The organism is Shewanella sp. SM69, assembly GCF_025653985.1.
GTDB classification, from domain to species: Bacteria; Pseudomonadota; Gammaproteobacteria; order Enterobacterales; family Shewanellaceae; genus Shewanella; species Shewanella oncorhynchi.
Map to the genome: position 1 here is coordinate 57,672 of NZ_JAKKRV010000007.1, position 206,392 is coordinate 264,063.

The following is a 206,392-nucleotide window of genomic DNA, read 5'->3' on the forward strand; positions in this document are numbered from 1 at the left end:
GCCACTTCAATTAAGTGCACAGGTAAGCCAGTCGCTTTTAACATAGCAGCATGGTTAACAGGATCTGCAGAATCTACCGCTGTTTGAACTGCAAAGGCAAACGTCGGAATAAACTGTGCGTATACCGCCTGCACCAGTGCCGCATATTCAGGGCTACCAGGCTCATAACCTGCTGTATTAGCCGCATCGACCTGTGCTTGGAAAGTTGCAGATGCCGTAATATTACTAAACAGTACTGGGCCAAAGGTTGCAGAACCTGCGAATGATCCTGCTAATCCACCTGCTGGCGCAACTAAGGATACAGCATTGATAGCATAAGCATTTGGCAAGGCATCGCCGGTTGCTGGATTCTTCATACCTGTGCTGGCATAGGTCGCAAAATCGGTGCCCACAATGGCGCCTAAACTCAGACCTTGAGCACTGATTTTAGTCACATCAAATACTTGCGGCTGACCTGCTTGTGCTAAGCCCTGTGCTAAGCCCGTAAGAGCAAGACGCACCCCTAAATGGTCCATCGTCGCTTGACGGAAGTTATCTCGCACCGACAAAGTGCTAGAAATATTCACAAACACCAACGGGTTACCATTTTTAAAGGCATCCGGTTTACCGACAACTGCACCGAAGGCAGGATCTGTCGCAGAGACTTCATAAATCCCATCACCGTTAGCATCGAATGAACGCGCACCGTGAAGTGGCATATCAATAGCAACAGTTGCAACCCCCATTGCCGCATACGTGCCGGCATAGGCCAATGACATTTCTTTACCGCCACCTAAACCGTGAAGGGCAATTGTTGTTGGCCAACCAGATGTAGGAGGAATAAACTCACGACCTTGCTGTTGATAAAAAGCGGCCAATTTCGTTGCATTGGGCATAGAAATCAGTACAGATACTGTTTCATAACCTTTGATTGCTGGAATAGGATTGAATTTAGTCAGATGTTTGGTTTTATCAACTGCCGTACCATCGTCTAAAACCCATGTTTTACCCGCCATTAACGAGGGATTGGCTAAAGCATCAGCAGGGTTGGCAATACCATTAGCCACCGCTTGCATACCAAAATTATTCTGGCTGAGTGTGCCCGCTTGCAGTGCTAGTAGCACAGAGACAGGGCTATCACCTTGTGCTTTCCAATGACCATTAATTAATGGTTTACCTTCAGCGGATAAACAACCAACTGAAGAACAATCACCGTAAATAGGCAGTTTAATTTTTGCCGTATACACATCAGCCAAGTTTGCGGCAACATAGGCAGCTCCAGCAGCTGGTGTTAAGCCCGCCACTTGAGCCACAGTCAATCCAGTCGGTGTTGGCATCTGGGCAAAGCTTGGTGCATAGGGAGCACCCTTCGCCATCAGCAATTTGGTGGTTTCATAGACGTTAGCAACAGACTGAGTGGTAAATAAGCCAGAGTAACTGATGGTTAAAGGATCGACCTTATGGGCCGCAGCAATCCCTTTCTCATAACTGTTCACTAAGGTTTGCAGCATCAATTGATCTGGCGTTTCTAAAGGTAACGTATTGATATCCAGCTTCAACAAACCATAGGTCGTTGAAGGAGCGATACCACGACCTTCAGAATCTTGAATAAGATTCGTTGTCGCATAAATATAAGATTGCCCGGCTTTGAGTGGCTTAAGCGGAATTATCACCACTTTTTTGCCCGAAGCGGTTGATATAAAGTCAACGCCAAACTGCAACTCAGCGCCCACTTTACAGGCTGAAACTGACGGTTTAGCCTTACATTCGGGATCAGATGATAATGCGCCGCCTACTGTGGCTTCAAACATTCTGACAGCACCCGGTTGCGCAACCGATGCCGCCATTAAGGTTAGCGGTGTACCGTCATGTTTTTTCGCCAAATCAATATCAATAGAAATCGGTGATGTTGTCGACCACCCATCTAACGCCCCAAGCGCTATTTGTGGATCAACATAATTGCCCGAGCTTTCACCCGGAATTGATAATGTGCCATCTTTGGTGCCACTGAACAGCAAATCATTCGGTAATGGAACTTTTGAATTAGCAGGGTCGAACACCATGTGCGATTCAGGGATGAGCACTTCTGTCTTATCCTTGAGTTCATTAAAACTGTCCTCACCACATCCTGTGAGGCCCAGTGCAGATGCAATCGCAACACCCAAAATGAGTCTTTTCATCTTTTTTCCCCAAATCTTGTTGTAATAGTTTTGTTTTCCCCAAGAAATTAGTCACAATAGCTTTTAGATCTGTGACCAATAGGGCTTATGTTAGCCCCTAACTCATTTCAAGTTAACGTAAAAATATTGAGTTAGCCACAAGTTTGTCACAAAGATTTTAGCTATTGATAACAAAGTTTCATTCATTTGTTTGAAACATGCGTTTATCACTTCGGCGACTCTAGAAGTGGCGGGCATTCTCGCCAAGAGGAAAAAGAGACTCATGTTGGAATATCAAGCAGCAAAAGATTTACTCAAGGGCAAGACAATTTTAGTCACAGGCGCTGGTGCTGGCATAGGCCGAACCGCCGCCATTGAGTTTGCAAAACACGGCGCCACTGTGATTTTACTTGGTAAAACAGTGAAAAAATTGGAAGCAGTTTACGACGTAATAGAACAAGCCGGTTATCCCAAACCTGCCATAGTGCCATTGGATCTTAAGGGCGCAACGGAACAAAATTATCGCGATATGGCCGATACCATAGCCGAGCAATTCGATCATTTAGACGGCTTATTACATAACGCTAGCTTGCTCGGTGCCTTAGGCCCGTTTGAACACATAGATATTCCATCACTCGAAGACGTGCTCAAAGTGAACGTCACGGCCCAAGTCATGCTAACTAAAGCATTACTACCTGTGATGCGCCAAGCACCCAGTGCATCGATTATCTTTACGTCGAGCAGTGTGGGTCGTCAAGGCCGCGCCTATTGGGGACCTTATGCTTTCTCTAAGTTTGCCACCGAAGGCATGATGCAAGTTCTCGCCCATGAATGCGATGGCACCTCAGTTCGAGTTAACAGCATCAATCCAGGAGCTACCCGCACTGAGATGCGCGCTAAAGCCTACCCTGCAGAGAATCCACTGGATCTCAAAACAGCTGAAGAGATCATGCCGACCTATCTATATTTGATGGGTCAAGATTCTAGTGCCGTCAACGGACGGCAGTTTAACGCACAGTAATCGAATCGCTTATTGAGTTTCTGCCGGTATGATTTGGCAATATTAAAGGGCCTATTTATGGCTCTTTATTATTTTAGATATTCTCAAAATGAAACCCAGAACTTGTCGATGACATTAAGTACGACAAAGATAGCGCACCGCCAATTCTAGCTTAACTGAATTTTTGCAAAATAAATCATCGTTTTAGCTTTAGCGGCTCTGCTTGATTCATCAAGCGAATTTTGCGTATCCAGCTGTGAGTCAGCTAACTCATGGCTTGAGTAATAACTTACCCACAACTCATTTCCATCAATCACTACGCCCGCATAACTGGTATCGCCCTTCGATGGCAGTGTCAATAGTTCTTGAACCACGCCAGTATCTGGATGAATTTCAACTAAAGCCGTTCGAACTTGTTCATCATATAAGCGCACCACAGCCAACAGCCGGGATTGATACATCAACATCACAGGCCCACCAATGCGCTTATCGAGTTCTTGCCATTGCCAATCGGTAAATGGCGCTAGGCTGCGGCCGAGTAAACCAACAAATTCAGGGCCCCAAACGGGATCGCGCCTCAAGAGACAAAAGCAGCAGTCTTGATCAAAAACAATGGCTGTTTCGTTGACATACCCTTGATTATTAAACAGCTTTAGCCAAGTCTTGAAGTGTACGCCATCATCGCTCTTATACAAACGAGTATCACCATCAGGTCCTGGGCGATAGCCCACACCATAGAGTGTATTTTGATGTTCAGTTAAGCGCCATAACCAATAGCCCTTATCAGCTATCTTTAGCGCATCCGACCACGATCGCCCATCGGCTGAGCGCCAAAGATGTGATTGAAGACCCGACTTATCGTGTAAGGTCCCGCCGCCGAGTAAGAGTAATTCCCCTTGATATTCAATCAGTTTGCCATCGCGTAAATCAGCCTCATCCGAACGAATAAGCGCCACGCTCTGCCACGTCTCACCGCCATCCACTGAACGTAGAATACGCAAAGCGCCATCGGGTGACACATGGGCAGTCCCTTCACGGAAAACACAAAAAAGTGCTTCCTGAAACGCGATTAAATCGGTAAACGCATTATGGGCAGCTTGCTCCCAAATCCGTCGCACTGAAATTAGCTTCATCCATTCACTCCTCAATCCAACTGAGACTTGTTATAACATAGCTGCAAATAACAGAAAGCAAAAAGGCCGCTTAGCGGCCTTTTTCATTCGGATAAAACAACTTAGCTGCGCTGACGCGATGGCTTAGGTTTTCCCGAACCTGTCACTTTATGCTTACGTACTGCACGGCGAATTTTAGCACTTTTCACCTGTGCACGAGCTACGCTGTGTTTATCGGCGGCAAGCATAGTGCGGGTTTCTGGTTCTAAACCTGCCAGTTTACGCAAGTAGTTAACTTGCTCCATTGGCAATTCAACCCAGCCACCCCGTGGCAGTGATTTTGGCAATTCAACCATACCGTAACGGATACGGATCAAACGGCTCACTTGCACTTCTTGGGATTCCCACAGACGGCGTACTTCGCGGTTACGACCTTCGCGTAAACACACATGCCACCACTGGTTCATGCCTTCGCCGCCCGCTGGCTTGATGCTATCAAACTGCGCAGGGCCGTCTTCTAACATCACGCCTGTACGCAAACGTTGCACTGTTGCTTCAGGGATTTCACCGAAGGTACGCACTGCGTATTCGCGGTCGACTTCGTTCGATGGATGCATTAAGCGGTTTGCTAATTCACCATCTGAGGTAAACAGTAATAAACCAGAGGTGTTGATGTCTAAACGACCTACCGCAACCCAGCGTGAATCACGCACTTTAGGTAAGCGATCGAATACCGTTGGACGGCCTTCAGGATCTTTACGACTACAAATTTCGCCTTCGGGTTTATGGTATGCCAATACTCGACAGATCACGTCTTCGGCAGACTTTAACGAAATCGATCTCCCATCGATACGCACTTTGGCATCGGCTTCAATCCGATCCCCAAGGCTAGCAATTTCACCATCAATACTAACTCGGCCTGCAGCAATCCATGCCTCCATCTCACGACGGGAGCCATGGCCTGCACGGGCCAAGACTTTCTGCAATTTTTCACTCATTAGTATTTTGCTCTTCTGACTGTTCTGGCGTTAATTTCACACTTGAAAAAACCGCCTGCAATGACTCAGTATCCGACAGCGGCGGTAAATCCGCTAAGGTGTCTAAGCCAAAATATGCTAAAAATTCTAAGGTAGTGGCATACAACGCGGGTCGCCCCGGTACTTCTTTATGACCAACTACTTTAATCCAATGTCTATCTGACAAACTTTTTATGATGTGACTACTAATGGCCACACCGCGCACCTGTTCAATATCGCCGCGAGTCACTGGTTGACGATAAGCAATCACCGCCAAGGTTTCTAATGTCGCACGCGAATATTTAGGCGCCTTTTCTTGCCACAGGGGCTGCAAAAAAGGACTCAAGACTTCTAAGGTCTGGAAGCGATAACCCCCAGCGACTTTCACAAGTTGCACACCTCTGTCTTGATAATCCTGCTGCAGCTCATCCAATGCAGCTTTTATTTTGTCTCTGGAAACAGTGAAATCCACCAATACAGTGTCTTTCAACATTTTCGCCGACAAGGGTTTCCCCAATACAAACAAACTCGCTTCAATAAGCTGTTTTAATTGAGTCGGATTTATCTGCATCAATTAATAGGCCTTAACGTAAATAGTTGAAAACGGTTCTGTTTGGTACAATTCAACCAATAATTCTTTGACTAATTCCATCAATGCTAAGAAGGTCACGACCACGCCTGCACGGCCTTCTGCTACGGTAAATAAACGTTCAAATGCCGTAAAATCTTCCGAGTTCAACATGGCTAAAATCTGGCTCATGCGCTCACGCGTCGATAACTGTTCACGCTTAACGTGATGATCTTCATTGGCATCGATACGTTTGAGCACATCGCCAAAGGCGCGGGCAATTTCAAACAACGAGACTTCTGGCGGGATCATTAACGGCTTAATGTCAGGTGCTGCCACTGCTTTGGCTTGAAACACATCCCGCTCGAGCCGCGGCAAATCATCGAGTTTTTGCGACGCTTCTTTAATCACTTCATAGGCTTTCAACTGACGGATCAATTGCGCCCGAGGATCTTCCTCAACCTCATCTTCAGCCACCATACGCGGCAGCAGCAAACGGGATTTAATCTCGGCAAGCGTTGCCGCCATCACTAAGTAATCGGCGGCAAGTTCAATTCGAGCCTGAGTCAGCAACGTAATATACTCTAAATACTGCGCGGTGATTTGCTGAATGGGTAAATCGACAACGTCTAATTTTTGCTTACGGATCAAATATAAAAGCAAATCCAATGGCCCTTCAAAGGACTCAAGGAACACTTCTAATGCCTCCGGCGGAATAAACAAATCCAGCGGCATTTCGGTCATTGCCTGACCACGAATAACGGCTAAGGGTAAACTCTGTTGCGTGCCCTGCATCCGCTATCTTGCTCCGTTAACGCTGCACTAGCCAACTTAGGCTAACGCCAAACGCGCGATTATACCTGTAAATCTGCAGCGATAAAACTGCCAAATGTTCACTGCCGCTCGCCGCATCGCTCACTCGCATCCACTACAGATAAATCTATTGCGCTGAATTTAGAGAAAAGGCGTGATATCACCCGCGCCTTCACGCAAAATTTCGGCGCCATCTTCAGACATATCAATCACAGTCGTTGGCTTTTCGCCTAAATAACCGCCATGGATAATCACATCCACTTGATGCTCGAGCAAGTCACGAATTTGTTCAGGATCTGACTCGGCAAATTCTGCATTTGGCATCACTAAACTGGTCGACATCAGCGGCGCATCTAAGGCTTCAAGCAACGCCAGTGCGATCACATTGTCGGGCACACGAATACCTATGGTCTTTTTCTTGTCATTTTGCAGACGACGCGGCACTTCTTTGGTCGCTTTAAAAATGAAGGTATAAGGCCCAGGCGTGCAACTTTTTAGGATGCGATACGCCTGATTATCCACTTTGGCGTAGGTCGCAAGCTCAGATAAATCGCGGCACATCAATGAAAAGTTATGATCGTTCTCGATTTGACGAATTCTCGCCATCCGCGTCATCGCATCTTTCTCACCAATCAAGCAGCCTAAGGCATAACCCGAATCGGTAGGATAAACAATCACACCGCCCGCTTTTAAGGCGGCAACAGCTTGACTGATAAGGCGTGTTTGCGGATTTACTTCATGTACATAAAAAAACTGACTCATGGTCGTTCCACCCAAGATTCCGATTGCCAGACCCAATCAATACCTTGGGGCTGATACAGATTTTTTCCTAATTCGATCCAATTACTTGGAAAGTGAAAATCACTCCCTATCGATGCAAGCAATTGATTTTGTAAGCTCAAGGCCACAAGGTTGGCCCTGTCGTCTAATGTTTGCTGGCCAAGTACCACTTCCATGGCATCTCCACCCGCTTCTTTATATTCACGCACTAACCGCTTAAGCCACTTTGCCGATAACTTATAACCACTGGGATGCGCCAACACAGCTAATCCACCCGCGTTATGAATGATATCGATGGCGCTGGCCATATCACCCCAATTATTAGGGACATAACCGGTTTTACCGCGGGCAAGGTAGCGTTTAAACACGCTCGGCATATCCACAGCATGACCATTTTCAGCCATCCAACGGGCGTAATGTCCACGGCTCAATGCCGCTTCACCCGCCAACGCCTTAGCACCTTCGTAAGCGCCTTCAATACCGGCCTTGGCTAATCTATGGCCAATTTCTTGAGCGCGTAATTCACGTAACTCACGCTGGTTTTCTAAAAATGCCAATAACGCAGGATTATCCGCATCGAAGTTAAGCGCAACTATGTGAATATCATAACTGTTCCAGCGAGTAGAGATTTCTACGCCAGAGATCAATTTCAACGGTTCTGCTTGCGATTGATTAAAGGCACGGGCTTCAGGTAAACCTGCTACCGTATCGTGGTCAGTAATCGCAAATAACTGCACGCCCTTTTCAAGGGCTCTAGCCACCAATTCAGACGGAGTTAACTGACCGTCGGATGCGGTCGTGTGGCTGTGCAGATCAGCCAATATGCTTTGAGTATTCATGGGGCTATTGTACGTGAATTTGTTAATAAATGCGCTGCTATCTCGCATTTTGTGGCTGTGTGACTTAAATTTTCTACGTCATTAAAGTGAATAAATCATAGAAAATGAAAAATATTCAATTGACATTCGACCCCAGCTAAGGTTTTCTATACACCAATTACTGAATTAGCGAGACCCTTTTGAATGACACACATTAACGCTTCATTAAACATCATTTGGTGGTGGCACTTCCCAACTTAGCGGGTGGTGTGAAGCTCTGTGCTCATTTGAAAGTGACCAGAATCAACAAGAAGCCCGCAGAAATGCGGGCTTTTTTGTTAGGTGCGAAAAATGTCGGCAGACTCGGGTAACAAGATTAAGAAAGCGAGATAACTCATGATGTTAAAGACATTTTATAAGGTAGCTGGAGTATGAACATGCCCAAACAGACATTCGCACGCTCAAGCACACTCAAGGCGGCATTAACCTACCACAGCGATCCACTGCGCTTGTATCAGCACATTACCCAAGATGCGCCCCATACTATGTTGCTGGAATCGGCCGAAATCGACAGTAAAGATCACTTAAAAAGCATGGTGATGACCCATGCTGCTATGATGATCCGCTGCGACGGTTATCAACTGACCTTTACCGCACTGACCGACAATGGCGCGAGCTTACTTGCTCCCATCACACTTTTTTTCAGTACAGCAGCCAATCTAGTCCGTGATAACTTGACTTTAGTGGTGACGCTGCAAAAAGACACTCAGCTGCAGGATGAAGATGCACGCTTAAAATCTACCTCGCCACTCGATGGCCTACGGATGTTTATCCAGCAAATTGATTGTGGCACTCATACTGACAGCCAGACCAAGCCCGCCTTTGAGGATCTGTTTTTAGGTGGCGTGCTGGCCTACGACTTGATTGATACCGTCGAACCGCTGCCAGCCGTACCGAACCGCGATAACGATTGCCCTGATTACCTATTTTACCTCGCTGAAACCTTAATCCTTATCGATCATAAACTTAAACAAGCCGACATCATTACCCATAACTTCAGTCACGATTCAGCTCAATATGCCGCCATCACCGCAACGCTAAGTGAGCGGGTACAAAGTTTAACTGCAGAGTGTAAAACCCTCGGTAATTCACCTGCTGATATACCGACACTGGTCGCCATCGACGCAACTGAGCAAGTCAATATTTCCGATGAGGTGTTTAAACAAACCATTATCGATTTGAAAGAACACATTATTGCGGGCGATATTTTCCAAGTGGTGCCATCCCGTAGCTTTAGTTTGCCTTGCCCGAATACTTTAGGGGCTTATCGTGCCCTGCGTCTGACTAACCCAAGCCCTTACATGTTTTATTTCAGAGGCCAAGATTTCACGCTTTTTGGTGCCTCACCAGAAAGTGCGCTCAAATTTGATGCCAGCAGTAATCAGGTAGAAGTCTACCCGATTGCAGGCACCCGCAAACGCGGTAAAACCGCCACGGGCGAGATTGATTTTGACTTAGACAGCCGTATTGAACTTGAACTGCGTTTAGATAAAAAAGAACTGTCGGAACACTTAATGCTGGTCGATTTAGCGCGCAACGATATCGCACGCATCAGCCAAAGCGGCAGCCGCAAAGTCGCCGAATTATTAAAAGTTGACCGTTATTCCCACGTGATGCACCTCGTCAGCCGCGTAACGGGTCAACTGCGCCAAGATTTAGATGCCCTGCATGCTTATCAGGCCTGTATGAATATGGGCACATTAGTGGGCGCACCAAAAGTACGTGCATCACAACTGGTACGCCAAGCAGAAAAAGCCCGTCGCGGCAGCTATGGCGGCGCTGTGGGTTACCTCAATGCCCTTGGAGACATGGACACTTGCATCGTGATCCGCTCCGCCTTTGTTAAAAATGGCACCGCCTTTATTCAAGCGGGCGCTGGCGTGGTATTTGATTCGGATCCACAAAGCGAAGCAGATGAAACCCGTCAAAAAGCCCAAGCCGTGATTTCAGCCATCAAGATGGGCGCTGGACTGCTAGTAACTGAATCACCAGTGAATGAATCGTCAGCCCAATCCACTTCAGCACAATCCTCTTCAGCACAATATAAATAGGAGCCAAACATGAAACTCTATCTACTCGATAACTTTGACTCCTTTACCTATAACTTAGTGGATCAATTTCGCAGCCTTGGCTGTGAAGTGGTGATTTACCGCAACGATGTTGCCGCCGATTATATCGCTGAAAAACTGCTTAACGAACAAGAGCCTGCAGCCCTCGTGTTATCACCAGGACCAGGTGCACCCCATGAGGCAGGTTCTATGATGGCACTTATCGCCAAAGTTGCGGGTAAGGTGCCTATGCTGGGTATCTGCCTTGGGCATCAAGCCATGGTGGAATATTACGGCGGCACAGTGGCACGCGCACCTTTTGTGGTACACGGCAAGGCAAGCCCGACTTTCCATGACGGTACTGGCGTATTTGCCAGTTTGCCCTCTCCCCTGCCCGTTGCCCGCTATCACAGTCTCGTCGCCACTCAAGTACCGGATTGCTTGCAAGTGATCGCAACCACTGAAGATATGCCTATGGCGATTTTGCACCCTGAGCATAAAGCCGTTGGGTTTCAGTTCCACCCAGAATCAATTCTGACGACGTTGGGCAGCACACTGCTCATTCAAACCTTGGCATTTCTGACCCAAGACATGACAGCAGGAGTAAATGCATGAGTACAAACAATATTCAGCCTTTACTCGACGTTTTATACCAAGGTAAGAGTTTAAGTCGCGAGCACACCTTTGAGATTTTTAGCGCGTTAATTCGCGGTGAAATGAGTGAAGCCACTATGGCTGGAATGTTAGTCGCGCTCAAGATGCGCGGCGAAACCATTGATGAAATCAGCGGCGCCGCCGATGCGATGCGCGCCGCCGCCAAGACGTTTCCCTACTCGAATGGCGATAACCTTAGCAATGGCATCGTTGACATAGTTGGCACCGGTGGCGATGGCTTTAATACCATTAATATTTCCACCACTGCGGCCTTTGTTGCGGCGGCGGCGGGCGCCAAGGTCGCCAAACACGGCAATCGTAGCGTGTCGAGTAAATCGGGTTCATCGGATCTTTTGGCGCAGTTTGGTATCGACTTAACCATGTCACCAGACACCGCCAGTCGTTGCCTCGACGCATTGAACCTGTGCTTTTTATTTGCGCCCCACTACCACGGCGGAGTAAAGCATGCGGTGCCGGTCAGGCAAGCACTGAAAACGCGCACTTTATTCAATGTGTTAGGGCCACTAATTAATCCCGCCCGCCCCGAATTTATGTTACTTGGCGTTTATAGCCCAGAGTTAGTCTTACCGATAGCGAAAGTATTAAAGGCGCTTGGCACAAAACGCGCTATGGTAGTGCACGGCAGTGGTTTAGATGAAGTCGCGCTGCACGGCAACACCCAAGTGGCCGAATTAAAAGACGGCGACATCATAGAGTATCAACTCACGCCCGCCGATTTAGGTGTGCCTTTAGCACAAATCAGTGACTTAGAAGGCGGCGAACCCGCGCAGAATGCCTTGATCACCGAGGCAATTTTAAAAGGTTGTGGCACAGATGCGCATGCCAATGCGGTCGCCATCAATGCCGGTTGTGCTTTATATGTGTGTGGAATTGCAGATTCAGTGAAAACGGGAACCTTACTTGCGCTCAGTACCATACAAAGCGGTAAAGCCTTTGAATTGTTAAGCCAATTAGCTAAAGTCAGCAGTGAAACAAAGGAATAAGTGGCAATGACTCAAGAACTGATAACAGATAGCCAAGATATGAGAACTCAGCCACAGGCAGCAACAAACCCTATGCCAAAAAGTAATGTGTTAACCCGTATAGTCGATACCAAAGCGGCCCATATTGCCGCCCTGAAGCTGCGTTTCCCCGAGGCAAGCTTGTCGCCAAAAATCTCTGACCGCAGTTTATTTGCCGCACTCAAGGCGCCCAAGGCGGGTTACATTTTAGAATGTAAAAAAGCCAGCCCGTCCAAAGGGCTTATCCGCGATGTGTTTGATGTAGAAGCCATTGCCGATATTTACGGAAAATATGCGGCGGGCATTTCGGTATTAACCGACGAGCAGTTTTTCCAAGGGGATATGGACTATATCCCTAAGGTGCGCGCTCGGGTGAACCAACCGATTCTGTGTAAAGATTTTTTTGTCGATGAATACCAAATTAAACTCGCTGCTCACCAAGGCGCCGATGCCATTCTGCTGATGCTATCCGTACTCGATGATGCGCAATATCAACGTCTGGCGAAAGAAGCCGCTAAGTATCAACTCGATGTGCTGACCGAAGTCAGTAATGAAGAGGAACTTAAACGCGCCATCGCATTAGATGCGCCGATTATTGGGATCAATAACCGTAACTTAAGGGATTTGAGTACCGATCTCGCTACCACAGAGGCCTTAGCGCCACACATTAGCAGCGACCGCGTGGTGATCAGCGAATCTGGTATCTACAACAATCAGCAAGTACGCCGCCTGAGTCCACTGGTTGATGGTTTCCTCGTCGGTAGTTCGATAATGGCCGAGGCTGATATCGACTTAGCCTGCCGTAAATTGATCTTCGGTCACAATAAAGTCTGCGGCCTCACCCGCATGGAAGATATTCGCGCCGCGGCAACGTCAGGTGCCGTCTATGCCGGGCTGATTTTTGCTGAAAAATCCCCGCGCGCATTAACCCTTAATGCAGCTGAACAATTGCTCAGGGAATATCGCGCATCCGCGGCTCCCGCCATTGAATTCGTCGGTGTGTTTGTTAATGCCGCGCCAAGCACCATTACGGATACCGCAGCCAGTTTGCAGTTATCTGCCGTACAGCTGCATGGCACTGAAACTGAACTTGAAATCGCACAACTCGCAGAGCGACTTGAGCAAGCGGGACTCACAACTCAAATTTGGAAAGCCGTCAGCGTCGATGCGCAAACGGGTGAGCTTGGTAACATACCTCAGGGAGCATCGCGATATCTCTTTGATAGTAAAACGGCAGACCAATTTGGCGGCTCAGGCCAAGCCTTTAATTGGCAAAGCATTGATGTGAAATCCCTCTGCCCACAAAAAGCCCATGCCATGTTGGCTGGCGGACTCAACGCCGACAATGCGGCCAGTGCCAATGCCCAAGGATTTTACGGTTTAGATTTTAATTCTGGCCTAGAAACCGCCGCAGGAATTAAATCGGCGCAACTGATCCAAACGGCTTTTGCCCATTTACGTCTCTAGCCTATCGCGCTAAGCAAGAAGCCCTAGATGCTGTTGGTGCAGGACAAGAGTGATGCTCAACAAACAATATGAACCTATTAATGCCAGTGGCCAAATAGATAACGATGCGGTTAACCCCAAGACGCTGTTAGCACCATCAAGCCACTGACAAACTGATTGATAAGATAAGGAAAAAGGTATGTCAAAGTTAAAGCTTAACCCTTATTTCGGCGAATACGGCGGCATGTATGTGCCACAGATTTTAGTGCCAGCCCTTAAGCAATTAGAAACTGCCTTTGTGGAAGCCCAAGATGATGAAGACTTTAAAGCCGAGTTTACCGATTTATTGAAAAACTATGCGGGTCGCCCAACAGCACTGACCTTAACCCGCAATTTAAGCCCAAATCCTATGGTGAAAATCTACCTTAAACGGGAAGATTTACTCCACGGCGGCGCCCATAAAACCAACCAAGTGTTAGGCCAAGCCCTGCTTGCTAAGCGCATGGGGAAAAAAGAAATTATTGCTGAAACCGGCGCAGGACAACACGGCGTTGCCACCGCCCTTGCCTGCGCGCTGTTAGGCTTAAAATGTAAAGTCTATATGGGTGCCAAAGACGTTGCGCGCCAATCACCTAACGTATTTAGAATGCGTTTGATGGGTGCGGAAGTGATCCCTGTCACCTCAGGTTCTGCCACCCTAAAAGATGCCTGTAACGAGGCGATGCGCGACTGGTCTGGCAGCTACGAAAAGGCCCACTATCTCCTAGGCACAGCTGCGGGGCCACATCCGTTCCCAACCATAGTGCGTGAATTCCAACGCATTATTGGCGAAGAAACCAAGAAGCAAATGCTGGAACGTGAAGGTCGACTGCCCGATGCTGTTATCGCTTGTGTTGGCGGCGGTTCCAACGCTATCGGCATGTTTGCTGACTTTATCGACGAACCAAGTGTCGAACTGATTGGCGTCGAACCTGCGGGTAAAGGCATAGACACGCCAATGCACGGCGCGCCGCTTAAACACGGTAAGACTGGTATTTTCTTCGGCATGAAAGCGCCTTTGATGCAAGACAGCGAAGGGCAAATCGAAGAATCCTACTCGATTTCAGCCGGATTGGACTTCCCCTCCGTTGGCCCGCAGCACGCGCATCTTAATGCCACAGGCCGCGCCCGTTATGAATCAGCTACCGACGATGAAGCCTTAGAAGCCTTCCAACAACTGGCGCGCTGTGAAGGTATTATCCCCGCATTAGAATCGGCGCATGCTATCGCCTATGCCGTCAAAATGGCGCGCGAGTGCACCAAAGAAACCATTTTAGTAGTCAATCTTTCCGGTCGTGGCGACAAAGATATTTTCACCGTTTCTGACATTTTGAATGGTAAAGAGGAATAATAAACATGAGTGACACGTCTACCAACACTGGCCGTTACCAAGCCACCTTTGCCAGACTCAACGCCGAAGGCCGTGGCGCTTTTGTCCCCTTCGTCACCCTTGGTGATCCTAGCCCTGAGTTATCGCTAAAAATTATCGATACCTTAGTGCAAAACGGTGCCGATGCCTTAGAACTGGGCTTTCCGTTTTCCGATCCCTTGGCCGATGGCCCTGTGATCCAAGGCGCTAACCTGCGTTCTTTAGCCGCTGGCACAACTCCAACGGCGTGTTTTGAATTACTGGCGCAAGTGCGCGCTAAATATCCTGAACTTCCAATCGGTTTGCTGCTGTATGCGAACTTGGTGTTTGCTAACGGCATAGATGCGTTTTACGCCAAAGCGCAGCAAGCGGGTGTGGATTCAGTACTTATCGCCGATGTGCCAGTGGAAGAATCAGCGCCCTTTAGCGAAGCCGCTAAAGCCCATGGTATTGCGCCGATTTTTATCGCGCCGCCCAATGCTGACAGTGAAACCCTGGAGCAAGTGAGTAAAAGTGGTGAAGGTTACACCTATCTCTTATCCCGCGCAGGAGTCACAGGCACAGACACGAAAGCTGGCGTGCCGGTAGAGGAAATTTTATCTAAATTAAAAACCTTTAACGCCCCACCACCGCTCCTCGGTTTTGGTATTGCCGAGCCTTCACAGGTAAGCGCCGCCATCAAAGCGGGCGCTGCGGGGGCGATTTCTGGCTCTGCCGTAGTAAAAATTATCGAAACCCACCAGCACGATGAAGTTAAGCTACTTGCAACGCTTGGGGAATTTACTAGCGCAATGAAGGCTGCAACCTAAGCGAGTCTTGATTTAAATAATCCAATATAAATCAAGAATTCAATTACAAATAAAATAAGTGAGGTAGACTCATCGCCTCGCTTATTTTGTTTATATTTACCAAGCTCTATGTTTATTCAGCCTTTATCTCCCTCAAACATAATCTATCAAGGCAATACTGACACTCACCCAGTACTACACTGACAGCGTATTTATTTAGTCACAGTTCCTCGATAGAATGCCCTATCGAAGAAAAACGGACTTTTTATGCAGTATCGGATCTATATTCTCGAATTAACGCCTTGGGGCTGTGGTTTTGAAGGTGAAGTTGCAGGTAAATGCGATAATGGTGCGCCAATTTGGTTTTACTACCAAGGTAGCGATCAGCAGGCCGAAATTCGCTTTCCGGTTAACCAATGGGTCACAGTTGAATTGCTTGGCCGATTAGCAAGTGCCAGTCTTCAAGCTGATATGATTAAACAAACGCCACACCAGCATCTGAAATTCCCGTTGCATAACTGTCACTTTGAAGCTTCGGGACAAATCATCGACATCAGCCAAACACCCGAAGATACAATTTACCTGTTGCAATCAAACCTACCGCTCCCCTTTGATAATGAACTTGGGAAATCCCCTATCTCGCTAGGCCATTGGGTCAATGTAACAGGCGAGCTTTGGGTAACAAATTGGATGAATTGAGTCGATAAAAAAAGGTATAGTGCTAGCCTGTAACAAATCATTCGCCTGATACATATCCATTAGAGGATCCGATGACCATTTCTAAATCTTTACCCGATAACAAACCTCGTACTTTTTTGGGAACACCCAAATTACCGGCCAAGTATGCCACTGTGGTGATGCCATTTTTTCTCTCTATTCTCATGAGTTGTATCGTTTCTGGGATCAGCACTTTCAATGGCGTTGGCGCCTCACCGCAATTTCTCGAACTCTGGCTCGGCGCTTGGCTGATCTCATGGGTTGTCGCCTTTCCGACACTGCTGATGGTGTTACCTTTGGTGCGTAAAATCACAGCTCATTTTGTCGATTTACGCTAGTTTTACGACTTAATCTTCCGATTTAACTATTTTATTTCAAAGCCGTTTTAGGACGGCTTTATCTTGAACTCCTTCTCTTATGCGTACAGCGACTAAAAATTACATCGATAATTGCTCGATCTGTTACCCTGCCAATATTCACTTAAACTAAAACAGTACGACCTACACCATACCAATCGTATTAAATCAAAGCGCTCATTGAGCCCCTGTCCACGCTTTACAATGGATTTACACTGACCGTTTAGCGGCACCTATGTTTATTGTATAAGGATGACATGACTCCCACCTAAATCAATTTTCCTCTGCTCTCGAACCAACTCAAGCATTAATGTAACCCACTGTATTTATATCTTTTATAAAAATAGAGCTCGTAAAACCCTAAATGATTTATCCCCAAAACGCTGCCTAATTATCACCCCTTTATCACTTACTTATTTGTACCATTAACCGTATCTGCCCCCCTTATTTATCAGTTAAAAGTATTAACCCACAGCCACACTCAAATGAGAATGGTTTGCATTTGAATATTTTCACATGCTAATTTACCTACCGTTGTCGGGACAGAGACAGCAGGAAATGGCCTAAGGACTGAGCTAAAAATAGCGAGTTGATCAACGCAAGATAAATAGCCAAACAGTCTATTTTGATAACCGCATTCACTTTGGTTTGTGTCCTTAGGTAACTGATTACTGGATCGGCAACGCGCAGTAGCATGTTGCCAAGGAGGCGTAAGTGAGTACACAGCAAAGGGAAATGGATCGCGAAATCTTTGATCTACTTGGCATAGGCATTGGCCCATTCAATCTTGGCCTCGCCGCCTTATCAGAACCTATTGACGGCTTTAACTGCTTATTTTTAGATGCTAAAACCAGTTTTGACTGGCATCCAGGCATGCTACTCAAATCCTCAAGATTGCAAACACCCTTTATGTCGGATCTGGTGACTATGGCCGATCCCACCAGCCGCTACAGCTACCTTAATTTTGCCAAGCAAACGGGCAGACTTTATCCCTTTTATATTCGTGAGAATTTCTTTTTACCCCGCCACGAATACAACTTGTATTGCCAATGGGTGAGCCAACAACTCAGCAACCTTAAATTTGGTTTTAAGGTCACTCAAGTGGATTACAACGCAGGTGAAAGTATTTATCGAGTTACAGGTTTTGATAGGCGCAGTGGTAAAACCCATTCCTATCAATGCCGAAAGCTAGTGCTAGGCACTGGCACTGAACCTTATCTACCAAAGGATTGCCCAATCCAAGATGCACGGGTCATGCATACCGCCAGTTATATGCAGCAAAAAACCTACCTGCAGAGTCAGAGTGCCATCACAGTAATTGGTAGTGGCCAGAGTGCGGCGGAAGTGTTTTACGATCTACTGCAAGATATTGATACCTATGGTTATCAACTCAATTGGATGACACGATCAGCGCGTTTTTATCCCTTGGAATATACCAAGCTTACTTTAGAGATGACCTCGCCAGATTATGTCGATTACTTCCACGAGTTGACCCCTAATCAAAGATGCTCACTGATCGCCAGCCAGAAACAGCTCTACAAAGGGATAAATTCTGAGCTGATAAACGACATTTACGATTTGTTATATCAAAAGCGCCTATTGGCCGATTTTCAATGCCGACTGATGACGAATGCGGCGCTGACTCATATCGAGCCCCAAGCCAATATGCTCAAGTTGCATTTCCACCACAATGAAAAAAATCACACCTTTGAGCAAGAAACGGGCGCCGTCATTTTAGGCACAGGTTACCACTATCGTTTACCCGAGTTTATCAGTGGTATTAAACAACAAGTCGAATTCGATGACGCCGGACAACTTAGCGTGCAGCGTGATTACAGCATAGATATTCGAGGGGATATTTTTGTCCAGAATGTCGGTTTGCATACCCATGGGATAAGCTCTCCAGATCTGGGTATGGGCTGTTATCGCAACGGCACCATCTTAAAAGCTGTGCTCGGTTATGCGCCCTACCACATTGAGGAACATATCGCGTTTCAAACCTTCGATCCGGCCAAACTTGCCAGTCATCAGCCCTGCGGCGCCAATGCAATTAACACGCTGGAGCTTAATCCAAGACATTTTCCTAAGGCGCCGCACAGAAAAACTCAAGTTGATGCGCCACAAACTATCCCTCCAACCAAGATTCCAAATTCTGGCGTAAGTTCAACCGTGAGTTCAGGCGCGGGAACCAATATGCCGGTCTTAATGGCGCCGAACCAGGAGGCATAATAATGGCAAGCCAATTTAGCAACCATTGTTTAACGCAACTATCCGCTATTTCGAGCATTAATGGTTTCCAGTTCAGAGCGTTAGACCTTACACAAGACATTCCAACACTACAGTCTTGGTTTAACCAAGATTACGCCAAGTTTTGGGGTATGCAGGGCTTGAACCTTGATGCCATAAAAAATCTGTTAGCAACAACAGAACACAAGTTTGCCTTGATAGGTGAATGGCAGGCCAAAGCACTATTTATGGTGGAACTCTACGATCCCGTCCACGATGAAATCGGCCAGCACTATCGTGTTGCGCCGGGTGATTGTGGTATGCATCTGATTATCGCGCCGCCAGATGGCAAACCCGTCAGCGGCTTATCCTTGAAGGTGATGGATGCGATAGCGCAGCTCGTGCTTGAAAAACTTGCCTTTAATCGCCTCGTGGTTGAACCCGATCAACTCAATAGCAAAATTCATCGCTTAAATAGCCTGATAGGCATTCGCTATGAAAAAGCGATTCAATTAAGCACTAAAGCTGCTTTCCTCGGATTTTGCACTGCGGCCCAGCGCCTTCAACCATCGAGCACGCCCTCTTTGACGAGCCTAACCCAAACAACCTCAGCCCTGCCAAGCTCAGCTCAGTCAACGTCTGCTCTGCCAAACTTAGCAAGCCCAACCCTAGCAAAGCCAAGCTCGCACGCGGTATCTCCAACCTCTCCCATGACATTATCGACTCTTTAGGTGAATTAGATGAACTTACCCACAAAAGCCTTATTAATTAACCCATTGCCAACGCAAGATCATCATGATCAAGCAGTACATGCTCAACAAAGCTCGGCGCTGTCGACAACATCAACTTCTATGCCGGAGCATTTGACTCCCGCCTATTGGCAAGCGGCTAATCGTCATTTAGTGAAGAAAATCCTCTGCGAATTCACCCACGAGAAGCTCATTACGCCGACCCTGTACGGGCAAAAAACGGGGCTTAACCACTATGAACTGCGGCTCAAAGACAGCACTTACTATTTTAGTGCGCGGCACTATCAGCTCGATCATCTTGCTATCGATGCTGATTCCATCCGCGTTTCACTTGCAGGCAAAGAACAAACCCTCGATGCAATGTCGCTGATCATTTCCCTTAAAAATGACTTAGGGATCAGCGAAACCTTACTACCAACCTATTTAGAAGAAATCACCAGCACCCTTTACAGTAAGGCATACAAGTTAGCGCATCAGGCGATCCCCGCCGCCACGCTGGCGCGAGCCGATTATCAGAGCATAGAAGCGGGTATGACAGAAGGCCATCCGGTGTTTATTGCCAATAATGGCCGGATTGGTTTTGATATGCAGGATTACCGTCAATTTGCCCCTGAAAGCGCGATGCCGATGCAATTAGTCTGGCTTGGAGTGCGCAAGAGTAAGACCACGTTTGCAGCCCTCGAAAACTTGAGTCACGACGCGTTACTCAAGGAGGAGCTTGGCCAGCAGTTCGATGAATTTCAGCAGCATCTTAAAACCCAGCAGCATGATCCACAGGACTTCTACTTTATGCCTGTGCACCCTTGGCAGTGGCGTGAAAAAATCGCCCGCGTCTTTGCCGGCGACATCGCCCGTGGCGATCTGGTTTATCTTGGCGAAGGCAGTGAACAGTACCAAGTACAGCAATCGATACGCACTTTCTTCAATCTTTCATCGCCACAAAAGTGCTATGTCAAAACCGCGCTTTCCATCTTAAATATGGGCTTTATGCGCGGCCTGTCGCCCCTTTACATGAGCTGCACACCGCAAATAAATGCATGGGTGGCGAACTTGGTAGAGAGCGACCCTTACTTTACTCAGCAAGGGTTTGTGATCCTGAAGGAAATTGCCGCCATAGGTTATCACCACACCTATTACGAACAAGCACTCACCCAAGATAGCGCCTACAAAAAAATGCTTTCTGCCCTGTGGCGCGAAAGCCCACTGCCACACATTGATCCTAAGCAAAATCTGATGACCATGGCTGCGCTACTGCATACGGATCATGAAGATAAGGCCCTTATTGCAGCCTTGATAGCCGCCTCAGGCTTACCAGCAAAGGATTGGGTCAGTCGCTACTTAAACCTGTATTTATCGCCGCTGTTACATGCCTTTTTCGCCTACGATCTGGTCTTTATGCCCCATGGTGAAAACCTGATCTTAGTACTCGATGAATATGTGCCAGTCAAGATTTTGATGAAAGACATAGGCGAAGAAGTCGCGGTACTCAATGGCGCGAAGCCGCTACCTGATGATGTAAAACGCCTTGCGGTGAGCCTTGAAGAAGAGATGAAACTTAACTACATCTTACTGGATATTTTTGACTGTATTTTCCGCTATTTAGCACCGCTGCTCGATGAGCAAACCAGTGTCAGTGAAAGCCAATTCTGGGAGCTAGTGGCGGACAATGTACGTGATTACCAAGCCCAGCATCCACATTTGGCCGACAAGTTTGCCCAATACGATCTGTTTAAGGACAGCTTTGTACGTACGTGCCTCAATCGTATCCAATTGAATAATAACCAACAAATGATAGACCTCACCGACAGGGAGAAAAACCTGCGTTTCGCCGGTGGCATCGACAATCCCTTGGCGGCCTTTAGACAAAGCCATGCCTTTAAGCACCCTATGCTTAGCAACGCTGAGCAAAAGGCACGTTAACACACCAACCCCGAAACTTTAGCTGGGCCAATGTTAGCCCAGCTTGTTTAACCCCCAACCTAAACGGAATTAAAGATCAACATTATGAAGACTTTTCCTCTCTCCAGCATCGCACTCGTCTGTCGGCAAGCCCTCGTTAACCCGAAGCTATTGCTGTGCTCAGCCATGTTAGCCACGGTTCCCCATGCCACAGCTGATACTGTCGATGCGGATAGTAAGACTAAAAAGCACCAAAAAGAAATTGAAGTCATCAATGTCATTGGCGCTAAGGATTTACACGACAACCGTTATAAGACCCAAGCGATGAACACGGCAACTGGGCTCGATTTATCCTATCTAGAAACGCCGCAGTCGGTCACGTCTATCACCCGCCAAATGATGAATGATCAACAGCTTAATAGCGTGATTGATGCCATGACCAGCGTCGCGGGGATCAATGCCCGCCCAATGGATAACGACAGATACAGTATTAGTGCCCGCGGCATTGCCGTGACCAGCATTTTGTACGATGGCGTACCCACCACCTACGATACCCGCTTCAACTATGGAGATAATCTGATCGACACCGCCATCTACGAGCGAGTAGAAGTGGTACGCGGCGCGACTGGCCTCATGACGGGAGCCGGTAATCCCTCGGCGGCCATTAACCTTATCCGTAAACGCCCGACTCAAGAGTTTATGGGCAACACCTCGTTAAGTGTGGGCTCATGGAATAATGTGCGCGGTATGGTCGATGTTTCCAGCGGCTTAAATGACTCGGGTTCTGTACGCGGTCGCGTGGTCGCCGCCTATCAAGATAAAGATTCGTTCCAAGACAGGTACGAGCAGCAGCGCACCACGCTATACGGCATAGTCGAAACCGATATTGGCGATAGCACCTTATTCACCCTTGGTGTCGATTACCAAGATGCTACGCCGAGCGGCACTATGTCGGGCGGTTTACCGCTATTTTACAGCGATGGCAGTCGCACTAATTATGATCGTGCCACTTCAACGGCGCCCGATTGGGGCTCGGCGCATACCCAAGGCCTCAACACTTTTGCGAGTCTCGAACACAGATTAGATAATGGTTGGAACCTAAAAGGGACTTACACCTACGGTGATAACTCATTGGAGTTCGATGTGCTATGGGCCATGGGCTATCCCGATCCTGTAACCAATGTCGGCGCAAAGGCGGGGTCTATCGCCTATGTCGACGGCAGTCGCACCCAACACAATATAGATTTACGCGCCGAAGGACAATACCAACTCTTTGGTCAGGAACATCAATTGATGTTTGGCTGGAATGGCCAACGTCAAGAGTTCGCCAATCCCTATTATTACCCCACGGCTGCAGTACCGCTTTTAGGGGATTTTCGCGATCCGAACTTCCAATATCCAAAACCTCAATGGAAGGAAACCTATACCACGGGTTCATTTGGCGAAACCAAACAGAGTGCAGCCTATGTAGCGACTCAGCTTAATCTCAGCGACACTTTAGCTGTCCTCGTCGGATTACGCCTCAATGAGTGGGAAACCAACCAAGATAACTTTGGCAGCCGCTACGATTTTAGCATCAACAACGAACTCACCACTTACTTCGGCCTCACCTACGCCCTGACCGAGCAATATTCGCTCTATGCCAGTTATACTGACATTTTTGCACCGCAAACGAAGCAAAGAATCGATAAAAGCTACCTAGATCCAGTTAAAGGGAAAAACTACGAAGGCGGGATTAAGGCGAGCCTGTTCGATGAGGCTTTAGATATGTCGCTGTCGGTGTTTGAGATCAGACAAGACAATGTCGGAGTCAGCACAAGCGATGTGATCCCAGGTACCACTACGCAAGTGTATGAAGGCGTAAACGGTACAAAAACACAGGGATTCGAATTTGAATCAACGGGTAAAATCACTGATGACTGGAATGTTTACTTAGGCTACACCCAGTTCACCACCGAAGATCCTAAGGGCAAACGCATCAATACCACGTCACCACGTCAGCAGTTAAAACTCTTCACTACTTATACCTTTGGTGGTGATTGGCATAAATTGCAAATTGGTGCAGGGGTTAACTGGCAGAGCCGCGTCTACCAAGATGCCGATAAACCTGTAGGCAATGGTATAGACACGATTAAAGTCGAAGTAGAACAAGGCTCTTACGCGCTAGCGAGTCTAATGGCGAGTTACGCCTTCACCGAGCAACTTAAGCTCAGCGCAAACCTGCACAACGCCTTAGATAAAAGCTACTACAGCCAAGTCGGTCAATACAGCCAATTCCAATACGGTACGCCGCGAAGTGCCAGCTTAACCTTAGACTATCGCTTCTAAGTCAGATTTATATTGAGATCGTTCGAAAAACCTTGTGAGCCCAAATCTTGGGCTCGCAAGGTAATCATTTACATGGACTTATCGATAACCGCGGCAATCAATCACAACCATTAAGGAGTCACTATGGCAAGCCAACGGAGAGACACCAGACTGCAAACATTGTGCGATACAGCGCCAAGCCACAACGCGTTGAATCAAACTATTTTTACACTCAATCAGCTGTTACATGAGCGGGCGCCCTTCTATGGCGAGCACCTTAGCGCAACGCAGTCACCTACAGGGCTCAGTTTTAATGAATGGAGCTGCACCGATACTTATCAAAAACTCATTGCACGTTTTGCCATCGCACATCCTAGCGCAGAAACTCAGAGTGAAACTGAGGCTGTAACTAAAGATAAAACCGAGGCTACTCAAACAGCTGCAACCAGCCGAGCGCACGCTTTCGCCAGTAAAAGCGCCTTAATCAGTAAAAGCGCTACGGCCAGTAGAAAAGACACTCACAAAGCGCTACATTCACTTTGGGGTCAATGGTATTTTGGCCTTTTAGTTCCGCCTGTGATGGAGTGGATTTTCAACGCCCCAAAAGCCACATTCGAGCCTATTCACTGGCAGCCACAGTCCGTTTTTATGCAGATACACGCAAGTGGCCGAGTGGCAAAATTTGAATTTAAAATAACAAAGCAACAGCCAAATACCGCTTTAACCTTTAAAAAATACCACGGCATCGAGCCACTTTCCCAAATAAACACTAAGCCAAGTTTCAAGACAGACACTAAGGTACACTCGCCATTAACCCCATATAAGCTGCCAGTTGATAAAGAACTCGCCCTACAAGGCCTTATCTTAAACTTACTGCAACCGAGTGTTGAGCGCCTACTCACTTTGAGCCCCGTGCCCGCTAAATTATATTGGAGTCACTTAGGCTATCTGATCCACTGGTATCTAGGAGAGTTGGGATTATCTCAGCAGCAGAGTCAGCAACTTAAGCAAGCTCTGTTTCGCCGAACGACCTTTTTTGATGGCACCCAAAATCCACTGTATAACAGCATCAATTTGATTGTTGAACCCAAAGAAGACAGCACAAACATCCAATGCATTCGCCGTACTTGCTGCCTAAGGTATCAACTCGCCAACACTGGCCAATGCCACGATTGCCCACTACTAAGTCGCCCTAACGCTAAGACAAACGCCGCCAAACAAGCACAAGTCTAACTTGCCCATTAAACCCATTTAATGGGCAAGATCGCAATCCTAGGCCCATGGTGCTTTTGCCCTTATGTTGCACATGCTACACTCAAGCCCATGTCTCTTTAACATGATTATTTATGAAACAACTGCTTGATTTCCTGCCCCTCGTCATCTTTTTTGCCGTTTATAAATTTTTCGATATTTATATCGCCAGCGGCGCATTGATCGCAGCCACCGCGCTTCAATTGATCGTGACCTATGCGTTATATAAGAAACTTGAAAAGATGCACTTAATCACCTTTGCGATGGTGACAGTGTTTGGCACACTCACTTTAGTGTTTCACGATGATTCTTTTATCAAGTGGAAAGTGACCATCATCTATAGTTTGTTTGCCATCGCCTTAGGTGTCAGTCAATTGCTCAATAAATCGATATTAAAGTCGATGTTAGGCAAAGAAATGCAAGTAGACGACAAAATTTGGGCTCGCGTAACTTGGTATTGGGTGATCTTTTTCGCCGCTTGTGGCCTAGTCAATATTTATGTCGCCTTTAGTTTGCCATTAGAAACTTGGGTCAATTTTAAAGTGTTTGGTTTAACCGCTTTAACCTTAATTAATACTGTCCTGACCGTATTTTATCTTTATAAACACCTTCCCGAAGATCAACGCAAGGAACTCAAATAATGTGGTATATGATTTCAGCTCAAGATTTTGAGAATAGTTTAGAAAAACGTTTAGCCGCACGCCCAGCCCATTTAGCTCGCCTGCAAGCCCTCGCCGATGAAGGTCGTTTACTGATCGCTGGCCCACACCCAGCCATCGACAGTGAAAACCCTGGTGATGCAGGCTTTAGTGGTTCACTGGTTGTCGCAGATTTTGAATCCTTAGTCGCAGCAAAACACTGGGCCGATGCCGATCCCTATATCGAAGCGGGCGTTTACCAAAGTGTTGTGGTTAAACCCTTTAAACGAGTCCTGCCTTAATGAAAATAGTGTCCTTTAACATCAATGGTCTGCGGGCACGCTTGCATCAATTGCAAGCCTTAATCGATAGCCACCAGCCCGACATTATCGGCCTGCAAGAAACCAAAGTGCACGATGAGGCGTTTCCATTAGCCGAAGTCGAAGCTATGGGATATCAAGTGCATTACCACGGCGGTAAAGCTCACTATGGTGTTGCCATGCTGTCTAAAGTCGCACCAGAAAAACTGCAAAAGGGTTTTCCAAGCGATGATGAAGATGCCCAGCGCCGCATGATTATCGGCACATTTACCCAAGCGAATGGTCGTCCATTGACTGTGTTCAACGGCTATTTCCCCCAGGGCGAAAGCATAGACCACCCAACAAAATATCCTGCTAAACGTAAGTTTTATCAGGATTTAATGCACTACTTGCAGACAAATCACAGCAACGATGAAGATATCGCCATCATAGGTGACATCAATATTTCGCCGACCGATTTAGACATAGGTATAGGCGAAGTCAATCGTAAACGTTGGCTAAAAACCGGCAAATGTAGCTTCCAACCGGAAGAGCGTGAGTGGTTAAAAACCTTACAAGACTGGGGCTTAATCGACACTTTCCGTCAATTACACCCAGAGCGCATCGAACGTTATTCTTGGTTCGATTACCGCAGCAAAGGGTTCGATGACAACCGTGGCCTGCGTATTGATGTGATTTTAACAACGCCTTCACTAGCAGCACGTTTAGTCGAATCCGACGTCGATTACGATCTACGCGGCATAGATAAGCCCTCAGATCACGCCCCCATCTGGAGCACGTTCAAAGAGGCTTAACCCGCTAACGTTCGATCATCTTAGTAGATATAAAACATCGGCTTAGGTCGATGTTTTTTTATGGGTGAAACATATTTTATCTTTATCGTTCGATGAATAGTCAATGAGTCAGGTGTGATACTGAACGTAATTCACTTTTGGACAGATATGTCTTGAAGACGAGTGTTTGGGGACCAATAATTTTAGTTGTGAGGAGTTTAGCGTTTGCTGATGTCCACTCACACATGCTTGCCATGGTATTTGCTCGTCGACTCGCAGCCAGTCCATCCGTGGATGCTCGACCGCCCCATCTGATGTGAAAGGATTCACAAATGCCGCGATGGCATGGACGCCAAAGAGCGGCCATGGGGCGGACGGTCGTCTCGCAAATCACCATGGTTCACCTGTTTAGCATCGGCGAAGCCTGTTTGTTTTAAAGAAATACGTAGCAAGCTTTGGGACAAAAGCGTATTAGTTCATCAGCTATAACAAGTGAATTTCGCATAGAAATGTCTATGGTGTAACGCCTTGCTCAGCTGCATTTTTGGAGTAGAAGCTTTTGTGTTATCAAACAAAAAAGAAGGAACGGAAAAATTTCAGATACAGCAATTTGTTATGTTCGCATTCTGATAATACTATCAACATATTGATGGACCATTATTCAACTTTCACATAGAAGCAATTACATTTACAACTGAAAAGACCAATTTGAGGATCTTTAGGTGTAACTCCCTTACGTTTAGCTTGTGATTTAGCAACTTCTACAGCGTGCTTAATCTCATTAATTTCTTTGCTAGATAGCCTTCTCGTATGCCCATGTACAGGACATCGTTCTCGTTCTCCATCACCCGATATTCTCTCTCCTGACATATTAATGCCCTCTTTCTAATTTCTACCGCTTTAAACATAACGCCGCCAGCAACTGCCGGAGTGAGTTGGAAGCTTTTTTACGTCTTTTTGCAAAAAAAGAAGACAGTTTACGGAGGTCAGATTGACTGGCCTTGTTAAACATTTTAGAACTTGAGCGAATAACCACTGGAAACCCACTCATTGAAATTTTCCGCCAACAATACCATAGACTCTTTCGTTAAATCGCCGAAAGGTACCCTATAAACTGGCCAGTCTTCTGAACTTATATTATGTGTGGTATCGAAGACAATTGACTCTCCCCCACCATCTGAACCAATAGCAACCAACCCAGGCAAGTATTGCTCGTAGCAATAGGCTTCTGTTAATTCGGATATCTCTTTAGCGCTCCAGAGCACAACTGAGTCATCTGGTTCTTGCACGCCAATCGGAGTTTCTGCCCCATTAGTTTCAAGCAAGAACTTCTTATACTCACTCGGAAGATCTGTTCCTAACCATTTCTCAAGAGCCTGAATTTCTTCAGCACTTGCTGGATTTTCCGGATATTCGAATTTATCTCGATATTTGCTCATAATGCTTAACGCCCATTTAAGGGGCTGATAATTGTTTGCTAAAATTGTGTAGCGAAGCGAAGTCGAGCAAACTGTTAGCAGTCCCGCTTTAAATGCTTGTATGGGTTAACGTTTGGCTAAGGGGCAGGCTTTAACCCATCACTGAGAGCGGAGCGAACGATTTGAACCACTATTTAGGCTATCACAGTTACTCAAGGTCTACACAAACCTGCTTGTGCCATGCAGAAAGATTCGGCCATTCTTCCTTAGTGCTGCCGTTGTGAGACCAATAAATTATCTCACCCGTCTTTGCTATGCAGAAATAGTCGCCATTATCCTCGATGAATGGCAAAAGGTCTCTTGGAAGACCCATGACATTCCAGGCTGTTTCAGCAATGTCAAAGATATCAAGATGGCCAGAGCCGGGTAAAATTACCGCAGGCTCAAAGGTAGCGTTTGCAACATCGCTGCCAGACTTCAAAAATGATCGGTAGTCGTCATGAAAACTGATGCCCAGTTTGCTTTCAGCGCTGGCTATTTCGGTATCTGTCGGGTTTCGAAATGGATCGTTATTCATAATTATTGTTGCCTAACGTTAAGCGGCGTCCCAAGCCAATTTTAATTGACCGAGGCGAACAAGTGATACTCTAGTGAACGTTTATCATCAACAAACAATTTAAAATTGCTTGATATTTTTCTTAAATATTTCCGATAAAGGTTAACACAATCAGCCATATAGAAACCATCAATTTCCCCAAATTCTATTTTTACAAAACACAGATTTCCACCGCCAACCACAGTGAAATACCCTCCGCAAAAAAGGACATTTTCAGACATAACTTTCTCCCCTGAAATCTATGACCGTCAATTTAGATAATGTCACGCTGATAGAACGGAATAGGGCAATATAACTAAATAGTTCTTTGGGTACTTCCAAATTAAAATGGCGGAAATCTAAGATTTCCGCCATTGTCGGATGATACGTTACTACTTAACATGAGACTCAGTATCGGGCGTTATTGCTCAACACCCCATGCCGACGACTCACATTAAAGGTGACATATTAACTCGTGCGGTACTGCTTTAAAATGCCATCTAACTCGACCGAGGCATGGTGCAGATCATTGGCTAAGGTCACACTGCGCTGGGCTGTTTGTTTGATAGTTTCCGACTGATGGCGGATTTCATTCAATTGTCCGGCAATATCCCGCGCGGCGACACTCTGCTCTTCCGCCGAGGCGGCAATTTGGCTGCTCATATCAAATACCGCATTGACCGATTGCGCCATACCTTGAACATCATCACCGACGGCGATAATCGCACTGCGACCTTCATCGGCCTGATCGACTATCTCCATGGTAATGCTAGATAAACGAGTCGTGCCAGATTGTAAGCCTTCAATCATGGCCTGAATTTCTACCGTGGCCTGTTGAGTTCGACCCGCTAAGGTACGCACTTCATCGGCTACCACAGCAAAGCCACGACCTTGCTCACCGGCACGGGCCGCTTCAATGGCCGCATTTAAGGCTAACAAATTGGTTTGCTGGGAAATACTGTTAATGGTTGTGACTACAGCATCGATACTCGCCGCATCCTTAGACAATTGTTCCACCGATGAAAACGCCGCACCAATCTTAGTTGAGAGTAAACCAATGCTTTCCACTGTATGGCTAATACGCCCACGACTGGCCAACATTTGGCTTGAATTTTCCTTGGTTTGCAACGAAGTATTACTCGCATTAACAGAGACTTCTTCAATCGCTGAGGTCATTTGTGCCATCGCCACGGCAACGGAATCGAGGAATTGATGTTGGAACCCAATCAGTTTATCACTGGTGGCCGCCTGTTGATTAAATTCATCGGATGCCAATGATAAGGTCTGTGCATTTTTGCCAATGGCTGACACCATTTCACTCATATTGTCGGCGCAGCGATCGATTTCCCGAGCAATCAAACTGAAATCGTCAGTACCAAAGAAGTTTAATCTAAAGCTCAAATCACCATCGGCTAAGCGTTTGATGGCTAAGTACATGTCCCATAATCCACCACCGAGTGAAGTCGAAATCCAGTAACTCAGTTGGAATAAAGGCAACAAACCCACTAACGCTAACCAGAACATAAAGTTAGCATCGCTACGCGCATCGGCTTCCCACTCATGGACATTCTGCGTCAGTTGTAAGGCTTGACCTGACACACTGGCGCTGACCGTCACTTTATCCCCTTGACGCTGCGCATCACTTTGCCTTGAAGTTACAGTTAACCCGTATTGGCTGGCAAATTGAGATAAGGCGTCAGCTTGTAGCTTTTGCGCCGTTGCAACTTGCGCTAAGGTATCGACGCTAGCTTGAACCCGAGCGATTGAGGCCTGCTCAAGGTTACGGTGCGCATGTTGATAGTTGACAAGCGCCACGGCGGCCGTGATCAGCGCCACCATAGAACACACTACCCAAAACTTTCCGTTGAGACTGAACTTGATCAATATGGCATCAATGGTACGAAACTGGATTTGTTTCATCTTGATAATTCCTAAGAACAAAATGCTATTTGGCACTAAATCAGCAGTATAGCTCAGATTGTCACGACAACTATGTCAGTCATAAGATCTGAGCAGGTATTATGCTAATCCGTGCTAGCAACTTGGTTACGTGTGGCGGCAGACCACTTTTGTGTCAGAGTAACCAACTGCCCCGTTAACAGGCTCATGCTAAAACCTAATAAGCCACCAATGATCAACGACGGCACGACATTGGCCACATCACCCGCCATAGCAAAGGTAGTGCAACAGCCAATAAATGCGCCGGGAATAAAGCTAAGCTTTTGATAACTTGCCTGTAAACACATGGCCGAAGTGGCTATGCCGGTAAAAATATACCCAAATACGGGCGAAATAAAAAAGCTGCTACCCGAGATAATGAGCCAAGCCCAAAATACACCGGACAGGTTTGTGCACCACGCCATCATCACGCCCTGAAAGCCAGCCTTAGGTTGAGCAAAAAAAGTGCTACAACCTAAAAAGCCGATCCAAGTGACCAGATGAAAAGCATCTGCGACGCCACACCAAATAGCCGCCAATAGGCCGGCAGAAATAGCGACTTGCCAACGATTTTCCATGGATGACCCCTTTAGTAATTCTATTCACGGAAGTTTAATACCCTTGGGCGCTCTAAAATGTATATTTTGAGGTGGCTTGGGTAAACATATTGGTTAAATTACCTCTATTTTGGTAACAAAAACCTGATCTATTGCTAATTTTCGGCATTAATGCCCGTAAAATCGCTAACAAGCAAATTTTTTGTGGTAAAAAAACGAAAAAAGCGCTTATTAGGCGCTTTTTTGTTCAAACGGCTTTCAGTTAACCCTCTTGCCGACACTTACACTCGCAATAGTTTATTCACGGGAAGATCGCGGATCCTCTGCCCCGTCGCCGCAAAAATCGCATTGGTTAAACTCGGGGCAACGGGCGGCACACCCGGCTCACCCACGCCTGCGGGCGGCGCATCGGATGCAATAATGATGATCTCCATATCGGGGGTTTGGGGAAGTCGCAGCAAAGGATAATCGTGGAAATTCGATTGCTGCACTTTGCCCTCTTTGTAAGTGATTTCACCCATCAAGGCTAAACTCAGGCCAAATACAATCGCACCTTCTGTCTGTGCTTTTACCCTATCTGGGTTAACTATCGTGCCCGCATCGATAGCAGCGATGGCATTCAGCACTTTAAGCTGTTTATCCTCACTCACTTCCACCAGCATGGCCACGGCGACATAACTCACAAAACTGCGGTGTACGGCAAAACCCCAGCCCTGATTTTTACCCGCCTTGGGCGCCTTAGCTTGGGCTTTTTCGACCGCGTCGATTACCCCAAAATAGCGACTGACGTCCACAGGGTGACGATTGAGCTCTTCGCCATAGTTGCCGTAGGTGAACTGTTGGTCGGTAAAGGTCTCACGCCTTGCTTCACCTAAAAGGCTACGCCACATTGCAGGGCAAGAAACCTGAGAACGATGAGCCATTTCATCGACAAAACTGCCGACACTAAAACCGTGCTGAATATTACACACAGAGCGCATCCAACCAATACGGCTATGCGCCTGCGCTTTTACCGCTTCGTATCTTAAATTTGGCAAAGCAAAGGGCACATCCACAAAGCCTAAATCCAACTCACCGCCAGAGGGATATTCCACCCCTTCGGCAAAGGTCGAGCTAATGGATGGAAATCCGGTACGGGCTAAAAGCGCGGTCGGTTTGTTATTGGCATCAAACAGTGCCTGATAGGACTGGGCGCTGATAGCATGGTAATAACCGTTTTGAATTTCATCTTCGCGGCTCCAACTCACCTTAATTGGACGCTTGAATTGCTTCGATAATAGTGCGGCTTCAACGCTAAAATCAGGTTTAGATTTACGCCCAAAACCACCACCCAATAGGGTGACATTCACTTTAATCGCATCTTCTTCCATACCTAGCGCTGCGGCCACATTTTGCTGGGTACTTTGCGGCGTTTGGGTCGATGCCCAGATTTCACAGCCCTTTTCAGTCACATGGGCGGTGGCAACGGGCGGCTCAATAGAGGAATGAATTAAATAAGGCACGGTATAAACCGCTTTTAACGTATTCGCCTCGGGCCAGTTTTTGATTTCATCACCAGCTTGACGCACGACATTACCGCTTTGCTGTACCCGCTCGACCAGTGACTTCAAATAAAGACTTGAATCATGCTGACTGTTGTCGGCCTGAGTCCAAGTGACTTTTAAGGCTTTGCGCCCTTCGAGGGCACTCCACGTGTTTGTGGCGATAACAGCTACGCCGCCCAAAGCCTGAAACGCGGGAGCGCCCTTAGCGGCTGGCAAACGATACACATCCACTACCCCAGCCACTTGGCGCGCTGCGGTATCGTCCAAGCTTGCCACATCGCTCCCGAGCACCGGCGGGCGTATTATGCTGGCGTAAAGCATGCCATCGAGTTTGATATCGTAACCATAAATCGCGCTGCCACTTAACATGGCATCCATATCAACGATTTGACGTGATGCACCAATCTGCTTGAAATCTTTAACGTCTTTAAAGGTTAATGACTCAACTGCAGGTACTGGCTGCTCTGATGCGGCTAACGCTAACTCGCCAAACTTGGCCGAGCGGCCCGTTTTAGCATGCAGCACTTTATGGCTGGCGGTATGCACCTCGCTCACGGGAACTTTCCAACGTGCGGCGGCAGCCTGTTCTAGCATGGTTCTTGCCATCGCCCCCATCTGGCGCATGCGGTCGTAATTTTCGCGAATACTGCGGCTACCGTCGGTGTTTTGGCTGGCATAACGTTTATCAGCTAAACCTTGAATAGGGACAATTTTATCCCAATCCGCTTCTAACTCTTCGGCTAAGACTTGCAGAATGCCGGTTCTGATCCCCTGTCCCATCTCGGAGCGATGGCAAGTGAGGTACACTTTGTCGTCTTCACCAATGGCAATAAACAGATTCAACCGCGCTTCTTTATCCTGCGCCAGCGCCATGGGGCTCCATGTTAGTCCGCTCGCCCCTAATGCTAATCCGCCACCCACTGCGCCAAACAGTTTTAGCACGTCGCGGCGGCTGATATTTTCTACGGCAGTAAAAGTACTCATATTAGCCCTCCTGTTTGGCATAGTTTTGCAGTGCGGCTTTGATCCGCGGATATGTGCCGCAGCGGCAGATATTCCCCGACATGGCCGAGTTGATTTGTGCTTCAGAAGGTTTCGGATGCTGCGCCACTAACGCCGCAGCCGACATCAATTGTCCCGCTTGGCAATAGCCGCACTGGGGCACGTTATGTTCGGCCCATGCATTTTTAAGCTTTTGATTATCCAGCCCTTCAATTGTTGTCAGACGTTTTCCTTGTGCCTGCCCCAAACTGGTTAAACAGGCGCGTACGGGATGGCCGTCTAAATGCACAGTGCAAGCACCGCATAACCCTGCACCACAACCATATTTAGTGCCCGTGAGCCCTAAAATATCCCGTAACGCCCACAGGATTGGCATCTTAGGATCGGCATCTAAGGTAAATGATTTACCGTTGATGAAAAGTGTTTGGGTGGAAGCGGCGGTACTGGCTTCCTTGATAACTGCAGTGGTTGATAATACTTCTGCCATAACTCACTCCTTAAGTGCCAACCACGACGCAAGATCGGCTTGGGTATCAATATCAATTGCGGCGCGGGGTAGTGTTATAGCGACTAACGCTCCCCGCTGTGCTTGTTGTTTTAGAATCGATTTCGCCCCGCGATCACCACTCAAGTGAGTGAACTGCGGTAATGTAGAGGCATTAAAAATAGCAGGTACGCCTAAATCATCCAAATAATGGGCGGCAACGTCTTTACCGGTTTCATCCCATGTCAAAATCAGTTGTCGATAATCGTCTGCACTCAAGGCCACTTGGTCTGCCAATGTCAACAACATGGCATCAAAGCCCTGTTCCTTGGCATAACTTGCCGCCAAACTCACTGAGGATGCTAAGCCTGTTTGCCACTGTGGATTAACTAAAATATCAAAGGGTTGGCGGGAGTGAAGCTCGACTAATAATGGCTGCAATATGTGCTGGTGAGCACCGAGTATGATTAACAAAGGCGTATGCTGGAGCGAATGAGAGTCTTTGCGATCCAAACCTAAATCTTGGCAACTAAGCTGTTGTAAACGCTCAACATGAGTGCAAATGATGGTTTGTTCGCGAATTTCCGTAGCACTATGTGATGGTAGAAGTTGCGCTAACTTTACCCCATCAAAGCGCTTACTCTCACCCGCCGCAAGTACCACAATCAGCAGTCGCTTGGATGAAAGTGGCGTTTGCTCTGTCAACGTTAGCGCTGCCGACTTTGGTGCTGAAGACATTAGTACAGAAGGCTTTTGTACTGGCGGCAACGTCATCAACGCATTATCTCATCGAGATGTTTTAAGGTCGCACCATGGAGCACGCCGTGGCACTGGGCCAAAATACTTAACGCCACGGCACTCGGTAACTCGCCGCCAAGGGCAAGCCCTGCGGGAGCAGAAAATACCCCAGAAAAAGATTCAGTACTGAGCCCTGCCATTCCAAGCACTTTATCCCGTCGATGGGCAGGACCAAGCAAGGCAATATAGGCTAGCGGATGCGCTTGAATAACCTTTAATGCCGCAGCATCTAAGCCCAAGTTATGGTTCATCACCACGGCGCAATCCAATTGAGCGATATGATTCGCGGTTAATTCCCCCGCGGTCAGTTTCACTATATGGGCATGGGGGAAATCCGCCGCTCTGGCATAGGCGGTACGACCATCGAAAACAGTCACTTGCCAACCTAAAGTGTGGGCCATGGCGGCAACGGGCTTAGCATCGATACCACCGCCAAAGATCCCAAGATGGAATCTTGGTCTCAAGGGAATAATCAATGATTCTCCCGCGTCTTGGGTGAAGACGCCCGTGCGAACAAAATCGCTAGCGGGGAACGGCGTCAACTCCTCAGAATAAAACGCAGCGTGATACTGGCGTGCATCCGTCCCCGCTTTGACTAAAGGCAATTGGTAAAAACCCGACCGACCGTGGCGAAATGCCTGCACTAGCTCAACTAAGCCAAGATCATGATTTTCTTTTAGCAGAGGGATCAACATGATATCTACTATGCCACCACAACCGAGTCGATAGCTGGCATCGGACTCATCGCTTGCATCATAGGTGACGCACATGACTTGCTTAGTCTGCATGGCATTTTGAGCATGGCGACGTAAATCGGCTTCTAAACAGCCGCCACTTAACATACCCACGCCTTGACCAAACTCATGGAACAACATCATAGCGCCGGGTTTGCGATAGGCCGAACCTTGAATTTGGGTGATCACCGCAAGCACCCAAGCGTCATCCGCCAGTGGTAGCCAATGCTCTAGTAAATCTTCGATTTGGTGATCCATCCGCAAGGACTCCATTGGGTTAGGGAGATTTAAAAAATTTAATGCGCTTATCGCTATTGAAACGATCAACCGTTAATAACGCAGCTATCGACGTCTATTTGTCATCAAAGCTTGACGCAAGTTTTATCAGCAAATAAAACTGCTTCGTGAAACGCTCGCATTAAACATATGGACAACCAAGTTAGCAAAGGCGTGTGCGTATTGAAAGGAGTAATAGATTTCAAAAAGTGTTGAAGCATAAAATATGTTCAGGGGAAGCTAAAGAGGAAGAATTGACGTCCATGTCTGAGTGGCGTTTGTTCGCAAATCAATCACATTTATCTAAAACTGGTATTCCCCCGCCTTAGTGCGCAGTATCTGGGATTGGTTGTCTAGACTAATGGATGTCGATTCAATCTGTTCGATAATCTGTGATACTTCACGGGAATTATCGCGGATCACCATCATGCTCGAAGCGATTTCTTTAGAAACCAAGGATTGTTCTTCGGTTGAAGCGGCAACCTGAGTATTGATCCCATGAATCGCTTCCGTACTATGGCGAATATCCTCAAATACTGCCACGATACGTTGCAGTTCTACCCCCGCCTTTTGCATTAGCGTCGCCGCTTGAGTCACAGATGTACCCACTTGATTCGTACGGCTTTGAAGGCTTGCGACAATATCATCGATTTCCTTGGTGGAATCTTGAGTGCGTTGGGCTAATGATCGAACCTCATCAGCTACCACAGCGAAGCCTCGTCCTTGCTCACCGGCCCGTGCGGCTTCAATCGCGGCATTCAGTGCCAGCAAATTCGTCTGCTCAGCAATCGCCTTAATCACACTCAACACATTGCTGACTTGGGTACTTTCGTTCACTAGATGCGACATAGAGTCTTGGGTATTCCTAAACTCAGTTTCTAATACCGACATGGCTTTCAACGCTTCAGATACCGTCTGTTTACCTACAGTGACATGCGTTTCATTTTCGGCGGCGCGGCTTTCAGCATTCGAGGTGCTCTCACTCACATGTACTAAGGTCGTGGTCATTTCTTCCATCGCACTGGCGCTGGCATCCAGTTCTCTCGCCACTCGATTTGAGCTTTCACGCGAAATTTGAATTGATGCTTTAGTTTGCTTAGCTAAATCAGCCACCTCTTTTGCAATGCCATCCGTCGTCGATAATGAACTGGCAAGGGAAGAGATAAACAAGTTGATTTGATTAACGATTTCGCCAATTTCCCCCTGAGTCGTAACAGAGATCCGCCGCGCAAGATTTTTAGAACGCTGAATATCGAGCAATTCAACACAGGTCTGCACTAAGGGAGTCACAATCCTGCTTTTAACGATAATAAATCCGCCAACGGCGGCTAAAATCACGATAAATAACACCAGTTGGGACCAGTTTAATGCAGCATGCAGGGAGTCGAGTCGGTTATTCACATCACCATCGGTACGTTTATCCAATGCTGTAAAAAACTCATCAATCGGCTGCATGATCTTAGCTTTTTCTCTGTGGTATTGGTCGCTATGTAATAACTCCCTCGCCATGGTTAAGTTAGGCTCACCTTTGATCGTGTAAGTTTGGGTGTTGGGGTCCATAAAAATACCTTTAACGGCATTCATGGCTTTCACTTCGAGGGCGACTAACGCATCTGAGTTTTGCTGGGCTTGTTCAAGGTAACGGAATTCTTCATCAGAAAAACCGAGGGACTTCATTTGCGTGTTTATCGCAATGCTAGCACCGTCGGGTTTTGGCTTATCGCCATAGCTCAGCACCAAATCCCAGTAAATCTGGTGATATTTTTCAGGTCTAGACTTCTCACCATTACGGATAGCCAAAATATCCATATACATTTTTTCGTATTTTTCATCACCCGTAACAGCGTAAGTTCGAGCGAGACGCGTTAGGTCATCGGAACTTTGTCTTAACTCATCGGCGACTTGATAGGACTGATATCGGACGCTAGCCGCATCATTAAAGAGATCGATTTTAGACTTAACATTGAAGCTCAATACCGCAGAAATCACGGCACTCGCGACTATGGTCGAAAAGACCACGCTCATCATTGTTTTTGTTTTCATACTTACCCCAGTAGACGGAAGAACTGCTTTAAGTCTAGAAGGAAAAACAGAAAACATAAAAAAGGTTGGTTTATTAGCTGAAATAATCATTTGATTTGCGAGTGATTATCGCTCACAAATCAAGCAATGCTGAATGGCGTCTCAATTACAGTAAAAGTTGGTCCGCGACAAAGGGGTTATGCTCGCGCTCTTCGCCAAAAGTCGACATAGGACCATGCCCAGGAATGAATTCAACCTCGGCGCCTAAGGGCCACAGTTTTTCGGTGATCGAGTGAATTAAATCCTGATGATTTGATTGGGGGAAATCGGTGCGGCCGATAGAACTTCGAAACAAAATATCCCCCACCCACGCCAACTTAGATTGGGCAGAGAAAAGTGCAATGTGTCCCGGCGTATGCCCAGGGCAATGCAGCACAGATAAACTTTGCTCGCCCACTTTAACAATATCGCTATCCTGCAGATATTGATCCGGTTCAAAGGCATCGCAATGGGGAAAACCAAAATTTTGGCTTTGCTTAGGTAAGTTATCAATCCAGAATTTATCAGCAATATGCGGGCCAATAATCGGCACATTGGCGGCTTTCGCTAGGTTTTTTGCACCACCGACATGATCGATATGCCCATGGGTAAGGAGGATTTTTTCGAGGACGAGTCCAAGTTTCGCCACTTCGTTTTGGATCCTATCAATATTCCCACCGGGATCCACGACTGCCGCACGCTTAGTTTTTTCACACCAGATCAAGCTGCAATTTTGCTGAAAAGGTGTCACTGGAATAATCTGATACTTCATAGCTTCAATCTCGTGTTATCCATAAGCGATAGATTACGCTAAGAAACTCATCATGGCTCAAATTTGTATCCAAAAAATTGATCTTCACCAAAAGCTAATCAAATAATCCTAGCTTACGACATAAACTATTTTGTCTATACCCAAGTTAGCTGAAGATACGCGTTTCAGGTAGCCTAGGTTGCTGCATCTTCAGCTTATTTGGGTATACAATCTGCCAATCACAATAACATGATCCTCTGCCATTAAGGTTGTTTGATGAAACCCGATATTATTCTCGCCGGAGTGCTGGCGAAGAAACACACTTTTACCTTGCCCCTCAACTATCAAAATCCAATTGCAGAGCAAATCCAAGTGTTTGCCAGAGAACTCTGTAGCCCAGAAAACAAAGATAAAAAACTACCTTATATCGTATTTTTTCAAGGCGGCCCAGGATTTGCGGCCATGCGTCCCGCCAGCAACAGCGGCTGGATCCGCCGCGCATTAAAAGAATATCGAGTGTTATTACTCGATCAACGTGGTACAGGCTTATCAACACCGATTAATTACCAAAGCTTGCAACACTTAGATCCCGCAGCTCAAGCGGATTACCTAAGCCATTTCAGGGCTGACAATATCATTCGTGATGCCGAAACGATTCGTGCCCAGCTTTGTCCCGCCGATAAGTGGGCGATTCTCGGCCAAAGTTTTGGGGGATTTTGCGTGTTACATTATTTAAGCGCCGCCCCTCAAGGCGTCAGTGAAGCCTATATCACGGGTGGCATACCATCATTAACCCGTAGCAGCGACGACGTCTATCTTGCGACTTATCAACGCGTACTGGCGAAGAATAAACAATTTTTCCAACGCTTCCACGATGCTCAACATCTCGTCACTCGGTTAGCAAAACATTTACTTGAAAATGAAGTGTATTTGGCAACGGGTGAACGCCTCACGGTTGAAATGCTGCAGTTGCTGGGTATTAATATCGGAATGGAGCAAGGGCCTGAATCGGTTTATTATTTACTTGAGCAAGCCTTGATCAACACGGCTTCAGGGACAGTCGTTAATCCGTTATTTTTAAATCATTTCGGTCAAATGCTCGATTACAACACTAACCCAATTTTTGCCCTGTTGCATGAGGCCATTTACTGCCAACACTCAGCTTCACAATGGTCGGCACACAGGGTTAGACAGCAATTCCCCGCCTTTAACTATCAACAAGGTAAACCGTTTTTATTCACAGGTGAGATGATATACCCATGGATGTTTGACCAATTTAGTCACTTAGTGCCGCTTAAAGCCGCGGCAGAAATCCTTGCCCATAAATCAGATTGGCCAACACTTTACAATCTAGAGCAACTGGCACAAAACCGAGTCCCTGTTGCAGCGGCCATTTACAGTGAAGATATGTTTGTAGAGATGCTATACAGTTTAGAAACCACAAAACAAGTTGGCAGGCTAAAGTATTGGTTAACATCAGAATATGAGCACAACGGCATCCGCATGGATGGAGAACGCATACTAGATAAGCTCATCAGCTTAAACCGAGGCGACACCCTAAGATAAATATGAGCTTTAAGGGCTAATTAAGTTAATGCTGAGATTATATGCCTGCTCCTCATCAGTTGAGTGATTTTGGCAAGCTTTAACGACCTATTTCCGTATGAGTAAACCGTTTTGGTTTACTCTTTTTTTGCCCAAATTCAGTGCTGTGAAAGCGTTATAGCTTAAGGTCGAATATCCCCTACAACAGAATCACAACGCACTCGTGACTATTAAGCCTCTGTAGCCACTTTGCGTGTTCGACTCCTTGCGCCAGCACTAGCCACTGACTTCTTCACACTGCTTTTAGCTGTACTTGCAGTGCCTGCCCGTTTTGCCGAGCTCGAGGCTTTGCGGTAAGGCGACTTACGATAACCGGATTTATTACTTGCCGTTTTACGATAACCTTGGCCTTGTAAACCATTAAGCGCGGTTGGCAGTTGTGCGCCTGCATTCTGGATAAGCGTGGATAAGGTGCCGAGCAGTGGCTGCATAAAGGCTTGATAAGAGGTTTCTTTATGGCAAATGCCGTTCAGGCTCGCTTCCCAAAGCGCTGTCATATCCGGCGTAGTCGCACTCGCGGGCAAGCTGTTAATCAATCCTTTCCCCACGTCTGTCGAGACAATAGATTTACCTAAGCGTTGTAAAAAACCGCGTTTGAACAACAATTCGATAATACCTGCACGGGTAGCCTCTGTACCTAATCCGTCGGTTTCTTTAAGAATTTTACGGATCTCAGGATCGGTCACATAACGGCTAATACCCGTCATAGCTCCGAGTAAAGTGGCATCGGTAAAGGCCTTTGGTGGTTGAGTATTTTTCTCCAACAATTCGCCACGAGTACAATGCAAAGCCTGTCCCAATTTCAAAGGCGGTAATTGGCCAATAAACTCGTCATTCTCCTCATCGTCCTTACCTGCGCTTTCTTCCGTCGACTTGTTGCCACTCGCCTTACTGCCATTTGGCTCTTGGCGGGCAAAGAGTTGCTTCCAGCCGAGGGATTTATCCTGACGCGCCTTGGTATTAAATAAGCCACCCTCGATTGTCACTTGCACTGTGGTTTCACTGTAACAATAAGCCGGATAAAACTGGGCTAAGTACTGGCGAGCAACATGAAGATATAACTGCCTCTCACGCTGACTCAAGCTAGATAAGTTAGCCGTCTTCTCTGTGGGGACGATTGCGTGATGGGCGTCCACTTTTTTATCATCCCATGCTTTAGATTTAAGACGGGGATCGGGTGCATCAGCACCTTGCAATAACTCAGCAGCACCGTCACTTATCGCCTTAAGTACCGAAGGCGCAAGGTTATGTTGCTCAACGGGTAAATAACGACTGTCGGAGCGTGGGTAAGTAATGAGTTTATGGCGTTCATACAAACTCTGGCAGGTATCGAGCACATCCTTAGCACTCATGCCAAACCGTTTCGCCGCATCAATTTGCAACGCGGATAAGCTGTAGGGCAATGGTGGATTCTGTTTCTTGTCCTTAGCCACTAATTGAGTGACTAAGGCGGGTTTATCACTGATGCGACTCACCACATTTTGCGCTAACCCTCTCACTAACACTCGTCCTTCTTCATCCATATAAGGCTGACAAGCTTCGCTAGGTTGCCACTTGGCGCTGAAGGTTTCTTGCTTCTCGGTCGCCAAATGCGCCAGTACTTCATAAAAAGGCTTAGATTGAAAGTGGGCAATCTCTTCATCACGGCGCACCACTAGCCCAAGCAATGGCGTTTGTACTCGGCCGACGGATAACACGCCTTGATAACCGACCTTTTTACCTTGGATGGTGTACGCACGCGTCATATTCATGCCATAGAGCCAATCGGCACGACTGCGGGCTAAGGCCGATGTGGATAAAGGAATAAACTCGCGATTACTGCGTAGCTGCGTTAGAGCCCGTTTTACAGCTTGTGGGTTTAAGTCACTGATCAGTAAACGCTGGGTTTGATGTAGCTTGTCCCCCGTCACGCCAAGATAGGCAATCACTTCATCCACGAGTAACTGCCCTTCGCGGTCGGGATCGCCCGCGTTAACCAGCGTGTTGGCTTGTTTGACTAATCGTTTTAGCACTGTGAGTTGGCTGCGGGTCGCAGCCTTAGGTTTTAGTTGCCACTTGTCTGGCACTATTGGCAAATGCTCGAATTTCCAAGACTTAAATTCGGGATTATAGGCATCAGGTTCTGCTTGCTCGAGCAAGTGACCAACGCACCAAGACACACAATCGCCATTGGCGGCTTCGATAAATCCATCGCCTTTTTTATGGGGTTTAGGCAATACATCGGCAATGGCCCGCCCTAGGCTAGGTTTTTCTGCGATATAGAGAATCATACAAACACCAAGTACTGGATATAATTACAGTATAATTTAGCCCAAACGCCAGTTGAGTGCAAATTTCTGTAGTAAACCGAGCTTAAATGTAAAAGCTTAAGTGTAAATTCAATTGCGAATGATTCTCAACAAGGCATAAGATACACTAAATAACTAAGGAGTGACTATGAGACAGTTTGCAATAAATGCGCGACAGGCTATGACAATAACACCAGCATTAATATTAAGATTCAATCAGTTATTGATATTCCATAGCTTAATGTTACTCGCAATAAGCATGCTCACCAGTACCTGGCTGGGACAAATGAAAATCATCGATATGCCGTTAGCATGGGGATTCATTCTCGTCATTCCTATTGCTGTGAGTTTATCTCTATTACTCAGCCATCAAATCACGCGCCATAGCTTAAGCAGCTTATTCGGCGTGTGGATGCTACTTTGGGTAATGGGATAACTGACATTCATAATAAATCACTACCGTATTTCGAGTTAACTCGCCCCTCCGCTCTATTTACCCATGCTAAAACTCAATTTCAAAACACATTGGTTTCAAATATTTAACACTTTAACTATGAAGCTCCCTAAAAAATAGTTATGTTGAGTATCTTGGATATTTACAAAAAATGTCTTAATCAAAAGTGAATGTCCTAACTCAACATCTGTTGAATAACCGTAAAACTAAAAACTCTGCTAAAACAACACAATAAAGGAATCGGAGTCTATGAATGAGATTGTCAACGCGATCAATAGTGTAATTTGGAGCCCTGCACTTATTTTTCTTTGCCTAGGTGTCGGGCTCTATTTCTCCCTTCGCACTCGATTTTTGCAGCTGCGCCATCTGCCAGAAATGATCCGCCTGATGTTTGATGGTAAGAGTACTGATGCGGGAGTGTCGTCTTTTCAAGCACTCGCGATGACATTAGCGGGCCGAGTCGGTACAGGTAATATTGCAGGGGTTGCCACAGCAATCACCTTTGGTGGTCCTGGCGCTTTATTTTGGATGTGGATGGTTGCCTTTCTCGGTGCCAGCTCCGCCTTCGTTGAATCGACCTTAGGTCAAGTCTATAAAGAAAAAATCAATGGCGAGTATCGTGGTGGGCCTGCTTTTTATATTGAAAAAGGCTTAGGCATGAAATGGTATGCATGGGTATTTGCAATTGCGACCATATTTGCTTGCGGGATCCTGCTGCCGGGCGTACAAGCTAACTCGATTGGTTCAAGTTTAAAAACCGCTTTCAACATAGATCCTAATGTGACTGCAGCCATACTGGCTATGCTTCTTGGCTTTATCATTTTTGGCGGTGTAAAACGTATCGCTCACTTTGCCAGTGCCGTCGTCCCCTTTATGGCACTGGGTTACATCATAGTGGCTTGTGTCATCATAGCGCTAAATATTGGCCAGCTACCGGGTATTTTATGGTTAATTATCAAAAGTGCCTTTGGCTTTGATGCGGGTTTTGGTGCCATTTTAGGCTTAGCCATCATGTGGGGGGTAAAGCGGGGGATTTACTCCAACGAAGCGGGTCAAGGTACAGCGCCACACGCCTCATCTGCAGCGGCGGTAAGCCATCCAGCCAAACAAGGGTTAGTTCAAGCTTTTTCTGTGTATATCGACACCTTATTCGTTTGCTCTGCAACTGGTTTCATGCTGCTTATTACAGGACTGTATAATGTTCAGGGCCCTGACGGTGCGGCGCTTTATACCGGCATTGCCGGAGTCGCTGCAGGACCAGGCTACGTACAAACGGCAATGGAAAGTATGATGCCAGGATTTGGCAATATCTTTGTGGCTATCGCACTGTTCTTCTTCGCCTTTACGACCATAGTGGCTTATTACTACATTGCTGAGACCAACATTGCCTATATTAACCGTAAAGTAAATCATCCTTGGTTCATGGTCGTTCTCAAAGTCGTGATCATTGGCTCAACCGTATACGGCACAGTTAAAACGGCTGATATGGCTTGGGGAATGGGTGACATTGGTGTCGGACTTATGGCATGGCTCAATATTATTGCCATTATTCTATTAAGGAAAACCGCATTCACTTGCCTTAAAGATTATGAATCACAGCAAGCACTCGGCATAGAGCCACTTTTTGACCCGGTAAAACTGGGGATTAAAAATGCGGATTACTGGGTTGAACGCAAACACGCTGAAGAAAATGTAATGACTGAAACAGTGCAACGTATAAATACGTAGACGTTACCACTATGCTCCGTTAAGCAAATATAAGCCATTAAAAAGCCAGTGATTTCTCACTGGCTTTTTTGTATCGTTTAGAACAAAAAGGACACAAACTTTACGATACTAAATTACCCACAATCCTTATGGGTGACAGACGTTATGCAGCTCTAAGTTAGTGCCGATATCTTTATTTCGATCGGCTTTAGCATCGTCATTTCGCAGTTGCGTCAAGTGATCTAAATACGCTTGGTCAACGTCGTTCGTGATGTAGTGACCATCAAATACGGACGTTTCGAAACGTTTAATCGCAGGATTCTCCATTCTTACCGCTTCAATTAAATCTGGCAAGTCTTGGAAAATAATGCCATCAGCACCAATTAACTTGGCGATTTCATCGGCATCACGACCGTGGGCAATAAGCTCGTTTGACGTTGGCATGTCAATACCATACACGTTCGGGAAACGAATTTCCGGTGCGGCAGAGGCAAAGTACACTTTCTTGGCACCTGCTTCACGGGCCATTTCGATGATTTGCTCTGAGGTCGTACCGCGAACGATAGAGTCGTCCACCAACAGGACATTTTTGCCTTTGAACTCAGTGTTAATCGCATTCAACTTACGACGCACTGACTTCTTACGCTCCTGTTGACCAGGCATGATGAAGGTACGGCCAATATAACGGTTTTTCACAAAACCTTGGCGGTACGGTAAGTCCATGCAACGGGCAATTTCCAGCGCGATATCGCAAGAGGTTTCAGGAATAGGAATAACCACGTCGATATCGTGATCGTACCATTCTTTCTTAATCTTCTCGCCAAGCTTAGCGCCCATGTTGACGCGACTTGCATATACAGACACTTTGTCGATCGTCGAATCTGGGCGGGCAAAATAGACGAATTCGAAGATACAAGGTGCATAGCTAGGCTCGGCGGCACATTGACGGGTATACAGCTGACCGTCAATTGAAACATAAATCGCTTCACCCGGTGCAACATCACGCATCACTTCAAAGCCAACTGCATCGAGTGCCACACTTTCAGAAGCGACCATGTATTCAGTGCCAGTGGCAGTTTCGTGCTTACCTAATACCAAAGGACGAATACCAAATGGGTCACGGAACGCGACTAAGCCTTGACCAATAATCATAGCCACAACCGCGTAGGCACCACGAGCTTGTTGGTGTACGTTAGCGACCGCATCGAACACTTCTTCCGACGTCAGAGTCAAACTCGTGGTTTTTTGCAGTTCGTCGGCCAACAGGTTTAACAAGACTTCAGAATCCGAAGTGGTGTTCACGTGGCGACGTTTTTTGATCAGCCCTTCGGCTAATTCGACTGTATTGGTTAAGTTACCGTTATGGGCTAATGAGATCCCAAATGGCGAGTTAACATAGAAAGGCTGCGCTTCAGATGCGCTTGAACTGCCCGCAGTTGGATAACGCACATGGCCAATACCAGCATTACCTTGTAGGCGTTGCATATGTTTGACTTCAAAAACGTCTTTAACCAAACCATTGGCTTTACGTAGTCTGAAAGCACCACGATCAATGGTCACAATACCTGCCGCATCCTGACCTCTGTGCTGCAACACTGTCAGTGCATCATAAATGGTCTGATTAACCGATGATTGGCCAACTATTCCGACGATACCACACATGGGTAAGCTTCCTCATTGTAAGATGTTCTATCACTTAGGATTATTTTATTTTCTTTCTTATAGTTTGGGTACAAAGCTGGAGGTATTTTCCAAATAGTCAAAAAACCATTGAATAACAACGCCAAATTCGGGTACTAGCACAGAATCTTTCCACCATTGGGAGTTGGGAGAGCCTGTAAAAGCATCCATGAAAAACAACAAGGCGCTCACAATAAGCGCGCCTCGAATAGCACCGAAGCACAAGCCCAAAAGCCTGTCAGTGCCAGATAATCCGGTTTTGACAACAAGTTGTCCGAGAATATAGTTAACTAAGGCACCGAGTACCAAAGTGGTAATAAAGAGGATGGCAATAGAAACGCCATTACGCAGCATCTCATCGTTCATTTGTGTTAAGTGAACGGCAAAATCTTGGTAAAATTGGCTGGCAACAAAGAAAGCCGCAAACCATACCACTAAGGACATGGCTTCTTTGGCAAATCCACGGATCAGACTGATGAGAGTCGATAATCCGATGACGAATATGATAGCGTAATCAATCCAAACCATTGAGATGGCTTTCCGACATGGGCTTTAAGACGGCGCGATTCTACCAGAGACTGAAACGATTCTCACCCCTAGTGAGGTAAATAAATCATTTTCAGTCTCGAGTGTTGTATCACCATTAAGATTCTAAGGGATTAAAAGGAACAATCCAGCCCTTGAGACGTGTAAGGTTTTCCACCTCAACTTGTACTTTCTTCAGCTTTGCCTCAGACACATCGGGTCCGACAAACACTTTAGTTAATACGCCATCTTTAGGGTTTTCAGGAATAGTGTACGCTTTAAAACCACTCTTACGCAGCTGTGCAACCAAGGCTTTAACATTCGTTGCGTTGTTAAAACTGCCAAGCTGCAAAGTAAAGCCACTTTTCAAGCTGTCACGGCTGACCACTTTAACGGCATCCTCTTTGGCTGCACTGGCTTTGGGCGTTTCTGCTTTAGGCTTTTCAGCCTTAGCCACAGTAGTCGCTTTAGCGTCCGCTTTTTTAGCCGGCTCAGTTTTTACAGTGGCTTTAGGCGGCTCTTTTTTAGCTTCAGGTTTCGTTTCAGGCTTAGGTTCTGCTTTTTTAACATCAGGCTTAACGTCTTTCTTAACATCTTGCTTTGCGACTTCGATTACTGGCGCAACGGCAGACTTTTCATTGTCAGCATTAACTGGCATTTCGGCTAAGGCGACCTCAGTCCCATTCAGCGCAGCAGCATCCTCGGCCGACAAGACTTCAAACATATCATCGTCGGCTTTTTGCTGCTCAATCACGGTCGGGCGCAAAGGAATTTCGGAAAACTGCTCTTCTTGGCGATCTTTTTTGCCATCCAAAATATCCGGCAAAAAAATTACCCCAAGCGCAACCAGCACCACAGTGCCGACTAAACGATTATGAAACTGGCTAGACAAAACTGACTTCCTGCATAAATTGAGACTTAAAACCTGCCACAGTGTAAAAGGAGCCAAACACAATTACCACATCATCTGGGTTAATTTGCGCTTTTAATGCAGACCAAGCCTCAGATATGTCCTCAAACTCAAATGCAACAGCCTCAGTGGCTAATGTTTTGCGTAGCATGGCCGAACTCGCGCCACGCTCACCATGCAGACTGACCAAATACCAAGTGTCGATCAGTGGATTGATCACAGGCAACACACCTGCAATATCTTTATCCTTCAACATGCCGCAAAGGGCGAACACGCGCTTACCCACAACGATTGGCGCTAACTGTTGTACCAAAAAACGCGCCGCATGGGGATTATGGGCAACATCGAGTAACACTAACGGCTTCTCACTCACCCGCTCTAATCGACCCGTTAACCGAGCCGTGCTAATACCCTCAGCAATAATTGAAGGCGTGATATCCGGCCAGCCCTGTTCAATCACTGCCAATACAGTCGCCGCATTAGGTAATGGCAAAGTTGGTAACGCTAAATCGTGCAGTTTGAGCACTTGACCTTGAAAATCCCACAGATTGCCATGGGCTTGATAACTGAATTCGTTACCGACGCGATACAAGATGGCGCCAACCTCATTGGCGACATCATTGACAGTGTGTGGCAAGTTGGGTTCACCCACAATGGCAGGTTTACCACGGCGGAAAATGCCCGCCTTTTCACGGCCCACAAGCTCACGGGTATTACCGAGATAACTTTCATGGTCTAAATCGACCGACGTCAGTACGCTAATGTCGGCATCGATAATATTGGTGGCATCTAATCGTCCACCTAAACCGACTTCTAAGATAACCACGTCAAGCTGAGCGGCTTTAAAGAGTATCAAGCCTGCAAGCGTAGCGTATTCAAAAAAGGTCAGAGAAATATCGCCGCGCGCGGCTTCAATTTGCTCAAATGCCGTAACAAAATCGCTATCACTGACATCGCTACCATTGATACGCACTCGCTCGTTGTACTTCAGCATGTGTGGCGAACTGTATACGCCCACCGTCAAACCCGATAAGCGCAGAATATTTTCGAGCATGGCGCAGGTGGTGCCTTTGCCGTTCGTCCCCGCCACTGTCACTATCTTGGTTTGACCTAAATCCAAAAGACCAAGGGTTTGCGCGACCTTAGAGACACGGGTTAACCCCATATCGATTTCGATTGGATGTATAGATAGCAAATAATCCAACCACTGTTCCAATGCTGCATTTGACGCTGGTACTGTAAGCATGTCCGTATATCCTTGTATTCGATTATCTCTCAAATAAGATCTTTTCAATCCAACATGAATAATGGCCCAAGGGCGAGCTTAGGTAATTGATATTGTTCTGGATAAGTCACATCAACTAAATAGAGTCCATGGGGTTTAGCCGTTGCTGCGGCTTGGTTTCTGTCTTTTAACGCGAGCAAATCGCCCATCCAAGTCAGTGGCTGATTACCTAGACCGATTTCTAACAATGAACCGACAATATTGCGCACCATGTGATGCAAGAAAGCATTCGCAGCGATATCAACAATCACATACATACCTTGGCGCGTGACATTAACGCAATGCACATTACGAAACGGTGTTTTCGACTGACACTGGACAGCGCGAAAGCTGGTAAAATCCTGCTCACCCAAGAGTGCCTGTGCCGCTTGGTGCATTTTGTCAGCATCGATATTGCCGTGATAATGGCTTACACCATGGCGTAAAATCCCAAGCCGAAAAGTGTGATTATAAATCACATAGCGGTAGCGTCTGGCGGTGGCCGAAAAGCGCGCATGGAAACTGTCGTCGACTTCTTTGACCCAACGTACGGCAATATTGTCGGGCAAATTAGCATTCACCCCTAAGGTCCATGCACCTTCATTACGAATGGCATTGGTTTCAAAATGAACTACTTGGCCTGTGGCATGCACGCCCGCATCGGTACGGCCAGCGCAGAAGACGCCGATAGGCTCATTAGCCACTATCGATAACGCCCGTTCTAATTGCCCTTGTACTGAATCGACTTCGGCCTGACGTTGCCAGCCAAAATAACCATTACCGTCATATTCAATACCTAATGCAATCCGCATCCACTTATCCTCACAATTGATTTAGCGGCGCATTTTATCACAGCAGCCCATAAAAAAAACGGCGCTGAAGGCGCCGTTAGATTGAAACACTCTCAACCGGGATTAACTAATCTCTTTGAGCAAACGTCCAGCTTCATCCTGCTGGCGCTCGTTACCGTCAATTTGCACTTCTTTGAGCAGGGCTTTCGCACTGTCGCTGTCGTCAATTTCGATATAAGCACGCGCTAAATCCAGCTTAGCGTTGACTGAGTTTTCTTCATCATCAACGTCGATCATCGCGGCATCACCGATTAAGGCACCGACATCACTCATCTCAACGTCAACTTCCGAATACAAATCGGTATCTGCGCCCTCTTCATCGGCATCATTCAGCAACTTGTCGATGTCGATAAAACCGTTTTCATTTTGAAAACTGGTTAAATCATGGTCGGGAACAAACTTTTTCTGCGCTTTTCGCGACTCCTGAGCATCGAGTGCAGCCAAAGCTTCATCGACGGTAAGATTATGATCATCGACGAGTGAGAAACTGTCTTCCGACGTCAACACATCTTCATCGTCATAATCTGTATTGGCTGTAAAAGCGGCGAGCACGTTATCGTCACTTAAGTCTAGCCCTTGCTCAAGGTCCAAATCATCCGCGTCTTCTTTGATATCAAGTTTAAAATCTTCACTAAAATCAATATCGTTACGCGTAGCCTTAATGGGCTTCTCTTGAGAAGCATAATCGAGCGCTGTGGCATCTTTGTTAGGCTCAACATCATTAGCCGTTACATCTGCTTGCGTTGCCGCAGGCTTAGCCTTAGGCGCAAAATCTAGCTCTGAGTCCCAATCGAGCACATGGGGATCTTTGCTCTTATTGGCTTTTAAATCATTAAAGAAAGAAGATTCTTTTTCTTTAACACTGGCCGCGGCTGCAGCCGCGGCCAAAGTGACTGAGGCCGTCGCTAATACATCAGCGTCGTTATCGTCACTCAATTCCTCGACTAATGTAAAAGTATCATCGGTGCCGTCGATAGAGTGAGCCGCACCTATGCCTTTAAGTAAATTATCTTCGTCAACTGAATTGTCTTCTGAATCGAGCTGCGCCGTTTCCATATCAAAGTCGAATTCATCTTCATCGGCATCCAATTGCTCCGGCACATCAAACTCAGCTAAGAGTGCATCTAAATCATCATCACCTGACGCTTCACCTTTTATGTCTTCCGGTAACGAAGCTTCTAATTCTGCGGCGATTTCTGCACTGATATCATCATCTTCTGCATCGACTTTGAGTTCAGGCTCAGCATCAAAACTCGCCAGTAGCGAATCAATATCATCGGATTCTTCTACGCCTAATTCATTAAGCTCATCGTCTAACTCAGCGGCAATTTCAGCACGAATATCGGGCTCGACTTCAGGTTCAGCCGCTGGCGTCGGTTTATCAAAATCCGCTAACAGAGCATCAATATCGTCGGTATCTTCCACACCCAGCTCATCAAGCTCAGCGTCTAGCTCTGCAGCAATTTCAGCGCCGAGGTCGGGTTCAACTTCAGGTTCTGCTGGTTTATCGAAATCGGCTAACAGAGCATCAATATCATCGGTATCTTCCACACCTAGCTCATCAAGCTCAGCGTCTAGCTCTGCGGCAATTTCAGCGCCGAGATCAGGTTCAACTTCAGGTTCTGCAGGTTTATCGAAATCGGCTAACAGGGCATCGATGTCATCGGTGTCTTCTACGCCCAGTTCATTAAGCTCCGCATCTAGTTCAGCAGCAATTTCAGCGCCAAGATCAGGCTCGACTTCAGGTTTAGCGGCTGGCGTTGGTTTATCGAAATCAGCTAATAAGGCATCAATATCATCAACGTCTTCTCCGCTAAGTTCATCATCTAGCTCATCACCGAGTTCTGCCGCGATGGCAGCACTGAGATCTTCATCATCAGATGCAACAACGTCTGGGGCAGGCGCTTGTGCAGTCTCAGTATCTTTTGCAGGAACACTAAACTCGGCAAGTAATGCATCAAGATCATCGTCATCCGCGATGGCTTCATCGGCAGGTTTAGTGTCTGCGACTTCAACATCATTCAACTTAGAAGTAACATCATTACTGTCATCTTCTTGAGCTAAATCGCTCGCAAAGTTACGCTCTAATTCACTTAAATCCTCTTCGGCTTCGGTGCTGTCTTCAGAACCTAGGCCCGCTAATAGTGCATCAAGATCGGCTTCCTCAATAATATTGCCAGATTTAGGTTTCTCCTCAACAATATCCTCTTCCTGATCGCCCATGGCTTCGGCCCACAGATCATCGAGGGACTGTCCTTCATCCTCGGCTTCAGGTTCGGCAGAGATTCCCGGATCGACAAACATTTCAGAAGCCATATCCATCTGATCGTGGGAGTCAGTCAAATCTTGCTCAGGTTGTAAATCGACACTGCCCATATCAAGAAGACTATCGATGGAGTCCGCATGGTCAGAATCTAAATGTACCGCCATATCGTCTAAATCGTCATCATCCATATCCATGATGGCGGTACCTGCAATCCCAGCGGCACCGGCGGCCATAACCGCTTCTTGTGTCTGCATTTCACGACGTTCTTTATTGCGTTTACGGCGCAGGAACCAGAACACAGCAAGCAGTAAGAACAAGGCAGGGATCACTGCCGCGGCAATCAATAACACAGGACTATTAAGGATATTGCGCCACAAGTCATCGGGCTCAATAGGTGCCTCTGCCTCTACTTCAACAGCTGTCGTCTCTGGCACTTGCGCAGCTTCAACCTCAGCTTTCAAGGCTTGGTTTTGTAGTTTACTGGCTTGAAGTGTTTCTTCCAGCACAGCAATCCGTTGATTTAATTCTTCAACTTTAACTTTTAGCGCTTCAACATCTGAAGTGCGCACTGACAGTTGATCTTGAGTGCGGGCTAATTCATCGGTTAATGACAGATTTTTGCTTTCTGCCGCTTCTAACCGCGCCGTCACATCTGAACTCAGCATCTTGGGCTTTTCTGGAACAGGTGTTTCAGCAACCGCTTTAGGTGGTGTCACTTTCGTTTCAACAATCACCGCAGGAGCCGTGACTGGCGCTTTAGCTGTCGTCACCTTAGCTGGCGGTTTAGATGTTGCTTTCGCCGGAGCCCTAGATTGTCTATCACTTTGCTCTGCTCTGGCTATCGCCATACGATTGGGGATCGACAGCATGACTTCTTTAGACGGAATGAGCAGGATCATACCGCGTTCTAAACTGTTATAACTGGCAGAGTTAAACGCATGAGGGTTAGCATCGTATAAGGCGGCCATCACCTGATAGACGCTAACACTGGCATCAGGACGGACTTTTTGCGCTATGCTCCAAAAAGTGTCTTTCGATGTCGTTGGACCATATTGATGGTTAACTTGACGGATCTGTCCGTCTGGCCCCATGATTTTTAAGGGTTTTAATCTTGGTGTATCTGCAGCAACGGCGGGATCAATAAAATAAGCGGTAGAAGAAACAGCTAAAACAGTGGCCATTAGACCCACAAGATACGAAGTGCGAAATTTCATCAATCCTTCCCTTTGAAGCGCTATAAAGTTATCTCACTGATAACAGGCTTTAGGCAATTGTATTTATTGAGATTACTATAAACCAGAAATCCCCGCCCTGCTACTGTTCACAATTGTAAAACAAAAAAAGCCTGCTGACAGCAGGCTTTTCAATGGGCATCAAATGCAATCTAATGCTTAGTAATAATCTCTCACTAAGATCTCGGCAATTTGCACACTGTTCAAGGCTGCGCCTTTACGAATATTGTCTGACACAACCCACAAGTTAATCCCGTGAGAATGAGAAATATCCTTACGAATGCGACCCACATAAACCGGATCGGTTCCTGCGGCATCGGTCACTGCTGTTGGATAATCCTCATCGGATTCAAACAATACCACTCCTTCGGCATTACGCAGTAAAGCTTTAACGTCTTCGGCATCAACAGGCTGACGAGTTTCGATATTAATGGCTTCTGAGTGACCATAAAATACAGGGACACGTACGGCAGTCGCATTCACTAAAATCTCATCGTCACCGAAAATCTTCTGGGTTTCCCAGACCATTTTCATTTCTTCTTTGGTATAGCCGTTATCCATAAATTTATCGATTTGTGGCAATACGTTAAAAGCAATTTGTTTTGGATAGACTTCAGCATCAGCAGGTAAACCTTGCAGTAATTTAGTGCACTGATGCGCTAATTCTTCAATGGCTTTTTTACCTGTGCCCGATACTGACTGGTACGTTGCCACATTAATGCGGCTGATACCATAGGCATCATAAATAGGCTTAAGTGCCACCAGCATTTGAATCGTTGAGCAATTTGGGTTAGCAATGATATTGCGATTGCGGAAATCAGCGATAGCATGCGGATTCACTTCAGGTACAACCAAAGGAATATCGATGTCGTATCTAAAGTGAGAGGTGTTATCAATCACAACACAGCCTGCTTCAGCGGCAATCGGTGCCCATTTGGCGGAAACATCACCACCTGCAGAGAAGAAACCAATTTGAGCTTGGGTCCAATCGAAGGTTTCTACGTCGAGAATGGTAATTTGTTTGCCATGAAAGCTGACCGTTTCACCGGCGCTGCGGCTACTGGCTAAAAGGTACAAATTGGCAACCGGGAAATTACGCTCTTCGAGGATCTCTATCATAGTTTGACCCACTGCGCCCGATGCACCTAAAACGACAACATTAAATTCCTGTGACATAGCTACTGACCGACTCCTGAAAAACCTAAATTGGACAACCAATCTACCTCAGATTGACCGTCATAAGCCAGCGCCAATGCACTAAATTCGCGTCTATGTTGGTGATTTTTTCTCATAGTGTCGAAGCCATTCTCATTTAAGAATGTATTTCTGAACATCTTGTCATCATCGCGCAAATCATAGACAAAACGCGCGAGCTGTAATAACGCTTTTTCATTCGGCGCAGTCGCAAGTTCGACCGCCTTAATGTTAAAGCTTGGCAAGAGATCCAGCAGACTTTTATCGGCAGTAATATTAAGTAACTGACACAGCTTTTGATAGAGCATAAAAGTGCCGCGCGCCTTACCTTCTAAGCTGTAACCTGCAATATGCGGGGTGGCAAATTCAGCCAGTGGCACCAGTTCAGGCATCGGTGTTGGCTCGCCTTCCCACACATCGAGCACTAATTTAAGATCATCACGCTGGCGTTTAACTCTGACAAGTGCTTTATTATCTATCACATCACCACGACAGCAATTCACTAACCAAGTATTGGGTTTGAGCGCCTTTAAGCGCGCCTCATCGAATAAATGTTTGGTTTTATGCTCGCCCGTTCGCGTGATGGGCACATGTAAACTGATGATATCGGCCTGCGCCATGATGGTCTCTAAACTCACAAAACTGCGTGGATCGCCCTCTGCAGCTTTAATGGGATCGTTAAGCAACACGTTAATACCGTAGGCTTGCAAGCATTTAGCTGTTGCAGTACCGGTATTGCCCGCGCCCACTATGCCGACGACCTTACCCTTAAGCGGCGAATCAAACCGCTGTGCTAACTCCAGCATAGCGATAAAAGCAAACTCCCCAACCGCAGTCGCATTGCAACCTGGTGCATTAGAGAAGGGGATATTACGCTCGGCAAGGTAGGCTAAATCCACATGATCTGTGCCTATAGTGGCACTGCCGACAAACTTCAGTTGATGATTGCCCGAGAGCAACTCGGCATTCACTTTGGTGACTGAGCGCACTAATAACACATCGGCACCGCGCACTTGCGCTGCGGTTAACGTGCGGCCATTAACAGGAATAATTTCCCCGAGATCGCCAAATAACGGTTCAACAAAGGGCATATTTTCATCGACTAAAATCTTCATGGGCACCTGATCTAAAAAAGTGGGAATGGAAGGCATCAAGATGCTCGGTATTCTAACAAGACTAATGGGATAAATCCTTGTCGATGCAACAGGTTTACAAAAAACGCCCATAAAAAAGGGAAGCCTAAGCTTCCCTTCTATCGTGTTTGATAAACAAACTTATTTGAATTTGCGCATCACTAGCGTGGCGTTTGTACCGCCAAAACCAAAGCTGTTACTCATGACTGTAGTCAGCTCAGCATCACGATACTCACGCACGATAGGCATATCTTTCGCCGCTTCGTCCAGATTTTCGATATTGATGCTTGGGGCAATAAAGCTGTTTTCCATCATGATTAAGCTGTAAATCGCTTCATGTACGCCTGCGGCGCCTAATGCATGACCTGTCATAGACTTAGTCGATGCAATCGGTGGGCACTTGTCTTTGAAAACTTCACGTAGCGCTTCTAATTCACGCACGTCGCCTACTGGCGTTGAAGTGCCGTGAGTATTGATGTAATCGATTGGGGTATCGACATCCATCATCGCCATTTGCATACAACGCACAGCGCCTTCACCCGATGGCGCCACCATGTCATAACCGTCTGAAGACGCGCCATAACCAATCACTTCAGCGTAAATTTTTGCGCCGCGAGCCAGAGCATGCTCTAACTCTTCAACCACTAAAATACCGCCGCCGCCAGAGATAACAAAACCATCACGGTCTGCATCATAGGTACGAGAGGCTTTTTCGGGTGTGGCATTGTACTTGGTTGACAGTGCGCCCATAGCGTCGAAGCCCATGGTCAGTGTCCAATCCACTTCTTCAGCACCACCGGCAAACACCATGTCTTGCTTACCCATTTGGATAAGTTCAACGGCATGACCAATACAATGGGCGCTGGTAGCACAGGCTGAACTGATAGAATAATTCATGCCTTTAATTTTAAATGGCGTGGCTAAACAAGCGCTGGCCGTGCTCGACATGATGCGAGGCACAATATACGGACCTACGCGTTTAACGCCTTTTTCTCGCAGTGTATCGGCAGATTGTACTTGGTTAGACGATGATGCGCCGCCTGTACCCACAATCAAACCTACGCGCGGATCTGAATACTGCTCTTCAGTTAAATTGGCATCGGCAACCGCTTCTTGCATAGCAATGTAGGCATAAGCTGCCGCATCACCCATAAAACGCAATGCCTTACGATCGATATGCTCAGCAGGGTTTAACTTGATGTCACCCCATACATGGCTACGTAATTGCATCTCTTCAAACTGAGCTGAATGCGTAATACCACTGCGGCCCGCTTTCAGTGACTCGGTCACTTCTTGCTTGTTATTACCGATACTTGAAACAACACCCATTCCGGTGATCACGACTCTTTTCATTTTATTGCTATCCATTGTGTACATGTCAGTACCTACTTTTCGCTGAGCCAATAGTATCTGTTTTGACTCAATTAAGTGGTCAGCTTTCCATAAAGGCGAGTAAAATAATGCCAATTATGAGACCGAGAGTAAATTTCTTTGACTGCAGAGCCCAATAAACCTTGCCAAATTAAGCGCGATTACCCGCAATTAATCAACCTTTATCCCGCAACAGCTCACACTGATGCACACTATCTCAGCAAGTTGAGCATTTATCAGCAGCGGGTATTTGAGGCTCATTCACAGCAAAAACTCTTAGTATTAGGGCAAATTGGTTTAGGCAACGGGCTTGAACTCTTATCTTGGTGGCGCACTCAGACGAATCCTAACCAACGATTACTCCTTAACGTATTCGAACCCAATCCGATTAATGCGTACGAACTTAAATTACTTTGGGATCAATCCGCCAGTTTAACCAAAGTGCCTGAACTTGAGCCACTTGCCCAACGCTTACTTCATACAGAGCCGACGGCTATTATAGGTTGTCAGAGATTAATTTTTGATGACGGTCGTACCACAATCGACCTGCACTTTGGTGATATTCAATCCCAGCTCTGTTCACTCATCCATTCTCCGCTTCACCCCGTTCAGCACTGGCTGGTATTGCCCCATCTACAAAATGGGTTAAATCAGCAGATCCATTGGCAGATGGCAAAACTCAGTGACGATGGCGCCACTGTGACAACTATTGGATTAAACGAATCAAGCGGATTAAGCGAAACACCTGTGAGCCGTTTCCAAGCCTGTGGCTTTGAGGTGAGGGATTTTACCTGCGCTGCAATACAAACAAACCATCAGCCTGATGCCATTTTGTTACACGAGCGCCACGTCTTACGCCAGCAAGATGCTAAAGCCTATGCCTTTAATCCTATGGCTGCAATCTTACCCTCGAATGCGCCCAGCTCGATTGCCATCATAGGCGGCGGGTTAGCCTCGGCGCATTTGGCACTGTCTTTGGCGGAACGCGGCCAAAGTACGCAGCTCTTTTGTAAAGATGCCAAGCTCGGCCAAGGCGCCTCGGGCAATCGCCAAGGGGCGATTTATCCGCTGCTGACACCGGAAAATGATGAATTAAGCCGCTTCTTCCAGCAGGCATTTTTATTTAGTCGACGTAGAGTACAGGCGCTGACTTCTGTCCCTGCCCCAAATCAAACGCCGATTTCCCATGATTTTTGCGGGGTATTGCAAACTGCCCACGATAAACGCAGCCAATTACGACTCGATAAAATTATTCAAAGCCAGAACTGGCCAAGTGAAATTGCCTATCGAGTCGATGCGCAGCAGGCCAATTCTCTTGCGAACATTAATATTGACAAATCAGGCTTTTTCTATCCGCTGGCTGGCTGGGTTTGTCCGTACGAATATGCCGAAGCCGCACTACAAAAAGCGCAACAGCTTACTGAGGTCAAACTCCATTTGGAGACTGAGATCCTTGAAATTGAGCATCAAAGTGAAGGTTGGTATTTAACCACCGCTAAGCATAGCTTTGGCCCCTTTGCACAACTAGTGCTCGCCAATGGCGCAGAACTAACGCAATTTGATGCCAGCAACAAATTACAAATTAGCCCTTTTCGCGGCCAAGTCAGCCATGTGCCCGCTCAGTTTCAATTGAGTCAACTCGCGACTGTGCTGTGCGCCAACGGTTATTTAACCCCGAGTCACCAAGGACTCCACTGTCTTGGCGCGAGTTACGTTAAAGAACCTAAGCATTTAGATTTTTGCCCGCTGGAGCAGCAAGAAAACCTCGCCAAAATGCACGAGAGTTATCCTAATCAGTCTTGGCTTGAAGATATCGACATGAGTGGCAACAATGCCCGTGTTGGCGTGCGTATGGTCACGCGGGATCATTTCCCTATGATGGGCTGCGCGCCCGATGTGCCAAAAATTATTAAAGATTATGCGCAACATCAGCTCACGAAAGAAAGTCGCCGCTACTGGCAAACCACGCCAGCACCCGTGCATCAAGGGCTGTATATTCTTGGCGGGTTAGGCTCACGGGGGTTAAGTTCTGGGCCACTGGCCGCCGAATGTCTCGCGGCGCAGCTTTGCGGCGAACCAATACCGCTCGATAAAGCGACTCTGTGTAAACTCAACCCTAATCGTATGTGGCTGCGAAAATTGCTCAAGGGTAAAGCGCTCTAGGCAATCAATCGCTAGAAAAATAACGTTTTTGAGCACTATAAAAAAGGGATTAAGCCATGGCTTAATCCCTTTTTTAAATGTTTTCTGTAAACCACTTAAGCAGCAGTGATGACTATCGTGTTATCACTGCTGCTAGACTCAAGACTGCTAGCTTCAGCATATCGAGGTTTTCGCGGCGCTCTGGGCACTTTTACCCGAGTACGATTGTTGTTATCGCGACTCTGGCGGATCAGCGCATCGCCGCTAAGACTAGGTACTAGGCTCGATGTCAGGCTTGCAGCCTCACGGTGAGATTTCGCCAATCTGTCGTATAACAACACATTGACCGACGCAGCAAGATTCATACACCCTACCGTAGGCACATACACTACGGCATCGGCTTTATCGATAATCTCTTGGCCAATAGTGCCATCTTCAGGACCAAACACATAAAAGGCCTTCGCGGGATGGACAAAATCCGGCAGCGGCGTTGCGCCCACCACCAAATCGACACAAATAAGCTGAGTGTCAGCCGGAATAGAGGCGAGTAATGAAGTGACGCCAGTGAGCGGAATGCGATCGCCAGCATCTTTAGTATCGACATGATATTGCGCCGCACCCGAGCGCGCGGCTAACTCGTAGCGCCTGCCGGTATAAAATACGCCATCGACGCCATAACAACCCGATGCGCGCATAATGCCACCGACGTTAACGGGCGTTTTAGGATTCACTAAGCCGATAAATACCGCGCTGGCATCGAGCGTTTGCTCACTGGCTAATTCAGCACTTGGCATTTCTGTACTCGTTTCTTCGGTATTAGTCACTGCAGTATTAGTCACTTGCTCGTTGTCAGTCATAGGCATAACGCTAGGCAACATCAAATTCGCCTACAATCCATGCATGCAGCTGTGCCCATGCCTGTTCAACCAAGGCATAATCGGCATCATTTAATTCTTGGCGCGCGAGTGCTAGACAGTCGGTCATTTTTAGCATTAAAGCATCAAGATCCGTTTCACCCTGTGCTTCCAATTGGGATAACACTACGGCCACATGGCCCTGTAAGTAGCCACAGGCAAACAAAGCATCGTCATCACCATGGCTAACAACGCTGGCGATCCACTGTTCTAATGCGTCTTCGTAATGCTCTAACATGGGTCTAACTCTCCATTAATACTGGATTGGCCGACACATCTGCTGCGACCAATAAATCTGGATTGGCCACCTGATACATGACGTAATCATGGTAGCCCGTCGTCACTTTATAATAGCCGCCAAGCTCGCTATCTAATTTAGGGTCGCCACTATCCACAATTAGTGGTCGTCCATCAAGTGCTTTTAGCTTAGTTTTTGTGGCAAGGATAATAATATTGTCTTTTCCGATGCGCCGAATGAGCTCGGGCGACAACTGTTGATTACCGCGCCCTAAGATATGGCCTTGGCCACCAATTAAGGTAATCACCAACTTAGTCGGCTTATCTTGGGTCAGTTCGAGTAATTTATTCGCGGTTAAGTCACTGCCAACAAGGTTTTTATTTTGAATAAGATCAACACCGAGCAGGGTATTATCGAGGCCTAACTCTTCCATCACAAAGGCAACCGTACTGCCAGAGCCCATGATATACAGCTCATCTTCCATTTGATTGATCACATCGGCGGCGATATCGGCCAGCACGAGTTCATCGACTTCCTTGCCGCCCATCTTCACCGCTTGCACATAACGCGGCTCGGCGGGCACTAAGAGCTCGCCAAATCGTTTAGCGCGCACTGTGCCTTGGCGAAAAGCCACTTCGTCAATATCCATCACATCGGCGGACATCAAACTGACAAGTTCGCCATCGAGTAACATCTTGACCACCATGCCAGACGCATGGGGCGTAATACCGTAAACGCCGGAATGAATTTTCACCCCAGCAGGCACGCCGAGCACAGGGAGTTTGTCGTCGATAGTGGCTTGTTCAAATACAGAGTAAACATCGCGGGCCGTGCCATCACCACCAGCAAAAAGCAGTAAATCCAGCGGTTCATCCAGCAGCACACGCACAACGGCCTGCGTATCCAGCGCCTGGGTTTTATCCGGAGTTTGATACACCACTCGCGTGGTAAAACCGAGTGTTTTAGCGGCGTCTTCACCCATGATGCCTGAAGCGGTAATGACTTCAATGTCATCACTATAATCACGGATAACCTCGAGGGCCTGCATCATACGCAAGGCGGCTTTGGGTTCAGCGCCTAAGGCGATCGCCTCTTCGGCAACGCCATCGCTGCCCTTAAGGCCAACACTGCCACCTAAGCCAGCTAATGGATTGATAACTAACCCTAAACGAAACCGAATCACCCTTTACCTCACTTAACGCAATCTTTTGATTTTTTTATACTTTTATCTTAATGGATATGACTAGGCCGTATGGGCTGCAACACTCGGTTTATCCTTAGGGATAAAGAATACCGCCAGCATAGCGGCAAAGGCGCATACTGCGGCAAATACCCAAGACCAAACCGCCCCACTACCATCGCCCCAAATATAGCCGCAAATCCAAGTACCGAGCGCGCCGCCAACCCCAAAACTTAAACTGGCGTATAGGGCTTGACCTTGGCTTCTGTGACTCGCATCAAAATGTTTATGCACAAATTGAATCGATGCCGCATGGGTTAAGCCAAAGGTAAAGGCATGTAATAATTGGCTAAAACCAAGCCACAACACACTATCTACCCCAAAAGCAACCAATAACCAACGTAGACAAGTCATGCCGATGCTGACAATCAATAAGGTATTCACGCCATAGCGGCCGAGTAAACGCGGCGCGAACATAAACATCACGATCTCGGCCATAGCGCCAAGGGCGACAAATATCCCCGCTGATGATTCTGAGTAACCCGCTTGTTTTAAATATAAGACGAAGAAGCCGTAGAAAGGTCCCGCGCTCATTTGCAGCAACATGGCCGAGACTAAGAACCAAATAATCGCCCGATTCCATTGCAATGGCGGCCGCACTTGGCTGGTGTCGCGCACTAAACGATTTGCTGGTAATGGCAACGCACTGGCTAACATGCCGATAAATAATGACAAACCGATATAAGGCAACACCTCAGTGCCCCACTGACCAATCGCAAAGCCCGCACCGACAACAAGACAAATATAACCGACACTACCCCAACTGCGAATTTGACCGTAGCGGCTGGCATTCTCGCCTAAGGTTTCTAAGGTGATCACTTCAAGCTGGGCGAGGATCGCATTCCAAAAGAAAGTATAGAGGGCCAAACTCAGCGCCATATACACAAAACCACCATGGTAGAAGAAACTCAAATACGCCAGCGCGGCGGCTCCCGCGCCCATTTTGATCAGCTCGGCGCGCATCCCAGTACGGTCAGCCACTTTAGCCCACACATTCGGCGCAACAATGCGCGTCGCCATCAGGATGGCGAGTAAAAAGCCAATTTCTTGAGGATTAAAACCGCGATTTTCGAAGAAGACCCCAAGATAAGGGACCATAGTGCCGAGAATAGAAAAGAAGAAAAAATAGCAGGCACAAAGCCAGCGCAATTGCCGGCTTGTGCTAGAAGAAGTTGACATTAACGCATTCCATTTATCTCATGCTACTCATTGTATCGTTATCGCATACCAGCTATTTCATGCGACTTATCGCATACCAAGCACTGGCGTATGACTACGCACATCCTGATTTTGCGCTCTGTGTCTTAGCAAGTGATCCATCAACACAATGGCAAGCATAGCTTCGGCAATCGGTACTGCGCGGATCCCAACACAGGGATCGTGACGACCTTTAGTGACAACTTCGGCCATTTCACCCTGCGCCGTCATACTTTGGCCCGGCACACTGATGCTTGATGTGGGTTTTAAGGCAATATGGGCAATGATCGGCTGACCCGACGAAATCCCACCGAGTACACCGCCCGCATGATTAGATTCAAAGCCTTGCGGCGACATTAAGTCACGCCCTTCGGAGCCCTTTTGCGTCACGACACCAAAACCATCACCAATCTCAACACCTTTGACGGCATTAATACCCATCAGCGCGTGGGCGATATCGGCATCGAGTCTATCAAATACTGGCTCACCTAAACCCACTGGCACACCTGTCGCGATAACGGAGATTTTCGCGCCAATCGAGTCACCGGATTTTTTCAGCTCACGCATGTATTCATCGAGCGCTTCCAGCTTGCTAGCATCGGGGAAGAAAAAGGCATTTTGCTCAATTTGGTCAAGATCAATGGTCTGCGCACAAATAGGTCCCAACTGCGACATATAGCCGTAGATCTCGATACCGTGAACTTGCTTTAAATACTTTTTCGCCACCGCACCCGCCGCAACCCGCATCGCAGTTTCACGGGCTGAAGAGCGGCCACCACCGCGGTAGTCACGCATACCGTACTTTTGCTGGTAGGTATAATCGGCGTGCCCAGGGCGAAATAAATCTTTGATATTAGAGTAATCTTGACTGCGTTGATCGGTATTTTCAATCAAGAGTCCAATCGAGGTGCCCGTGGTTTTACCTTCGAAGACGCCGGATAAAATCCGCACTTCATCGGGCTCACGGCGTGCCGTGGTATATCGGGATGTCCCAGGACGACGGCGGTCAAGATCATGCTGCATATCGGCTTCGGTTAATTCAAGCCCAGGAGGGCAACCATCAATAATGCAACCCAGTGCAACACCGTGACTCTCACCAAACGTCGTCACTACAAAATTTTGACCAATACTGTTTCCAGACATCCGCTTTGTACACCTTAGGTTATTTGTTCATCGCTCCGCGTCCAGCGAGTACTGGACAATTTTTTTCCCGCTGCAAGCCTAACTGGCAGCGGGAAAAGTCTCAACCTAATTTGCTATCTTAGGCTATTGTGCGTCGCGATAAATACCAAATACCGACTGATTTTCGACCAGTTGATCGCGGGTCAATACGAATACGCCATCGCCACCATTTTCAAAGTTAATCCAAGTGAATGGCACTTCTGGAAACTGCTCAATCAAATGCACCATAGAATTACCGACTTCGACTACGAGTAAACCCGTTGGCGTGAGGTATTGCGCGGCATTGGCGAGTATACGCTTGGTTAAATCTAAGCCGTCGCGACCTGAGGCTAAACCAATGGCTGGCTCATGGTGATATTCATCAGGCATGTCGCCAATGTCTTCAGCATCCACATAAGGTGGGTTTGAAACAATCAAATCATACTGAGGCCCTTCTGGGATGGCCGAAAACAGATCCGATTGCATCGGGAAAACTCTGTCCATCACACCTAAGGTTTCGATATTGATTTGCGCCACATCTAAGGCATCCTCGCTGATATCCAGCGCATCGACTTCGGCGTCTTCAAATTCATAGGCACAGGCAATCGCGATACAAGCGCTGCCAGTACATAAATCTAAAATACGCGTTACCGGTTTGCCGTATAACCAAGGGCTAAAACGGTTGGCGATCATTTCAGCAATCGGTGAACGTGGCACTAACACGCGCTCATCGACGTAAAATTCAAGCCCAGCAAAACGCGCTTTGTTGGTCAAGTAAGGCACAGGTAAGCGCTCTCTCACTCGACGAATGATCAACTCGACAATTTTATGCTTTTCACTGCTGGTCAAGTTACTTAAAATCACTTGCTGACCGATTTCTTCGGGTAAGTGTAAGGCATGGAAAACTAAGGCGATGGCTTCATCCCACGCATTATCAGTACCATGACCATAATACACATTGGCATCGTTAAAACGGCTCACGGCCCAACGTAACATATCGCCAATAGTACGTAATTCTGTCACAGCTTCATCTACAAAGATCTTATCCAAAACGTGCTCCCGCTAGTTTGTTCGCAAACATTGTAACTGAACTCTATTCAGAAACCATAGGATTCAATAGAATACCCGCCATGAATAAAGACGACGACAAAGAAGGCTTGGCGATGTTCTCAGCGCTTATCGATGGTATTAAACCCATCACGCAAAATAAGCGACACTTTCGCATGCCCTTAAAAACCAAACAGGAAATAGAACTGAAAGAGCAGCAACTGCATGCTAACAGTTATTTCTCAGATACTTATCAACCACTACTGCCTGTACAAGGGCCGATGCGTTGGTTAGAAGAAGGTGTTGACAGCTTAGAGCTCAAACGCCTCAGACGTGGGGATTACCAGCCAGATTTGCTGCTGGATTTACACGGCTATCGCCAATCGGAAGCCAAACTTGAGTTAGCGGCACTGATCCAAGCCTGCGTCAAACAACAGAGCCTGTGCTGCTGCATTATGCATGGTTATGGCAGTGGCATATTGAAACAACAAGTTCCCATGTGGTTAGTGCAGCATCCTATGGTGAAAGCTTTCCATCAGGCGCCTAAAGAATGGGGGGGCGATGCGGCGTTATTAGTGCTGATTGATATTGGCGAGCAGCCGCATAGACGTTAGCTCGCTATCGGCTTAGGCTTTAACATTTACTATTTAGCGAAAACAAACGGCCCATTTAATGTGGGCCGTTTGTTTTGTAAAAGAGATATAAAACTAGATTAGCTAATACTATGCGGGGCGTGCTGCCACACAATCGACGCTTGCTCGGCATGTTTATCAATGAGCGTAATGCCTGACGTCGCGAATAATGGCGGCTCAACGCCAGCCACTAACTCACTGACTAAGTAGCCCAGTAACGGCATGTGAGCAATCACGAGTACTTTATCCGCCTTGTATAACTCAGCATAAGCCACAACCAAGGCGGCTACATTGGCGGGATCGCCAGAAGGCACAAGATCATCGGCGACTAGCCACTTACGCGGCTCAGGAAAATGCTGACTCAGTTCCTGCCACGTTTGCTGTGCTCGTAAGTAAGGACTAACTAAAACAAGATCGAAATCAGCCACACTGCGAGCTAGCCAGTTGCTCATCAACACAGTATGGTGCCTTCCAACATCGGTCAGTGTTCTGTCTCTATCAGACTGAGCATTAAATCCGGCGTCACCATGTCTCATCAAAAATAGCTGCATACTTCTCTCGCGACTCAAACTTGTTTTTGTTTTATCCCAATTGTAGCCCTAAAATCCGTTTCAACAAACCTCACAAGACTTAATCTTTAGTCGATAAACACAAGAGATATTTGCTAAAAACCATTAAGACTATCAATATATAACAAGCTATCGTTATCGGAGTGTCTCTTTGCAAGCCTCTCAGTCCATATATAAAAGTCCAAATGATCACCGCCAGTATCGTTATCTTGTATTAGATAATGCACTCAGGGTGTTATTGGTTGAAGATCAAGATGCCAGCCAAGCTGCCGCATCTATGGCTGTAGGCGTGGGTCATTTTGATGATCCCGCAGATAGACCCGGCATGGCGCACTTTTTAGAGCATATGCTCTTTCTAGGTACTGAGAAATTCCCAGACTCAGGCGAGTATCACGCCTTTATCAACCAGCATGGTGGCAGCAATAACGCTTGGACAGGCACAGAGCACACTAACTTCTTTTTCACCATCAATGAAGAAGTGTTTGCCGACTCCTTAGACAGATTCAGCCAATTTTTTATCGCCCCAAAATTTGATTTAGATTTAGTCGATAGAGAACGCCAAGCTATTGAATCTGAATTTAGTTTAAAACTGAAAGATGATATCCGTCGAACCTATCAAGTACTCAAAGAGACAGTCAACCCACTGCATCCATTTTCGAAATTTTCCGTGGGTAACTTAGTCACCTTAGGCGGAGAACAGGCACAGGTACGTAGTGAATTGCTCGATTTCTATCAAAGCCATTACAGCGCCAACTTAATGACCTTGTGCTTAGTCGCTCCGCTTTCCCTTGATGAATTACAAGATTTAGCCTGCCACTATTTTAGTGGGATACGAAACTTGAACTTAGTGAAAAACTATCCTCAAGTACCACTATTTTCAGAAAAAGAACTGTTGAGGCAAATCGATATTGTGCCGCTTAAGGAGCAAAAACGCTTAAGCATCAGTTTTAATTTCCCAGGAATTGATCACTACTACAAACGTAAGCCTTTGACTTATATCAGCCATATTTTAGGCAATGAGAGTCATGGCAGTCTGTTGTCGTATCTGAAAGAACAAGGATTAGTGAACAACTTGTCTGCGGGCGGCGGTGTAAATGGTTATAACTTCAAGGATTACAGTATCGGTTTACAGTTAACCGATAAAGGGCTAGGCAATCTCGATGAAATTATCAGCTGCTGTTTTGAGTATATTGAACTTATCAAAACCCAAGGCTTAGATGAATGGCGTTATTTGGAGCGTGCAAACCTGCTCAAAATGGCGTTTCGTTATCAAGAGCAAGTTAAATCACTCGATTTAGCCAGCCATCTCAGTATCAATATGCATCACTATGAAGTCGAAGACTTGGTCTTTGGCGATTATCGGATGGATGGGCTGGATATCCCTGAAACCATTGAGCTACTTGAGCTCATGGTGCCACAGAATATGCGCCTGCAGCTTATCGCCCAATCGGTTAAAACGGATCGTAAAGCTAACTGGTATCACACGCCGTACAAAGTCCGCCCAATTGCGCCACAGTCCCTAGCTCGTTGGCAAGTGAACAATATTCGCCCTGAATTACAGCTACCGGCTGCAAATCCTTTTATTGTCGCCGACTCGATTGCCCGTCCGGATAAGAGCGATGTTGACGTGCCGGTGATAGTTGCTGAATCAACTGGATACCGCATTTGGCATAAGAAAGATGATGAGTTTAATGTGCCAAAAGGTCACATGTATTTATCGCTGGATTCAGAGCAGGCAAGTAAAACGCCAAGGCATGCCGCCCTCACCCGCTTATATGTTGAAATGCTACTCGATTATCTCACCGAGCCAACCTATCAGGCCGAAGTTGCTGGATTAAGCTATAACATTTATCCGCATCAAGGCGGAATTACACTGCATTTATCGGGCTTTACCGGCAATCAAGAAACGTTATTAGCGCTATTAATCCATAAAGCCAGAGAGCGCAATTTTACCGAAGAGCGCTTTGCCCTCATAAAATCTCAGCTTCTGCGCAGTTGGCAGAATCAAACACAGGCTAAACCGATTTCACAATTATTTACTAGCCTGACTGTTACACTGCAAAAAAGCAGTTATGAACCAGCACGCATGGCTCAAATGTTGGAAGATATTAGCCTAGAAGATTTACATAACCATGTACGCGCCTTCTACGAAAAGATCTATCTTGAAGGGTTAGTCTACGGGGATTGGCTAGTCTCTGAAGCACAAGCTCTTGGCAAACGTTTAGAGCACATTTTATCTTTAGTTTCGACGCCGAGCGCCGAGTCCACCAGAGAATTAGTGAATTTAACAGGCCAAGGCACGTTACTGAGAGAACTCGCAATAGATCATCAAGATAGCGCAATTATTGTGTATTACCAATCTGCCGTGGCAACACCCGAAAAAATGGCGCTATTTAGCTTACTGAATCACACTATGTCATCCACCTTCTTCCATGAGCTACGTACTGAAAAACAGTTGGGCTATATGGTAGGCACAGGTTACCTGCCGCTCAATCGTCATCCTGGACTTATTTTCTATATTCAGTCACCCACAACTGGGCCACTGCATTTATTAGAAGCCATCGACGAGTTTATTGCTGACTTTAATTATGCAGTGATGCAAATCACCAACGAAGAATGGGAAAGCACAAAGGTAGGCCTGATTAATCAAATCATGGAGCACGACGCGAACCTCAAAACTCGCAGTCAACGTTATTGGGTCAGTGTTGGCAATAGAGATTATCAATTTAACCAAAGAGAACTCGTCGTAGACGAAATCACTAAGCTCACCCGCACTGATTTACTCAAATTCATGATGCGTAAAATGCGTACTAAGCACAGCGACCGCTTAGTGTTATTTAGCACAGGTGAACAACACAGAACCCAAGCCGCGCTGATGTCAGACAAAATGATCACGGATCTTAAAGTTTTTAAGCAAACGGCAGAAAAGTTTAATTTCTAAACAAAAAACACTTTTGCTCACACATTTGTGAGCAAAGTTAGGTAAACAAACAGAACCGCTACAAATCAGTCCAACTATAGTCGTATCTTTCAGTGTTGGACGTAATCCTGATGTAAAACATGGCTAGCCCATGTTCTACCACTTCAGCACCGAACAATTTTACTGCATCTACATGCTGTTAAAAGGATTTTCTGCGGACTCTACTTTGACAAACCGCTCACTTTCTGGAAAAGTGATGTAACACAATTGTTTCATGGCATCCTCGGATAATAAGAACAAACACTATGCCTAAAGCACTCTTTAAAATCGTCTTGCTCGCTTTTTTTAGCTTGCATGCATTCGAAGACGTAAACGCATCTCCCTTTTCTGATAAATCTCCTATTATTCTCCAATCACAATCTTTTGGTGTCCCAGAAGGACTTTCCCAAAGCACTGTTACGTCTATCGTTCAAGACAATGATGGTTATATATGGATAGGAACATTTAATGGATTAAATCGATTTGATGGGAAAAACTTTAAGCATTTTTATGCTAATGATACCAGAACAGGCCTTCCCAGCTCTTTTATTAGAAGTTTACTTATTGATGATAAAGGCATTTTATATGTTGGAACCGATAGTGGCTTAGTCGTATATGATAAACTTCAAGAATCCTTTTCTCAGTATGGACTGTCGGTAAAAAGCTCTCCTGTTTGGAGCCTCAACTCAAGTGATAAGAGTTTAATTGTTGGAACTAACAAAGCAATTATAGATATAAATAACAAAGAAAAAACATACGAACTTTCAAATAAAGGCCTAAGTGAAATCAAAAAAACGATAAAAGTAGGCGACGATTATTACATAAGAGATTATGCAGGTACGTTATTTAAGCTCACCCAGAATGAATTAAAAGAGATAGCTAAAAAAACAATTGATTTCGAGCAAGAAGATCACTCAACACTACTCATATCATTAAGTGATGGACTATATAAGTATAAGGACAATAAAATAGTAAAAATTGATCCACGAGTATTTTCTCAACTCACGAAACACAAAAACACTATTTATGGTATCACTAATAAAAATATAGTTAATATTTCTAAAAATAGCATTGTAGGACTTCTAGCCACAGATAGCACAGATAAAACATCTTCATTTTTTGCAACCGAAGATATGTCTATACTAGGAAGTATTGATCAAGGCATCACTATTGTAAAAAAAGTAAATAATTTAGTGCAGAAAACCAACTTAACCACCGATAGCACATGGCATCTTACAAAAAACACTAAAGGCTTTCTGGTTTCATCTGACTCTGAAAAAATAAATCTTTTTGATGAAAATTTAAACCTAATCAAAAGTTTCAGCACTCATACTCAAGGATACAAATACGCAGTTCTAAGTGATGATGGACTTTATTTTGGTACTAATGCAGGGTTATTTTTACAGAAAGATGATTCATCCAGGTTGATTAGCAAAAATATAATATCATCACTCTCTATTAATGAAAATAGTTTAACAATTGCTGCTGGCACACCTGATGGGAAAGTTTTAATCATCAAAAATGGTGAAATTACTAACAGCATTGATACAAAAAAGAATGAGCCAATTTTTGACGTAGAGTTAACATCTGACAACCTAATATATATAGCCGGACAAGATGGACTGAAAAAATATGAAAATGGGTTATTAGAAAACTTAAACAATGAAATAACTTACAGCATCGAAAAAAGTGATAATGGCATTTACTTCGGAACATCAACATCACTGATGCTTTATAATTATACCAGTAAAAAAATTTCGAGAATACTTTCTAACAATAAAGAGATCTACGCCATTGTAGATAATGATGGTTTTATAACAGCCTCATCACTAAGTGAAGTCATTATTTTTGAAAAAAACAGTAAAGTATCTTATACCTTAAAAACATCAAATGGGAGTCAATATGAGTACAATGCTCCAAATGGTATTAATATAAACGGTAACACTCTACTTGCGGGGATCAGTGGAATTAGTCTAGTATCACCTAAAGATGTTGTAAGCTATGTAAAGAAAAGCAAGGTAAATAAAACAGAAATATCAGATTTCTTAGTATTTAATATAGTTCAAAATCAAGAAAGTAACTATCTAATACAATCAATCGCAGCATCTAATAAAATATCATTGAAATACTCTGACTATCCATTTTCGTTCAACTTTATATCTCCCATGTCAGACGACTCATCAACTAACTACTACTATAGGATGTTTGGCCTTTCTGATATATGGATACCTGCAAATGGAACAAACTCAGCAACATATACAAACTTATCTCCAGGAAATTATACTTTTCAAGTTTATGCGGTTAACTCACTTTCCGGTGAAAAAGCAGCAACAAAAGAGCTTGCTGTCATTATAACACCTCCTTGGTGGTCATCATTTCAAGCAAAATCTATTTATGCTGCAATTGTATTATGTATCTCATATCTAGTAATAAAAACGGTGCTACGTCGTAGAGAAACACAAAGACAGATTGTACTCAGCGAAGAAAGATTAAAACTTTCCCTTTGGGGAAGTGGTGATGAAATGTGGGACTGGGATATAGAAACTGGCAACATTTTTCGCTCCAATATTTGGGGAGCACTTGAATTTCCCCGTGATGGACATCGTTCAGGTAAATCGGATGAAGAGAGTAATATACATCCTATGGATCAAGAACGTGTTCGTGAAGCACTCAATAAGCATTTTTATGGTGAAACAGATCATTTTGAAGCCGCATATAGGGTAAAAGGCAAAGACGACAATTGGGTATGGATCTTAGACCGTGCCAAAATTGTAGAGCGGGATGACAAAGATAATGCCCTGCGAATGACTGGAACGATTAAAAATATTAGTCAGTTTAAACAAAAGGAAGAACAACTAAAACTCTTTGAAAAAGCAATTGAAAACATTTCGGAAGGTATGTTTATCCTCGACAACGAATACCGTTTTGTCGAAGTCAACGAAGCTTGCTGTAAAATTTCATTACGTAACCGAAATGACTTTATTGGCAACTTACTCACATTTGATTTATATCCAGAAACCTTCTCCACCCAAATCAGAACCATGTTAAAACAGCAAGGTCGCTGGGCAAATGAAGTCGAAGCCGCCAGAGGAGATAACAGTCACTTCCATATGGAGCTCACTATCGATGCTATCTATGATGAGTTAGGCGAATTATCACACTATGTTGGTGTTTTTTCTGATATATCAAGACGTAAGCAGCAAGAAGAAGAGCTTAGAAAATTAACTAATAACGATCTCTTAACTGGACTGCCAAATCGCTCCAACTTACAAGTGACCTTAAGTAACCTAGTGAATCGAGAAATAGCTCATGCGCTTATGGTACTTGATCTTGATAATTTTAAACGTATTAATGACTCCTTAGGCCATCAAATTGGGGATGCATTATTAAAGCTCGTTGCTACCCGCATTAAGTCCTTACTTCCTAAAAATACCAGTATTTATCGTCTAGGCGGAGATGAATTCGCCATTGTATTAGACAAGGGTTCAGATATAAGCGCCAGCGCTGCGATTGCTAACCGTATTATTGAGGGATTAAAACCTGCATTTGACGTTAGCAATGAACAGCTAGTCCTAGGATTAAGTATTGGTATAGTGCTGTTCCCAGAAGATGAACAAAGCGAGCAAGCATTACTGAGAAAGGCTGACATTGCTATGTACCATGCTAAGTCTGCGGGAGGTAATTGCTACCAGTTTTATTCTGAGTCCTTGAACCAACATGCAATTAGGCAATTAGAAGTAGAAAATCTTATCCGTGAAGGCTTAAAAGATGATCTATTTGAAGTTTATTATCAACCTAAGGTTGATCTTAAAAGCGGTAAAATTGCAGGTATGGAGGCTTTAGTCAGATTAAATCATCCAGTACATGGCTTGATACCCCCAAATGATTTTATTCCGCTTGCTGAAGAAAACGGCTTAATTGTTGAAATTGGTGAAATAGTCTTACGCAAAGCCTGTTTCGCAGCACAGAAATGGCGTGAACAAGGCATATTCAGCGGCAGAGTCGCCGTCAATTTATCGTCACGTCAATTTGCACTGCCCGATATTCAACAGCGAATAGAGTCAACATTAAGACTCACTAAACTACCTGCATGTCATCTTGAATTAGAAATAACTGAAGGTACCGTCATTAAACAGCCGGAAACGGCTATTATTGTCATGCAGCAACTGGCTAAAATGGGCGTTAGTTTAGCACTCGATGATTTCGGCACTGGATACTCGTCCCTTTCATACTTAAAACGTTTCCCGATTCATACTTTAAAAATTGATAAAGCTTTTGTTGACGATATTGATAAGTCTGATCGCGATCTCAAAATGGTCGATTCTATTATCACTATCGCCCATAACATGGGGCTTTCTGTTGTAGGTGAAGGGGTAGAACAAGCTGCACAATTGAACATTTTACGGGCACTCAACTGTGAAGAAATTCAAGGCTATATTTTTAGTAAGGCCATAAAGGAGACCGAATTTACCTTACTACTCCAAGAAGACATGATAAAGCTAAACACAAAAAGCAACATTACATAATCAATTTACTCTCAACTTGATTGCGACTTACAACATTGGCACAACAAGTGCAACAGCACTATCAGTGTCAATAATAAATCAATATCAACTACCCTGAGAGAGAATTAGAATGATGAAAGGAATCCTTGCCGCCGTTACTTTATTATCTTCAATTAGTTTTGCAGTAAATACTTATGCACTTGAAGATAGCACTAAATTAGAACCAGCAGCTAAGTCAATTACTTCAGAAGAACCTGCAGTTAAACTTGCTCCAGTAGAAGTAACTGGGCATCCATATGTGAAGTTTAAACCTTTTGAAATCGCTGGGCATCCATATGTGAAGTTTAAACCTTTTGAAATCGCTGGGCATCCTTATGTGAAGTTCAAACCTTTTGAAATCGCTGGGCATCCTTACGTGAAGTTCAAACCTTTTGAAATCGCTGGGCATCCTTACGTGAAGTTCAAACCTCTCGAAGTCGCAGGACATCCTTACGTTAAATTTATTAACTCTGAAGTTGCATAACATTAATCAGGTTAAGGAGAGTGACTATGTTAAATTCAATCAAAAAAGCACTCGGTTTATCCAAGCCAGCGCGTAAAAAAGTTAAGTTGCCTGAAGGCTTGAATCACCTTGAAGTGATTTCAGCAAAAGGTTGGTGGAACTAATTTAAGTTCTGTAGCCATGAGTCTAACTCATGTACAGTGATAGTTAATTAAGTTAGCGCAGCTTAGAAACAATAAAGGGAGCATTGACTCCCTTTAGTTTTAAGTGAATATAAAAGTACTAAATAGTCATGTAGTCATGTAGTCATGTAGTCATGTAGTCATGTAGTCATGGAAATTACCTAACAAATTAATAAATTAGCTATTTAATATCCCTTCCTCACGACAACGGATTTTCCTCAAGGCTAAATGACTATGTGTCGTAAAGAGTGGATAAGCCAGAGGCCCGAGCACAAAACCCAGCAGCACCCAATGCTTAACAGTAAAACCTGCGGTAAATGCAGCTAAGCCGAAGTACCAAGCCGAGATTAATGCGATAAACATAACCAGCAAAACCACAAACCACCTCTTTAAAAACAACTAAATAAATCATAAAGGTAGAGAAATTAATTCCTCATCAAAATGCGGATGCTACTCGCGTAATCTTGGTGATTGATGCACATGTTAAATACGTCGTTTTAACAGCAGGATAAAAAGTTCTCCGCACTATGCATAAACGAGCAACACTCATTCATCGCTACGCTCTCAGTACAGAACACGTAACACCGAACTCTCGATAAAGGGCTCGGGTTATACAAGATCCACATCCCCAACATGAACATTTTTTAGGCAAAAACATGCCTTGTGGCAATAAAAAAGCGGCAACAAACTGCCGCTTTTTTGTTCAATTTTGATTAACTAAGACCTAGATTAACGATGACTTAGATTCACTGAAACTTAGAAAAAGTTCGCGTTTTCTTGAGCCATGGTTTTTAAGCGCTCACAAGGTTCGAATCTGTTACCGAATTGACTTTGATAACCTTCAAGGATCTTCACTAAGTTCGCGGCGCCTAAAGTGTCAATATAATGGAATGGGCCACCGAGGAATGGCGGGAAGCCAATACCAAAAATGGCGCCAATATCACCGTCTCTTGGCGATGCAATAATACCATCATCTAAACAACGCACCGCTTCATTGAGCATTTGTACGACACAACGCTCGGCAACCGCTTTTGCGTCTTTATTGGTGCCAGGCTTAATGCCTAACACGCCATAAACACTTTCATCGACGGCTTTAGCTTTCTTGCTCGATGCGCCGTATTGATAGAAACCTTTGCCATTTTTACGGCCTTTACGATCGTCACCTAAAAGCTTGTCAAATGCCGCTGGCGCTTTAAAACGTTCACCCAATTCTTTCTCAAGGATCGGTGAAATTTTTGCGCCCACGTCGATACCCACTTCGTCGAGTAAAGTAATCGGTCCCACAGGGAAACCAAACTTCACTAAGGCTTTATCCAGATGTTCAACACTTTGGCCTTCAAGTAATAATTGCGCAGCCTCGTTCATATACAGCGCCAGAATACGGTTCACGTAGAAACCCGCACCATCCTGCACCACTATCGGTGTTTTACCTTGCTTACGGGCAAATGCGACCGTGGTCGCAATGGTTTCTGGTGACGTTTTAGCATGGGCAATCACTTCCACCAGCGGCATTTTCTCTACTGGCGAGAAATAATGCAGACCAATCACGTTCTCGGGACGCGTTGCCGCCTCGGCGATTTGGCTAATAGGCAAAGATGAAGTATTTGACGCAAAAATAGTGTGCTCACCACACTCACGCTCTATGTCTTTCACCATTTGATGCTTAAGTGCTAAATCTTCAAATACCGCTTCCACAACGATATCGGCATCGTTAACGCCTTTATACTCAGTGGTTGTCGTCATCAGCGCCATTAAATTGTCACGGGCAGCAGGCGTCATATGGCGGCGCTTTACCCCTTTATCCAACAACTTATAAGCGTAGGCTAATGCATTGCTTAAACCTTTTTCGCTGATGTCTTTGACGCGAACGGGGATTTTAGCCTTAGTGGTAGTCACAGAGGCAATGCCTCCGCCCATTAAACCGCCACCTAAGATCACCGCTTTCTTCACTTTACGCGGCGTAGCACCCTCAGCGCCGGTTTCTTTCTTCATTTCTGTGGTGGCGAAGAAAATACTGCGCAGCGCTTCAGATTCTTTTGATACCACTAATTCGGCAAAGTGACTCGCTTCGACTTCTAGCCCTTTTTGCATCCCCTTCGCAATCCCTTGACGCACGCAGTCAATAATTTTGGCTGGTGCTGGATAATTACCTTGGGTTTTCTTTTCGACTTGTTTAGTCGCTTGATCGAAAATAATGTTACGGCCAAAGCTCGTGCCTTCAAGCACTTGATTAACGAGTGACTTTTTAACAGGTTTCGGTGCACGTTTACCAGCAAGCGCCATCTCAACTGCGGTTTGCAGCAAAATGGTCTGCGGTACAACATCATTCACTAAGCCCATTTTCAAGGCTTGTTTAGGACGGATTTGTTTACCTGTCAACATCATGTCTAAGGCGGTGGTAATGCCGACTAAACGAGGCAAACGTTGAGTCCCACCGCCGCCAGGTAATAAGCCAAGTTGAACTTCCGGTACGCCGAGCATGGTTTTACCATCGTCGCTACATACCCTTTGATGGCAGGCTAAGGCTAACTCTAAACCACCACCTAAACAGGCACCATGGATTGCCGCTACTACAGGAATTTTTAAGGCTTCTAACTCATTAAAAACCACATGCCCTTGCTGGGATAAGGCTTTGGCATCGCCCGCCGTTTTACAGGCATCGAGCATAGAAATGTCCGCGCCCGCGACGAAAGAATCTTTCTTGCCCGAGATCAGCACGAGCCCACGAATATGAGGATCGCTTTTAATCTCAGCCAGAATCTCACTGATTTCAGGGCCAAACTGTGCTTTTAGGGTGTTCATGGTTTCGCCAGGAACATCCATAGTCAAAATGGCAATGCCGTCGTCGCGGCGGGTTAAATTAAAGGTCTTTTCCATGCCGATTACTCCACTTCCACTATCATAGCCACACCCAAACCACCGGCCGCACAAGCCGTCGTTAAGCCAGTTCCACCACCACGGCGCTTAAGCTCACGACACACTTGGGTGATTAAACGGGTTCCCGTTGCCGCAAAAGGATGACCATAAGCGAGCGAGCCACCGAGCACGTTAAACTTGCTCATGTCGATTTCGCCAATCGCGCGGTTGCGGCCGAGTTTTTCTTCGGCAAATTTTTTCGAAGCAAACATCTGCATATTCGCTAATGTCTGCGCAGCAAAGGCTTCGTGCATTTCAATCAGGGTAAGATCTTCTAATTCCATTCCAGCACGTTTTAACGCCAGTGGCGTCGCGTAGGATGGCCCCATCAGCATATCTTGCCACACATCAATGGCGCTAAAGGCGTAACTCTTAATGTAACCAATCGGTTGATAACCTAAGGCTTTGGCTCGACCTTCACTCATCAGGATAATCGCTGAGGCACCGTCCGTCAGTGGCGTACTATTGGCCGCCGTCACAGTACCGTGTTGTTTGTCGAATGCAGGGCGCAACTTAGCATATGACTCCAATACTGAGTTTTCGCGGATATTGTTATCGCGATCGATAAACTGCTTATACGGCGGTATATGCGCGACCATAACTTCGTCACGCAAATGGCCCGAAGCCCAAGTTTCGCTCGCTAAGGTATGTGAACGGTGCGCTAAGGCATCTTGATCGGCACGACTAATATTGTAGGTTTTTGCCATCTGCTCGGCGGTTTGTCCCATAGACAAGCCCGTTGAGTACTCTGCCACAGCAGGCGGCACAGGTAATAAATCCTTTATGCCTAAACGGCGGAAAATTTGTAATTTTTGTCCAAAGCTACGGGCTTTATTCAAATCGACTAACGCATGGGCTAATTTTTTCGATACACCGATAGGCAATACAGAGGAAGAGTCGGCGCCGCCCGCAATACCGATTTCGATATTACCCGTCATGATAGATTCAGCCACGTTGACGGCAGATTGAAAGCTAGTTGCACAGGCGCGAGTGACACTATAGGCATCGGTCGACACATTCATGCCAGTACCGAGTACGATTTCACGGGCAATGTTAGGTGCAGCCGGCATTTGCACGACTTGTCCATACACTAATTGCTCAATCAGCTTAGGATCGAGTTCAGAGCGCGCCAATAATTCATTGACCACCATTTTGCCCATATCGAGCGCCGATACGCCGTGGAATGCCGTGGCTTGCTTTGCAAATGGCGTTCTTAAACCCGCTACAATGGCGATACGTTCACCCTTGGCGTTCGTAACCTGTTGTCTATCACTCATTTGTCACCCTCTTTATGTGCGCAATCGCTGAGAGATTTCAGGCGGCGCTAGCTATTTCCGTGTTTGACCCATTGTTTTACGGCGAAAAACGCCCAATAACAGGTCTGACCATTAAAGTGTGATCTGATTCTAACTTCTTGTCAGCAAGTTTTAAACACCTGTTTGTTTTTTTAACACTAGCCAAACCCTAAGGGAATTCTTTACCATAGCTGTTGTCTATAGCCCACACACGTATTTTCAACATAATAAAACGAGTAGCATCATGCCTTTGAGTCGCTTCCACGCATTACGCACTTACCTAAATAAGGTTGTTTTAGGGCAGCCAGTATTGACCGAAAATCTGCTCATTGCCTTAATTGCCAATGGCCACTTATTAGTTGAAGGACCTCCGGGACTGGCAAAGACCCGTGCAGTGAAAGCCTTATGTGACGGGGTTGAGGGCGATTTTCACCGCATTCAATTTACCCCAGATCTGCTACCTGCCGACTTAACTGGCACAGATATCTATCGCTCGCAAACCGGCACCTTCGAATTTGAAGCCGGACCGATTTTCCACAATTTAATCTTGGCGGACGAAATTAACCGCGCCCCAGCCAAAGTTCAGTCAGCCTTATTAGAAGCCATGGCCGAAGGTCAAGTTACAGTTGGTAAGCACAGCTATAAACTTCCACCGCTGTTTTTAGTAATGGCCACCCAAAACCCATTAGAGAACGAAGGCACTTATCCGCTGCCCGAAGCACAGCTTGACCGTTTTCTGATGCACTTAAACCTTGATTACCCAAGCGGCGAGACTGAAATCGAAATTCTGCGTCAATCCCGCAAAGAAGCGCTGACCCACGAATTACCAACCACTGAGCCGATTGCACAAGCAGATGTGTTTGCCGCCCGTGACGAAGCCATGGAAATCTATCTCGCCGAGCCACTCGAAAAGTACATAGTCGAAATCGTGATGGCGACCCGTGAGCCTTTACGTTACAGCGAAGACTTAGCTAAGTGGCTTGAGTACGGCGTCAGCCCGCGTGCAACCATTTCATTAGAACGCTGCGCCCGCGCCCGTGCTTGGCTGCACGAGCGAGACTTTGTTTCACCAGAAGACATTCAAGCCGTCGCACCGAACGTGTTAAGACACAGATTGCTACTTAGCTACCAAGCACAGGCCGAAGGTGTCAGCCGCGATCACGTGATCAACCACATCTTAAGTCAAGTTGCAGTACCTTAACGGTGAAGATAAAGGTGAAATAAGATGAGTGACACAGCGCGACTCTCAGCCTCGGTCGATGGCTTGCCGCTTTTTGCCGATGGCTTGCATTTAACCGAGCAAGAGCTGCTGGCGTGCCAAAATATCGCCCGTGCTATGCCTGAGCGTTATAGCCGTGCCCGCGCTAATTTAGCGGGCCATCGCAGCAGCTTAATCAAAGGCCGCGGTATGGAGTTTGCCGAGGTGCGCCACTACCAACAGGGCGACGATGTGCGCACCATTGATTGGCGCGTTACCGCTCGTACAGGCACAACTCACACTAAGTTATTTGTCGAAGAACGTGAGCGCCCTATTTTATTGTTAATCGACTTGAGCCAAAGCCTCTATTTTGGTTCGAGTTTATTGCTGCAATCGGTGCAAGCAGGACACCTTGCGACCACCTTAGGTTGGAATGCGATTAACCATGGCGATCGGCTCGGCGCCTTGATCGCATGCGAGTCTGAGCATTTAGAGCTCAAACCCCGCAGCCGTCGTCAGGGCATATTGCAATTGATCTCAGGCCTGCGCCGTGTGCACGAAAATCAGCTCAATCATGTTGGCACTGGCCAGCGCGATCCTGACCATATCCTGCGTGCCTGTCAGCGATTACAACGTATCGCCAAACCCGGCTCCTTAGTTTGGATAGTGACAGATGGCAGCCATTTTAGTCCCCAATGTATCGCGCCTCTCACCGAGCTTAAGCGTCATTGCGATGTGGGTGCCTATCTTATTACCGATCCTCTGCGTCAAGGCACACTGCCGTTACCGCACAACTTTAATTTGCCGGTACGGGATGGGGATGAGGACTTAGTGCTTACCCGCCACAGTTATCAGGCTTGGCTCGACATTCAGTTGCGTCAGCAAAACGATTTTATCGCCATGATGCAGCAACTGCGCGTTCGCACCCAGCTCATAGATGCGGGTGCTCCCCTAGCCCATCAATTGGAATTATTGCGTTAACTATGGATCCAGCAACAGTGAATTCAGAAATAGCAAATCCACAGGCAACAGTACCTATGCCTTTTACGGCGCCAAATCCAGCACTTGCTCAACTGCAGGATATTATTCATCCCGAACCGATCGGCGCTTGGCCTTGGGCAATCGGTTATTGGCTGGTTTTAGCACTTGTGATTGCCCTCATCACACTCTTAGTTATCTGGCTAAGACAACGCGCCCGTGACTTAGCGCCGAAAAAAGCCGCGAAGCAGTTACTCAATCAGCTCGATAAACAAGCGACTTCCTATGCCTCTGACGTCAACAGCCTATTAAAGCGCACCGCCATGAGTTACCTCAGCAGAGAAGCGATAGCCTCCTTAGATGGTGAAGCTTGGGCGGCTTGGTTAGACAGCTATTTACCCGAGCATAAACGCCAACGTATCGGCCCCTTATTAGCCAAACGCCATCAGGCAACGCCATTGACCTTAGCTGAAGCCAATGAATTACATCAACTCGCACAGGCTTGGTTGGCATCGAAAGCAAAACTGAGTGCCCCTGAGCCGAATCTTGTTCAAGCTAAGGGCTACGTTCAAGCTAGTGGCGACGCTCGAGCTAAAAGCCAAGCGCCAACCCAGCAAACTGACACTGAAAAAGCGGAGGCACAATGTTAACAATTGCATGGCCTTGGCTATTGATGTTATTGCCTTTACCTTTGATTTTTTGGCGCCAACACACAGTACAAGTGGATGGTGGCCGGCTGCAATTACCCGGAATAAGTCAAACGGGCAAACAAAGCTTAGCGGCCAACACGCGCCAGAGCCGCAAACGCTACTGGCTGATGTGGTGCCTGTTAGTGCTCGCTATTGCTCGTCCTCAATGGCTTGGTGAACCTATCGAACTGCCAAGCCAAGGCCGTGATTTGATGATGGCGGTGGATTTATCCGGCAGTATGCAGATTGAAGACATGGTGGTGAATGGCAAAACCGTCGATCGTTTCACTTTAATTCAGCACGTCGTCAGTGACTTTATCGAGCGCCGCAAGGGTGACCGTATCGGCTTGATCCTCTTTGCTGATCACGCCTATTTACAGGCGCCGCTCACCCAAGATAGACGTTCAGTGGCGCAATTTTTAAAAGAAGCACAAATTGGCTTAGTCGGTAAGCAAACCGCCATAGGTGAAGCTATCGCTCTAGCGGTAAAACGCTTCGATAAAATGGACGAGAGTAATAGAGTATTGATTTTATTGACCGACGGTTCTAACAATGCGGGCAATATCGAACCAGAGCAAGCAGCGCAAATTGCCGCTAATCGTAAAGTTACCATTTATACGGTTGGTGTGGGCGCAGATGTAATGGAGCGCCGTACACTCTTTGGCCGCGAGCGGGTTAATCCTTCGATGGATCTGGATGAAAACCAACTTAAACATATCGCCGACGTCACCCACGGCCGTTATTTTCGCGCCCGTAACAGCCAAGAGCTAGACCAGATTTACCAAGAAATCGATAAACTCGAACCCGTGAGTCGCGATCAATTAAGCTATCGTCCGCAGGCAGATCTGTTCTATTGGCCGCTGGCACTGGCATTACTGACGAGTCTGTGGATTGCCTTAGGTCAATTGCCACTGTTTGCAGCGCGCCGCGTTAAACCCTCTGTCGCAACCACTTCACAGGGGAACATCAAATAATGAGCCTACATTTTATTCGTCCCGAATGGCTACTCGCACTAGTACCGCTAGCCTTAGCCTTGTTGAGTTTATGGCGGCAACACGAGAGCCACAGCGCTTGGAATCGTTATATTGCGCCGCACTTAGCCAAGGTATTGGTCACCCAAGGTAATAAAAAATCCCGCCGTCCGTTGCATTTATTAGCCTTCACTTGGTTGATTGCAACCTTGGCACTCGCCGGACCTGCCGTGAATAAACAATCCTTACCTGTGTTTGCCGCCGAGCAAGGCCGCGTACTGGTGATGGACATGTCCGTATCTATGTTCGCCACCGATCTTGCGCCGAATCGGTTAACCCAAGCCAAATTTAGGGCAACGGATCTTCTGCGTAATCTTAAAGAAGGTGAAACTGGTTTAGTCGCCTTTGCAGGCGATGCCTTTACTATCAGCCCATTAACCCGTGATACCGGCACATTACTCAATTTACTGCCGACGTTAAGTCCTGAGATTATGCCCGTTCGTGGTTCAAACTTAGCGGCAGGCTTGACCCAAGCTAAAATGCTACTGGCTCAGGGTGGGCATATTCGCGGTGATATTATCCTGATGACAGATGGCATAACTGCTGCCCAGTTTGATGAGGCTAACTCGGCATTAAATGGCACCCAATATCGCCTCGCCGTCGTCGCTTTTGGCACCAGCCAAGGTGCGCCAATTCGTCTACCCGATGGACAATTACAACGCGACAGCAGCAACGAAGTCGTTGTGGCCAGCACTGATTTCGCTCTGCTGCAAAAACTGGCCGCGAATAACAAAGGCGTTTTAATCCAAAATCGCACCGACGGTAATGATCTCGCCCAATTACAGCAATGGTTAAGCGATGCTGGCGATGCGAAAGCCACAGATCTTGATGGTGAAACTTGGCAGGATCTCGGTCCTTACCTCGCCTTATTATTACTGCTACCCGCCCTTTTCAGCTTTAGACAAGGAATCGTGGCCAGTGTTGGATTTATCACTCTTGCTGGCAGCTTACTGCTCGCGGCTGTGCCTCAGCCAGCCCATGCCAGTATGTGGGACAATGCCTGGGACAATGTGTGGAAAACCACAGATCAACAAGCGATGCAGGCCTATCAATCCCAAGATTACGCAAACGCCGCTAAGCAGTTTGAGTCGCCCCAATGGCGTGGCAGCGCCCAATACAAAGCCGGTGATTTTGCGCAAGCACTGAAAACCTTCGAGCAAGATAGCTCAGCCCAAGGCCTCTACAATCAAGGCAATGCGTTGATGCAGCTCGGTAAACCCGATAAGGCCAAGGAGCGCTATCAAGCCGCACTTGAGAAACAAGCTGATTTCCCTGCGGCCAAGGCCAACCTTGAACTAGCTGAAAAGTTATTGCAAGAACAGCAACAACAGCAAGGTAAAAACGAGCAACAGGATAAGAACCAAGATCAACAAGGCGATCAACAGTCCGGTGATCCCGATTCAGGCAACCAACAGTCTGGCGACCAACAATCTGGTGACCAAAAGTCGCAGGATAAACAGCAATCTGACCAAGATAGCGCTCAGAAAGATAAGCAAGATCAAGCAGGGCAAGAGTCTCAGGATCAACAGGACAATGCCGACGCGGATCAAAGCCCTGAACAGCAAAAAACGGATGAGCAACTATCTGAGCAAGATAAGCAAAATGGCAATGCTCAGGATCAGCAGGATGAAGCCAAGCAGCAAAATGGCGTGCAGGATGCGCAGGAAAATGAGCCGGTAGACAATTCACCTGCAGACAATGAAGCTAAGATGCAAGCGCAGGCTAAAGCCGATGCTGAAGAGCAAAAGTCAGCTGAGCAAGAAAAGCAAAGCGTTGCCGCCAAAGAAGCTCCTGAGCAAAATGCGCAAGATAAACAAGAGGCTGCTATGAGTGAATCGGTAGAGGCACCGCCAACCAATAGCGAGCCACTGCCCGCAGAAATGCAGCGAGCACTGAGGGGCGTGAGTGAAGACCCGCAAGTGTTACTGCGCAACAAGATGCAGTTGGAATATCAAAAACGCCGTCAAAATGGCCAAATATCAAAGGATAACGAACAGTGGTGACGAGACAATTTTTTATCCTGCTACTCCTTGCCATCGGAGTGGCCCATCCCGCCTTTGCACTTAGCAAAATTGAGGCCTCGGTCGATCGCAACCCTGTGATGGAGGGCGAATACTTTGTGCTCAACATCAGTGTCGATGACGAAGTCGACACCGGAAAGCTTGACACATCCGCACTACTGAAAGATTTTATTGTCGGCCGTACTAGCGTGAGTCGCAGCACGCAAATCATGAACTTCGATGCGGTCAAAGAAACCCGCTGGCAAGTACTGCTCGCGCCAAAACAACAAGGCCAGTTAACCATTCCAGCCTTTAGTATTGACGGCGTCAGCTCATCGCCTATTCCACTCAAAGTGGTCGAAACTGGTAGCCAGCCCGCGCAAATGAACAATCTGTTCATTGACGCCAAAGTCTCGACCGACGAAGCCTATGTTGGGCAGCTCATTACCTACAAGGTGAAGCTCTATCTGGCGGTGGAATTACAAAGGGGCGTATTGAGTGCACCTGTGATAGAAGGCGCACAGATCAAACAAATCGGTGAAGATAGGGATGGTTCAGAGATAGTCGATGGCCGACGTTACCGCGTGATTGAACGCACCTATGGCATCATTCCCGATTTGCCCGGCCAAGTGAATATTAAAGGTGCAACCTTTGCTGGCGATGTGCTGGTAGAATCCCAACGCCGCGGCGGCATGTTTGGCTTTAATGAAAGCCGCCCAATGCAAGCAGGCGCGCCCTCACTGACAGTTCAAGTGAATCCCGCACCAACAAGCTTCCAAGGCCAATGGCTGGTTGCCGATTTAGTAGCGCTAAAAGAAAACTTCCCTGAGGATATTAAAAAGTTTACCGTCGGTAGCCCTATCACCCGCACTATTACACTGTTGGCTTCCAATGCCGATGAAAATAGTCTGCCTGATATAGTGCAAACTCTGCCCGATGAACTCAAGTCATACCCAGAAAAACCCCTGCGGCAGACCTTTGTGCGCGATGCACAAATTGTTTCGCAGTACAGTATTACTTCGGCAATCGTTCCCAGCAAAGCGGGCACCTTTACCTTGCCCGAAATCAAAGTGCCTTGGTGGAATCCGCGCCTTAAACGTCAAGAAACTGCAACGCTGCCCGCACGTACCATAATCGTTGAAGGTGGTGCTGTCAGTGATACGCCAGCTCAACCAACATGGGAAACCAACTCCGCGGCCGATAAGGGCTGGTCTTGGCTAACCACTGTTTTTGCTGCGCTATGGCTGGTCACTCTAGTCGCTTGGATTATCACCTTAGTCGCTTGGCGCCGCGCCTTAAAAAACCAAACGGCCGCCCCAATTGCAGTAAACTCTTCAATCAGTTCAGCACAATCAGTGACTGCCTCCGGCTTGAAAGGATTAGAGCAAGCCTGCGCCAGTGGCGATGTAAGCCGAATTATGTTGCAATTGCAGCGATCTTTCAGTGAGTTACAGCAAACGCCTATGACATTAGATAAGATTGCTGAGCAGTCACCACAACTGGCAGCAGCGATACAGCAACTGCAAATCAAAGCCTACAGTGCGAAGGCCGATAAGAGCCACCATACTGACAGTGCTAATACGAGCAGTGCGAATTCTAACAATACAAATAGCCACTTAAGCGCCGAATGTACCGCCTTACTTAACGCGGTTAAGGCCTGTGAGCATAAACATTCAAACCCAAAATCAGCGCCATTAAGCCCACTGAATCCTAAATAAATGATGGGGTTAATGACAAAGAAGCGAGTGCTACTATGCTAAATATTCCGCCAAAAAGCCCAAAGATAAAAAATGTTTGCTAACTGGCGCAAGAAATCCGTCGAGCCCGCGGTCTCTTCTGACATGCTAAGCAAACAACGACGATACAACAGCCTAGTCAAGGCGCTACATGCAGACATTTTCCGCTACGCCTATTGGTTATGCGGCGATAAGCACGTGGCTGAAGACATTACCCAAGAAACCTTCTTGCGGGCGTGGCGCTCTTTGGATTCCCTCAAGGATGATAAAGCGGCGAAAGCTTGGCTGATCACGATTCTTAGGCGTGAAAATGCGCGGCGTTTCGAGCGTAAACAGTTCGATTATTCCGACGTTGAGCAAGATACCTTAGAGGACAATATCTCCAATAGCAGTGAAGAGCAGACCGAGCAATATCTGATCCGTCGACAAATTGGCAAGCTGGATATCGAATACCGCGAACCACTCTTACTCCAGCTCATTGGTGGCTTTAGCGGTGATGAAATCGCCGAGCTGATGGAGCTCAATCGCAACACCGTAATGACGCGTTTATTTCGGGCGAGGAGCCAATTGAAAGAATTACTTGAGAAGAATGATGTGAGAGGTCAATCCAATGGATGAGCTTAAATTTAGACGTCAAGCTTATGAAGATCCTCATAATCAAGATGCTGACTTTCTGGCGCAGATCAATGCAAAGCCAGAAAACCAAGCCCTAATCAATGAGCTTAAAAACCTTGATGCCAAACTGAGCAACGCATTGAAAGTAGATGTGGCTGAGGATCTCGCCGACAAACTCATTTTGCGTCAGCAGTTACAACAGCACCATAAACAGCGCCGGCAAACGTTTTTTTTAGTGGCCATGGCAGCCTCGGTTGCGTTTGTGGTAGGGATCAGCTTCAGCCTATTACGCTTAGGGCCTATTGATTTGGCTGAACATGCACTGGCCCATGTCTACCATGAAGATATTGCCTTGCATGTCGATCAAAATGTCAATTTTAGTCAAAAAAATGCCCAGCTTGCGTCGATAAAAGACTTTGGCAATGCCAAATTTACCCAACAACCGGGCAAAGTGTATTACACCTCTTATTGCGATTTTCAAGGGGTAAAAAGCCTGCACTTAGTACTTCAGGGCGAACAAAGTAAGGTGACACTCTTTATCGTGCCACTCGAGAAACGTATGGTGTTGGATAAAACCTTCGCCGACGGTAAATATCAAGGAATGGGCTTTGAAACGCCCGATGCATTTATTTTGCTCATAGGTGAGGATCAAGCTGACCTTAGCTATATAAAAGACGAAATCAAGAATATATTTATTTAAGCTATTGTTATAACTTGCATTTAAAAATCAATCTCCGATATTTTCATGTTATCGGAGGTTAGATTTCAATCACACTTACATCTGCTAATGGGCGCACGTTCAAACATCTGGTAGCATGCTTGCCACTTTTAATAATAAAAAGATGGGAAAAGGCAAGATGACGATTGAAACCCCGATTTTAATCACATTTGTTGGTTACTTAGTATTGATGATGGGCATAGGTTTTTGGGCTTACCGTGCTACCGATACTGTTGATGATTATATTTTAGGCGGCCGCAAAATGGGCCCCGCAGTAACCGCGCTCAGCGTGGGTGCATCTGACATGTCAGGTTGGCTGTTACTGGGGTTACCCGGCGCAGTTTACTTAAGCGGCTTAGGTGCAGCCTGGATTGGCGTAGGATTAATTATTGGTGCTTGGCTAAACTGGTTATTTGTTGCCAAACGACTGCGCATTTATACCCAACTCGCCGATAACGCCCTCACTTTACCGGATTTTTTCGAGAAACGTTTCCACGATACCCAAGGCTATCTCAAACTGGTTTCCGCAATCACTATTCTGGTGTTTTTTACTTTCTATGCCTCCTCTGGCATGGTCGGTGGCGCGATTTTGTTTGAGAAGGTCTTTGGGCTTGATTACACCGCAGCCCTCGTGATTGGCTCGGCCATCATAGTCGGTTACACCTTTATTGGCGGTTTCTTTGCAGTGTGTTGGACTGACTTTTTCCAAGGCAGTTTAATGCTCATCGCCCTATTGATTGTCCCTTTCGCCGTTTTCGCTCACCCCGAAAGCCATGCAGGTATTGAAACGATCGATCCCGCGATGTTGGCATTGGTCAATGACAAAACCACTGCCATCGGCATGTTATCTTTGCTCGCATGGGGCCTAGGTTATTTTGGTCAGCCACATATTTTGTCGCGTTTTATGGCGATAGGCAGTGCCGATGCCCTGCCCTTGTCACGCCGTATTGCCATGAGCTGGATGGTGTTATCTCTCATTGGCGCATTAGCCACAGGTATCGCAGGCTCGCTCTATTTCGCCAAAGAGCCATTAGCCAATTCTGAAACAGTGTTTATCCATTTAGCTCAAGCGGCGTTTAACCCATGGATTGGTGGGCTATTAATCGCCGCTATTTTATCGGCAATCATGAGTACTATCGACTCACAACTCTTAGTCTGCTCAAGTGTCATTACCGAAGATTTCTACCGTAAATGGTTGCGCCCAAAGGCCGATGATCGCGAGCTAATGATGGTAGGTCGTTTAGGTGTACTCGCTATCGCTGTGATTGCAGGTGTGATAGCACTCAATCCTGAAAGTAGCGTACTCAGCCTAGTGAGTTATGCTTGGGCAGGCTTTGGTGCGGCCTTTGGTCCCGTAGTCTTGTTATCCCTGTTTTGGAAGCAATATAGCCGTAATGGCGCTATTGCCACTATTATTGTCGGTGCATTAACCGTGGTGATTTGGAAGCAACTCACTGGTGGCATTTTTGAAGTATACGAAATCCTTCCTGGGTTTATATTCGCGACTATTGCGGGTATTTTAGTCAGTAAATTCTCTGCTCCAAGTGAAAAAATAACGACAGAGTTCGAACAATTTAAGTCTGCACTCTAATCTAGATATGCTTCCATATGTTTAAAAGCGCACAAGTGTGCGCTTTTTACATTTTGTATCCTTTTAAATACCCTACACACCATTACAAACCGTTAACTTCAATTGAAACCCATAGCAGCACCCAAAGCCCTTCATATCAAGCATCTGGCCAGACCATTCAAGCATACTAAAGTATCACTCTTGTTTTAAAGACTTTTAATTAACTGAAAATTAACATATGTCACTTCTGGTCGGACTTGTTGAGGATACATTGAATCCATAAGATGCCGGAGACTAATAAATGGATTTAAATACTTTCGGCGGACTAGGACCGAATAAAAATCCAATACTTATAAAAAATAGAGAGAATAATAATGAAAACATTCAACAAGACACTCATTGCCGTTTCTGTCGCATTAGCAAGCACACAAACCTTAGCTTCAGGTTTTCAACTAAACAGCCAATCAGCAACGGGTATGGGCCGTGCATTTGCGGGTGATGCGGTTATTGCCGATAACGCTTCTGTGTTATCACGTAACCCTGCTGCTATGGCATTATTCGATAAAGATGCGATCTCCTTCGGCTTAACTTATGCCGATATTACTGTTGATGTTAAAGACGTTAACTTTGCCGGTGGTGCCGTTGACTTAGGCAGCATCGATGACGCGGGTAGCTCTAAAATTATCCCTAATATTTTCTACATCCACCCCATCGACGATAAGTTCGCCGTAGGTTTTGCCGCTTTCTCTAACTTTGGTACCGGTACCGATGCCAGCTCACTTTCAAAGAGTTTACCAGCAGGCTCACCAGCACCTTATGATCTGCTTGGCGAAACAGAAGTAACAACGGTTAATTTTAACACCAGCCTTTCATACCGTATTAATGACATGTTCAGTATCGGTGCTGGTATTGATGCCATTTACGGTGAAGGTCGTTTAACCCGTAACATGGGCGCGACACCTCTGGTTGACGTCGACGCTGACGGTTGGGCGTTTGGTGGTATTGTGGGTGCCACAATTGAGTTAGATAAAGACAATCGTTTCGGTATCAGCTACCGTTTCAGCCCAACAGTGAATGTTAAAGGTGATGTTAATACCATTACATCAACCAATATACCAAATGTTGGACAAGTGGCTGTTGCCACCAGTTTTGATAGTTTAAATGTACCGCTAGCGGATATCTTCCAAGTTGCAGGTTTTCATCAAATCACCCCTAAGTTTGCTCTGCACTATACAGCGCAGCACACCCAATGGGGTAATTTTGAACAAATCACAGCTAAAGATGGTGTTGCAACCATTCCTGCTGTTGGAGTGACTCAAGCCGTAGGTGATGTTGCGCTGAAAGAATACCAATGGAAAGATTCATGGTTATTCAGCCTAGGTGGTACTTATACTATCAACGAACAATTCACCGTTCGTGCAGGTTATATGCATGACCAAGGCGTTGTGGACGAAATTAGCTCTATTTCATTCCCAGACTCTGACCGTAACTGGTACACAGCGGGTATGAGCTACCATATCAACCTACAAAACACGGTTGACTTTGGTATCGCTTATATTAAAGGTGAAGAAGTTCACCTGATCGAAAACAGCGCAATCGCTGGCCCTGTTAATGCGATTACTGAATCGAGTGGTATGTACTACTCAGTTCAATACAGCTACCAGTTCTAAGATAAATTCCTAACACCAAAAGCCGCATTTTTTGCGGCTTTTTTGTATCTTAAGCATTTATTGCCTAAAGTTAATTCATACTCCTGTAAATGCAGCTACGGCTATGGCTAAAGTCATTGGACTCGGTGGAATTTTCTTTAAAAGTGTCGATCCCGTTGCCTTGGCAACTTGGTACAAAACCCATCTTCAAGTCCCTATTGAAAACTGGGGAGGCGCCGCGTTTTATCACACAGATAAATCAACTCTTGGCTACCATGTTTGGACTCCTTTCGCCCATAGCACGGACTATTTCGCCCCCTCAGATAAAGGGTTTATGTTCAACTTTGTCGTTGACGATCTAGAGCAAGCCCTAGTACAAGTAGAGCAAGGTGGCGGTCAACCGATTGGTGGTATTGAAGATTCAGAATTTGGCCGCTTTGGCTGGTTTATTGACCCTGACGGCAATAAAGTCGAATTATGGCAGCCAAGCGCCATCCCTCCTGAAAAATAAATGCTTTAAACAGATATTTCAAAACTCATCTCTCAACATAATCTCCTCTGCCTTAAGCGGCATCTATTCCGAATAAACCCAGTGCATGACTTAATGCCGATCGTTTTAAGTAGTTGAACGATCTTTCAAGGGCTTCATAATCAGCCGCAATCTAAGTTGCGGCTGATTTTTTATGTCTGAATTTTCTAAAGAGCTACTCGTTACCGCTGAATTTTGCCAAGCGCAGGATATTGATGTATTCGCCAAACATGTTCCCATCGATTGGGTGGCTGAGGCGGTGCAACAAACTGGCAGGGCCTCGCTTCGAACCCGCCGTTTCCCTGCTGAGCAAGCTGTTTGGTTGGTTCTAGGCATTGGTTTGATGCGTAACCGCTCGATTCAGCAAGTCTGTGATACGCTGTCACTGGCGTTTCCCGACGCCAAGGGGGAGCTCCCACCACTGGCGACCAGTAGTATCATCAAAGCCAAAGAAAAGCTGGGTTCAGAGCCCATGCGTTATCTGTTCAAAACAACCGCCGCACAGTGGGAAACGCAGTGCGAATTTGATGAGATAGCGGGATTGAAATTGCTCAGTGTTGATGGGACGTACTTTAAGACTCATAACACTGAAGAAAATCATCACTTTGGCTTTGCACAAAGCACGGCTTCTTTCCCCTCTGTGTTGGCGGTCACCTTAATGTCTACTCGTAGCCACTTACTTTCTGATGCGGCTTTCGGGCCCGTTACCCACAGTGAAATTCACTATGCACAGCAATTGGTTGGCTCAGCTCCCGAGCATTCGCTCACGTTGTTTGACCGTGGGTTTATGTCTGCGGAATTACTCATCAGCTGGCAAGGAAGCGGTGCTAACACCCATTGGTTAACCCCGATAAAGTCTAAGACCCGCTATCAAATTATCGAGTCATTCTCAGAGTATGACCATCTGGTTGAGATGCCAGTATCACCCCAAGCTAAACAGCAAGCGCCTTATCTGGGGGAGCGCTGGCAAGCCCGCCTTATCCTTATTCCGTCACCCAAAGGTGATATCAAAGGGTTTATCACGTCCTGTCTATGCCCCAATACCTATCCAGTGAACGATTTGCTCAAGGTATATTGGCAACGATGGGAGATAGAGAGGGGGTATGGTGAGCTGAAGCAATATCAACTGGAAAATAAACCTGTCCTGCGCAGTAAGAAGAAGGATGGGGTGTATCAAGAATTATGGGGGATCTTGACGACCTACAATATTGTTCGGCTAGAGATGGCCGCAATGGCATTACAGCATAAAGTTGAGCCACAGAGGATCAGTTTCATTAATGCCCTGTTTTTAATACAGGATGAGTTTGGTTGGAGCGACAGAGGGAGTCCAGGAGCGATCCCACAGCACTTAAAACGACTGAGGGAAAATGGCAAAAGGTTGATTTTACCCCCAAAGAGAAAGCGGTCCAGCTACCCGCGTGTGGTGCTAAGGAAAACGGTGAAATATCCAAGTAAAAATGCCACTCGCTCTTAAGCGAGTGGCATTAAGTGCATGACTGAGGTTTATTCGGTATCGTAGACTGAGTTCATCTAATCAAGAGATTCTTTTTATGGAAAAAAGTAACATCCTTCCTGCCCTGCTGTTAGGTGGTTTCCTTTGCGCTGGACTTGTTTATGTAGGCCAGACAGCAAGCTCAGCACTATTGCAAATGAAAGCCATGGAACGCACTGTCACGGTAAAGGGCTTAGCGGAAAAAGAAGTCAAAGCCAATGTGGCAATTTGGCCAATCAATTTCACTGAGGTCGATAACAATCTGCCTAAACTCTATGAGACGGTTCAGCAAAAAACCGATCGTGTTGTGGCGTTTTTAAAGGAACAAGGCTTTAGCGACAGCGAAATTACTGTCTCTTTGCCTTCAATTGAAGATCGCCAAGCCCAAGGTTATGTCGATCCCAACGTCAGATACCGTTACTCGGCAAAAGTGAACCTATCAGTTTATACCCCACAGATTGATCTCATGCTGAACACCCGTAAGCAAATGATTAACTTAGTAAAAGAAGGTATAGCGATTGCCAGCCAAGATTATGATAATCGCACTGAGTTTCTGTTTACCGATCTCAACTCAGTCAAACCTATCATGGTGCAAGAAGCGACTCAAAATGCCCGCGAAGTGGCTGAAAAATTTGCTAAGGATTCGGATTCTCGCCTCGGAAAAATTAAAAGTGCGAGTCAAGGCCAGTTCACCATTTCAGACCGCGACAGCAGCACACCTTACATTAAACAAATTCGCATCGTTTCCACACTAACCTATTATTTAAATGACTAAATTTTAGGTTTAATTTGAAACTCTGAAGCATGAGGAATAAGGCGCTATAGGCCTTATTCCTTATTCCTAAATTAGGTAAAAACACTACATTAAATTTTTCTAATAAATATTGATTGCCTATTGAAAACAACTCCATTAGAATTTTCTCATAAATTACATCTGGGGTGATATAAGTTATGACATCAATTTCTCGTGCTTTTTTCTTACTGCTGGCACTTTCCAGTACTCAAGCTCAGGCTGCCTCAGTCGAAACCATCGAAGTCCTAAATAAACCCTATCCGAATTGGGTCACCTTAGACGCCACCATTGAAGCAATAAAAGCAGCGACGGTATCGGCGCAAACCTCTGGTCGTATTGTCAAACTCAACTACGATGTTAACGATGTCGTCCCCGAAGGAGCCGCCCTACTGGAAATTACCAGTAAAGAGCAAGGCGCTGAACTGGCAAGCTTTGAGGCTGATCTAGCCAAAGCGAAGGCTTTAAATGTCGAAGCTCAGGCACAATACAAACGTTATAAAGAGCTATTTCCCCAAGGCGCGATTTCTAAGGGCGCGATGGATGAAGCCACCGCCAATGCTAAAGCAACAGAACAAGCCGTCAGTGCAGCACAAGCCCGTGTCATCAAAGCCAACGAATCCTTAAAATACACTGTCGTTTCAGCGCCTTTTAGTGGCATAGTCACTGAGCGTTTTGTCGAACTTGGCGAAACCGTAAGCCCAGGACAAGCACTACTTTCAGGGTTTTCCGCGAGTCAAATGCGCGCCATTACCCAAGTGCCACAGCGTTACATTAACCAACTTAAAAATTCCCCCGAATTTCTCGTCCGTTTAAGTGATGGGCGCGAGTTCACCTCAACCGACCTCACGATTTTCAGTTTCGCCGATCCCGTCAGCCACAGTTATCAAGTGCGAATTAATCTGCCAGAAAATGAAGCCAATCTTCAACCTGGTACTTGGGCAAAAGCTTCCTTTAAAAATGGCGATCGGGAAAAAATCCAACTGCCCGCCTCTGCACTGCTCACAATGAACGAACTGAGCAGTGTTTACCTTAAACAAGGCGAAGCCTTTGTGCTGACCCAAGTCCGTGTCACTGAGCCCTTAGATGGCGAGGTAGAAGTGCTTGCGGGCCTTAAGTCAGGTGACAAGGTGGCCGTTGATGCCTACCAAGTGTTGCTCAGCAAGAAGCAATAAATTCCCTAGCGACTTAAGCTTTGTCGAGGTTGTTTTATGAAACATGCTCCAGTACCACAAACCACACTTGGGATTTCCGGACGAATTGCCGCTGCCTTTCAAAATAGCGCCATCACGCCACTATTAGCACTTCTTGGGCTCTTACTTGGCTTATTCGCTATTTTGGTCACGCCAAAAGAAGAAGAGCCACAAATTGATGTCACCTTTGCCGATGTGTTTATCCCTTTTCCCGGCGCGACACCCACGGAAGTTGAAAACTTAGTCACTCTGCCAGCGGAACAAGTGATCTCCGAAATCAAAGGCATAGATACTCTGTACTCGTTCTCCCAACCCGATGGCGCGCTGATCATCGTCATCTTTAAGGTCGGCGTCGGGCGCAATGATGCCATCGTCAGCCTATACAACCAGATTTATTCCAATATGGATAAATTGCCAAGGGGCGCTGGCGTGGGCGATCCGCTAATTAAACCCCGCGGCATCGATGATGTGCCCATTGTCAGTTTGACCTTGTGGTCTAAGGACAGGCAAGTGTCGGCTGAGCAGCTAACCCATGTCGCCCTTGGATTAGAAACCGAAATTAAGCGTATTCCCGGCACTCGCGAAATAGATACCGTTGGCCAGCACGATATGGTGGCCAACATACGTATCGATCCCGCCAAGATGAACAGCTTTAATCTGACCTACGATAAGTTAAGACAAAGCCTGAATGACAATAATATGGTCTCTATGCCTGCATCCTTAGTGCAAGGCAATCAAGAGATTAAAGTTCAGGCTGGGCAGTTTTTACAATCCATCGACGATCTCAAGCAATTAGTCGTCAGTGTCTATCAAGATAAACAAGGTAAGACTATTCCGATTTATTTGGCGGATATTGCCGAAATCAGCTTAAAAAGTGATATCCCTAAACAGAGCGTTTGGCACGCAGATAAAACCGACATTTATCCCGCCGTCACCATCGCAATTGGTAAACAAGCAGGCCAAAATGCCGTCGACATCGCCGACAGTGTGATTGAGCGGATAGCTAAAGTCGACAATGTGTTGATCCCGGCAAATGTCGAAGTCACAGTGTCACGTAACTATGGCGAAACCGCGGCGGATAAATCTAACACCCTTATTTTAAAACTGATTTTTGCCACCAGCGCCGTAGTCGTGCTGGTCTTTTTAACCATGGGCGCACGCGAATCCTTAGTCGTGGGCGTGGCCATTATTATCACGCTAGCGATCACCCTTTTCGCCTCTTGGGCGTGGGGATTTACCTTAAACCGCGTGTCCTTGTTCGCCTTGATTTTCTCCATCGGCATCTTGGTCGACGATGCCATAGTCGTAGTAGAAAACATCCACCGGCATATGGCGCTCGGCAAAAATTCCTTCAGCGAGCTTATTCCTGTGGCGGTCGATGAAGTCGGTGGCCCGACGATTCTGGCGACATTTACTGTTATCGCAGCCTTGCTGCCGATGGCTTTTGTATCGGGCTTAATGGGGCCTTACATGAGCCCGATCCCCATCAACGCCAGTATGGGCATGTTAATTTCCCTCGTAGTGGCATTTGTGGTCACTCCTTGGCTCAGTCGTAAACTGCTGAAACATAATGACCAACACGATACTGCCCAAGCCTCGCACGAGGATGAAGCTGAAACTAAGATGGTGCGCCTCTTTACTCACTTAATTGGTCCTTTCCTGCTGGGTAAAAATGCCCGTAAGGCAAGAATAGGACTGGCTGCCGGCGTATTTGTGTTGATCGGTATCGCTGTCGCGCTCCCCGTGGGTCAGCTCGTGGTACTGAAAATGCTGCCCTTCGATAATAAGTCCGAGTTTCAAGTGATGGTGGACATGCCAGAAGGCACTCCCGTAGAGCAAACACAAAGAGTATTGCAGGATTTGAGTCGCTACCTAACAACCGTCCCTGAGGTCGAGCATCTGCAATTGTATGCGGGCACTAACGCGCCAATGAACTTTAACGGCTTAGTGCGCCACTATTTCCTGCGTCACAGCCAAGAGCTTGGCGACATCCAAGTGAACCTAGTGGATAAGAAACACCGCAAGCGCGACAGCCACAGCATAGCGATATCGGTGCGAGACGAACTGCAGCAAATTGGCGAGCAATATCAAGCCAATATCAAAGTGGTTGAAGTTCCACCAGGGCCGCCAGTGTGGTCGCCGCTGGTTGCCGAAGTATATGGCCCAAGCCCCGCGATCCGCGAGCAAGCCGCTTACGAGATGCAGGCGCTGTTCCATGAAACCAAAGATGTGGTCGATATCGATATTTTCTTGCCCGCCGCCCAGCAAAAATGGCAGGTGATGATCGACCGCAGTAAAGCCAGCTTGATGGCCGTGCCCTACAGCAATATTGTCGACTTGATTGCCACCTCCGTTGGCGGCAAAGACGTGAGTTATTTACATCAAGCCCAGCAAAAACAACCGATACCGATCCGCCTGCAATTAAACGAAGGCGCGAAAGTCGATTTAGAGCAAGTGCTGAATATGAAGTTACTGAGCCAAACGGGGCAATCTGTGCCTGTCTCTGAGCTGGTGACCATCAAACGCGGCAAAATCGATGCACCAATTATCCATAAGAATATGATCCCTATGATCATGGTCGTCGCCGATATGTCGGGACCACTGGACAGCCCGCTCTACGGTATGTTCGATATGGCGGGCAAAATTGATGGCACCGATGGCTTAGGGTTTGATCAGCATTATATTCACCAACCCACAGGGTTAGACTCAGTCGCCTTGCTCTGGGATGGCGAATGGAAGATCACCTACGAAACCTTTAGAGACATGGGTATCGCCTATGCGGTCGGTATGATTGCGATTTATTTATTGGTGGTCGCGCAGTTTAGATCGTATCTGGTGCCGCTTATCATCATGGCGCCAATTCCACTGACTGTGATTGGCGTAATGCCTGGACATGCCCTGCTCGGTGCCCAATTCACGGCAACGTCCATGATAGGCATGATAGCGCTGGCGGGGATTATTGTGCGTAACTCGATATTATTGGTCGATTTTATTAATCAAGAAACCGCATCCGGCGTGCCCTTTGAGCGGGCAGTGATCCACTCTGGCGCCGTGCGAGCTAAACCTATCATGCTGACTGCATTTGCAGCCATGATAGGGGCATTGTTTATTCTTGATGATCCGATTTTCAATGGCTTAGCGATCAGTCTGATCTTTGGTATTTTTATCTCGACCATACTGACCTTAGTTGTCATCCCTGTGCTGTACTACACGGCCATGAAAAACCGTATGAATACTGTTCAGATATAAACACAAACACAAAATTAACCACAACAAAGGCCATCACCAAGATGGCTTCAAGGAGTAAGGTATGTCATTAGAACGCAGTATTATGGCTTTTGCCGGATTTATGGTGTTACTGTCACTGGTGTTAACCGCCTATGTGCACCACAACTTTCTGTGGTTAACCGCATTTGTTGGCGCTAACCTATTCCAAAGTGCTTTTACCGGTTTTTGTCCTGCCGCCATGGTTTTACGCAAATTGGGTGTAAAATCAGAGGCTGAAATTGCTAAACAAAGCTAAGCCACATAAAGTCACTACTTAAGAATTAAGATAAGAGTTAAGAGTTAGGTGAGCAAGTACACGCTTGGCTAATACAAGCGTGCCAAAAAGCCGTCAAGGAGAGATAATGTGACCCACAACCTCGTAACCCGTGGCCAAAGCCTAATACGCTTAGCCCTATTAAGCTTACAATCACTGGTACTCATGCCACTGCTGCTAATGCCCATGATAGCCAGCGCCGCCGACCAAGATCCTGCAATCGCATGGGATAAAATTGCCGCAGGCGCTATGGTGCTCGATGTTAGAACGCCTGAAGAATTTGCCGAAGGTCATTTAGCGAATGCGGTCAATATTTCCTTTGAGCAAGTGACAGAGGAGTTTGCTAAGCGTAGCATCGCCAAAGATGCTCCCGTCGTCTTGTATTGCCGCAGCGGTCGTCGTAGCAGTATTGCGACCGAAGCCTTAGTCGCTGCCGGATACACCCAAACCTATAATGGTGGCGGCTATTCCACCTTAGTTGAAGCGCAAAAAACGCCCGCTAAGTAATTAACAACCATCAAATTGGCTCTAGTGTGGGGAAGTAAGAATAAATCACTTTAGTACTCTCACCTCGCTCTAGCCATTCAAGGCTTAACAGCTAAAAGCGCCCTAGGGCGCTTTTTTATTGTCTAAATAGAATATCGAAATTAAGCAGGGGTGGATTAATAGGTTCTTACCAGATTCATTGTGGACGAAAGAACACAGGATTTTTTAGTAGTTCTATAAAATAAGTAACACCCGTATTCCCAAAAAGCCTAAGTAAAGTCAATCCATTGGCAACTGCCACCCTATTGACAGCCTTTTGCAACAATTTCGCATAATCAATCACTTGGGAAAATCTTCTCATTATGATGAAAACTTAAAGTTTGTTTTTGTTATTTTTAATCACAAAAAAATATATATATAAATTTCAATGCATTGCTAACAGCAAAATCAATCAAAAACCCGTATATGGAGTCGTAAATTCGTATTCACTTATTCACGTTTATCACATAAAAAAACAAATATTTTAATAAAATTTGGTTACAACTCGTTACAAATTGAATTTATATGCACTATAAATGCCTATTAAATCTAAATACTTACCAACCACCATACTGTTAACAATTGATTTACAAATGCTTTGGTCGCAGATAAATTCACTAACCGAGTAGCATCTGAGTCGTAGTTATTCTTATGAAACATAAAATAATAATGATTAACACTAAATTGACCATGGAAGAAGAACATGACAATCAACAGAACCACTAAAATAGCGTTAAGCCTTTCAAGCTTAGCTATTGCGATCTCAGCCGGTGTACAAGCAGCACCACAAGCCCCAGGTTTTGCCGCAGCATTACAAGCACAAACCTCCCCACTGCCAAAGCGTTACATTGTGAAGTTTAAAAACACTGATGCCGCGGCCATCATGTCAGCCAATAGTGTGCAATCAACGAGTGATCTGCAGTCACTCAATGACGCGACAACAGATACGCTACCAACCACAATGAATTATCAGCCACAAATGGCTGAAATCAGTGCCCAACATACCGCATTAAATAAAGTACAAGCGAAGGAAATGAAGCGTATCGGCCGCAGTAACAGTTACTCGGTGAAACTCGATGCCAAAGGGATCAATGCCTTAAAAACCCGTGCTGATGTGGAATATGTCGAAGAAGATATGCCACGCCGCTTTCTAAGTGAAAGTACGCCTTGGGGCCAAACTTTTGTAGGAGCAACCCAGCTAAGCGACAGCCAAACGGGCAACCGCACTATTTGTATTATCGACTCAGGCTACGACCGTAGTCACAGCGACTTAGGTGGCAACAATGTCACAGGGACCAATAACTCAGGCACGGGTAACTGGTTTGAGCCGGGCAATAATAACGCCCACGGTACCCACGTTGCGGGGACGATTGCGGCGATTGCTAACAATGATGGCGTGATCGGCGTTATGCCAAATCAAAATGCCAATATTCATGTGATCAAAGTGTTTAATGAATCTGGCTGGGGCTACTCTTCATCCTTAGTCGCTGCCGTAGACACTTGTGTCACCAACGGCGCCAATGTTGTCACTATGAGTTTAGGTGGTTCAGGTTCTAGTACCACTGAGCGTAACGCTCTGGCCGCCCACTATAATAATGGTGTTCTCCTGATTGCTGCTGCGGGTAACGCGGGGAATAGCACTCACAGCTACCCAGCATCCTACGATGGCGTCATGTCTGTCGCCTCTGTGGATAACCATAAAGACCACTCAGCATTCTCCCAATACACTAACCAAGTGGAAATATCAGGCCCTGGTGAAGCCGTTCTATCGACTGTTACCCGTGGCGAAGGCCGTTTAGCCGATATCACTATCGGCAGTCAGTCTTACTTTGACTCAGGTGTCGTGCCGCACAATCGCCTGATATCCTCTGGTGGCAGCTATGTCCCCGCACCATTTAACGGTACCAGCACTGCAACTTTGGCAGAATGTACCGTTAGCGGCACAAGCTTCAACTGCGGCAACATGACCAATAAGATTTGTTTAGTGGAACGTGTTGGTAATCAAGGCACTAGCTACCCTGAAATTAACGCAGCTAAAGCCTGTAAGAATGCAGGTGCCAGTGCGACGATTGTTTACAGTAACGCGGCATTACCCGGCTTACAAAACCCCTTCCTTGTCGATGCTAACAACGAAATCAATATGGTTTCTGTATCTGTTGATCGTGCAACAGGCTTAGCATTGCGCAATCAACTGGGCGCCACAGTCACTGTCAGCAACCAAGGCAATAAAGATTACGAGTACTACAACGGTACATCAATGGCGACGCCGCATGTGTCAGGTGTTGCGACCTTAGTGTGGAGCTACCACCCAGAATGTAGTGCGGCGCAAGTCCGTAACGCATTGAAAATGACTGCAGAAGATCTTGGTACTGCGGGTCGTGACAACTACTATGGCTATGGTTTAGTTAATGCAGTTGCAGCAAAAGCCTTCCTAGATGCATCTTGTACTGGTCCAACGGGTCCTGTCGATCCAACCGAACCGGGCGATAGTGTTCTGGTGAACGGTGTGGCGAAAACAGGTTTAGCAGGCGCAACAGGTGAAGAATTACATTTTTCATTTGAGGTTCCTGCAGGTGCAACTAACCTAGGCTTTGTGATGAACGGTGGCACAGGTGATGCGGACTTGTATGTGCAATATGGCGCGGCGCCAACCACCACTAATTACGATTGCCGTCCGTATAAAAGTGGCAATAGTGAGTCTTGTCCAATCACCAACGTACAATCAGGCACTTACTATGCCATGGTGAAAGGCGATTCGGCTTTCACTGGTGTGTCGTTAACGGCGAACTACACAGCGTCTAATGGCGGCGGTACGCCAACGAGCTATAGCAATACTGATAACTATAATATTCCTGATAACAAAGCGGCGGGGATCACTAGCCCAATCACGGTTACTCGCACAGGTGATTCAGGTACTGTGACTGCAGTCGTGAACATAGTCCACCCTTACATTGGTGACTTAAAAGTGCAGCTGATCAGCCCTTCAGGAAAAACGGTTACCCTGCATAACAACACAGGTCTTGGTGCAGACAATATCAACAAGAGCTATACCGCAGATATGACAGGTGCGAATTCGAACGGCGTATGGAAGTTAAAAGCCGTAGACAGTGGCCGTGGTGATGCTGGTTATATCGATAGCTGGGAACTGAGCTTCAAATAAATCAAAATCGATACTCTTACTGATACTTAAAAGTGATAAACGGAAAGAGCCTGCAATTGCAGGCTCTTTTTTTACAAAACATGTTATTCAATATCTTTGAGGATTTCAGGTTCAATCAACACGCTGGTTTCATTATCCGATAACCAAATTTGGCCTTCACTAATCGAAACTTGCAATGCCATATTACGCCCAACAAAGGCTTCCATCGCCGTGACGTACTCTTCGGCAATATTCCACACTTTTAAATTCTGATAACGCTCTAACGCTTGCTGATTCTGTTTCCACCAAATCGGTACACTGCGACCACCATAGGTAAAGAGCTGCACGACTTTGGCACGGCCGCTGGCCTTTCGCAGCCATTTTTCATCGGCCTGACCAAACTCAACCCACAGATCAATTTCACCGGATAGGGTTTTGTCCCATAGCTCTGGCTCATCATCAACGCACAGACCTTTACTAAAACTTAAGGTTTCGCTGGCATTCACAATAAACGCGAGTAAACGCACCATCATGCGGCCATCGGTTTCGGAAGGATGCTGTGCAAGCGTCAATTGATGGTCTTGGTAATAATTCCGATCCATATCGGCTATCTGTAAATTGACTTTAAACACGGTCGCCTTGAGGGCCATAGTCATCCTAAATGCAGAGTGAAATCCTGAAACAGCGAAATCCTAAAATAAGGCTGCCGAGTCTACCTGAGACTCGGCATTAGCTCAAACGAACAATAAGGTACGCCCATGAAATCGAACAAAACGTGCAATCGAACAGAAGGTTAAATCGCACCGGGTCGCAGATGTTTAGCCATGGGGAAATGGGCTTTCAACAAGCTGATTTTTTGCGTATCCGCTACCAGTAGCATGCGCGTACCCAGCTCATACTGTTGACTCAACTCACTGAAAGCGGGTAAAAAACCGCGATCTGCGTCGCGGCGAACAAGTTCAGCGAGTTCAACGCTTAAATCACCTTGGCTGTATATACAATCGAGGCGCTGCAATAGCGGCATGGCGGCGAGCGGCAGTAAGTCCACAGAGGTTGTATCATCCAACAAAAGGATTTCGCCGCGGCTGACTAAGTTATTAAACGCATTATGGTAATGCTCAGTGGTACGACTATCAAAACGGTCGCCATTGGTATCGAAAAATCGCTCCCAAAATAAGCGGCGTTTCGAGGTTGAATCGAGCTTATCTTGTACTTCGACGCGTCTATCGGCGACAAAATCGAATAACGGTTTGAGTGACTGCGGTAGGCTAGATTCTAAACGCGAGCGAATCGTGCGTGCAAATACCGGCGCTGCGCCCGCAGTGCTGATCGCGACCACTAAACGACCTCGATCCACAATAGAAGGAGTGATAAAGCGGCAAAAGGCGGGATTATCAACGGCATTAACCCAGATACCACGCGCGGTAGCTAAGGTCGCTAACTCGGCATTAAGACTGTCGTTTGCCGTAGCTAAATACACCAAATCATAATTTTGAATGTCGGCATGGACGACTTCACGCTGGGATAACAAAATGCGGCCAGCATCTGCATAACGTTGCACTTCAAGGTTCACCTCTGGCGCTACCACGTGGATATTGGCTTCAGTACGTGTCAGCAGTGCTAACTTACGGCTCGCCACATCGCCCGCGCCCACCAGTAGAACATTCAAATTAACCGTATCGACAAACAAGGGAAAATATTGCATTAGATGAGATCCTGAACGCTTAGTCCTGCACCACTGGCAGTTGACGCTGTACCCAGCCCTTATAGCCACCAATCATAGAGGCAACGTGGGCGTAACCCATAAGTTGCAGATTATGGGCAGCCAAGGCGGAACGCGCACCACCCGCGCAGTAGAGTAATATGGGTGTATTTTTATCGGGGAAACGCGCTTCGATATCACGCTCTAAAATACCCCAGCTTAAATGTTTCGCTTGGGGTCAATGATCTTGCAGCCACTCACGATCCTCACGCACATCAACAAGGTGCCAGCGGTCATCGGCCTGATATGCTTCGATTGTCACTTCAGTGATATTAGGCAGAATAGCGTCAACAAGGGCGGAAAATGCATTGGGATGCTGCATCACTAACTCCTAGATAAGATATTGAATGACATAATGAATGTCAGCTTATCAGCCAAGTGTAATCTTCTCATCCTGCAGACGCAATCTTTCAGCCTCACCGCAAAGCTGAGAAGGTTGCCAGTGAAAAGGCTAGTTGTGGCTTTCGCTGCGCTCTGAGCTACATTGCCAGCAAAGCTCAAAACTGCCTTCATTAGTCTCATGGCATTGCACACACTGCCATTGCGGACTTTCAACATCCAACGCATTCAATTGAACTTGTGCTGACGCGTATTGGGACTCACCTACCCATAACTCGACGTTTTGCATCCCAGTAGGGAGTTCACCAATGCCGCCTAATAACGCTTCACCTCTGAGTTCAACATGAATGCCACAGGCCTCCAATAAACCTTTCCATGTGTGGGCCTGCAATAAATTACCACCAGCAACTAACACTTTACGTTCTTCCATGCGACATCCTACGGCTACAACTCTCTGGAATATGGGTTGCCGACATCCTACTGCTAAATAGCCGAGGCTGTCGAGCGCTGACTTTTACATCAGTTGTTAAATAAATTAACATTCACTTTTTACAGCATAACTGACTATAACTTTGTGAGTTTGCTAGCAGAATGTCAGATACGCCTCAAAATCGATGCAAAAAAAAGCCACCTCGTCGGTGGCTTTTTAACTCCAAATTAACCTTTAAGGCATCATAGGAGGTTGGTCTGCGCCTTCTTTCTCAATCTCAACTGGCATCATGTGTTCACGATTGATACCCAGTTTAACGGCCAAGAAGCTCGCCACATAGATAGAGGAATAAGTACCCACAAAAATCCCCAACAGCAATGCAGTCGCAAAGCCATGGATCATAGTGCCGCCCTTAAGGAACAAGGCCACAACAGTCACCAAAGTCGTGCCCGTTGTAATAATGGTACGGCTCATAGTTTGAGTGATTGAAATGTTAACTATTTCTTCAGGATCGCTCTTACGCAGCTTAAGGAAGTTCTCACGGATACGGTCAAATACCACGATAGTATCGTTAAGTGAGTAACCCACCACCGTCAACAAGCCCGCCAATACGGTCAAGTCAAATTCCAATTGAAATAACGAAAACACCCCTAAGGTCACGATGACATCGTGCGCCAATGCCGCTACAGAACCAAACGCTAAGCGCCATTCGAAACGAAACGACACATAGATCATGATACAAATCAGCGCGACTAATACCGCCAATGCGCCTTGCTCTGCCAGTTCTTTACCCACTTGTGGGCCAACAAACTCAACACGCTTCTGCTGCACTTGTGGGTCAACTTTCTGCGCGGCTTCCATGACAGACTTAACCTGCACATCGCTCTTAACGCCTTCTTTCACCTGTAAACGTACAAGTACGTCACGGCTAGAACCGAAGTTTTGCACGATCGCACCTTCGGAATCTGGCGTCGTCAGTTGCACACGCAGCGCATTCAAATCAACCGGCTGAGTAAACTCCATTTCAACAACAGTACCGCCAGTGAAATCAAGACCCCAGTTAATACCGTTAGTCGCGAGTGATACCAGCGAGCCCAGCACTAACACTGCCGACATAACGCTAATAGGCAGTGCATGGCGGAGGAAGTTTACTGTATGTTTTAAGGATAAAACTTCAATCATTGTCACTTCCCCTTAGATAGACAGAGTCTTCACGCGCTTACCACCCCAAATCGCGTTAACGATTGAGCGAGTACCCACGATGGCGGTAAACATAGAAGTCGCAATACCTATCATTAAGGTCACAGCGAAGCCTTTAATCGCACCAGTACCTACGGCAAACAAAATGAGCGCAGTGATGAAGGTGGTGATGTTCGCATCGGCGATAGTTGAGAAAGCATTACCATAACCTTCATGGATTGCCTGCTGTACGCTACGTCCTGCACGAAGCTCTTCACGAATACGCTCATAAATCAGCACGTTGCCGTCAACCGCCATACCGACCGTCAACACCATACCGGCAATACCGGGTAGGGTTAACACAGCGCCAGGGATCATAGACATAACGCCCACAACCATGACTAAGTTTGCGGTTAAAGCCAGGTTAGCAATAAGCCCAAAGCTACGGTAGTAAACCAACATAAAGAGTAAGACAACTGCCATACCCCATACCATAGCTTGTACACCGCTTTGAATGTTTTCAGCACCTAAGCTTGGACCAATGGTACGTTCTTCAACAATTGATACAGGAGCAATCAAGGCACCCGCACGCAGTAATAGCGCAAGGTTTTGTGCTTCACCATGACTTAAGCCAGTGATCACAAAGTTACGGCCTAAACGGGCTTGAATGGTCGCGACAGAAATCACTTCTTGGATTTTCTGCATCTTAACGCTGCCATCGGCATTGCGATCACCACTGTCTTTATATTCGATGAACAAAGTCGCCATAGGCTTGCCTATGTTGTCTTTGGTCACGTCAGAAAAAATGGTACCGCCTTTAGCGTCGAGGTTGATACTGACCTGAGGACGACTGTACTGGTCAAAGCTAGGTTGTGCGCCAGTGATATGGTCACCCGTCAACATCACTTCTTTCTTCAATATCACAGTGCCACCTTCGCGGCGCTGATACACTTCAGAACCCGCAGGTACACGGCCTGATTGCGCAGCATTCGGATCGGCTTTGTCATCCACCATATGGAATTCAATTGATGCGGTTGCACCTAAGATTTCCTTAGCGCGAGCCGTATCTTGCACACCTGGCAGCTCAACGATAATGCGCTCGGCGCCTTGACGTTGTACTACAGGCTCAGCCACACCTAACTCATTAACACGGTTACGAATTGTGGTAATGTTCTGTTGCAGTGCTTCTTCTTTAATCTGCTTTAGATAAGCTTCACTCATCACAGCTTGCAGCGCGAAATCTTCGCCACGGCTAGCGTCGGTGAACACCATATCTTTATTGCGAGTCTTAAGGAAACGCTCGGCAGTCGCTAAGTTTTCAGCATCACGGAACTTGATTTCAATTCCAGTAGCATTAACACGAATACCAGCATAACGAATGGTTTCTTCACGTAATTGTGAACGGAAATCAGCAACTTTAGCTTCTTCCATCTTACGAATCGCTTCGCCCATGTCCACTTCCATGAGGAAATGCACACCACCGCGAAGGTCAAGACCGAGCTTCATTGGGCTGCCGCCCATGGACTCGAGCCACTTAGGCGTCGCAGGCGCTAAGTTAAGTGCCACTGTAAACTTGTCACCTAAGCTGTCAGCAATGAGTTCTTTCGCCAGTAGCTGTTGATCCGCATTTTGCAAACGGACCAACAACTGACCTTTTTCAAGCTCAGAGCGCTTTACCGCAATGCTCTTACTGGCTAACAGCTCGTTCACACTGGCTTGGGTAGATGCTGTTACTTCAGCACCTCGAGTCGCCACCACTTGCACCGCGTGATCTTCACCAAAAAGGTTAGGTACGGCATAGAAACAACCTATGGCGATGACGAGCATCACCATAATGTTTTTCCACATTGGGTATTTATTTAACACGCCTGAGCCCTCTTGGCTTACAACGACTGGATAGAGCCCTTAGGCAATACAGCTGCAATATAGTCTTTTTTGATCGTGATTTGTGTTGTGTCGTTCAAGCTCAGTAACACGTAATCGCTTTCGTCGCTGATTTTTGCAATCTTGCCTAAAATCCCACCACTGGTTAACACTTCATCGCCTTTGCCTAATGAAGACATCAGATTTTTGTGCTCTTTAACGCGTTTTGATTGCGGACGGAAAATCATGAAATAGAAAATCAGGCCGAAAATCGCCAGCATGAAAATCAGTTCCATCGTGCCGCCACCTTGTGGTGCGCCGGCAGCGCTTGCATATGCATTTGAAATAAACATAGTTTTTCTCTTCTTATTAGCAAAAAATCAATCGACTAACTCTGGTACTTCGCGACCTTGACTGGTATAGAAGTCCGCCACAAAGGCGTCTAATGTACCCGTCTCAATCGCACCGCGCAAACCTTCCATTAACATTTGATAGTATCTCAAGTTGTGAATGGTGTTTAAACGCGCACCCAGAATCTCATTACAACGATCTAAGTGGTAAAGATACGCCCGTGAATAATTTTTACAGGTATAACAATCACACTTAGTATCAAGTGGTGACGTGTCATCTCTATGACGCGCATTGCGTATTTTGATCACACCTTCACTCGTAAACAGATGACCGTTGCGGGCATTACGGGTTGGCATCACACAGTCAAACATGTCAACACCACGACGTACACCTTCAACTAAATCTTCTGGTTTACCGACCCCCATCAGATAGCGAGGTTTGTCTGCAGGAATTTGCGGGCAAATATGCTCAAGAATGCGATGCATATCTGCTTTAGGCTCTCCTACGGCCAAACCACCGACGGCATAACCGTCGAAACCAATATCGACTAAGCCTTTTAAGCTTTCGTCGCGTAAATCTTCATACACACCGCCCTGAATAATACCGAAGAGTGAGTTAGGGTTCTCTAAACGGTCAAATTCATCACGCGAACGTCTTGCCCAACGCAAAGACATCTGCATTGACTTGCGCGCTTCATCTTCAGTGGCAGGATACGGGGTACATTCGTCAAAAATCATCACCACATCACTGCCCAATGCATCTTGAATTTGCATTGATTTTTCAGGATCTAAGAATATTTTTTCACCATTAATGGGCGAACGGAAATGCACACCTTCTTCGGTGATCTTACGGATATCGCCAAGACTAAACACTTGGAAACCGCCCGAGTCCGTTAAAATAGGACGCTGCCAGTTCATAAAGTCATGCAAGTCACCGTGCTTACGCATGATTTCTTCGCCTGGGCGCAACCATAAATGGAAAGTGTTACCGAGCAAAATATCCGCGCCAGTGGCACGTACTTCTTCCGGTGTCATGCCTTTCACTGTGCCGTAGGTTCCTACCGGCATAAAAGCGGGGGTTTCTACTGTGCCACGATCAAAAATTAACCGACCACGGCGCGCACGCCCGTCGGTAGTGTCTAATTCAAATTTCATAATTCACCTCGCCAGATAAACAGTCTGACTACATTTTTAATGGCTAATGCCATTTTGATTAACAATAGAGATGGGGACAGCCTTAAAAGGTTCAATCTTTTAACGAAAAAAATTGCCGCACAATCTCACTTTGGGCGGCTATTTTAAAACAAAATCTTGGTCTAGTGGGCTTTTTTCGTCACAAACATCGCATCGCCATAGCTAAAGAAGCGATATTTTTGCGTGATAGCATGTTGATACGCCGCCATAACATGATCAAAACCGGCAAAAGCACTCACTAACATGATCAAAGTTGATTCAGGTAGATGAAAATTTGTCACCATAGCATCGACCACTTGGAATTCATAACCTGGGTAAATAAAGATATCGGTATCGCCGCTAAAAGCTTTGAGTTCGCCAAGGCTTGCGCGTGCCGCACTTTCTAAGGAGCGCACTGACGTCGTCCCCACGGCCACCACACGTTTACCCGCAGCTTTGGTTTGCGCGATTAAATCAACCACATCCTGCGGCACATTCGCCCACTCGGAATGCATCTTGTGTTCAAGAATAGTATCGACACGCACTGGCTGAAATGTTCCCGCGCCCACATGCAAGGTCACAAACGCGACATTCACGCCCTTGGCTTTTAATGCATCGAGCATGGCATCGTCAAAATGCAAACCCGCCGTTGGCGCGGCAACTGCGCCAGGATTTTGGTTATACACGGTTTGATAGCGCTCTTTGTCGGCATCTTCATCGGGTCTATCGATATAAGGAGGCAAAGGCATGTGCCCTACTGCTTCAAGCACTTCTAAGATGGTTAACTCGGATAACAACTCAAGTTCAAACAAAGTATCGTGGCGGGCGACCATCTTCATTTGATAGCCACCGTCGAGATGGATTAACGAATCCACTTTAGGGGATTTAGAGCTGCGAACATGGGCGAGGATGCGCTTATCATCGAGCATACGCTCAACTAAAATTTCTAACTTGCCACCACTGGCCTTTTGACCAAACATGCGCGCGGGGATCACTCGGGTATTGTTGAACACCATTAAATCGCCGGAATTAATCATCCCCAGCAGATCGGTAAACTGCTTGTCGCCTAACGCACCAGAGTTGCCGTCTAAGGTTAACAGACGGGATGCATTACGCTGCGCCATAGGATAACGAGCGATCAGCTCATCGGGGAGATCGAAAGAAAAGTCTGCAACGCGCATATTGGCCTCTAGATAGCTTAGAACGGCGGCTAGTCTATGGTTAGAGGCCAATAAGATCAAGATTACTTATTGCCAATGTCCACTTCTTGCTCGGGTTCCACTGGATTAATGCCATCTTGGGGCTGATTGTCATCGGCATCGAATTTTAGCCGCGAGCGACTAAAGTCATCCATGCTGAAACGGTGTTGTTCAAAGGGGATTTCTATTAGCACTTTTTTGCGCTTCTGCTGCTCGTCTTTACCAAGCATTTTGGTGAACCAGTTCCACATCATCCATGATCCTAAAAAAGTTATTGATTTTATTTCACTTTCCCTTATCGATTACTATGTCAACATTTAAGTCAGCCATAATTATTCACGGCGAATCAAATGTCATTATCAATAAAAAGTGAAAAAATACTGCATTTTTAGCTTCGGCGCTTTCCTAAGCGCGCTTGTGCATGATACCGTGAACCGACGTGGTTAACCAAGCACAAATAATGAACTTTCTTACACACTTACATCTCGCCGACATCAGTAAAACCCACCTTGCTGCCAACGTAGCAGGTAACTATATTCAAGCGCCAATTGCACAAGCTCCAATTGAGTTACGCCAAGCTTTATGGCTAAACCAAGAGATTAATGCCCTTTGCGCCAGCCATGAATTGACGATTGAATTAATGGAAGCTTTCCCTGCGCCCTTAAGAAGCATAGCAGCAGAACTCATGGCGGTGAGTTTCGATCACTATTTAGCTTACTATTGGGAAGAATATCACCACCAACCCTTGGATGAATTCAGCAGCAAGGCCTATGACGCGTTAGATGCTTTCGCCACGCAAGGCGTTGATCCATACCATCCAGAGGCATTATTTACACTCTTGCCCACAATGCGCAGCGCCGATTGGCTAGGCAGCTACACCACCGAAAAAGGATTACAACAAGCCTTAGCACAAGTGGCCAAACAGCATCCGCAAGCCGCACTGTTCAAAGATGCCCATAAAGTCGTCAATAAAATGCAGATAGAAATCGAAACCGCGTTCCGCACTTTTTATCCGCAGCTGATGGCTTATACCCGTATTTGGAGCCGTAAGACGCCTGTAGAATATTTGCCCTCACCCCTCTAAGAATAAGCAAGCATGAGATTATGCTGTGTGCCAGCGTAAATTTTGCTAGTATTGCAGCGCAAAAATGAGGACAAGATGCAGATATTTGATTACCAGCCCCCAGCAGTTCCTTGGCTAGACATACGCTATAAAGATAGAGATCTGATTATCATCAACAAACCTTCGGGATTATTGTCTAATCCGGGTCGAGCGGCTCACACCTTCGATTGCGCGTTAACCCGCTTACAAGCCCTTTATCCAGAAACAATTTTAGTGCATAGGCTCGACTGTGCGACCTCGGGCATTATGGTGTTCGCCCGTAATAAAAAAGCAGAGTCGCATTTAAAAACACAGTTTCAAGATAGACAGAGTAAGAAAGTCTATATTGCCGAAGTGATGGGACATGTGCTGCAAGAACAGGGGATTATTGACCTCGCGATAGTGCCAGACACTGAACATCCGCCCTATCAAAAAACGCTACAGGCGGGAGAGACTGGCGGCAAAAGCGCCCTCACTCACTACTGTGTATTAGAGCGCCGAGAAAACAGCACCTTAGTCGAGCTTTCGCCAGAAACAGGCCGCACCCATCAATTGCGTGTGCATATGCTTGCCCTAGGCCATGCGATTTTGGGTGATGAGTTTTACGGTGATGCCGAGGTTATAAAGGCCAGACCGCGTTTATGTTTACATGCACAAAACTTAAGTTTGACCCATCCCTATTCGGGTAAACCGCTGTTTTTTAGCAGCAAACATCCATTTACTGAATAACTTAAGCCACTCGCTACAATTCCATAAAAGCAAAAGGTCGCGACTTAGCTCTTAGCTATCGTGCGACCTTAGTTATTTACTGATTCGACTGTCGTCGTTTAAGCGACGCGTATACCTTGACCAAAATCGACATCAGCCGCTAATTTTTCTGCTTGGAAATAACAGCCCTGCACATTACAAAATTGTAATTGCTGCGACGATGTAACGATAAAAAATTCACCAAAGAAATTGCCGCCAACATCCTCTAGCTTATGGCCCTCAGGAGTTTGCGTCATATAGACTTCATCTAAACTATGGCAGCCATCGCTAAACCAAGTTTCTAAAAAATATTTATCGTCTTCTTTATAGAGGGTAATTTTGTCCCCCAATAAAGGACGCCCATCTAACCAACGACCTATAATTTCACGATTTTGCATATCTGTCTCCCGCCAATGAAGGCGACGGCGTTTTTCAATCCCAGACATCCTGATATCCTTATGCAATACCCAATCACCTAAAGTGAATGTCAGTTGTGGTAGTACATTAAGCATAGAACCCATTTAACTCTTTACTCCCCACAGCAGCAAATTACTTCAAATCGCCCGTCAAATGTAACTTTTTGGTTAATTTAAATCTGCTAAATATTTAAAATATAAAAGATAAATTCCTTTGACTAATTAATCGGCAGTGTAGCTCAATCTAAAAATAAAAACGCGATCTTTATCACTATTTACTTATCGCTAAAGTAAAGGCAGCTAAAAGACTTATCTAGCGAGCTGAATAAAAACACCGCGCTGTATAGACGTCGATAAAATGAGAACGGCAGCCAAACAGACCAACTGGCAATGTCAGCAAAAGTCCAATAAATCCCCTCTATATTACTAACTGCCCTCATAACATCCTTGCTAACCGTTATGCGTCAAGTTGAAGAGTTTGTATGGCACTTAGTCACAAGCGCCAATATATTTTCCATTGCCAACGAGTTTCGACTTGATTTTCATTGACTCTTCAGAGATTGTCACTTCAAGCTTAGAAGTGAACGTTTTCCCATTGAAACGCATTTCACCCACTGTTTTAGATGCACCATCAGGGCTAGTGCATGATGTTTCAAACACCATCTTGTTAGCACTGATCCAATTGCTGTTGGTTTGGCATTCTTCGCCTTCATTTTCTTCAGGCTCTAAATCAAATGCAGAGGCGATGTCATTTATGCATTCAGTTTCCGTGTAATCAGGCCTTTTGGCCATGCTCCGCATCATTTTCTCCATTTCAGGAGGTGCGTCTATTTCTACTATTTCGGATTTCCAAGTGGTTTCCCATAAACCCGGTTTGAAGTCATAGTTTTCAGCGTGAAGATGAGTTGATGCCACTATGAGTCCAGTTAACATCACTTTAGTAATTAGGTGGGTCATTTATTATTCCTTTAATTAATGAAAAACAAGTAAGGTTTTAGTGCCTAGCGCCCAAATTTAGCACGCAAAGTCGTGCTGCGGGTTGAGGTCGCAGCCAGCAATTTTGCTGGCTTTAACATTTGTTTTTAGGGGCGACAACCATCTTAATCGTCCGACCCACTATAAACATCTAAACTTAAAACAATTCTACGTTGACCAAGTGCCAGCATGATTTCAGGTGACAAGCTCAAACCATCATTCCAGTTGCCCATAAACAAGCCGCAGAACATGTCAACTTTGTAGCTTTGGTAAAGCTTTTCCCATATCGCTAAGTCACTTGTTAGCTGGGATAAAATTGCTCCAATCTGCGCGTTTAGGTCTTCTGGCTCTCTCTTTTTAGCCTGAAAATGCCAGCTACCCGTTTTGGCAATCCGCACTTTTCCACTGGTTTTGCTGACATCTTCATCACCTTTCTTTTTACTTTTAGTTGCTGTACCACCAAGTAAATTTGATACGTCTTCAGGTATCAAATCATCCCCGAAGATCCGAAGAGTGGCTTGTGAATATTCAAATGCACCCATAAAAGGCCCTAATGCTGAGCTAAAAAGCGCCAATGCAGCGTAGCGTTGGCGTCCATAGCAAAATAAAAACGCACACACTTAACTATTTGTATTAACTAGAAGTTATCAGCTTTCTACCGCTTTTCATATACAAGAATCCATCAGAAAGACACGCATGCGCGTTTTCCAGACCAATTATCCTAAAACGGTAACCTGTAAGTGTTTAATTTTAAATATTTTTAGATTTAGATGTTTGAGATAACACGCACGTGTATTGACAGAAAGTACTCACAAACAAGCAATTTAGATACGATTGTATCTCTTCCAGTTTCTACGACTCTTGATGAAGAGTTAAGCACAAGGGGGCTGTAGCGTTATTTCTACAAATCTAGAACTCAATCCTTTGGTATGAATATGCTCCATATATTGCCCACTTTCGTTTTTTAGTTTGGTTTGATCATATTGATGAACTCGTAATAAAAATAACTCAAGAAATTGTTTTTTTAAAATTTTTACACAACCCCATAACGTACGCATTTCATATATCAAATGGACTTATAGGAGCTTGTTACATCTTTTATTGCCAATTTTAATAGGGTTTCTGATATAACCCATAAGTGAATTACCGCACAAGTAAGACCAAGTGATATTTCAATATCCCTACAAAACAAAAATAAAGCAGGAAGCGCTATGCATAACATTCATCGTCGTCACTTTCTTAAGGCAGCGGGTGCAGCTACCGCCGGACTCGTCACAGCCAATATTGCCCTCAACGCCTACGCCAGTAGTGTCGCCCCTAAACCACAAACGGGTAAATCCGTTATCGGACTCATAGCACCCAAGATGGACGTGGTTCGAGTTGGCTTTATCGGTGTTGGCGAGCGTGGCTTTAGCCATGTCGAGCAATTCTGTCATTTAGAAGGCGTTGAACTTAAAGCTATTTGTGATACTCACCCAGCGGTGCTGGACAGAGCCGTGGATCATATCGTTAAACAGAATCGGCCAAAACCGGCTGTCTATACAGGTAATGACCTGAGCTATCGCGATCTCTTGAGCCGCGATGATATTGATATTGTGATCATTTCTACTCCATGGGAATGGCACGCACCTATGGCGATAGAGACGATGGAAAGCGGTAAACATGCCTTTGTCGAAGTACCGTTAGCACTCACAGTAGAAGAATGCTGGCAAATTGTGGATACCGCTGAACGCACTCAGAAAAACTGCATGATGATGGAAAACGTCAACTACGGCCGTGAAGAACTTATGGTTCTCAACATGGTACGCCAAGGTGTGTTTGGTGAGTTGCTCCACGGTGAAGCCGCTTATATCCACGAGCTACGCTGGCAGATGAAGGAAATAGACCATAAGACGGGCTCATGGCGAACTTATTGGCATACCAAGCGCAACGGTAACTTGTACCCGACCCACGGTTTAGGACCAGTTTCCCAGTATATGAACATCAACCGCGGTGATAGATTTGATTATCTAACCTCGATGAGTTCGCCCGCTCTTGGCCGTGCGCTCTATGCTAAACGTGAATTCCCCGCCGATCATGAGCGTAATCAGCTCAAGTACATCAATGGGGATATCAATACCAGTCTGATTAAGACCGTTAAGGGCCGGACCATCATGGTGCAGCATGACACTACGAGCCCAAGACCTTACAGTCGCCACAATTTAATCCAAGGGACAAATGGCGTGTTTGCGGGTTTCCCGAATCGTATCGCCGTCGAAAATGGTGGCTTTGGTCAAAGTTACCACGAGTGGGATATGGACATGCAAAAGTGGTATGACAAATATGATCACCCTCTGTGGCAACGAATAGGCAAAGAAGCTGAGATTAACGGCGGCCACGGCGGCATGGATTTTGTGATGTTATGGCGCATGATTTATTGCCTGCGCAATGGCGAGGCCTTAGATCAGGATGTGTACGATGGCGCGTCTTGGTCGGTGGTGAATATCTTAAGTGAACATTCAGTCAATGACCGCAGTAATTCAGTCACCTTCCCAGATTTTACCCGCGGCGCATGGCAAACGGCCAAACCCTTAGGGATTGTCGGCGCTTAAGCAGCGGCTTTCGCCAAACTCATCATTTTGATGGGTTCACCATAAGGATAAGTGCCTCGGCCTTATCCTTTTCTTAAATGAAGCCTAGAGATGCCCACACCATCAATAGCAAGTAATAAGAGACAAGCAATTAGGGGCAACAAACTCATGATAAGAAACCAACTATAAACGCTAATAGTAGCCAATTCCTTTGATTTTCAAAGAAAAATCACCACTCTGCTGGGCACCAATCACTAACCCTAGACTACAAACTTGGCTTAAATCCATTGCCACTCGGGAAATCGGTTTACCCCGACATTGGGGCAAGAAGTCACTGAAGGGAATTTCTATCCGCTGCCAATTCAAGACTCTAGCGCCACTCACGCCAAACGTTTGATGACTTGGCGCGGGCATAGGCGCTTGATAAACCGTGCTTTGGGGTGTGTCGACATCCTTTAGATTCACTTTATAATCTTTAGGTCGGTCGCCATCGAGTTCGACATAGATCCCAGTAAATCCACTGACATCTATAGGGCTAAACTCACAACGCACTGAAGCAAACCCGCCGCCATTTGCCAGCGACACATGGCCACTAAACTCACCATAGCCTAAAGGTGACACCGTCATCTTACTGCGGGACAAACCGCCCATCACAGTGTCATTTATTCCATACCAGGGCTTTGCGGCATCTAGCACTTTAAAATCAAAAAAGATCATAACGACTCCCATAAAAAAAGCAGCCACCTAAGTGACTGCTTCCATAATACTTTTCAATACGAATAACAGCCCTCGTTAACGCAGTTTAGCTTTATTCTCAGCGGCTTCACAAGCAGCAGCGGTAAAGATAACGTCAGTAGAGCTGTTCAATGCGGTTTCGGCTGCATCTTGAACCACACCAATAATAAAGCCGACAGCGACTACTTGCATGGCGACATCATTAGAAATACCAAACAAGCTACAAGCCAGTGGGATCAACAGTAATGAACCACCCGCCACACCCGAGGCGCCGCAAGCCGAAATAGCGGCGACAACGCTCAATAACAATGCGGTGAGTAAATCGACTTGAATGCCCAAGGTATGCGCCGCAGCTAAGGTCAATACCGTAATAGTGATCGCCGCGCCGCCCATATTGATGGTGGCACCTAAGGGAATAGAGACTGAATAAGTGTCTTCATGCAGATTTAATTTTTCACACAGCGCCATATTCACCGGAATATTCGCCGCACTCGAGCGGGTAAAAAATGCCGTCACGCCACTTTCACGCAAACAACGAAATACCAACGGATAGGGATTACGTTTAATCTTCACGTAAACAATTAAAGGATTAACGATTAACGCAATAATGGCCATCGCACCTAATAACACAGCCAATAACTGCGCATAACCCGCAATTGCGGCAAAACCGGTTTCAGCAAACGTCGCAGCAACTAAACCAAAAATACCAATAGGTGCTAAACGAATAATGAAATGCACCATTTGCGAAATGCCGTGGCTCATGTCGGCAAATACTTGCTTAGTCGAATCGCTAGCATGATGTAAGGCTAGACCTAAACCCACACCCCAAGCAAGAATACCAATATAGTTGCCCGTCATTAACGCATTCACTGGATTATCAACCAGTTTAAATAATAAGGTATGGATCACTTCACCAATACCTTGTGGAGGACTTGTACCTTCCACACCAGCAACCAAAACTAAAGTCGTGGGGAAAATAGAGCTTAAAATCACAGCAGTTAACGCCGCGGCAAAGGTACCCAATAAATACAGGATCACAATTGGGCGCATATTGGTTTGCGTATTTTTCTTTTGATTGGCAATCGATGATGCTACTAAGATAAATACCAGTATTGGAGCAATCGCTTTTAATGCTCCAACGAATAAACTGCCTAAGAAGGCGATATCTTTTGCGCTATCGGGTGAAAAACTCGCTAACACCACACCAGCGATAATCCCTAATAAGATTTGTAATACGAGACTGCCATTAGCCAACTTAGCTAATAATGATGATTCTTGTTTCATGGTTTAACCTGTCGTTATTATATTTCGGTTGAGATCCCCAACGCGCACCTTCGGAAATGAGGCCAATAAGGTTTTTATAGGATGTAACTAGACTTGTCTAGTTTTGCGGGGAAATAAGCTAACTAAATTACCCTTGTCCCGCAAAAAGCATACAAAAAACTAACAAGCGCCTTATTGGCGCTGCTTCATGGCTAAATCGGCACCACGCAACATGGCATCAATCAACTCGTGGGCATCGAACTTAGTCAGCGCTTCATTTGCCCCCACTTGGTGGGCCTGACTCACGCTTATTTCGCTGGATAAAGACGTGTGTAAAATGATGTAGGCCTTGGCAGTCAGTGGATTATCACGCACCTCAAATGCCAGTTCGTAACCATCTAGTCCCGGCATCTCGATATCACTCACCAGAATATCTATGGGATGATGCTCTAGTGCCGCTTGTTCCATCATGACTAAGGCTTCTTTACCGTCGGCGGTCACTCGATAAGGGATGTTGATCATATCAAGGGCGTCGGATAACTGCTTACGTGCCACCTTAGAATCATCCACTAACAGGATATTCATGGGTTTGAGTTTCTCACGCTGCACATCGGTCAAGATTGCCCGATTTGCCTGTGGGTTATTCGGGAAAATTTTCGACAGCAATAACTCAACATCGAGCAATTGTACTAACTGGTCCTCAAAACGAGTCACGCCAGTCAAGTAAGCATTCTTGCCCAAATTGGCAGAAGGCGCCTCAATATCGCGCCAATTACATTCAATAATCTTATCGATACCGCGCACTAAAAAGCCAATGATCATCCGCTGACAGTCAGTGATGATGATGTAGCATTTTTCGCGCTCTTCAGGGGCTATCGGCCGATAGCCAATCGCAGCCGCCATATCGATGATAGGAATCGTATGGCCACGAATCGTTGAAGCGCCAAGAATCGTCGGATGAGATTGGGGAATTTTGCTTAGCTGTGTGTACGGCACCAGCTCACGCACTTTCAACGTGCCTAAGGCAAACACTTGAGTCTGTGATAACCGAAACAGTAGTAATCCCTGTGACTGACTTGCCTTACTTTTCATAATTAGATAAATAACTCACTAAAAACAACCTTCGGATAGCTTAACCTTAACACAGTAAAATTTTGATGACTAAGGTCAAACGAATGAAACTATTATTACCTATTTATTAATAGGTTCGATGCCAATCGCCGACAAGTGCTTAGTCTTGCAATGCATACAAGACATCAAAGGCGAATTGATCCCAACCTTCGGCAGTAAAAGCAATATCGCGAATATTACGAACTTGGCTCACCGCATGTAATGGCGCTGCACCATTGACCATCAAGTAATAGGCCATGATAAGACTGGTGCGATCCTTACCCGAGCGGCAATGGATCACCACAGGTAATCCATCGGCTTCACACTGCTGAATAAAAGCTAATGCCTTGGGCAATTGAGCGACACAAATCGCCACATCCCCATCTTGGGGCGGCACATTGCGCGAAAAGGGAATACATTCGTAACGTAAATCGAGCTTTTTAAAGGTGCTAGGCTCACAGCCTTCGCCCCCATTGACCGATAGAATGGCACCAATACCGGCCTCTTTAAGCGCCTGCAAATCCCAAGGATCTTTATTGGGACCACTGCGCCCTGCGACTTTACCTTCAACTAACCAGAATAAGTGTTGCATAAACCTTACCTACGACAAGTGAGATGACAAGGAACGCCAGAGATAAGCTAAGAATAGCTTGTTTCCAACGACTTAAGATTTTTTACCCCAAAATTCAGCATTGGCAGGCGGTAACTGTTTACGTTTTTTTTTACCCGAACCTTCGGGCTTGGCGACAGGTTTAGCTTGTTCTAACAGTTCGGCTGGCATTTCGTCATCGGCTTCAAAACCGACAATTTGCTCACGCACTAACTTAAGCTTGTTCTTTTTCTCTATCACGCCAAAGTGGTGATAATCCTCATGGGAAATCAAGGTCACAGCTAAGCCCGCTTCACCGGCGCGGCCACTACGGCCAATGCGATGCATATAATCCGCTGGGCTTCTTGGTAAATCAAAGTTGATCACCACAGGCAGTTTATCGATATCGATACCACGGGCGGCAATGTCAGTGGCGATTAACACACTGATCTCACCATTTTTAAACCCATCGAGCACTCGCGTACGTGCGCCTTGGGCTTTATCGCCATGGAACACTTCGGCACTGATCCCACGTTTAGACAATTTTTGCGCTAAATGATTACAGGTATTTTTGGCACTCACAAAAATCAACGCCTGTGACCACTGATGTTCTTTAATCAGATGCGCCAATAATGCGGTTTTCATCGGACGATTAACGGTAATCACCCGTTGATGAATCGTGCTTTCTTGTTCACTTTGAAATTGATATTCAAGCGGATCATTCAGCAGTTTTGCCGTTAATTCGCGGACTTCTTCAGGGAATGTCGCTGAGAATAATAAGGTTTGTTTCTTGACGGGCAACGCATCGAGTACTTGGGCTAATTCTTCTGTAAAACCAAGGCTTAACATGCGGTCGGCTTCATCGAGCACTAAGGCACTAACGCGGTTAAGTTTGATGGCATTGCTGGACAACAGATCTAACAAACGACCCGGCGTTGCCACTAATACGTCAGCACCAGCGCGTAGGCTCTGCATTTGCGCATTGACTGACACACCGCCAAACGCGGCGACAATTTTTAGCTTGCCATTCAAATGCGAAGCATAGGACAAAAAGCTGTCTGCGACTTGCTGGGCTAATTCACGGGTTGGTACTAAGACCAAACAACGAACATAAGCGCCTGTCTTATCGTCTGTTTTTGCTTCAACAAGTTGCTGCAACAGCGGCACGGCAAAGGCTGCCGTTTTACCCGAGCCCGTATTGGCGCCGGCTAACACATCCCGCCCAGCGAGCACAGCGGGAATCGTCGCCGCCTGTACTGGTGTGGGCGAAACATACGCTAATTCGGTTAGTCGATTTAGCAAAGGTGCAATAATGCCGAGTTGGGCAAAGCTTGCCGCAGAGGAAGAAGCCTGAGTCATAGAAAGTTTAACTGCTCACCAATATCTTAATAGGCGGCTATTCTAGCTTAAATATCGAGGCAGTGCTTGTCAGTTTCCAGCGTTAACAACTGCTGTTTCATCGCAAGCCCGTAGGCGTAACCCGTTAACTTGCCATTTTTGCCTATTACTCTATGGCAAGGCACAATAATCGCAATGGGATTGGCGCCATTGGCCGCGCCCACGGCGCGCACTGCCTTAGGCCGACCGATTTGCTCGGCAATCTGCCCATAACTGCAGCTCTGGCCGTAATCTAAATTGAGCAAGGCTTGCCATACGTCGCGCTGAAATTCAGTGCCCTTGGGCGCGAGCTTTAAATCAAATTCAACCCGCTCACCCGCAAAGTAATTCGCAAGCTGCGTCTGAGTTTCGCGAATATGCGCCTTAGCTTGATTGAGGGCATCCTCACTCGCCTTGGCAAGCGTAATCTCAGTGCGATCCGAGCCGACAACGGTTAAATGGCTCAGCCCATAGGCATTGGCATTTAACTGTAATATTCCGGCAGGACTGACAAACGTATCCACGGCGCAGGGTTGATATTCTGCAATGCTTGGCGCTTGGCTCAATTGACGAATTGCATGTTTCATAATCTGTCTCTTCGTTTGCTCTTTGTTTGATCTTAATTTGGTACTTAACTGAACTGCTAACTCATCTTTTTAAACTGGCAGTTCAATATAAGGCGGCTTGATGGTTATTGATGCCAGAGCTGAAAGGTTAAGTAACTGCCCCACGGGGCAATTTGTTGACTCAGCTGCTCGCACAATTTGGGATAGCTCACTGCCGCTGCTGCCGTTTCATCTAACTTATTGTTCTTGATATATAAGGCCAATAAATGCTTTTTAACAATCAAATCGGTATGCAAAAACACATTGGGATCGCCCAAACCGCGGAGCTTAGCATACGCGATTGTCCAAGGACCTATGCCCTTAACGCTGAGCCAATCCTCGACACTCGCCTCAGGATGATCACAGATAAACGCCGCGAGCGCATTGAGGGCTAACTTACGAGCGCCGGGCATTTTTAGCTCAGTTAGACTCGCCTCACGAATGGCCTCAGGTGTAGGAAATAAACGATACTCGCAACCATTGAGACTAAAGCGCTCACCATAGGCTTCAACCAATATATTCAGTAGCTTAGTCGCCTGCACGACAGTCACTTGCTGACCCAAGATCGCGCGGCAAACCGCTTCAAACAAAGATCCTGCGCCAGGAATGCGCAATCCCGAAAACGGCATTAAACCTAAACTCGGCAGCGTACTTAAACCTTGCTCAATCTGCTGCATATCCGCATCGAGATCTAAAATGCGTCGCACCTCAGTGACCAGCAATTGCAGCTCATCAACGGCGGAATCTTCGGTCAAAGCAATCGCAAGTTTGAAGCGATTCAGCTTAGGCTCATGGATAATTTGCACTGTGCCGCGCATCTTGCCTATGGCAAAACAGCGACCATATTCGAGCCCGTTATCATCAGCTTTGGCTTCAGCGGCAAGGTTCGTTTCATCTGCAATCTGAACTGCATCGCTCGCTTGTGGATGACTGACTTGCGGCGTGAACCATTCCATCCCCGTCACCGCACGTAAGCGATAAAATGCCAGCTGCGATGCCCAATCCAATGGGGGTCGATAGTATTGATATAGGGTTAATCCATAGTGCGGCACAAATTCACCCAAAGTATCAATTTCACCGAATCCTGTTGATGAATCAATATCCTGCTCCTTTGCCGCCTTAGTTAAAGCGGTCTTTCTTAATTGCGTTGGCGTCAATTGTAAGGTTTGCTTAAATGCCTCATTGAAACGGCGAATACTGTTAAAACCCGCCGCCAACGCGACTTGGGTGATAGGTAATTGGGTTTGATGTAGCAGTTGTTTTGCAAACAGTAACTGCCGGTATAAGGCATATTGTTTAGGCGAAGTGCCAAAACCTTCGGTAAAGAGCTTATTGAGATAACGACTGCTTATCCCTAATCTGTCAGCCAATTGTGTCACAGTCGAGGCTGGCTCTCCCGATGATTTCCCCGCTAATGCGCCCGCTTCAATTAAACTAATGGCCCTCGCCAACGTTGTGCCAGTGCCTTTCCACGGATTTGAACCTGGCGCACTGTCGGGCCGACAACGCAAACACGGGCGTAATCCAGCCTGTGCGGCTTTCACGGCCGAACCAAAATAACGCACATTCTGCTCTTTTGGCGCGACGGCGGGACACACGGTACGGCAATAAATGCCCGTCGTTAATACGCCCACAAAAAACTTACCATCAAAACGCGGATCGCGGCTCATCCTCGCCTCACGGCAAATAGACGCAGAAAGTTGCCCCGCACTGGACTCCAGTGAATGCACTGAGTCTATTTCATCACGCTTAATCGCACTCTCAGACGCTCTATCTGTACTCATTTTTCATCACGCCCGACAATATTCGCTCACAATTAATTTCTTGTTCATTACTTTACGTAAAACTAGCATGTAGCACTAGCGGAAAACGGAACTCAATCATTTCAATGCTTTTAGGGAATGAAATCCTATATGCTATACGCGACTATTTTTTATCTCACCATAGAGTTAATTCATGTTTAAACGATTTGAATCTTGGGTTGAAGCCCTCCCCGATGATGAACCGACTAAACCACCCACTGGGGTTTATGCTTTTTGTCGCCACTACACTAAGGGCTACGAACTGCCGCTGATCTTAATGTCAGTGCTGACCGCCATGCTGGCCATGCTTGAAGTGTCACTGTTCGGATTCATGGGCCAATTAGTGGATTGGCTGGTGAAAAAAAATCCCGAAACCTTATTCCAAGACGAAGGCACGACCTTAATGCTGATGGGAGGTATGGTGATAATTGTGATGCCAATATTGGTATTACTGCATGCGCTTATCATGCATCAAACCTTGCTCGGCAATTATCCTATGTCGATCCGCTGGCTTGCACACCGTTATTTGCTAAAACAAAGTGTATCGTTTTATCAAGATGATTTTGCTGGCAGAATCGCCACGAAAGTGATGCAAACCTCCTTAGCCGTGCGCGAAACTGTGATGAAATTGCTCGATGTGTTGGTATACATTTTAGTGTATTTCACCTCTATGCTGGTGATGATTGCCAGCGCTGATCTGCGCTTAGTCATACCTATGCTCGTCTGGCTTGCACTGTATGTTGGTCTGCAATGGTACTTTGTGCCTAGACTAAAAAGTGTCTCTACCGAGCAAGCCGATGCGCGCTCCACCATGACAGGCCGTATCGTCGACAGCTATACCAATATCACCACAGTGAAGCTATTCGCCCACACACAGAAAGAAGCCGAATACGCCAAATCCAGTATGCGGATATTTTTAGACACGGTTTATCGCCAAATGCGCTTAGTGACGGGCATCAGCGTCAGTGTGCAAATCATCAACTATCTGTTGGCCTTTAGTATTGCAGCAGTATCGATAGCCCTATGGACCGATAGCGCAATCACGGTCGGCGCCATCGCCATTGCGGTCAGTTTAGCACTGCGCTTAAACGGCATGTCACAGTGGATAATGTGGGAAATCAGTTCGTTATTCGAAAATATCGGCACGGTTACCGATGGAATGAACACCTTATCGAAAACAACGATCATCCAAGATGAGCCAAACGCCAAGGCGCTGGTCGTCAATCATGGCAAGATTGATTTCAACCAAGTGTGTTTCCATTACGGTGAGCAGACTGCCGTGATTGAAGATCTGAATTTGAATATTAAAGCAGGTGAAAAAGTTGGCTTAGTGGGGCGTTCTGGCGCGGGTAAATCGACCCTAGTGAATCTACTAATGCGATTCTACGATGTTGAAAAAGGTCAGATTAATATCGATGATCAAGACATCAAGATGGTTATGCAAGATTCACTGCGTTCGCAAATTGGCATGGTGACCCAAGATACCTCCCTCTTGCACCGCACCATCCGCGAGAATATTCTTTACGGCAATCCCAGTGCCAGTGAAGAGCAACTTGATCGCGCGATTAAACAAGCTCAAGCCTATGACTTTATTCAGGAACTCAGTGATCCTAACGGTAATCATGGCTTAGATGCCCAAGTGGGTGAACGCGGCGTAAAACTCTCTGGTGGCCAAAGACAGCGTATCGCCATCGCGCGGGTTTTATTGAAAAATGCGCCCATTTTACTGCTTGATGAAGCCACATCTGCACTAGATTCCGAAGTCGAAGCTGCTATTCAAGAAAGTTTGTATGAATTAATGCAAGGCAAGACAGTGATCGCGATTGCCCATCGACTTTCGACTATTGCCGCGATGGACAGGTTAATTGTATTAGATCAAGGCCGAGTCGTTGAGCAAGGCACGCACCATGAACTCATCGCCGCAGGCGGTATTTATGCTCAATTATGGGCCCACCAAACCGGTGGATTCTTAGGTGTAGACTAAGCCAAAGGTGAGATGACGAAAGTCGACACTCAGCAGTGAGTGTCGCCTTTTTTATCTCAAATAAGTTTCCACCTAATTCTGCCCTCTTCCCACATAGCTTCACTCTTACACTCGCCCGCATATTCACCGCAACGATACACTATTCAGCTATTACAATGGCGACCGTGAGAACGGCTCACTTCAAATTGCGCTCGTTTAGCGATTGGAAGCATGAGATAAATCGCAATTAACGATTCAACTTATCAGTATTGAAAGTGGCAGCATTCAAAGTGCCAACACACTGAATAATCCGAAAGGTAAGTTTTAGCCATGGGTTAGCGCAAGGTTAAGCAGGAAAACACTTAAATAATTCTTATCACACGATTGAACAGAATGACTTCACCACACGAAGTAAGCCTCTCGAAGCATCATTTATTTAGGTGGTTTGAATTGGTGGGTAAATTCGGCTTCGGCGTATGACTCGTAAATGAATCGGGGAGATCTCAATTTAATACTCAAAATTTAGACACAAAAAAACCACCTTGAGGTGGTTTATTGTCTTTAATCAAAGTTTCGATAAACCTTGATTAAAATTGGTATCCCCTAGGGGATTCGAACCCCTGTTACCGCCGTGAAAGGGCGGTGTCCTAGGCCTCTAGACGAAGGGGACCCGGACTTATGATTTAACTCGTAACCGAGCTTTGTAACACATTCACTTCAGTAGGCTAGGAAGCAAATGCCTTGTTCTTACCAAAAAACTCGTTAGTTATTTGCTAGGAACCAAAATGTGGTATCCCCTAGGGGATTCGAACCCCTGTTACCGCCGTGAAAGGGCGGTGTCCTAGGCCTCTAGACGAAGGGGACCCGGACTTATGATTTAACTCGTAACCGAGTTTTGTAACACATTCACTTCAGTAGGCTAGGAAGCAAATGCCTTGTTCTTACCAAACAACTCGTTAGTTATTTGCTAGGAACCACTCTCTATAAAATATAGATGGTATCCCCTAGGGGATTCGAACCCCTGTTACCGCCGTGAAAGGGCGGTGTCCTAGGCCTCTAGACGAAGGGGACCCGGACTTATGTTTTAACTCGTAACCGAGCTTTGTAACACATTCGCTTCAGTAGGCTAGGAAGCAAATGCCTTGTTCTTACCAAACAACACGTTAGTTATTTGCTAGGAACCAAAATGTGGTATCCCCTAGGGGATTCGAACCCCTGTTACCGCCGTGAAAGGGCGGTGTCCTAGGCCTCTAGACGAAGGGGACCCGGACATATTAATTTGAACTTAACGTTCCCGTTTAACATCTACGGTATCATAGGCACTCTTCTAGGTAGCAAAGTGTGCCTTGGGTGTATTAATTTAAACTTTCGTTTCTGCTTAATAAGGCAGTAAATTGGTGGAGCTACACGGGATCGAACCGTGGACCTCTTGCATGCCATGCAAGCGCTCTCCCAGCTGAGCTATAGCCCCAAATTTTTGTCAACACAGCTAACTTTAGCAGTATATGTATCAGCAGAAATTTAGATTTTGTTCTTACCAAACAACACGTTAGTTATTTGCTAGGAACCAATATTTGGTATCCCCTAGGGGATTCGAACCCCTGTTACCGCCGTGAAAGGGCGGTGTCCTAGGCCTCTAGACGAAGGGGACCCTGGACATATTAATTTGAACTTTTCACTAGAAAAGGTTCCCGTTTAACATCTACGGTAAGTTTGGTGGAGCTACACGGGATCGAACCGTGGACCTCTTGCATGCCATGCAAGCGCTCTCCCAGCTGAGCTATAACCCCAAACCTATCGAACTACATTTAAGTGCACCGCAAGCATTTGCTCGACTGTGTCTCAACTGCGTGGCGCATTCTATGCAGCGCACCTAAAAGTGTCAACTCGTTTTTTTAGGAATTTATTCTATCTGCTACAAATTCAATCGCTTTGGATATTCTTTGCTCAGAACGGCTTCTTCCAATTAAAAATAGTGTGATATCTAAGCCTGGAGACTGCCCTGCCCCTGTTACTGCAACACGTAAAGGCATACCGACCTTACCCATACCCACATCTAATTCAGTCGCAGTATCTTCAATTGCCTGATGAATAGCTTCAGCTGTCCACTCAGTTAATGCCGATAATTTCTGTTGCACCAGTTGCAATGGCTCTAACGCAACACCGCGTAAATGCTTTTTCGCCTGTGCTTCATCAAACTCAGCAAAATCTTCATAGAAATAGCGGCTAGATGCGGCTAACTCTTTTAGAGTCTTAGCGCGCTCAGCTAATGCAGTGACCACTTCAGCTAATGCAGGGCCATTTGACAGATCAATTTTTTGATCGTCCATGTGCCATTGTAAGTGTGTTGCCACATATTCTGGATCTAGGCTCTTTATATAGTGTTGGTTCAACCACACCAGTTTATCGGTATTAAAAGCAGAAGCGGCTTTGTTGATGTCACTCAACTTAAAGAATTGCTTCATTTCTTCTAATGAAAAAATCTCTTGGTCGCCATGTGACCAACCTAAACGCACTAAATAGTTCAGCAGTGCTTCTGGTAAATAGCCATCGTCACGGTACTGCATTACGCTAACAGCGCCATGGCGCTTAGACAACTTAGCGCCGTCATCACCTAGAATCATAGATACGTGTGCATATTCTGGGATCGGCGCCCCTAATGCTTTAAGAATGTTGATTTGACGCGGGGTATTGTTGATATGATCTTCACCACGCACCACACAAGTGATCCCCATATCCCAATCGTCAACCACCACACAGAAGTTATAGGTTGGCACGCCGTCGGTACGGGCGATGATCAAGTCATCTAATGCCTCGTTAGAAAATTCAATCCGACCACGAACATGGTCATCAAATACCACTGAACCACCGATTGGATTTTTAAAACGCACCACAAATGGTTCATCAGTCTCGCGAGCGGGTAAGTCGCGACAGCAACCATCATACTTTTGTGCTTCACCGTTAGCGGCCTGTGATTCTCTTAAGGCATCGATTCGCTCACGTGAACAGTAACATTTATACGCTGTGCCCTTTTCTAACATTTGAGCAATGATTTCGTTATAACGGTCAAAACGCTTAGTTTGGTAATATGGGCCCTCGTCCCATGTCAAACCTAGCCAGTTCATGCCTTCTAAAATCGCATCGCAAGCGGCTTGAGTCGAACGCTCAATATCAGTGTCTTCAATACGTAATACAAACTCACCGTTATTTGCACGGGCTTGTAACCAAGAATAAAGTGCAGTACGGGCACCACCAACATGCAAGAAACCGGTAGGACTAGGGGCAAAACGCGTCTTAGTTGTCATAATGGGACACTAACCTATATAAAGTCGTCTAGATAAAGACAATCACGATAAAAAAAGTGGGCTTATTCTAACAGTCAAAGCAGGCGCTGCAAATGGGACAAGCTTCACAGTATCACTTATCTGGTTAAATCGTGTCGCGAATCCCTCCCTTTTATAGGGAAGCCAATATAAAGCGATATATAAAGGTGGCACTATTGCTATCGCCACCATTGATGAATGCTAACACTTGAGATGATTTTTCAGGCTTTATATTCCAACCCCTAAATCTCTACACCTATATTCCTTCGATTATAAATATCTGCGCCATCGAACACGCGCATCTATACACTATCAATGCACTCATACTATTAGTGCGTAGTGCGCTAATTTTTATAAATCACTCACTTCCTCAGCACTTTTACCACAAAAAAATCCGGTGAATGGGATGAGTTCAACTCGTATTTAATCGCGAGCGTCCAAATTACGTACCATTGACTGGCGAATTAAATAACACTTTGATCGGCGGCGTGATTAGCATTAAGCCAATGTGGACAAAAATAGCGCGACCAATGCTTTTTTCACTAAAAAGCGTTGACACTAGATCGAACCTCCCTATAATACGGCTCCACACAGCGAGGTCGATTAGCTCAGCTGGGAGAGCACCTCCCTTACAAGGAGGGGGTCACTGGTTCGAGCCCAGTATCGACCACCATATTTTCTACAAAGAAATTATGGCATACAAAATGTTATATCCCAGGTCGCTTAGCTCAGCTGGGAGAGCACCTCCCTTACAAGGAGGGGGTCACTGGTTCGAGCCCAGTAGCGACCACCATATAACTTAATGTATTAATGTGTAAAAGTCATTCCCAGGTCGCTTAGCTCAGCTGGGAGAGCACCTCCCTTACAAGGAGGGGGTCACTGGTTCGAGCCCAGTAGCGACCACCATTCTTTAGTGAAAAATGACTTAAAAATTGTGTAGTTTAAGAATGCCCAGGTCGCTTAGCTCAGCTGGGAGAGCACCTCCCTTACAAGGAGGGGGTCACTGGTTCGAGCCCAGTAGCGACCACCACATTCTGCAATACACATGTTATATCCCAGGTCGCTTAGCTCAGCTGGGAGAGCACCTCCCTTACAAGGAGGGGGTCACTGGTTCGAGCCCAGTAGCGACCACCATATTCTGCAACACACACGTTATATCCCAGGTCGCTTAGCTCAGCTGGGAGAGCACCTCCCTTACAAGGAGGGGGTCACTGGTTCGAGCCCAGTAGCGACCACCATATTTCTCCCCCAATAAACTTTACCCACGTGCTCACTCAACTATGCTTGATCTCAATCAGCGAGTGATAAATTGTACTGTTCGGCATTTTATATTTCGTTAAATACTAAGCACTATCGACACTCAGCCTGATTTCATTCTGCTTTAGCATTTTTGGAGATCTACATTATGGCCAGCGTCAGTCAATCCGCTTCTCTTGCCAATATCGCCACTTATTTAAAGCATACCCACGCCTGCGATGAGCAAACAGCTCTAAAAGAAGCGCGGGAAGTCATGCATAATCTCGTCAGCATGCGCCAAAAAGGCTTTATTACCGGTTGGTACTTTGATGAACAAGGCCATTTAGCCTTGTTACCTAGCGATGCTATCCTTAAACGTATTCTTTTAGAGGATGACTAACAGCATCAAATGAATTGTGTCTTGATTGACTACGATAGCTATCGACTTAACCTCCATAGACTTCACATCTCACCTACACTTCTTCTCCTAAAGCAACCCACCACAATATTTGTCGTTATATCGCATACTTTTACGGCTTTTTTTGATCTCAAAATAACTAAGTTTGTTTAATTTATCTGCAACGACAAGAGCCGTCAATTTGGGGCCGCTCTTCACTATGGGTGGGTTTCCACCCAAACACAAAATCACTGTGAGCGAGATCTCACCCACCAAACTAAAAGTGTGACAAACATCAAATGAACTACACTTTAGTAACCAAACACTTACAGAAGCCAGTGTAAGTTGGCGTGGTATTTGCCTTTAGTAAGACAGACCTCAGGGAAATCAAGGCTGTATTCCTACTCAAACTTGGTAACAAACTAACCAAGACTGAGGACAAATCCTAACAACAGAAAAAGGAACTCAAGATGATATTGAATCAACAAACTGGATTGACCCGTCCACTCAAAACCTTAGTCAAAATGCTCGCTGTTGCCTCCGTATTTGCGACCAGTTTTAACGTATTTGCAGAACCGATTGAAATTAAGTTTTCGCACGTTGTGGCAGAAAACACACCTAAAGGCCAAATGGCACTTAAATTTAAAGAACTCGTTGAACAACGTTTACCAGGTGAATACAAAGTCAGTGTATTTCCTAGCTCACAGTTATTTGGGGATAACAACGAACTAGCGGCACTGCTGTTAAACGACGTACAATTTGTCGCGCCTTCACTCTCAAAGTTTGAGCGTTACACTAAACGTCTACAAATATTCGATTTACCTTTCCTATTCAATGATATGGATGCCGTGAACCGTTTCCAACAAGGTGAAGCTGGTCAAACATTACTGAACTCCATGAGCCGTAAAGGAATTGTCGGTCTGGGTTATTTACACAATGGTATGAAACAGTTCTCATCTAACACACCACTTAAAAATCCTGCTGATGCAAAAGGCTTGAAATTCCGCGTTATGGCATCTGATGTTCTAGCAGCCCAGTTTGATGCTGTTGGTGCAATCCCTGTGAAAAAACCTTTCTCTGAAGTATTTACCCTACTTCAAACCCGCGCTATCGATGGTCAAGAAAACACTTGGTCAAATACTTATTCACAAAAGTTCTATGAAGTGCAAAGCCAAATCACTGAAAGTAATCACGGTGTTCTCGACTATATGGTCGTGACCTCTGACACTTTCTGGAAAGGTCTACCTGCTGACAAACGTAAGATCATCAAAGAAGCTTTAGACGAATCTATCGCATTAGGTAACAAGATTGCCGCTGAAAAAGACAATGAAGACAAACAGTTAATCCTTGATTCTAAACGTTCACAGTTAGTAACTCTGTCTCCTGCTGAACGTCAAAAATGGGTTGAGGTAATGAAACCTGTTTGGGCTAAGTTTGAAGATCAAATCGGTAAAGATGTGATTGATGCTGCTGTAGCTGCAAATAAATAATAATGATGATGATGATGATAGCCGCTTAAGCTCAACCGAGCTTAAGCGGCCATTTCAGCGAGGGGATTATGGCTGTGATATCGCGAATATTTGGTTATATTGAAGAAGGTGTGCTCAATTTATTGATCACTCTGATGACGCTGTTAGTGTTTTCAGAAGTCGTCGCTCGCTTCTTCTTCAACACGGGTTTTCTTTGGATCCAAGAACTTACATTAACCTTTTGCGGTTGGTTTGTGTTATTTGGTATGTCCTATGGGGTTAAAGTCGGTGCCCATATTGGTGTCGATGCGTTTGTTAAAAATTTAGCGCCAAAGGCTAAAAAGATAGTATCTCTTATTACCGCCTTTGTTTGTATCGTCTATTGCGGACTCTTTTTAAAAGGCAGTTGGGATTACTTAAGCCAGATGTATCAAATCGGTTTGCCTATGGAAGACATTCATTTCCCACAATTTATATTAAAAAGCCTCGATCCAGATTTTGCTTGGAACACTTTAAAAATAGATATTGAAGATGGCGCAATACCGATTTGGTTATCTCAAAGTATTTTAATCATTGGCTTTTTTATGTTGACTTGGCGTTTCGTCGAACTCTTTATCGCCATTCTGCGTGACCAAGTCTCAGGCTTCCAATTTGCCGATGAAGCGAAAGAAAGTATGCATTTAATCGATGAGAGCGCTAAAAACGCTAAAGTAGATCCAGTCTCTGACCAAAAGGAGGCTAAATAATGGCTATTGCAACCCTATTTACCGCCCTATTCGTATGTATGTTTCTCGGTATGCCTATCGCTATCGCATTAGGTTTTTCCAGCATGCTGACGATTTTATTGTTCTCGAATGACTCCTTAGCTTCAGTTGCACTCAAGCTGTATGAGTCTTCATCAGAGCATTACACTTTACTCGCTATCCCCTTCTTTATTCTGTCATCCGCCTTCCTATCAACGGGTGGTGTCGCTAGACGGATTATCGATTTTGCCATGGACAGTATTGGACATGTCCGTGGTGGATTAGCAATGGCATCCGTTATGGCGTGTATGCTGTTTGCTGCGGTTTCTGGATCATCTCCTGCGACTGTTGCGGCAATTGGTTCTATCGTCATAGTCGGCATGGTAAAAGCAGGTTATCCCGAAAAATTTGCTGCAGGCGTGATCACGACCTCTGGCACTCTCGGGATTTTGATCCCACCTTCAATCGTCATGTTAGTGTATGCCGCAGCAACTGAAGTGTCGGCTGCAAAAATGTTTATGGCAGGCTTAATCCCAGGTTTAATGATGGGATTTATATTGATGATCGTCATTTATATCGTTGCCCGCTTTAAAAACTTGCCCTCACGTCCTTTTCCTGGCGTTAAACAACTGGGGATTTCAAGTGCCAAGGCAATGGGTGGATTAGCACTCATCTTTATCGTATTAGGCTCTATCTATGGTGGCGTCGCTAGCCCAACCGAAGCATCAGCTGTGGCTTGTGTATATGCTTACCTTATTGCGGTATTTGGCTACCGTGATATCGGACCATTAAAAGACGTGGCATGGCGTAATCAAGGTGAAAACTTAGCCAAAGCAACTGCGCGTAACTTAGGTCATATGTTCTTAGGACTGATTAAAACGCCTATCGACAAAGACATACGTCATGTTGTGCGCGATGGTGCTAAGGTCAGTATCATGCTGCTGTTTATCATAGCTAACGCTATGCTATTTGCGCATGTATTAACCACAGAACGTATCCCTCACATTATTGCTGAGTATATTGTTAGCATGGGTTTACCCGCCTGGGGATTCCTGATCATCGTTAACTTACTGTTGCTTGCTGCCGGTAACTTTATGGAGCCATCGGCGATTGTACTCATTATGGCGCCAATTCTGTTCCCTATTGCAACGCAATTAGGCATAGATCCTATCCACTTAGGTATCATCATGGTCGTGAACATGGAGATCGGTATGCTAACGCCGCCGGTGGGACTCAATCTCTTTGTCACCGCGGGGATCACGGGGCGCAGTATTGGTTGGGTGATTCAGTCGGTTCTGCCTTGGTTACTCGTGATGCTAGCCTTCTTAGCCCTGATTACTTACGTACCACAGATTTCACTCTTCTTACCTGAATGGTTGGATTCGATGCGTGGATATTAGTCTGCAATTCAAGGTTGTGAGATTACCCCTTGATTACAGATAGATTTTAAGCGAGCCTAGTCAGGCTCGCTTTGTTTTATTATGCGCAGTATCAGTTATTGATCCCGTTGCTTTATCAGGATAACCACCATGTTGCCCATGACGCCTAAGGCCAAGAAACGCCTCTTTCTGACCGTTGTGTTACTTGCAGGCCTATTTGCAACCCTCAAACTGACCTACTGGGTGCATTTGCATCAAGGTAAAATCGAGATCCAAAAGCAATCGGAGAAACAACTAAAGGAATTAGTCAGTTTTCTCGATGGTGCACTATCGCGCTACGAAAGTATTCCCCACGTGCTCTCGACTAACCCAATGCTCGCCAATGTCCTGAACGACCAGCAGAATCCTGATAAAGTCCAAGAGCTTAATTTATATCTCGAAGAAATTCAGCATGTCACCGAAGCATCCGATATCTATCTGATTGATGCCTTAGGTATCGCCATTGCCGCCAGTAACTGGCAACAAAGTTTTTCCTTTATTGGCAAGGACTACTCCTTTAGACCCTATTACACAGATGCTATCTCGGGCAATCTAGGCCGTTATTACGCAGTGGGTACCAGCTCAGATAAGCGCGGATTTTATTTCTCTTACCCTATTTATCAACAAGGTGGTAAAGGCATACTTGGGGCCATCATAGTCAAAGTTAACATTGCCGACATAGAGCAACAAAGTACCAGTATCGCAATTGCGGGGCAGTATCAGTTCCTTATCAGTGATCCTGAAGATATCGTCTTTATTTCCAGTATCGATGAATGGCGGTTAAAGTCATTAACCCCGCTTACCCAAGCCAAGCAATATGCCCTTAATGCCTCTAAACGCTATGCAGAACGTCCCATAGGAGAGTTGTTGATGAAGCCGCCCTATGAAAGTGGTAGTCAAGCTATGCTCTACCAACTGCAAACGGGTACAGACCATGAACAATACATGGACATCCACCAATCAATGGCTAAGGCAGGCTGGCGAGTACACATCTTAGCGCCAATCAAACCTTTACTGACCTCTTTGCCCGCGCTGATGTTACTGTCAGCCAGTATTTATCTTTTGCTGGCACTCAGCATCCTATTTAACGCCGAGCGCCGTCGCAATCTACACCGAATGCAACTAGCACAAAGCCTGTTAGAACAGCGAGTTGAAGAACGTACTCAGGACTTACAACAGGCTAACAATCAGCTCAAAGATACTCAAGATGAACTGATCCAAGCGGCAAAACTGACAGTGATCGGAAGTTTATCCGCCAGTATTAACCATGAACTCAATCAACCACTCGCGGCACTTCGCAGCTATGCCCAAAATACCCAAACTTTTCTCGCCCGTGATATGCAAGATAAGGCACTGGATAATATCAAGATTATTATTGAACTTACCGACAGATTAGCCGATATTGTTGGGCAATTTAAAAGCTTTACCCGCAAGAGCCAAGGCGCTGATAGCGCAACCGATATTGGCCGCTGTATCAAGCAAGCCCTGACCATAGTTCAACCTGCAATTGATAAACAGGGTGTTGAACTCGATGTGCAATTACCCAACGGCAACTATCAGGTTTGGGGCGATAAGGTTAGATTACAACAAGTGTTTGTCAACATTATGAGCAACGCCATTGTCGCTATGCAACAATCGGTTAAACGCCAATTGATTATCCGCGTGACCAGTGAGGATAAGTTTTGCATCAGTATCCAAGATTCAGGCCCGGGTGTACGTGAAAGCCAAATGGAGAAAATCTTCGAACCCTACTTTACCACCAACGAACGGCACGGACTGGGGCTAGGCTTATCGATTTCACAACGTATTATCGAATCCATGCAAGGCCAAATTAACGTTGCCAATGCCGAAGAGGGTGGCGCTATTTTCCAGATTATTTTACCTATTTACTTGCTCGAGGAACGTTAGTTTTATGAGTGTGCCCAATTCAATTCAAGATTATTCTGTTCTCATCATCGACGATGAGCCGCACATAGGCACAGTTCTCGTTCAACTATTTGAACTGGAGGGCATTAAGGCGCTCGCCACCACAGAACCCAAAGGTATCGCTAAGTTGCTGCATAAAGATTGGGCGGGAATGGTGATATCGGATGTCAACATGCCACAATTAGACGGCATCAGCTTAATGCAACAAATCCGTCTGCAAGATCCCGATCTCCCCGTCGTGCTACTCACTGGTTTTGGTGATATAGCCATGGCAGTCAATGCGTTAAAACAAGGCGCCTACGACTTCCTCGAAAAACCCTTTAATAACGAACATATACTCGATGTAGTTAAACGCGCCTTAGAAAAACGCAGTCTGACCTTAGAGAACCGCAAGCTTAAAAAGGATCTCGAAAGCCAAAGCGTACCGGGCCCTCGTATTTTGGGCAACAGTGTCGGCATCAACCGTATGCGCCACATCATAACGCAAGTGATAGATACGCCTGCGGATGTGTTAATTGAAGGCGAAACCGGTACAGGTAAAGAACTTGTCGCCCGCTATTTACACGACCACAGCAGCCGCAGCCAAGCCAACTTTGTCGCCATCAACTGTGGTGCAATCCCCGAAAACCTGATTGAAAGTGAGCTCTTTGGCGCCGAAGCGGGGGCCTTTACTGGCGTCGATAAGATGCGCATTGGTAAGTTTGAATACGCCAACGGCGGTACATTATTTTTAGATGAAATTGAAAGTACGCCACTGTCGCTGCAAGTAAAACTGCTGCGGGTACTTGAAGACCGTAAGGTTGAACGCTTAGGGTCAAACAAAAGCATCAGCCTTGATATACGGGTAATCGCCGCCACTAAAGTAGATTTAAAGAGCCTGTGTGACACTGGGGAATTCCGCCAAGACTTGTTGTATCGCTTAAATCTGGTGACTGTGCCCATCCCTCCCTTGAGAGATCGCCGTGAAGATATTCCGTTACTCTTTTTACACTTTGCCCGCGTCGCATCGGCACGCTATCACAAAGCGCTTATCGCCTTAAATGCGGAGCAAAACGCGATACTTACTTCCCACGACTGGCCAGGCAATGTGCGTGAGTTACGTAATCTCGCTGAACGCTTTGTGCTACTGGGCGGAGAAGCCGCCTTTGCTGGCACGTTAGGCAATACTCCAAGCCTGCACTCGAGTATGTCCCTGCTACAAAGGGTAGAGTTTTTTGAACGGGTACTGATTGAAGAAGCACTTAGCCACAACAAGGGCAGTATTAAGCAGACCATGGAGCAGCTAGAACTGCCCCGCAAAACCCTCTACGACAAAATGCGTAAATACGATTTAGACCGCAAACAATACATTAATTCCGATGACTAAAGGGCATATTTAAGCTTTAGACCAACGCCCGTTTGACATGAGTTTGATGGTAATGCAAACGGGTGATTGCTAAGGCAATCAAGGCTAATAAGGTTAACGATCCCATCACCACACCGCGCCACTGCGCCTCATGCCAAAACATCATCAAATAAGGGCCGCCAATCGCAGCACCTAAGTAATAACAACATAAATAGAGTGACGTCGCCTTAGCTCGATCACGACTGGCCCGCATTGCAACAAAGGAATTACAGCAACTGTGGGTAAGGAAGAACCCACAGGCGGTCATTAAAAAACCTAAGCTAATGGTCAAAGTGGTATCAAACAGGGTCAGTAAACTGCCGAGCAACATCACGCACCAAGACCATTGATATAATTTATGTTGACCAAATTTGGCGAGCCATTTCGCAGTGAAATACGACGCAATAGTCCCGCTGGAATAACACAGAAAAATCAAGGTGGCTTGGAAACGACTCCATTCATAGGGTGGAGCCATCAAATGCAGTTGAATAAAGCTAAATTGATTCACCATCATCATAAAGGTCAAGCCGCCAATCGCGTAGACCAAACGCATTTGCGCATCGGTCAGATGATGACTAAAGCCATGAAGATCTTGCGCTAAACGGGCGCGTTTTGATAAGGAAGGCTCAGTGTTACTGGGTGACATCGACTGCGCATCGGCAAGTGAAGGCAGCAAATAGTTCACTAAAGCCACCCCCGCTAACGTCACTAGAAACAGCAACCACATAGATTCTTGCCAAGATAAAAACTGCGACATTAAACCACCGAGCAGACGTCCAACAATCCCGCCAATACTGTTCGCCATAATATAAATGCCTGCGGCTTTCAGCATAGTGCTTGGTGATAATTGCTCCTTAAAGTACGCCATGGCAATCGCAGGTACGGCAGCGAGTAATGCACCTTGTAGCAATCGTACTAGCACTAATCCATTAAAATCCGGCGCCCAGATTAATAGTAAGTTAGACAATGCCAATAACCACAAGCTGACAATGATTGGAGTGTGTCGACCGATACGATCTGACAGTACCGCATACAAGAGCAATGAAAAGGCTAAGGAAAAACTGGTTACCGACAGGATTAACGTCGCTTTAGAGCCTGATACCGCAAAATGTTCCGCAATCAGCGGCAACATGCCTTGCATTAAATACAAGTTGATATAGACCACCACTGAAGCGACGCAGAGCGCCCACATCAATCGGGTGTCACGCTGTTTATTGTCAATCATAGTATCTAATACGGCTTGCACGGGAGCCTCAACCAAGTATCACTCATAGGATAGACAAAGATTATCACTGGGCATAACATAACAATAATAGATAATATCTATCGTAATCATTGATTTTTGTTATAGAAATAGCGCACCAAAAGTACACTTCTTGCCACTGATAAAATAGTACGAGCCCGATTAATGGATATTCGCCAACTCAAACATTTAGATGCCCTTGCCAATACCGGCAGCTTTACCGCCGCAGCCAAGAAACTGAATATGGCTCAGCCCGCGTTAAGCCAAAGTATCAAGCGCTTAGAGGTCGCACTCGGCGTCACCTTAGTCAATCGTACGAGCAACAAGAATGATAAACTGCTCACACTCACGGCCGAAGGTTTAGTCCTGCATCAACATGCCACTTTGATCCTGAAACAGGTTAAACAGGCCGAAGCGCAAATCCGCGCCATGGCCAATCTCACCTCGGGAGAGGTCCGCATTGCCGTGCCGGGCATGCTGGGTTCTTTCTATCTCCCCTCGCGCTTAATGGCTTTTCGGCATAAATACCCCGAATTGAAACTATCACTGTTTGAAGGCGGGACACGGGATGCACTGCGCATGTTGCAACAGGAAGAAGTGGATATTGCGATCATTACCGCCCAAGACCTACAGCCCGAATTTGATAGTCAGCTGTTGATCCGTGAGCAAATGGTGATCGCCATGGGTGCCGAACACCCTTTAGCGGAACATAGCGCTGTGAGTCTACATGACTTTTTCGACCATGAATTAGTGATGTTCAAAACAGGTTATTTCCACCGAGAGTGGATACTCTCTCAAGCCAAAGAATTAGGCAAAAAGCCCAATATTGCCTTCGAGACCAATTTGATTAATCTGATTAAACAGATTGTTTCCCAAGGATTTGGGATCACCAGTGTACTTGAGATGGCGATAAGCTCAAAAGATGACATTTTAGCCAAACCCTTCGATCCACCGGTATTTTTAAACCTCCATATTGCATGGAAAAAGCAGCGCCCCGTCAGCCAAGCAGACCGCGCATTTGTCGATTTTTTAATGTCAAATCGCTAACACAAACCAGCAAATACAAAAAGGGCTGATATCAATATCAGCCCTTCTCTCTTACCATTAAACCTTCCGATTTTACTCTGAGGGTTTAGCCTTGTTTACGACGACCAAAAGCAAAAGGTAGCAACAACAAGCTTAACCAACCTAAGGCACCACCATCATCTTTCTTGGCTGGTGTTTCAGTCACAGATACAGACACAACACTTGAATCTTTATTGCCGTGGTTATCAGATACTGTCAGTTGGAATGAAACAGTCTGAGCAGAGCCACTCACGTTTGGTGCAACGAGATTAAGCTTGGCCGCATTAGCGTCAAAGTTAAAGCTGGTGCCCCCTAACTGAGTCCATTTGTAGGTCAAAGGATCATTGTTGGCATCCGACGACTTGCTCGCATCGATGAACAAAGGTTTACCTTCTTGGACAGTGGCAGGAGCTTCAATCACAGCGACTGGCGCCACTTCTGGAACATCAAATTGATACTCCTGCTTCAAGATTTCAGCCGAGTCGTTATTCACTTTGTTGGTCAATGCCACTATGTTGCCTTGACTCGCCTTACGTGGCACTAAGTCAAATGTGACATCTAATGCCGCAGCAGCAGAGGCCATTTCGATAGTCCAAGTGATCTTATTGCCCACTTGCGCACCTTGATGGCTAATATTAGCCACTTCATGACCTTCAGGTAATAACGCCTCTAGGGTGTAAACACGGGTTTCTTGCGTTTTGTTCGCTTCAATACGTGTCTTCATCACTTTAGCGGTGCCAGGTGTTAATTCACCAGAAACAGTACTGCCTAGAGGAGGTAATACGTCATCACTAACGCGCTCAAATACGACCGGAATTTTAACAGGTGCGACTTTGTCATCAGTGGTGGTCAGCGTCAGCATAGCTATGCCAGCATCTCCCACTAGCATCGCTTGTTTCCATGCTAAGTTGACATTGAAATCTTTATGATCACCCGTAAGATTTGCAGTTAAGTTATCACCCGCTTCATCATATAAGGTTACTTGTTTCAAACTAAAGGCATCATCCGCATCGGCTGCAGATGCCTGATAGTTTTGTACAACGACAATATACTCACCCTTCACTGGGTTCTTAATGGATACACTTTCCTTTGAACCGCCAAACGCAGAAGATGCCGCGATAGAAAGCTTGCTACCGTCTTTCTTATCGAGTATCACAAACATGTCTAAGTCAGGAGAGGTTGTATTACCGATTGATGCATTGAAATATAAAGCTTTATCTTCAACATTAAAGCTAAATACTTTTACGCCATCGGCCAAATCATCAAATGCACTATCGGTATTTGAATCCTGTTTCACACTTGATTCATAAGTAGCGCTTAATTTAAGTGCAGTCACTGTCGCCGCAACACCGGGTAGATCAATCGCTTTCAAGTGCGCCAAATTACGTTCATCTGCATCACGTGAGGCTGAAACATTAACCAAAGCAGGTAAATCGCGTTTAGCTATCTTAGCTACGATCGGCATATTAGCCGTTGGGAAAGTATCGGACGTTAATACTAAGTTACCAAAGCCCCAACTTGCACCGACGTCAGTCACATCCGCAGTCACTGTAATCGTTTGGCTTTCACCTTTTTTGAGATTAAAGCTTTCTGGCGTCACAGTTAACGCGAATTTATCCGTTGCGGAAACGCCTTTTGCAGTCCAGCTACCATCAGCCGTTGCAGTAACAGTACGTGTCCAAGTACAAGTATCGATACAACGTGAATCAGCCATGCTTGGAATGTTTAGCTTACGTGGATCGCCACCTGTCGAAGGATTAGCAATCTCGTAGTTTAAGGCACTTTCATCCATCACTAAGCCCGTTTTTGCCGCTAAATCAACACGAATACGACCGGCTCCTACGTCAAACGGATCAGCAACGGTTTTACCATCGGCTTTTTTCATGGCTTGGGCTGTCGTTGACGTCATCATTAGCGCAGAACGAATGTTGTCTGGCGTCCAATCCTTATGTAGCGATTTAAGTAACGCACCAGCACCGGCAACGTGAGGACTCGCCATTGAAGTACCTGACATCAAAGTGAAATCGGCAGGATCTGTACCTGTTTCATCATGGCCAAACTGTTGGTCGGAATAAGCAGCGTAGATGTCACTGCCCGGTGCAGCAACATAGGGTACGAGTACATCGTTAGTCAGATTAGGTCCAATCAATGAACTGGTAGATAAAACATCCGCTTCTTTACTGGCAACTTTAGGGGTTGGAGACAGCGTGATTTCAAGAGCAGGATTTGCCGCCATAGCAGCAATCAATTCTAAGCCATCAATATCACCAATAAATACCGCTGGAATATTCAATTTATCCAGCCCCGACATAGTCAGACGCGCATTATTTTCACCATCTCTATTGAAAACAATCACACCCTTAGCGCCAGCTTCCATTGCTGCGGCCACTTTGATATCGAATGAGCAAACACCGCGTCTTAAAACGGCGATCTTGTCTTTAAAGGCATCTGCTGGGAACGGTTTACAGGCTTCAAAATTGGTCGCATCAATTGCGCCAGCATAAAGGGGAACACCTTTGAGCACTTCAGTTTGAACCGGACCAGAACCAGCAGTGTAATGATAGTTTTTACCATTAAATTCCACGGCGCGTACTATGTCACGGTTATGAGTCGAGTTAGCTACCGAAGTATACCAAGGTGCATTTTTAGGCGTAGAGTAAGGTGTTTGATTAATCGCAGGGCTCGTGTTTGTCGCGGCACGTGTGTTACCCGCAGCCACTGCAGCAAAAATCCCCGCATTACGCGCGGCTAAAAAGCCTTGTTCCGTCGCACTATTCCACGGGTTTCCACCGCCACTGATAGAAAAGTTAAGCACATCGACGCCATCTTTAATCGCATCATCTAAGGCTTTTAAAATCGGTGCACTTGGACACCCTGAATAAGTGTCGCCCGCATTACCCGGATTACAAATTTGATAAGCTATGATGTTTGCATGTGGTGCAACACCTGAGATTTGTTTAAATTCAAGGCCTGTCGCAATGCCATCGCTTTCTAACTTACCTGTTTCACCTTGCACATAAGGCACATTCACTAGGATGTTACCTGCTGCGGTACTCGCAACGTGAGTACCATGCCCACCGTAATCCTCACCATTTTTAGCTGGAGGGGTGTCACCAAACACTTTTGCATCGTCGTAGTTATTTGTTATCTCAGAGTAACTGCGAACTCCAATCAACTTGTCATTACACATGCTCGCGAAATCAGTTTTACAATCACCAATATAGATGCCTTGACCTAATGGGTTTGTGTGGTCATAGCCATCTTGGCCAACATCAGCGAATGAAGCATGATCTGAGTTAATACCTGAGTCGATAATACCGACGATCACGCCTTCCCCCATCGCTTTAGTGCCAGTGGCGCTGCCATCCCATACATTAGGAGAACCGATAAGCGCTTGACTGACGTCGGTTTCCATTTGCTCCATGCGCTCGCGCTCAACAAACGCAACCTCAGGTAACTCAGCCATTTTCTTCGCTTGAGCTTGAGTCATGCGAACCGCCATACCGTTTAACGCATACTGATATGTCGTTAATGGTTGCAGATTGGTGCCAATAGCCGCACTCGCGTTAGCTAAAAATCGGTTCTGTTTTACTTTCAAATAACTAACATAACTTTTGACTTCAGCTTTAGAAGCATCAAGTTTACCGTTCACAGCAACTTTTGAAGTACCGTTTACCTGCACTCTTTGTGAACTAGTCGCTTTTAATCCTGGAATAGTTCCTTGGTAATTAGCAACCGAACTATCACGTAAACGGACGATATAAGTATATTCACCCTCACCTAAATCTGCTTCAGGTACAAACTTAACCTCAGCTCCGGCAGCGTTACCGCGTAATGAAGTGACTTGTAATTCACTTTGAATATCTAACTGCAAGGTTTCACCCGTAGGTGATAATACGGTTTGTGCATTTGCCGCCGACGATAACAGTGCCATAGACACTGCTAATGCTATTTTAGTTTTCATTGTGACTTCCCTAATTCTTATAAGTTGTATGATTTATAAAACTCAGGTTTCGGTGGCATGAAAACGCTGCGGCAACCAAAAACATCACCCGTAACTGACATTTTTTATGAATAACCATTCAATTTACTGTGATGATGATCACTGAGTTTTATCGCGATAATTTGTAACACGTGATGATACAAATTAAAACAGTAAGTTAACAGAACGCAATTCAGTAAATGATGAACAACCTCATACCTTGTTAAAATAAATCCATATAACCTTTATCAGACTGTTTTATGTCCCAACGATAAGTCGTAGTATAAAAATCGATAAAAACAAATAATAAACATTAAATCATATATTTAAATTTAACCTTTAAGTGTCAGCTCAAAAATACTCTTAGGTTAAACAGAATGAATACCCGTAAATAAATATTCTTTTTTATAAATATCATTAGTTACAAAATAAATGCAAAAGATCTTTTACGAAACAATAAACAACAAAAATCACATCATTAATTTAACAAAATATATACATATTGTATTTGTATGATATTTTACAAAATGATACCCCTTATAAAAATTAACTAACTTATGCATTAATATTCTTAATCCTGTATAGAGCAAGTTAATACTTAATCTCACATTTACAGCATAGCAAGCGGATTATTGACCACAAAAAAGCCCTTTCAATATCGAATTGAAAGGGCTAAATCTTCATCAATATAAGAAAAATATTATTGCAGTTGTGGCCAGTGGTTAATTAGCCATCACCGCCTTCATTAACACTTCTGTCGTGAACTTATCATTATTGATAACTGGGAACCTGTCATAGGTTTGGAAGATCACTTGGTCTTGAAACTTAATCATCGCCACTACGCCATATTGGATACTTTTATCGATCGATTTAGCGGGCAATGTAAATTTAAATGGCACAGGTGCTCTGGCGATATTGAAGGTTTTTTGTGCGACGATGACACCTGGAGTATTCAAATCAATAATGGCAATAATGATTTGGCAGCCTTGAGGTAATGGGATCTTCTCTAGATAGCCAGCTGCGCCATTGATGATAATCGGTTGATCAGGTGTTACAGTCACGCAGCCATTGAGCAAGACAGCCATGAGAGAGAACAATATAAACGATTTTATTTTCAGATACATACTAACGTCCTTTTACCATGCGTATCAGGCCTTCTTGGGTAGAAGAAGCCACTAACTCGCCTTGTTGATTGAAAAACTGCCCTCTGACGTAACCTCTGCCACCGCTAGCATTAGGGCTATCGATACTGTAAAGCAACCACTCTCCCATATTAATCGGACGGTGGAACCACATCGCATGGTCGATCGTCGCCATTCGTACCCCAGGACTTAAGAAGGATACACCGTGGGGCTGAGCTGCCGTGACTAAAAAGTTAAAGTCTGAGGCATAAGCGAGTAAATATTCATGGATATGGGCATCATTTGGCATAGGACCATTAGCCCTCATCCAAACATAACGGTACGGCTCGGTTTCTTTAGGCGCAAAAGGGTGCAGTGGATTGACCAATCGCATCTCAATTGGCGCATCGGCCATAAACTTTTCAAGTATGCTCGGCGGTACTTTATCCCGCATCGTCAGCGCCAATTCCTGCTGATTCAACAAACCTTCAGGTCCGGGCACTTGCGGCATAATAGCTTGATGATTAAAGCCTTCCTCAGGTTCTTGGAAGGAGCAGGTCATATGAAAAATGGGGCGACCTTTTTGAATAGCACTAACCCGACGAGCGCTAAAACTACCGCCATCACGCATATTTTCTACTTCATAAACAATCGGCAACTTCTCGTCACCTGCACGTAAAAAGTAAGAATGTAATGAATGGATCTTACGCTCAGCAGCTACAGTCTGTTTTGCGGCGCTCAGTGCTTGGCCCATCACTTGACCACCAAACACATGCCCAAAACCCAGATCTTGGCTTTGACCACGAAAGAGGCCAATTTCAATTTGCTCAAGGGAAAGTAATGATAAAAGATCGTCTAATACCTGACTCATGGGATCCTACTGCGTAATTAGCAATTAATCTTAAAGGGTAACTCAGTTAGCCTTAAGCTGACCAGTCTTCTATCGATGATTCACAATCAAATCATCACTCCAACGGTGAGGAATTAAACGAGGCACGCTGGAGTGTCTATGTTATTTATTGTGGTTAGCATCTACGGCCATTTACTGCATTTAAATCGCTATAGATGCAGGCTTAGTTCAAATACAAGCATGATGAATCAATCGATTTTAATGTGATGTTCTAGCGCACTTAACTTAGACCAAGACAAAACCTTATCCTCTCCACAGGAGTGCAAAGTCACGGGGAAGGATTGGTGTAACTGTGGCCACTGCTGCGCGAGGTTATCTGGCGTAAAAAGACCTTCATTAAAATACATAGGCTGAAACTCGACAAACATGCCGTGGCTAACACTGCCCGCTCCGGCGAGTAGATGTTGACCATTTGGCGCCTGTTCACTCACCAAGAAAGCCGTAGTAGCCGTTAATGATTCAAAGGAAAATAGCGGCTGAATCGCACTCGCTAAATGTTTGGCCGTCATCGCGGTTACGGCCTGAGGGCATAAACTATTGACTCGAATATTATGGATTTCACCTTCTAATGATAAGCTATTCACCATGCCGACCAGCGCCATCTTGCTCGCACTAAAACCAACTTGATGCAAGTCACCGAACAAGGCCGAGGCTCCCGTTGTCATCATTATCCGGCCAAAATGCTGTTGTTGCATATAAGGCCAAACAGCTTGAGTGAGATAAAAGCTGCCATTGAGATCGACATCCAATTGCCGTTGCCACTGCTCAAGTTTAATGTGCTCAAAGGGACAAGCACCATAAACGCCCGCGTTATTAATCAAGATATCAATGCGATGCCAGCGTAGGATCACCTCTTCGATCATGCTATTCACTTCATTTCGCTGACTCACATCAAGCACAAAATAAATGCAATCTCCACCAAGTTTAATAATGCTGCAATAGGTCTGCATTAATTCTAAGTTAGCTTGGCTCGTCTGAGCGCCGTCGGTGGAAATTGACTCATAGGACGATAACGGCTGGTCGACGAGTATCACTTTTGCCCCCCGTTCAGCCAACATGATGGCATACGCTCGACCTAACCCAGCCGCAGCCCCAGTGACTAATGCCACCTTATTGTCAAAACGCATCCAAATATGTCCTTATCGGCATTGTTGTAGCGGCAAAAAATAACGAGCATAGGGTAACAACCGCCTATGCTATCTACTAAACAGAGTATTTAGCGTTACGCCTATGTCATGGACAGCACAAAGCCTCCATCAACATTAACTATGGAAACACAGACTTTTTTGATTTTCTTTGAACTTAACGACAAATCTCATCCTGCATCAGTGAACATATGTGCGCCAATTCAAACTCTGTTAAATGCGTTTATTAGATAGTGCTCACTTTCGTGTTAAATCTTGTTATGCTATGCGCTAATTGAGCCCTTGCTCGGTACCATTTCCATTTACCAATAACGACTGGACGCCATGAATCCTTGGATTTTAGCAATAAGACCCCGTACGCTACCCGCGGCCATAGGTCCCCTACTGATAGGCAACATTCTCGCCCTGCATCTTGAGAGTTACAGCTGGTTAATCGCTGCCACTTCAATGTTGTGTGCTGTCTTATTACAAATCGCCGTCAACCTCGCTAACGACTATTTTGATTTTAAAAACGGCATAGATACAGACGAGCGCTTAGGGCCCGTTCGCGTGACTCAAAGTGGTTTAATTTCACCAACAAGCGTTCGCAATGCCATGATATTTGGTCTCTTAATGGCGCTTGCCGTGGGATCATATCTGATTTGGCACGGAGGCTGGCCCATCGCCATTCTCGCCGCAGCCGCTATTTTAGGTGCTCTTGGCTACAGTGGTGGCCCCTATCCCCTCGCCTCCCATGGGCTCGGTGAAGTAGCGGCATTTGTCTTTTTTGGGTTAGTGGCAGTGGTGGGAAGTTATTATCTGCAGGCGGGCGATACGACTGTTAATGCTTGGTTATTAGGTTGTGCGATTGGCTTATTTAACGCTGCGATTATGTTGGTGAATAACACTCGCGACATCCGTACCGACACCCAAGCTGGCAAGCATACTCTAGCAGTACGTATCGGCGAAGCTCAGGCAAAAGTGCTTTATCAAGCCTTAATCTATTTGCCCTTTGGTCTAGTCATCGCTGGCTTTTTATTCGGTATTCTACCCGGTTTACCAGTACTACTTGCGGGATTATCTCTGCTTATTGCCCGCAAACTCAGTAGCGATTTTTATGCCGTTTCTGGTGAAGCCTTAAATCCGTTACTCGGCCGTACAGCTAAGTTAACCATGATTTTCAGTACCTTGTTTAGCGTGGGTTTAGTTTTTACCGCATGAGGGTAAAACCATTAAGCTAGGACAGGCGATCCTGAATAAAAAAGGTTCATATCTTCGATAGATACGAACCTTTTTTATTGGCCGCAGCACGACTTTAATTTGGCTGATTATCGACGAGGGAAATCCTACCCCATTTATTGCCAGATATAACCAGAGATCAGCGTGTTTAACAAAATACCATTAAAGTTACGTTCGGCATGGGATGAACCATGATGGCCTGCACCAAAACACACATGTAGCGGTAATAAATGTTCTTCCCGCGGATGACTAAAACGCGCTTCAGGGGCTGATTGCCAATGAATTAACGCTGTTTTTACCTCGGCAAAACTAACACTTGCCGTTAAAGTTTGCGTCAACCAATGATCAAATTCTGCACTGCGGCTTTGCACTGTGAGATCGCTTGAGAAAAATGCCCGCATATTGTGAAACGACATGCCAGACCCCACGATCAACACCCCTTGGTCCCGCAGCGGCGCTAAAGCCTCCCCAATCGCTATATGGATTTTAGGATCGAGGCTGTGGACTAACGACATCTGCACCACGGGAATATTCGCCTCAGGATACATCAACTTAAGTGGTACAAAAGTACCGTGATCAAATGCGCGTTCGCTATCTAAGCGGGCGGCGATGCCCTTATCCGATAGCATATTCGCAATCTGTGCGGCTAATTCTGGCTCACCGGGTGCAGGATATGTCAGCTGATAAGCCTCAGGTGGAAATCCATAGTAATCATACAAAATACTTGGCTTTGGGCTACTCGACAAAGTCACCACAGATTCTTCCCAATGGGCAGTGATCAACACAATCGCCTTCGGAGTTGGCATTGGCGCTGTTACTGAAGTTAAAAATGCACGCAACTCCCTATGATTAACATCATTGAGCAAAGGCATAGGGCCACCACCATGGGGCACAAATAGCACAGGCATACGACTCGCGTTAACTTGCATCATAATCCTCTCGTGTTGATTAACTTATATCTGTACTACTGGCTTTAAACTCAGCATTTCTCACTTAACTCACGGTTCTACATAACACTTCAATGCACGCTTAAAATGCGGAACGACTCTGCACCAACTGCCGCTGAAATCGCACTAAACGCTCAACAATTTCATCGAGTTTAATAATCAGAAAGAGTCCTGCCGATAAGCTCAATGCCGGCAGTGCATTAATCGGCGCTTCATAGTTAAAGTGGAAATAAATCGCCCCCAGCATAATCGCCAGTAAACCGCTCGCCGATAGCACTCGGTAGTCACGTAGGCACAATCCAAGGGCGCCAATCACTTCCATCAAACCAATAAAATAGCCAAATCCGGTGGGAAGATTCATTAATGTGAACGGAACATGGAACATAGACATGCCAAATAACTTGGCAAATCCCGAGATGAAAAACACTATGCTCATCGCCAATGTGACGGTTGCAGCGGCGCGATTGAGTGTATTGGCACAAAGGAATAACTTCTGTGTATCAACCTCTAAGCCATTGATACTTGAACCCTTGGTATCACATAAGTTTGAAAATCGCATCGCACACACCCCATTAAACGTGATATTGCCGTCAGTCTTGGGTATAAATTCGCAGACGACGAGTGAGAATGGAATCGATTATGAGCCGATAAAAGATAAATAAATATGGAATAAAATCTAATATCTCATAAACTAATAATTTATAACTTGCGAGCAATCCTTGTGACCTTAGACCAACTGCTGATGTTTAAAACCGTAGCTGAGGCGGGCTCACTCAAAGCTGCCAGTGACAAGTTACATAAAACCCAACCCGCCATTAGCCAAAGTATCAAACAGTTAGAATCCCAACTCGATCTTATCCTGTTTAATCGCGAAGGTTATCGACTCGCCATCACTGAGCAAGGTCGAAAACTGCTGCAACATACCCTGCGGGTACTGAATGAAGCGCAAGAAATGAAGCAAGTAGCGAAGCATTTAGCCAAAGGTAACGAAGCAAGCATCACCTTAGCTTTTGAAGCCTCCTTTAATCTCGCTCGAATTTTGCCGATTTTAGAGCTGACTCAAAATGAGTTTCCCTATACCCAAATTATTCTCAAACAAGAGTTTTTAACTGGTGCGCTCGAAGCGCTGAATCAAGATAAAGCCGAAATCATCATCTCCGCAGGCGGAATAGAACCCATACGTTCGAGCCATTTAGAATTAGCCTATTTATTTTCCGGTAGCCTTCTCGATGTTGCCGCGCCGCGCATGCTTGAGCGTCATCCGACACTGACCTACGCACGAGAGCTCGTTAATGAATACCAAATCGTGATCCAAGATACGGGCTCAGGCACTGCGAATATTGAGTTTGGGGTACAGGCGGGGCAACGACGTTGGTATGTTAATGATTTTTATACCAAGAAAATGCTTATTCAAAGTGGTATGGGCTGGGGCAAGCTGCCGCACTATATGATTGAAGATTCACTCAAACAAGGCGCATTGATTGCATTGGATCTACGCGAAAGACAAAACAACATTCAACTCGATTACTATGTGATGCGAAAACCCCACTCACCTTTAGGCCCTGTCGCCCAAGCACTCTGGCAAAAGCTGATCGCCTTTTCATCTGAGCTGAATACTTAGGAATTCAAGCTTAAGATTTAACTTAGTGACTTAAAATGAATTGAAGTCAAAAAGTCATAAACCGTTATAAAATCATCGACCATAAAAAAAACGCCCCTTGATAAGGGCGTTTTTCATTTTGTTAGCGGGCAGAACCTTAGACTAAACCTTAGCTAAGGTGCGCTCTTTGGCGCTCCAATCTAAGTGGTATTTCTCGCCAGCAGGCGTATCGATACGCTCAAAGGTATGAGAGCCGAAAAAGTCACGCTGACCTTGGAGTAAGTTCGCCGGTAATGTTTCGCAGCGGTAACTGTCGTAATACGCCAGAGCCGAGCTAATACAAGGTGCTGGAATGCCTTGCATCACCGCTGTCGCGACTGCGGTACGCCATAGGCCTTGCTTTTCAGACAAGGCAGACGCAAAACTGTCCGCCATCAACAGATTGCTAAGATCAGATTTGTCTTCATAGGCTTGAGTGATTGATTGCAAGAAAGTCGCGCGAATAATACAACCCGCACGCCAAATTTTTGCAATTTCAGCAAAGTCTAACTGCCATTTTTGTTCATGAGCCGTCATCGCCATCAACTGGAAGCCTTGGGCGTAACAACACACTTTCGCGCAATATAACGCGCTTTCAAGGGCTTCGATCAACAGTGCTTTTTGTGCGTCATCGATAACAGGTGCATTTGGCCCAGCCAATTTCTGGCTAAGTTGTAGACGTAAGGATTTTTGGGTACTTACGGCGCGCGCATACACAGCTTCAGCAATCGTCGGTGCAGGGCAACCAATTTGTAAACTGCTCACGGCCGTCCACAAACCTGTGCCTTTTTGGCCCGCTTTATCTAAGATCATTTCCACCAGCGGTTTACCCGTTAATGGATCGGCTTGTTTTAAGACTTCGGCACTGATCCCCATCAAATAGCTGTTTAAACTACCTTTGTTCCAGCGTTCAAACACATCGCCCACTTCTGCAGCGCTCATGCCTAAACCGTCATGCAGCATTTGATAGGCTTCGCAAATCAACTGCATGTCAGCGTATTCAATACCGTTATGCACCATCTTCACATAATGGCCAGAACCCGCAGGACCAATATAAGTCGTGCATGGCTCGCCTTCTGTCACGGGATTACCCGGCTCGAAGCGTTCGATAGGTAGCCCAGTTTTGGCATCAACCTTAGCGGCAATCGCTTTCCAAATAGGTGCCACGTGATGCCATGCATCGATATCGCCGCTTGGCATAAGTGATGGACCGAAACGCGCACCGACTTCACCGCCCGAAACTGCAGAGCTGAAAAATACAAACTGACCTTTGTAGCGCGCTTCACGCTCAACAGTGTCAGTCCATAGGCTGTTACCAGTATCGATCACAATATCATCGGACTCAATTCCGGCAGAAATCAAAGCACTACAGACACCATCGACGGGTGCACCCGCGGGAACAGAAAGCACAAAAATACGGGGTTTTGTGAGACTGGCTAACATTTCGGTAAGATTAGCACAGCCAAGAATGCGAGACTCGAGTCCAGCACGTTCCTGTTTTTCTTGCTGTATTACACCATTAACTTTAACAGGATCGAGGTCAAACGCGCTGACGTGATATTGGTTATCTGCGATGTTTAGCGCAAGGTTTTTACCCATAACACCAAGGCCAATTACGCCGATATCATTAAGATTGCTGTGGTTTTGCATTATATTATTCCCACGGGTCACAGAGGTTAGAGCTAACCAATTTTGAGGGGTAATTATACCGATCTTTGTAACTTAATTACCAGAGACATACGATTGGCAATTTCGATTGTGCCGAAAGTACCAATCGTTTAGGTCTCATTTTATCTAGGGCGTGTTGACGTTTCAGGGTTGTTTTTGCAGCGAGTTGGCTGGCTTTTATGCAAGGCAAAGCCCGAGCAGTGTAGTTATTCTACATAAACGGGCGATAACGCAGCAGAAACGCCAGCCAAACGCTGCCCGAAGGGTTCGTCTGGCAAGCTCTTGCTCTTTGTCACTCGTCATTTGAGTAGAATAACTACACGTCACTCCTCGTTTCGTGATCACGAGCTTGCCAGAGCGAACAAAATTTAATCTCGAAACGTCAACACGCCCTAATAGAACCGTCAATTAATGGGCAAGTTTAAGCCCTAAAACACCCAGTAATATCAATATCAAACTGGCGATTTTAAGTAAGCTAACGCCTTCTCCTAAGAGGATAATTCCCGCAATTGCGGTGCCCATAGCGCCAATACCGACCCACACGCCGTAAGCCGTACCGATAGGTAGCTGCTTAACCGCGAGTCCTAGTAGCAACACACTCACTGCCATCGACGCTATTGTAAAGATACTTGGCCACAAACGCGTAAAACCGTCGGTATATTTAAGCCCTATAGCCCAACCAATTTCAAATAAACCCGCAAGAACTAATAAGAACCAACTCATAGTGAACTCCCATAAAGGGGTCGTCCCCATATTAGATTAGGCGTATTTAGGGTCGTCCCTAAGCCATTTGATTACAGTAAAACTGTAGGTGATATAGCTGTACGTGATGAGCCTGCAAGACTAGCAAATTTGAGGTGAAAATTTCAATCTTTGATTTTGCCGAAATAAGAAATGCCATGCGCAAAAAGGCGATAGCAAACTTGGTCAGTTTACTATCGCCTTGATATTTCAACTCTCTATAAGACCTTTACACTCTTTCTATAAAAGCCTTTACGCTCTATATTTCTTACACTAAGGCATCGGCATAACCCATGCGAGTGAGCGCGGTACGCACTAACTCTAAGGTTTGTGGATCTTCTATGGTCGCAGGTGCAGTATATTGCTGATTATCGGCAATTTTTCGCATAGTACCGCGTAAAATTTTACCAGAGCGCGTTTTAGGTAATTTTTGAATGGCACTCACTAACCTAAAGGAGGCGACGGGACCAATCTCTTGACGAACTAAGGTAATAAGCTGTTTATGCCGCTCTTCATCACTGATCGTCACGCCCTTTTTCAGCACCACTAATCCTAAAGGCACCTGACCTTTAAGCTGATCATCCACACCAATCACAGCCGCTTCGGCCACATCAGGATGTTGACACAAGACTTCTTCAAAACGTCCGGTCGATAACCTGTGCCCCGCCACATTTATGATGTCATCAATACGACTCATAATGTAGAGATAGCCGTCTTCATCGGTATAACCCGCATCGCCAGTTAAGTAATAACCTGGATACATAGACAAGTAACTATCTTGATAGCGTTGATCATTTTGCCACAGTGTCGTTAAGGTTCCCGGCGGTAGAGGCAATTTAATAACCACATTACCTGAAGTATTGACCGCAACTTGCTCACCTAATTCGTCCAGCACTTCAACCGCATAACCCGGTACAGGTAAAGCTGGCGAACCTGGTTTAATGGTAACCGGTGCTGTACCCATCAAGTTTGCTGCGACAGGCCAGCCCGTTTCGGTTTGCCACCAGTGATCAATAACAGGTTTAGCGAATTTAGTGTGTGCCCAAACTAAAGTGTCGGGATCGCAACGCTCCCCCGCCAAAAACACATTTTTAAGACAATTTAAATCAACACCTTGTAGATATTCACCGTCAGGATCTTCACGCTTAATTGCGCGAATGGCCGTCGGCGCGGTGAAGAAGCTTTTGACCTTATATTTGGCAATCGTGCGCCAAAATGCGCCGGGATCTGGCGTACCAACAGGTTTGCCTTCATACATTAAGGTTGTAGCGCCCACCAGCAGCGGTCCGTACACAATGTAAGAATGACCCACAACCCAACCCACATCGGACGCAGCCCAAAACACATCACCCGCTTGAATATCGTAAATATGCTGCATCGACCAAGCCAGAGCCACGGCATGGCCACCATTATCGCGTACCACACCTTTAGGCTGACCCGTGGTGCCTGAGGTATAAAGCACATACAAGGGATCGGTAGCCTTAAGCGCAACACAATCGGCCTTAGGTGCAGTTGCTAATGCGGCTTGCCAATCTAAGTCACGGCCCTCAAATAAATCGGCCTGATACTGGCTACGATTCAAAATTAGGCAGTGATCAACCTGATGTACTGACTGAGCTAACGCTTTATCTAACAGAGGCTTGTAAGGGATCACGCCCGAAGGCTCAATGCCGCAAGATGCCGACAAGACCAATTTAGGCTTAGCATCATTGATCCGAGTCGCGAGCTCATTGGCAGCAAAGCCACCAAAAACCACCGAATGAATCGCACCTATGCGGGCACAGGCCAGCATAGCGAAGGCGGTTTCCGGCACCATAGGCATATAAATCACCACACGGTCGCCCTTTCCTATACCAATAGATTGCATAAAGCCCGCGAGTCGGCTCACTTGAGCCTGTAACTCACCATAGCTAATGCCGTATTCAGTGTCTGTCACTGGGCTCACATACTGGATAGCCACTTGGTCACCGCGTCCAGCCAACACATGGCGGTCAACGGCGTTATAACAAGTGTTCATCTCACCATCGGCGAACCAGTGATAAAACGGTGCCTGCGATTCATCGAGCACCGTTTGCGCCGGTTTAATCCAATCGAGCGTCTTCGCCGCTTCTCCCCAGAATTCGGCTTTATTAAGCAAGGATGCTTGGTGCAACGCTTGATGTTTTTGTTGGTTCTGTTTTTGATTTGTGGCTTGCGCTAAAGATGCATTTTGCTGTTCGGTCAACATATGTCCTCCAATCAGGACTGCGACTCACATCGTCAGCCGCAATAACTACCCCTTCCTGCTTCTATTATTAGCAAGGAGGTCTAAAGCCCACTATTAGACGTTAGCCTATAACCAGAAGATATTTGTGGTTTTATGTGAGAACACTAATTTAAAGCATACGTTTTAATCTCGCTGCACAGGCTTATGGCAATTGGGATTGACACTTTTTTGCCAACAGAATAAAAGCCAAAATCTTTACCTTTACGTAAACTTCATATATCTTGCTTAAAACTGATTATTTAGGGTGCATGAATGAGCGCAACGAACACACCACAAACGACTTACTCGATCAGTGATCTCTCAAAAGAGTTTGATATCACTACTCGTAGTATTCGTTTTTACGAAGACCAAGGTTTGCTTAAGCCAAAACGCCGCGGTCAAACCCGTATTTATAGCCTCAAAGACAGGGTGCGTCTCAAGCTCATTCTGCGCGGTAAACGCTTGGGCTTTTCTTTGGCAGAAACCCGTCGTTTGTTCGAATTATACGATGCCGACAAGAGCAGCACCTCACAGCTCAATACCATGCTGGCGCTAGTGGAAGAAAAAAAGTCCGCCCTACAACAGCAAATGGACGACATCAAAGTCGTATTGATGGAACTCAATTCCGCCGAGCAGCAGTGCCGTTTAGCCTTAGAAGATAACAAAACGGCAAAAGCCTAAATCCCCGTTGACACAAAATCAAATCAATTTGATAGCGATAACGACTACGGATTTAAGTACAAGATTTAAAAGACTCAAGCACCTAAAAATCATAAAAACTATAACAATCTGAAATTAGAACATCTGAAAGGACACAAGCAATGAACTCTCTCTACACAAGTCTGAATTTTGGCCTAGGCGAAGACGTCGATATGCTGCGCGATGCAGTGCAGGATTTTGCCGCGAATGAAATCGCCCCAATTGCCGCGAAAGTGGATCACGACAATGCCTTTCCCAATGAACTTTGGCCTGTGCTTGGAGGAATGGGACTGCTCGGAGTAACTGTACCCGAAGAGTTCGGCGGCGCGAACATGGGCTACCTAGCCCACGTCGTTGCAATGGAAGAAATCTCCCGCGCATCCGCTTCTATCGGCCTAAGTTACGGCGCCCACTCAAACCTGTGTGTCAATCAAATCAACCGTAACGGTAATGCAGCGCAAAAAGCCAAGTACCTGCCAAAACTGGTGAGCGGTGAGCATATTGGCGCGCTGGCCATGAGTGAGCCAAACGCAGGTTCTGACGTGGTTTCGATGAAGCTGCATGCCCGTAAAGAAGGCGACCGATTCATCTTAAACGGCAACAAAATGTGGATCACTAACGGTCCAGATGCACACACCTATGTCATTTACGCGAAAACCGACTTAACCAAAGGCGCACACGGTATTACCGCCTTTATCGTTGAACGTGATTCGAAAGGTTTTAGCCAAGCGCAAAAGCTCGACAAACTCGGCATGCGCGGCTCTAACACCTGCGAACTGGTGTTTGAAGATGTAGAAGTACCAGAAGAAAACATTTTAGGCGGACTCAATAACGGCGTAAAAGTGCTGATGAGCGGCCTCGATTACGAGCGCGTCGTACTGTCTGGCGGTCCGCTGGGGATCATGAATGCCTGTATGGACATCGTTGTGCCTTACATCCACGAGCGTGAGCAATTTGGTAAATCGATTGGTGAATTCCAACTAGTGCAAGGCAAGTTAGCCGACATGTACACAGGCATGAATGCCGCCAAATCCTATGTCTATAACGTGGCAAAATCCTGCGATCGCGGTGAAACCACCCGTAAAGATGCGGCGGGCGCCATCCTCTATAGCGCAGAGCTCGCCACTAAAATGGCACTGGATGCGATTCAACTGCTAGGCGGTAACGGTTACGTCAACGAATACGCCACCGGCCGTTTACTGCGCGATGCCAAGCTGTATGAAATCGGCGCTGGCACCTCTGAAATTCGCCGCATGCTGATTGGCCGCGAGCTATTTAACGAGACTAAATAGGTCGCCATAGGGCTAATGGACACTGCGCGCCATTAGCCCTAAGTATCGATAAACACTCAAAATCGATAGCTCTACACACCGAATTTCCGCTTGAGAAGGACAACCAAAGTGACGCAATTAAGCAGTCGTATTAACGCCCGTAGCGATGAATTTAAAGCGAAATCCGCTGATATGGCCGCCCTCGTGGCCGATCTTAAAACTAAACTAGCCAAAATCGAACTCGGCGGCGGCCCAGTGGCGCTTGAGCGTCATTTATCCCGCGGTAAATTACTTCCCCGTCAACGGGTTGAAAAACTGCTCGACGCCGGCTCACCCTTTTTAGAGCTATCGCAATTCGCGGCGTTTGAAGTCTATGACGAAGAAGTCCCCGCTGCGGGTATTATCGCCGGTATCGGCCGCGTAAGCGGTGTCGAGTGCATGATCATCGCCAACGACGCCACGGTTAAAGGCGGCACTTACTACCCGATTACCGTTAAAAAACACCTTCGCGCCCAAGATATTGCCAGCCGTTGTCACTTGCCTTGCATCTATTTAGTCGACTCGGGCGGCGCTAACCTGCCCCGCCAAGATGAAGTCTTCCCCGACCGCGACCATTTCGGCCGCATCTTTTACAATCAAGCGCAAATGTCCGCTAAAGGCATACCGCAAATTGCAGTGGTGATGGGCTTATGTACTGCAGGCGGCGCCTATGTGCCGGCCATGGCGGATGAATCGATTATCGTAAAAGATCAAGGCACTATCTTCTTAGCAGGCCCGCCATTAGTCAAAGCGGCCACTGGTGAAGAAGTCAGCGCCGAAGAGTTAGGCGGCGCCGAAGTGCACACTAAAATTTCCGGCGTAGCGGATCATTTAGCCCAAAACGATGAGCACGCGTTAGAGCTTGCCCGCCGCGCGGTATCACGCCTGAATCATCAAAAAGAAATCAAATCACTCTTAAGTCCTGTCAAACCGCCAAAGTTCGATATTAGCGAACTGTATGGCATTGTCGGCACTGATTTGAAAAAGCCCTTTGATGTCAAGGAAGTGATCGCCCGTATCGTCGATGATTCTGATTTTGATGAGTTTAAAGCCAACTATGGTGCGACCTTAGTGTGCGGTTTTGCCCGTATTCACGGCTACCCAGTCGGCATTGTCGCCAACAACGGCATTCTGTTCTCGGAGTCGGCGCAAAAAGGCGCGCACTTTATCGAACTGTGCTGCCAGCGCAAAATTCCGCTGCTGTTCCTACAAAATATCACTGGCTTTATGGTGGGTAAAAAGTACGAACACGAAGGCATAGCCAAACACGGTGCCAAAATGGTAACCGCGGTTTCTTGCGCCAATGTACCTAAATTTACTGTGATTATTGGCGGCAGCTACGGCGCGGGTAACTACGGCATGTGTGGCCGCGCGTTCGAACCGACCATGATGTGGATGTGGCCTAATGCCCGTATTTCTGTGATGGGCGGAGAGCAAGCCGCAGGCGTTCTCGCCACAGTGCGCCGCGACGGTTTAGCCCGTAAAGGTGAAGAATGGTCACTTGAGGATGAAAAAGCCTTTAAAGCGCCGATTGTCGCCCAGTACGACAAAGAAGGTCATCCGTATCATGCCAGTGCCCGTTTATGGGATGACGGCATTATCGACCCAGCGCAAACCCGTGATGTGGTCGGCCTTGCCCTATCGGCAGCATTAAATGCTCCTATCGAAGACACCCGCTTTGGTGTATTCCGTATGTAAAAGGCACATGTGAAAAACATATGTCACACAAGAAGATAGGAAAATAATAATGACAGACACATTAAACAGCGCTAGCGGCACAAAAGATTTAAGCAACTTACAGCACGTGAGCCATGCGCTCAATCACGGCGTTGCCGAGCTTATTCTTGACCGAGCAGAAGTACACAACGCCTTCGATGAAGTGATGATTAGCGAGATGATTAGCGTCCTTAGCTATTTTGCTGAGCACAAGCAATGCCAAGTGCTGGTACTCAAAGCAAACGGCAAAAACTTCAGCGCCGGCGCCGATCTCAATTGGATGCGCAAACAAGCCAAAATGGACTTTGAGCAAAATCTAAATGATGCCAAAGCCTTAGCAAAACTGATGCAGGATTTAGATACCTTTCCAAAACCCACCATTGCATTGGTGCAAGGCGCAGCCTTTGGCGGCGCACTGGGGCTGATTTGCGCCTGCGATATCGCTATCGCCACGACGCGCGCCAGCTTTTGCTTAAGCGAAGTAAAACTCGGATTAATTCCTGCGGTAATTAGCCCTTACGTTGCCCGCGCTATGGGTATCCGTGCATCGCGCCGCTACATGCTGACCGCCGAGCGTTTTAGTGCAGAAACCGCATTAAAGCTTAACGTCATTCATGAGATCAGCGATGACTTAGACGCCGCCGCAAAGCCTATGATTGACGCGCTACTAGCCAATAGCCCGCAAGGCATGGCATGGGTAAAAACACTGCTGTCGCATCTTGAAGACGGCGTGATAGACCAAAAAACCATTGATTACACTAGCGAGCGTATCGCCCGCATTCGGGTATCGACCGAGGGCCAAGAAGGCTTAAACGCCTTTTTTGAGAAACGTCAGCCTAACTGGCAACAAGCACACTCAACGCCCTCCAAGCCCATGCAAAAGCCAAGTGATACCCAAGGAGCTCTTTGATGTTGACCAAGCACATGTTTACTAAACTATTAATTGCTAACCGCGGTGAAATCGCCTGTCGCATCATCAAAACGGCCCATGCCATGGGCGTTCGCACCGTTGCCCTATATTCCGATGCCGATAAAGAAGCGCGCCATGTCGCCATGGCCGACGAATCTTTCTATCTAGGCGGCAGTGCGCCGGCAGACTCCTATTTAAAGGGCGATTTGATTATCGATATCGCCAAAAAAGCCGGCGCCCAAGCCATTCACCCTGGGTACGGTTTCTTATCTGAAAACGCCGACTTTGCCCGTAAATGTGAAGCCGCAGGCATCGTCTTTGTTGGCCCAGGTAGCGATGCTATCGATGCCATGGGCAGTAAAAGCGCCGCTAAATCTATTATGACAGCGGCAAACGTGCCCTTAGTGCCCGGTTACCACGGCGATGACCAAACCGATGCGACCTTAAAAGCGGAGGCACTGAAAATCGGCTTCCCTATGCTGATCAAAGCGGCTTATGGCGGCGGCGGTAAAGGCATGCGTATCGTCGAGAATGAAGGCGAAATCATGGAAGCCGTTAACTCGGCGCGCCGTGAAGCGGCCTCTTCTTTTGGTAACGATAAGTTATTGATGGAGCGTTATTTACGCCAGCCGCGCCACGTCGAAGTGCAAGTGTTTGCCGACACCTTTGGCAACGCGATTTATTTATCGGATCGCGATTGTTCGATTCAACGTCGCCACCAAAAAGTGGTCGAAGAAGCGCCAGCGCCAGGGTTAAGCGATGCACTGCGCGCCCAAATGGGTGAAGCAGCCGTCGCGGCAGCCAAAGCCATCGATTATGTTGGCGCGGGGACTGTAGAGTTTCTGCTAGATACAGACAATAGCTTCTATTTTATGGAGATGAACACCCGTCTGCAGGTTGAGCATCCAGTGACTGAGATGGTCACAGGCCAAGATTTAGTGAAATGGCAATTGATGGTCGCCAGTGGTCAGCCACTGCCCCTTAAGCAAGATGAAGTACGTATTCACGGCCACTCCTTTGAAGTGCGTATTTATGCCGAAGATCCACAGAATGAGTTTTTACCCGCCAGCGGTAAGCTCAACTTTTTGCGCGAACCCGAGCAAAGCAAATACGTGCGTATCGATTCGGGCATTCGTGAAAACGATGTGATCAGTAACTTCTACGATCCTATGATTGCCAAGCTTATCGTCTGGGATGAATCGCGCCCACGCGCCCTGCAACGTTTAGTGCATGCCTTAGAGTCGTATCAAATCAGCGGCCTTAAGCACAACATTGAGTTTTTAGCGAACATTGCCGAACACCCAGCGTTTGCCAATGCCGACTTTAGCACTGACTTTATTGGCCGTTATGGCGACACCTTAATTGGCACAGCTTCAAGCGAAGCTGACACTGCCCTTGCCTTTGCCGCGCTGTATCAAGTGCTTGCCCGTAAAGAAGCCGCCAAAGCACAAGCGATCAACAGCGCCGATCCTTACTCGCCTTGGGGTCAAGTCAGCGGCTTTAGACTCAACAGCTGCAGCCAGCACAATATTGCCCTGCTCGATGATGCCCATGAATTGCAGCAGTTAGTGATGCTCGATTTAGGCGGCATGTATCAGCTACCGCTGCACGGACAAGATTGGTTGCTAAATGGCGAGCTGAAACAAGATTTACTGCTCGCCGAAATCAACGGCCATAAGAGTAAAGTGCCCGTTAGCGCCCAAGGTGATGACTTTACGCTGTTTTTATCCTCCGGCAGTTACCACTTTAAAGCTGTGCAAACACTCGTGGTCGAAGAACAAGCCAGCAATGCTGACAAGTTAAAAGCGCCCATGAACGGCACGGTAGTGACCCATTTAGTCGATGTCGGCACACAAGTTAAAGCGGGCCAAGGTTTGCTGGTGATGGAAGCCATGAAGATGGAATACACCATCGAAGCCCCCTTTGATGGCATAGTCACTGAGTTCTACTTTAAAGCGGGCGAGCTGGTCACCGATGGCGCAACCTTGCTTAACGTTGAGCCGTTAAACCTAGCGTCATTAAATGGGATTGAAGCTGAGCCCACTGCGACCAAGGAAGCCTAAGATGTCGTTAGCCAATCTAAGCCAAGCAGCGAACGCCAAAGACAGGGTCAGCATCTTCGAGATGGGCGCGCGCGACGGCCTGCAAAACGAAGTCGCTGTGCCGACGGTAGCTAAAATCGCCTTGATTGAATCGCTGGCAGGTGCGGGGCTTAAGCGTATCGAAGCAGGCAGCTTTGTGTCACCTAAATGGGTGCCACAAATGGCCGATTCTGCCGATGTGCTCAAGCAAATACAGCGTCAAAGCGGCGTGGTGTATAGCGCGCTCACACCCAACGTCAAAGGCTTTGAACTGGCACTGGATGCAAAAGCGAGTGAGGTGGCAATATTTGGCGCCGCCTCACAAAGCTTTAGTCAGCGCAATATCAACTGCTCGATAGAAGAGTCGATTGAACGCTTTATCCCTTTGATGGAATTAGCAAAAAAACACAATATTCCGGTGCGCGGCTATGTGTCCTGTGTGCTCGGCTGCCCCTATGAAGGTGAGATAGCGGTCAGTGAAGTGGCCCGTGTGTCTGAAATCCTTTACAAAATGGGCTGTTACGAAATATCACTCGGCGACACTATCGGTGTAGGCACGCCGCAAAAGGCCCGTAGAATGCTGCAAACAGTGGCTGAACGTGTGCCTATGGATAAACTGGCGCTACACTTTCACGACACCTATGGCCAAGCATTAGCCAACATTTTGGCCTGTTTAGACTTAGGTGTGCGGGTGTTTGACTCCTCGGTTGCGGGTCTTGGTGGTTGCCCCTATGCCAAAGGCGCATCGGGCAATCTTGCCACCGAAGACTTAGTGTATATGCTGCACGGCATGGGATTCGAAACGGGTATCGATTTACCAAAACTCGCGTTAGCAGGGCAAGCGATCAGCACGCAGTTGAATCGTAAAAACGGTTCGAAAGTGGCCACAGCCCTGTTAGCAAAATAGAACAACAATAATTAACGACACCAACAACCGTTATTAAAAATGCGCGTCATTCGCAGCGCGTTTTATAAAGCATAAAAGGACATCACAATGGCAGGACTCAATAAAGTCGTCAGCAGCTATGAAGAAGCGTTAGCAGGCTTATCAAACGACATGACCATTATGGTCGGCGGCTTTGGCCTATGCGGCATTCCAGAAGGCTTAATCAATCAAATGGTTAAGATGGGCGTTAACGGCTTAACGGCGATTTCGAACAACGCGGGCGTTGATGATTTCGGCCTTGGCTTACTGTTAAAACATCGCCAAATCGCCACTATGATCGCCTCTTACGTGGGTGAAAATGCCACCTTTGAACAGCAAATGCTCTCTGGCGAACTGAACGTGATTTTAACGCCCCAAGGCACGCTGGCGGAAAAGATCCGCGCAGGCGGCGCAGGTATTCCGGCATTTTTCACCGCTACAGGCTACGGCACGCCAGTCGCTGATGGTAAAGAAACCCGCGAAATCAAAGGTCGCCATTACGTGTTAGAAGAGTCGCTGACCGCAGATTTTGCCTTAGTGCGCGCATGGAAAGCCGATACCATGGGTAATTTGGTATTCCGTAAAACCGCTGCCAACTTTAACCCTATGATGGCGACCGCGGGCAAAATCACTGTGGTTGAAGCCGAGTTTATTGTTGAGCCAGGTGAGCTAGACCCAGATCATATCCACACGCCGGGCATCTATGTTGACCGCGTTATTCAAGGCACGTTCGAGAAACGTATCGAGCAGCGCACGGTAAAAGCCGCGAAATAAAAGGCGCTGGCAAAACCTTGAAACACAGTTAACGCAATTGGCACTTAGCTCCCTAAAGTAAAAAATTAAGGGTAAAAACCTAAGAGTAAAGGCCAAAGCGTCAAAGCCAAATAGAAAGGATAGATATCATGGCATTATCAAGAGAACAACTGGCTCAGCGCGTCGCCAAAGAATTAAAAGACGGCTACTACGTCAACCTCGGTATCGGCATTCCAACACTGGTGGCCAACTACATTCCCGAAGGCATGGAAGTCATGCTGCAATCAGAAAACGGCCTACTCGGCATGGGTGAATTCCCCACCGAAGACACCATAGATCCCGATTTAATCAATGCGGGCAAACAAACCGTTACCGCAGTCAAAGGCGCTTCATTTTTTTCATCGGCGGAAAGCTTTGCCATGATCCGTGGCGGCCATGTGGATTTAACCGTACTCGGCGCCTTTGAAGTCGATGTGAACGGCTCTATCGCCTCATGGATGATCCCCGGCAAACTCATCAAAGGCATGGGCGGCGCGATGGATTTAGTCGCGGGCGCCGAAAACATTATCGTGACTATGATGCACGCCGATAAATACGGCAATTCTAAGCTGCTACCCGTGTGCGAATTGCCGCTAACAGGTTACGGCTGCATTAAACGCGTTGTCACAGATTTAGCCTTTATCGAAATCAAAGATGGCGCTTTCCATCTACTAGAGCGCGCCCCAGGCGTGAGCGTAGAAGAAATCGTCAGCAAAACTGCTGGCAAATTAATCGTGCCAGAGCATGTACCAGAAATGGTGTTTTAAGCGTTCTCTAAAATGCGCAAGTAACGTATAGCGGCTAAGGTTGAAACTCAAGTTAGTTTGAAGCTTTAACCTAAAGAATTTTGAGCGTTAACCGACGTTTTACGATACCAACAAGGCCCAAAAAATGATTCTGGGCCTCGTTGCTTTTGTCATCCCCGCGAAAACGGGGAACCATGAGTAAAATTCACCACCAGCTTGTTCACTACAAACCTTGTTTTTTGTGAGCTTTTGCAGTCTAGGAACTTTTTGAGAGCTTATCGCCATAAACAGCACTAATGCTCTGGCGACACGTCGTAAACCCATCCTTGGGGGCTCAACGAAAAAGTCCCTTTTTCCGATGGTCGCCAACGCATTAGTGCGGTTTACTCCCCATCCCAGCATATTCAATAATGAACAATGTCGCGCATTAAACTGATAACACCATATGTTAGCAAGGTTCTTTGCTGGCGAATGTGTGTTCACCATCGCTACAACGGAGTCGCTTAATGCTTGCTTCAAAAGTGCTACAGATAGTGATATTTAGCGCCGTTGCGGTAAACTTGCCGCAGCCTAAATAATAAGGATGCTCAAGATGTTAGCCAAGTTTCTCAATAAGCGCAGTCGTAAACATATGCGCGATTATGCCAAAAACGTCTTTGAATATGACCAGTATTTACTGACCGATTATATCGACAGTGGGATGACAGATGGTTTCGAGAGAGTGAAACAATATCGTGAGTTTGATGAGGATTTTCGCCAGTGGGAATTATTTGGAGCTGAGTTTGGTGTACCCGAGTGTCATTGGGGCTATGTAGCCCAACTTACCTATATTGAATCGGGCTTGCTTGAGCCTAAGCCGCTGATGCGCTCGCTCGCTTACGGTTATTTTGCAACCGCCATTGATTACTATAAATATTGCTCATCGATAGAAAAAACTGGCGGGATAGCAAACGCTATGTGGTCTACAATCAGCGTGTTTCGGCTTGTGCTGATGCTGTTAGCTGGGCTTAAACGCGAGGCGGACGAGCTGTACCACGCTGATGCAACCGCGCGGTGTTCGGGCTGGATTGTTCGCTCCCATGGCTTTATTGGCGATTTTTTGGTGCAGCTGTATGGCCGTTATCTGGGGCATATCGAGCCGCCTTTTACCACTGAAGTGCAAGTGACACTGCGAAAAACTGCTCCTTTCCCCTATGCGTCATTTTTAGATAACTGGGATACACAGGATATCGAATTCATCAGCACTATGCTGCAAACCCTCTGCAATGATCAGGTAGAACAAGCGATCATCGGGGATAAAAAGTGTTTTTTTGAGTTCCACAATGGACATCTATCATACATACCCTTGACGGCGTTAATGCTGCTAAAGCTTCGTGACCTCAGGGGCTTGCCTAATCCGCAGTTCAGTCATCCGGCCTTTGGCGATGTAACGGCTTTGTTTGAACAAGTCTGCACAGCGTTTAGCGACTATGTCGCAGCAGAGAAGATCCTGCGGATTGAAGATGCAGCCGATGAAGTGTTAACCAACACATTAACCAGAATGCAAAGCCAAGATTTTGATGCCCATGCTATTTTCGCCAAGCGACTGCCATCGTTTAGTGCTGGTTAAGATTTTGATTAACCAAATTTTCATAAAAAATGGATAACCAATAAAATCATGATTCTATTCATATTGAGGACCCAAGGCTTAAGGTTGAGCATATTCAAGCCTTAAGTCATCCACAATGTAAGCCAGAGGAAAGCTTATGTACCAGATTGCGATTGTGATATTTGATGAATTTACCGATATCGATTTCTTCTTAATGCGCGATATTCTCGGCCGTACAAAAACCGATTGGACAGTAAAAGTACTCGGGACCAAACCTAGCCACATATCAAGCTTGGGGATGACGGTTGCAACCGATGGTCATGTGGCCGAAGTCGCTGATGCCGACGTGGTATTATTCAGCAGTGGTTACAAAGGCGTACCTGCGGCACTTGCTGATACTGAGTTTATGTCCGCCCTTAAATTAGATCCCACACGACAATTGCTTGGCAGTATCTGCGCGGGGTCATTCTTCTTTGCCAAATTAGGGCTACTCGACAATCTCTCGGCAACGACTCACCCCGATGCAAAACCTGCCCTAGTTGCCATGGGCGTCGATGTAGAAGACTGCGCCCTCGTGATTAATGGCAATATTGCCACTGCGGGCGGCTGCCTTTCCTCACTCTATTTAACCGGCTGGGTTGCGGAGCGTTTATTCGACAGTGCGAAACGCCGCGAAATTCACAGGCAGCTTATTCCTGCCGGGCAAACAGATATTTTTGAAGCATTAATCCAATCCTCCATCTCCGCGGCCATTCGTTAAAAGTGATGTAGATACTCTCGATGAATGAAAAGGATCCCATGATAAAACTTAAAAATCTTCTCGAGGCTATAAAAGCCGAGCATCAAATCACCACCCAGAATGAGCTTGTGGCTTTGCTATCGCAAAATGAATTACTTGTTCAGCAAATCCAAACTGCTGATGCGCAGTATTGGGTCAATTTTGCTAAGAATACCTTCGATGGTTGGTATTGCATTCGAACACCTATGCTCAGTACCTTTCATGTTTACTACCAAGAACGTGGGCAAAACTGTTGGGGAGAAGATATTTTTACCGAGCAAAGTGAAGCCATAGCAGCGGTTATTTTTATGTCTGGTATTTGGGATCAAGTACCCTAGCACTAAGCAAGTAAAAGCCTGCTCACTCATCCTATATCTTCACCTTCACGAATGGCGATATGTAACGAATCATTACGCGACTTTCAATATCGAAATCATCCTGTTAGGGTGAGTGCTTAGATTGACTCATAATAACAGACACATTTTTAGCGCTCTGTTTATCTCTCTCATTGTCCAAAGGAGCGGTATCTATGGACTGGCTTATTATTGCACTCGCTGGCTTTTTAGGCGGCATGCTCAATGCAGTTGCCGGTGGTGGCAGTTTTATTACCCTTTTAGCGTTAGTGTTTGTCGGGGTTCCACCGATTGCGGCGAATGCCACGGGGACAGCCGCGCTGCTGCCCGGTTATATCGCCAGCGCATGGCGTTTTAGAAAGGATATCGAATATCCGGCGAGTCTTAGCCTTAAGAATCTGATCTTAATTGCTTTAATTGGCGGGAGTATTGGCGCGGGTATTTTGCTGACCACCAGCGAGCAAGTCTTCGCAAAGCTGATCCCTTGGCTAATTCTACTGGCCACCGCGGCCTTTATTGTTGGCCCTTGGTTACTCAAACGAAGAATCGCTGAGCAAGGCGAAAACACCTCTACGCCAATGTTAAGTCCGATGACGGCACTGATAATGCTGTCGGCTGTGTGTATCTATGGCGGTTATTTTAATGGTGGCTTAGGCATCATACTACTCGCAAGTTTTGGCCTGATGGGGCAAACCAATCTACATGGGATGAACGGACTTAAAAATCTGATTTCAGCCCTGCTCACCGCCATCGCCGTTGTGGTTTATGCCGCGGGCAATGTGATCGATGGGCAATATCTGTTGCTGCTTGCCGTTATGACGATTGTCGGTGGTTATGTGGGGGCGGCGCTGGCCTACCGTATTTCACAGCCCTTGCTACGCGGCTTTATTGTGATCGTCGGTTTAGCGATGGCCTTAGGCTTTTTCATGCGCTAGTTTTTCATGCGTTAGTTTTCATACGTTAGACTTTTGATTTGTGAAGCTTAAGCTCATAAAAGCTGGACAGGCGAGTTTTGATATAAGGTCTCGCCGATAAATTGCCCTTATGTGACTGACTTGTTACTCTGATCCATCCTATAGGAGAACAGTGTGATTAAGGATAGCGATGAAACTGATGACCTTGAAGCTGAGGACCTTAAGACTGAGTAAATTAATGCCAAAGACCTTGAAGCTAAGCACCTTAAATCTTGCCCTGTGTCTTATTGCATGCTCACCGGCTATTTACACCGAAACCGCTAGCGCAGCGACCATTAGCGTCAAAACGGAAACGGGTAATATTCAGGTAAAAACCATAGCCCAAGGGTTAGAGAATGTCTGGGGTATGGCATTCTTACCCGACGGCAGTATGCTCGTGACTGAACGTGCTGGCAGAATGCGCATTGTCAGCACCGCAGGCAAAGTGGGTGAACCCTTAACGGGTTTACCGCCTATGTATGCCAAAGGTCAAGGTGGTTTACTTGATGTCGTGCTTGCGCCAGATTTTGCCAGCAGCAAAAAAATCTATTTCAGTTATTCAGAACCCGCTGAAGGTGATGCAAGTGAGCTCAATAGCACAGCGGTCAGTTTTGCCACGCTCAATGGTAACAAGCTTGAAAATCTCACTCGCGTTTTTAGTCAACAACCTAAAGTCAACAGCGGCCACCATTTTGGATCTCGTTTAGTGTGGGCGCCTGATGGCACTTTGTTTATCACGCTTGGCGATCGCTACAGCGAAAAAGATAGCGCCCAAACATTAGACAATCATTTAGGCAAAGTGGTGCGTATTCATGCCGATGGCTCAGTGCCTAAGGATAACCCCTTCGTCAATACGGCTGGCGCCTTACCCGAGATCTGGTCTATTGGTCATCGCAATATGCAGGGCGCGGCGATTAATCCCGTCAGCAAAGTATTGTGGACGGGCGAGCATGGGCCCCAGGGCGGCGATGAACTCAATATTGACCAAGCGGCTAAAAACTATGGCTGGCCAGTGATTACCTATGGTGAGAATTATGGTGGCGGCAACATCGGCGAAGGCACCCATAAGACAGGAATGGAGCAACCCGTCTACAAATGGGTTCCCTCTATTGCCACGGCGGGCTTTATGTTTTACACAGGTGATAAATTTCCACAGTGGCGAAATAATCTGTTACTCGCCAGCCTAAAGGGAAAAACACTGGTGCGTTTAGTGCTTGATGGCGACAAGATAATTAAAGAAGAGCGGCTACTGAAAACTGAATTAGGGCAAAGATTGCGCTCAGTCGTGCAAGGGCCAGATGGACTGATTTATCTCGTAACCGATGAAGCTAAATCAAAAATTTACCAGTTATCGCCGCAGTAATCTTAATCGCTGCACTTTTATCACAGTGCTTTAACTAAACCATGTTAACCACAGCAATAAACTCAATCGATAGAGAATTTAAGCCTTAAAACGACAAAAAGTGTTCATCAGGAACACTCTTTGTCGTTGGCGTGGCACTTAATTCATGCCTTTATTCGTTCACCACACACATGCCCTGCTCGGTTTGTACATAGGGAGCTAAAATAGGCATCATGCCCTTCATCACCTGCAATGGCAGCGCCGAGGTAAAACTAAAATCATCGGATTTACTGCCTGGCACGAAGGCGGTCAAAGTACCGAAGTATTTGTCACCTAGATAAAACACGAAGGTCGCGGTGCGGTTCATCGCCGTAGTCGCCACTTTTTTACCTTGCTGCATCTGAGTCACAATACGGTTATCACCGGTGCCGGTTTTCCCGCCTATGGCTAACATGCCACCTTTTTCATCGGTAAAAATGCCCTTTAAACGACGTGCGGTGCCGTTTTGCACTACGTTCGCCAGCGCCGCTTTTAAGGCTTGTGCTACTTCATGGCGCATTACCCGCTCACCTTGGGTGTTCTGATTCTGTAATCTCACTTCATAGGGCGTATCTGCGGCGAAATGCAGCTGATTGATACGCACTGTGGGCAAACGATAGCCATCATTTTGAATAATGCCCATCAGCTCGGCTAAGGCTGCGGGTCGGTCACCCGAGCTACCCAGCGCTGAGCCTAAGGATGGCACCATAGAATCAAAGGGATAACCTAAACGCGCCCAACGTTGATGTATGTCAAGGAAGGCTTCAACTTCAAGCATCACTTGCACTCGTACGTCACGGGCGTTTTTATGCCGCGTCCTAAACAACCAACGGTAAACCTCTTGACGTTGTGCTTCACTCGCCTGCTTAACATCGTTCAAGTTGGCATCAGGATTATGATTAAGGTAATCCAGCACCCACAATTCTAAGGGATGCACCCGTGCGATATAGCCTTGATCTGGCAAATTATATTTATCCGGACCGTACTTGTTATATAAGCTCTTAATACGACCATCGGTATAGCTCACCTGCGGCAATCTTTGCTTCAAGAAAGCCTTAAATGACGCCATAGATTCATCGGGCAGTAAATAGCGATACGCTGCCGTCAACTGCTGCTCCGACTGGGACAAACCATCAAAAAATATGTCGAAACGCTCATTCGCAGCCACTTTATTGTACTTACGATAAAACTTAGTAACGAAGGTATTACCTTCTCTATCAGCAAATACTCGCAGATATTCGTCACGGCGCGGATCTTTATCATTACGCAGCAACTGGGCCATATTGCCCTCGTTTTGCATACTACTGCTGTAATTCACGATATCGCGCATGAGGCGCACAAACGGCAAGTTAACCGAATCCTGCAGGGCTTGGTAAAGTGTTGGCGTTTTTAAATCTTCTGTTTTTTTAAAGTTATTAAACACATGCAACCCACCACCGGTAAAAAACTGTTCACTGGTTGAGGCTGAATATTCTCGCTGTAACGCCGCATCTAACATGCGGTCTAAACGTCTGTCGGGATTCAAAATCAAGTAATCAATCGCCCAACGGGTTAAATGATCCCTAGGTTCGATAATGATGGATTCCAATTCAATCCCATGTTTCTTGGAATACTTGTCGTGGATTTCGGCAATGATTTCTAAGTAGGTCGCCATCACCCGCAATTTAGCGGTTGAGCCCAATTCCAACTTGCTGCCCTCGTTAATATCAAAAGGCTGATCGGTACTATCCGTCTGCACTCTAACTCGGTTGGCGGTCTCAGTGCGCTCATAAAGCGTAAAGCTATACAGTACGTTTTGCAGTTGACTTGGGTCGAGTAACCGTTCGCCAAGCAGACCCACTTTCTCCGCGGTAGGCACTTGCGCCAGACTGCGTAAGTAGTGACTGACTTTCTGCTGTAAGTCACTGTGTAAGCTACTATTGACCGTCAAATCGAGCCTGTCTAAATCATACAGCCCCACATTTAACATGCCTGCGGTGCGAATGCGAACTGTGTTCACGCCCTTATCTGCGCCAGATTGGGTATTACGTTGCGGCTTGGCGACCTTAAACTGCAATTTCTGCGCGAGTGCAGCATCACGTAGACCACGATCAATCAAATAATACTGGCCGAGTAAACGGATATGGCTATCGACTAAGTTTTCAAGATCTTCATGACCTTGTAATAGATAGTAGGACGGACGACGTTGGGCGATCATCAAGGCAACCACTTGTCGGAATACTTGTCCGCGCTTGGTGGCATTACCTTTGATCTGCGGCGATGCTAACAGCTTGTTTGCAGTATCGAAATCGGTACCAAACCACGCCCACAATCCATCACCAATACCATGAACTTCACCATGATTTGGCGCCGAAGATAATGGCACGGTATTCAGATAATCTTGAACGATGCGCTTACGAGCAGGTTCAGTGTTTTCACCTTGTTGGTACACGCGCACACTGGCCGAGCCAATTTGCAGTAACTTATCTTTAATACTCAAGGTTAAACCTTGGGAAGAATGGCGGAATTTCTCAATCTGAGTCGCGAGTGTACTGCCACCCGCGGTAGAGACATTCATACCAACCATTTCAGCAATTTGACTCATACCTGCCACCACAAAGCGTGGCCAGTCGATCACAGGATTGAGTTTCTCTTCCGTCGTCCATAACTCGCGGTTTTCAATAAACAGTAAAGTATTAACGATTTCATTGGGGATCTTATCGTCGTCCTGATAAACCCGTTTAGGATAGGCAAATTCGTATAAATCAGTATTGCGGCAATCGAGCAGCGTCAATCCAGATTGGGCCTTTTCATGGTAAGGCGGAAAAAATCCAAGTTGAGCGTATTCCTGCAACGCTGGCGAAAACGCCACTTGTTGCGTTACCTGAAAATTTCGTTGCAGTAACCTATCAATATACTGAGGTAACTTACTGTAGCCATGGCGCTCATCGAAAGGACCATAACTAGGATAAATAACCGCTTGGCTCGGTGAGCTTTCTAATTCATAGGTGAGCGTCTTAGCATATTGATTGATGAATTTTGCTTGATAAAACGAAGTTTTAACCTCAAGTCCAATCAGCAATGCAGCGCAGCAAATCAGAATGAAAAATAAGAACCAGACCCTGCCCTTTGATCTGGCTTTACGCGGCGGCTTAACCTTAGCTTTAGGCTCAGGTTGTGGTGGACGAGGACGATAATTTTCGAACTTCATCTCTGATGTGGAATTAGGCAAAACAGCTCCAAAAAAACACTAAAATATTCATCTTTCATGCAACTCAGCAAATCCGTTGCCACTCAGTAAAGCAAGATATCAAACTCATCTAGCCATTATCCGGCTCTATTAATTAGTCTTAGTACCCATTATGTTCCACACTTTATCAAACCTAACTTCACTGTAAAGAAGGGTGCCTGTGACCCACAACCGCCACTAATCAATACTCATGTTAAGCTGATAGTACATTTTGCCAAATATTAATTTGTTGATATCAAGGTATTTTCAGCGATTAAGGCAACAGACAGTATGACTTAAAAACAAAACGAACTAATTTAAGTCGCATAAAAAGAATGAGTCGCTTAATAATTACACGCTATTAACGAAGCCTCATCCCACATATTCATGCGCATCCCAGATAAATTCACGAAAATGTTTGCGACAGACAGACTCGTAACTTTCATTACCACCAATCGCCACTTGCTCACCCTCGCGCATCACCTTGCCTTCACCATCAAGACGCACCACCATGTTAGCCTTACGTCCACAATGGCAAATAGTCTTCAACTCAACTAATTTATCGGCCCAAGCTAATAAATAATGACTGCCGCTAAAAAGTTCGCCTTGAAAGTCCGTTCTTAGGCCATAGCAGAGTACAGGAATATCAATATTATCGACCACATGCGTCAGCTGCTTAACCTGTTCTTTACTCAAAAACTGACACTCATCCACCAACACACAACTTAATGGCGTAGCTTGATGCACATCGCTAATCATTTGAGTTAAATCATCTTGGCTACTAAATACCTGTGCTTCGGTTTCAATGCCAATACGTGAGGCCACTTTACCTTTGCCATATCTGTCATCTATGGAGGCTGTCATGACCAAAGTATTCATACCGCGTTCACGGTAGTTATAGGATGACTGTAATAGTGAAGTGGATTTACCCGCGTTCATTGCCGAATAATAAAAATACAATTGAGCCAAGACTTATACCCTTTAAAAACGTTATCGCTTACGCGTCTGCTACCAGAGCCAAATTGAGCGCTAGTCTAACATTGCGCTTCACATCAGAACACTAGCAGCCGCTAAGCTTTTATCATGAAATTCTGCAATGACACCAACTTATCAATCATTTTAATCTCCAATCGCCTCCTGAAATATTTCTAGTCCACTTCATTTAATACTCCTCCCTGCAAAAAACATAAAAAACGCCCCGATGCCGTTCAATTGTTAATGAAAGCTTAACTGAACCTTAAATATTGTTTCGTAAGGAAAAATTAGTAAAAGTTAAATTTAAAAAGTGTGATCTACCTCCAAAGTAATAGGTATAAATGGGCTTGCGCTCAAAAAACAAACATAGCGTTAACAGTAATATTTCATTCGAGACAAAACGTGCTCAATTAAAAAAAGAAAAGTATTCGATAGCTTGCAAATTGAGACCAACGGTCAAAGCACTAATCTACCCTGCAAACTTTAGTGCTCCACTCCGTCCTTTATTCGCATATTGGATCAAATGGAGATTATGATGAGAATTTTCACCTCTAGAAAACTGGCATATTTAGTTGCCTTAGCACTAACTGGCGCCCTTGTTGGCTGTGGCGATGATGGTAAAGATGGTGTAGATGGAGCACCAGGAACGCCCGGTATCCCTGGAACACCTGGTGAACCAGGAACACCCGGTGAGCCTGGAACACCGCCCCCAGTCACCAGTTCTACTATGACTAACGTCAAAGTGATCAACTATAGCTTTGGCGAAGGCAGTATCACTTACGAATTTGAAATTACAGATGAAAACAATAACCTAATCAACGGACTGTTAAATGCTCAAGCCAAAGTGGCTGCACTAACAGATAAAGGCTTCATCACTAACCGCACCGAAGCTGATAAAAGTGGTGTTGCAGATAATGTCCATATTGGCGGTGAAGCAACTCAAGCAACCGTCGGCGCTGAATTGACCGCTTTAGCTGATGGTCATTACCAATTTAAAGTACCAATGAAAGGGGTTAATCCAAGTACTGAAGGTATCGTTTGGTTACGTGTCGGTGGTAATAATGGTATTGCGACCTCTAAACCTCTGGTCGTTAACAAACCTGAAGGCACCCATTCAACCACAACTGATAGTTGTTACTCTTGCCATATCGACTATTCAACAAGCCCTCGTCGTCATGCAAGCTATGTCGCTACCGGCATGGACAGCGAAGTCACTTTCGTGGAAGGCTGTTTAGTGTGTCACGGCTCAGTCAGCCGCGCAGTTGTCAATGCTGAAGGTTTCTCTACGGGTGGCTATGCGACAAACACCCTATCTAAAATTGGTCATATCAATCACTAAGATTTTACTAAAGACTTTTCAGTACAAAACTGTACATCTTGTCACGTTGAAGCACCTAAAAACATCAACGTAGCTGGACCAGGTTGTATTGATTGCCATGACAGTGGTGGCGTACCAGGGGCTATTATCCCAAGTAATGGTGCGGATCTGCGCATTATGCACGAAAGCAAAGCGGGTATAACCGAACGCCAAGCGATTCGCGCTAAGTATAAATTGAGTCTATCAACACCTGTTAAAGTAGATGATATTTCTACCAAGACAGACCACTATGCGCCGACAGGTGCTGCGGCTGCAGTAACCGCCCCAGGCTGGTGTACAACGCTGACAGTGAAAGACACCGATGGTAACGTCTTTAGCATTAAAGACAACTTTAACTATTCTAGCCCGCTAGTATATGACGCTAAGAAACCCGTAGTTTATGCGGGCGCTTATTTACATTCCTATGAAAATGGCAGCTTAGTGGGTCGCCCAGGTAACCGTACTAACTACTACTATGGTTACAACACTGACGGCACTAAAAATATCTGTCATTTACTGACAGATATCAGCGCAGTGAATGCTAACTATGTTTATTCTGCCCGCGTGACATTCAGTACCGCTGGTTGGATGGAATATGATGGTAAGCAACGCTACCAAAGTAATGGCAACCTAAGAGCGACAGGTTATGATGGTTCTATGGGCATATCCTTTACGGCTTACTCAGATGTCGTTAACCCTGTCACCACTCAAAAGGTCTCTGGCTTCGAACGTCGTGAGATAGCGAGTACTAACAGCTGTACTACTTGTCACAACGATGCCACTGCGTTCCACAAAAATGGTGCCTTCGATGAAGGTGGTAAAGCTTGTATCGCCTGCCATGACAACGGCATGGAACGTACTTCAGCAGCCTTAGGCGCAGGTTTTGGTCCTATGGTGCACAGCTGGCACTGGGGTAATGGCGCTAAAGTCGGTGAAGTTAAAGCTGATGGAACTCAAGCGCAAACCGCTAACGGTGCAGGCGCGATTGAAGCCTCTACTAGCTGCGTTGCCTGTCATGAAAAAGCGATTGATTTAAGCAAAGTGCCAAATCAATACATCGCTGAGCCAGGTAGCAAAATGACAAGCCCAGTCACCGCTAACTGTTATGCCTGCCACACTAGCGATTCAGCTAAGGCGCATATGGCAAGCAACGGTGGTGAAATCAGCATACCAAAGGTTGCTGACTGGTTTAAACAACCGACCTCTGAATCCTGTGCAGTATGTCATGACACAGGTAGAAGTTCTGGTATTGATAAATACCACAAGTTTACTCGCTAATTAATCATCTCATCATCGCGTGATTAAGAAGTAAGTAAAAAGCGGTACCTATTTTCCCTGCAAGGAAATAGCCAAAGGAGTCTCGCTAATGCGAGGCTCCTTTTTTACTTAGACATTACCCGATAACAAGCCATTTTCAGTCCTATTTAAGTTACTAACGTTACAGTCCTAAAAAAACAACAATTCAAAGGAAGTCACTCAATTATGCGTAAAAGTTTTATTGCCATCGCCATCGGCGCCACTCTCACCGCCGGATTCATGGCAGGTTGCAGCAGCACAGAAACTAAAGCACCTAACGTTATCTCGGTACAAACCCAAAACCCGCTGTTCCAAGCCAGTAACCTGCAATATCAAGCCCCTGATTTTAGCCTCATCAAGAATGAGCACTTCGCGCCAGCCCTAGAGCAAGGCATGGCAGAGCAGTACCAAGAAATTCTCGCAATAGCCAATAATCCGGCAGCAGCAACCTTCGATAATACGATTGTGGCTATGGAGAAAAGCGGCGCCCTACTCAACCGTGCATCAAGCGTGTTTTATAATTTAGCAGGGTCAAACAGCAATCCAGAACTGCGTAAAATCCAAGGGGAAATGGCGCCAAAAATGGCGGCCCACTCAGATAATATCAACTTAAACCCAGCGCTATTTTCCCGTATCGAAGCCATCTATAACGACCGCACTAACTTAGGGTTAACCCCAGAAGCCGTACGTTTGGTTGAGGTATATCACCAACGCTTTATCATGGCTGGCGCTAAACTTACCGATGAACAAAAAGTTAAAATCCGCGCGTTAAATGAAGAACAATCAACACTAACGAATGAGTTCTCTCAGCGTTTATTACGCTTAACCAAAGAAATCGCCGTTGTGGTGGATTCAAAAAGTGAACTTGCTGGATTAACCGACGGTGAAATAGCTTCAGCCGCGAACGATGCCAAAGCGGCCGGTCACGATGGCAAGTATCTGATTAACATAACCAACACCACTCGCCAACCTGTGTTGGCATCACTGGAAAACCGTGAGCTACGCCAGCGTATTTGGGAAGCCTCAGCGAACCGTGGCTTAACTGGTGAAAACGAAACTGCGTCACTCGTATCTCGTTTAGCGAAACTCAGAGCCGAGCGCGCAACACTATTAGGCTATGAAAACTGGGCAAGTTATCGATTAGCACCGCAAATGGCCAAAACACCCGAAGCGGTTTACAGCATGTTTGGTTCAATGGTGCCTGCGGTAGTTGCTAACACAGAGAAAGAAGCGGCCGACATTCAAGCGATGATCACTAAAACCGGTGGGAAATTTGAACTGGCACCGTGGGACTGGGAGTTTTACGCAGAAAAAGTCCGCCAAGAAAAATACGCTCTCGATGCCAATAGCATTCGCCCATACTTCGAATTTAACCGCGTGCTCGAAGACGGCGTATTCTACACACTCAAAGAACTCTATGGCGTCACCTTAAAACCACGCCCAGATTTACCGGTTTACCATCCCGATGTAAAAGCCTACGAAATGTTTGATGCCGATGGCTCAAGCATGGCCATTTTCTACGCCGACTATTTTGCCCGTGAAGGTAAACGTGGTGGCGCTTGGATGAGTTCGTTCGTCGGTCAATCCTTCCTCGAAGGCACTAAACCTGTGGTCGTCAACGTGATGAACATAAAGAAAGCGCCCGAAGGTCAACCCACATTCGTCAGCTATAACGAAGTCACCACTATGTTCCATGAAATGGGTCACGGCACCCACGGCATGTTCTCTAAAGTGACTTATCCAAGTCTGGCGGGTACCTCGGTTTCACGCGACTTTGTCGAATTTCCATCGACGTTTGAAGAAGATTGGGCCGCCCATCCAAAAGTGTTAGCGAACTACGCGAAACACTACGAAACGGGCAAACCCATTCCCGATGAACTGCTGCAAAAACTGCTGAAATCAGGCAGTTTCAACCAAGGCTTTGACACACTGGAATACATGGCCGCTGCATTAGTAGACATGGAATGGCATTCATTAAGCCCAGATACCCCGCTGCAAGATGTACCAACCTTTGAAGCCAATGCCCTGAAAAAGCACGGCTTAAACATCAGTGCCGTACCTCCGCGTTATAAGTCGACCTATTTTGCCCACGCCTTCCCCGGCGGTTACTCGGCAAGTTATTACGCTTATATGTGGAGTGAGATTTTAGCGGCGGATGCGTTTGCCTATGTACAAACCCAAGGTGGGCTCAATCGTGAAATCGGCATGAAGTACCGCAAAACGATCCGTGAAGTGGGTAATAGCATAGCGCCAATGGACGCCTACAAAAACTTCCGCGGACAAGAACCAACCACAGAAGGCTTACTTAAACGCCGCGGTCTAGATCAAGCACGCTAAGCTAAGAGTTGATAGCCTTAATGCGATAGGCTAGAGATAAAGACAAACTCAGCCTTAACCAAAAAATCAGCCAGCATAATGCTGGCTGATTTATTTTGACTTATTTGTCGTGAACGTTTGCAGTGAAAGGTTTCAATTAACGTCTAGCTAATTGCGCCTTTCGATTTGATTTTAAGTACGATAATACTGATCACAAATGCCACACTACAAGCCACTAAACCCGCGACAACAGACTCGGTAAATCCAAGTGCCACATAACCCACTAAGCTAATAAACGCCGCAATGAGTGCATAAGGTAGCTGAGTCACCACATGGTCGATGTGGTGGCAACTGGCGCCCGTAGACGACAAGATAGTCGTGTCGGAAATTGGCGAGCAGTGATCGCCAAATACAGCCCCCGCCAGCACAGAGGCAAGCATAGGCAACATCATGCCAGTGTGGCTTCCCATCGCCATATCAGCAGCAATCGGCAACATGATCCCGAACGTACCCCAGCTAGTACCAGTTGAGAACGCGGTAATACCTGCTAGCACAAACATTAAGGCGGGTAAAAACGCGAACGGAATATTTCCTGTTGCTAAACTCGCCATAAACTTACCGGTTTCGAGTTGACCAATCACACCTGCGATTGTCCAAGCAAATAACAGGATGTAAATCGCCGGCAGCATAGAGCGAGCGCCCTGCACTATACCTTTGACTATCATCAATTTCTCAACGCCTTGCACTAAATTCAATATCAGCGAAACCGCTAGACCAATTAATGCACCAAAGAAAAGTGATGAACTGACATCGGTTTTCTCAAAAGCAGAAATAATATTAAATTCAATCCCTTCCGCCGCGAGTACTTGAGCGCCACTGTTAATCATAAAATAGAGGGTTGCAAATACCAACACGGTAATCGGCAGGAACAGACCTAAAATCTTACCAGTTTCGGCTTCAGGTAAATCCGCGTTCGCCCCAGGCGGTAATCCCTTAGACTCATCGTATAAATTACCACGTTGGGCATTGAGCTCATGCTCACGCATTGGCCCAACATCTAATCCCATAAAAACAACAAAAAGTAATAATAATAAGGAGAAGATTGCGTAAAAGTTCATTGGGATCATTTGAATAAAAATACTCAAATGACCCGTATCAGCAAAACCATGGGCAGTTAATATCCCGCCAATGAGTGCGATAATATAAGCGCCCCAGCTCGAAACTGGAGAAATAACGCACACAGGCGCCGCAGTAGAATCTAATAAATAAGCTAACTTAGCGCGGGAAACATAATAACGATCGGTAACAGGTCGAGCGACCGAACCAACAACTAAACTATTGAAATAATCATCAATAAAAACTACGCAACCTAAAAACATGGTCAATAGTTTAGCGTCACGTTTATTACGTATATGTAAACGAGCCCAATCGGCAAAAGCCCGCGCGCTGCCACTTACGGTAATTAACGCTGTAATCATTCCCAGTACAATTAAGAAACCGAGAATATATAAGTTCCACGAATTTAGACCTTTATCAGTCCAAAAAAGCCCTTTAACGCCATTAAATACAAACTCACCCGTTGCTAAAGGTGAAAATTGATTGAGCAATAAAGCACCAATTAAAATACCTAACCCCAAAGAAAGCAGTACACGGCGAGTCAAGATCGCCAATACGATAGCCACCGCAGGCGGCAACAAGGAAAGTGCCGAATCGGCATAATTCATAACAGTCATTGATTATTATCTTCGTTAAATACGAATGGAGGGCGACTGAACTGGTGGGAAAAGGCAATAGATACCCAAGGTCACCTGTCCTATCAGTAGCGCTCCATAGTAACTATTCCCAATATCCATATCGGAAAATACTATGGCAGTGCTGCACCTATTAGGTACAACCCCAGCAGTCGATCGTGATAAATCGAACCACTTCGGCACCAAATCCTTTCGCAATCGATCAACGGAATCACCCTACTGATCACTACTAATATTTGGCGCGCCTCTACTTCTAAGAACGCCCTTGCACGGGCGTGAGGCACATAAAAACATAAGCGGCTTAGCAGATGCTACCGCAAAGCCACTTAATGTGACCTAGATCACAGATAAAATCAACTGAGACTTGTAATCAGCTCAGGAACCGCCTCAAACAGATCTGCAACGAGTCCATAATCGGCAACTTGAAAAATCGGCGCTTCAGGATCTTTGTTGATTGCAACGATGACTTTAGCGTCTTTCATGCCGGCTAAATGCTGAATCGCGCCAGAAATACCGACGGCAATATACAAGTTTGGCGCAACGATTTTACCGGTTTGACCCACTTGTAAATCGTTAGGCACAAAACCTGCGTCAACTGCGGCGCGTGATGCGCCAACTGCTGCACCGAGCTTGTCAGCAAGTTGTTCTAACATGCCGAAGTTTTCACCACTGCCCATGCCTCGGCCGCCAGATACGATAATGCCAGCATTGCCTAACTCTGGACGGGCAGAAACTGTCAGCGATTGAGAAACAAACTGAGTTCTCGCTTCAAACACTTTATCGAGTGTCGTCACAGCCGCACTGTTACCTTCTGGCGCAGCGTCAAACGCACTGGCGCGCACTGTCATCACTTTAATGGAATCATGGCTTTGCACTGTCGCTAAGGCGTTACCCGCATACACAGGGCGCACAAAGGTATCGGCATTGACAACAGTAATGACTTCTGAGATTTGCGCGACATCTAATAATGCCGCCACGCGCGGAAGCGTGTCCTTACCTAAACTTGAAGCCGAGGCCAGAATGTGACCATAGTTTGGCGCTAAGTCCGCCAGCAATTTGGCAAAATTTTCCGCTAAATGCGCTTCATACACGCTGGCATCGGCAACGAGTACTTGGCTAACGCCTTGTAGTGCCTGCGCCGCTTGGACAACCGCGCCACATTGGTGACCCGCAACCAAGACATGTACTTCATCGCCTATGGCACGGGCGGCGGTAACAATTTTTGCCGTATCGAGTTTCAATGCAGCATTATCATGTTCAGCTAATACTAAAATGGCCATTTAGATCACCTTCGCTTCATTTTTTAACTTTTCAACTAGCTCAGCTACCGACGCTACCATGATGCCCGCTTTACGTTCAGCTGGCGGAGTGACCTTCACAATCGTTTGGTGACTCTTTAACGTCACACCTAAGTCTGCCACAGTAAATACTTCTAATGGCTTACGCTTGGCTTTCATTATGTTAGGCAGTGAAGCGTAACGGGGTTCGTTCAAACGTAAATCGGCGGTCACAACAGCAGGTAAAGGCAGTTTAAGAGTTTGCATGCCGCCGTCAATTTCACGGGTGACTTGTAATGTATTCGCTTCTAATTTGATTTCTGAAGCAAAGGTCGCCTGTGGCATATCCATTAACGCGGCAAACATTTGGCCAGTTTGGTTATTATCACCATCGATGGATTGCTTACCAAAAATCACCAGCTCTGCTTGTTCTTTGTCTTGTACCGCTTTGAGCAATTTGGCGATAGACACTGGCACGAGATCTTCTTCAGTATCGATATGAATTGCACGATCTGCGCCTAATGCAAGCGCGGTACGCAGTTGTTCTTGCACGGCTTTATTACCAATACTGACAACAACCACTTCAGTAGCGCTACCCGCTTCTTTTAAACGAACCGCTTCTTCTACTGCGATTTCACAAAAAGGGTTCAACGCCATTTTTAGATTTGCAGTGTCAACACTTGTATTGTCAGCTTTGACCCTGACCTTCACATTGGCATCAACAACGCGCTTAACGGGCACCAATACTTTCATAGGGTTTCCTTCCTACACTTTCATGTACATGGACAAAACATTGGTTAATACCAATGCAGGATAGAGCAACTTTACGTCCTGTTAACGTTAACGTCAACCAAAGTCAAACGCCTGTTTGTATTTTTTAATCCGCTGCAACGGCCACTTTTTTGGACACTTATTTGAGGGAATAAGAAAAGTTCAAAAAATAAATAATATTTAATTTCCTTAAAACGCATAATTTTATTTGATTCGAGCTATATTAGTTTCTATCATTTAGGTGTTGTTCACCATTATCCTGTATTAAAAATAGAGTGGGACGAAAATAGATATGAGCGAATTTTTAGAGATATTAACTCACGGCCGTCGTTTTAAAGCTGCAGTAAAAGAACTTAGCGTTGAAGAGTTACGTGATTTAGCCGACAAATTAGATAAAATTTTAGTAGAACGCGAGTCTATGGCTGAGGAAGAAGAACAAGCCATGGCAGCTCGTAATGCTAAGATTGAAGAAATCCGTCAACAAATGGAAGCCGTTGGTTTATCAATTGATGACTTAGGTGGCGTAGCTGTTAAAGCTGCTGCGAAGAAACGCGCTCCTCGTCCAGCCAAATACCAAATTGAAGTTGACGGTGAAATGGTTCAATGGACTGGCCAAGGCCGTATGCCTACCGTATTTAAGAACGAGATCAACAAAGGTCGTTCTATGGAAGATTTCTTAATCTAATCCAGCCAAGTGTGATGGCGCTAATTTGCCAACACCAGTTTGCATAAAAGCTCGCATTAGTTGCGAGCTTTTTTATATCCATCAATCATTTCAAACTTAAACGACAGCCGTTAATTCCGCACCTCACTCCCGCTCAAATTACGTTACAATTCAGCCTTAGTATTTACATCTGCTTTCAGTTACTCTTTGTTCACCCTCACTCGATTGAATAAAATAATGCAGATAAACAATAAGATAATGATAAGCTGCAGCATAATCGCTAGCTTAGTATCACAAACAACATTTGCCCAGCTCAATACTGGAACAACATCCAGTAAACTCACTGCATTTACCCATGCTGAATTAATTATTGCACCGGGAAGGCGTTTAAGCGATGCCACTTTATTAATTGAAAATAATCGAATTAAAGCCATTATTGAGCACAACGACATTCCCGCTGGCGCATTTAGAATCGATTTGAGTGGTTATACAATTTATCCCGGATTTATCGATCCTTTTACCGATTATGGGATTGAGTTCGAATATCCCAAACTTAAGCTCACTCGCCCCGTCTATGATATAAAACGTATCGGTGGTAATGCGGAAAATGGTGCAATTCATTCTGAAAAAGAATGGTTTAATTACGTTTACCCCAATAAAGAACGTGCCAAAGAGTGGATTAATAATGGTTTCACCAGTGTGCAAAGTAGCAAACTCGACGGTATCTTCCGTGGGACGGGTGTCAGCCTTTCATTAGCAAACAAAACGGCTAATGAAGTGATTTATCGCGCCCGCAGTCAACCTTTTATGGCATTTGATAAAGGTTCGTCTGAACAAGATTATCCCTCATCATTAATGGGCAGCATTGCACTTATTAGGCAAACCTTTGCCGATGCAAATTGGTATAACCAAAATAAAAACAAACCTGCCAATGGCGCAATAAACAATCAAGTCGAATTTAATATTGCCTTTGAGCGTTTAGATAATTTAGCCGATAAGCAAATTATCTTTGAAACCAAAAATCTCAACGATCAATTACGTGCAGCCCATTTACTCAAAGAACATAAACTGCCAGCCAACCTACTTGGTAATGGTCAAGAATACTCACGCATCAATGAGTTAAAGGCGCTGAACTATCCGTTGATCTTACCTTTAAACTATCCGCAGGCGCCCGATGTCGGCACAGATGACGCTGATCGTGAAGTATCACTGGCGGATTTAAGACAGTGGGAACGTGCACCAACCAACCCTGCAGCGGTAGCTAACGCAGGTATCCCCTTTGCGTTAACGCAGTTTGGGATTAAGACAGATGCCTTCTGGCCGCGCCTACGCCAAGCCATTGCCCAAGGTTTAAGTGAAGAAAACGCTCTCGCAGCACTCACCACCCAAGCCGCAGAGATGACAGGCACCGCCGACTTTACCGGTAAACTCGCGTCCGGTTATATGGCTGACTTTGTTATCACTAAAGGCAATATCTTTAAAGATGGCCAGATCTACAGTGTTTGGTTGCAAGGTCAGGAGCAAAGTCTGCGCTCACTTCCCCAAGCACGATTACTGGGAGATTACCAATTAAGCCTCAATAACCTCACGCTAGATTTATCACTACATGATGAAAGTAAAAGTGATAAACCCAACATCCAAGGCAATTTAAGCAGTGGCGAACAAAGTATCTCACTCACTCAACTTAAGTTAGATGATAACGGGAGATTGAGCTTTACTGCCGATTTGAGCGCCGCAGGCATTAACGGCCTTAGCCGCTTTACGCTGTGGATGGCCGATGACGGCATTCAAGGTCGTATGGTCGATGCAAAAAGTCGCACTACAAATGTTGCCGGTGTCGCTATGACTCAAACTGCAAAGCTCAAAAATGCAGACCAAGCAAACAATCAAGCTCCCAAGAATGAAGCCAACACGAGCCTAGTGAGTCACCTCACCTTCCCTAACGTCGCTTACGGACTGAGAGAAGCCCCTAATGTTGAGAAGCTACACATCAAGAATGCCACCCTGTGGACATCGGATAAACAAGGTATTCTCGAACATGCTGATCTCTTGATGGCCAATGGCCGCATCGAAAAAATTGGCCAACAATTAAGTACACCATCAGGTTATCAAGTCCTCGATGCAACAGGTAAACACCTCACCGCCGGCATAGTCGATGAACACTCGCATATCGCCATTAATGGCGGTACTAACGAAGGAACAGACGCAGTTACCTCTGAAGTACGCATTGGCGATATTATTAATCCCGACGATATTTCAATCTATCGTGCCTTAGCGGGCGGCGTCACCAGCGCGCAATTACTCCACGGTAGCGCCAACCCTATCGGTGGCCAATCACAACTGATCAAAATGAAATGGGGCGAGCCAGCTGAACAACTCAAATTTGTTAACGCGCCCGCCAGTATCAAATTTGCTTTAGGTGAAAACGTCAAACAGAGTAACTGGGGTGAGAAATTTGTTCAGCGCTTCCCTCAGACTCGCATGGGAGTCAAAGCCTTATTTGAAGAAACCTTCGACGCTGCTATCGCCTATGAAAAGGCGTTAAAAAACTATGATAATCTGCGCTCCAGCGATAAAAAGAAAACCGTCGCCCCGCGCCCAAGTTATCGTCTGCAGGCGGTCGCCGAAGTATTAAACCAGCAACGCGACGTACATATTCATTCCTATGTACAGTCAGAAATCCTGATGTTTATCCGCTTGGCCGAGGCCTATCACTTTAAAGTACAAACCTTTACCCATGTGCTCGAAGGTTACAAAGTGGCGAGTGAACTAGCTACCCATGGTGCTGGCGCATCGACCTTTGCCGATTGGTGGGCCTATAAGTTTGAGGTGTATGATGCGATTCCGCAAAACGCTTGTCTGATGCAAAACAAGGGGGTGACCACCAGCATTAACTCAGACGATTATGAAATGCAGCGCAGACTCAACCAAGAAGCGGCTAAGTCTATGATGTATTGCAATATGTCAAAGGAAGACGCTTGGAACATGGTCACTATCAATCCTGCCAAACAATTAAGAGTCGATGAATTTGTGGGTTCACTCACCCCAGGCAAAATGGCCGATATCGTACTCTGGAACACAGAGCCACTGTCTATTTACGCCAAAGTAACGCAGGCATGGGTTGAAGGAAAACGCTATTTTGACCGCGACCAAGACCAAGTTGCCCAACAAGCTGTGGTGAACGAGCGCGCCGAACTTATCCAAAAAATTCTCAGCAGTGATGACCAAACTAAAGCGGGTGAAAAAATCACGCCACTCAACGAGCCACAGTGGCACTGCGACACCCACTATCAGGCATGGGGCCACGCTCATGAGGGAGCCAAATAATGCAACATTTATCTAAAACCGATTTGTTTGTGGCGCTACTCGGCGCAATTTGCACCACGCAGGCCCCAGTTATGGCCAATGATATCGTACCTACGCCTAAACAAAGCCACAGCGTACTGATTAAAAACGCCACTGTGCACACAGTCACTCAAGGCGTGCTCAGCAACACAGACGTCTTAATTGAAAATGGCAAGATCACGGCCGTTGGACCTCAACTGACCAGCCAAATCAACAATGCAACCGCAGAAAGCAGTGACACTCAAATCATCGATGCCAGCGGTAAACACTTGTATCCGGGCTTAATCGCCCTAGACACCAGCTTAGGCTTAGTCGAAATTGAAATGAGCCGCCCAACGGTTGATAACGCCGAGGTAGGTTATATCAATCCGCAGATCAGCACGGCCACAGCTTACAATGCGGATTCGGAGCTCATCCCGACCATACGTTACAACGGCATTACCCACGCACAAATCGTTCCGAGCGGTGATGGGTTAGCAGGACAATCGGTACTGGTGGATCTCGATGCATGGACGATTGAAGATGCGATGACACCAAGTGCTGGACAGTTCCATGTCTATTGGCCGCAAATCAAACGCATGCCAGAAGATGAAAAAGAGAAAGCCAAGGCCATCGAGAAAAATCAGCAGGCGATCGACAAGCTCAATATCGCCTTTGAAGATGGCTATCGCTATTTCTTAAGTGATAAGGCTAACGGCAAAGACAAAAACCAGAATGAAGATCCCCAGTCCGCGACCAACAACCTGCGCTGGCAGGCCATGTTGCCGCTATACCAAGGCAAAGCGACACTGTTTGCCCATGCCGACAGTGTTGGCCAAATTGAGCAAGTGATCGCTTTGACGAAAAAATACCAATTCAAATTGGTGATTGTCGGCGGATACGATGCATGGCGTTTGGACTCAAGCCTAAGGGAAGTTAAGGCTGGGGTCATTTACCCTCATACCTTGAGTCTGCCTAAACGTAAAGATGAGCCAGTCGATTTACCCTTTAAGATCCCATCTTTACTCGCCAATGCAGGTATTCCCTTCGCCCTTGGGTTCTCATCGGACTGGAATAGCCGTAACCTCCCCTACGCCGCAGGTTACAGCGCCGCCTATGGTTTAACACCTGAACAAGCACTTAAGTCCATCACCTTAGATGCCGCAAAACTGTTAGGTGTGGAGGATTTAGGTGCGATAGCGGTGGGATACCAAGGCAGTGTCGTGCTGTCCGAAGGGGACATTCTCGACCCTATGACCAATAAAATTGAGGCTATCTGGATTGAAGGGCGGCAGATAGATCTGAATAATCGCCATCAGCAGCTTTATCAAAAGTACCTTAAGCGGTAGAATTTACTCAGATAATAATATCGCATCGGCGCAGCCTACCAAGGCTGCGCAGTTTTCTCCTCAACCTCAGGTCAAACCATGAAAATTATCCTCTCAAGTGCATTAGTGCTCCTGCTCAGTGCCTGTGCAAGCGATTACCGTTTTAACAGTAATTTGGACAGTGAGGCGATTAATGACTATTTCAAGGCATCCGATGTCGTCCTTTATGAAGGTGATACCTTGCCTAAAGGTCATTATGAGTTAAAAGGATTGGTCGAAGGTGAGTCCTGTCAGGCCAATGCTAACGGTGCGCCCGCGTCGCTTGCCGATGCCAGAACCGAAGCCCGTCGCAATGCGGCAGATAAAGGGGCTAACGGCATTATCATCAAGCAATGTGTCATATTTGAAGAAGCTGCCCAAGGTTGTATAAGCCGCGCACTATGCGTTGGTCAAGCAGTAAAAACGGCTACAACAGAGTAAGCCTCACGCATATTAAGCATACTGCTCGCGGCGTGATCCTATAGTGTTCTAAGATTGCCCCTATCAACCGCTTAATGGCTAACGCTTCGTGACCAACGCTGCATTATTAGCGCACAAAGATGGGCCTTAATGATTAGCTTAGAATGATGAGCTTAGGCGGTTGTTATACTTACCCTTTAGGTAATTTTTTGCATGACATTTACCAACCAAATTATCGCAGTGGCAACATGCCGCACGCCCTATAAACAAAAATTTGGCATACCAAGACAACCCGGACTTGTTGAAGCGCGTGGTTATGTCGAACTAGAGTCCCATGTGAATCATATCGATGCGGTGCGTGGCATAGAGCAATATTCACATCTCTGGTTACTGTTTTGCTTCCATGAGAATCTTACCCAAGGTTGGAAAACCACAGTCAGGCCGCCGCGTTTAGGCGGCAATGAAAAACTCGGCGTGTTCGCCACTCGTTCCACTTTTCGCCCCAATGGCATAGGCCAGTCTGTAGTGAAATTGCACGGCGTAGTGCAGCGCAAGGGCAAAGTGTGCCTCGAAATTTCAGGTATGGATCTGCTCGATGGCACGCCGATTATCGATATTAAGCCATACATTCCTTTCTCAGATTCGATTACCGATGCTGTAGGCGGCATTGCCCAAGACGCGCCTAAACTGATTTCAGTGGTGTATTCTGACAATGCCAAGACGCAGATTGAGCGTTACGCCCTGCAGGAAACCTACACAGATTTAGCCGTACTTATCCGCGGTGTGCTCGGCCAAGATCCACGTCCCGCCTACAAAAAAGCCAAGGACGATCCTAAGTTATACCAAGTCGCCCTCTATGATTTAGATGTGTTCTGGCACATGGCGGTCGATGATAATGACCAAGAATACATCTTAGTATTAGAACTCAAACCGGGGAAATGTGGCTAAATGTCTGCGCCAACGCCTACATCAAAACCTGATTATCAAAGCCAGCATAAAAAGCGGCTCTCTTGGATGCCGTGGCTGTATTTTTCTTTAAAAGAGAAACATTTAATCTGGGCTAAACCTTGGCAAGACGATATTCAAGCAAAACTTTGTGCCCTCGAAACGGTAACTATCGGCGAGCAATGCTTTATCGCCCCCGAAGTTCAGTTATTTGCCGAACCCAATCGTGATATCCGCATGGGTAATCGCTGCATGATCGCCGCCGACTGTTTCTTACATGGGCCTATCACGCTAGGGGACGAAGTGGCGATTAATCATGGTTGCTCCTTCGATGGCGGCAGGGTCGGGATTCAGATAGGCAATCAAACCCGCATCGCCAATAATGTCACCCTTTACGCCTTTAACCATGGCATGGCACCAGATACCCCCATATATCAACAAGCTGCCAACTCCAAAGGCATTGTTATTGGCAAAGATGTGTGGATTGGCGCTCAGGCAGGCATAGTCGATGGTGTGACCATTGGTGATCACGCTGTGGTGGGTATGGGCAGCATAGTGACTAAAAATGTGCCCGACTGGGCGATAGTGGCAGGCAACCCCGCCAAAGTGATTGGTGATAGACGGGATAAGTAAGCAGTAAGGATTATCTTGATACTAGCAGTGACGAAGTCACGCTCTAACAGCGCAGCGCTCTTCCTTGTGTTATCCGTTATCCGTTATCCGTTATCCGTTATCCGTTATCCGTTATCCGTTATCCGTTATCCGTTATCCGTTATCCGTTATCCGTTATCCGTTATCCGTTATCCAGCATCAAAAAATGCTATTTATCTCCCAGCTAGTTGAATTTAACCTAAATCCCTAGGTGACATCACCAAAGCAGGTGATAAAATGGCGACCATTCAACTCAAATTTGGACATCGGTAATGCGCGTCAGCAAGTACCTGCTATCAACACAGAAAGAAACTCCTGCCAACGCAGAAGTCATTAGTCATCAATTAATGTTACGTGCGGGCATGATCCGTCGTAATGCGTCGGGCCTATATAGCTACCTCCCCACGGGCTTACGCGTATTGCGTAAAGTCGAAGCCATTGTTCGTGAAGAAATGAACAAAGCCGGTGCAATTGAAATTCTAATGCCTATGGTGCAACCGGCAGACTTGTGGGTAGAAACAGGTCGTTGGGAAAAGTTTGGTCCCGAGCTGCTGCGCTTTAAAGATCGTCACAATCGCGACTTCGTACTGGGGCCAACCCACGAAGAAGTAATCACAGATCTCATTCGTAAAGAAGTCAGCTCATACAAGCAATTACCGCTGAATCTTTACCAAATTCAAACCAAATTCCGTGACGAAGTTCGTCCACGTTTTGGCATGATGCGGTCACGCGAATTCTTGATGAAAGACGCCTACTCTTTCCACCTTGACGTCGATACCATGAATGAAACCTATGAGGCTATGTACACAGCCTATAGCAACATTCTATCGCGCATGGGCTTAGCTTTCCGCCCAGTTTTAGCTGATACGGGTTCAATCGGTGGCAGCATGTCACACGAGTTCCATGTTCTGGCACAAAGCGGTGAAGATTTAATAGCTTACTCAACGGGCAGCGATTACGCGGCTAACATTGAGAAAGCCGAATCACCTATGCCAACTGAACCACGCGGCGCAGCCACTGAAGCATTGCGTTTAGTCGATACCCCAAATGCGAAGACCATTGCGGAATTAGTTGAGCAGTTTGGTTTGGATATCACTAAAACGGTCAAAACCTTGATCGTTAAAGGTGCGACCGAAGCCGCTCCGCTAGTGGCGTTAATCGTTCGTGGCGACCATGAACTCAACGAAGTCAAAGCCGACAAGTTAGACTTAGTCGCATCACCATTGGAAATGGCGCCAGAAGCCCTAATCCGTGACGCCATTGGCGCAGGTCCAGGTTCACTTGGTCCTATCGGTCTTAAAATCCCTATCGTTATCGATCACAGCGTTAGCGTAATGAGCGATTTTGCCGCCGGTGCTAACGTTGATGACCAACACTATTTTGGTATCAACTGGGAACGCGATCTGCCGACAGCGCAAGTTGCCGACATCCGTAACGTAGTCGAAGGCGAGCCAACACCTGATGGTTCAGGCACTTATGCTATGGCACGCGGTATCGAAGTGGGCCATATTTTCCAACTGGGCACTAACTACTCTAAATCGATGAACGCGACTGTACTTGACGAAAATGGCAAGTCACAGGTGCTACTGATGGGTTGTTACGGTGTCGGCGTGAGCCGTATTGTGGCAGCAGCCATCGAACAAAACTTCGATGACCGTGGCATCATTTGGCCAGAAGCGATTGCGCCATTTAGCGTGGGTATTCTGCCAATGAACATGCACAAGTCGCACCGCGTAACCGATATCGCCGAGCAGTTATACAAAGACTTAAATGAAGCGGGTATCGAAGTGTTATTGGATGATCGTAAAGAGCGTCCAGGTGTGATGTTCGCCGATATGGAACTGATTGGTATCCCACATACAGTGGTGATTGGCGATCGCAATATCGATGCTGGCGTATTTGAATACAAAAACCGCCGCACAGGTGAAAAACAAGATATTCCATTCGATCAACTGCTCGACTTCCTGAAAAACGCAGTTAAAGGCTAAGCCTCAACGCGAAATGTAGACAAGCTGAAGATCAAAAACGAAACGCACTTGAGCCCAGCTTAAGTGCGTTTTTTATTGGACTTTTTATTGACCTTCATCGTTCACATTGGCTCGCAACATGACTTTTTATATGCGGCTGTTTACCGCTGTATTTTGGGCAAGGTATTTTGCGCTAACAGGTACTGACTCGGAGCGACGCCCATCAACTGCCTAAACATATAACCAAAGGCTGAACCCGAGGCATAACCTAAGGATAACGCTGTAGTGAGCACAGATTCACCTCGGCTGAGCATTTGAATCGCCACCTGCAATCTAAGCCTTTGCAACCATTGGCTATAACTCAGCCCTGTTTGCTGTTTAAATAATCTCGCTAACGTGCGGGCCGAGGCACCGACCTCCCGCTGCCAATCCACCAAAGTACGTTGCTCACTTGGATTGGCAAGCAAAGCCTCGGTAATGCGCAGTAATTTTTTATCCTTAGGATAAGGTAAATCCAAGGCGACCTTAGGGGCGAGCACCATAAAGTCACGGATCACCATCAAGAGCCGCATGACGCTATCCTTAAAATCGGGATCAATCAGCCCAGCCTCACTCTTCACTAAGGCATTAGCCTCTTGCAGTAATAACTGCAAAACAGGCTTCACACTCAAACAAGTACAGTCGGGTGGAAACCCGCCTATCCGGGTTTCATCCAAATACAGACTACTCAATTGCACCTGACCTAGCGCGATAACCTCATGATCGACAAAGGGAGGCACCCACACCGCTTGCTCAGGCGGCACAATGTAACGCCCAGCAGGCGTGATCACACTCAGCACACCTTGATTGGCATAAATGACCTGTCCCCAAGAATGACGATGGCGCTGCACATGTTCAAACGGCTTGAGTGTTCGCTTAAGCAACATGATGGAGGCACTTAGCCCTGCGGCGGCTAAACGTGAAGGTGCGACCTGCGTGTGCTGAGTAATATGCTGCTGGGATAAATGCGTGTCAGTGACTTGATTCAAGGTGTTATCGCCCAAAGTGATTTTTATATCGAAGCTTCTTTTCATATTATCGAGCCTCTTCCGAATAGAAGCGCCTCTTCATATAAAAGTACTTTATATTTGTAGAAGTGTCTTTATATCTAGATATTAAGTCAATCTATCGAGCCCAAGCCAAAGCAGCAAACGCTAACATGTCATATCAGGCTGAATTAATTGGAGATGACATGAGTATCCACATGGATAAAAACCGCGTAACGCCCGTTACATTACAAAAAATGAAAGGTAAAACCCCCATAGTTGCTCTCACCGCCTATGAAAAACCGATGGCAGAAATTATCGATCCCCATGTGGATATGATTATCGTCGGCGACTCCGTCGGCATGGTGGTTTATGGGCAAGACTCTACACTCGGGGTTACCTTAGAAATGATGATTAATCATGGTCTTGCTGTCAGTCGCGGCGCAGCACATGCCTGCGTTATTATCGATATGCCCTTTGGGAGTTATCAAGAATCGCCTCAGCAAGCCTTCAGACATGCCAGCCAAGTATTAATACGCACAGGCGCGCAGGCGGTAAAACTCGAGGGTGGCGCAGAGATGCTCGACACCACTCGTTTTTTAACCCAGCGAGGGATCCCTGTAATGCCACACATAGGATTAATGCCGCAACACGTGAATCAATTGGGTGGATTTAAAACCCAAGCAAGGGATGCTGCCGCCATCGAAGCCCTCGTTAGTTTAGCGAAAGACTTTGAGCAAGCAGGCGCTTTTAGCATACTGATTGAAGGCACATCCGAGCTCGCGGCGCGCACAGTGACGGTAGGAGTCTCAATCCCAGTTATAGGCATTGGTGCCTCACCCGCCTGCGATGGTCAAGTGCTCGTGACTGAGGATATCTTAGGCTTATTTTCTGACTACACGCCTAAATTTGCTAAACGCTATATCGACTTAGGACCATTGATCACTAAGGCCTGCGCCCAATATGCCCAAGAAGTGAGAACGGGTGAATTTCCAACATCGGAGCATTGCTTTGGCCTCAGTAAAACGACCAAGGTTACTGCGGATTAATTGTCTAAAGCGAAATGTTCCAGCAATCGAATAAACGATAAATCGAAATTTACAACTAATTGAGTCTACCGACTTGCTTTTTATAGGGGGGCGTTGCTTTAATAAAACTATTAAAACAATAAATTGAGTCTGAAGATTGCCTACATCAACTGCATTAGTCTTAGGCGGTGGCGGCGCTAGGGCGGCCTACCAAGTCGGCGTGTTAAAAGCACTGGTCCAGCTTTATCCACGCAATCATGGTATTCCCTTTAAAATTATTTGCGGAACCTCTGCGGGTGCCATCAATGGCACCGCTATCGCGACCCATGCCTCTTGCTTTCACCTTGGCGTCAGAAAACTCGAATGGGTTTGGCGTCACTTTGAAACTCGAAAAGTCTACCGAGCTTCGTTCACAGGTGTTCTCAGCCATCTAACGAAAATGGCCCTCAAAGGCATGCAAGATGATAAGGTCAATACCGATGCAGGCAGTCTGCTCGATAATGATCCGCTCAGAGGCTTACTCAATGAGCTAATCGACTTTAAACGTATCGACCGTAATATCCGTAATGGCTCACTGACCGCGCTGAGTGTGGATGCCTCTTGTTATAATAACTCTCGCTCAGTGACCTTTTTCCAAGCCGCGAAAGAAATCGAAAACTGGACCCGTGCCCGTCGCAGTGGCGAACGTATCATGCTCAATACCGAGCACCTACTCGCCAGTTCTGCAATCCCTATGGTATTTCCATCCATTAAACTCAACCAAGCCTATTATGGTGATGGTTCAGTCCATCAGCTAGCACCGCTCTCAAGCCCTATTCATTTAGGCGCCGAAAAACTCTTAGTCATTAACTTAGAGAGCCCGCACAAGCACTTTCCGATGGAACTAGAATATCACCCAAAAACGGCGACCATAGCGGGTCATCTGCTCGATACCATCTTTTCAGATACCTTAAATAGCGACCTTGAGCGGCTCGAAAGGATCAATAACACCTTAAGTCTCATTCCCGAGTCAAGCCGCAACAAGCTGGCCTTGCATCCAATAAAAACCTTAGTCATCAAGCCCAGCGAAGACCTCAGTAAAATTGCCGCCCGCTTCTATGATGACATGCCATGGGCAGTAAAAACCTTACTCGGTTTTATCGGCATAGATAGGCAGTCAGACTCAAGTATTGTGTCCTACCTACTCTTCGAAAAAACGTATACCAGCGCTTTAATCGACTTAGGCTATAAAGATGCCATGGAAAAAATCGATGAACTTAAAGATTTCTTTTGTTTAAAATAAGCTAACGACTTAATCAGTTTCTTCACTAAAAATCATGCCAAATGGATAGATATAGCTTGAATATTAGTGCCGAAATTCAAACTTTCGCATGAGCAAGAAGATGGATTTAACATTGATAATTTTGTTTGCATCGCTTACTATGCTGTACTAGATTATCAAAAAATCATGCACATTTTTTCAAAAAGGGAATCACGATGAAAAAAACTTCACTAGCACTTATCGTTGCAATGACAGCATTCAGCTCTATGGCTGCAAATGCAGTTGAAGGCCAAGCAGCAGGCGCTAACGCTGCAGCTAACAGCACTGGTTTAATCGTTGCTGGTTCTGTTGCTGCTGGTGCTGCAATTGCCGGTGCTGTTGCAATCTCTAACAGCTCTGATGGCAACCCAATCACGAGTACAGGTACTAACACTACCACTGGTACTGGCAACTAATCAGTCTGATATAGCTATCAAACAACCGCCTACTGGCGGTTGTTTTTTTTGTTTCTCCTAGAGAGTAGGAATTGCTCCATTTCTTGAAATAAGACTCACCTCTCTCTACATTTGATATTTATGACTATTGAGAATAAGCAACTCGGATGCGTATAAATAAAAAACTACTATCACTACTCACAGCCTCCATTGCATTAATGGGAATTTCTGGCTGTAGTCAACGAATTAGCGCCCTCAACGATACGATGAAATTGGCTTTCGTTGGAGATAGCGATATTAAGCTCACAACCGAGCAAGTGAAAGCTAATCCCTATGCCAGCATTTATGTCAAGATTGATGACACCCCCCAAGCATTTGTTGTTTTAGCCTTTGCGGAACCGAAACAAACTCTCACCCCAGTCAGACCCGTACCGGAAGTAATTGAGCTAAAATGGCTCTCCGCGGATAACGCTATGTTAGTGACAGTGAACGGACGTTTAGTAAAAACTCAAAGTCTACTTACTGGCAATTTAGCCGCAATAGAAAGCTCTGAACCCGATCCTATTCTCTTGGGCTTGCATTTAAGCAGTACTCCTAAAACTTGGACTCGAACTATTGATTGGCAGCCAGGATACCACTATGGATATAAGATTAAGTCGCAGTTTGCTTTTATTGCCGAGGAAGAGATACTCATCAACGATACGCCAACTCAAGCACTGCATTACAGTGAGCTAGTATCAGTGGAAGGCCTGAATATCCAGTATCAAAATGAATTTTGGTTAAAGCCAGATAATGGACACGTCATTAAAAGTCGCCAGAAGATAGCACCAAATCTACCTTTTATTGATATCACTTTACTTAAGCCATTTGCATCCTAGTGGAACCATTATGAGATATTACATAGCGCCATTGGCACTTGTACTTAGTTCGGTATTAACGACAACTGTTCAGGCTGAAACTCAGCTATTCATCAGCACATCAATAAATCAAGATGCTCAGGTTCAACTGAACTATCCTGCAGCAGTGCGTATTGAGCAAATAGTGCAAGATGGATTAGTCCAACTTCCAAAATATAATAAGACCAATCAAAATGAAGTCGTGCCTATTTATTGGTTAGGTGCAGCATTACTCGATATTGAGAATACCGCCGTATTAGAGACTAAACGCCAGCAAGTCTTAACCCTACTATCCAAAATGGGCGAAGCTAAAGACGACAGTGCTTACATCGCCAAGCTAGCTAAACTTGCACAATTCATTCGCAACTTAAAACTTGGACAACGTGTAATACAACCACTGGATGTTGATGTTATTCGAATTAATGATTCGTATAATGCGCTGATTAATGGTCGTTTTCTATTAGTTTTACCGCCTCGTCCAACAACCGTCACGGTACTTGGTGCAGTGGCTCAAACGGGGAGTTTTACATGGCAGAATCAACTAAGTAGCAAAGATTACCTCAAGCAAGCAGGCATACTCGATAATGCTGAAACTAGTTTTATATGGATAATTCAACCCGATGGACAGGCAATAAAACAACCTATCGCCTATTGGAACCATCAGACTCAGGATATTGCACCTGGGGCAACACTTTACGTTGAGTTTTCAAGCGGCTTTGGTGACGACACGAGTTTGAATGAAAACATGATTGAATTACTCAGGAATCGGGCTCTGTAATGAAAAACTCTCTCCATTCTTTAGGTCGTCTATCCGCACTATCTTTGGCACTTTTGCCACTATTACATGCGACTGCCGATGAATTTAGCTATCCCACACTCTTAGCCTCGCAATCAGATTTTGGCGGTGTTGGTTTAATGCAGATGCCAACGGGGCGTATGGCACCTGAAGGCGAGTTTAATTTTGCCACTAGCTATAACGACGAATACCAACACTTTACGGCCTCTGTACAACTTTTCCCTTGGTTTGAAACCACAGTTCGTTATACCCAAGTACAAGACTTACTCTATAGTAGCGACCCCAGTTTTAGTGGAAACACAAAATACACGGATAAGGGCATAGACTTTAAAGTCCGTCTACTTGAAGAAAGCAACTGGCTACCAGAAACCTCGATTGGTGTCCGCGACTTTGGTGGCACCGGATTATTCGATGCTGAGTTTATTGCGGCGACTAAACGAGTTGGGCCGTTAGATTTCACCTTAGGTATTGGCTGGGGATATATCGGTAATAGCGGCAACCTGACATCGGATAAAAAAGATCTCAACTATAACTGCGATCGAGATACGTCCTATGGTGGTAAAGGTGGCACAGTTGATTATCAACGTTGGTTTAAAGGTTGTGCGGCCCTCTTCGGCGGTGTCGAATATCAAACGCCTTGGGACCCACTACGCGTCAAAGTCGAATACGATGGTAACGACTACCAATCCGACTTTCCAGTTGTTCGCGGCGGTATTGCTATGCCACAGGACAGCAAATTTAACTATGGCCTATTATATCGGTTCGGAGACTGGGGAGATCTGCACTTAAGCTATGAGCGCGGAAACACTTGGACGCTTGGTTTTAGCCTACAAACGAATTTTAATGAGTTAACACAGATTAAACGCGATCCTGCTGCAGCGAAATATAAGCCAATTCCTGCGGCACCGTTAACACATGTGCAAACAACCAATACGCCATTAGATAGTGTTAATTCTTCTGAACAAACGCCTGCAATAGCCAGCGCCACCTTAGATACCACAAAAGAAATCGCTGACGTTCATTTAATACAGCCACAAGAGGGCATGTTAGAAACAGCAATTAACTGGTCGAAAGTAGCACAGGATCTACAATCCATTGCGGGCTATAACAATCCTAAAATTTACCTCGACTCTGACAGCATCACTGTCATTGGTGAGCAAACTAAGTTTCGAGATAGAAATGAAGCCCATCAAAGGGCGGCAACCATACTCGCCAACAGTAGCGATCTAACTCGAATCAAAGAGTATCGCTTGATTGAAACTCACTATAGCCAGCCAATTACCGAAACTCGTATTAATGCGGAAAAATTTGCGCAAGTAGCGAGTTTTGGCTATCTGAATGCGAAGATTACAGACGCAAGTCAAGTCAGTGTCCCTTCATTACCTCAAGGCCAACTAGTCACACACTCAGACAAAAATTGGTTAGACAAGCTTGGCTTTGATATTTCACCAACTATGGTGCAATCCTTCGGTGGTTCGGAAGGCTTCTACATGTTTAATATCGGTGTTACAGGTAGTGCCAACTATCGATTTACCGATAACTTCGAATTTGGCGGTTCTCTCTACCTTAATTTATACGATAACTACGATAAGTTTTTATATGACGTGCCACCAGACGGCACCGACTTAAAACGCGTAAGAACCTTAATCCGTCAATATGTTCACGATAACCCAGTGAGAGTTAATAACCTGCAACTCACTTGGATGGACAATCTTAGCGATAATATTTCCTATCAAGCCTATGGTGGCTATTTAGAGATGATGTATGGCGGTGTTGGTACTGAGTTCCTATATCGCCCACTTAATAGTCAATGGGCCTTTGGGTTCGATGTTAACTATGCTAAGCAGCGAGATCCCGATAGTATGTTTGGGTTCTTTAAGGATGAAAATCAATTTGACCCTCTCACCAATCGTGCCTATCGAGTTCAGACTGGCGTAGTGACTGGACATGCAACGGCTTATTACCAACCGGAGTGGTTTCCTAATACCTTACTCAGAATCAGTGCAGGACAATACCTCACCGAGGACAAAGGCGTGACGGTTGATTTCTCTAAACAGTTTGATAGTGGTGTTATCGTCGGCGCATTTGCGACTAAAACTAATCTATCGGCAGATGAATACGGTGAGGGAAGCTTTACCAAGGGATTCTATATTTCAATCCCATTCGATCTAATGACGGTTAAGTCTACCCATAGTCGTGCTTTCCTATCATGGATGCCGTTGACCCGCGACGGCGGTCAAATGCTTGGCCGTAAGTACAACTTGTTCGATGTAACTGATGCACGTGCGCCTTGGTATACCAGACCCAGTGTTGACCCCATTAAATAATTAGTACGCAGTAAAACCTCAAAACGGGCAAGATAATTCTTGCCCGTTTTGTTTTCTGCCATTAGGACTAACTTACAATAGTAAAATCTGCACTGCCAAATTAGCTCACTACTTTATTGGCGATTTAATTCCATGTGGCGATGAACGTAAGTACTGTGGCGGCGCTTTCACAGTTGCACCTAATATTGCTGCCGCATGCCAAGGCCAATGTGGGTCATAGAGCATAGTGCGAGCAAGTGCAATAGCATCAGCCTGCCCGTGTGTCAGAATCGTTTCTGCTTTATTGGCATCCGTAATTAATCCCACGGCAATCACAGGTGTGTTTACCTCAGCTTTAATGGCTTCGGCAAAAGGCACTTGAAAGTGTTCTGCAACAGGGATTTGTTGTAGCGGACTTAATCCACCTGTACTCACATGGATAAAATCACAGCCTCGGGCCTCTAATGCTTTTGCCAATACTAGGCTTTGGGTTAAATCCCAACCGCCATCAACCCAATCAGTCGCTGATATCCGCACACCGAGTGCCATCTTAGGCGATATCACTGCTTTAATTGCATCGAACACGGCCAACAATAAGCTCAAACGATTTTCTAAACTGCCACCATATTGGTCAATGCGTTGATTCGATAATGGGGATAAAAATTGATGAAGTAAATAACCGTGAGCAGCATGGAGTTCAATCGCATCAAGCCCTAATCGTTCGGCACGTTGCGCCGAACTGACAAATGCCAATATAAGCTCATCAATTTCATCCAATGTCATCGCACTCGGTAATGCTGTGCCTTCGTTAAAAGCCTGCGCGGAAGGCGCTATCGTCTGCCAACCATTATGTTCATCGGGTGCAATAGTGCCGCCACCTTCCCAAGGTTTTCGAGTTGATGCTTTACGCCCCGCATGGGCAAGTTGTATCGCCATCGGCATATTTGAATACTTGCGGATAGATTTGAGTGTTTTATCTAAGGCCGCTTCCGTTTTGTCATCCCACAGGCCTAAATCTGCATAGGAGATCCGGCCATTGGGCAAAACAGCAGTCGCCTCTAAAATGAGCATTCCCGCTCCCGATAACGCCATGCTGCCTAAGTGAATCGTATGCCAATCGGTTGCTTGACCGTTTTCCGCCGAATACTGGCACATAGGCGCAATAATAATCCGGTTTGCTAACTCGAGTTGACCTAAGGTCAAAGGCGAAAATAATAAGCTCATTGTCATTCCTTCTAATACAAAGCCTGATTGGTTTTATGATGCGGCGCTGGCGTCGCTATCCCGCGTCGATAAAATAGGTGCAGCTAGCAAGGGCCAATCGATGGCAAAGTCGGCATGGTCCCAAGCAAGCACATATTCATCCTGCGGCGCGTAATAATCGGTGCAACGGTAAATCACATCGGCATAATCACTCAGCACGTAAAAACCGTGGGCAAAACCAGGTGGGATCCACATCTGTAAATGATTATCGGCCGATAATATTCGACCGACCCATTTCCCATAGGTCGATGAATTTTCACGAATATCCACGGCAACATCGAAAATACTTCCCGCACACACTCGCATAAGTTTCCCTTGGGGTTGCAGCAATTGATAATGTAATCCCCGTAGAACATTTTGCTGTGATCGGCTGTGATTATCTTGAACAAAAACAGCGGCTGGGAGTCCTCGATTGGCAAGGCAATCGTCAAAATAAGATTGCCTAAAGGTTTCCATAAAAAAGCCGCGTTCATCGCCAAATACCTGGGGCTCAAATACCAGCACCTCAGCTAGCTCAGTTTCAATACACTTCATTAAATACCTGTTTATTAAGCAGTCCTAACAAATACTCACCATAACCACTTTTCAATAAAGGGTGCGCCAAGGCTTGTAGCTGTACAGCATCAATCCAGCCTAGATAAAATGCTGTTTCTTCAGGGCAATTGATTTTGAGCCCTTGCCGTTTTTCAATCGCGGCAATAAATTGTGTTGCCTCAGCCATAGCGTCGGGTGTCCCAGTATCAAGCCAGGCGGTTCCTCGACCCATAATCTCTACTTGTAGTTCACCTAAACTCAAATATCGGCTGATCACATCGACAATTTCCAACTCTCCCCGCGCCGAAGGATGCACACTCTTAGCAAAATCACAGGCTCGACTATCAAAAAAATACAATCCGGGAATCGCGTAGGAAGACCGCGCCGCTAAGGGTTTCTCTTCAATTGAAATGGCCTTTCCTGAATCATCAAATTCAACCACGCCATAGGCATTAGGATTCGCCACATGATAGCCAAAGATAGTCGCACCCGATTGCATTTGTAATGCTTTTTGTAGGTTAGCGCTAAGATGCTGACCGTAAAATAAGTTATCACCTAAGATAAGCGCACATGCATCACCCGCTAAAAAAGACTCGGCAATGATTAATGCCTCAGCCAAACCCTTTGGTGACGACTGCTCGGCATACTCGAGCCGAATCCCCCAACGGGTACCATCCCCTAACAGGGCACGAAAAAGCGGCAAATCATGGGGAGTGCAAATGATCAATATCTCCCGAATGTCAGCCTGCATTAGGGTGACAAGGGGATAATAAATCATAGGTTTATCATAGATTGGCAGCAGTTGCTTACACACAACCTGCGTCATAGGATAGAGCCGAGAGCCAGTGCCCCCCGCCAGTAAAATGCCTTTTCTCATTGATATATCTAGGATTAGTGAATCAACTAAAGTGCAAAGAGTGTAGCATACAAACGCAGGGAAAAGCAGACCGGCCAAAGGCTTGCTAGGTGCTAGAAATTGCGAACCAGTGTCCTGGATTACAGAACACTTCGTTTACGATTGACGGATTACCGAACGCTCGCAAGCTCACTCTCCGTCAGGGCGAAGCCCGTTCTGTAAACAGTCAGTCACGCAGTGACATTCCGTAGCCGCACAGCGGCGTTCGTAGAAACTAGAGCGCTTCGCTGCTAGAGTCTATAGCCACACAGCGGTGTTCTAGAGCGAGCCAGCGAGTGTCCTCTTTACCGCTCGGGGATCTGAATTTCGACTTTTACGCCTTGATTGGGAGAGGAAGTCAGCAAAATACTGCCATTTAATTTCTGCGTCACCAGATTATAAATAATGGACATACCCAGCCCAGTGCCGCCTTCCTTACGCGCGGTAGTGAAAAAGGGCTCAAACGCCTTCGCCTTAACCTCATCGGACATACCCACACCGTTATCCTGATACATCATTCGAATTTGTTCATTGAGCTTGTCAACCCGAATAGTGATTGCTTTATCTCCAGTAAAATCATCAGGAAAACCATGGCGAAAACTATTAGCCACTAAGTTAGTAAATATTTGCGCAATTGCACCGGGATAAGAGTCGATAAAAATATTATCATCTAACTCAACGGTTAAGGTAATGTTTTTCTTACGCATTAAAGGTCTTAACGAGCTAAAAATTTGGAATATATAGGTCTTTAGATTAAAGCGTTCACGCTCCAGAACGGACTGATCGGCCGCCGTACGTTTAAAGTTATGCACTAACTCAGCCGCCCGTGAAAGATTGCGTTCAATTAACCCTAATCCATCTTGCATAGTATTAATAAAACTTAAAAACTTATCTTCATCCAGTTCATTACGCTCAAAAAATCCCTTCAATAACGCCAGTTCATCTAAACAATGGGTTACCGACGTCACCGCTATCCCCAATGGTGTATTGACCTCATGGGCGACCCCAGCGACTAAGCTTCCCAGTGCCGCCATTTTTTCATTCTCGACGAGGTGGTTTTGGGTCGCACTCAGGTTAGCTAATGCCGCCTCTAATTCTTTTGTTCTATGTTCAACTTGGCTTTCAAGATCCGCATTGATGGCCTTTAGTTGTTGTTGATAATCAAAAATTTCCTTCGCACTCATTGCACGTGCAAACAAATCGGCTAGCGCGGAAGCAAATGCTTTTTCATCCCGAGTCCATTCACGGGGTGTGCCTTGATGTTCAGAGCAAATAATCCCAACCATCTTGCCACTGCGTCGTATTGGGCTATCGAGCATTGAGGTGATGTGATTTGGCTGCAAATACCCAGCCAAAAACTCATGGGTAGCAAGATCCGTTTGCGCGTGATTAGCAACGATAGTGCGTTCGTTATCTAGCAAGCTGAAATAATGAGGATATTGGCTGCGGGTTATGACTAATGGCTCCTGCACGCGCGCATTATCGAGCAGGAAAAAACACTGAATACTTTGGTGATCTTCACTCCACAGCCAGATCCCGGCGCGGGAAATATTAAGTCCCTTGCAGACGGATGACACAATCAACTGCGATGCCTGTGTTAAATCCCCCTGATCGATCACCTGGGACTTACTCACATCGAATAGAATTCTGTCTAACATGCGCGTCATAATGATATTGATCCACCTAAAGATTCTGTATTGTTTTTGGATAACGCCACAAGCCCACCTCCCAAGCGCTAAGAGATAGATTTTAGTATAGATTCAATCTAGGAAGTGACGAGGCCATGTTGACATTTCGAGATTAAATTTTGTTCTCTATTGCCAATTCATAAACACGAAACGAGGAGTGAAGTGCCATTATTCAACTCAAATGATGAGTCGTTAGAGTGAAAAATCAGAGCGAGAGCATGCAATCACTTCAACAATTTATCTTCACCAAGGGCAAGTTCCATCAGCTAAATAAACAATCGAGGTGCAAATAACACATTGTTATAACATGATAATAAGAGAAATTTTGCTCAATACACCTTGCCGAGTATGATAACAACTGACATGCTAAATTTTACTCAACAAATGGGATCGGGTATGAACAAATCACTCTTAACAATCACCTTTTTAGCCCTGTTCACCACCGCCTGCTCAGAGCCCGCACAACCAAGTGCAAATACGGCGGCACAAACCGAGGCAACGGCCAGCATTTACCTTGGCGATACCAGCAAAAATGCACTCGACTGGCCCGGTGAATATGAAGGCGTCGTTCCCTGTGCAAGCTGTGAGGGGATCCAAACCCATATCAGCCTGCGGGCAGATAACAGCTTCGAGCTAAAGACTGTTTATTTAGGCAAAGATGAGCGGATTTTCAAAGTAACAGGCACCGCAGTTTGGGATGAACAAGGGCGCAACATCACCCTAGCGGATGGTAGTCAATATTTGGTCGGTGAAAACCAACTCATCATGCTAGACACTGAGGGCAAACGCATTACCGGTGAACTTGCCGAGCATTATGTATTGAAGAAGAAAGGTTGATAAAAAATATGCAACTTATCCGTTATCGGGAATGCCCATCAACAACATGGAAAAATGGCGGCGGCAGTACCAAACAGTTACTGATTTCCCCAAGCCATGCGGATTTATCTGATTTTGATTATCGGATAAGCATAGCCAGCGTTTCGAGCAGCGGCCCTTTCTCACTATTTATCGGCATAGATAGGCAACTATGCTTACTCGAAGGTGAAGGACTCAAACTGCACATTCAAGGAGATAGCCTCAATAGCAGCACCCTATTAACCCCCAATAATGCCCCGTTTAATTTTAAGGGTGAAACTCAAATTGAGAGCCAATTACTGGATGACCCAGTTCTCGATTTCAATGTTATGACCAAACGGGACAAATATAGCTCCAATATCGAAAAAATCTGCATTAACGACACTTTTATCTCTGATTCAAGCGAAAACACACTCGACACAACACAGGAGCAAAACGTTTGCATGCCACTGCAATTACTCTTGTGTTTAGAACCCGTTATATGGGACCAGAATGGCCATTTAACTGAGCTTGAACGCTACGATTTATTGCTCTGCCCCCCTGGCGAACCGCTCAATTTCAAAAGTGATAATCCAACCAAATGGCTCTGCATTAGCCTTAGTAGGAACAAAGGGACGTCCTAAAAATTGCAAAGTAACCTTCCTAGATAACAGAACGCTTAGTTCACAATTGACGGAACGCTGCGCTGACGGAGGACGGATTACGGAAAAGCCGATTTCTGTTACGTTGTCATCCTAGCCACTCTTAGGCGGCCATCCTCGCTTTCACACCGTCATCCTCCCCCCTTTACACTTTCATCCTCGCGGACGCGGGGATCCAGATATTACCGTGTACCTTGACATCCTCCTCGCCGTAAACGACGAGGATTCCTACTGCGGTTAGGCGCGAACGCCGGACTCGCTTCGGTGGGTTCCTGCTGCTGGCGGCATTGTTGCACCACTCACTTCACAGGCTAATCGGGCGTGTCCCGCCCTTAATACATTGATCGCGCCGACGACATCGGCGTTTTCTTCAAAGCCACATTCCACACAGGCAAACCGAGCTTGCGTGGCGCGGTTATCCTTCGATATGTGACCACAGCACG

The 206,392-nt window shown here is 46.1% G+C and carries 165 protein-coding genes, 13 tRNA genes, 2 pseudogenes, 1 riboswitch and 1 other annotated feature (1 of these 182 running past the window's edge); of the genes and pseudogenes, 93 read left to right on the forward strand and 87 right to left on the reverse strand.

What is annotated here, in order from left to right:
• On the reverse strand, positions 1 to 2,159 hold the 5' portion of the coding sequence (locus L5M37_RS11265; RefSeq protein WP_263200514.1) for a VolA/Pla-1 family phospholipase. 325 nt of this gene lie to the left of the window's left edge; the window shows 2,159 of its 2,484 coding nt (coding positions 1–2,159); the start codon lies at positions 2,157 to 2,159; its stop codon lies off the left edge, out of view.
• A gap of 262 nt (positions 2,160 to 2,421) precedes the next feature.
• Here L5M37_RS11265 and L5M37_RS11270 point away from each other — a divergent pair, with 262 nt between their 5' ends.
• Positions 2,422 to 3,159 (forward strand): YciK family oxidoreductase, encoded by a 738-nt coding sequence (locus L5M37_RS11270; RefSeq protein ID WP_263166039.1) that lies wholly within the window; start codon positions 2,422 to 2,424, stop codon positions 3,157 to 3,159.
• Positions 3,160 to 3,305: 146 nt separating this feature from the next.
• On the opposite strand, the gene L5M37_RS11275 is transcribed toward L5M37_RS11270, so the two are convergent.
• The 6 genes from L5M37_RS11275 to rnm form a co-directional block, all read right to left on the reverse strand.
• Complete coding sequence (locus L5M37_RS11275) at positions 3,306 to 4,271, reverse strand: exo-alpha-sialidase (RefSeq protein ID WP_263200515.1); 966 nt, start codon at positions 4,269 to 4,271, stop codon at positions 3,306 to 3,308.
• A 101-nt stretch (positions 4,272 to 4,372) separates the two neighbouring features.
• Positions 4,373 to 5,248, reverse strand: a complete 876-nt coding sequence (gene rluB / locus L5M37_RS11280) for a 23S rRNA pseudouridine(2605) synthase RluB (RefSeq protein WP_006082181.1) — start codon at positions 5,246 to 5,248, stop codon at positions 4,373 to 4,375.
• Positions 5,241 to 5,837 carry an SMC-Scp complex subunit ScpB gene (scpB, locus tag L5M37_RS11285; RefSeq protein ID WP_012089553.1) on the reverse strand — a complete coding sequence of 199 codons (597 nt, stop codon included), beginning with the start codon at positions 5,835 to 5,837 and terminating at the stop codon, positions 5,241 to 5,243. The genes rluB and scpB overlap by 8 nt, the downstream gene beginning before the upstream one ends.
• Before the next feature lie 3 nt (positions 5,838 to 5,840).
• On the reverse strand, positions 5,841 to 6,629 hold the full coding sequence (locus tag L5M37_RS11290) for a segregation and condensation protein A (RefSeq protein ID WP_011847143.1): 789 nt from the start codon (positions 6,627 to 6,629) through the stop codon (positions 5,841 to 5,843).
• 159 nt (positions 6,630 to 6,788) lie between these two features.
• Positions 6,789 to 7,409, reverse strand: coding sequence for an L-threonylcarbamoyladenylate synthase (locus L5M37_RS11295; RefSeq protein WP_006082184.1), 621 nt, complete (start codon positions 7,407 to 7,409; stop codon positions 6,789 to 6,791).
• Positions 7,406 to 8,266, reverse strand: a complete 861-nt coding sequence (gene rnm, locus L5M37_RS11300) for an RNase RNM (protein ID WP_107948129.1) — start codon at positions 8,264 to 8,266, stop codon at positions 7,406 to 7,408. Before rnm ends, L5M37_RS11295 begins: the two co-directional genes overlap by 4 nt.
• A 210-nt stretch (positions 8,267 to 8,476) precedes the next feature.
• Positions 8,477 to 8,584, forward strand: a sequence feature (Trp leader region).
• A 98-nt stretch (positions 8,585 to 8,682) separates the two neighbouring features.
• On the opposite strand from rnm, the gene L5M37_RS11305 reads away from it, so the two are divergent.
• From L5M37_RS11305 to xthA, 16 genes are all read left to right on the forward strand, one after another.
• The gene (locus L5M37_RS11305) at positions 8,683 to 10,356 is read left to right on the forward strand and encodes an anthranilate synthase component 1 (protein WP_263200520.1); all 1,674 of its coding nucleotides are present in this window, start codon (positions 8,683 to 8,685) and stop codon (positions 10,354 to 10,356) included.
• Between the two features lie 9 nt (positions 10,357 to 10,365).
• Positions 10,366 to 10,968, forward strand: coding sequence for an aminodeoxychorismate/anthranilate synthase component II (locus L5M37_RS11310; RefSeq protein WP_263200522.1), 603 nt, complete (start codon positions 10,366 to 10,368; stop codon positions 10,966 to 10,968).
• Positions 10,965 to 12,011: an anthranilate phosphoribosyltransferase gene (trpD, locus tag L5M37_RS11315; protein WP_263200524.1), complete on the forward strand. Its 1,047-nt coding sequence runs from the start codon at positions 10,965 to 10,967 to the stop codon at positions 12,009 to 12,011. Before L5M37_RS11310 ends, trpD begins: the two co-directional genes overlap by 4 nt.
• 6 nt (positions 12,012 to 12,017) lie before the next feature.
• Positions 12,018 to 13,496 carry a bifunctional indole-3-glycerol-phosphate synthase TrpC/phosphoribosylanthranilate isomerase TrpF gene (trpCF, locus tag L5M37_RS11320; protein ID WP_263200525.1) on the forward strand — a complete coding sequence of 493 codons (1,479 nt, stop codon included), beginning with the start codon at positions 12,018 to 12,020 and terminating at the stop codon, positions 13,494 to 13,496.
• A 178-nt stretch (positions 13,497 to 13,674) separates the two neighbouring features.
• On the forward strand, positions 13,675 to 14,865 hold the full coding sequence (trpB, locus tag L5M37_RS11325) for a tryptophan synthase subunit beta (RefSeq protein WP_263200527.1): 1,191 nt from the start codon (positions 13,675 to 13,677) through the stop codon (positions 14,863 to 14,865).
• Positions 14,866 to 14,870: 5 nt separating this feature from the next.
• The gene (trpA, locus tag L5M37_RS11330) at positions 14,871 to 15,692 is read left to right on the forward strand and encodes a tryptophan synthase subunit alpha (protein WP_263200529.1); all 822 of its coding nucleotides are present in this window, start codon (positions 14,871 to 14,873) and stop codon (positions 15,690 to 15,692) included.
• 246 nt (positions 15,693 to 15,938) lie between these two features.
• On the forward strand, positions 15,939 to 16,370 hold the full coding sequence (locus L5M37_RS11335; protein WP_105252115.1) for a glycerate kinase: 432 nt from the start codon (positions 15,939 to 15,941) through the stop codon (positions 16,368 to 16,370).
• A gap of 71 nt (positions 16,371 to 16,441) precedes the next feature.
• The gene (locus tag L5M37_RS11340; protein WP_028761002.1) at positions 16,442 to 16,726 is read left to right on the forward strand and encodes a DUF2798 domain-containing protein; all 285 of its coding nucleotides are present in this window, start codon (positions 16,442 to 16,444) and stop codon (positions 16,724 to 16,726) included.
• Between the two features lie 732 nt (positions 16,727 to 17,458).
• A complete protein-coding gene (locus tag L5M37_RS11345; protein WP_131523528.1) occupies positions 17,459 to 18,973 on the forward strand; it encodes a lysine N(6)-hydroxylase/L-ornithine N(5)-oxygenase family protein in 1,515 nt (504 codons plus the stop codon).
• Between the two features lie 2 nt (positions 18,974 to 18,975).
• On the forward strand, positions 18,976 to 19,701 hold the full coding sequence (locus L5M37_RS11350) for a GNAT family N-acetyltransferase (protein ID WP_131523527.1): 726 nt from the start codon (positions 18,976 to 18,978) through the stop codon (positions 19,699 to 19,701).
• A 9-nt stretch (positions 19,702 to 19,710) separates the two neighbouring features.
• Positions 19,711 to 21,639 (forward strand): IucA/IucC family protein, encoded by a 1,929-nt coding sequence (locus tag L5M37_RS11355; protein ID WP_131523526.1) that lies wholly within the window; start codon positions 19,711 to 19,713, stop codon positions 21,637 to 21,639.
• 84 nt (positions 21,640 to 21,723) lie between these two features.
• Complete coding sequence (locus L5M37_RS11360; protein ID WP_263200530.1) at positions 21,724 to 23,946, forward strand: TonB-dependent siderophore receptor; 2,223 nt, start codon at positions 21,724 to 21,726, stop codon at positions 23,944 to 23,946.
• Between the two features lie 123 nt (positions 23,947 to 24,069).
• Positions 24,070 to 25,158 (forward strand): siderophore-iron reductase FhuF, encoded by a 1,089-nt coding sequence (fhuF, locus tag L5M37_RS11365; protein ID WP_263200531.1) that lies wholly within the window; start codon positions 24,070 to 24,072, stop codon positions 25,156 to 25,158.
• 113 nt (positions 25,159 to 25,271) lie between these two features.
• Positions 25,272 to 25,817, forward strand: coding sequence for a septation protein A (locus L5M37_RS11370; RefSeq protein WP_028761007.1), 546 nt, complete (start codon positions 25,272 to 25,274; stop codon positions 25,815 to 25,817).
• Complete coding sequence (locus L5M37_RS11375) at positions 25,817 to 26,116, forward strand: YciI family protein (RefSeq protein ID WP_028761008.1); 300 nt, start codon at positions 25,817 to 25,819, stop codon at positions 26,114 to 26,116. The genes L5M37_RS11370 and L5M37_RS11375 overlap by 1 nt, the downstream gene beginning before the upstream one ends.
• Positions 26,116 to 26,928, forward strand: a complete 813-nt coding sequence (gene xthA / locus L5M37_RS11380; RefSeq protein ID WP_219253818.1) for an exodeoxyribonuclease III — start codon at positions 26,116 to 26,118, stop codon at positions 26,926 to 26,928. The genes L5M37_RS11375 and xthA overlap by 1 nt, the downstream gene beginning before the upstream one ends.
• 992 nt (positions 26,929 to 27,920) lie before the next feature.
• Here xthA and L5M37_RS11385 read toward each other — a convergent pair.
• The 11 genes from L5M37_RS11385 to L5M37_RS11435 form a co-directional block, all read right to left on the reverse strand.
• A complete protein-coding gene (locus tag L5M37_RS11385) occupies positions 27,921 to 28,346 on the reverse strand; it encodes an SMI1/KNR4 family protein (protein ID WP_131523523.1) in 426 nt (141 codons plus the stop codon).
• Between the two features lie 187 nt (positions 28,347 to 28,533).
• The gene (locus L5M37_RS11390) at positions 28,534 to 28,902 is read right to left on the reverse strand and encodes an SMI1/KNR4 family protein (protein ID WP_028761011.1); all 369 of its coding nucleotides are present in this window, start codon (positions 28,900 to 28,902) and stop codon (positions 28,534 to 28,536) included.
• A gap of 41 nt (positions 28,903 to 28,943) precedes the next feature.
• The gene (locus L5M37_RS11395; RefSeq protein WP_263181532.1) at positions 28,944 to 29,162 is read right to left on the reverse strand and encodes a hypothetical protein; all 219 of its coding nucleotides are present in this window, start codon (positions 29,160 to 29,162) and stop codon (positions 28,944 to 28,946) included.
• Between the two features lie 226 nt (positions 29,163 to 29,388).
• Entirely contained in the window at positions 29,389 to 30,840 is a 1,452-nt protein-coding gene (locus tag L5M37_RS11400; RefSeq protein ID WP_263139063.1) for a methyl-accepting chemotaxis protein, read from the reverse strand.
• 104 nt (positions 30,841 to 30,944) lie between these two features.
• The gene (locus tag L5M37_RS11405; RefSeq protein WP_113940728.1) at positions 30,945 to 31,436 is read right to left on the reverse strand and encodes a DUF1097 domain-containing protein; all 492 of its coding nucleotides are present in this window, start codon (positions 31,434 to 31,436) and stop codon (positions 30,945 to 30,947) included.
• Between the two features lie 260 nt (positions 31,437 to 31,696).
• Positions 31,697 to 33,943: a xanthine dehydrogenase family protein molybdopterin-binding subunit gene (locus L5M37_RS11410; protein ID WP_263200534.1), complete on the reverse strand. Its 2,247-nt coding sequence runs from the start codon at positions 33,941 to 33,943 to the stop codon at positions 31,697 to 31,699.
• 1 nt (position 33,944) lies between these two features.
• Positions 33,945 to 34,448: a (2Fe-2S)-binding protein gene (locus L5M37_RS11415; RefSeq protein WP_113940726.1), complete on the reverse strand. Its 504-nt coding sequence runs from the start codon at positions 34,446 to 34,448 to the stop codon at positions 33,945 to 33,947.
• Positions 34,449 to 34,451: 3 nt separating this feature from the next.
• Complete coding sequence (locus L5M37_RS11420) at positions 34,452 to 35,219, reverse strand: nucleotidyltransferase family protein (protein ID WP_411569067.1); 768 nt, start codon at positions 35,217 to 35,219, stop codon at positions 34,452 to 34,454.
• Positions 35,219 to 36,235 (reverse strand): XdhC family protein, encoded by a 1,017-nt coding sequence (locus tag L5M37_RS11425; RefSeq protein ID WP_028761017.1) that lies wholly within the window; start codon positions 36,233 to 36,235, stop codon positions 35,219 to 35,221. The genes L5M37_RS11420 and L5M37_RS11425 overlap by 1 nt, the downstream gene beginning before the upstream one ends.
• Before the next feature lie 321 nt (positions 36,236 to 36,556).
• Positions 36,557 to 38,296 (reverse strand): methyl-accepting chemotaxis protein, encoded by a 1,740-nt coding sequence (locus L5M37_RS11430; protein WP_028761018.1) that lies wholly within the window; start codon positions 38,294 to 38,296, stop codon positions 36,557 to 36,559.
• Between the two features lie 145 nt (positions 38,297 to 38,441).
• Complete coding sequence (locus L5M37_RS11435; protein ID WP_263200537.1) at positions 38,442 to 39,086, reverse strand: MBL fold metallo-hydrolase; 645 nt, start codon at positions 39,084 to 39,086, stop codon at positions 38,442 to 38,444.
• Positions 39,087 to 39,341: 255 nt separating this feature from the next.
• Here L5M37_RS11435 and L5M37_RS11440 point away from each other — a divergent pair, with 255 nt between their 5' ends.
• On the forward strand, positions 39,342 to 40,631 hold the full coding sequence (locus tag L5M37_RS11440) for an alpha/beta hydrolase (protein ID WP_263200538.1): 1,290 nt from the start codon (positions 39,342 to 39,344) through the stop codon (positions 40,629 to 40,631).
• A gap of 209 nt (positions 40,632 to 40,840) precedes the next feature.
• Here L5M37_RS11440 and L5M37_RS11445 read toward each other — a convergent pair whose 3' ends face one another.
• Positions 40,841 to 42,940 carry a DNA topoisomerase III gene (locus L5M37_RS11445; RefSeq protein WP_263200539.1) on the reverse strand — a complete coding sequence of 700 codons (2,100 nt, stop codon included), beginning with the start codon at positions 42,938 to 42,940 and terminating at the stop codon, positions 40,841 to 40,843.
• Between the two features lie 166 nt (positions 42,941 to 43,106).
• Here L5M37_RS11445 and L5M37_RS11450 point away from each other — a divergent pair, with 166 nt between their 5' ends.
• Together L5M37_RS11450 and L5M37_RS11455 are read left to right on the forward strand one after the other, a co-directional pair.
• Entirely contained in the window at positions 43,107 to 43,394 is a 288-nt protein-coding gene (locus L5M37_RS11450) for a hypothetical protein (RefSeq protein WP_028761027.1), read from the forward strand.
• Between the two features lie 267 nt (positions 43,395 to 43,661).
• Positions 43,662 to 45,140 (forward strand): alanine/glycine:cation symporter family protein, encoded by a 1,479-nt coding sequence (locus L5M37_RS11455; protein ID WP_263200541.1) that lies wholly within the window; start codon positions 43,662 to 43,664, stop codon positions 45,138 to 45,140.
• 126 nt (positions 45,141 to 45,266) lie between these two features.
• On the opposite strand, the gene purF is transcribed toward L5M37_RS11455, so the two are convergent.
• The 9 genes from purF to fabB all read right to left on the reverse strand — a co-directional run bounded on the left by purF (position 45,267) and on the right by fabB (position 57,527).
• Positions 45,267 to 46,781 (reverse strand): amidophosphoribosyltransferase, encoded by a 1,515-nt coding sequence (gene purF / locus L5M37_RS11460; RefSeq protein ID WP_028761029.1) that lies wholly within the window; start codon positions 46,779 to 46,781, stop codon positions 45,267 to 45,269.
• Between the two features lie 57 nt (positions 46,782 to 46,838).
• A complete protein-coding gene (locus L5M37_RS11465) occupies positions 46,839 to 47,327 on the reverse strand; it encodes a CvpA family protein (RefSeq protein ID WP_263200543.1) in 489 nt (162 codons plus the stop codon).
• A gap of 115 nt (positions 47,328 to 47,442) precedes the next feature.
• Complete coding sequence (locus L5M37_RS11470) at positions 47,443 to 48,216, reverse strand: SPOR domain-containing protein (protein ID WP_028761031.1); 774 nt, start codon at positions 48,214 to 48,216, stop codon at positions 47,443 to 47,445.
• Positions 48,209 to 49,480 (reverse strand): bifunctional tetrahydrofolate synthase/dihydrofolate synthase, encoded by a 1,272-nt coding sequence (gene folC, locus L5M37_RS11475; RefSeq protein WP_263200544.1) that lies wholly within the window; start codon positions 49,478 to 49,480, stop codon positions 48,209 to 48,211. Before folC ends, L5M37_RS11470 begins: the two co-directional genes overlap by 8 nt.
• A 44-nt stretch (positions 49,481 to 49,524) precedes the next feature.
• Positions 49,525 to 50,310 (reverse strand): tRNA pseudouridine(38-40) synthase TruA, encoded by a 786-nt coding sequence (gene truA / locus L5M37_RS11480; protein ID WP_263200546.1) that lies wholly within the window; start codon positions 50,308 to 50,310, stop codon positions 49,525 to 49,527.
• A gap of 102 nt (positions 50,311 to 50,412) precedes the next feature.
• Entirely contained in the window at positions 50,413 to 53,829 is a 3,417-nt protein-coding gene (locus L5M37_RS11485; RefSeq protein ID WP_263200548.1) for a FimV/HubP family polar landmark protein, read from the reverse strand.
• A 177-nt stretch (positions 53,830 to 54,006) separates the two neighbouring features.
• Positions 54,007 to 55,023 carry an aspartate-semialdehyde dehydrogenase gene (locus L5M37_RS11490; RefSeq protein ID WP_263200550.1) on the reverse strand — a complete coding sequence of 339 codons (1,017 nt, stop codon included), beginning with the start codon at positions 55,021 to 55,023 and terminating at the stop codon, positions 54,007 to 54,009.
• A gap of 2 nt (positions 55,024 to 55,025) precedes the next feature.
• Positions 55,026 to 56,156, reverse strand: coding sequence for a 4-phosphoerythronate dehydrogenase (locus L5M37_RS11495; RefSeq protein ID WP_173496391.1), 1,131 nt, complete (start codon positions 56,154 to 56,156; stop codon positions 55,026 to 55,028).
• 159 nt (positions 56,157 to 56,315) lie between these two features.
• Positions 56,316 to 57,527 carry a beta-ketoacyl-ACP synthase I gene (gene fabB, locus L5M37_RS11500; protein ID WP_168824238.1) on the reverse strand — a complete coding sequence of 404 codons (1,212 nt, stop codon included), beginning with the start codon at positions 57,525 to 57,527 and terminating at the stop codon, positions 56,316 to 56,318.
• 138 nt (positions 57,528 to 57,665) lie between these two features.
• On the opposite strand from fabB, the gene mnmC reads away from it, so the two are divergent.
• A complete protein-coding gene (gene mnmC / locus L5M37_RS11505) occupies positions 57,666 to 59,708 on the forward strand; it encodes an FAD-dependent 5-carboxymethylaminomethyl-2-thiouridine(34) oxidoreductase MnmC (RefSeq protein ID WP_263200552.1) in 2,043 nt (680 codons plus the stop codon).
• A 95-nt stretch (positions 59,709 to 59,803) separates the two neighbouring features.
• Here the strand turns inward: mnmC and L5M37_RS11510 are convergent, their stop codons facing one another.
• The 6 genes from L5M37_RS11510 to prmB form a co-directional block, all read right to left on the reverse strand.
• Positions 59,804 to 60,565 carry an RNA methyltransferase gene (locus tag L5M37_RS11510; RefSeq protein WP_263200554.1) on the reverse strand — a complete coding sequence of 254 codons (762 nt, stop codon included), beginning with the start codon at positions 60,563 to 60,565 and terminating at the stop codon, positions 59,804 to 59,806.
• Positions 60,555 to 60,839, reverse strand: a complete 285-nt coding sequence (locus L5M37_RS11515) for a YfcL family protein (RefSeq protein ID WP_263200556.1) — start codon at positions 60,837 to 60,839, stop codon at positions 60,555 to 60,557. The genes L5M37_RS11510 and L5M37_RS11515 overlap by 11 nt, the downstream gene beginning before the upstream one ends.
• A gap of 4 nt (positions 60,840 to 60,843) precedes the next feature.
• The gene (locus tag L5M37_RS11520) at positions 60,844 to 62,022 is read right to left on the reverse strand and encodes an ATP-NAD kinase family protein (RefSeq protein WP_263200558.1); all 1,179 of its coding nucleotides are present in this window, start codon (positions 62,020 to 62,022) and stop codon (positions 60,844 to 60,846) included.
• A gap of 60 nt (positions 62,023 to 62,082) precedes the next feature.
• The gene (locus L5M37_RS11525) at positions 62,083 to 63,258 is read right to left on the reverse strand and encodes an MFS transporter (RefSeq protein ID WP_198572774.1); all 1,176 of its coding nucleotides are present in this window, start codon (positions 63,256 to 63,258) and stop codon (positions 62,083 to 62,085) included.
• 66 nt (positions 63,259 to 63,324) lie between these two features.
• Positions 63,325 to 64,419 (reverse strand): chorismate synthase, encoded by a 1,095-nt coding sequence (aroC, locus tag L5M37_RS11530; RefSeq protein ID WP_028761043.1) that lies wholly within the window; start codon positions 64,417 to 64,419, stop codon positions 63,325 to 63,327.
• A gap of 123 nt (positions 64,420 to 64,542) precedes the next feature.
• A complete protein-coding gene (gene prmB, locus L5M37_RS11535; RefSeq protein WP_106650942.1) occupies positions 64,543 to 65,487 on the reverse strand; it encodes a 50S ribosomal protein L3 N(5)-glutamine methyltransferase in 945 nt (314 codons plus the stop codon).
• An 80-nt stretch (positions 65,488 to 65,567) separates the two neighbouring features.
• Here prmB and smrB point away from each other — a divergent pair, with 80 nt between their 5' ends.
• Positions 65,568 to 66,098, forward strand: a complete 531-nt coding sequence (gene smrB, locus L5M37_RS11540; RefSeq protein WP_105252090.1) for an endonuclease SmrB — start codon at positions 65,568 to 65,570, stop codon at positions 66,096 to 66,098.
• 98 nt (positions 66,099 to 66,196) lie between these two features.
• Here smrB and sixA read toward each other — a convergent pair whose 3' ends face one another.
• On the reverse strand, positions 66,197 to 66,667 hold the full coding sequence (sixA, locus tag L5M37_RS11545) for a phosphohistidine phosphatase SixA (RefSeq protein WP_028761045.1): 471 nt from the start codon (positions 66,665 to 66,667) through the stop codon (positions 66,197 to 66,199).
• 169 nt (positions 66,668 to 66,836) lie between these two features.
• Between sixA and L5M37_RS11550 the strand changes: the two genes are divergently transcribed.
• The 3 genes from L5M37_RS11550 to L5M37_RS11560 all read left to right on the forward strand — a co-directional run bounded on the left by L5M37_RS11550 (position 66,837) and on the right by L5M37_RS11560 (position 74,672).
• Positions 66,837 to 69,626, forward strand: coding sequence for an insulinase family protein (locus tag L5M37_RS11550; protein WP_263184860.1), 2,790 nt, complete (start codon positions 66,837 to 66,839; stop codon positions 69,624 to 69,626).
• A gap of 284 nt (positions 69,627 to 69,910) precedes the next feature.
• On the forward strand, positions 69,911 to 74,170 hold the full coding sequence (locus tag L5M37_RS11555) for an EAL domain-containing protein (RefSeq protein ID WP_263200559.1): 4,260 nt from the start codon (positions 69,911 to 69,913) through the stop codon (positions 74,168 to 74,170).
• 109 nt (positions 74,171 to 74,279) lie between these two features.
• Positions 74,280 to 74,672: a hypothetical protein gene (locus L5M37_RS11560; protein ID WP_263146195.1), complete on the forward strand. Its 393-nt coding sequence runs from the start codon at positions 74,280 to 74,282 to the stop codon at positions 74,670 to 74,672.
• A gap of 338 nt (positions 74,673 to 75,010) precedes the next feature.
• Here the strand turns inward: L5M37_RS11560 and L5M37_RS11565 are convergent, their stop codons facing one another.
• The 3 genes from L5M37_RS11565 to fadI form a co-directional block, all read right to left on the reverse strand.
• Positions 75,011 to 75,211: a hypothetical protein gene (locus L5M37_RS11565; protein ID WP_263146193.1), complete on the reverse strand. Its 201-nt coding sequence runs from the start codon at positions 75,209 to 75,211 to the stop codon at positions 75,011 to 75,013.
• A 378-nt stretch (positions 75,212 to 75,589) separates the two neighbouring features.
• Positions 75,590 to 77,710, reverse strand: coding sequence for a fatty acid oxidation complex subunit alpha FadJ (fadJ, locus tag L5M37_RS11570; RefSeq protein WP_263190929.1), 2,121 nt, complete (start codon positions 77,708 to 77,710; stop codon positions 75,590 to 75,592).
• 5 nt (positions 77,711 to 77,715) lie between these two features.
• On the reverse strand, positions 77,716 to 79,026 hold the full coding sequence (gene fadI, locus L5M37_RS11575) for an acetyl-CoA C-acyltransferase FadI (RefSeq protein ID WP_028761050.1): 1,311 nt from the start codon (positions 79,024 to 79,026) through the stop codon (positions 77,716 to 77,718).
• A 262-nt stretch (positions 79,027 to 79,288) separates the two neighbouring features.
• Here fadI and L5M37_RS11580 point away from each other — a divergent pair, with 262 nt between their 5' ends.
• The 18 genes from L5M37_RS11580 to L5M37_RS11665 all read left to right on the forward strand — a co-directional run bounded on the left by L5M37_RS11580 (position 79,289) and on the right by L5M37_RS11665 (position 102,458).
• A complete protein-coding gene (locus L5M37_RS11580) occupies positions 79,289 to 80,245 on the forward strand; it encodes an AAA family ATPase (RefSeq protein ID WP_028761051.1) in 957 nt (318 codons plus the stop codon).
• 24 nt (positions 80,246 to 80,269) lie between these two features.
• On the forward strand, positions 80,270 to 81,223 hold the full coding sequence (locus L5M37_RS11585; RefSeq protein WP_198572767.1) for a DUF58 domain-containing protein: 954 nt from the start codon (positions 80,270 to 80,272) through the stop codon (positions 81,221 to 81,223).
• A gap of 2 nt (positions 81,224 to 81,225) precedes the next feature.
• A complete protein-coding gene (locus tag L5M37_RS11590; RefSeq protein WP_113940707.1) occupies positions 81,226 to 81,870 on the forward strand; it encodes a DUF4381 domain-containing protein in 645 nt (214 codons plus the stop codon).
• Positions 81,864 to 82,883, forward strand: coding sequence for a vWA domain-containing protein (locus L5M37_RS11595; protein ID WP_263200561.1), 1,020 nt, complete (start codon positions 81,864 to 81,866; stop codon positions 82,881 to 82,883). The genes L5M37_RS11590 and L5M37_RS11595 overlap by 7 nt, the downstream gene beginning before the upstream one ends.
• A complete protein-coding gene (locus L5M37_RS11600; protein ID WP_263200563.1) occupies positions 82,883 to 84,943 on the forward strand; it encodes a VWA domain-containing protein in 2,061 nt (686 codons plus the stop codon). Before L5M37_RS11595 ends, L5M37_RS11600 begins: the two co-directional genes overlap by 1 nt.
• Positions 84,937 to 86,658 (forward strand): BatD family protein, encoded by a 1,722-nt coding sequence (locus tag L5M37_RS11605; RefSeq protein WP_263190937.1) that lies wholly within the window; start codon positions 84,937 to 84,939, stop codon positions 86,656 to 86,658. The genes L5M37_RS11600 and L5M37_RS11605 overlap by 7 nt, the downstream gene beginning before the upstream one ends.
• Positions 86,659 to 86,730: 72 nt before the next feature.
• The gene (locus L5M37_RS11610; protein ID WP_006085483.1) at positions 86,731 to 87,294 is read left to right on the forward strand and encodes a sigma-70 family RNA polymerase sigma factor; all 564 of its coding nucleotides are present in this window, start codon (positions 86,731 to 86,733) and stop codon (positions 87,292 to 87,294) included.
• Positions 87,287 to 87,991 carry a DUF3379 domain-containing protein gene (locus L5M37_RS11615; RefSeq protein WP_263200565.1) on the forward strand — a complete coding sequence of 235 codons (705 nt, stop codon included), beginning with the start codon at positions 87,287 to 87,289 and terminating at the stop codon, positions 87,989 to 87,991. The genes L5M37_RS11610 and L5M37_RS11615 overlap by 8 nt, the downstream gene beginning before the upstream one ends.
• A gap of 157 nt (positions 87,992 to 88,148) precedes the next feature.
• Positions 88,149 to 89,600, forward strand: a complete 1,452-nt coding sequence (putP, locus tag L5M37_RS11620; protein WP_263139137.1) for a sodium/proline symporter PutP — start codon at positions 88,149 to 88,151, stop codon at positions 89,598 to 89,600.
• Between the two features lie 353 nt (positions 89,601 to 89,953).
• A complete protein-coding gene (locus L5M37_RS11625; RefSeq protein ID WP_263200566.1) occupies positions 89,954 to 91,249 on the forward strand; it encodes an OmpP1/FadL family transporter in 1,296 nt (431 codons plus the stop codon).
• A 103-nt stretch (positions 91,250 to 91,352) separates the two neighbouring features.
• Positions 91,353 to 91,739 carry a VOC family protein gene (locus tag L5M37_RS11630; protein WP_028761061.1) on the forward strand — a complete coding sequence of 129 codons (387 nt, stop codon included), beginning with the start codon at positions 91,353 to 91,355 and terminating at the stop codon, positions 91,737 to 91,739.
• Between the two features lie 172 nt (positions 91,740 to 91,911).
• Positions 91,912 to 93,231, forward strand: coding sequence for an IS4 family transposase (locus L5M37_RS11635; RefSeq protein ID WP_218678339.1), 1,320 nt, complete (start codon positions 91,912 to 91,914; stop codon positions 93,229 to 93,231).
• A 76-nt stretch (positions 93,232 to 93,307) separates the two neighbouring features.
• Positions 93,308 to 94,024, forward strand: a complete 717-nt coding sequence (locus L5M37_RS11640) for an SIMPL domain-containing protein (RefSeq protein WP_028761062.1) — start codon at positions 93,308 to 93,310, stop codon at positions 94,022 to 94,024.
• 176 nt (positions 94,025 to 94,200) lie between these two features.
• Entirely contained in the window at positions 94,201 to 95,214 is a 1,014-nt protein-coding gene (locus L5M37_RS11645) for an efflux RND transporter periplasmic adaptor subunit (protein ID WP_168824274.1), read from the forward strand.
• A gap of 36 nt (positions 95,215 to 95,250) precedes the next feature.
• Positions 95,251 to 98,481: an efflux RND transporter permease subunit gene (locus L5M37_RS11650; RefSeq protein WP_263200569.1), complete on the forward strand. Its 3,231-nt coding sequence runs from the start codon at positions 95,251 to 95,253 to the stop codon at positions 98,479 to 98,481.
• Between the two features lie 61 nt (positions 98,482 to 98,542).
• Positions 98,543 to 98,755: a DUF2892 domain-containing protein gene (locus tag L5M37_RS11655; protein ID WP_006082265.1), complete on the forward strand. Its 213-nt coding sequence runs from the start codon at positions 98,543 to 98,545 to the stop codon at positions 98,753 to 98,755.
• Between the two features lie 108 nt (positions 98,756 to 98,863).
• On the forward strand, positions 98,864 to 99,280 hold the full coding sequence (locus tag L5M37_RS11660; protein ID WP_263200570.1) for a rhodanese-like domain-containing protein: 417 nt from the start codon (positions 98,864 to 98,866) through the stop codon (positions 99,278 to 99,280).
• 721 nt (positions 99,281 to 100,001) lie between these two features.
• Positions 100,002 to 102,458, forward strand: coding sequence for a S8 family serine peptidase (locus tag L5M37_RS11665; RefSeq protein ID WP_263200571.1), 2,457 nt, complete (start codon positions 100,002 to 100,004; stop codon positions 102,456 to 102,458).
• Between the two features lie 83 nt (positions 102,459 to 102,541).
• On the opposite strand, the gene L5M37_RS11670 is transcribed toward L5M37_RS11665, so the two are convergent.
• The 10 genes and pseudogenes from L5M37_RS11670 to L5M37_RS11715 form a co-directional block, all read right to left on the reverse strand.
• Complete coding sequence (locus tag L5M37_RS11670; RefSeq protein ID WP_263177980.1) at positions 102,542 to 103,087, reverse strand: YaeQ family protein; 546 nt, start codon at positions 103,085 to 103,087, stop codon at positions 102,542 to 102,544.
• Between the two features lie 143 nt (positions 103,088 to 103,230).
• On the reverse strand, positions 103,231 to 104,142 hold the full coding sequence (locus L5M37_RS11675) for a bifunctional precorrin-2 dehydrogenase/sirohydrochlorin ferrochelatase (RefSeq protein ID WP_263166681.1): 912 nt from the start codon (positions 104,140 to 104,142) through the stop codon (positions 103,231 to 103,233).
• A gap of 19 nt (positions 104,143 to 104,161) precedes the next feature.
• Positions 104,162 to 104,521, reverse strand: a pseudogene (locus tag L5M37_RS11680) (rhodanese-like domain-containing protein).
• A 129-nt stretch (positions 104,522 to 104,650) separates the two neighbouring features.
• Positions 104,651 to 104,968, reverse strand: a complete 318-nt coding sequence (locus L5M37_RS11685) for a DUF2007 domain-containing protein (RefSeq protein WP_028761071.1) — start codon at positions 104,966 to 104,968, stop codon at positions 104,651 to 104,653.
• A gap of 234 nt (positions 104,969 to 105,202) precedes the next feature.
• Positions 105,203 to 106,150: a protein translocase subunit SecF gene (secF, locus tag L5M37_RS11690; protein WP_113941669.1), complete on the reverse strand. Its 948-nt coding sequence runs from the start codon at positions 106,148 to 106,150 to the stop codon at positions 105,203 to 105,205.
• Between the two features lie 12 nt (positions 106,151 to 106,162).
• Positions 106,163 to 108,013 carry a protein translocase subunit SecD gene (gene secD, locus L5M37_RS11695; RefSeq protein WP_173496405.1) on the reverse strand — a complete coding sequence of 617 codons (1,851 nt, stop codon included), beginning with the start codon at positions 108,011 to 108,013 and terminating at the stop codon, positions 106,163 to 106,165.
• 17 nt (positions 108,014 to 108,030) lie between these two features.
• Positions 108,031 to 108,363, reverse strand: a complete 333-nt coding sequence (gene yajC, locus L5M37_RS11700; RefSeq protein ID WP_007649452.1) for a preprotein translocase subunit YajC — start codon at positions 108,361 to 108,363, stop codon at positions 108,031 to 108,033.
• A 27-nt stretch (positions 108,364 to 108,390) separates the two neighbouring features.
• Positions 108,391 to 109,515, reverse strand: coding sequence for a tRNA guanosine(34) transglycosylase Tgt (tgt, locus tag L5M37_RS11705; RefSeq protein WP_006082277.1), 1,125 nt, complete (start codon positions 109,513 to 109,515; stop codon positions 108,391 to 108,393).
• Positions 109,516 to 109,676: 161 nt separating this feature from the next.
• A complete protein-coding gene (gene queA / locus L5M37_RS11710; protein WP_263177984.1) occupies positions 109,677 to 110,714 on the reverse strand; it encodes a tRNA preQ1(34) S-adenosylmethionine ribosyltransferase-isomerase QueA in 1,038 nt (345 codons plus the stop codon).
• A 62-nt stretch (positions 110,715 to 110,776) separates the two neighbouring features.
• Complete coding sequence (locus L5M37_RS11715; RefSeq protein ID WP_263177985.1) at positions 110,777 to 110,986, reverse strand: hypothetical protein; 210 nt, start codon at positions 110,984 to 110,986, stop codon at positions 110,777 to 110,779.
• A 206-nt stretch (positions 110,987 to 111,192) separates the two neighbouring features.
• Between L5M37_RS11715 and L5M37_RS11720 the strand changes: the two genes are divergently transcribed.
• Both L5M37_RS11720 and L5M37_RS11725 read left to right on the forward strand, forming a co-directional pair.
• Entirely contained in the window at positions 111,193 to 111,816 is a 624-nt protein-coding gene (locus tag L5M37_RS11720) for an acyl carrier protein phosphodiesterase (RefSeq protein ID WP_263177987.1), read from the forward strand.
• Positions 111,817 to 111,891: 75 nt separating this feature from the next.
• Positions 111,892 to 112,563, forward strand: a complete 672-nt coding sequence (locus L5M37_RS11725) for an RluA family pseudouridine synthase (protein WP_263177988.1) — start codon at positions 111,892 to 111,894, stop codon at positions 112,561 to 112,563.
• 98 nt (positions 112,564 to 112,661) lie between these two features.
• Here the strand turns inward: L5M37_RS11725 and L5M37_RS11730 are convergent, their stop codons facing one another.
• From L5M37_RS11730 to L5M37_RS11740, 3 genes are all read right to left on the reverse strand, one after another.
• Positions 112,662 to 113,102: a hypothetical protein gene (locus L5M37_RS11730; RefSeq protein ID WP_263200573.1), complete on the reverse strand. Its 441-nt coding sequence runs from the start codon at positions 113,100 to 113,102 to the stop codon at positions 112,662 to 112,664.
• A 384-nt stretch (positions 113,103 to 113,486) separates the two neighbouring features.
• On the reverse strand, positions 113,487 to 113,954 hold the full coding sequence (locus L5M37_RS11735) for a DUF3617 domain-containing protein (protein WP_263146161.1): 468 nt from the start codon (positions 113,952 to 113,954) through the stop codon (positions 113,487 to 113,489).
• Positions 113,955 to 114,097: 143 nt separating this feature from the next.
• Entirely contained in the window at positions 114,098 to 114,514 is a 417-nt protein-coding gene (locus L5M37_RS11740) for a DUF4279 domain-containing protein (RefSeq protein ID WP_263177990.1), read from the reverse strand.
• Between the two features lie 669 nt (positions 114,515 to 115,183).
• On the opposite strand from L5M37_RS11740, the gene L5M37_RS11745 reads away from it, so the two are divergent.
• Positions 115,184 to 116,563 (forward strand): Gfo/Idh/MocA family oxidoreductase, encoded by a 1,380-nt coding sequence (locus L5M37_RS11745; RefSeq protein ID WP_263177992.1) that lies wholly within the window; start codon positions 115,184 to 115,186, stop codon positions 116,561 to 116,563.
• Positions 116,564 to 116,734: 171 nt separating this feature from the next.
• Here L5M37_RS11745 and L5M37_RS11750 read toward each other — a convergent pair whose 3' ends face one another.
• The 7 genes from L5M37_RS11750 to L5M37_RS11780 form a co-directional block, all read right to left on the reverse strand.
• Complete coding sequence (locus L5M37_RS11750) at positions 116,735 to 117,259, reverse strand: CIA30 family protein (protein WP_263177993.1); 525 nt, start codon at positions 117,257 to 117,259, stop codon at positions 116,735 to 116,737.
• A gap of 75 nt (positions 117,260 to 117,334) precedes the next feature.
• The gene (sstT, locus tag L5M37_RS11755) at positions 117,335 to 118,561 is read right to left on the reverse strand and encodes a serine/threonine transporter SstT (RefSeq protein WP_263173791.1); all 1,227 of its coding nucleotides are present in this window, start codon (positions 118,559 to 118,561) and stop codon (positions 117,335 to 117,337) included.
• A 171-nt stretch (positions 118,562 to 118,732) separates the two neighbouring features.
• Positions 118,733 to 119,632 (reverse strand): chemotaxis protein CheV, encoded by a 900-nt coding sequence (locus L5M37_RS11760; protein WP_028761082.1) that lies wholly within the window; start codon positions 119,630 to 119,632, stop codon positions 118,733 to 118,735.
• Positions 119,633 to 119,771: 139 nt separating this feature from the next.
• A complete protein-coding gene (locus L5M37_RS11765) occupies positions 119,772 to 120,242 on the reverse strand; it encodes a dual specificity protein phosphatase family protein (protein ID WP_263166658.1) in 471 nt (156 codons plus the stop codon).
• A 72-nt stretch (positions 120,243 to 120,314) separates the two neighbouring features.
• Positions 120,315 to 121,598: a DEAD/DEAH box helicase gene (locus tag L5M37_RS11770; RefSeq protein ID WP_263166656.1), complete on the reverse strand. Its 1,284-nt coding sequence runs from the start codon at positions 121,596 to 121,598 to the stop codon at positions 120,315 to 120,317.
• Positions 121,599 to 121,645: 47 nt separating this feature from the next.
• Positions 121,646 to 122,203: a methylated-DNA--[protein]-cysteine S-methyltransferase gene (locus L5M37_RS11775; protein WP_263166654.1), complete on the reverse strand. Its 558-nt coding sequence runs from the start codon at positions 122,201 to 122,203 to the stop codon at positions 121,646 to 121,648.
• A gap of 104 nt (positions 122,204 to 122,307) precedes the next feature.
• Positions 122,308 to 124,005 (reverse strand): Ada metal-binding domain-containing protein, encoded by a 1,698-nt coding sequence (locus L5M37_RS11780; RefSeq protein ID WP_263166651.1) that lies wholly within the window; start codon positions 124,003 to 124,005, stop codon positions 122,308 to 122,310.
• Between the two features lie 172 nt (positions 124,006 to 124,177).
• Between L5M37_RS11780 and L5M37_RS11785 the strand changes: the two genes are divergently transcribed.
• Complete coding sequence (locus L5M37_RS11785) at positions 124,178 to 126,007, forward strand: ABC transporter ATP-binding protein (protein ID WP_263200574.1); 1,830 nt, start codon at positions 124,178 to 124,180, stop codon at positions 126,005 to 126,007.
• Positions 126,008 to 126,580: 573 nt separating this feature from the next.
• Here the strand turns inward: L5M37_RS11785 and L5M37_RS11790 are convergent.
• The 8 genes from L5M37_RS11790 to gltX form a co-directional block, all read right to left on the reverse strand.
• Positions 126,581 to 126,656 (reverse strand) — tRNA-Glu (locus L5M37_RS11790).
• A 118-nt stretch (positions 126,657 to 126,774) separates the two neighbouring features.
• Positions 126,775 to 126,850 (reverse strand) — tRNA-Glu (locus L5M37_RS11795).
• Positions 126,851 to 126,981: 131 nt separating this feature from the next.
• Positions 126,982 to 127,057 (reverse strand) — tRNA-Glu (locus L5M37_RS11800).
• Positions 127,058 to 127,175: 118 nt separating this feature from the next.
• Positions 127,176 to 127,251 (reverse strand) — tRNA-Glu (locus L5M37_RS11805).
• A gap of 130 nt (positions 127,252 to 127,381) precedes the next feature.
• A tRNA-Ala gene (locus tag L5M37_RS11810) sits at positions 127,382 to 127,457 on the reverse strand.
• A gap of 104 nt (positions 127,458 to 127,561) precedes the next feature.
• Positions 127,562 to 127,637, reverse strand: a tRNA-Glu gene (locus tag L5M37_RS11815).
• A gap of 63 nt (positions 127,638 to 127,700) precedes the next feature.
• A tRNA-Ala gene (locus L5M37_RS11820) sits at positions 127,701 to 127,776 on the reverse strand.
• 105 nt (positions 127,777 to 127,881) lie between these two features.
• Positions 127,882 to 129,291 carry a glutamate--tRNA ligase gene (gene gltX / locus L5M37_RS11825; protein ID WP_168824307.1) on the reverse strand — a complete coding sequence of 470 codons (1,410 nt, stop codon included), beginning with the start codon at positions 129,289 to 129,291 and terminating at the stop codon, positions 127,882 to 127,884.
• A gap of 615 nt (positions 129,292 to 129,906) precedes the next feature.
• On the opposite strand from gltX, the gene L5M37_RS11830 reads away from it, so the two are divergent.
• The 12 genes from L5M37_RS11830 to L5M37_RS11885 all read left to right on the forward strand — a co-directional run bounded on the left by L5M37_RS11830 (position 129,907) and on the right by L5M37_RS11885 (position 137,864).
• Positions 129,907 to 129,982: transfer RNA gene (locus tag L5M37_RS11830), tRNA-Val, on the forward strand.
• Positions 129,983 to 130,026: 44 nt separating this feature from the next.
• Positions 130,027 to 130,102, forward strand: a tRNA-Val gene (locus L5M37_RS11835).
• A gap of 37 nt (positions 130,103 to 130,139) precedes the next feature.
• A tRNA-Val gene (locus L5M37_RS11840) sits at positions 130,140 to 130,215 on the forward strand.
• Positions 130,216 to 130,263: 48 nt separating this feature from the next.
• Positions 130,264 to 130,339, forward strand: a tRNA-Val gene (locus L5M37_RS11845).
• A gap of 28 nt (positions 130,340 to 130,367) precedes the next feature.
• Positions 130,368 to 130,443 (forward strand) — tRNA-Val (locus tag L5M37_RS11850).
• Positions 130,444 to 130,471: 28 nt separating this feature from the next.
• Positions 130,472 to 130,547: transfer RNA gene (locus L5M37_RS11855), tRNA-Val, on the forward strand.
• Between the two features lie 167 nt (positions 130,548 to 130,714).
• Positions 130,715 to 130,945 carry a hypothetical protein gene (locus L5M37_RS11860; protein WP_105252063.1) on the forward strand — a complete coding sequence of 77 codons (231 nt, stop codon included), beginning with the start codon at positions 130,715 to 130,717 and terminating at the stop codon, positions 130,943 to 130,945.
• A gap of 467 nt (positions 130,946 to 131,412) precedes the next feature.
• Entirely contained in the window at positions 131,413 to 132,432 is a 1,020-nt protein-coding gene (locus L5M37_RS11865; protein WP_113941003.1) for a TRAP transporter substrate-binding protein, read from the forward strand.
• Between the two features lie 68 nt (positions 132,433 to 132,500).
• Positions 132,501 to 133,157 (forward strand): TRAP transporter small permease, encoded by a 657-nt coding sequence (locus L5M37_RS11870; RefSeq protein ID WP_173497702.1) that lies wholly within the window; start codon positions 132,501 to 132,503, stop codon positions 133,155 to 133,157.
• Positions 133,157 to 134,554 (forward strand): TRAP transporter large permease, encoded by a 1,398-nt coding sequence (locus L5M37_RS11875; protein WP_028761090.1) that lies wholly within the window; start codon positions 133,157 to 133,159, stop codon positions 134,552 to 134,554. The genes L5M37_RS11870 and L5M37_RS11875 overlap by 1 nt, the downstream gene beginning before the upstream one ends.
• A 129-nt stretch (positions 134,555 to 134,683) precedes the next feature.
• Entirely contained in the window at positions 134,684 to 136,480 is a 1,797-nt protein-coding gene (locus L5M37_RS11880) for an ATP-binding protein (protein ID WP_263178000.1), read from the forward strand.
• A 4-nt stretch (positions 136,481 to 136,484) separates the two neighbouring features.
• Entirely contained in the window at positions 136,485 to 137,864 is a 1,380-nt protein-coding gene (locus L5M37_RS11885) for a sigma-54-dependent transcriptional regulator (RefSeq protein ID WP_173497699.1), read from the forward strand.
• A 16-nt stretch (positions 137,865 to 137,880) separates the two neighbouring features.
• Here the strand turns inward: L5M37_RS11885 and L5M37_RS11890 are convergent, their stop codons facing one another.
• Positions 137,881 to 139,128, reverse strand: a complete 1,248-nt coding sequence (locus L5M37_RS11890) for an MFS transporter (RefSeq protein ID WP_219234031.1) — start codon at positions 139,126 to 139,128, stop codon at positions 137,881 to 137,883.
• Positions 139,129 to 139,290: 162 nt separating this feature from the next.
• Between L5M37_RS11890 and L5M37_RS11895 the strand changes: the two genes are divergently transcribed.
• A complete protein-coding gene (locus tag L5M37_RS11895; RefSeq protein WP_263176939.1) occupies positions 139,291 to 140,172 on the forward strand; it encodes a LysR family transcriptional regulator in 882 nt (293 codons plus the stop codon).
• 85 nt (positions 140,173 to 140,257) lie between these two features.
• Here L5M37_RS11895 and L5M37_RS11900 read toward each other — a convergent pair whose 3' ends face one another.
• The 4 genes from L5M37_RS11900 to L5M37_RS11915 form a co-directional block, all read right to left on the reverse strand.
• The gene (locus tag L5M37_RS11900; RefSeq protein WP_263178002.1) at positions 140,258 to 144,154 is read right to left on the reverse strand and encodes a S8 family serine peptidase; all 3,897 of its coding nucleotides are present in this window, start codon (positions 144,152 to 144,154) and stop codon (positions 140,258 to 140,260) included.
• Between the two features lie 740 nt (positions 144,155 to 144,894).
• Positions 144,895 to 145,296 (reverse strand): YbaY family lipoprotein, encoded by a 402-nt coding sequence (locus tag L5M37_RS11905; RefSeq protein WP_028761096.1) that lies wholly within the window; start codon positions 145,294 to 145,296, stop codon positions 144,895 to 144,897.
• A gap of 1 nt (position 145,297) precedes the next feature.
• Positions 145,298 to 146,164, reverse strand: coding sequence for an acyl-CoA thioesterase II (gene tesB / locus L5M37_RS11910; RefSeq protein WP_113941000.1), 867 nt, complete (start codon positions 146,162 to 146,164; stop codon positions 145,298 to 145,300).
• A 227-nt stretch (positions 146,165 to 146,391) separates the two neighbouring features.
• Entirely contained in the window at positions 146,392 to 147,330 is a 939-nt protein-coding gene (locus L5M37_RS11915; RefSeq protein WP_173243966.1) for an SDR family NAD(P)-dependent oxidoreductase, read from the reverse strand.
• Positions 147,331 to 147,672: 342 nt separating this feature from the next.
• Here L5M37_RS11915 and L5M37_RS11920 point away from each other — a divergent pair, with 342 nt between their 5' ends.
• On the forward strand, positions 147,673 to 148,548 hold the full coding sequence (locus L5M37_RS11920) for a 1,4-dihydroxy-2-naphthoate polyprenyltransferase (protein WP_263178004.1): 876 nt from the start codon (positions 147,673 to 147,675) through the stop codon (positions 148,546 to 148,548).
• A gap of 134 nt (positions 148,549 to 148,682) precedes the next feature.
• Here the strand turns inward: L5M37_RS11920 and L5M37_RS11925 are convergent, their stop codons facing one another.
• Together L5M37_RS11925 and L5M37_RS11930 are read right to left on the reverse strand one after the other, a co-directional pair.
• Complete coding sequence (locus tag L5M37_RS11925) at positions 148,683 to 149,498, reverse strand: DODA-type extradiol aromatic ring-opening family dioxygenase (protein ID WP_263178006.1); 816 nt, start codon at positions 149,496 to 149,498, stop codon at positions 148,683 to 148,685.
• A gap of 97 nt (positions 149,499 to 149,595) precedes the next feature.
• Positions 149,596 to 150,072, reverse strand: a complete 477-nt coding sequence (locus tag L5M37_RS11930) for a DoxX family protein (RefSeq protein WP_263178007.1) — start codon at positions 150,070 to 150,072, stop codon at positions 149,596 to 149,598.
• Between the two features lie 162 nt (positions 150,073 to 150,234).
• Here L5M37_RS11930 and L5M37_RS11935 point away from each other — a divergent pair, with 162 nt between their 5' ends.
• Positions 150,235 to 151,134, forward strand: a complete 900-nt coding sequence (locus L5M37_RS11935) for a LysR family transcriptional regulator (RefSeq protein WP_028761102.1) — start codon at positions 150,235 to 150,237, stop codon at positions 151,132 to 151,134.
• A gap of 141 nt (positions 151,135 to 151,275) precedes the next feature.
• On the opposite strand, the gene gndA is transcribed toward L5M37_RS11935, so the two are convergent.
• The 3 genes from gndA to L5M37_RS11950 all read right to left on the reverse strand — a co-directional run bounded on the left by gndA (position 151,276) and on the right by L5M37_RS11950 (position 155,788).
• Positions 151,276 to 152,802 (reverse strand): NADP-dependent phosphogluconate dehydrogenase, encoded by a 1,527-nt coding sequence (gndA, locus tag L5M37_RS11940; RefSeq protein ID WP_263173677.1) that lies wholly within the window; start codon positions 152,800 to 152,802, stop codon positions 151,276 to 151,278.
• 426 nt (positions 152,803 to 153,228) lie between these two features.
• On the reverse strand, positions 153,229 to 153,543 hold the full coding sequence (gene sugE / locus L5M37_RS11945) for a quaternary ammonium compound efflux SMR transporter SugE (RefSeq protein ID WP_263178009.1): 315 nt from the start codon (positions 153,541 to 153,543) through the stop codon (positions 153,229 to 153,231).
• 286 nt (positions 153,544 to 153,829) lie between these two features.
• Complete coding sequence (locus tag L5M37_RS11950) at positions 153,830 to 155,788, reverse strand: propionyl-CoA synthetase (RefSeq protein WP_263178011.1); 1,959 nt, start codon at positions 155,786 to 155,788, stop codon at positions 153,830 to 153,832.
• Between the two features lie 291 nt (positions 155,789 to 156,079).
• Here L5M37_RS11950 and L5M37_RS11955 point away from each other — a divergent pair, with 291 nt between their 5' ends.
• From L5M37_RS11955 to L5M37_RS12015, 13 genes are all read left to right on the forward strand, one after another.
• Positions 156,080 to 156,487, forward strand: coding sequence for a MerR family transcriptional regulator (locus tag L5M37_RS11955; protein ID WP_006082318.1), 408 nt, complete (start codon positions 156,080 to 156,082; stop codon positions 156,485 to 156,487).
• 140 nt (positions 156,488 to 156,627) lie between these two features.
• Positions 156,628 to 157,797 (forward strand): isovaleryl-CoA dehydrogenase, encoded by a 1,170-nt coding sequence (locus L5M37_RS11960; protein WP_263178013.1) that lies wholly within the window; start codon positions 156,628 to 156,630, stop codon positions 157,795 to 157,797.
• A gap of 108 nt (positions 157,798 to 157,905) precedes the next feature.
• Positions 157,906 to 159,513, forward strand: coding sequence for a carboxyl transferase domain-containing protein (locus tag L5M37_RS11965; protein ID WP_263178015.1), 1,608 nt, complete (start codon positions 157,906 to 157,908; stop codon positions 159,511 to 159,513).
• Positions 159,514 to 159,562: 49 nt separating this feature from the next.
• Positions 159,563 to 160,441: an enoyl-CoA hydratase-related protein gene (locus tag L5M37_RS11970; protein ID WP_263178017.1), complete on the forward strand. Its 879-nt coding sequence runs from the start codon at positions 159,563 to 159,565 to the stop codon at positions 160,439 to 160,441.
• Positions 160,441 to 162,504, forward strand: a complete 2,064-nt coding sequence (locus L5M37_RS11975; RefSeq protein ID WP_263178019.1) for an acetyl/propionyl/methylcrotonyl-CoA carboxylase subunit alpha — start codon at positions 160,441 to 160,443, stop codon at positions 162,502 to 162,504. The genes L5M37_RS11970 and L5M37_RS11975 overlap by 1 nt, the downstream gene beginning before the upstream one ends.
• 1 nt (position 162,505) lies before the next feature.
• Complete coding sequence (locus L5M37_RS11980; RefSeq protein WP_263178021.1) at positions 162,506 to 163,429, forward strand: hydroxymethylglutaryl-CoA lyase; 924 nt, start codon at positions 162,506 to 162,508, stop codon at positions 163,427 to 163,429.
• An 87-nt stretch (positions 163,430 to 163,516) separates the two neighbouring features.
• Positions 163,517 to 164,221, forward strand: a complete 705-nt coding sequence (locus L5M37_RS11985) for a CoA transferase subunit A (RefSeq protein ID WP_219253343.1) — start codon at positions 163,517 to 163,519, stop codon at positions 164,219 to 164,221.
• Between the two features lie 128 nt (positions 164,222 to 164,349).
• Complete coding sequence (locus L5M37_RS11990) at positions 164,350 to 165,006, forward strand: CoA transferase subunit B (RefSeq protein WP_105252045.1); 657 nt, start codon at positions 164,350 to 164,352, stop codon at positions 165,004 to 165,006.
• A 571-nt stretch (positions 165,007 to 165,577) separates the two neighbouring features.
• Positions 165,578 to 166,594 (forward strand): hypothetical protein, encoded by a 1,017-nt coding sequence (locus L5M37_RS11995; RefSeq protein ID WP_263178023.1) that lies wholly within the window; start codon positions 165,578 to 165,580, stop codon positions 166,592 to 166,594.
• 136 nt (positions 166,595 to 166,730) lie between these two features.
• Positions 166,731 to 167,333: a DJ-1/PfpI family protein gene (locus tag L5M37_RS12000; protein WP_113940987.1), complete on the forward strand. Its 603-nt coding sequence runs from the start codon at positions 166,731 to 166,733 to the stop codon at positions 167,331 to 167,333.
• Between the two features lie 38 nt (positions 167,334 to 167,371).
• Positions 167,372 to 167,689, forward strand: coding sequence for a cytoplasmic protein (locus L5M37_RS12005; RefSeq protein ID WP_263178025.1), 318 nt, complete (start codon positions 167,372 to 167,374; stop codon positions 167,687 to 167,689).
• Positions 167,690 to 167,880: 191 nt separating this feature from the next.
• On the forward strand, positions 167,881 to 168,639 hold the full coding sequence (locus tag L5M37_RS12010) for a sulfite exporter TauE/SafE family protein (RefSeq protein ID WP_263178027.1): 759 nt from the start codon (positions 167,881 to 167,883) through the stop codon (positions 168,637 to 168,639).
• Between the two features lie 169 nt (positions 168,640 to 168,808).
• Complete coding sequence (locus L5M37_RS12015; RefSeq protein WP_263178029.1) at positions 168,809 to 170,020, forward strand: PQQ-dependent sugar dehydrogenase; 1,212 nt, start codon at positions 168,809 to 168,811, stop codon at positions 170,018 to 170,020.
• A gap of 151 nt (positions 170,021 to 170,171) precedes the next feature.
• Here L5M37_RS12015 and L5M37_RS12020 read toward each other — a convergent pair whose 3' ends face one another.
• Positions 170,172 to 173,249 carry a transglycosylase domain-containing protein gene (locus tag L5M37_RS12020; protein WP_263178031.1) on the reverse strand — a complete coding sequence of 1,026 codons (3,078 nt, stop codon included), beginning with the start codon at positions 173,247 to 173,249 and terminating at the stop codon, positions 170,172 to 170,174.
• Positions 173,250 to 173,618: 369 nt separating this feature from the next.
• On the reverse strand, positions 173,619 to 174,215 hold the full coding sequence (locus L5M37_RS12025; protein ID WP_028761119.1) for a thymidine kinase: 597 nt from the start codon (positions 174,213 to 174,215) through the stop codon (positions 173,619 to 173,621).
• 541 nt (positions 174,216 to 174,756) lie between these two features.
• Between L5M37_RS12025 and L5M37_RS12030 the strand changes: the two are divergent.
• Together L5M37_RS12030 and L5M37_RS12035 are read left to right on the forward strand one after the other, a co-directional pair.
• A pseudogene (locus L5M37_RS12030) lies at positions 174,757 to 176,856 on the forward strand (multiheme c-type cytochrome).
• 204 nt (positions 176,857 to 177,060) lie between these two features.
• A complete protein-coding gene (locus L5M37_RS12035) occupies positions 177,061 to 179,211 on the forward strand; it encodes a M3 family metallopeptidase (RefSeq protein WP_263178035.1) in 2,151 nt (716 codons plus the stop codon).
• A 143-nt stretch (positions 179,212 to 179,354) separates the two neighbouring features.
• Here L5M37_RS12035 and L5M37_RS12040 read toward each other — a convergent pair whose 3' ends face one another.
• The 3 genes from L5M37_RS12040 to L5M37_RS12050 all read right to left on the reverse strand — a co-directional run bounded on the left by L5M37_RS12040 (position 179,355) and on the right by L5M37_RS12050 (position 182,971).
• On the reverse strand, positions 179,355 to 180,923 hold the full coding sequence (locus L5M37_RS12040) for a Na+/H+ antiporter NhaC family protein (protein WP_028761122.1): 1,569 nt from the start codon (positions 180,921 to 180,923) through the stop codon (positions 179,355 to 179,357).
• A 79-nt stretch (positions 180,924 to 181,002) separates the two neighbouring features.
• Positions 181,003 to 181,199: riboswitch (Lysine riboswitch) on the reverse strand.
• A gap of 95 nt (positions 181,200 to 181,294) precedes the next feature.
• Entirely contained in the window at positions 181,295 to 182,221 is a 927-nt protein-coding gene (locus L5M37_RS12045) for an electron transfer flavoprotein subunit alpha/FixB family protein (protein WP_263197921.1), read from the reverse strand.
• Complete coding sequence (locus L5M37_RS12050) at positions 182,222 to 182,971, reverse strand: electron transfer flavoprotein subunit beta/FixA family protein (RefSeq protein ID WP_263197924.1); 750 nt, start codon at positions 182,969 to 182,971, stop codon at positions 182,222 to 182,224.
• A gap of 310 nt (positions 182,972 to 183,281) precedes the next feature.
• On the opposite strand from L5M37_RS12050, the gene L5M37_RS12055 reads away from it, so the two are divergent.
• The 8 genes from L5M37_RS12055 to L5M37_RS12090 all read left to right on the forward strand — a co-directional run bounded on the left by L5M37_RS12055 (position 183,282) and on the right by L5M37_RS12090 (position 192,348).
• A complete protein-coding gene (locus tag L5M37_RS12055) occupies positions 183,282 to 183,674 on the forward strand; it encodes an H-NS family nucleoid-associated regulatory protein (RefSeq protein WP_028761125.1) in 393 nt (130 codons plus the stop codon).
• 216 nt (positions 183,675 to 183,890) lie between these two features.
• The gene (locus L5M37_RS12060; protein WP_263200576.1) at positions 183,891 to 186,980 is read left to right on the forward strand and encodes an amidohydrolase family protein; all 3,090 of its coding nucleotides are present in this window, start codon (positions 183,891 to 183,893) and stop codon (positions 186,978 to 186,980) included.
• Positions 186,980 to 188,326: an amidohydrolase family protein gene (locus L5M37_RS12065; protein ID WP_263200578.1), complete on the forward strand. Its 1,347-nt coding sequence runs from the start codon at positions 186,980 to 186,982 to the stop codon at positions 188,324 to 188,326. Before L5M37_RS12060 ends, L5M37_RS12065 begins: the two co-directional genes overlap by 1 nt.
• Before the next feature lie 78 nt (positions 188,327 to 188,404).
• Positions 188,405 to 188,785, forward strand: a complete 381-nt coding sequence (gene rcsF, locus L5M37_RS12070) for an Rcs stress response system protein RcsF (protein ID WP_263200579.1) — start codon at positions 188,405 to 188,407, stop codon at positions 188,783 to 188,785.
• Positions 188,786 to 188,977: 192 nt separating this feature from the next.
• Positions 188,978 to 189,712 (forward strand): tRNA (N6-threonylcarbamoyladenosine(37)-N6)-methyltransferase TrmO, encoded by a 735-nt coding sequence (tsaA, locus tag L5M37_RS12075; RefSeq protein WP_263200580.1) that lies wholly within the window; start codon positions 188,978 to 188,980, stop codon positions 189,710 to 189,712.
• On the forward strand, positions 189,713 to 190,342 hold the full coding sequence (locus L5M37_RS12080) for an acyltransferase (RefSeq protein ID WP_263200582.1): 630 nt from the start codon (positions 189,713 to 189,715) through the stop codon (positions 190,340 to 190,342).
• Positions 190,343 to 190,369: 27 nt separating this feature from the next.
• Positions 190,370 to 190,552, forward strand: a complete 183-nt coding sequence (locus L5M37_RS12085) for a hypothetical protein (RefSeq protein WP_263200583.1) — start codon at positions 190,370 to 190,372, stop codon at positions 190,550 to 190,552.
• Between the two features lie 80 nt (positions 190,553 to 190,632).
• Complete coding sequence (locus tag L5M37_RS12090; RefSeq protein WP_168824371.1) at positions 190,633 to 192,348, forward strand: proline--tRNA ligase; 1,716 nt, start codon at positions 190,633 to 190,635, stop codon at positions 192,346 to 192,348.
• Positions 192,349 to 192,488: 140 nt separating this feature from the next.
• On the opposite strand, the gene L5M37_RS12095 is transcribed toward L5M37_RS12090, so the two are convergent.
• Positions 192,489 to 193,370, reverse strand: coding sequence for a helix-turn-helix transcriptional regulator (locus tag L5M37_RS12095; protein ID WP_317630092.1), 882 nt, complete (start codon positions 193,368 to 193,370; stop codon positions 192,489 to 192,491).
• A gap of 188 nt (positions 193,371 to 193,558) precedes the next feature.
• Here L5M37_RS12095 and panB point away from each other — a divergent pair, with 188 nt between their 5' ends.
• The 6 genes from panB to L5M37_RS12125 all read left to right on the forward strand — a co-directional run bounded on the left by panB (position 193,559) and on the right by L5M37_RS12125 (position 200,094).
• Positions 193,559 to 194,401 carry a 3-methyl-2-oxobutanoate hydroxymethyltransferase gene (panB, locus tag L5M37_RS12100; protein WP_263200586.1) on the forward strand — a complete coding sequence of 281 codons (843 nt, stop codon included), beginning with the start codon at positions 193,559 to 193,561 and terminating at the stop codon, positions 194,399 to 194,401.
• Positions 194,402 to 194,537: 136 nt separating this feature from the next.
• Positions 194,538 to 195,662, forward strand: coding sequence for a patatin-like phospholipase family protein (locus tag L5M37_RS12105; protein WP_263200587.1), 1,125 nt, complete (start codon positions 194,538 to 194,540; stop codon positions 195,660 to 195,662).
• A 194-nt stretch (positions 195,663 to 195,856) separates the two neighbouring features.
• Positions 195,857 to 196,096 (forward strand): hypothetical protein, encoded by a 240-nt coding sequence (locus tag L5M37_RS12110; protein ID WP_263178055.1) that lies wholly within the window; start codon positions 195,857 to 195,859, stop codon positions 196,094 to 196,096.
• A gap of 146 nt (positions 196,097 to 196,242) precedes the next feature.
• Positions 196,243 to 196,953, forward strand: a complete 711-nt coding sequence (locus L5M37_RS12115) for a YjbF family lipoprotein (RefSeq protein ID WP_263178058.1) — start codon at positions 196,243 to 196,245, stop codon at positions 196,951 to 196,953.
• 10 nt (positions 196,954 to 196,963) lie between these two features.
• Positions 196,964 to 197,749, forward strand: coding sequence for a capsule biosynthesis GfcC family protein (locus L5M37_RS12120; protein ID WP_263166600.1), 786 nt, complete (start codon positions 196,964 to 196,966; stop codon positions 197,747 to 197,749).
• Positions 197,749 to 200,094 carry a YjbH domain-containing protein gene (locus L5M37_RS12125; RefSeq protein ID WP_263178060.1) on the forward strand — a complete coding sequence of 782 codons (2,346 nt, stop codon included), beginning with the start codon at positions 197,749 to 197,751 and terminating at the stop codon, positions 200,092 to 200,094. Before L5M37_RS12120 ends, L5M37_RS12125 begins: the two co-directional genes overlap by 1 nt.
• Positions 200,095 to 200,202: 108 nt before the next feature.
• Here the strand turns inward: L5M37_RS12125 and L5M37_RS12130 are convergent, their stop codons facing one another.
• The 4 genes from L5M37_RS12130 to L5M37_RS12145 form a co-directional block, all read right to left on the reverse strand.
• Complete coding sequence (locus L5M37_RS12130; protein ID WP_263178062.1) at positions 200,203 to 201,297, reverse strand: NADH:flavin oxidoreductase/NADH oxidase; 1,095 nt, start codon at positions 201,295 to 201,297, stop codon at positions 200,203 to 200,205.
• A 33-nt stretch (positions 201,298 to 201,330) separates the two neighbouring features.
• Positions 201,331 to 201,870 carry a dTDP-4-dehydrorhamnose 3,5-epimerase gene (rfbC, locus tag L5M37_RS12135; RefSeq protein WP_263200589.1) on the reverse strand — a complete coding sequence of 180 codons (540 nt, stop codon included), beginning with the start codon at positions 201,868 to 201,870 and terminating at the stop codon, positions 201,331 to 201,333.
• Complete coding sequence (gene rfbA / locus L5M37_RS12140) at positions 201,857 to 202,747, reverse strand: glucose-1-phosphate thymidylyltransferase RfbA (RefSeq protein ID WP_115014267.1); 891 nt, start codon at positions 202,745 to 202,747, stop codon at positions 201,857 to 201,859. Before rfbA ends, rfbC begins: the two co-directional genes overlap by 14 nt.
• 323 nt (positions 202,748 to 203,070) lie before the next feature.
• Positions 203,071 to 204,432: a sensor histidine kinase gene (locus L5M37_RS12145; protein ID WP_086904477.1), complete on the reverse strand. Its 1,362-nt coding sequence runs from the start codon at positions 204,430 to 204,432 to the stop codon at positions 203,071 to 203,073.
• Between the two features lie 417 nt (positions 204,433 to 204,849).
• Here L5M37_RS12145 and L5M37_RS12150 point away from each other — a divergent pair, with 417 nt between their 5' ends.
• Positions 204,850 to 205,290 carry a copper resistance protein NlpE gene (locus tag L5M37_RS12150; protein ID WP_263200591.1) on the forward strand — a complete coding sequence of 147 codons (441 nt, stop codon included), beginning with the start codon at positions 204,850 to 204,852 and terminating at the stop codon, positions 205,288 to 205,290.
• 8 nt (positions 205,291 to 205,298) lie between these two features.
• Positions 205,299 to 205,931 (forward strand): HutD family protein, encoded by a 633-nt coding sequence (locus L5M37_RS12155; protein WP_232005158.1) that lies wholly within the window; start codon positions 205,299 to 205,301, stop codon positions 205,929 to 205,931.
• A gap of 255 nt (positions 205,932 to 206,186) precedes the next feature.
• On the opposite strand, the gene L5M37_RS12160 is transcribed toward L5M37_RS12155, so the two are convergent.
• Positions 206,187 to 206,392 (reverse strand): transposase (locus L5M37_RS12160; protein ID WP_263200593.1); only part of this gene is annotated, 206 nt, incomplete at its 5' end.

Bases quoted from the DNA above. Each gene is read 5' to 3' on its own strand.
- L5M37_RS11685 (WP_028761071.1), bottom strand. From the start codon at position 104,968: ATGGAAGAACGTAAAGTGTTAGTTGCTGGTGGTAATTTATTGCAGGCC.
- L5M37_RS11750 (WP_263177993.1), bottom strand. From the start codon at position 117,259: ATGATCTTTTTTGATTTTAAAGTGCTAGATGCCGCAAAGCCCTGGTAT.
- L5M37_RS11355 (WP_131523526.1), top strand. From the start codon at position 19,711: ATGAACTTACCCACAAAAGCCTTATTAATTAACCCATTGCCAACGCAA.
- L5M37_RS11515 (WP_263200556.1), bottom strand. From the start codon at position 60,839: ATGTTAGAGCATTACGAAGACGCATTAGAACAGTGGATCGCCAGCGTT.
- L5M37_RS12015 (WP_263178029.1), top strand. From the start codon at position 168,809: ATGAAACTGATGACCTTGAAGCTGAGGACCTTAAGACTGAGTAAATTA.
- L5M37_RS11865 (WP_113941003.1), top strand. From the start codon at position 131,413: ATGATATTGAATCAACAAACTGGATTGACCCGTCCACTCAAAACCTTA.
- sstT (WP_263173791.1), bottom strand. From the start codon at position 118,561: ATGAAACAAGAATCATCATTATTAGCTAAGTTGGCTAATGGCAGTCTC.
- L5M37_RS12040 (WP_028761122.1), bottom strand. From the start codon at position 180,923: ATGACTGTTATGAATTATGCCGATTCGGCACTTTCCTTGTTGCCGCCT.
- L5M37_RS11370 (WP_028761007.1), top strand. From the start codon at position 25,272: ATGAAACAACTGCTTGATTTCCTGCCCCTCGTCATCTTTTTTGCCGTT.
- L5M37_RS11995 (WP_263178023.1), top strand. From the start codon at position 165,578: ATGTTAGCCAAGTTTCTCAATAAGCGCAGTCGTAAACATATGCGCGAT.
- L5M37_RS11400 (WP_263139063.1), bottom strand. From the start codon at position 30,840: ATGAAACAAATCCAGTTTCGTACCATTGATGCCATATTGATCAAGTTC.
- sugE (WP_263178009.1), bottom strand. From the start codon at position 153,543: ATGAGTTGGTTCTTATTAGTTCTTGCGGGTTTATTTGAAATTGGTTGG.
- L5M37_RS11655 (WP_006082265.1), top strand. From the start codon at position 98,543: ATGTCATTAGAACGCAGTATTATGGCTTTTGCCGGATTTATGGTGTTA.
- L5M37_RS12065 (WP_263200578.1), top strand. From the start codon at position 186,980: ATGCAACATTTATCTAAAACCGATTTGTTTGTGGCGCTACTCGGCGCA.
- L5M37_RS12050 (WP_263197924.1), bottom strand. From the start codon at position 182,971: ATGAAAGTATTGGTGCCCGTTAAGCGCGTTGTTGATGCCAATGTGAAG.
- queA (WP_263177984.1), bottom strand. From the start codon at position 110,714: ATGCGCGTTGCAGACTTTTCTTTCGATCTCCCCGATGAGCTGATCGCT.
- L5M37_RS11900 (WP_263178002.1), bottom strand. From the start codon at position 144,154: ATGAAAACTAAAATAGCATTAGCAGTGTCTATGGCACTGTTATCGTCG.
- L5M37_RS11560 (WP_263146195.1), top strand. From the start codon at position 74,280: ATGATGAAAGGAATCCTTGCCGCCGTTACTTTATTATCTTCAATTAGT.
- L5M37_RS11645 (WP_168824274.1), top strand. From the start codon at position 94,201: ATGACATCAATTTCTCGTGCTTTTTTCTTACTGCTGGCACTTTCCAGT.
- purF (WP_028761029.1), bottom strand. From the start codon at position 46,781: ATGTGTGGTATCGTCGGAATAGTTGGCCAATCATCGGTTAATCAGACC.
- L5M37_RS11895 (WP_263176939.1), top strand. From the start codon at position 139,291: ATGGATATTCGCCAACTCAAACATTTAGATGCCCTTGCCAATACCGGC.
- fhuF (WP_263200531.1), top strand. From the start codon at position 24,070: ATGGCAAGCCAACGGAGAGACACCAGACTGCAAACATTGTGCGATACA.
- L5M37_RS11760 (WP_028761082.1), bottom strand. From the start codon at position 119,632: ATGAAAAGTAAGGCAAGTCAGTCACAGGGATTACTACTGTTTCGGTTA.
- L5M37_RS11290 (WP_011847143.1), bottom strand. From the start codon at position 6,629: ATGCAGGGCACGCAACAGAGTTTACCCTTAGCCGTTATTCGTGGTCAG.
- L5M37_RS11975 (WP_263178019.1), top strand. From the start codon at position 160,441: ATGTTGACCAAGCACATGTTTACTAAACTATTAATTGCTAACCGCGGT.
- folC (WP_263200544.1), bottom strand. From the start codon at position 49,480: ATGCTTACAGTACCAGCGTCAAATGCAGCATTGGAACAGTGGTTGGAT.
- L5M37_RS11870 (WP_173497702.1), top strand. From the start codon at position 132,501: ATGGCTGTGATATCGCGAATATTTGGTTATATTGAAGAAGGTGTGCTC.
- xthA (WP_219253818.1), top strand. From the start codon at position 26,116: ATGAAAATAGTGTCCTTTAACATCAATGGTCTGCGGGCACGCTTGCAT.
- tgt (WP_006082277.1), bottom strand. From the start codon at position 109,515: ATGAAATTTGAATTAGACACTACCGACGGGCGTGCGCGCCGTGGTCGG.
- L5M37_RS11335 (WP_105252115.1), top strand. From the start codon at position 15,939: ATGCAGTATCGGATCTATATTCTCGAATTAACGCCTTGGGGCTGTGGT.
- L5M37_RS11625 (WP_263200566.1), top strand. From the start codon at position 89,954: ATGAAAACATTCAACAAGACACTCATTGCCGTTTCTGTCGCATTAGCA.
- L5M37_RS11510 (WP_263200554.1), bottom strand. From the start codon at position 60,565: ATGTTGCCTAGCGTTATGCCTATGACTGACAACGAGCAAGTGACTAAT.
- gltX (WP_168824307.1), bottom strand. From the start codon at position 129,291: ATGACAACTAAGACGCGTTTTGCCCCTAGTCCTACCGGTTTCTTGCAT.
- L5M37_RS11785 (WP_263200574.1), top strand. From the start codon at position 124,178: ATGTTTAAACGATTTGAATCTTGGGTTGAAGCCCTCCCCGATGATGAA.
- L5M37_RS12045 (WP_263197921.1), bottom strand. From the start codon at position 182,221: ATGGCCATTTTAGTATTAGCTGAACATGATAATGCTGCATTGAAACTC.
- L5M37_RS11880 (WP_263178000.1), top strand. From the start codon at position 134,684: ATGTTGCCCATGACGCCTAAGGCCAAGAAACGCCTCTTTCTGACCGTT.
- L5M37_RS12060 (WP_263200576.1), top strand. From the start codon at position 183,891: ATGCAGATAAACAATAAGATAATGATAAGCTGCAGCATAATCGCTAGC.
- fabB (WP_168824238.1), bottom strand. From the start codon at position 57,527: ATGAAAAGAGTCGTGATCACCGGAATGGGTGTTGTTTCAAGTATCGGT.
- secF (WP_113941669.1), bottom strand. From the start codon at position 106,150: ATGATTGAAGTTTTATCCTTAAAACATACAGTAAACTTCCTCCGCCAT.
- L5M37_RS11425 (WP_028761017.1), bottom strand. From the start codon at position 36,235: ATGGATCACCAAATCGAAGATTTACTAGAGCATTGGCTACCACTGGCG.
- L5M37_RS12010 (WP_263178027.1), top strand. From the start codon at position 167,881: ATGGACTGGCTTATTATTGCACTCGCTGGCTTTTTAGGCGGCATGCTC.
- L5M37_RS11745 (WP_263177992.1), top strand. From the start codon at position 115,184: ATGCATAACATTCATCGTCGTCACTTTCTTAAGGCAGCGGGTGCAGCT.
- L5M37_RS11525 (WP_198572774.1), bottom strand. From the start codon at position 63,258: ATGTCAACTTCTTCTAGCACAAGCCGGCAATTGCGCTGGCTTTGTGCC.
- L5M37_RS12120 (WP_263166600.1), top strand. From the start codon at position 196,964: ATGAGATATTACATAGCGCCATTGGCACTTGTACTTAGTTCGGTATTA.
- L5M37_RS11350 (WP_131523527.1), top strand. From the start codon at position 18,976: ATGGCAAGCCAATTTAGCAACCATTGTTTAACGCAACTATCCGCTATT.
- L5M37_RS11340 (WP_028761002.1), top strand. From the start codon at position 16,442: ATGACCATTTCTAAATCTTTACCCGATAACAAACCTCGTACTTTTTTG.
- fadI (WP_028761050.1), bottom strand. From the start codon at position 79,026: ATGAGTGATAGACAACAGGTTACGAACGCCAAGGGTGAACGTATCGCC.
- L5M37_RS11980 (WP_263178021.1), top strand. From the start codon at position 162,506: ATGTCGTTAGCCAATCTAAGCCAAGCAGCGAACGCCAAAGACAGGGTC.
- L5M37_RS11920 (WP_263178004.1), top strand. From the start codon at position 147,673: ATGAATCCTTGGATTTTAGCAATAAGACCCCGTACGCTACCCGCGGCC.
- trpA (WP_263200529.1), top strand. From the start codon at position 14,871: ATGAGTGACACGTCTACCAACACTGGCCGTTACCAAGCCACCTTTGCC.
- L5M37_RS11640 (WP_028761062.1), top strand. From the start codon at position 93,308: ATGGAAAAAAGTAACATCCTTCCTGCCCTGCTGTTAGGTGGTTTCCTT.
- L5M37_RS11665 (WP_263200571.1), top strand. From the start codon at position 100,002: ATGACAATCAACAGAACCACTAAAATAGCGTTAAGCCTTTCAAGCTTA.
- L5M37_RS11875 (WP_028761090.1), top strand. From the start codon at position 133,157: ATGGCTATTGCAACCCTATTTACCGCCCTATTCGTATGTATGTTTCTC.
- L5M37_RS12080 (WP_263200582.1), top strand. From the start codon at position 189,713: ATGTCTGCGCCAACGCCTACATCAAAACCTGATTATCAAAGCCAGCAT.
- aroC (WP_028761043.1), bottom strand. From the start codon at position 64,419: ATGTCTGGAAACAGTATTGGTCAAAATTTTGTAGTGACGACGTTTGGT.
- gndA (WP_263173677.1), bottom strand. From the start codon at position 152,802: ATGCAAAACCACAGCAATCTTAATGATATCGGCGTAATTGGCCTTGGT.
- L5M37_RS11420 (WP_411569067.1), bottom strand. From the start codon at position 35,219: ATGACGTTGCCGCCAGTACAAAAGCCTTCTGTACTAATGTCTTCAGCA.
- L5M37_RS11615 (WP_263200565.1), top strand. From the start codon at position 87,287: ATGGATGAGCTTAAATTTAGACGTCAAGCTTATGAAGATCCTCATAAT.
- L5M37_RS12125 (WP_263178060.1), top strand. From the start codon at position 197,749: ATGAAAAACTCTCTCCATTCTTTAGGTCGTCTATCCGCACTATCTTTG.
- L5M37_RS12130 (WP_263178062.1), bottom strand. From the start codon at position 201,297: ATGAGCTTATTATTTTCGCCTTTGACCTTAGGTCAACTCGAGTTAGCA.
- yajC (WP_007649452.1), bottom strand. From the start codon at position 108,363: ATGTTTATTTCAAATGCATATGCAAGCGCTGCCGGCGCACCACAAGGT.
- L5M37_RS11720 (WP_263177987.1), top strand. From the start codon at position 111,193: ATGAACTTTCTTACACACTTACATCTCGCCGACATCAGTAAAACCCAC.
- tesB (WP_113941000.1), bottom strand. From the start codon at position 146,164: ATGAGTCAGGTATTAGACGATCTTTTATCATTACTTTCCCTTGAGCAA.
- L5M37_RS11635 (WP_218678339.1), top strand. From the start codon at position 91,912: ATGTCTGAATTTTCTAAAGAGCTACTCGTTACCGCTGAATTTTGCCAA.
- L5M37_RS11410 (WP_263200534.1), bottom strand. From the start codon at position 33,943: ATGAGTACTTTTACTGCCGTAGAAAATATCAGCCGCCGCGACGTGCTA.
- L5M37_RS12035 (WP_263178035.1), top strand. From the start codon at position 177,061: ATGCGTAAAAGTTTTATTGCCATCGCCATCGGCGCCACTCTCACCGCC.
- fadJ (WP_263190929.1), bottom strand. From the start codon at position 77,710: ATGGAAAAGACCTTTAATTTAACCCGCCGCGACGACGGCATTGCCATT.
- L5M37_RS11610 (WP_006085483.1), top strand. From the start codon at position 86,731: ATGTTTGCTAACTGGCGCAAGAAATCCGTCGAGCCCGCGGTCTCTTCT.
- trpB (WP_263200527.1), top strand. From the start codon at position 13,675: ATGTCAAAGTTAAAGCTTAACCCTTATTTCGGCGAATACGGCGGCATG.
- L5M37_RS12115 (WP_263178058.1), top strand. From the start codon at position 196,243: ATGCGTATAAATAAAAAACTACTATCACTACTCACAGCCTCCATTGCA.
- L5M37_RS11670 (WP_263177980.1), bottom strand. From the start codon at position 103,087: ATGGCCCTCAAGGCGACCGTGTTTAAAGTCAATTTACAGATAGCCGAT.
- L5M37_RS11440 (WP_263200538.1), top strand. From the start codon at position 39,342: ATGAAACCCGATATTATTCTCGCCGGAGTGCTGGCGAAGAAACACACT.
- L5M37_RS12000 (WP_113940987.1), top strand. From the start codon at position 166,731: ATGTACCAGATTGCGATTGTGATATTTGATGAATTTACCGATATCGAT.
- L5M37_RS11580 (WP_028761051.1), top strand. From the start codon at position 79,289: ATGCCTTTGAGTCGCTTCCACGCATTACGCACTTACCTAAATAAGGTT.
- L5M37_RS11405 (WP_113940728.1), bottom strand. From the start codon at position 31,436: ATGGAAAATCGTTGGCAAGTCGCTATTTCTGCCGGCCTATTGGCGGCT.
- rfbA (WP_115014267.1), bottom strand. From the start codon at position 202,747: ATGAGAAAAGGCATTTTACTGGCGGGGGGCACTGGCTCTCGGCTCTAT.
- L5M37_RS12005 (WP_263178025.1), top strand. From the start codon at position 167,372: ATGATAAAACTTAAAAATCTTCTCGAGGCTATAAAAGCCGAGCATCAA.
- trpCF (WP_263200525.1), top strand. From the start codon at position 12,018: ATGACTCAAGAACTGATAACAGATAGCCAAGATATGAGAACTCAGCCA.
- L5M37_RS12090 (WP_168824371.1), top strand. From the start codon at position 190,633: ATGCGCGTCAGCAAGTACCTGCTATCAACACAGAAAGAAACTCCTGCC.
- L5M37_RS11435 (WP_263200537.1), bottom strand. From the start codon at position 39,086: ATGAAGTATCAGATTATTCCAGTGACACCTTTTCAGCAAAATTGCAGC.
- sixA (WP_028761045.1), bottom strand. From the start codon at position 66,667: ATGCAGCTATTTTTGATGAGACATGGTGACGCCGGATTTAATGCTCAG.
- scpB (WP_012089553.1), bottom strand. From the start codon at position 5,837: ATGCAGATAAATCCGACTCAATTAAAACAGCTTATTGAAGCGAGTTTG.
- L5M37_RS11925 (WP_263178006.1), bottom strand. From the start codon at position 149,498: ATGATGCAAGTTAACGCGAGTCGTATGCCTGTGCTATTTGTGCCCCAT.
- L5M37_RS11360 (WP_263200530.1), top strand. From the start codon at position 21,724: ATGAAGACTTTTCCTCTCTCCAGCATCGCACTCGTCTGTCGGCAAGCC.
- L5M37_RS11950 (WP_263178011.1), bottom strand. From the start codon at position 155,788: ATGTTGACCGAACAGCAAAATGCATCTTTAGCGCAAGCCACAAATCAA.
- L5M37_RS11495 (WP_173496391.1), bottom strand. From the start codon at position 56,156: ATGAAGATTTTAGTCGATGAAAATATGCCCTTTGTTGAACCGTTATTT.
- L5M37_RS11445 (WP_263200539.1), bottom strand. From the start codon at position 42,940: ATGATTCTCTATATCGCAGAAAAACCTAGCCTAGGGCGGGCCATTGCC.
- L5M37_RS11775 (WP_263166654.1), bottom strand. From the start codon at position 122,203: ATGAAACATGCAATTCGTCAATTGAGCCAAGCGCCAAGCATTGCAGAA.
- L5M37_RS11735 (WP_263146161.1), bottom strand. From the start codon at position 113,954: ATGACCCACCTAATTACTAAAGTGATGTTAACTGGACTCATAGTGGCA.
- truA (WP_263200546.1), bottom strand. From the start codon at position 50,310: ATGCGGATTGCATTAGGTATTGAATATGACGGTAATGGTTATTTTGGC.
- L5M37_RS11375 (WP_028761008.1), top strand. From the start codon at position 25,817: ATGTGGTATATGATTTCAGCTCAAGATTTTGAGAATAGTTTAGAAAAA.
- putP (WP_263139137.1), top strand. From the start codon at position 88,149: ATGACGATTGAAACCCCGATTTTAATCACATTTGTTGGTTACTTAGTA.
- L5M37_RS11730 (WP_263200573.1), bottom strand. From the start codon at position 113,102: ATGGGTTCTATGCTTAATGTACTACCACAACTGACATTCACTTTAGGT.
- L5M37_RS11905 (WP_028761096.1), bottom strand. From the start codon at position 145,296: ATGTATCTGAAAATAAAATCGTTTATATTGTTCTCTCTCATGGCTGTC.
- L5M37_RS11970 (WP_263178017.1), top strand. From the start codon at position 159,563: ATGACAGACACATTAAACAGCGCTAGCGGCACAAAAGATTTAAGCAAC.
- L5M37_RS11395 (WP_263181532.1), bottom strand. From the start codon at position 29,162: ATGTCTGAAAATGTCCTTTTTTGCGGAGGGTATTTCACTGTGGTTGGC.
- L5M37_RS11770 (WP_263166656.1), bottom strand. From the start codon at position 121,598: ATGACTCAGGCTTCTTCCTCTGCGGCAAGCTTTGCCCAACTCGGCATT.
- L5M37_RS11915 (WP_173243966.1), bottom strand. From the start codon at position 147,330: ATGCGTTTTGACAATAAGGTGGCATTAGTCACTGGGGCTGCGGCTGGG.
- L5M37_RS11955 (WP_006082318.1), top strand. From the start codon at position 156,080: ATGAGCGCAACGAACACACCACAAACGACTTACTCGATCAGTGATCTC.
- L5M37_RS11675 (WP_263166681.1), bottom strand. From the start codon at position 104,142: ATGCAATATTTTCCCTTGTTTGTCGATACGGTTAATTTGAATGTTCTA.
- L5M37_RS11305 (WP_263200520.1), top strand. From the start codon at position 8,683: ATGCCCAAACAGACATTCGCACGCTCAAGCACACTCAAGGCGGCATTA.
- L5M37_RS11600 (WP_263200563.1), top strand. From the start codon at position 82,883: ATGAGCCTACATTTTATTCGTCCCGAATGGCTACTCGCACTAGTACCG.
- L5M37_RS11430 (WP_028761018.1), bottom strand. From the start codon at position 38,296: ATGAAAACAAAAACAATGATGAGCGTGGTCTTTTCGACCATAGTCGCG.
- L5M37_RS11860 (WP_105252063.1), top strand. From the start codon at position 130,715: ATGGCCAGCGTCAGTCAATCCGCTTCTCTTGCCAATATCGCCACTTAT.
- L5M37_RS11270 (WP_263166039.1), top strand. From the start codon at position 2,422: ATGTTGGAATATCAAGCAGCAAAAGATTTACTCAAGGGCAAGACAATT.
- trpD (WP_263200524.1), top strand. From the start codon at position 10,965: ATGAGTACAAACAATATTCAGCCTTTACTCGACGTTTTATACCAAGGT.
- L5M37_RS12110 (WP_263178055.1), top strand. From the start codon at position 195,857: ATGAAAAAAACTTCACTAGCACTTATCGTTGCAATGACAGCATTCAGC.
- L5M37_RS11590 (WP_113940707.1), top strand. From the start codon at position 81,226: ATGGATCCAGCAACAGTGAATTCAGAAATAGCAAATCCACAGGCAACA.
- L5M37_RS11715 (WP_263177985.1), bottom strand. From the start codon at position 110,986: ATGATGTGGAACTGGTTCACCAAAATGCTTGGTAAAGACGAGCAGCAG.
- L5M37_RS11295 (WP_006082184.1), bottom strand. From the start codon at position 7,409: ATGAGTCAGTTTTTTTATGTACATGAAGTAAATCCGCAAACACGCCTT.
- rluB (WP_006082181.1), bottom strand. From the start codon at position 5,248: ATGAGTGAAAAATTGCAGAAAGTCTTGGCCCGTGCAGGCCATGGCTCC.
- rcsF (WP_263200579.1), top strand. From the start codon at position 188,405: ATGAAAATTATCCTCTCAAGTGCATTAGTGCTCCTGCTCAGTGCCTGT.
- L5M37_RS11275 (WP_263200515.1), bottom strand. From the start codon at position 4,271: ATGAAGCTAATTTCAGTGCGACGGATTTGGGAGCAAGCTGCCCATAAT.
- L5M37_RS12150 (WP_263200591.1), top strand. From the start codon at position 204,850: ATGAACAAATCACTCTTAACAATCACCTTTTTAGCCCTGTTCACCACC.
- L5M37_RS11585 (WP_198572767.1), top strand. From the start codon at position 80,270: ATGAGTGACACAGCGCGACTCTCAGCCTCGGTCGATGGCTTGCCGCTT.
- L5M37_RS11990 (WP_105252045.1), top strand. From the start codon at position 164,350: ATGGCATTATCAAGAGAACAACTGGCTCAGCGCGTCGCCAAAGAATTA.
- L5M37_RS11765 (WP_263166658.1), bottom strand. From the start codon at position 120,242: ATGCAACACTTATTCTGGTTAGTTGAAGGTAAAGTCGCAGGGCGCAGT.
- L5M37_RS11650 (WP_263200569.1), top strand. From the start codon at position 95,251: ATGAAACATGCTCCAGTACCACAAACCACACTTGGGATTTCCGGACGA.
- L5M37_RS11885 (WP_173497699.1), top strand. From the start codon at position 136,485: ATGAGTGTGCCCAATTCAATTCAAGATTATTCTGTTCTCATCATCGAC.
- L5M37_RS11390 (WP_028761011.1), bottom strand. From the start codon at position 28,902: ATGAATAACGATCCATTTCGAAACCCGACAGATACCGAAATAGCCAGC.
- panB (WP_263200586.1), top strand. From the start codon at position 193,559: ATGAGTATCCACATGGATAAAAACCGCGTAACGCCCGTTACATTACAA.
- L5M37_RS11930 (WP_263178007.1), bottom strand. From the start codon at position 150,072: ATGCGATTTTCAAACTTATGTGATACCAAGGGTTCAAGTATCAATGGC.
- L5M37_RS12155 (WP_232005158.1), top strand. From the start codon at position 205,299: ATGCAACTTATCCGTTATCGGGAATGCCCATCAACAACATGGAAAAAT.
- L5M37_RS11485 (WP_263200548.1), bottom strand. From the start codon at position 53,829: ATGAAATTTCGCACTTCGTATCTTGTGGGTCTAATGGCCACTGTTTTA.
- L5M37_RS11985 (WP_219253343.1), top strand. From the start codon at position 163,517: ATGGCAGGACTCAATAAAGTCGTCAGCAGCTATGAAGAAGCGTTAGCA.
- tsaA (WP_263200580.1), top strand. From the start codon at position 188,978: ATGACATTTACCAACCAAATTATCGCAGTGGCAACATGCCGCACGCCC.
- L5M37_RS11310 (WP_263200522.1), top strand. From the start codon at position 10,366: ATGAAACTCTATCTACTCGATAACTTTGACTCCTTTACCTATAACTTA.
- L5M37_RS12145 (WP_086904477.1), bottom strand. From the start codon at position 204,432: ATGACGCGCATGTTAGACAGAATTCTATTCGATGTGAGTAAGTCCCAG.
- smrB (WP_105252090.1), top strand. From the start codon at position 65,568: ATGAATAAAGACGACGACAAAGAAGGCTTGGCGATGTTCTCAGCGCTT.
- L5M37_RS11740 (WP_263177990.1), bottom strand. From the start codon at position 114,514: ATGGGTGCATTTGAATATTCACAAGCCACTCTTCGGATCTTCGGGGAT.
- L5M37_RS11450 (WP_028761027.1), top strand. From the start codon at position 43,107: ATGAGACAGTTTGCAATAAATGCGCGACAGGCTATGACAATAACACCA.
- L5M37_RS11555 (WP_263200559.1), top strand. From the start codon at position 69,911: ATGCCTAAAGCACTCTTTAAAATCGTCTTGCTCGCTTTTTTTAGCTTG.
- L5M37_RS12055 (WP_028761125.1), top strand. From the start codon at position 183,282: ATGAGCGAATTTTTAGAGATATTAACTCACGGCCGTCGTTTTAAAGCT.
- L5M37_RS11630 (WP_028761061.1), top strand. From the start codon at position 91,353: ATGGCTAAAGTCATTGGACTCGGTGGAATTTTCTTTAAAAGTGTCGAT.
- L5M37_RS11465 (WP_263200543.1), bottom strand. From the start codon at position 47,327: ATGGTTTGGATTGATTACGCTATCATATTCGTCATCGGATTATCGACT.
- L5M37_RS11490 (WP_263200550.1), bottom strand. From the start codon at position 55,023: ATGTCACAGGAATTTAATGTTGTCGTTTTAGGTGCATCGGGCGCAGTG.
- L5M37_RS11385 (WP_131523523.1), bottom strand. From the start codon at position 28,346: ATGAGCAAATATCGAGATAAATTCGAATATCCGGAAAATCCAGCAAGT.
- L5M37_RS11415 (WP_113940726.1), bottom strand. From the start codon at position 34,448: ATGGCAGAAGTATTATCAACCACTGCAGTTATCAAGGAAGCCAGTACC.
- L5M37_RS11595 (WP_263200561.1), top strand. From the start codon at position 81,864: ATGTTAACAATTGCATGGCCTTGGCTATTGATGTTATTGCCTTTACCT.
- rfbC (WP_263200589.1), bottom strand. From the start codon at position 201,870: ATGAAGTGTATTGAAACTGAGCTAGCTGAGGTGCTGGTATTTGAGCCC.
- L5M37_RS11455 (WP_263200541.1), top strand. From the start codon at position 43,662: ATGAATGAGATTGTCAACGCGATCAATAGTGTAATTTGGAGCCCTGCA.
- L5M37_RS11725 (WP_263177988.1), top strand. From the start codon at position 111,892: ATGCAGATATTTGATTACCAGCCCCCAGCAGTTCCTTGGCTAGACATA.
- L5M37_RS11780 (WP_263166651.1), bottom strand. From the start codon at position 124,005: ATGAGTACAGATAGAGCGTCTGAGAGTGCGATTAAGCGTGATGAAATA.
- rnm (WP_107948129.1), bottom strand. From the start codon at position 8,266: ATGAATACTCAAAGCATATTGGCTGATCTGCACAGCCACACGACCGCA.
- L5M37_RS11960 (WP_263178013.1), top strand. From the start codon at position 156,628: ATGAACTCTCTCTACACAAGTCTGAATTTTGGCCTAGGCGAAGACGTC.